The organism is Bacillus sp. EU52 (genome assembly GCF_037964975.1).
In the GTDB taxonomy this organism is placed as follows: Bacteria; Bacillota; Bacilli; order Bacillales; family Bacillaceae; genus Bacillus; species Bacillus subtilis.
This window is the reverse complement of sequence record NZ_CP150177.1, coordinates 177501-408186: the sequence shown is the minus strand read 5'-3', so window position 1 is coordinate 408186 and position 230686 is coordinate 177501. Positions and strand designations below refer to the sequence as shown.

Sequence of the window (230686 nt, the reverse complement as noted above, 5' to 3'; positions counted from 1 at the left end):
GACTGGCTGTTTCCATGAAAAATGATTCGCTTTTTCGCTGTCTTTCTTCACTGTTATCAGGCGCAGTATTGAAGAGCGCCACCTTCCGAACTTGTTTGGGATATGTCCTGGCATACTCTAAAGCCATAAAAGCGTGCCCGGAATGTCCCAGGATAGTAACATCCTCAAGCTGAAGAAATGTTCTCATCCTTTCGATATCGGCCAAGACGGCATCAAGCCCCGAATCCTCCGCACAAAGCTCCCGCTTAGGCTTAGCAAATCCCCTATGGTCGACAAAGACCCATTGATATTTCTGTTTGATATCTGAGGAAAAAAGGCGCGGATAGTAAACCGCACTCCCGATCACAAGGATGGGTGCGCCCTCGCCCTCAATTCGATAAGCTAAATCAAAGCCGTCCGAGTGACAGATCCCCGCACGTTCCATTTCTCACGCCCCCTTTTGTTTTCATTATATAAAAAAAGCCTGACGCATGGCGTCAGGCTATCGCTATTACCGTTTTAAATCTTCCAGGGTCTTTTCCCATCTGCCCAGCACCTCTTCAGGGCTGTGAAGCTGTATACGGACACCTGAAGTCAAATCAGCGTATTTCGCAACGTCCTCCTTCACTGAAACGATGCGGCAGGAAAAACGGTCTCTATCATATTCGGCATCTTTCAAAGGCGGTAAAGGCGCGCATTCAAGCTTTACATAATAGGCCGCTCCCTTCCACCACGCCGTGAACTGTGCTTTTCCTGTGCGAAGGATGTTGGCCGAAGTCATTGTGTTTTTCCACAGAGCGATTCGGATATCAGTTCGGCTCAGCGCGATAATTTCACCCGCACTGATCATAGCGGCATGCGGCCAGCCATCCTCTGATACTGTTTGCAGAACGAAGGCCTCATGCTGCTTCTCATTCAGGCATCTCCCGTCAAGCAGCTCAAAGAGACGGTCTGACATACTGTTCACGCCGATCAAGCCTTTCGTTCCGGCACCGCCGGAACTTCAATTGCTGTTTCTGTTTCCTTTGGATCAATTTTAAACGCTGGATTGTATTTTTTGGGATTTGTAATGCTTTCCGGCTCACAGGATCTCCATGTAAAAAAGCATGTTTGGCACTGATAAACTTCCCATGCGCCTTCTACAGGCGATTTGCTCATGACTTCTCCCTTTTTTGAGTCGCATCGAGGACATGTATGCATTTCGAACATCCTTTCCTTATTTATTCATTAAGTCCATTAGTTTTTGTTCCCATTCTTTCGTTGTTAGCGGAGAATCAAGCGGCTGTGAATAATGGCCTCTTGTTTCCGGCGCAACCGGTGTAGTGGCGTCAAGAATCATTTTGTGAGTGATTCCTGATGGATTGGATCCCGGATCAAGCGGCAGGACAGATAAGTCCGGAATGATGACCGCATCGTGTTTCGGATGCATTTTGGTCGAAAGCGCCCACATGACCTGCGGAAGGTTGAATGGATCGACATCCTCATCAACGACAATGACCATTTTGCAGTAGCCGAGTCCGTGCGGCGTTGTGAGTGCGCGCATGCCGACCGCTTTCGCAAATCCGCCATAGCGGGTTTTTGTGGAAACAATCGCGATTAAACCATGTGTGTACATGGCGTTCACTGCCACAATTTCGTTCGGGTACGCTTCTTTTAACTGCTGATAAAGCGGCACGCATGTGTTAATGCCGATCATGTAATCGCATTCTGTCCAAGGCATGCCTAAGTATAAATGTTCAAAGATCGGATTGTTTCTGTGATAGACGCGTTTAATTTTGATAATCGGCATGCTGCGTCCGCCGGAATAATGGCCTGTGAATTCACCGAACGGCCCTTCATATTCGCGCTCTCCGGCAATAATCTCACCTTCAAGCACCACTTCAGCACCCCACGGAACATCAAGATCAGACAGCTTTGATTTGACGATGCGATATGGTTCGCCTTGAATCGCGCCTGCCATTTCGTATTCTGATTGATCATAGAGAAGCGGAGTCGATGCCGCCGTTGTAATGACCGGCTCACAGCCGAGCGCAATGGTGACCGGAAGATTGATGCCGCGTTCTTCAGCTTGGCGCAGATGGATTGCAATATCGTGCTGCGGGACAGGCTGAATGCCGAGACGGTCTTTTCCTTTGACCTGCATTCTGTAAATGCCGACATTTTGTTTGCCGAAGTTGTCAGGGTCTTCAAGATCACGGGAAATGACACATGCTTTGTCTAGATAGTAGCCTCCGTCTCCTTGGTTTATTCTGAAAAGAGGCAGTATATCGAACAAATTGATATCTTCTGTGATTTCATTTTCATGAAATGGCGCTGTTTCCTCACGTTTGACCGGCATCGGAAATTGGTCATAACGCTTTGCGAATTCAAAAAACTGTTCTTTTACCGGTGTGTCTTTCGGCATGCCCAGCATCATGGCATGGTTTGGCCAAGAGCCGATGACATTCATCGCAATTCGTGCGTTATGATAGCCGTAAATGTTGTTAAATAAGAGCGCGGGGCTTTTATCGCCAAGATTGCTGGCTGCCCGTGCGGCGGCCCCTAAATCCGGTTCCGGCTTTACCTCTTCATTCACTGTAAGCAGCTGTCCTTCTTTTTCAAGGGCAGCGAGAAATTCTCTGAAATCTTGATAAGCCATGATCAAGCTCCTCCTTTTTGTTTTTCAATCCCATTCCAGCGCTTCGCTTCAGGAAGCCGAATGCCGAATTGGTCCAACGTTCTGAATACAATATGGTCAACCATTTCCTCTAAGCTGCTCGGCTGATTATAAAATGCCGGCATCGGAGGAAGAATGATGGTGCCCATTTTCGTAAGCGCTAGCATATTTTCGAGATGTATTTGGTTCAAAGGCGTCTCTCTCGTTAAGAGGACGAGTTTTTTTCTCTCCTTGAGCATGACATCCGCCGCACGTGTCAGCAGATTATCCGCCATGCCGGTGCGAATGCTTGCGAGAGATTTCATGCTGCACGGCGCAACAATCATTCCATCGGTATCAAACGACCCGCTTGAAATGGCTGCCGCCTGATCCTTATGTGAGTAAGTGTATGTGGCCAGTTGTTCTACTTCTTGTAAGGTATAGCCTGTTTCGTGTTTGATCGTGACGTTTGCCCAAGGAGACACAACGAGATGGGTTTCCACTCCGGCGGCCTTCAGCCACTGCAGCAGCCTGACACCGAAAATGGCCCCTGTTGCCCCTGTCATTCCGACAACGAGTTTCACTTTGCCCCCTCCTTTACGCTTGAATTCTGTTTTCATTTCAATCATACTCCTGATATATCCATATGAAAAATATCTATTAAATCTATATTTAATACCTAAAAAGTATGATAAGGAGGCGCTTTCTTTTGGATATTCGCCAGCTTCGATACTTCATTACCATTGCCCAAGAACAGAAAATTACGTCCGCAGCCAAAAAGCTTCACATGGCGCAGCCGCCTTTAAGCAGGCAGCTCAAACAGCTGGAGGACGAACTTGGTGTTGTCCTGTTTGACCGGAACAAGAAAAAACAAATGACTCTTACATATGAAGGAGCTGTTTTTCTAAAAAGAGCAAAAGAGATTCTGCATAGGTTTGAAGATGCAGTCATTGAGGTACAGGAGCTGAAGGAGGAAGTAGCCGGCACACTTGCCGTGGGATCAACGATTTATTGCGCGGCTCTGATGCTTGAAAAAGTAACACAGATCAAAGAGAGATACCCCCATCTCACCTTTAATATTTGGGAAAATGAACCCGCAACACTGTTGGAACTGCTGGAAAGCCGGCAAATCGATGCGGCGGTCACGACAACACTGATCAAAAGTGACACAGTACAATTCAAACAGCTTGATGACATTCCATGTGTGCTCGTGCTTTCAGATGAAGCCGGATATCCGTGCGGAGACACCATTAAGATGGAGGACATTCCTTCATTTCCGCTGATACTGCTGCGGCCTGTCAACGGAAAAGGCGTCTATAATCAGGTCATGAATGAATTTCATCGTTTGAACCTGGAGCCGCGCATTGTTTGTGAATGCCACGACTCTGCAACTTTGCTCAGCCTCGTGTCATCCGGATTCGGCGCGTCTATTTTGCCCGTCACAATGATTCCCGTTCATATGAGAAATCACGTTCACACCGTCCATATCGAAAATAATCCCTTCATTATGACACCGGCTGTCATGTGGAGAACGGACAGTTATTTGCCTAAACCGGCACAGCAATTTTTGGATTTATTTTAAAAGATTTTGCCTTATGAAAACCAATTACTTGACTCATACTAAAAAAAAGTTATCCTTTAGATTTGTAAGCTATTTTTTTATTTCAATAAAATCAACCAGAAAAGTGGGGAATAAGATGAAAAAAGCATTATTGGCTTTATTCATGGTCGTAAGTATTGCAGCCCTTGCAGCTTGCGGAGCAGGAAATGACAATCAGTCAAAAGATAATGCCAAAGATGGCGATCTTTGGGCTTCAATTAAGAAAAAAGGTGTGCTCACAGTCGGAACGGAAGGTACATATGAGCCGTTCACTTACCACGACAAAGACACTGATAAATTGACTGGCTATGATGTCGAAGTTATCACAGAAGTCGCAAAACGCCTCGGGCTTAAAGTCGACTTTAAGGAAACACAGTGGGACAGTATGTTTGCCGGCCTGAATTCCAAACGGTTTGACGTTGTTGCCAACCAAGTCGGAAAAACAGATCGTGAAGACAAATATGATTTCTCAGATAAATACACAACATCGAGAGCCGTTGTCGTAACGAAAAAAGACAACAACGATATTAAGTCTGAAGCAGATGTAAAAGGAAAAATGTCAGCTCAATCACTGACAAGCAACTACAACAAATTAGCTACAAATGCCGGCGCTAAAGTAGAAGGCGTTGAAGGCATGGCGCAGGCCCTTCAAATGATCCAGCAAGGCCGCGTCGATATGACATACAACGATAAGCTTGCCGTATTGAACTACTTAAAAACATCTGGCAATAAAAACGTGAAAATCGCGTTTGAAACAGGTGAGCCTCAGTCAACATATTTCACGTTCCGTAAAGGAAGCGGCGAGGTTGTTGATCAAGTCAACAAAGCATTAAAAGAAATGAAAGAGGACGGGACTCTTTCTAAAATTTCTAAAAAATGGTTCGGCGAAGATGTTTCTAAATAATCTGCCGGCATTGACGCTTGGCACGGCGATCCCGTGGGATCTGGTGCAGCAGTCATTCTGGCCGATACTTTCAGGGGGAATCTACTATACGATTCCCCTTACGATTCTTTCCTTTATATTCGGAATGATCCTGGCGCTGATTACGGCGCTTGCCAGAATGTCGAAAGTGAGACCTTTGAGATGGGTGTTCAGCGTATACGTATCCGCAATACGCGGCACTCCTCTTCTCGTTCAATTGTTCATCATTTTCTATCTGTTCCCGGCCTTTAACGTCACATTAGATCCATTTCCAAGCGCAGTTATCGCCTTTTCATTAAACGTCGGCGCCTATGCATCTGAAATCATCCGGGCATCTATTTTATCCGTGCCGAAAGGGCAATGGGAAGCCGGCTACACAATTGGCATGACACATCAAAAAACGCTGTTCCGCGTCATTTTGCCGCAGGCGTTTCGTGTGTCAATCCCGCCATTATCCAATACCTTTATCAGCCTGATTAAAGATACATCCCTCGCCTCTCAAATTCTGGTCGCTGAGCTGTTCAGAAAAGCCCAGGAAATCGGCGCGCGGAATCTTGATCAAATTTTAGTGATCTATATTGAAGCAGCCTTTATTTATTGGATTATCTGCTTCCTGCTCTCACTCGTCCAGCATGTCATCGAACGGCGTCTTGACCGCTACGTGGCCAAATAAGGAGGTTCCGAGTATGCTTACCGTTAAAGGATTAAACAAATCATTCGGTGAAAATGAAATTTTAAAAAAGATAGATATGAAGATTGAAAAAGGAAAAGTCATCGCCATACTTGGGCCTTCAGGTTCAGGGAAAACGACGCTGCTCCGCTGCCTGAACGCTCTGGAGATCCCGAATCGCGGAGAGCTTGCATTTGATGATTTCTCCATCGATTTCTCCAAAAAGGTGAAACAGGCGGATATCCTAAAGCTTCGCCGAAAATCCGGAATGGTGTTTCAGGCGTATCACCTGTTCCCGCACCGCACAGCCCTCGAAAATGTGATGGAGGGCCCTGTTCAGGTGCAAAAACGGAACAAAGAGGAAGTCAGAAAAGAAGCGATTCAGCTTCTTGATAAAGTCGGATTGAAGGACAAAATGGATTTATATCCGTTCCAGCTTTCCGGCGGACAGCAGCAGCGCGTCGGCATTGCCCGCGCACTGGCGATTCAGCCTGAGCTCATGCTGTTTGACGAACCGACCTCAGCGCTTGATCCCGAGCTTGTCGGAGAGGTGCTGAAGGTTATCAAGGACTTGGCCAATGAAGGCTGGACCATGGTCGTCGTGACCCACGAAATCAAGTTCGCGCAGGAAGTTGCGGATGAAGTCATCTTCATCGACGGCGGCGTTATCGTGGAGCAAGGACCGCCGGAGCAAATTTTCTCCGCACCAAAAGAAGAACGGACACAGCGGTTCTTGAACCGGATTTTGAACCCGCTGTAATAAGAAAAACAGGGCGCCCGCGCCCTGTTTCAGATTATTGACAAAATCCTAAAACGATATTCGTTTTAGGATTTTGTGATTTTCAGCGTGATTGAAAACCTTTGAAGTCTAGGAAGGGCGAGCATTGGAGCACAGCGAATGTTAAATTCGTGAGTACCGAAGCACAGGCCTGACAACGAATGCAAGGGTTTACCAACACGCTGAAACAGGGCGCCTGCGGCGGCCCTGTTTTTTTGTTGAGCCCCTTTCGCCTATTCCGCCCTTCTGTCAGATGTGCTACAATGACAATCGACTGATTTTTACGAAAGAAGGGACCTCACGTGAAGCAAGAACTTGTTCTGCGCTGGACATTTTATTTTGCCGGTTTGATCATTTTGGCTTTTGGTGTATCCCTGACGATAGAAGGAAAAGCACTCGGCATTAGTCCGTGGGATGCATTTCATTACAGCCTGTTTCAGCACTTCGGGCTTACCGTCGGCCAGTGGTCCATCATTATTGGAGCGCTCATCGTCGGATTCACGTCATTGTTTACGAGAGCTTGGCCGAAAATTGGGGCCCTCCTGAATATGGTGCTCATTGGTGTATTTATAGATTTTTTCAATTTCATTCTGCCTGCCCCCTCGACCTACACAGGCTCGATCATCGTCTTCTCTCTAGGCGTGGTGCTGATCGGTTACGGCGTCGGTGTTTATGTATCAGCAGGCCTTGGCGCGGGGCCGCGTGATTCACTGATGATGCTGATTACAGAAAAAACCGGCTGGAATGTGCAATGGGTGCGGAACGGCATGGAAATAACCATTTTGTTTGCGGCATGGGGCATGGGCGGGCCGATCGGTTTTGGCACCATTTTGACCGCCATCCTCACAGGACTTATTTTGCGCTTTTCATTGCCCCAGTCAATCCAGTTGCTGAATTATGCTGTGGCAAGGCGGACCGCCGCTGTGAAAGCATCTCCGCCTGTACACTAAAACAAAGCCGCCTTGGCTTTGTTTTTTTATTTTCTCCTCTATATGAGTCTTGTGGAAGTATGATAGGATGGTTTTGACAATCTTTTGCAGACGGAGGATCTAGAATGAAGATTTACGGAATTTATATGGACCGCCCGCTTTCACAAGAAGAAAATGAACGGTTCATGTCTTTCATATCACCTGAAAAACGGGAGAAATGCCGGAGATTTTATCATAAAGAAGATGCTCATCGCACCCTGCTGGGAGATGTGCTCGTTCGCTCAGTCATAAGCAGGCAGTATCAGTTGGACAAATCCGATATCCGCTTTAGCACACAGGAATACGGGAAGCCGTGCATCCCTGATCTTCCCGACGCTCATTTCAACATTTCTCACTCCGGCCGCTGGGTCATTGGTGCGTTTGATTCACAGCCGATCGGCATAGATATCGAAAAAACGAAACCGATCAGCCTTGAGATCGCCAAGCGCTTCTTTTCAAAAACAGAGTACAGCGACCTTTTAGCAAAAGACAAGGACGAGCAGACAGACTATTTTTATCATCTATGGTCAATGAAAGAAAGCTTTATCAAACAGGAAGGCAAAGGCTTATCGCTTCCGCTTGATTCTTTTTCAGTGCGCCTGCACCAGGACGGACAAGTATCCATTGAGCTTCCGGACAGCCATTCCCCATGCTATATCAAAACGTATGAGGTCGATCCCGGCTACAAAATGGCTGTATGCGCCGCACACCCTGATTTCCCCGAGGATATCACAATGGTCTCGTACGAAGAGCTTTTATAAATGGCTCATCAACAGCTTGACACCGTGCTCAATATCTTCCGTTTTCACATTGGAAATATTGATTTTTAATAGATTTTCTTTCGGATAATCTGATAAATAATGACGGTCTATCGCCTCAAGGAGAACCCCTTGTTTTTTCAGTCTATGAATCACTCTTGAGGCGGGCAGATCCTGAGGAAGCACTAGATGGGTGTGCATACAGGGTGCCTGCCCGCTGGAGAACGTAAAGCGTCCGCTTCCCAGCTGCCTGTGAGTTCGAATGGCTTGATGTAGCCTCAGCGACCGCTCTTTATAAGAATCTCTGATTTTCTCCTTATGCCTGCCGTACATACCGCTTTTCAGGTAAATCTCCAATGCCGCTTGAGAAATCATCGAACAGTCGATGTCGTTCAGCTTTTTGTACGCATAGAACGTGTCAGTCAGCGCTTCGGGCAAAACAGCCGCCCCCACGCGGAGGCCGGGGAACATCATTTTCGAGAAGCTTTTCAAATAGATGACATGTGAGGACAGATCATATGCGTACAGCGGATCTGCCTTTTTATTTTCCTCCAGATCACCGAGGTAATCATCCTCAACGAGGTAGACATCATACGCTTCTGCCAGTCTCACAAGCTCCTGTTTATCACGCTCTGACAAAGAGCAGCCAAGCGGGTTATGGAAGCGGGGCATCGTATAAAAAAATTTAATCGATTCTGTTTGAAATAACCGCTCAACCTCGGCTATATCAAGCCCTTCTTCCGTTCGTTTCACCCCGATGGCGGGAATCCCAAGCGTCTCAAGCTGTTCGACCATCAAATGGTAGCCCGGCTGTTCAATGGCGATCTTCTCTTTCCCATTTGGGAACGGCATGGCACAAAGCAAGGATAACGCCTGCTGGACACCTGATGTAATGAAAATATGCCGTTCATCCGCAAATACCTGTTGAGTGGCCAAGAGCTTTCGGAGTACGCGGATGAGTGATGGAAGCCCCTTTGGCGTCCCATAAATAAACAAATCGTTTTTGTATGTATCAATCGCTTTGTTGATGCAGTGCTGAAAATCAAGATACGGAAACACATCTGGGTCCGGCGCAGATGTGGCAAAGTCGATGGGGCCAGGCTGCCCGCTTTTTGATTTCCCTGCCTTTTTCACAATATAATAGCCGCTTTTTGGAACAGAATAGATAAGGTGGCGCTTTTCCAGCTCCTGCAGCGCGCGGATCACTGTGCTTTTGCTGACTTGGTAGCGGGCGGACAGCTGACGGATAGATGGAAGCCTGTCTCCTTCTTGATAGGCGGTGCTTTGCATCATCTCCTCTATCTTCGTTAATAGACTCATATATTTCTCCATGCCTTCTCCCCCTGTTTTGTACCGGTACAGTTCATTGTTTTTCTCATTGTACCGTTCTGACCGCGGCCATACAATAAAGGGAGCGACCGGCGCTGCAATTCAGGTAAAGGAGCCATTCCCATTATGGTTAAACATCAGCAAGCCCCCGCTTATATAGCGGCTATTTTATATTCGTTCATTATCGGTTTATCCTTTCTATTCGTAAAAATCGCACTGCAAACAGCAGAGCCGTTTGATATTTTGGCGCATCGGTTCACCATTGCGTTTGCTGCGGCCACTGTACCGATCTTATTCGGCTGGGTAAAGCTATCAATCCGCGTAAAGGACGTCATTGCCATTTTGCCGCTCGCCCTGCTGTATCCCGCGTTATTTTTCAGCTTTCAGGCATTTGGCCTTGTGTACTCGTCCTCCTCTGAAGCGGGAATTATTCAGGCAGCCATTCCGATTTTCACGATGGTCTTTGCCGCTTATGTTTTAAAGGAACGCCCAACGTGGACCCAAAAGGGGTTCACGGTTTTATCCGTTGCCGGCGTCATGTTTATTTTTGTGATGAAAGGCGTTGACGTGGAATCAGCCAGCTTAAAAGGGTCTTTGCTGATCCTATTGTCCGCTTTGTCTTCAGCGATGTACAATACTGCTGCCAGAAAAATGACGCAGCGGTTCAAGCTGACCGAGCTCACCTACATCATGTCAGCCATCGGCTTTGTCGTCTTCAACGCCATCGCCCTTGTGCGTCACGGAGCGGCGGGAACAGTCGGCACTTATTTTCTGCCGTTCCGGGAGCCCGGCTTCGTTCTCGCCATTGTGTATTTGGGCGTGCTGTCTTCACTTGTTACTTCGTTTCTGTCTAACTATACGCTGTCGCGAATTGAGGCGTTTAAAATGAGCGCTTTTAATCATGTATCTACCATTGTGACGATGATTGCAGGAGTTTTGATTCTCAACGAAAGCCTGGCCTGGTATCATCTTGCCGGGGCTGTTTGTATTATGATTGGCGTGGTGGGGAGCAATATCAATCTGGAGAAAAAAACAAAGCGCCTTGGTATGCCTGCAAAAAAATGAGAAATTATGCTAGACTGAAAGGAAAAACATGGTTAGAGGTGTAGGTTTACCGTATGATTCAATATGCTAGTGAAAGTATCAATCTTCCAGGAGAAATCGCTTTTAAGGATGTAAGAGAAATCTTTTTTTATCAAATCGCAAAAATATCATGCTTTTACTTTCTGTTGTTTTGCGCCATATTTGCTGCAGTTAACTTCATTAACGGATGGCCCCGTATCGTTTATGGCAGTGACGCGCTTAACTTGTTTATGAACAGTATGTTGATTATCGTGATGTCCGTTCTGTTTACACTGCTGCTTCTCCTTCTTCTATATGTGAAGTTTTCCAGAGCATACAAGAAGAACGAACGGATGAAATCTAAAAGAACATATACTCTGAACCAAGAAGGAATTCGTATATGTTCTAAAAAATATGACCTCATTTTCAATTGGGATGAAATCACAGCTGTTTTCGAATATAAGAATATCTTCCGCATCAATACATCCAGCAGCCAATATATTGCGATCCCAAAACATTTTTTCATTCCCAAGTGGAGATGAATAGATTCAAGAAGATTATCCTTAAAAATACCGGAACAAAAAAACTCAAATTTAAAAAGGATCAGCATTGACAGTGCTGATCCTTTTATATTGAATGGTGAGTTTCTTTTGCCTTCTGTTTATTGAAAAACGGCACCAGCTCTATTACAGCCGATAAACCCACAAACACAATGCACACAGCGACAATCAGCAAATAACCATGAGTCATGTCAAAAAACAAACCGCCCGCATACACGCTGAGAGCTCCGGCAACCTGATGGATAAAGAAATTGATGCCTAACAGCGATCCGATCAATCCTGTTTGATAGCTTTCCGAAATTGACGCCGCGGTCAGCGGGATCACGCCTGTGTAACTGAGCCCGAATAACAGGATAAACCCGAAGTACCAAAGGTCGCTGTGATGAATTCCGAGAATGGGAATGAGCAGGCAAATGAGGCTGAGCAGCCGAATGAAAAATAAGATGGATAGCATGACGCTTCTGCTGCCGAGGAGATCTGACAGCCAGCCCGCCAATAATCCGCCAATGATGATAAATGCCCCGAACGCGGCCATCATTCCGTTGACATGAGAGACATGCGCATCCTTCAGTATCGGGACGAGGTGAGCATCAATAATTCCCATTGTAAATCCGCAAGTAAACACGCCGAAGTACAGGATATGAATGAGGCGGGATTGCTTCATCACGTTCCAAAACCCTCGCCAATCATAAGATTTTTTCACAGTTTCCGCTTGCGCATGTGGCGGGTGCTTCATCCCAAAGACGAGGAGCGGCAGCAGAACAGCCGCCATGACGATTCCCAAAATGGTATAGGTGCTCTGCCAGCCGGCATGATACGGAGCCGCAGCCCAAATGGGCGAGAGAAGCAGCAGGCCCGCAGAGTTGGCATTGGTCAAAATAGCAAGCGCCAGACCTTTGTGTGTGTCAAACCAACAGCTGATGAAATACTGGGTCGTCACGCCGACCGCGCAGGAATACCCGATTCCGCCAAGCACACCGTAAATGGCGGAAAACACATGAACATTCGGTGAATAAGGAAGCACCAAAAAGCTTGCGCTGATGCAAACAGCTCCCAGCGCCATAATTTTTCTGACACTGAAACGGTCGATAAAAAAACCGACAAAAAACTGGACGATGCCGGTTGTGATCATAAAAATGCTGACAGAAACCGAAATCAGCGACCTGTCGGCATGGAAGGCGTCTGCCATTGGCAGCATAAAAAATTGAAAGGAATTTCTGAATGAGTTCATTCCGATGGCGAAAACAAACGTAAACAGCAATACAAACCATTTCATCCTGGGAGACGTGCGCATGTTTCGACCTGCCTTTATTTGAGTATTTCGACTATTATACCATGCAGAAATTGGCATTCAACACAAAAAAAGCGGAACAGCCGAAGCTGTCCGCTTTTGATCACGGTTGAATGATCGGATGCTGATTCAAGATCGCAAAAATCCGTTCTGCGACTTCTTCCGTTTGTGACAGCAGGAACATGTGCCCGCCGTCAAATTGATGGAATGTGATGTCTTTTGCCCACTTCTTCCACCCTTCCGCATCTCGTATGCACTTTTTATCATCAAGCCCGTTAAAGACATGAACAGGCGACTGGATCTGGGCCAGATCGTAAAGCTCAAATTGTTCAAGAGCCCGGTAATCTGATCGGAAAGAAGGCAGGAAAAAGGACATGACCTCCTTATTTTCAACAAGCTCTGCGGGCATTCCGCCTAATTGGATAATATGATCGAGAAACTGATCATCAGGCAGGTGGGACACTTTCTTCCGCTGAATATGAGGCGGCTGGATTGCAGAAATGATAACCGCCTGCGGAAAGATGCCTTCACGCTCAAGCTTTTGTGCCAGCCTGAAGGTGATCATTCCGCCCATACTGTGTCCGAACAGCACAAACGGCCGATCAGGGCGAAGGTTCAGTTCTTGCTTGTACAAATCCGTCAGCTCTTCGAGATCCTCAATGGCTGACGTTTGATTCGTGCCGTGTCCCGGCGGCTCGGCAGCGAGCATCTCGCACTCCCCCTGCAAAAAAGCATGGAGAGGGCGAAACGACGCCGAATAGCCGCCGGCAAACGGAAAACAGATGAGCTGTGTTTTTTCCGACGCATCAAATGATTTGAAGAGTTGGCTCATTGGCTGTCTCCTCCTTTCATCACTTCATTTATGAAACCGTTACGGTTTGTGTATTAAGAAATTCGAGCAAAATCCCGGCATTCCTATCTAGCGTTTCGCCCTGCAGCATTTCTGCGTGTGTTCCGAAGCCTCTTTTCATACGGTAAGCACCTGTTGTAGCTTCTTCCCATGATGCAAGCCATTCCGGCATGTCAAAATCAGCGCCGGAAGTCAGCAGATCAATATCTGCTTTCACCTGGCCTGTGCTGATCAGATTGACGTAGTATGAGTAAAAGGCATGTGTTTTTTGCTTGAGGCCTTGTTTGACGGCTTCGCTGTTGAGCGCTTCATTGTCCCGATTGACATTCATCAACGCTTCGACATCACTTTCAACCGTGCGTCCGTCCAGATCACTGACACCTTGTTTTTTATAGGAATCGACCATGATGATCCGCTGAACAATACGGCCTTGTTCCTCAAGCTTTTTCGCAGCTTCAAACGCCAGGCTGCATCCCGCTGAATACCCAAACAATGTTAAAGGCCCTTCCGGCTGCAGCTTCTGGATCAAATCCGCATAGCGGTCAAGCCGGTCTTCCTCCTCAATAAAATCAAAGGCGCACAGCTTGTATGACGGCAAGCGGCTGGACAGATTTTGGTACATAAGGCCATAGCCCAAGACCGGCGGGAATGCGAAAATGATCTGCTCCTGATCCTGATTCATTATCGTTACATCCTGCAAGCCATCAGGGCCCCCGTTTTTCACATACGCTGAAATACCGGCGATCGTCGGCGCTTCAAACAAAAGCTTTACTGGAAGATCAATCCCGAGCTCTTTCTTGATGCGGGAAGCGGCGGTCATTGCCTTCAAGGAATGCCCTCCGAGCGCAAAGAAATCGTCATGAATGCCAATTTGCTTTCTGCCGAGAACCTCAGACCAGATTTGTGCGATTGTTTCTTCCATCTCGTTCCGCGGTCCGATCCATTCTTCCGCCAGCTGATCCTGATCAGGTTTTGGGAGCAGCCGTTTATTGACTTTCCCGTTCGTCGTTAAAGGAAGCTCATCCAAGAAGGTAAAGGTTTGCGGCACCATGTAAGCAGGAAGCTGTTTTTTCAGGTGCGCCTTCACGTCCTCAGCTGAAAGCTGCGTCCGGTTCACGAGGTAGGCATTGATTGATGCATCGCCAGACTCATGGCGGTCCGCCACAACGACCGCATCTTTCACACCTGGGTATTCCTGCAGCTGCTTTTCGATTTCTTCAAGCTCAATCCGGTGTCCGCGTATTTTGACCTGGTCGTCAATACGGCCGGCGTATTCAATCGTTCCATCCGGCAGCCAGCGCGCTAAATCCCCTGTGCGGTAAAGCGTTTCTCCCGGCTTGAACGGGTTCTTGATAAACTTTTCCTTCGTGAGGTCAGCACGATTTACATATCCTTTTGACACGCCCATTCCGCTGATGCACAGTTCACCGACCGCCCCGAATGGCTGGAGCTGGCTTTGCTCGTTCAGAATATAAACACTGGCATTGCTGATCGGCTTTCCGATCGGCAATGAGGAGATGGAATCCGGTATATCATGCACGACGTGAGCAGTCGCAAACACTGTTCCCTCAGTCGGCCCGTAGCAGTTAATCAGCTTGCCCGGCCCCATGACCCGCAGCGCTTTTCTGACATGAGGCACTGAGGCGCGCTCTCCGCCGAATAATATACAGCGTAGTCCCTTCATCCAATCCTCTCCCGCATCCGTGAGAAGATTAAATAGTGCGGTTGTCGCAAACATGACATTGACATTCTCTTGCAGGATCAGATCTGTGAGCCGTTCTGTATCAAGCAGCGTATGTTCATCTGCGATAATGAGCCGTGCCGCATTCAGCATAGAAGCATAGAAATCAAAGGTAAATGCGTCAAAGGCGTAATTGGAAACAGATAAGAATGTATCTTTCTCAGAGAATGCCATGTAGTCTACATGCTTGACCAATCCTTGAATATTGGCATGAGTGGTGATATTGCCCTTTGGCTTTCCGGTTGTGCCGGACGTGTACATGATATATGCCGGATCATTAGGATCAATCGCATTTGCAGGATCGCTTGCCTGTTCTTCAAACCGTGTTTGATCATCGATGAAGAGCGTTGTGCCTGTATACGGCAGCTCAGCCGCTTGTTCTTTCATCTCCTGATGCGTCAGAAGACAGGCTGCCGCACTGTCAGCCAGCATATACGAGATTCGGTCCTCTGGCAGCTTCGGATCAACCGGCAGATAGGCTGCTCCCGCCTTTAATACACCGAGAATGCCAATCACCAGTTCAAGTGAGCGCTTCGTGTACAGCGCTACAACAGAGCCTTTGCCCGCACCTTGTTTTTGCAGCCGGCGTGCAAGGCGGTTCGCTTCCTCATCTAATTCGCGATAAGACAGGGTCTGGCCGGAATACGTAAGCGCCGGCGCATCCGGATTGACGTTCACTGCTTCCTTGAACCAATCCGTCAGAGGCTTTGTTTCATGAGCTTGAGCCGGCGGGTTTAAGCCGGTTAGCAAAAATTCTCTCTCCCTGTCGTCAACGAGGTTGATCGTGCTGACAGGCTGATCCGGATTCTGGATGAGCTGCTGAATTGCTGTGAGAAGCTGAGATTTCAAGCGCAGGATAAACGCCTCATCAAACACATTCTCATTATAGGCAAGCTTAATCAGCATCTCATCTCCCGGGGAAGCCATCAGGTTGAGATCATAATTCGACTTCTCAAAAACATGAACATCCACCATATCAAAGCCGTTTTCACTGCTTTCTTCATTTTTCGCATCCTGAAGCGGATAGTTCTCAAAAACAATGATGTGGTCAATCAGTTTCGGCTGATCGGCCTGGCTTTGGATGTCATAAAGCGGCACATATTGGTGCGGCTCAGACTGCAGCGATTGCTCCTGCAGCTGCTTGAGCAAGCCGTTAAATGTGATACCCTCAGACAGCTTCACACGTCTCGGGACAACGTTGATAAACAGCCCGACCATATGTTCAACGCCTTTGATTTCCGCGGGACGCCCTGAAACAACTGTACCGAAGGCCAAATCGCCAGACTGCTGATAGCGGCTGATCAATACGCTCCAGACTGCCTGCAGCGCCGTACTTAAAGTGGTATGCTGCGATTTTGCAAGCTCAGTAAAAGCCTTTGTTTCCGCCTCCGGCAGTGAAAAGAGCAGCTCTTTCGGCTCATAGCCGTCCTTCTGTTTCTTCCTTTGCTCCGCAAACGTCGTTTGTCCTTCAAAGTCCTCCAAGTACTCGCGCCAGTAGCGGAGCGATGCTTGTTTATCCTGCTTTTCAAGCCACTTGATGTAGTCTTTATACGGTTTGACGGGCGGCAGGCTGTACGGCTTTTGTTCGCGCAGAGCATTGTATACCTTAAATAGATCCTGTACGACGATGCCGAAGCACCATCCGTCCAAAATAATGTGGTGGTAGCTCCACACCCATTCAAAGCTTTCTTCAGCTTTCTTGAAAATGGCTGCCCGCATCGGAATATCCCGCGTCAAATCAAAACCCCTGATCTTATCCTGTTCTTTGTACTCATTGATTTTGGCTGTTTGCTCGCTGCCCGTTAAGTGTGTCAGATCGATTTCTTCTATTTGGAACTGCCGTTTTTTCAATACGACTTGGACAGGTCTTTTTACTTTTTCGTGAATGAACACGGTACGAAATACATCGTACCGGTCCATGATCACATTCATGCTTTCTTCAAGACATTTGATATTCAAGCTGCCTTTTACTTTCATCGTGATTTGTTCAAGGTAAAAGCTTTGGCCGGGATTCAGGATGGCATGAAAAAGCATCCCTTCCTGCATCGGCGATAGGTAATACATATCTTGAACCTGATCCTTGCTAAATTGACTCATATGTTTCGCTCCCGCCTTCTGTAATTCCCTTGCGTTTTATTTTAAATTCTCCTCAAGCATGTCAAAGATATCTCCCATCTCGTCCATTTCAAGGTCTTCGGCGCTAAAGTCGCTTGGTGTGAATTCCTTGTCTTCTTTTTCCGTGCAATGGCGGATTAGCATCAGGAGGTTTTCTTTAAACCGTTCCATTTGCTCCTCGACTGTAGCTCTTTCAAACTCCTTCTCATTGTAGGAGCAGGAAAGCACAAACCGGCCGTTTCTGATCATGCCGCTGAAGCTTAAAGCGTACAGCGCCTCTGATTCTCCGCTTACTTGGCGCCCCATATCGAAAGCGGACGGTTCAAAGAAATCGGTTTTGACTTCACTGTCGAATTGGCCCAAATAGTTGAAGCTGATCTCCGGTGTGAAGCCCTTTGTTTCCGCTGTTTCTGTGAAATAACGAAGAATGCCGTAGCCAACACCTTTGTCCGGAATGCGGCGCAGGTTTTCTTTGACTGTTTTGATCACAGCCGAGGCATCTGCGTCAGATATGTCGAGCACAACAGGGTATTGTGCCGTAAACCAGCCGACCGTTCTGGAGATATTCACATTCGGGATAATGTCCTCCCGGCCGTGTCCCTCAAGGTTAATGCCAATTTTGGCCCCCTTTGTCCATTCTTTCATTGTCAAACCGAGCGCGCTGAGAAGAATATCGTTGATTTCAGTTCCATATGGCTGATGAACATCTGTTAAAAGATGCTTAGTGTCTTCTTCCGTTAATTCACATAGGACAGATGATGTATCCTTGACGATCCGCTGCTCTGTTTTACAATCCTTCGGTAAAGGAGAAACCTGTTCAGCGGCAATTTGCGACCAGTATTCAGCCTGCTGTAAAAGATGCGCTGATTGGCTGAATGCCGCCAGTTCTTCCGCCCAGTCCTTGAAGGAGTTTGTTTTTTGCGGGAAGACAAGGCTCTCTTCTTTCTCAGCCTGCATGTAGCCTGAAGCAAAATCTTCAAGCAAAATCCGCCATGACACACCGTCGACCACCAGATGGTGTACAGCAATGAGCAGGTGATCCCCGGCTTCTGTGCGATATTGCTCCGCCTTTAGAAGCGGCCCGTTTTGCAGATCGAGACTGCTCTGCAGCTTGTTCGCGAGAATTTTAATCTGGCTTCTCAGCATCTCTTCATCGGAGCCGTACAGATCCACGATTTCGAAGCTGACCTTGCTCTCACTGATCGGTTGATACGCCTGAACGATGTCCCCGTTTTCCTCACGATAGACCATGCGGAGCGCGTCATGATGCTCGATCAGCGCCTGCAATGTTTTCTCCACCCGTTCAGGGTCAAAGCCCTTCGCGGCGTGAAGCATCACCGATTGGTTCCAGTGGTGCTTGTTCGTGAAGTTCTTTTCAAAGAACCAGCGCTGGATCGGCGTCAGGATGACTTCGCCCTCTACCGGGCCTTGGTCTGCCTGTTTGCCTTCGGCACGCTCTACGTACTGGGTGAGCTCTTCGATCGTCGGGTGCTGGAAGAGATCTTTCATTTCCAGCTTCCAGCCGTGCTGGTTCAAGCGGCTCGCCATTTGAATTCCTTTGATGGAATCTCCGCCAAGCGAGAAGAAATTGTCGGTGACACCGACTTCAGACATTCCAAGCACGTCCTGCCAGATGCCGGCAAGCAGCTCTTCCATGTCGGTCGTAGGCGCTTTGTATTCTCCGCTTCCCGCTTCGATGTCCGGCTCAGGCAAGGCTTTACGGTCCACTTTGCCGTTTGCCGTAACCGGAAGCTCGTCCAGCGTCACCCAGAACGCCGGGATCATGTAATCCGGCAGGGTTTCCTTTAGTGCTGATTTCAGTGCTTCTATGTCAGCTGTTTCCGGTGTGACATACGCCGCGATCGCTGTGTTGCCTCCTTTATCTTTGACAGCTGTCACCGCCGCATCCTGCACCTCAGAAAGCTGTGCGAGCTGGACTTCAATTTCTGAGAGCTCGATCCGGTAGCCGCGGACCTTGACCTGCTGGTCGATCCGGCCGATGTATTCGATGCCGCCGCCCGTCCATTTCACCAAATCGCCGGTGCGGTACATGCGCTCACCCGGCACAAACGGATCAGCGACAAACCGCTTCGCGGTTTCGTCTTCTCGATTCAGATAGCCGCGTGCCAGTCCGCGCCCCGCCACGCAAAGCTCTCCGGCTACGCCTTCCGGCTGCACCTGATTGCCCTCGCCGAGAATGTATACTCTCGTATTGGCAATGGCCCTTCCGATGGAAAGCGAGCCTTCCTCCGGATGGATTTCTGCGCTTGTGGCAACGACCGTATTCTCTGTCGGCCCGTAGTTGTTGACGAGTGTGTACGGCTTTTTCACTGCGCGCTTCAGCTTGTCTCCTCCAGTAAGCAATACGCGAAGTGATGTGTTCTCAAGCTCCATGAACTGTTCCGCAAGCTGTGTCGGCAGGAACGTGATCGTTATGCCGTTCGTTTCAAAATAATCGTTCAGGCGGACGATATCGAGGCGGATCGCTTCATCAATGACGTGAAGCTCGGCACCGATCGTCCAGGTCGGGAACATCTCCCAAATGGAAGCGTCGAACCCAAAGCCCGCGTACTTCGCACTGCGGTCCTCCGCTGTCATGCTGAACGCGTCATGGTGCCAGAAGCACAGGTTCACAAGCGCATGGTGCTCGACCATGACACCCTTCGGCTGTCCGGTCGTTCCAGACGTGTAAATCATGTACGCCAAGTTCTCCGCGGTTACAGCGGTTTCTGGATTTCCCTCGTCGTTTTCATCAAGCGGCAGGCTTAGAATCGTGCGGCTTCCGTCGAGAAGAATGACATCTCCCGTAAAGCTGTCCGGCACTGAAATGCCTTCCTGTTTCAAGAGAAGCTTCGCGCCGCTGTCCTGTAAAATATACTCAATCCGCTGATCCGGGTAGTCAGGATCAATCGGCACAAACGCCGCTCCGGCTTTCAAGACGCCGAGCACCGCGGCGGACATTTCAAGCGACGGCTTCGTGAGAATGCCGACGCGGTCATCCGGACTGATGCCGCAGTCCATCAGAATCCGCGCGAGACGATTCGCCTTCGCATTCAGCTCGCCGTACGTCCAAGACTGGCCGTTGTATGTGACAGCCGGGCGGTCTTTGTGGCGCTGGACAGTCTCTTCGAATAGCTGATGAACCGTTTTGTCTGTCGGCACAGGCAGCGCTTTACCCTTCCATGCCTCAAGAAGCGCTTGCTTTTCTGTCTCGGTGACCAGTGACAGGCTGGAAAGCGGCTGGTTCGGGTTATCCGCAACAGCCTTTAGTAGCCGCAGAACGTATTCGCTCCATTTTTCAGCTGTTTCTTTTGCGAACAGATCTGTCGCATATTCGAGCTGCAAGCCAATGCCATTTTCATCAGTAAATCCGCCCAGTGTCAGATCAAACTTAGAGGTTCCCTGATGAGCCTCATAAGGTGAAATGCTCAGATTTTGCAATGTAAGCTGTTCTTTATCAGGGTTTTCTGTCGTCACCATCACATTAAACAATGGGTTTCGGCTCATATCCCGAGGGAGATCAAGCTGATTAACCAGATCTTCAAACGGATACTCCTGATGCTCAAGCGCTGACAAGTTCGTCTGCTTTGCTTGCTCCAAAAGCTCCGCAAATGTTTGCTGTTCTTTCGCTTCCATTCTCAGAGCAAGTGTATTGACGAACATTCCCGGCATGTCCTGAACATCAGCATTCGTCCGGCCGGCAGTAACGGAGCCGATGACGATATCCCGCTGTCCGGAAATTTTGCTTAAAAAGACGTGGAAAACAGCATGGAGCACCATGTGCAAGGTCGTTCCGGTTTCGGCAAGCAGTTTTTCTACCGCCTTTGCCGTCTCACTTCCCGTACGGAAACGGATCGTATCTCCTTTAAAGCTTTGCACAGGCGGACGGGCATAATCAAGCGGGAGATCAAGCTCAGGCAGCTCGCCTGAAAGAACTGACATCCAGTACGCCTCATGCTCCTTCATCCGTTCTTTTTGCTCAGCTTCATGTTGCCAAACGGCGAAATCTTTATAATGAAGCGCCGGCTCCGGAAGCTGCTCTCCTTTGTAAAGCAGCGCCAATTCTTTTACAAAAATGCCTCTTGAGACGCCGTCTGCGATGATATGATGCATATCTAAAAGCAGCAAATGTTTTTTCGCTTCTATTCGAAGCAAAGCTGCGCGAATGAGCGGTGCGTCGTTTAAGTCGAATGGCCGGATAAATTCCTTAATCTTTTGGTCCGCTTCGTCTTCTTTGGCTTCAAACACATGAAGATCAACCTCCGCCTTCTCAATGATGCGCTGAACAGGCTCACCATTAGCTTCCATAAATGACGTCCGCAATGATTCGTGACGGTTCACAAGCTGATTGAGTGAATCGCGCAGGCACGAAATATCAAGCTCTCCTTCCATTAGAAGAACAGATGGCATGTTGTAGCTTATCGTCTGGCGGTCAAGCTGATTGAGCACGTACATCCGTTTCTGTGCGGATGACAATGGATACATATCCTGCTTGTCAGCCGGTTTGAGGACTTGATGGCCGCCTGAAACGGCAGACGCCTCCATATAAGCCGCCAGCTGGCGAACTGTCGGCTGCTCGAACAGTGCTTTAAGCGGTACGCTTTTCTCCAATTCCGCCTGAATGTTGGCAATCAGCATCATCCCTTTTAATGAATGGCCGCCTAAATCGAAAAAATTGTCGTCAATGCCGATGGCTTCTATGCCAAGCGTTTTCTGCCAAATGCGGCATAAGCTTTCTTCAAGCGCTGTCTCCGGTGCGGCCAAGGCCTTGCCTCCGGATTGTGCCGCGTTCGGCTTCGGCAAAGCGTTTCTGTCGGTTTTTCCGTTTGCCGTCAGCGGAATCGCGTCAACCTGCACAAAGAAAGCAGGAATCATATGAGACGGCAGTGTTAGGGAAAGCTGGTACCGGAGCTCTGCTTTTTCAATAGCTTGATCCGACGTATAATACGCGCAAAGCTCTTGAAGACCGCCCTCGGAAACCGCTAATACAACCGCTTCTTGAATTCCGCTGAGGCTGAGCATGACCGTTTCAATTTCTTTCGGCTCAATGCGGTAGCCGCGGATTTTCACCTGATCATCAGCCCGGCCGATAAATGCAAGCGTACCGTCAGAAAGTCTTCGTACGACATCTCCGGTTTTGTACATGAGGCTTCCCGGCGAATATGGATTTTCTACAAATCTCTCGGCTGTCAGCTGAGGCCTGTTGAGATACCCTCTCGCAAGCCCCTGTCCCGTGATATAGAGCTGTCCGCTCGCTCCCGGCGGCACAAGCTTCAATGCTTCATTTAAGACAAGCGCGCCGGCATTCGCAATCGGCCGTCCGATTGTCGGGCGTTTCGCAAATGCATCCGGTTCAGACAGATCAACCCGCCCGGCGATGGCGCCGATCGTTGCTTCTGTCGGGCCGTAGTGATTGATAAATTCGGTATGTCCATACATCTTACGGAAGGCGAGAACATCAGTCGGGATGATTTTTTCTCCTCCCAAGACGATCAAGCGCAAGGATTCAAAGTTCGCATCTTTTGCAAAACTGGCGGTGTTCACTATTGTATGGAAGAGAGACGGTGTCAGTTTGATATAAGTGATCCCATGCTCCTTGATATAGTGCGCTATTTCATCCGGCGCCGTATAGGTTTCCTTCTGGACGATATGGAGCTCGCCCCCGCCCAGAAGTACAGGGAACATGCTCGTATAGCCAAGGTCAAATGCGTAAGATGAAAGCAATACAGTCTTATCATTTTCCGTCAGGCTCGCCTCTTCACTAAACCAAGAGACATAGTTTGTCAGATTGCGATGCTCAATCTGCACGCCCTTTGGCTTTCCGGTCGTACCGGACGTATAAATGACGTATGCAAGATTGCGAGACCCGGAAATGGATGATGGGCGCTCCTTGCTTTCATTTCTCCATTTACCGTCATCAAGGCTGACGATTGTCCCTTCATATTGCCCAATAGCCGTCATGTTTCTTTCATTCACGACCGCAAATTTTGCTCCGCTGTCCTCTAATGAATAACGGATTCGTTCTTCGGGTGTATCAGGATCAATCGGAAGGAAAGCTGCCCCCGCCTTCATGACACCGAGAATGGATACCATGACTTCAGCTGACCGGTCCATAACAATCGCGACAATGTCTTCATTTCCGGCCCCTTGGGCACAAAGATGATGCGCTAGCTGGTTCGCCTGTTCATCAAGCTCGCGATAGGTCAGCAGATTTCCGCCAGCCTTCACCGCAGGATGGTCAGGTGTTTGCTGGGCCTGTTTTTCAAAAAGAGCGGCAAAGGTTGCTTCGGTAATTTGAGTCATATGTCTTTCTTCTAGCAAAGCAGCCGTTTCTGCAGATGAAAGCAGATCTACATCAGACAGCCGAACGTTTGGATTAGCCGCGGCCGCTTTGATGATATTGACAAAGTGGCGGCTCCAGCGGCGGATCGTCTCGTCCTTAAACAAGGCAGTCGCATAGTCAAAGCTTAGGCCGATATCCTCTTCACGCTCGACCGCTTCCAAGGAAAGATCAAATTTCGCAACATGATGAAGCATGGAATACGAGGAAATCTTCAAATCTCCTAATCTTAATGAAGGAATCTCCATATTCTGCATGTTGAACATCACGCTGAACAGCGGACTTCTGCTTGTATCCCTTGTAAGCGGAAGCTTTTCAATCAACTCCTCAAGCGGGTAGCTCTGGTGCTCGAATGCTTGAAGGCTAGCTGTTTTGACCTCTTCAAGAAATTGCGCGAAGGTTTTATCTCCCGCTGGTGCCGTTCTGAGTGCCACCGTGTTGACAAACATACCCGGCACACCTTGCAGATCAGGATGTGTTCTGCCAGCTGTCGGCGAGCCAACAATGATATCATCCTGTGACGCGTACTTGGAAAGGAGTACATTGAACGCCGCCAGCAAAAACATGTACATCGTCGTATCTGTTTCTGCCATGAGCGATTTGATTTGAGCCGTGATTTGCTTATCAAGCCCAAACATCACGCGCTCTCCCGCAAAGCTCCGTTCAGCTGGCCGCTCGAAATCCGCGGGAAGATCCAGTATTGGCAGTTCGCCTTTAAAGACATCGAGCCAGTATTCCTCATCTTTTTGATAATTAGTTTGTTCTTTGTGCCAAACTGCGTAATCTTTATAGTGAATTTGTAGCAGTTCCAGATCAGCGCCTTGATATATTTTGGCAAGATCACCGATTAGAATGCCTGTTGAACTGCCGTCAGTAATAATATGATGCATATCAATGAGCAGCAGGTGGCGTTTTTCTTCCAGCTGGACAAGCTTCGAACGGACGAGCGGCGCGCAGTTTAATTCAAACGGCTGAACAAATGCTTTGATTATCTCTTCCGCGTCTTCTTCCCGTCCCTTGGCAGCCTCCAGCTGGAACGATATGTTTTTATGAACGGTTTGCACAACCTCTCCGTCGATCATGTCAAACGATGTACGGAGGATTTCGTGCCGGTTGATTAATTGCTGAATCGCGTTTTCAAGCCGGTCTTTATCTACTTCTCCCTCCAGCAGAAGTACAGCGGGGACGTTGTAGCTTGTGTTTGCTTGTCCAAGCTGATTGAGGATATACATTCTCCGCTGGGCCGGGGATACAGGATAATGCTGCTGATAAGATGCTTGCCTGATCGGTTCAAACGTCTGCTCCTCCTTGCTTTCGTTCTCTTCCAAATACAGTGCCAGTTCTTGAATAGTCGGCTTTTCAAAAAGCACTTTTATCGGAACTTCCTTATGAAAATGCTCTTGAATTTTCGCCGTCATCATCATCGCTTTCAAAGAATGGCCGCCGATCATAAAGAAGTTATCGGTAACGCCTGCTTTGACGCCGAGTATTCCTTCCCAGATCTCCGCTAATTTCTTTTCACTCTCTGTTTTTGGTGCTGCGTATTCCGGCTGCACGGCTTCTGATTGCGGTGCAGGCAGTTCCTTTTTGTTGATTTTCCCGTTTGGCGTGAGCGGCAGGCTGTCCATTTGAATCAGGTGGGCAGGGACCATATAGTCAGGCAAAGACTGAGACAGTGTTTTTCTCAGCTCACTCACAGCCACTTCACGATCCGCCGTGAAGTACGCGCAAATTTCATTTTCGTCTGCTTTGTTCTTGCGGATGATCACCGCGGCTTCTGTCACATGCTCAGCCATGTTCAGTTTTGTTTCAATTTCGCCAAGCTCAATTCGGAAGCCGCGCACCTTCACTTGGTTGTCGATTCTGCCTAAAAATTCGATATTGCCGTCCGGCAGCCATCTTGCCAAGTCACCAGTGCGGTAAATTCTCTCACCCGGTCTGAACGGGTCTTCCAGAAATTGCTTCTCCGTCAGCTCAGGGAGATTGACATACCCACGCGCTACACCGATTCCGCCTACGCAAAGCTCACCAGGCGCGCCGATTGGCTGCAGGCATTGCTGCTCATCCATAATATAGGCAGTGGAATTTCCGATCGGCTTCCCGATTGGGATAGAGCCCCCATACTCACGGTCGATCAGAAAACTGGTTGAAAACGTCGTGTTTTCTGTCGGGCCGTATCCGTTCCACAATGAAAGCGACGGCGATGCCTGTTTTACTTTGCTGACAATATGCGGGACAAGGGCATCTCCGCCGATGATTAAATGGCGCAGTGTGCCGAACATACCCGCATCCTTTGCAGCAAGCTGGTTGAATAAAGGTGATGTCAGCCACATCGTCGAGATTCTTTGCTCACGCAGAAATGCAGCAAATTGTTTCGCATCAAGCAGCGTCTCTTTTTTGACCGGATAAAGCGCTGCGCCATTCAGCAGTGCGCCGAATACCTCAAACGTTCCGGCATCAAAGCTGACAGCTCCCGTTTGCGCCATGCGGTCCTCTTCAGTAACAGGAACGTACCCGGCATTTTTGACGAGGCGCAGAATGCTTTTATGTTCGATCATGACGCCTTTCGGTTTGCCCGTTGAACCGGATGTGTACATGATGTACGCCAAATCAGACGGGGCGGATGGCAGGTTGAGATTGTCAGCCGCTTCGCTCTCTTCAAAGCCTATGTCCAGTGTAAGAACCGGCACCTGCAGCTGATGTGCCTGCCCTGTATAAGAATTTCCGGTCAAAACCATTCGAACGGAGCTGTCCTCTGCCATGAAACGAAGACGATCCCCAGGAAGCGCTGGATCAAGCGGCACATATGCGGCGCCTGCTTTTAAAACAGCCAGCATGCCGACAACGGTTTCTACTGAGCGGTCGTTCATAATCGCTGCTGTTTCCCCTTTTTGAAGACCTTGTTCGACAAGCTTTCTCGCCAGACGGTTGGCCGCTGCATTCAGCTCGCGGTACGTCAGCTCGGTTCCTTCATATACGACGGCAGTGCTCGCCGGCGTCCGTTTTGCTTGCTCTTCAAACACCTGATGAATAGCCATTCCTTCAGGGAGTTCGGCTTTCGTGCTGTTAAACACCTCGACAATTTGACGCTGCTCTTCGTCTCCCACAAGCCCGTACTCACGCACAAAAGCGGCCGGCTGATCGACAGCTGCTTCCATCATGCGGGTAAGGTGCTCCGCTGTCCGTTCGATAAAAGCGGAATCAAAGGCGGCTCCGTTATATTTAATTTTGACGGTCCATGTTTTGCCTGGATACACAATCAGGTTGAAATCGAAGCTCGTTTGTTCAAATGCGCTTTCTACCTTAATTGAAAACCCGAGGCGGTCTTCCATGCTGCCGTTTTCAAGCTCTTGATCAAGCGGATAATTTTCAAACGCGACCAGATGGTTTAAGAGATTGCCATCAAGAGCTGAGCGTTTTTGAATCTCATAGAGCGGCACGTAATCGTAACGCTCTGCCTCTACTGCATGCTGCTGAACAGCTGTGAAAATATCAGCGAATGCAGCATCTCGTTCAACTTTCACCCGCACTGGAATGGTGTTGATAAACAGCCCCGCCATCGTTTCGATTCCGTTGATTTCAGACGGTCGGCCCGAGACGACCGTTCCGAAGACCACATCATCCGTAAAGTTGTATTTGCTGAGAACAATGCCCCAAACGGCCTGAAATAGGTTAGGCCCTGTCACTTGATGGAGATTTGCGGTTTGCTGAATACGGGCAACCAGTGTTTCGTCCCATGTAAAGGAATATTCTTTATTGACGTATTCGTCTTTTTTCACAGGCAGGCGGCCCGGGAGCACGCTTGGCTGTTCAAAACCCGCCAAGCGCTCGCTCCAGTAGCTCTCCGCTTCTTCATTGTCCTGTTTTCCAAGCCATTTGATGTAGTCGGAGTAAGGCTTGCCTTGACCGTTTGCCGGTGTCCTTCCTGCTCTGAGCGCTTCATAGTTTTGGAACAGGCTTTTCATGAGGACGCCCATGCTCCAGCCGTCCATCATAATATGATGATTGCTCCAGACAAGATACAGCTGATCTGCAGCAAGGCGGAAAACCGCCACCTTGAACAATATGTCTTTTGCCAGGTTAAAGCCTTGGCGCTGAACGTCTTGTTTGTAACGCTCAATGTGCTCCTTCTGGCGGTTCTCGTCTGCATGACTGATATCCTCATAATGCACCTTTGTTTTGCGTTCCGCTAACACGACCTGACGCGGTTTTTGCAGCTGCTGATGCACAAATACCGTACGGAGAATATCGTATGACCGAATCAGTTCATTGACGCTTTTCTCAAAGATTTCAAGATCAAAAGCGCCGTGAATCCCAAGCTCTAATTGTGTGAAGTACGAGGAAGAATGCGGATCAAGCATCGCATGATACAGCATTCCCTCCTGCATTGGTGTCAGTGCGTACACCTTTTGAATCGATTTTTTGCTCATATGCCACCTCTATTAGAAAATTTCCATTAATTTATCCAGCTCATCCAGCGTCAAATCGTCGTCACCAAGATCACTCGGGGTCAGTTCCGTACCGTCTTGAGATAGGCAATGTTCAATGATTCTGAGAAGATGCGCTTTAAAGCTGTCACTGAATGTTTGTACTGTTTTTTCATGAAATTCAAGAGAATGATAGGCCAGTGACATCGTCAGTTTTCCGTTTTCGATATATCCGACAACATCCAGCGCATTCGGTTTTTCTGTTTCAGGGCTTAATGACTGTCCTGATGGCAGCTCTGATCTCGTAAACAAACCTGCATCCGACATTTCGTCAAACTGACCTAAATAGTTGAAGCTGACATCCGGCTGAATCGAGAACGCCACATCTTCTTTATGTTCGGGTGCCGTCAGATAGCGCAGAATGCCGTATCCGACTCCCTTATTCGGCACATGTCTGATATCTTCTTTCATTTGCTTCAGCTGGTAGCCCAGATCATCCGCATGCTTCATATCGAGCACCATTGGGTACATACTTGTAAACCAGCCGACTGTGCGAGAAATGGTCAGGTCTTCTATGATTTCTTCACGTCCATGCCCCTCTAAATGAACACTTACTCGATCTTGACCCGTCCACTCCTTCATTGCCAATCCGAATGCCGTCAGCAAAATATCATTCATTTCTGTGTGATATGCCTCATGCACCTTTGTGGTGAGCTGTTCTGTCTCTTCAGCAGTCAGCGAGAATTCAATTGTCTTTGTATGTTTCATTCGCTGATCACCAGATTCGCGGTCTTTCGGAAGCTTTGCCGCGACAGCTTGTTCTTCAAGCTGTCTCCAATACTCTTTTTCTTTCAAAAAGGCTTTGGAGTTCGCGAAGTCTTGCAATCTCTCTGCATACTCTGCAAATGAATGTGTTTTCTGCGGGAGAACCGGTTCATTGCCTTGCTCAAGCTGTGTATATACCGCGGCGAAATCCTCCAGTAGAATCCGCCACGACACGCCGTCAACCACTAAGTGGTGAATGGCAAGAAGCAAGTGGTCTCCGTCTTCCGCTTGGAACAAGCCTGCTTTTAACAAGCCGCCTTCCTGCAAGTCGATGCTGCTTTGCAAACGCTCCGCTTCTCTCTCTATTCGGTCTTCGTAATCTGCAGCTTGGCCCTCAATCTGGATGACCTCCAATTGAGCTGAAGCAGCTTCAAGACCTCTGTTGTATTGAATGACGTCTTCCTGTCCCTCACGATAGACCATGCGGAGCGCGTCATGATGCTCGATCAGCGCCTGCAATGTTTTCTCCACCCGTTCAGGATCAAAGCCCTTCGCGGCGTGAAGCATCACCGATTGGTTCCAGTGGTGCTTGTTCGTGAAGTTCTTTTCAAAGAACCAGCGCTGGATCGGCGTCAGGATGACTTCGCCCTCTACCGGGCCTTGGTCTGCCTGTTTGCCTTCGGCACGCTCTACATATTGGGTAAGCTCTTCGATCGTCGGATGCTGGAAGAGATCTTTCATTTCCAGCTTCCAGCCGTGCTGATTCAAGCGGCTCGCCATTTGAATTCCTTTGATGGAATCTCCGCCAAGCGAGAAGAAATTGTCGGTGACACCGACTTCAGACATTCCAAGCACGTCCTGCCAGATGCCGGCAAGCAGTTCTTCCATGTCGGTCGTTGGCGCTTTGTATTCTCCGCTTCCCGCTTCGATGTCCAGCTCAGGCAAGGCTTTGCGGTCCACTTTGCCGTTTGCCGTAACCGGAAGCTCGTCCAGCGTCACCCAGAACACCGGGATCATGTAATCCGGCAGGGTTTCCTTCAGTGCTGATTTCAGTACTTCTATGTCAGCTGTTTCCGGTGTGACATACGCCGCGATCGCTGTGTTGCCTCCTTTATCTTTGACAGCTGTCACCGCCGCATCCTGCACCTCAGAAAGCTGTGCGAGCTGGACTTCAATTTCTGAGAGCTCGATCCGGTAGCCGCGGACCTTGACCTGCTGGTCGATCCGGCCGATGTATTCGATGCCGCCGCCCGTCCATTTCACCAAATCGCCGGTGCGGTACATGCGCTCACCCGGCACAAACGGATCAGCGACAAACCGCTTCGCGGTTTCGTCTTCTCGATTCAGATAGCCGCGTGCCAGTCCGCGCCCCGCCACGCAAAGCTCTCCGGCTACGCCTTCCGGCTGCACCTGATTGCCCTCGCCGAGAATGTATACTCTCGTATTGGCAATGGCCCTTCCGATGGAAAGCGAGCCTTCCTCCGGATGGATTTCTGCGCTTGTGGCAACGACCGTATTTTCTGTCGGCCCGTAGTTGTTGATGAGCGTGTACGGCTTTTTCACTGCGCGCTTCAGCTTGTCTCCTCCAGTAAGCAATACGCGAAGTGATGTGTTCTCAAGCTCCATGAACTGTTCCGCAAGCTGTGTCGGCAGGAACGTGATCGTTACGCCGTTCGTTTCAAAATAATCGTTCAGGCGGACGATATCGAGGCGGATCGCTTCATCAATGACGTGAAGCTCGGCACCGATCGTCCAGGTCGGGAACATCTCCCAAATGGAAGCGTCGAACCCAAAGCCCGCGTACTTCGCACTGCGGTCCTCCGCTGTCATGCTGAACGCGTCGTGGTGCCAGAAGCACAGGTTCACAAGCGCATGGTGTTCGACCATGACACCCTTCGGCTGTCCGGTTGTTCCAGACGTGTAAATCATGTACGCCAAGTTCTCCGCGGTTACAGCGGTTTCTGGATTTCCCTCGTCGTTTTCATCAAGCGGCAGGCTTAGAATTGTGCGGCTTCCGTCGAGAAGAATGACATCTCCCGTATAGCTGTCCGGCACTGAAATGCCTTCCTGTTTCAAGAGAAGCTTCGCGCCGCTGTCCTGTAAAATATACTCAATCCGCTGATCCGGGTAGTCAGGATCAATCGGCACAAACGCCGCTCCGGCTTTCAAGACGCCGAGCACCGCGGCGGACATTTCAAGCGACGGCTTCGTGAGAATGCCGACGCGGTCATCCGGGCTAATGCCGCAGTCCATCAGAATCCGCGCGAGACGGTTTGCCTTCGCATTCAGCTCGCCGTACGTCCAAGACTGGCCGTTATATGTGACAGCCGGGCGGTCTTTGTGGCGCTGGGCAGTCTCTTCGAATAGCTGATGAACCGTTTTGTCTGTCGGCACAGGCAGCGCTTTGCCCTTCCATGCCTCAAGAAGCGCTTGCTTTTCTGTCTCGGTGACCAGTGACAGGCTGGAAAGCAGCTGGTTCGGGTTCCCAGTAACATCATCTAAAAGCTCCATCCAATATTGCTTCCATCGTTCAATCGTTTCCTGCTTAAACAGAGCTGTATTGTATTCGAGTACGAATGTAAGCTCTCCGTCGGTTTCGTCAGCCGTCAGCGTGAGGTCAAACTTGGCTGTTTTCCGTTCAAACGGATGCGGCTCAAGCTGAATCCCTTTCATTGTTAAATCCTTTATATTCGCATTTTGCATTGAAAAAACTGCATCGAATAACGGATTTCTGCTTGTGTCACGCTGAACCTGAACATTTCCGATCAAATCCTCAAGTGGGTAATCCTGCGCATCAAAAGCGCTGAGTGCCGTTTCTTTCACTTCGTTAAGATAGTCAGCAAACGTCTTTTCACCCTTCGGATACGTGCGCAGCGCCAATGTATTGACGAACATTCCGATGACGCGGCTGACGTCCGCTTGAGATCGTCCGGCCACAGGTGAACCGACGATGATATCGTCTTGCCCGCTAAGTTTTGATAAAAATGCACTGTATGAAGCCAGAAGCACCATGTAAAGCGTGGAATCCGTTTCTTTTGCAAGCCTGCGCAGAGCATCAGCTTTGCCTGCTTCTAATGAAAATGCAATGCGGTCTCCCTCAAATGTTTGAACGGCAGGCCGACTGTAATCGGTCGGAAGCGTCAGCACCGGCAGCTCTCCGTCCAGCTCCTTCAGCCAATGCTCTTCTTGCTTCTTGTAAAGCTCAGACTGAATGAACTGCTGCTGCCACACGGCATAATCCTTATATTGAATACGGAGCGGCTCAAGGGTTTCTCCGTCGTACAGCTTTGAAAGCTCCTCAATCAGCACACCGACAGATGCACCATCAGAAATAATATGATGCATATCGAACAGCAGCACATGCTCAGTGTCTGAATGCTTGATAAGCCCTATTCTGAACAGTGGAAGTTGGTCGATTTTGAAAGGCTTAATAAACTCAGAAACGATCCGCTCTATCTCTTCTTCCGGGGCTTCGAAATAGGCTATCTCACACTCAGCCTTTTCCCAGATCCGCTGCACCGTTTCTCCATCTTTTATTTCAAACGTGGTTCTCAAGGCTTCATGACGCTGCATTAACTGCTGCATGACGCTGTTAAGCCTTTCTACATCAAGCTCACCTGTCAGGCGCAGAACCGCCGGCATGTTATAGCTCGTTTGCGCAACCTCAAGCTGCTGAAGCACGTACATCCGTTTTTGCGGTGAAGAAACAGGATACGTATCTTGTTTCTCTGCCGGGCTGATACTTGCGGCTGTCCCTTTTTCAGCGGAGGCAATCACCTGTGCCAAGCCCTCAACCGTCGGTGACTGGAAGAGATCCTTGAGTGACAGCTCAACGCCCAGTTCCTGATGAACCAAGGCAAGCATCTTCATGCCTGCTAATGAATGTCCGCCAATGTCAAAGAAGTGGTCATAAGCGCCGACTTGTTCTGCCTGAAGTACCTGTGCCCAAATGTCCGCGACTTTTTGTTCCGTTCCATTGCGTGGCGCAACATATGAAACACCTCTTGAAACGTTGGCATCAGGAATCGGCAGCGCTCTCCGGTCAATTTTTCCGTTCCCTGTCAGCGGCAGCTCGTCCATTTGGATAAACACCGCAGGAACCATATATGCCGGCAAGTCCTTCGCAGCATGCTCTCTCATCTCTTGTGATGAGATGTCTCCCTCTCCGACATAGTAAGCACACAACAGTTTATCTCCCGCTCCTTGATCAACGGCAAGCACAACACTTTCCTGAACACGATCATGGGTTTGCAGCTGATGTTCGATTTCTCCAAGCTCGATGCGCTGTCCGCGAATCTTCACCTGATGGTCGATTCGCCCGATAAATTCGATGTCGCCATTCGGCAGCCATCTCGCAAGGTCTCCCGTTTTATACATGCGTTCGCCGGATGTAAACGGATGGGGAACAAATTTCTCCTCAGTCAGTTCTGGACGGTTGTAATAGCCTTTCACGAGACCTTCGCCGCTGACGCAAAGCTCTCCGGCAATCCCGGCAGGCTGCACGTGTCCCGTACGGTCAAGAATGTATACTTCCGTATTGCTGACCGGTTTTCCAATCGGAACAGACAGCGTGTGCTCCTCCAATTCATCAACCGGATGATACGTCGCGAAAACCGTGCTTTCAGACGGCCCATACATGTGAAGAAGCTTGCCCTTTCCAACCGTTTGCAAAGCTTTTCTGACATGCTCAACCGAAGCCCGTTCCCCGCCAAACATAATCTTGCGAAGCGTTGACAAGCATGCCGGATTCAAGTCCACAAGCAAGTGGAACAAAGCGGTTGTAATCATGAGAATGCTGATGTTCTCCCGTTCAATGACGTGGGACAGGCGAGCCATGTCCAAAACGGTTTCCTTCGGTATCAGCACCAGCTTGGCTCCGTTTAACAAAGAGCCGAACATATCGAACATAAACGCGTCAAACACGTAATTGGAAAGACCGAGAATCGTATCCTGTTCTGTAATGCTGAGATAATTCGTTTCCTTCACCGTGCGGAGAATATTGGCATGTGTCACGATATTCCCCTTAGGTGTTCCAGTCGTTCCGGAAGTATACGTCAGGTTGGCCATTGCTTCAGAATCAAGAGGCAGTGCGAGATTGCGCGCATCGGCATGATAGCTTTCTTCCTCATCGGCTAGCACGATAACGCCCTTAAATTCCGCTTCTTCCGCCAAAGCCTTTAATTTCCTCTGAGTGAGAAGCACCTTTGCTCCGCTGTCACGGAAGAAATGCTGCATCCGCTGAATCGGATGTTCCGGATCGATCGGAACATAAGCCGAACCTGATTTTAATACTGCCAAGATCGACACAATCATATCCATTGACCGCTCGCATAAGACAGCCGCTGTCCTGCTTTCGCCAGCTCCAAGAGAAAGAATGCCGCGGGCTAAACGATTGGCCCGTTCATTCAGTTCACGATAAGTGAGTGATTCGCCTTCATATTGAAGCGCAGTGTGGTCTGGCGTATTCGCCGCTTGCTCCTCAAACAGCTGAACAATTGTTTTGTCTTTCGGATAAGGTGTTCTGCCCGGGTTAAACTGCTGAATTTGCGAAGCAGCCTCCTCTTCAGAAAGAAGCTTATACTCAGAAATCGGCTTCTCTGGATCAGCCGCAGCATCTTCAAGCAAACGCGCAAAATGCGTAAGCAGCCTGTCTGCCGTGCTTTGTTTAAACAGCTTTGTGCTGTAATCCAAATCAAGCTCAATGCCTTCATCGGTTTCTCTCGCCTGCACCGTCAAATCAAATTTGGCAATCTTGAAATTGGTCTCATGAACAGACAAGGAAAGATCGCCGACAGCCGGAATGCCCTCTGTCGCGTTTTGAAGGCTGAACATCGTGTCAAACAGCGGATGCCTGCTAACATCACGCGGGATGTTCAAATCTTCAACAAGCCACTCAAACGGATAGTCCTGATGAGAAAAGGCATCCAGCACCCGTTTGCGGACACGCGAGATCAATTGGGTAAACGTCTCATCCTGCTTCACCTCACTGCGAATCGCAAGCGTATTGACGAACATCCCGATAATGCCCTCTGTATCGGAGTGATTTCTGCCCGCTGACGGTGTCCCGACAATGATGTCATCCTGCCCCGTATACTTTGACAAAAGCGTATAGTAAGCGGACAGCATCACCATATATAAAGTGGCGCCGTTTTGTTCAGCCAAACGATTGAGGCGATCCTTTACCCCCGCATCCAGCTTGATTGACACCCGATCCCCTTCAAAGCTTTGGACAGGCGGTCTTGGATAATCGGACAGAAGCTGAAGCACCGGGATCTCTCCTGCAAAGACTTCCTTCCAATAAGCCTGGTCCTTCTTGTACCCTTCAGCAGCCTGTCTGCTTTGCCATACAGCGTAGTCCTTATACTGGAGACGAAGATCAGGAAGCTGTTCGCCTTTATAAATGCGTGCTAACTCCTCCAGCATAATGCCAATGGATACACCGTCAGAAATCAAATGGTGCATGTCAAACAGCAGCATATGACGGTTCTCTTCAAGCCCCAGCAAACCGATTCTGAACAGCGGAGCTTTCGCCAAATCAAATGTCCGAACGAATGAAGCCATAATTGCCTCATCTGAGCGGCCGCCTCTTTCAATCATTTCGATGTTGAAATCAACGCTATCGTGAATTTTCTGTCTCGGCGTGCTGTTTTCAAGAACAAATGATGTTCTCAATGACTCGTGGCGTCGGATTAATCCCTGAAATGCGCGCTCCAACTTTTGAATATCTAAAGGCCCTTCCAGAATTGCTGCCGCAGGCATGTTGTAGCCGACTCCCGCATCCTCGAACTGGCTGACGATATATGTTCGCTGCTGTGCCAATGAAAGCGGGTAATGCTCCTGTTTTTCAGCAGGTTCAATCACCGCAAAAGCTTTGCTTTCTCTGTGATCAGCTTCCTCTGCAAGAGCCGCAATCGTCTGATGCTCAAACAAAAATTGAAGCGGAATCTCAATGCCTGTTTCCTTATGAATCTTTGTTAAAAGGGTCATGGCTTTCAATGAATGTCCGCCAGTTTCAAAGAAATTGTCAAAGATCCCCGCCTTCTCAACGTTCAGCACGTCCTGCCAAATGGCTGCGATTGCTTTTTCAGTCTCATTTCGAGGCGCTGTATAGGCAGTGCCGCTGACAGCCTTCACTTCTAGTGCAAACAGCTTGCGGCGGTCGACTTTGCCGCTTGGCGTAAGCGGAATTTCTGTCACTTCTGTAAAGTAAGCCGGCACCATATAGTCAGGAAGCTGTCTGGCCGCATGCTCCCTCAAGCCGGCTGGCGCAAATTCGCTTCCAGGCTTCTGCACAACATATGCGCAAACCTCAAGGTTTCCCTGCTCGTCAGGGCGTGCCAAAACAACGGCTTTTGCAACGTCTGGCGCCTGCTGAATCACGGCTTCAATTTCCCCAAGCTCAATCCGGTATCCGCGGACTTTGACCTGGTCGTCCTCTCTGCCTAAATATTCAATTGTTCCATCTGGAAGCCAGCGCACCACGTCCCCGGTCCGGTACATGCGATCGCCCGGCACGAATGGATCTTGTAAAAACTTCTCTTCCGTTAATTCAGGCAAATGTAAATAGCCTCGGCCCACACCGTCTCCCGCGATATAAAGCTCACCCGCCACGCCTTCAGGCTGCAGCCGGCCTTTTTGATCCAAAATATATAAGCGGTTATTCCCCAGCGCTTTCCCGATCGGCACATACGCTGATTGAACTGCATTCTCAGGGATAACCGGATGAACAGACGCGTCAACGCACGTTTCAGTCGGCCCGTACACATTAGTCAAACGCGGCGCTGTGCCGGCTTCTTTAAACAGCTTCAGCAGCTTGTCCGCAACAACAGATGACAGGCCTTCTCCTCCGATCAGCATGTGCTTCAGTTTTAGGCCTTCAAAATCGCCCGCTGCTGCCAGCATTTGCAAATGAGCCGGTGTTCCATCCGTCGCCTCAATGCTGTTTCTCCGATAATATGTAGCAAGGGCGGTCCCGTTCGTCACTGTTTTCTTCGGTACGATATAAAGGGTTTGTCCCAAAAGAAGCGACGCGAAGATCTGCTTCACTGACGCATCAAAGTGGAACGGCGCAAGCAATGCCATCCGCAGGGTTTGGCTGCCGCTTTGGTAAATCGTCTGCTGCAGAGATTCAACCAAATGATGAACCTGGCGATGCTCGATCATAACGCCTTTCGGACGTCCGGTTGTTCCCGATGTGTAAATAATGTAGGCAAGATTCCGCGCGTTTACATCAGCCTCCGTCATATCGTCTGCACCTTCCGCAATTGCCTGATCTAAGTCAATCAGCTCAGCATCGGCTTCAGGCGCTGCAACCTTCGATTCAGTCAGGATGAAGTCCGCCCCGCAGTCCTCCAAAATATATTGAATCCGCTCTGCAGGAAAACCCGGATCAATCGGCACATAGGCTCCGCCGGCTTTTAAAATTCCCATGATAGCTGTAATCATCCGTTCAGAACGTTCAATCAAAACCGCGACAGGACTGTCCGGGCCAACCCCTTTCTGTTTCAGCACATTGGCGATGCGTGCAGATTGCTCATGTAACGTTCGATAGGACAATGTACGATCTTCGAATACAACCGCTGGATGATCTGAAAGCTGCTCAGCCTTTTCTTGGAACAGTTCCGGGATCGTCATGTCCTTACGGTAGCTCACAGATTTACCGCCCGCCCTCGCAAGCAGCTTCTCTTTCTCCGCATCAGAAATCATCGTTAATTCATCAATTGTATGTTCTGGATGCGTTAACGCGTTCTCCAGCATTGTAATCATGCGCTCACAAATCATGTTGATTTCTTCACGTGAAAATAAATCAGTGCGGTAATCAAAATCTATGGTGAGTTTCCCAGTATCCCATCGATCCTTCACATGGATCGAGACATCATTTAATCCGCTGCCGCTGAAAATCGGCTCAGTCAAAAAGGCAAGGTCCTCTTCTTTTTGCCACTGCATCACCTGATATTCAAGAGAAACAGTAAACAGCTTGGTCAGAGAGCTCTTTGTTTCACGCAAATCGTTGATCAGGAGATTATACGGGTACTTTTGGTGGCGGAGTGTCTTCATGAGATCCTTCATCCGGTCTTTGACAAATTCTAAAAACGCCTGCCCGCCGTCAATGTTTGTCCGAAGCGGAACCGTAGAAACAAACATGCCAAGCATCTGCTTCTCTTTCGCATTTGTCCGGTTGCCCATAAAGGTTCCCGTCACAACATCATTTTGGCCGCTGACCCTGTACAAATAGGCGGCGAGCAACGATTGAAATACCGAAAGAACACTGACTTTATTCGCCTCACAAAACGACAGAATCTGCTGATGTAGCGCTTCAGGCACATCTTTAGAGAACCTCTCAGCATCTAAACTTCCCCCTGCGGATGCATTCCGTTTCAAGGAAACAAGTTCAGGCACCGATTCAAATTGTTTGTTCCAAAACGCCTTGTCCTTTTCAAACCGCTTCGATTGAGCATAGTCCTGTTCAGATAAAACATGATCGATAAATGAATGCGAGATTCCTTCTTTTGCCTCTGAGCCGCTGGCTAATTCTAAATAAATGTGCATGATCGCATTCCCGAGAATATTCATGGAGATACCATCAGAAATCACGTGATGAACATTTGCGTAAAACCATACTTCATTTTCCTTTATGGTGAACAAGGAAAAACGGAATAAATCACAATCGTACAACGGCAAAGGTTTTTTCGTTTCCTCCCGGCTCCATTGTGAAATAAACTCTATCGCATTCGGATCTTCAGTAGTGTCAGTATGTTTTATATCAACAGGCCGATACTCGCTAATATATTGTACAGGCTCCCCGTTTTCATCTAGCCGCAACCGAAGGCGCATGGCGTCATTTCTGCGAATAAACTCTTGAATCGCCTGCTCAACAAGCACATAATCAATCGCATCAGCTGAAACCAGCTTACCAATCCCCGCAAGATTTGAAATGCTCGTGTGAGGATAAAATTTTTCTGTGTACCAAATTCGTTTTTGTGCATCCGTTAAAGGATAAAAAGTTATTTCCATATTGTCATACCTCCCCTAATCTTTATAAGCAGTGAACATGTGCAACGCATTTTCTCTTTCTTATCCATATCAGCTTTTAATTCTTATGAACTAACAGCCGAAATAGCCCAAAGTACTACACTTAAAAAGCAGTGCTTCCAATCAAAAAACAGATGGCCGCTATTAAAGCAGGCTGCCGTCAGTCAGCATTGCGGCGTTTAACATAAGCGGATAAAGACCGCAAGATCCCCTATCCTAACAGGAAACAATTTTGGCTATTTATTCATTGTTTTCAATATTTTTTATCTTACTACCGTTCACTTTAAATGAAAAAAATGTTTTTATCACCGAAAAATGGGTGAAAAGTTTCATGCGGGATGCCGAAAGATTCCAGTTTATTTACAGGGATATTTTTGCGGGATGCCGCAATCATTTCCACTAAACATTATTTACAGAAAAATAAAAATTTTTAAACCAAACTGCTGCGTTCAATCTTTTTTTATTGCTGAATGCAATTTACAATCTTTACATGACTATGTGTACCGCGCAAAAACCGAAAAAAAGGCAAAAAAAAGACACCCTTGCGAAGAGCGTCTTACAACGATTCTTTCATGACATTTTTGTCGATATCAATCAATTCCATATAGCCTTTCCCCCACTCATACATGGCTTCAAGAATAGGCATGAGGCTTTCTCCGTGCGGGGTCAGAGAATATTCAACCTTCGGCGGGACAACTGGATACACTTCCCTGTGAACAATCATATCCTGCTCAAGCTCTCTCAGCTGATTCACGAGGATCTTCTGCGTAATATCAGGAATCAATGTTTTTAATTCATTGAACCGTTTTGTGCCTTCTTTTCCTAAATGCCATAAAATGAGCATTTTCCATTTACCGCCAATCACTGCAAGCGTTAATTCCTTCTCACAATTAAACCTTTTGTCGTCCATCCGGCTCAATAGAATCCCCCCCCTTAGTAACCTTTTTGTATGTTAGATACGTATCATCACTTACTTACTTTTTTGCAGACTCTTTTTTCATTATACTCACTCATAAAATCAAGCGAAAGAAATCTGATTGTCTCTCCTCACAGTATCCTCCAAGTAACTTGTTGACTTCAAAGTGCCTACTTCTCAACAAAAGAAGGAACCTATAGAATGAACAATAATTCGAAAAAGGGAGTGGATCAACAATGGAATTACAGCTTGCATTAGACCTCGTCAACATCCCGGAAGCCATTGAGCTTGTCAAAGAGGTAGAACAATACATCGACGTAGTTGAAATCGGAACACCGGTCGTCATCAATGAAGGCCTAAGAGCCGTTAAAGAAATAAAAGAAGCATTTCCTCAATTGAAGGTTCTTGCAGACCTGAAAATCATGGATGCCGGAGGCTACGAAATTATGAAAGCGTCGGAAGCAGGCGCTGACATCATCACCGTTTTAGGGGCTACAGACGATGCAACGATTAAAGGCGCAGTAGAAGAAGCCAAAAAACAAAAGAAGAAAATCTTAGTGGACATGATTAACGTGAAAGATATCGAATCCCGTGCGAAAGAAATTGACGCACTCGGTGTTGACTACATCTGCGTCCACACTGGCTATGATCTTCAAGCAGAGGGCAAAAACTCTTTCGAAGAATTAACGACAATCAAAAATACCGTAAAAAACGCAAAAACCGCAATCGCGGGCGGCATCAAACTTGATACACTGCCAGAAGTGATCCAGCAAAAGCCTGACCTTGTCATTGTCGGGGGCGGAATTACAAGCGCAGCTGATAAGGCGGAAACAGCTTCAAAAATGAAGCAGCTGATTGTCCAAGGATAACTCCGATGAAAACGACTGAATACGTAGCGGAAATTCTCAATGAGTTACACCGTTCAGCAGCTTATATTTCTAATGAAGAGGCTGACCAGCTTGCCGATCACATTCTTTCATCCCACAAAATTTTCACCGCGGGTGCGGGGCGGTCTGGCCTGATGGCAAAATCCTTCGCGATGAGATTGATGCACATGGGCTTTAACGCCCATATAGTAGGTGAGATTCTCACTCCGCCGCTCGCCGAAGGAGATCTAGTTATTATCGGCTCAGGATCAGGCGAGACAAAGAGCTTGATTCATACCGCAGCAAAAGCAAAAAGCTTACACGGAATTGTTGCCGCTTTAACCATCAATCCGGAATCAAGCATCGGAAAACAAGCGGACCTCATCATCAGAATGCCTGGTTCCCCTAAAGACCAGTCTAACGGAAGCTATAAAACCATTCAGCCAATGGGATCATTATTTGAACAAACTTTGCTGCTCTTCTATGATGCAGTGATTTTAAAACTCATGGAGAAAAAAGGACTCGATTCTGAAACTATGTTCACTCACCACGCAAACCTTGAATAGCATCACACAACCGGCCTGAAGATCAGGCCGGTTTTATTTTTTCTAAAATAAAACTTTAAACCCGAAAACCCGATAAGTAATATGACCTACAAATCGTAAAGGGAGGAATTATGTTGATAAAACGATTTAAGATGAAGCTAGGAACTAAAATTCTTTGCCTCGTTTTCGTGGTGATTCTTTTGTTTTCGGCATCAGTTGGCACTGTGATGCTTAAGGAAATTACAGAAAACATGAAACAAATGGCAACTGAAAAAGCGAAAGGTGATCTTGCTTTAAGCAGCACTTATATTGATGATGTCATGTCAGGCGACTGGCAGGTGAAAAACAATAAGCTCTATAAAGGGCAAACACAAATCAATGGAAATGAAGATATTGTTGATCTGCTTGGTGAAAAGACAGGTGATACCATTACCATTTTCCAAGGCGATACTCGTGTTGCAACCAATGTCATGAAGAATGGCGAAAGAGCTGTCGGCACCCAGGCTTCTTCTGAAGTTATTGCCGCTGTTTTAAAGAAAGGAAAGCGTTTTTACGGACAAGCAGATGTAGCAGGTTCTTCTTATCAAACTGCATACATGCCGTTAAAAGATCAAAATGGGAACATCATCGGCATGCTGTATACCGGAGCTAATCAAAGTATTTTAGCATCACTTACACAATCACTTTTCACTCAATTCGCTATCGTTCTTGTTATCGTCATTATGGTATCAGTCATCCTTGTCTTGGTTTTCACCAGAAAAATCAACAAGCGGCTGAACGCTTTAAAAAGCGCCTTTGAAAGTGCCGGAAACGGAGATATGACAATAGAGGTGTCAGACAAAACCGGTGACGAGCTTTCAGAACTAAGCGTCTATTATAATAAGATGAGAATGAAGCTGAACGATACCATACAAACCGTACAACAATCAGCCCTTCAGCTTGCGTCAGCCTCTCAGCAGCTCTCAGCCGGAGCAGAGGAAACAAATCAAGCTTCAGAAAAAATCACAGAAGCTGTACAGCAGATTGCAAATGGAGCCCAAGATCAGATCACCCGAATTGAAAACAGTGAAAGCTCATTAAAACAAGCTTCAGCAGACATCCGGGATATTTCTGCAAATACTGCCGCTATCGCTGACAAAGGGCAGCTCGCGCAATCAAAAGCAGACATTGGACAAAAGGAAATTGCAAATGTACAGGCGCAAATGGATGCGATTCACCAGTCAATTCAGAAAAGCGGAGAAATCATACACCAGTTAGACGGCCGCTCTAAACAAATTGAGCAAATTTTATCGGTCATCACCCAAATTGCCGATCAGACAAACCTGCTTGCGCTGAATGCAGCGATTGAAGCTGCCAGAGCCGGTGAACAAGGAAAAGGCTTTGCTGTTGTTGCTGATGAAGTACGGAAATTAGCAGAAGAGTCTCAACAGTCTGCGGGGCAGATTTCAAAACTGATCATAGAAATACAAAAGGATATGAACCGGTCTGCAAGATCTGTTGAGCATGTGAAAACAGAAGCTGCAGAAGGAGTCACCATGATCCAGCGCACCAGAGATGCATTTAAGGAAATTGCAGCTGCAACAGGTGAAATCAGCGCCGAGATTAGTGATTTATCAGCATCTGTAACAAACATTTCAGCCAGTGCACATCAAATAAATGATTCCTTTGCAGCCAATACGGCCGACATTAAAGAATCTACTAAAAATACCCGGCAAGCGGCTGCATTAACAGAGGAGCAATTTGCTGCAATGGAGGAGATTACCGCAGCTTCTGAAACACTTTCTCAATTAGCTGAGGAGCTTACCGGTATCATAAGCCAATTTAAAATGATTAATCAAGCCGAAAACGGCTGATGACTTACTATCATTATTGTAAATTGGCAATCGTATTTTGCTGAAAACAAATATTTCGACCTGCTAAAATTACGATTTTTGCAATAAACTGAGCGTAAAACATAAAATTTAAATCTTTACACCAAATGCTTTCTGGATTACTCTTGTGTCAGTTTTAAAAGCGGGAGGTGAACATCACGACGGACATCATAAAAACGATACTTCTCGTCATCGTCATCATAGCAGCTGCAGCTGCCGGCCTGATAAAAGGAGACTTTTTCTCAGCTGATCAAAAAACGTCTCAAACGAAAGAATATGATGAAACAATCGCCTTCCCATCTGACCGATATCCCGAAACGGCCAAGCATATTAAGGATGCGATAAATGAGGGGCACTCAGAGGTGTGCACTATCGACAGAGACGGAGCTGAGGAACGCCGCGAGCAATCATTAAAGGACGTACCTTCCAAAAAGGGGTATGACAGAGATGAATGGCCAATGGCCATGTGCAAAGAAGGCGGTGAGGGAGCTTCTGTAGAATACATTTCTCCCGCTGACAACCGCGGAGCAGGCTCTTGGGTCGGGCATCAGCTTACCGATTACCCAGACGGCACAAAGGTTTTATTCACAATTCAGTAAACAGTACATAGAGGAGGAACAGCACATTGATCAAATCATGGAAGCCGCAAGAACTTTCGATTTCATATCACCAATTTACTGTATTTCAAAAGGATTCTACACCTCCTGTAATGGATTGGACTGACGAAGCGATTGAAAAAGGATATGCTGCGGCAGACGGAGCCATTTCCTTTGAGGCACAGCGAAATACAAAGGCCTTTATTCTTTTGCGCCTGAACAGTTCAGAAACAGTAAGCTCGTATGAAAAAAAAGTGACTGTTCCTTTTCATATCACAGAAAACGGAATTCATATTGAAAGCATCATGTCTAAAAGACTATCCTTTGATCTGCCTAAAGGAGACTATCAATTGACATGCTGGACTGTGCCGGCTGAAATGTCAGATTTGCACGCCGACACTTATATTATTGATGCTGTTTCTGTGTAATGAAAAACCCCTGAGAGAATAACTCTCAGGGACTCTTTATAAACTTTCTCCGTTCGTCTTGATGACATCTTGATACCAATAAAAGCTTTTTTTCTTCAAGCGTTTTAAATCGTATGTGCTTTCTTCATCACGATTGACATATACAAATCCGTATCTTTTTTGGTAGCCGTTCAGCCAGCTTAACAAATCAGTAAACGACCAGCTGCAATAGCCGATTAAATCGACACCGTCACTGATGGCTTGTCTGCATTGCTCAAGATGCGAACGTAAATAATCAATTCGATAATCATCCTGTACAGAGCCGTCCTCAACTTTATCAAATTCACCCAAACCGTTCTCTGTTATAAACACTGGAAGCTGATAGCGGCTTGTAATTCGGCGAAGACCGATACGCAGCCCAATTGGGTCAATTGTCCAATCCCAGTTGCTCGTTGTCAGATACGGATTTTTTTTCGTTTTGAACACTCCGGGTATCCCCGTCTCCTGATTGGTTCCCTTTTGGCCTGTCGTATTCATTTTCCCTTCAGACACACCATCAAGCGGATTTCGTTCATAGGTGATCGTCTGATAATAATTGACACCTACAAAATCAGGCTTCCCTTTGGCAAGCAGCTCCATATCTCCTGCTTCGATTGTCGGCGCCCATCCCTGTTTTTCCAAGTAGCGGAATGGAATTTGTGGGTAGGTTCCCCAGCAATACATGTCAAGCCACCAATTGTTCATAAATTCTTCGGCGTTTTCAAATGCCAGTATATCCTCTGGATGGCTTGATAAAGGGTAAGCCGGAGAATAAGCAAAGCTAGGACCTATTTTGCCTTCAGGCACATATTCTCTAAATGATTCGATGGCTTTTGCATTAGCCAGAAACGCAATATGATTTGCTTCGTAAAATCGTTTTCTGTCTTTCACTCCAGGCGGATGCATGGCTGTAATAAATCCGTGATTAAAATTGTAGTTCTGTTCGTTTAACGTAACCCAATATTTCACCCTGTCTCCAAAACGTTTATAAAGAGTAATACAGTAGTGATTAAAATCCTCTATGATGTTTCTGGATTCAAACCCGCCGTATTCGTCCATAAGCGCTTGAGGCAAATCCCAGTGATATAAAGTCAGAACCGGCTCGATGTGATGAGAAAGCAATTCATCAATCAGACTATCGTAAAACGCTAGACCTGCTTCATTGATCTCTCCTTTTCCTTTTGGAAAAACCCGTGGCCAGCTGACGGAAAATCGATATGCTTTTAACCCCATCTCAGCCATCAGAGCGACATCTTCTTTAAATCGGTGATAATGGTCAACCGCAATCTCGCCATTGGTTCCTTTAAACGTTTTGCCCGGTATTTTCGTAAACACATCCCAAACAGAAGGGCCTTTGCCATCTTCATTCCAAGCGCCTTCAATCTGGTACGCTGCAGAAGCAGAGCCCCACAAAAAATGTTTCGGAAAAGATTCTGGATGCTGGTGGATCAGTGTTTATCACTCCTGAATCATTTGATAAACCTATCATAGGCTATGAAACGCGTTTCATATCAACTCGATGTTAGTCGCGGAACAGCTCAGCTAATATTGCCTACCTGTAAATAACGCAAAAGCACCCAATTCCCATTGGATGCTTAAAATCTTAATGTCTTTTTTCAAATTTATGCGGATGAGGATGGTGCTTTGGAACAAAGCCGTTTTGTTTCATCATTTCAAAGTGTTTGTCCAAGTGATTTTTGATGTGTTCTCCTCTTTCTTTAGGCAGGATACCGTATTGTACATACTTTGAGATCACGTCTTTGCGCTTTTTAAGAATCTCTGCTTCCAGTTGTTCAATCTCTTTCTTTTGCTGATCTGTCAGTGTAACATTTGCGGGAGGCTGCTGCTGTTTTTCAGCGGCCTCAGCTGTACCGGTCAGAGAAATGACAGCCGCTGCAATGAACATTGTGATAATGTTGATGGTTATTCGTTTCATCCAGTTTATTCCTCCAATCCTATTTTTCATATGTTTTGCTGCCTTGTATTTTTTATGCATAAAAATAAAAAGAGCGATCCATTATTCGCTCTTTCTAATCTCTTCGTCAGCATTAAGTTCCTCTTCACCTGGTGTCGCATAAGTGACAGACGTTCCTGCGATTAAAGTATGCAGGGTCCGTTTGTCTTCTCGTACGGCAATCAGAATCAGGCTGGCGATCAAGCCGAGTCCGAAGGTTATACCGTAAACCAGGCCGGCTACAATAACTCGTAAAAACATTGTTAACAGGCTGACTTGTGATCCGTCTTTTTTTACGATTCTGATTCCGCAGATCCTTTTTCCGATAAGATAACCGCGCCAAAACACCGGCAGCAAAATAGAATACAGCAGAACAACCAAACTGATGAACATGCTGTCGTTTGGGTCTTTTCCTGTAATCAGCCAATAGATCAGCAAAAGCGGCACGGAGACTATAATGTAGTCTAACAATGCAGCTCCAAGTCTGATCCAAAATCCGGCTGGTTTGTAAATATTCATTTGACTCCCCATTATGGTTTAAATGTTTCCATTTTCTTTCTCATCGAATATATCATATGCCTTAGGGGCATCAGCAAGACTTAAATTTATTCTGAAGATCGGTTTCATGCCTCTTGACCATTTCTTCCGGTATTGGCATAGATGAGTGACGGGTCTGCTGCATCCTTCACTTTCACATGCGTTTCCTTGGTACGTCTGGCATTCATCCTTGGACAATTCCTTTTTTCATCACCTCTTCCCTTCATAGACGCTTTTAAACACCCACCCATGCTTTTTGTATACACAATTCGAACTTTTTGAAAACGCGATCAACATATTGCAACCCCTTATGTTCAATGCTATCTTTTTAGTTGATTAACAGATTGGGGGAAATATAGGTGAAATCATTCAAGCAATCCAAAGCCGTTATATTCAGTTTCACAATGGCTTTCTTTCTTATATTGGCAGCCTGTTCCGGCAAAAATGAAGCCGATTCCAAGGATACAGGCTGGGAGCAAATCAAGGACAAAGGGAAAATCGTAGTCGCTACATCAGGTACGCTTTATCCCACTTCTTATCATGATACCGACTCTGGCTCCGATAAGCTGACGGGCTACGAGGTTGAAGTCGTTCGTGAAGCGGCAAAACGATTGGGGCTGAAGGTTGAGTTCAAGGAGATGGGCATTGACGGGATGCTGACAGCGGTGAACAGCGGACAGGTTGACGCAGCCGCAAATGACATCGATGTGACGAAGGACCGCGAGAAGAAGTTCGCATTTTCCACTCCATATAAATATTCATACGGCACGGCAATTGTCCGAAAAGACGATTTATCAGGGATTAAAACGCTCAAGGATTTAAAAGGGAAGAAAGCGGCTGGCGCGGCTACAACCGTCTACATGGAGGTCGCGAGAAAATACGGCGCCAAAGAAGTGATTTATGATAATGCGACGAATGAGCAATATTTAAAAGATGTTGCCAACGGACGCACTGACGTCATTTTAAACGACTATTACCTGCAGACACTTGCGCTCGCGGCATTCCCGGATCTCAACATAACAATTCATCCTGACATCAAGTACATGCCGAACAAACAGGCCCTTGTCATGAAAAAAAGCAATGCGGCACTTCAGAAAAAGATGAACGAAGCATTGAAAGAGATGAGCAAGGATGGCTCTTTGACTAAACTGTCGAAACAATTCTTCAATAAAGCAGATGTATCAAAAAAAATTGATGCCGACGTTCAGGACGTTGATTTGTAATTGGACGCCATGATCAATAGCATTCAGTGGGAATATATTTTCAACACGAAGCTGGCCATTGAATCGTTCCCTTATGTCATAAAAGGCATTGGGTATACACTGCTCATCTCTTTTGTAAGCATGTTTGCGGGAACTGTGATCGGCCTGTTCATATCACTCGCCAGAATGTCTAAGCTTGCTTTGTTAAGATGGCCGGCGAAGCTCTATATCTCATTTATGCGGGGCGTTCCGATTTTGGTGATTTTGTTTATCCTTTATTTCGGGTTTCCTTATATCGGCATTGAATTTTCCGCTGTCACGGCTGCTTTAATCGGCTTTAGCCTAAACAGCGCCGCCTACATTGCGGAAATTAACCGTTCAGCCATTTCATCCGTCGAAAAAGGACAGTGGGAAGCCGCATCCTCGCTGGGTCTTTCCTATTGGCAGACGATGAGGGGCATCATTTTGCCGCAATCGATACGTATTGCGCTGCCTCCGCTTGCCAATGTATTGCTCGACTTAATCAAGGCGTCATCTCTCGCTGCGATGATTACAGTGCCGGAATTGCTCCAGCATGCGAAAATCATCGGGGGCAGAGAGTTTGATTATATGACCATGTATATTCTGACCGCTCTCATTTATTGGGCCATCTGCTCCATTGCCGCGGTCTTTCAGAATATCCTTGAGAAAAAATACGCTCATTATGTTTAAACAAACGTTTCATTAAAAAAAGCCGCTCCCCAGGGGACGGCTTTTTTTCTATTGATTCAGCTTCCATTTAAACGGGTCCTCAAACAGCGACCAGTCGGAATCAAATTCATATTCAGTCAGCAGGCATTGATCAAGCTCTTTCGTAATCGTTTCTTCATCCAGGTCAGTTCCGATAAAAACTAGCTGTGTTAGGCGGTCGCCGAACTCCGGGTCCCACTCCTCCAGGATTTCCGGCTCCTGCTGCTTGACTTGCTCCTGCTCAAGCTTCGGCAGCGCCGCCACCCAATAAGATACAGGCTCAATCGTAACCGACGGACCTGCTTGCGACATCAGCAAAGCAAGGTTGTTATGAGATGCGCACCAGACGATTCCTTTGGCACGTACCACGTTCTTTGGCATTTGATCCAACCAACGGTAAAATCGTGTAGAATGAAACGGCAAACGTCTCTTATATACAAATGAAGAGATACCGTATTCTTCTGTTTCCGGGGTGTGTTCCGCATGGCCTGCCGTCAGCTCTTGAATCCAGCCGGCCGATCCGCTCGCTTCCTCGAAGTTAAATAACCCTGTATGCAAAATCTCCTGCGGTTTTACATTTCCTTTGACGGAACGAATGAACCTGGCTCTTGGCTGCAGTTTACGAAGAACGTTTTCAAGCTGTTCGAGCTCTTGCTCGCTGACCAAATCACATTTATTTAAGATCAGTACATCGCAAAACTCAATTTGATCGATCAAGAGGTCGGCGATTTCTCTTTCATCCTTTTCCCCCAATGCTTCTTTGCGGTCCAGAAGGCTTTCGCCTGACTGATAATCATGCCAAAAACGGTTGGCATCAACAACCGTCACCATCGTATCCAGCTGACAGAATTTTGTAAGATCGATTCCCATCTCTTCATCGATATAAGAGAAAGTCTGGGCCACCGGGATCGGTTCGCTGATTCCTGTCGATTCAATGACGATATAATCAAACCGTCCGTCTTTTGCCAGCTTCTCAACTTCAATTAATAAGTCTTCGCGAAGCGTGCAGCAAATGCAGCCGTTTGACATTTCCACAAGCTTTTCATCTGTTCTGGAAAGGCCCCCTTCCTGCTTAACCAAGCCCGCGTCAATGTTCACCTCGCTCATATCGTTTACGATAACCGCTATTTTCAAGCCTTCGCGATTTTGCAGAATGCTGTTCAGCAATGTTGTTTTTCCCGCACCTAGATAACCGCTCAGTACGGTAACCGGAATTTTTTTCATAATAATGCCTCCATTAAAATAGAATGATTACGATTTAAATTGTATACTTTGCCGTATGTACAATGGTGTAGAGCAGCTTTTCGCGCTCATTTCTCGCTGCCGCCCGATTTATAAATCAGTAAAGGCTCCAACCGCGTTTAATCCTTTTCCCCATCGCAAATCCCTGCCCTTGCCGACAGCAAGATCCTTAATCGATGCCTTTCCGCTTTTCACAGATGCACAGACAATGATAAGCCATTTATCATAAAACGTAATTGTTACGATTTAAATTGTATGGTCTTTTTTCCTTTTTGTCAACGGTTTTCAATTCAGCTGATCACCACTTTTGTATGTTCAGGGATATTTTCATATACCCATTTCGCATCTGGAATGGTCAGCCTGATACATCCGTGAGATGCTTTCGTTCCTAGTTTTTCTGCTTCCGTTTTGATGACTTTTTGATCCTTAGTCATTGGCACACTATGAAATAAAAATTCACCGTGATTTTTCCATGATACCCAGTATTCTGCGCCTTCCTGGTATCCTTCGGAGAAAAACCATTCTCCCCGTTCAGGCTCTACATAAAAGGTGCCCTTTGGCGTAGCATCATCTTTTGTTTGATCAAGACCAGAAGAGATCATCATTGTATAGATGGTGTTGCTTCCTTCCTTGATGTAAGCCTTCTGCTCCTTCACATTCACATCAATCCAGACATGCTTCTGTTTAATATCCGGGTATTCTCCGCCCGAAGGCTTCGTCCAATCAATGCTTGTTTTTGCTGTTTTTCGAACGTCCGTTATGTTTTCGACCGTTTTCTTTGTATTGATACTTGCGTGTTCTTCTGCATGATCGGAGCAGGCTGACAGCAGGCTGACTGGCATAAGAACTGCAATAATGAATAATGAGCGTTTCATATTTTATCCACTTCCTTCGAAAAACACAGCTTCGCATAGGCATCGTGGAGATGGATCGATTCTTCATTGCGGCATTCAATCTCAAAGGCTGACACCCATTCAAGCTCAAACAAATCTGCAGCAATCAGCCGGGCGAGATCCTCAACAAACCTCGGATTTTCATAGGCCGTTTCTGTCACGGCTTTTTCATCAGGCCGCTTCAATACCGGATGCAGTCTCGCAGAAGCATTTGATTCTGCGGCGTGAAGCAAATCAGCTTTAACATCACTTGGCAGCGATGCGGCCGGATGAATATCCGCCCAAATGCTGACCGTTCCCCTCTGATTATGGGCACTGTATTCGCTGATTTCCTTGGAGCAAGGGCACAGAGTCGTTACTTTTGCTGAGATGCCGGCACGCTGTTTAAACGGCTGATCTTTGCGATAGGTGACAGACATGAATATATCAGCATGCATCAAACCCGCTTTCTCAAGCTTCGGGCTTTTCCGTTCGAAAAACCACGGAAACCTCACTTCAACTGTGGCAGATGATATGTCCATGTTTTCTGCAAGCTCTTTCGTAAATTGCTGAAGAGAGGAAAATGAGAGAACCCAGCCATTTTGATGATAGACTTGCAGCAGCTCTGTTAACCGGCTCATGTTAATCCCCTTCTGATTTCTCGGCAAATTACAAGTCATTGTAAAGTTCGCAGCCGTTGTTTGCTCGGCAGGCATCATGGCAGAAGTGATTGTGACTGGATGGGACACATTAGCGACACCTACATGCTGAATATCAAAAAAATAATCCTTCCTGATATTTTGCAGGTCCTTCATTTTCTCTTTTTCCACTGGTTTCTCGCCTTTGATCGGACTGACCGATCCAAAGTATTGAAGACGCTCCTTTTTTTTCGGGAGCAGCGTATGTTGATTCATTCAGAAAACTCCTCTCACTAACAAATCGTAATAATTACTATTTATTTTGATCGGTTCACTGTTGAAAATCAAGAGAAAATAAAAAAGACACGCACAAACGCGTGTCCGTCAAAATCCTAAACATCCGCCGGGCTGCTTTCCGCGCTCCAGCTTTTCCGCCAGTAATAGCCTGCGGCAAGCACAAGTGCAAACGCCAGCAGCGCGATACAGGAAAACGTGATAAAACCGATAGCATATGTGCCTGTCATCTGTTTGAGAGATCCTAAGATGTTCGGCAGGAAAAACCCTCCGATTCCTCCGGCCGCACCGACGATTCCCGTCACCATGCCAATTTCTTTACGAAAACGCTGCGACACGAGCTGGAATACTGCACCGTTACCCATTCCGAGCCCCATCATTCCGACAAACAATAGAACAATAACCATTGAAAGAGATGGCAGGCTGCTGACTCCGGCCATACACAGTGCCACGATGACAAACAGTACAGAAAGAACTTTCGTGCCGCCGACACGATCCGAAATCAAGCCCCCGACAGGCCGGAAAAAGCTCCCCGCCGCCACACATAATGTAACGAAGTCCCCTGCGTGAATTTTTGACAGCTGGTATTGATCAACAAAGAAAATAGATAAAAAGCTTGAGAGCCCGACAAATCCGCCAAATGTGACGCTGTACAGCAGGCAGAAAAACCATGTTTCCTTTTGCCCGAACACATGCAGATAGCTTTTGAGCGGCTGCGGAGCCGGCTGTGCAGGAGAATCCTTTGCCATGGATACAAAAAGAATAAAGACGATCAATAATGGAATAAGCGCAATTCCCATGACAATGTGCCAGCCGAACTGCTCTGCCAGACGAGGGCCAAACAGGGTTGCAAACAACGTGCCGCTGTTCCCCGCTCCGGCAATCCCCATCGCAAGTCCCTGCAAATGAGGCGGATACCAGCGGCTGGCCATAGGCAGCGCTACAGCAAAGCTTGCCCCCGCCACGCCAAGCAGAATCCCGATGGCATACAGCTCAGTCAGGGAACGGCCGCCGAATGTCCCCCAAAGCAGCGGAATCATCGTCACCAGCATCCCGATCACTGCCGTTTTTTTCGGTCCGATTCTATCCGTTAAAATACCAAGAATGATACGAAACACTGATCCAGATAAAATCGGCACAGCTACGACAAGCCCTTTCTCAAAAGGAGACAGGCCAAAATCCTGAGAAATATAAACACCCAGCGCCCCAAGCATAACCCATATCATAAAACTGACATCAAAGTATAAAAAGGAACAGAGCAAAGTGAGTGGATGACCGCTAGTTTTCAGTTCCGACAGCTTCATAAGATTCCCCTTTCTAGACCCTCATTATTTTACATTTTCTGAATCAAGGATATAGGACCATTATTTTATGGAAAAGACATGTGTAAGTTTTTGTGACACGTTTAATGCGTTAACAGTGCATTGTGACATAATTTTTAATAGGAGAAAACTTACGAGCTTCGCCAAAGGAGGTCTGATACATGAAGAAACAAAGATTGGTGTTAGCGGGAAACGGCATGGCCGGAATCCGCTGTATTGAAGAAGTATTAAAGCTGAATCGCCACATGTTTGAGATTGTCATTTTCGGAAGCGAGCCGCATCCCAATTACAATCGCATTCTCTTATCCTCTGTATTGCAGGGTGAAGCGTCACTCGATGATATTACACTGAACAGCAAGGATTGGTACGACAAGCACGGGATCACGCTTTACACAGGCGAAACGGTTATTCAGATTGATACAGATCAGCAGCAGGTCATCACAGATCGGAAACGCACTCTGTCGTATGACAAATTAATAGTGGCAACAGGCTCCTCCCCTCATATTCTCCCTATCCCCGGGGCAGACAAAAAAGGTGTCTATGGATTTCGGACAATAGAAGACTGCCAAGCGCTGATGAACATGGCCCAGCACTTTCAAAAGGCTGCGGTAATCGGAGCCGGCTTATTAGGACTGGAAGCTGCAGTCGGTTTACAGCATCTCGGTATGAATGTCAGCGTCATTCACCACTCCGCCGGCATTATGCAAAAACAGCTCGATCAAACAGCGGCGCGGCTGCTGCAAACAGAGCTGGAACAAAAAGGCCTAACCTTTCTTTTGGAGAAAGACACCGTCTCCATTTCCGGCACCACGAAAGCAGACCGAATCCATTTTAAAGATGGCTCTTCATTAAAAGCAGACTTGATTGTGATGGCGGCCGGCGTCAAACCGAATATTGAATTGGCTGTATCTGCTGGAATCAAAGTGAACCGCGGGATCATCGTGAATGACTTCATGCAGACAAGCGAACCGAATATCTACGCCGTTGGTGAATGCGCTGAGCATAACGGAACGGTGTACGGATTGGTGGCTCCGCTTTATGAGCAGGGAAAAGTTCTCGCCAGTCATATTTGCGGCGTTCCATGTGAGGAATATCAAGGCTCAGCACCATCTTCGGCGTTAAAAATAGCTGGAATCGATGTGTGGTCAGCAGGAAAGATCCAAGAGGATGAACGCACGACGAGCATCAAAATCTACGACGAACAAGCAGGCGTTTATAAAAAAGCACTTTTTGTAGATGACAAACTGGCCGGCGTTATTTTATTCGGAGACACCCATGACAAGCAGCGGCTTCTCGACAGCCTGCTTAAACAACGAGACATCTCCATTGTCAAAAAGCAGATCATCGAACCGGAGACAAGCGGCCCTTTATTTGAATCCATGCCTTCCAGTGAAACGATTTGCCAATGCAACACAGTGACGAAAGGCGCGATTGAAGACGCGGTGTACACGAAAAGCTTAACAACTGTTGAGGAAGTCAAGCACTGCACCAAAGCCACTGGGTCCTGCGGAGGATGCAAACCGCTCGTTGAAGACCTTTTGAGATACATGACCAACAGCGAATATACGAAGCCCGCCGGCACACCTTCGTTTTGCAGCTGTACTGATTTTACAGAAGACGACATCATCGCTGAGCTTCAGCGCAGGCCATTCACTAATCCGGCAGAAGTGATGAACCAGCTTGGCTGGAAAACAAAAAACGGATGCAGTACTTGTGTTCCTGCGATTCAATACTATCTGGAAATGCTGTACCCTGGGTTTGTCCAGCCTGAGCCAGCCACTGAAGAGACATGCATCCTGATCCCGCAAATGTACGGCGGGCGGACAAACGCGGAGCAGCTAAGAACCATCGCCAACATCATTGAGGCATACAGCATTCCCGACGTATCCATCACTCACGGCCAAAGGCTGAAGCTTTCCGGGATCAAGCCTGCGGATCTCCCGAACATGAAAAAAGATCTGAAAATGCCCGTTTACACCAATGAACACCGACACACGCTGCAAAGCATCAAAGCATGTACATGCGGGCAAAATCGATCGATTCAGCAGCTGGCAGCCCAAATCGAAAGACAACTTGAGACGCTTCCCTTACCCGCTCCCATTTCTATCAGCTTATCATGTGAAACAGACTGCACCGATGCCGCCCTGCAAGATGTCGGCGCAATTCGGACACAAGCTGGCTGGGACATTCACATCGGCGGCGTCCGGGGAACTCATGCCCGTTCAGGAGCTTTGTTTTGCGTGACTGAGAACGAAGACAGCACTGCCGGCATGATCAAAGGACTGATCCAGTATTATCGGGAAACGGCTCATTACTTAGAAGCTGTTCATCAGTGGATAGACCGTCTCGGGATCGTTCATATCAGAGAAGTGCTATTCGAAGAAGACCTAAGGGCACAGCTGCTGGAAAGCCTCCAAACAGATCTGTCACTGATCCAAAACCCGACTGTAGAGACGGGCGCATATAAGAAAGGATGAGACATTTTGACTGAACGACTGCTTAGATATTTCCGAGATAAACAGCAAGACGTCCAATCAGAAAAAACATATGACACCCAATGCCCGTTTTGCAGCATGCAGTGCAAAATGCAGCTCGTGGAACAAACCATCGTCACGCGCAAAAAGTACACTGCGATCGGGATTAATAATCCTACAACACAGGGGCGGCTATGCATGAAGGGCATGAATGCTCACCAGCATGCCTTGAACTCCTCTCGCATCACCCGCCCTCTGCTGAAGAAAAACGGCGAGTTTATCCCTGTTTCCTGGGAAGAAGCATTGAATTACATTAAAGACCAAGTGACAATGATCCAAGCAGAACACGGCCATGACGCCATGGCGGTATACGGAAGCGCCTCGATTACAAATGAAGAGGCGTATTTGTTAGGGAAATTCGCACGGGTGGGCTTACAGACAAAATACATCGACTATAACGGGAGGCTTTGTATGTCCGCCGCAGCAACCGCAGCCAACCAAACATTCGGAGCCGATAGAGGCTTAACGAATCCCTTATCAGACATTCCCCACACCCGTGTGATCATTCTGGCCGGCACCAATATCGCGGAATGCCAGCCTACGATTATGCCGTATTTTGAAAAAGCGAAAGAAAACGGAGCTTACATCATTGCCATTGATCCGCGTGAAACAGCAACAACAAAAATCGCCGATCTTCATCTGAAAATCAAACCTGGCACAGACGCCGCCCTCGCCAACGCTCTCGTCAAAATCATCATTGACGAACAGCTTATAAACGAGGATTTCATTCAATCACGAACAAATGGATTCGAAGAGCTGAAGCAGCATACTGACTCGTTGGACCTGAATGACATCGCCGAACAGACGAGTGTCCCCCTGGCGGATATAAGAAAAGCGGCTGTAAAGTTTGCCAAGGAAACGTCCGGCATGCTGTTTACAGCCCGCGGGATTGAACAGCAAACCGATGGAACAGCGGCTGTGAAAGGCTTCTTAAACATGGTGCTGATCACAGGAAAAATCGGTACACCTTACTCAGGTTACGGGGCGATCACCGGACAAGGCAACGGGCAAGGTGCAAGAGAGCATGGCCAAAAAGCCGATCAGCTTCCGGGCTATCGATCTATTGAAAACGAACAACACCGGGCACATGTTGCGAAAGTGTGGGGAATCCATCAGGATGATCTGCCGCGAAAAGGTGTCTCAGCCTATGAAATGATGGAAAAAATCAATGACGGCGACATTAAAGGATTGTTCCTCATGTGCTCCAATCCTGCTGTCTCCAGTCCAAATGCGAATCTCGTGAAAAAGGCTTTACGTAAACTGACATTCTTTGTTGCAATCGATTTGTTTATTTCTGAGACTGCGAAATACGCAGATGTGATTTTACCCGCCTCCTCTTACTTAGAAGATGAAGGCACCATGACAAATGTAGAAGGACGCGTGACATTAAGAGAAGCAAGCCGGCCATGTCCCGGCGAAGCAAAGCATGATTGGCAGATCATTTGTGATCTCGCATCCGCTCTCGGCAAGGGCCGCTACTTTTCTTATACGTCAGCGGAGGATATTTTTAATGAATTGAGAGAAGCGAGCCGAGGCGGGATTGCCGATTATTCAGGCATCTCATACGGCAGGCTCAGACGTGAAGGCGGCATTCATTGGCCGTGTCCGGAATCTGATCATCCCGGAACTGGGCGCTTGTTTACAGAATCATTTGCTCATCCGGATCAAAAAGCGGCATTAAGTGTGATTCCAAACGAACCACCTGTTCCAAAAGAGAAGCCGACAGCCGATTATCCGCTTTATTTAACGACAGGCAGAGTCATGTCTCACTACTTAACAGGCGTCCAAACAAGAAAAAGCGCCGCCCTTGCCGCGAGACATTTTGAATCGTTTATGGAAATCCATCCGCAAACAGCAGCGACCTACAATATCGAGGACCGTGTACTGGTAAAAATAGAATCGCCGCGGGGAAGCATCACCGTCCGCAGCAAATTATCAGAACAAATCAGAAAAGATACTGTTTTTGTTCCCATCCATTGGGCAGACGCTCAAAATGTGAATGATTTAATCGGAGAAGCCTTAGATCCAGCCTGTAAAATGCCCGGTTTTAAGGTATGCGCCGTCCGAATCAGACCTATTTAAATTTTTCATAAAATTTTTAGAACTTTTCGTATATTTTGTTACATTTTATAACATGTATCTTAAATATTCCTTTTTGCTGTGCTACGCTGGAAAAAACATTGATAAGGAGCGGATCATCTGATGGGAAAAAAACAGCTAGTTCTTGTTGGTAATGGAATGGCCGGGGTAAGGGCCATTGAAGAGATACTGAGTGTTGCTAAAGACGAGTTTCAGATCACAATTTTCGGTGCCGAACCGCATCCCAATTACAACCGAATCCTTTTGTCAAAAGTGCTTCAAGGCGATACAGATATTAAAGATATTACGTTAAACGATTGGGACTGGTACGAAGAAAACAACATTCAATTGTATACAAATGAAACAGCCATCAAAGTGGACACGGAAAACAAAACAGTCATCACAGATGCAGACAGAATCCAGCCTTACGATGAATTGATCCTGGCGACAGGCTCGGTCCCTTTTATCCTTCCGATTCCGGGCGCAGACAAAAAAGGCGTCACAGCTTTCCGGGACATAAAAGATACAGACACAATGCTCGCCGCGTCAAAACAATATAAAAAAGCTGCCGTCATCGGCGGAGGACTTCTTGGTTTGGAAGCAGCTCGCGGACTGCTGAATCTTGGCATGGATGTGTCCGTCATCCACCTTGCCCCATTCCTGATGGAGCGCCAGCTTGATGCAACGGCAGGACGCCTGCTGCAAAACGAGTTAGAAAAACAAGGTATGACCTTTTTACTTGAAAAGCAAACAGAAGAAATTGTCGGTGACGACCGTGTCGAAGGCCTCCGATTCAAGGATGGCACAAGCATTGAAGCTGATTTAGTCGTCATGGCTGTCGGCATCCGCCCAAATACAACGCTCGGGGCCGAGAGCGGCATTCCGGTTAACCGCGGCATCATCGTCAACGATTATATGCAGACTGAAATCCCGCACATTTACGCGGTCGGCGAATGTGCCGAGCACCGAGGAATCGCCTACGGGCTTGTGGCGCCGCTGTATGAACAGGCAAAAGTGCTGGCAAAGCATATGTGCGGCATCGAAACAAAACCGTATGAGGGCTCCGTTCTCTCCACACAGTTAAAGGTATCAGGCGTCGAGGTCTTCTCTGCCGGTGACTTTAACGAATCAGAGGAGAAAAAAGCGATTAAAGTCTTCGATGAGCAGGACGGCATCTATAAAAAAATAGTCCTGAGAGGCAATCAAATTGTCGGTGCTGTTTTATTCGGCGACAGCAGCGAAGGCAATCGCCTGTTTTCTATGATTCAAAAAGAAGCCGATATCTCTGAAACCTCTAAAATATCAATCTTACAGCCCCTCAGCCAGGAAGCAGGCACAAGCATAACCGCAGCGATGAGCGACGATGAAATCATCTGCGGCTGTAACGGCGTGTCAAAAGGTGCGATTATTCAAGCCATACAGGAAAAGGGCTGCTCGTCAACGGACGAAATCAAAGCATGCACCGGCGCATCCCGCTCATGCGGAGGCTGTAAGCCGCTCGTAGAAGAAATCCTCCAGCATACGCTCGGATCAGACTTTGATGCGTCAGCGCAAAAAGAAGCCATTTGCGGCTGCACCACATTGTCGAGAGATGAAGTCGTAGAAGAAATCAAAGCCAAAGGGCTGTCACATACAAGAGAAGTCATGAATGTGCTCGGCTGGAAAACGCCAGAAGGCTGTTCTAAATGCCGACCCGCTCTGAACTACTACTTAGGCATGATCAATCCAACCAAATACGAGGATGACCGGACATCCCGCTTTGTTAATGAACGAATGCACGCCAATATTCAAAAAGACGGAACATACTCAGTCGTTCCTCGGATGTACGGCGGCGTGACCAACTCCACAGATTTGCGCAAGATCGCCGATGTCGTTGACAAATATGAGATCCCGCTCGTGAAAATGACAGGCGGCCAGCGAATTGATCTTATCGGCGTGAAAAAAGAAGACCTTCCGAAGGTATGGGAAGATCTTGATATGCCATCGGGCTACGCGTACGGAAAAACGCTCCGCACAGTGAAAACATGTGTAGGCGAGCAATTCTGCCGCTTCGGCACACAAGACTCCATGGCACTGGGCATTGCGCTTGAGAAAAAATTCGAAGGGCTGAACACGCCTCACAAAGTCAAAATGGCCGTGTCTGCCTGCCCGCGAAACTGTGCGGAATCCGGCATTAAGGACCTTGGCGTTGTTGGCATCGACGGAGGCTGGGAGCTTTATGTCGGCGGAAACGGCGGAACCCATTTGCGTGCCGGCGATTTGCTGATGAAGGTGAAAACAAATGAAGAAGTCTTAGAATACGCGGGCGCTTACCTGCAATATTACAGGGAAACCGCAAACTATCTGGAGCGTACGTCCGCATGGCTTGAGCGCGTCGGTTTATCCCATGTCCAATCCGTGTTAAACGATCCGGAAAAGCGGCAGGAGCTGAACGGCCGAATGAATGAAACACTCTCTGTCCACAAGGATCCGTGGAAAGACTTTTTAGAGGATAAACAAACCTCTAAAGAATTATTTGAAAATGTCGTGACCACATCATAATGACAAAAACTATCATTGAGGAGGAATGGACATGGTAAACAAAGACGTAACAAAAGTATGTATCGGAAAAATTGAAGAATTGCCTGAACAATTAGGCAAAACAGTGTATATTGAAGATAAGGAGCTCGCGGTTTTCAAGCTTTCAGACGGAAGCATCCGCGCCATTGAAAACCGCTGTCCGCATAAGGGCGGCGTCCTGGCAGAAGGCATCGTCAGCGGTCAATATGTTTTCTGCCCGATGCACGACTGGAAAATTTCCTTAGAAGACGGAATCGTCCAAGAACCTGACCACGGATGCGTCAAAACATATGAAACGCTGATCGAAGGAGAACATGTTTATCTCGTATATTGATCAAAAGACCGGATCACTTTTCTAGTGGTCCTTCATTTTTTACAGTGACGGAAGGATGACATGATCATGAAGAACGGAATCGTATATTTCGTGGGAGCCGGACCCGGCGACCCAGGCCTGCTCACCATCAAAGGAAAACAGGCGCTCGAGGAAGCAGATGTGATTTTATATGACCGGCTCGCCAACCCGAAGCTGCTCGAATTTGCATCACCGGACTGCCAGTTTATTTATTGCGGAAAACTGCCAAACCGCCATTTTATGAAACAAAAAGAAATTAACGCCCTGCTGGTTGAAAAAGCATTAAATGGGTTAACCGTCGTTCGCTTGAAGGGCGGAGATCCGAGCGTATTCGGCAGAGTCGGCGAGGAAGCAGATGCTCTTCATGAGCACGGCATTCGCTATGAAATGGTGCCGGGAATCACCTCTGGAATTGCAGCGCCGCTATATGCGGGCATCCCCGTCACGCATCGGGATTTTGCATCGTCTTTTGCCATGATTACAGCGCATGATAAATCATTAAAAGGCACGCCGAACCTTGACTGGGAAGGGCTGGCCCGAAGCGTTCAAACCCTTGTTTTTTACATGGGTGTCAAGAACTTGTCTTATATTTGCCAGCAGCTTATTTCATACGGGAAATCGCCTTCTGTCCCTGTCATTGTCATCCAATGGGGAACGTGGGGCCGCCAGCGGAGTGTGAAAGGAACACTTGAGAACATTCAGCAAAAAGTGCAGGAACACCAGATTACAAACCCTGCGATTATCGTCATCGGAGACATCGTCAACTTTCAAACACACAGCTGGTTTGAAAGCAAACCGCTCATCGGACGGCATTTGATGGTTGTGACTCATGGCGAAGATGAAGACCCGCTTGCAGACAAGCTGCGCGATTCCGGCGCCGATCTCATCGAGTGGCCGAAATGGCGGACCGAAAACATGCCTGTCAATGAAGACATTCTTCGAAAGATTGGCACCTTTGAAGACGTTTTTTTCACATCGCGCCGGGCGGTTTGTGAATTTTTCAGAGCACTGGCTTCTCAGAAAATCGACATCCGCCAGCTGACAGCCAAACTGAGTGCAGCATCTGAGCAAGCAAAGACAGAGCTTGAGAAACGGGGCTTTCTTGTCACCGCCATTCAGCCTGATTCAGAGAAACGTCTTGTTGTCGGGAGCCGCCATGCAGTGGAAAACATGCAAAAGCATGAATCCTGTTCGTTTTATATCACTCATGAAAACGTCATAGATGACCGGTTCACCCACATGATTCAGCGTACCATCAGTGAATCCCCGCTGCACATGGTCATTTGCCCGAACAAGCTGTCCGTTCAGCAATTGATCAATGGTGGCGAACAAATTGGCATTTCGCCGGATCCATCAGCAAGCCGGCCTCCTATCGTCTGTATAGGCGATGACTCAGCTGCCGGGGCTTATGGATTCACAGCCATCCAAGAACAGGATGAATTATTTGCTTTCATCCAAAATCAACAAGCGGAAAAAAAACTCCTTCACAGCTGATGGCAAACAGCCCTTTCCCCCAAGGGCTGTTTTATTTATGTACCAATTTTTTATGATGGGTGGAATACATCGCCATATTCTCAGCCTTAGGATCCAAATAAGCCTTAGCGCTGTTGACTGCTGTCGGGCCTTCCGTAAAGCCGCCGGCAATTAATCTCAGCTTGCTTTCATAAAAAGCCGCGTCGCCCGCCACAAACACGCCCGGAAGATTCGTTCGCATATGTCTGTCAGCTTTCACCCTGCCTTCTTCAATCTCCAGTCCCCACTCCTTCATCGGCCCGAGATCAATTTTGAACCCATGATTGATGATCAGCTCATCAATTTCTATGTCTTCCCTCTGGCTAGACTCAGTATGACAAACGGTCACGCTTTTGATGCGCTCTTCATCTCCGTTCAACTGCTCCAGCCGATAAGGCGTAAGCACCCGCACCGATGATTGCTTCATTTTCGTCACGCTGCTTTCCATTCCGCCGAATTCCTCACGCCGATGAACGACAGTCACAGACGCCGCAATCGGTTCAAGCTCATTAGCCCAATCGACCGCAGTATCTCCGCCGCCTGATATCACCACGCGCTTATCTTTAAACGCATCGAGCTTCTCCACTCCGTAATGAAGATTTTTGCCCGCATATCGGGCCGCATCCTCGCTGTCAAACTCATTGACCTCAAGTGTACCCATGCCGCAAGCCAAAATCACAGTTCTTGTATAGTGCTTTTCGCCTTCAGAACCCGTCAGAACAATGGTGCCGTCATCTAGGCGTTCAAACCCGGTCACACGCTGATTCAATACGATATCAGGATCAAACGTTGCCGCCTGCTCCTTCAGCTGCTCGATCAGCTGCTTTCCCGCAATCCCCGGTATGCCGCCGATATCGCGAATGATTTTCTCAGGAAAGAATAAAGACACCTTCCCTCCGAGCTTCGGCAAAAATTCGATTACCTTTGTTTTCAGCTCCCGCATCCCGCAGTAAAAAGCAGTAAACAGCCCAATCGGCCCGCCCCCTATTATCGTAACGTCATATACCTCTTGATTCTCAGCCATCCGTCCTGCCTCCCGTTCACATCTATATCAAACCATTTTAATTGAGAATGAATATCAATACAAAGTATATCATATTTCACGAGCCTGTGTTTATTCATTTCTTCACCTTGTGATCAATTGCTGAAAACTCTATAATAGGCAAAAACCAATTGGGTGAAACAGATGAAAAGACGAGTCGAAACGATCACCTTCGAAGGACATACACTAGAATATTCAGTGGCTGAAAAGGGTGCCCCCATCCTTGTCATGCATGGCGGGCATTCAAATTGTTACGAGGAATTCGGATACACAGCGTTGATTGAGCAAGGGTATTCCATCATTACGCCTTCAAGGCCTGGCTATGGACGGACGTCAAAAGAAATTGGAAAAAGTCTTGCCAATGCCTGCCGTTTCTATGTGAAATTATTAGATCATCTACAAATCGAGAGTGTCCATGTGATCGCCATCTCAGCAGGAGGGCCAAGCGGCATATGCTTTGCCTCACATTATCCGGAAAGAGTAAATACATTGACCCTGCAATCCGCGGTCACCAAAGAGTGGCTCACCCCAAAAGACACTGAATATAAATTGGGGAGAATTCTCTTCCGCCCGCCGGTGGAAAAGTGGATATGGAAGCTAATTTCTTCTTTGAATAACGCTTTCCCGCGTTTGATGTTTCGAGCTATGAGCCCCCAATTCAGCACGCTTCCGTTTCAGCGAATCAAGTCCTTGATGAATGAAAAAGACATAGAAGCATTTCGGAAAATGAACAGCCGGCAGCGCTCGGGTGAAGGATTTCTGATTGACTTGTCACAAACCGCCGCTGTCTCTTTAAAAGACCTGCAAGCCATCATATGTCCCGTGCTGATTATGCAAAGTGTTTATGATGGATTGGTTGACTTGTCACATGCACATCATGCAAAAGAGCACATTCGTGGCGCTGCTCTCTGTTTGCTTCACTCATGGGGACACCTGATTTGGCTCGGAAAAGAAGCTGCAGAAACAGACAGTATCCTACTCGGCTTTTTGGAATCCTAACCAAAGTGAAACGATCCTTTCCCCTCCTCCGTCAAACAAGCAGTGCCTTTTTTTCTGGTATCATAAGAAAGGCAGCTTAACATGAGCGGAGGTTTTATTGTGACAGCACAATCATCTTTTCTTCAGCTGAATTCTATTTTTATCAGCATTTTAATAGAAGCCATTCCGTTTATTCTGATTGGCGTCATACTTTCCGGAATCATTCAAATGTTTGTTTCTGAAGAAATGATTGCAAGAATCATGCCGAAAAACCGTTTTCTCGCCGTTTTATTCGGTGCGCTGGCCGGCGTTTTATTTCCCGCCTGCGAATGCGGCATCATCCCGATTACGAGGCGGCTTCTGTTAAAGGGAGTTCCTCTGCATGCGGGCGTTGCTTTCATGCTGACCGCGCCTATCATTAATCCTATCGTTTTATTTTCTACTTATATTGCGTTCGGGAATAGATGGAGCGTTGTCTTTTACAGAGGCGGACTGGCTCTCGCCGTTTCGCTGATCATCGGGGTCATCTTATCCTATCAATTTAAGGATAACCAGCTTTTAAAGCCTGATGAACCCGGGCACCACCATCATCATCACGGCACCTTGCTCCAAAAACTGGGCGGGACCTTGCGGCATGCCATTGATGAATTTTTCTCCGTGGGGAAATATTTAATCATCGGCGCCTTTATCGCAGCCGCAATGCAGACGTATGTCAAAACATCCACTCTGCTTGCGATCGGGCAGAATGATGTATCCTCTTCCCTCGTGATGATGGGTCTGGCGTTTGTCCTGTCGCTTTGTTCAGAAGTTGATGCGTTCATCGCGTCTTCCTTCAGCAGCACATTTTCATTAGGATCGTTAATTGCCTTTCTCGTCTTTGGCGCAATGGTGGATATTAAGAATCTATTGATGATGCTTGCGGCCTTCAAAAAACGATTTGTTTTCCTGCTGATTACATACATTGTCGTGATTGTTTTAGCGGGATCACTACTGGTAAAGGGGTGATTGGATGTTTCGTTTATTGGTGCTGATGGGATTTACGTTTTTCTTTTATCATCTGCATGCCTCCGGAAATCTAACAAAATATATCAATATGAAATATGCCTATCTATCCTTTATTGCGATCTTCCTGCTGGCCATTTTGACAGCCGTTCAAGCGTACCTATTTATCAAGTCGCCTGAAAAAAGCGGGCATCACCATGACCATGATTGCGGGTGCGGCCATGATCACGAGCATGACCATGAACAAAACAAGCCATTTTATCAGCGTTATTTGATTTATGTTGTTTTTCTTTTTCCTTTGGTGTCAGGCATCTTCTTCCCGATTGCAACGCTTGACTCATCCATAGTCAAAACAAAAGGGTTCTCGTTTAAGGCGATGGAGAGCGGAGATCACTACTCCCAAACACAGTATTTGCGGCCTGATGCCAGCCTTTATTACGCGCAAGACAGCTATGACAAACAAATGAAACAGCTGTTTAATAAGTATTCCAGCAAAAAAGAGATTTCTCTGACCGATGACGATTTCCTAAAAGGAATGGAAACCATCTATAATTATCCGGGTGAATTTCTCGGACGGACGATAGATTTCCATGGATTTGCTTACAAAGGAAACGCAATTAACAAAAATCAGCTGTTCGTATTAAGGTTTGGCATCATTCACTGTATCGCTGATTCCGGCGTGTACGGGATGCTTGTGGAATTTCCGAAGGACATGGACATCAAGGATGATGAATGGATTCACATTAAGGGCACTCTGGCCTCAGAGTATTACCAGCCATTCAAGTCAACTCTCCCTGTCGTCAAAGTAACTGACTGGAATACCATTAAAAAACCTGATGATCCGTATGTTTACAGAGGATTTTAAGTGAAGACGAAACCAGTACAAGTACTGGTTTCTTTTTTATTTCTTTTTCATCAGCATCAAATCGAGATAGAGCTGGCACCGAGTTCTGAAATCGCTTAAATCGATCGACGTCATCTCAGTAATCTGTTTGATGCGGTAATTCAATGTATTTTGGTGAATAAACAGCTGTTCTGCCGCTGGTTTTGTTTTGCAGTTGTTGAGGAGATAGATTTCCAAGGTTTTGAGCAGCTCAGTGCTGCTTTCTTCGTCTTTCGCTTTTAATAAAGCTAAATCTTTATTCTCGTATTCTAAAAATTCATTTTTCTGTTCGATGCTTTCTAAATAGCGGTAAATACCGAGTTTGGCATATTCATATGGAATGTTTTCCTGATTGCCGGTGATTTCTGCGGCTTTGATGACTTCAAGTGCTTCTGTGTAGCTCTTGCCAAGTTTTAATAGGTGATTATATTCGTTTCCGATACCGATATAAATAGGGGTAGGTATTTTTTGAAAGTGAAAATGTGTTAACAGCTTGTTAATAAACTCAGAAGCTGCTGAGGAGACGGAGCTTTTTTGGGAAAAACTCGCTACGACGATGACAATGTTTGATTCGATCGTTAAGACATGACTGACCTTATCCCGTAAATTCAGGTACGACCTGATATTTTCCTTTAAATCCTCAACCGCTTCCCCATCCCCATTTGCGGCGTGCAGGATAACAACTGAAAACATGGAAGGCAGCACGGTGTTGATCCTTTCAGCTTCCCGTCTGAGTTCCTTCTCAGAGGTAAATTGCTGATAGATCGCCCGTTTGATGAGATCCTCTGCTTTTTCTTCCTTTTCCTGTTTCAATTTATTCGTTTTATAAATGATTTTCCCGACATGGAAGGAGGTCTCGTACAAAAAGTCGAGCTCTTCATCCGTCAGATTTTGGTCCAGCTCCTGAATCCAGATGTAGCCCATGACTTCCCCTTTGTGCTTTGCACTCACGACCACCCTCTGGTTTAACCCAATGCTTTCAATTTTATTGACGCGAAAAGGCTCAGGCTCTGTTTTCAATTTTTCAATAATTCCGTCCTTCAGAAACCTCTCAAAAATCTGGACCGGACACTTTTTCGAAAAAATAGTCTGCTGGTTGGCAGAATCAAAATGGTTAATATAGTAAGAATTATAGGCTAACAAAAAGAAATCCGCGCTTTCCAGTATCACTGGCTTTTGCAGTTCATAGCTAATAAAATCAATCAGCTTATCAACATCTGAAAATGAAAAAACTCTCTCTAAAAGCTCTTCCATACCTTTTTCTCCTATACTTTTTTTACTTTAATCATATCCATACGGGGTCTTTTTGTATAGAAAAAAATACGTTGGTTTCCAAAAGAAAAAAATGGCCGCTTAAAAGGAGAAAAGAGGAAAAAGGGACAGCCCCTTCCTCCTCCTTTCGATCTTTATTGTGACATTGTATCTTGGTAGTCGTTGAACTGGTCTGTGACAGCTTGTGACGGAGCCTGCGTCAATATGCTGACAAAAAAGACGGATAATAGACTCGCAGCAAAACCAGGTATCATTTCATACAGAAAGTCCGAAAGACCGGCATTCGCCCAAATGATTACAGTCGCTGCTCCCACAATCATGCCGGCGAGTGCCCCCCATTTGGTCATTCGTTTCCAAAACAGACTGAGCAGTACAACCGGCCCGAATGATGCACCGAAGCCCGCCCACGCGTAGCTGACCAATCCAAGGATGGTGTTATTTTTCTCCCAAGCCAGAACCAACGCGACAATTGAAACAGCCAGAACAGCCAGTCGGCCTAAAAACACCAGTTCTTTATCTGAAGCTGAGCGTCTGAACATCGACTTATACAAATCTTCTACCAGAGAGCTTGATGTCACAAGCAGCTGGGAAGAAATTGTACTCATAATCGCGGCCAAAATCGCTGAAATCAGAAAACCCGTGATAATCGGATGGAACAAGATATTCCCTAATTGAATAAAAATCGTCTCTGGGTCCTTCAGTGTCATGCCGCGCTGATGGTAATAAGCGATTCCGCCCAAACCGGTCAGCACTGCGCCTACTGCAGACAAAATCATCCAGCCCATCCCGATTCTGCGCGCTCTTTTGATCTCTTTGACAGACGTGATCGCCATAAAACGCACAATAATATGCGGCTGACCAAAGTATCCCAGCCCCCAGGCAAACAAAGAAATAATGCCAAGGACGCTCGTTCCTTTGAAAATATTAAACATATCAGGATCTACAGAGCGGATTTCAGCAACTGTATCACCTGCTCCTCCCGTGTGGAAAAACGTAACGATCGGCACAAGAATGAGTGCGGCAAACATAATGATCCCCTGAACAAAATCTGTCCAGCTGACTGCCAAAAAGCCGCCAAACAGGGTATATGCCACAACAACACCCGTCACAATCCACAGGCCGGTGTGATAATCCATCCCCAAGATGCTGTTGAATAAGACGCCGCCGGACACCATTCCGGACGATACATAAAACGTGAAAAAGACTAAAATGACAATTCCTGAAAACAGTCTGAGAAGCTTTGTTTGATCTCCGAAGCGATTTTCCAGGAATCCGGGAATTGTAATCGAATTCCCCGCTTTTTCAGTATAGGTTCTCAGCCGCGGTGCGACGTAAAGCCAGTTCGCCCACGCTCCAAGGCAAAGTCCGATGACGATCCAAGCGCCGCTCAGACCAGTAGAAAACATGGCGCCCGGAAGCCCCATTAGCAGCCAGCCGCTCATATCGGCAGCGCCGGCACTGAGAGCAGTTACTGCCGGACCCAAAGAGCGTCCTCCCAGCATGTAATCCGTCAGATTCGACGTACGCTTGTAAGCAAAGTAGCCGATTAGCAGCATTCCCGCCATATAAATACAAATCGAAATAATCAGCTGTGTGTTTTCTATGGCACTTCCTCCTCTTTTTTATAGTATATGGATGAAATGGACACCCCCGCAGGGAGGATGCCCATTTAGTCCCGCTTAGAACATTTCACTGATTGTTTTTGCTTGCATATGCAGAGCCAAGTAATCCGGTCCGCCTGCTTTTGAATCCGTTCCCGACATTTTGAAGCCGCCAAACGGATGGTAGCCGACGATAGCACCTGTACAGTTGCGGTTGAAGTATAGGTTTCCGACATGGAATTCCTGTTTCGCACGCTCGATGTGCTTGCGGTTGTTTGTGATAACCGCGCCTGTCAAACCATATTCAGTATTGTTTGCCACTTCTAAAGCTTCATCAAAGTCTGACACTTTACAAAATGCAACGACAGGTCCGAAAATTTCTTCCTGCATGAGTCTTGCTTTCGGATCAAGGTCAGCGAAGATCGTCGGTTTGATGAAGTATCCTTTCGAATCATCACCAGTACCGCCGCTTACTAGACGCCCTTCCTGTTTTCCGATCTCAATATAGCTCATAATTTTATCATAAGAACCTTGGTCAATGACAGGTCCCATATAAACATCTGCACTGTCAGGTTTAGCTGTTACTTTTGATTCCGTAATTTCAATGACACGCTCTAATACTTGATCATACACTTTTTCATGAACAACTGCACGTGAACCTGCAGAGCATTTTTGTCCCGCAAAGCCGAATGCTGAAGTAAAGATCGATTGAGCCGCTAATTCAATGTCCGCATCCTCATCAACAACAACCGTATCTTTACCGCCCATTTCAGCGATGACACGCTTTAAATGCTGCTGGCCCGGCTGAACCTTCGCCGCGCGTTCGAAAATTCTCGTACCAACTTCTCTTGATCCCGTAAATGTGATAAGGCTTGTTTTCGGATGGTCAACAAGATAGTCGCCTACTTCCGCTCCGCTTCCCGGAACAAAGTTGACTACGCCTTTTGGCAATCCGGACTCTTCAAGCACCTCAACAAATTTTGCTGCAATAACAGGTGTAGCACTCGCAGGTTTCAGAACCACTGTGTTTCCAGTAACGATCGGCGCCACTGTTGTGCCTGCCATGATCGCAAACAAGAAGTTCCAAGGCGGGATAACGACTGTCACTCCAGTCGGCGTGTATACATATTGGTTTTTCTCGCCTTCACGGCTGTTGACCGGTTTGCCTTTTGCCAGTTCGATCATTTGTCGTGCATAATACTCCATGAAGTCAATCGCTTCAGCCGTATCGGCATCCGCCTCGTTCCAAGGCTTTCCTGCTTCTTTCACAAGCAAAGCTGAGAATTCATGTTTTCTTCTGCGGACTTTGGCAGCAGCGCGGAACAGGACAGCCGCTCTCTCTTCAGGAGACGTGTATCTCCACTCTTCAAATGCTTTTGCAGCCGCTTGAATCGCTTGCTCAGCGTGCTCTTGAGAAGCTTTTGACACTCGGCCGACGACTTCTTCTTTATCAGCCGGGTTGATTGAAACGATTTTCGCTTCCGTTTCCACTCTCTCGCCGTTAATGACAAGCGGATAGTCTTTTCCTAAATATTCGCTTACTGTCGCAAGCGCTTTTTTAAACGCTTCCACGTTGTTTTGATCTTGGAAATTTGTGAATGGCTCGTGTTTGTAAGGTGTTGTCATGATAATCTCTCCTTTTTTACTTCTTTGTCATTCCTTTGAAAGCAAATGCAATGTTTGACGGACGTTCTGCAAGGCGTCTCATAAAGTAGCCGTACCAATCCTCGCCGTATGGCAGGTAGACTCTCATGTTATAACCTTCTTTTACGAGGCTGAGCTGGGTTTGCGACCGCATGCCGTACAGCATCTGAAATTCAAACTTGTCATTGGCAATGCCATGTTCCTTGGCAAGCTGCTTTGTAAAGTCGATCATTTTGTCGTCATGTGTGGCAATCGCTGTATAGTGACCGTTTAAGAGCTGCTTTCGGATGATTTTTTTGTAATTTTCATCGACATCGCTTTTCTCTGGGAAAGCTACTTTTTCTGATTCTTTATAAGCTCCTTTTACAAGGCGAAGGAACGGGTTTAAAGAATTCAAATCGTCAATGTCTTTTTCCGTCCGGTACAGATAGGCTTGCAGCACTGTGCTCACATGCTCGTATTTCTTTCTGAAATCTTTGAAAATATCAAGCGTTTTCTGGCATCTGACTTCGTCCTCCATGTCAATGGTGACCATGATTTTATGTTTCTCGGCCGTCTGAAGGATTTTTGTCATATTTTCATACACCAAATCCATATCTATATCCAAACCTAAAGACGTCATTTTTAAAGAAACGTGTGAGTTCAGCTCCTGATCCGCGATGGTCGCAATGGTTTGAATGCACTCTTCCGTACGCTCCCGTGCGACCTCGGCGCTGTTCACAAACTCGCCTAAATGATCGACAGTAACTGACAAGCCTTGGCTGTTAAGCTGTCGAATGGTCGGGATTGAACTGTTAAAGTCATTCCCGCCGATAATTTTACCCGCTGCTACCCGGCTTCCCCAGTTCCTCGCCATTTTATTGAGAAAGCCGCTTTTGGATAAAAATAAGAAAAAATCTCTTGTGATCACTTCCAACCTCAACACCCCGCAATCTAAGAAGTATTTGTATGAGTTTATTGTAAATGGACAAAACCAGCGTTCACAATATTCTCAAAATACAAAGATTCTGATTATTTTTGTGGGTTTGCCACAATCAGATAGTTAGAAAGTCGGGGGGGATTCTGTCGAATAAAGGAGAAAAGGAAGCGACAAAAAACATCAGCTTCCTCCATCCTTCCACACTTCTTCAACCGTATTCAAAAGCAAACGGTTCAATTCAGATGTCATATCTTTTTTCTCTGCCTTCAGTTCTTTTGCCGCTTCCATGATTCTTTCGATTTCCGTTTCAATGAATTGGTGAATAACATCGATTCTTGCTTCGAGGTCAAGCTCTTCCCCTCTTCTTTTCCGTTCAAGCAAGGTTTCCATTTCAGCCTTCAGCTCGGGTTCAGCAACAAGTTCATTCATCAAAACAGTAAAGTCCATTGGCGGTATGGTTCCGTGCTTTTCAATCCATTGGCAGGCCAAAATAGGCCGAAGAACGTAGAAGTACTTTTTAATTTTGACCTCTTGTCCTTGTAGATAATCCTTGACGTTCCTTCTCGCCATATTGATATAGTGATACACGCTTGCTTCAGGCTTAAATGCCTCCGTGCGCAGTTTTCTTAACTGCTCTGCGGTCGTAAATGCTTCATAATACACAATGTCTGAGGACAGCCATTCGAGGAGCGGAGGGTTTGACTTTTTGAAAAGCCGAAGCGTTTTTCTCAGCTCCCAGCCGCTGATATCCAGCAAATCGTGAATCGGTTCCTCAATGACATCACGCTCCTGCTCAATTGAAAAATACCACTCCTTTTTCGGCACATAAATAAAGCGGACGTCGTAATCACTATCCTGCGAGGGAAATCCCCATGCGCGGCTTCCTGACTCGACGGCATACACGATTTTGACTCCGTATGACTGCTCGATCCGTTTTAATTCATCAATGATTCTTTGTTTCATATCTATTCGTCTCCAGTCTGTTCTCATTCCGGCAGTTTGCAGAAAAAAACCGCCTGATGATATGCGGCGGCTTTTCACATTTATCAGCCTTTAAGATGCTGCTTAAAAAAAGCAAGTTTTTCCGTTTGAAAAGCAGGGATATACTCATGTCCGAAGTAGCGGTACACCTTCAGCTCTTTCTCTGTTTCCAAATGATTGTAGGCGGCAAACACGGTGGACGGCGGCGTGACCTTGTCAATCAGGCCGATTGACATCAGGACAGGCACCTTCACTCGGTCAGCGAGATTCATAATATCGAAATATGAAAGTGTCTTCATCGCCTGCACTTCTGTTTCCGGACTGCCATTTCTTCTGAAGAAGGAATTGATTTCAAGATACGGCTGTTCAAGCGCCACATCAATGGCCCGTTCGAAGTTGCTTAAATAAGGATAATCGGCAACCGCGGCTTTTGGAATGTCTGACAGCGCCGCTGCGGCAATGGTTAAACCTCCGCCTTGGCTTCCTCCTGTCACACCGATCCTTGTTTCGTCAACCTCGTCGAAGCTGCTGATGACCTCAAGCGCGCGGACGGCGTCCAAATAAACACCGCGGTAATAGTATGTATCTTTATCAAGAATTCCTTTCGTCATCCAGCCCAAAGCATGACCGTGCAGTGAAATACTCGTATCCTCGCTGCTCTGCTGGCCGCGGACAAGCATGCCGAATGCGGCGTAGCCATGGAGTGCCCAGTTTACCATTTCATGAATTTCACCATCATAGCTTGCATTGTAGCCATGATATTTCACGATCGCCGGATGCGGGCCTTCCTTGTCAGGCACCGCGTACCATCCGGTAATGCGGGCGTTTCCGAAACTTTTATATGTGAGACGGTATACTTTTACTCCGTCAGCAGGATAGTCAACCGGCTGTAAATCAGGTTCTGCTTGGACTTTTGCAAGTTCCTCCAAAGACAATTTCCAAAACTCAGAAAAATCTTTCGGTGCTGTTTTTTCAGGCTTATATGTTTGCAATTGGTCGAGCGGCAGATCGAATAGTTGCATTTCCGATTATTCCCCTTTGTTTTATAAGATTTAGTTTGTATTCCTATACTACCACGTTTCGTCTTTGTTTTCTAAATATTTTCATCTTTGTTTCCCAGACAGCCTTCATCAAACGTTTGTTTAAGACTTTCCCGGCTTAGTTCCATAAAGGCCTGGGCCGTCAGACTGACATAGCGGTTCTTTAAAAAGACAAAGACGAGGGTTCGTGATGGCGCGGATTGAATCGATAAATAGATCACACCCGGATCTTTATCCCTTCTGACCATATTCGGTGCCATAGTCACACCTAATCCATTAGCCACAAGAGATTGGGCGGTTTCAATATGGCTCGTCTTAAAGGCAGCATTCGGCTTAAAGCCGCTTTCCGCGCAGAGATCGAGAACTGTCCTGCGAAAGCCGAAGCCTTCTTTTAACAGAATAAAGGGCACGTTCCTTACCATGTCAATCGGCACACACGGCTGGCGTCCCTCATCTTCTTCCAGCACTTTCTCAATCAGCGCGACCAATTCCGGCGGCATCCACCTTTGTTTTTCCTTCGGCACCGCGAGAACAACCGGTTCCGTGAGCAAGGGTGTAATGGAGAGCCGTTCATCCTCGATGGGCAAGGATAAAACAGAAAGGTCAACTTCTCCCTTTGCCGTCATCTCCTCTAATGAAACCGGATCTTTTTCAACAAGCTGAACCTCCACATGAGGATAGCGCGCCAAAAACTGCTTCAGCAGCGGAGGAAAGAGATATCTCCCTGTTACAGCAGGAATCCCGATGGATAATTTATGACCGATTCCCTGAGATCGCTCCTGCATTTCCCGAAGCAAATCATTTCTGGAACGAATGATGTCCTCGGCTTTTTCAATGAAACGCCTGCCGTGAGGTGTCAGTGTAACAGAGCCATGGGATCTGTGAAAAAGGATAAGCCCCAGCTCAGCCTCAAGCTTTTTGATTTGCTGGCTGAGAGACGGCTGTGCGATATGAAGATGTTCCGCCGCCTTTGTAAAGCTTTGGCGCCGGGCAATTTCCGCTGCATATTCCATCACTTTAATATCCATTTCAGCCTCCATAGGTTGAACCTATCATTTTCATCATTTTTATATCTTGGACGAATCATAACAGAAATTGCTAACATAATCCATATCATCATTTACAAAAGAAGGAGCTGGTTCACATGACAAATGAAACACCGTTTTCTAAAAACGCCGAGATGTATCGGGATGAAAAGGTATTTGCCGAGGGGGAAGATTTGGGGTTGATGATCAAAACAGCGGAATGCCGGGCAGAGCATCGGGTGCTGGATATCGGAGCGGGCGCCGGCCATACGGCCCTGGCATTTTCTCCTTATGTACAGGAGTGCATCGGTGTTGATGCGACGAAAGAGATGGTTGAGGTTGCGTCCTCCTTCGCGCAAGAAAAAGGAGTTGAAAACGTACGCTTTCAGCAAGGAACGGCAGAGTCACTCCCCTTCCCCGACGATTCATTTGACATCATCACCTGCCGATACGCAGCCCACCATTTTTCAGATGTCCGCAAAGCTGTCAGCGAGGTTGCACGCGTACTAAAACAGGACGGACGTTTTCTCTTAGTTGATCATTACGCGCCTGAAGATCCCATTCTTGATGAGTTTGTCAATCATTTGAACCGGCTTCGAGACCCTTCCCATGTTCGAGAAAGCTCATTATCAGAATGGCAGTCGATGTTCAGCGCCAATCAACTGGCCTATCAAGACATCCAAAAGTGGAACTTGCCGATTCAATACGATAGCTGGATCAAACGAGGCGGAACCCCCGCTGACCGAGAAAAACAAATCATTGCCCACTTGAACCACGCATCAGACGAAGCACGCGACACGTTCTGTATTACATTGAACCAAAACGGACAGCCCATCTCCTTTTGTTTAAAAGCGATTTTGATACAAGGGATAAAACGATAAAAAAAGCCGTGCGCTGCGCACGGCTTTTTACATCGGCTGATAAAGATCCCAGCCAATTTTTAATGTCTCAACAATGTAATCGGCAACCTCTTCCGGGGAAAGGTTGTCTGTTGCCACTTTTGAATTGTGCTTGTCATAAATGACTTTTCTTTCGTTAAACAGCTGTTCCATTTCATCCATTGAACGGTTATGCAGTACAGGGCGGCTTTCGATCAATAAATCCGCGCGCTGCTTCCAGTTCTCCCATGACAGGTCCAGATGAAGCACGAGACAGTTTTCCAGACAGCAATTCCTGATTTCTTCTTGTTTAAAAGATCCCCCGCCCAGAGATACGATTTTGAATCGTTTATGATGGCAGATGTCTAAAATATATTCCTTCTCCGTTTTCCGGAAAAAGTCTTCTCCCTTTTTCTCAAATATCTCAGGAATTGTCATATTGAAATCCTTTTCGATCTCTTGGTCAATATCAATAAAATCTCTATATAATTTTTTAGCGACCAATTGGCCGATTGTTGTTTTTCCTACACCCATGAATCCGATCAGGACGATATTTCTTTCTCTTACTGGGATGGCTCGTTTAGCGTTCATCTTCGGCGAAATCCTCCTAAGGAATGAAATTTTATATTCATTATATGCTTATTTAGCGAATATTTATATAGATACCGGCTTTACCGGTCAAGCTTATAGTGCGCTTTGTTGTTTAGCCATTTTTGCCTGAATGACATTCATTGTACAACATTTCTGCAGGTATTTTAATACTTCGACGCAAAAAAGCATTAAAACCTTCTGCCTTTATTGTTTTTCCAGCTGACTCTTCGATGGAAGGGTCTTTTTCTGTATGATAAATAGGAAGGGAGAAATGGCGATGATCATTTGGATAAACGGGGCATTCGGTTCCGGAAAAACACAAACAGCCTTCGAACTGCACAGAAGGCTGAACCCATCTTACGTGTATGATCCCGAGAAAATGGGTTTTGCGCTGCGCTCCATGGTGCCGCAGGAGATCGCAAAGGACGATTTTCAAAGCTATCCTTTATGGCGGGCGTTCAATTACAGTTTTCTAGCTTCTCTGACAGATACATACCGCGGCATCATTATTGTGCCTATGACGATTGTACATCCTGAATACTTCAATGAGATCATCGGCAGGCTCAGGCATGAAGGCAGGATCGTTCACCACTTTACACTAATGGCTTCAAAGGAAACCTTGTTAAAAAGGCTGCGCACCAGAGCAGAAGGAAAAAACTCCTGGGCCGCCAAACAAATTGACCGCTGCATTGAAGGTTTATCATCACCCATTTTTGAGGACCACATTCAAACAGACAACCTGTCGATTCAGGATGTGGCAGAGAACATTGCCGCGAGAGCCGAACTCCCATTAGATCCTGATACGAGAGGCAGCCTCCGAAGGTTCGCCGACAGATTAATGGTCAAGCTGAATCATATCCGCATCAAATAAAGCTTCTGTACACGACAAAAGCCCGCTCCGAGAGCGGGCTTTCTTCAACTTATTTCCACCAGTCATCAAACATAGACGCCGGAACCTGGCGTTTATGTTCAGTCATGCTGTAGCGTTTTTCCAGCGCTTCTGATACTTTCGCTGATACTTCTTTTCCTTCGAGATAATCGTCAATCTCGTCGTAGGAAATGCCAAGCTCTGTTTCATCCGACTGCTGCGGTTTTTCGTCGAGCAGATCGGCAGTCGGTTCTTTTAAGTATAAGCGTTCCGGTGCACCCAGCTCTTTCAGCAAGGTTCTTCCCTGGCGCTTCGTCAAGCCTGTCAGCGGCAGGAGGTCTGCTCCGCCGTCACCGTACTTCGTAAAGAAACCAGTCACTGCTTCAGCAGCATGGTCTGTTCCTAACACAAGAAGGCCTTCCTGGCCGCCGATCGCGTATTGCGCGATCATTCTTGTTCTTGCTTTTACGTTTCCTTTATTAAAGTCAGTCAGCTGATCGCCTGTTTCCTGCTGATACTGATCAGAAAAAGCGCTGACTGTCGATTTAATATCAAACTTCCATGATTTATCCGGCTTAATAAACTTCAAAGCAAGCTGGGCATCGTCTTCATCCTGCTGTGTGCCATGCGGAAGACGGACCGCGATAAATTGAGCGTCTCCGCCCTCCTCGCGAATGCTCTCCACCGCAAGCTGAGCGAGTCTTCCCGCAAGTGTTGAATCCTGGCCGCCGCTGATTCCCAATACAAAGCCTTTAGCACCGGTTTTCTTTACATATTGTTTTAAAAAATTGACTCGGTCCTCAATTTCTTGCTTTGGATCAATTGAGGGCTTCACATGTAACTCACGCATAATCTTTTCCTGCATGCTCATCCCAATCATTCCTCCTGTACATTTTCCCTTGTTACTGATCATTTCCCCAAATCAATGAAAATGAATCATGACTGTTATGTATCCCTATTAAATATAGCACAGGTCTTCATTCACAGTGAACAAGAGAGATCAGCTGACTTCAACCCGTATGGATGTCACACTGTCGCCATTGCATTTCCCTTTTTCAATCGGGCAGGAAGAAAACGCGACAATTAAATCCATCTCCGCCCTGAGCCTTACATAATCTCCGGCATTCGAAAGCGGCGTTTCCACAGACAGATTCCCTTTCTCATCAAGGACAGTATTCATAAAAATCGCAAATGGGTAATGCATGTGAGGCTTCGGTACGCCAAACTGCTCAAGCGCACGGTTCATATTGTCATAGCACGTATCCTGAAACTCATCCTTTTGCTTCCCATATAAGAGCCTGTTCATATCAGGACGGCAGGCGGGCAGCAGCAGATCATGCTTGCCGACCGTATCTTCAATCAGGGTTAACATCGGCTTATACAGGTTGGAGTAGAGATGGTCGTTGACCTTCACATGAATGGAGTGATTGGCGTCTATCGTCGCTCCCTGATCAAGGTGTTCATAAAAATCCTTGGCATGGTATGCGACAAAATCAGCCACCTGCTGCCCTTCTACATCAACCACCTTTAAAATCTGACCCTTTTTCAGCTTCAGCCCAAGCCCTTTTTTCGGCTCCACAATATATTGCTGTGTCATTGGTTTGCTCCTTTTTTCATTAGTATGAGCGTCCGCTTCCTTCTCCATGTAAAAAGAGGCAAAAATCCGATGTATATAAGCTTCGGACAGATCACAATCTAACCTTAGATAAAAGGGGTTGAATAAATAATGAGCCAAACAAAAAAAGACCAGCCAAAAGGGAATCTGGCTTGGTGGCAGCTGTCACTGATCGGAGTCGGCTGCACGATTGGAACAGGCTTCTTTCTCGGTTCCAGCATCGCAATTGTAAAAAGCGGTTTTTCCGTTCTCCTTTCATTTCTGATCGCAGGGATCGGTACGTATTTTGTCTTTGAACAGCTCGCCAAGCTATCGGCGAAGCAGCCGGAAAAGGGCTCATTTTGTGCGTATGCCCGAAAAGCATTCGGCAAATGGGCAGGCTTCAGCAACGGCTGGGTGTACTGGACATCAGAAATGCTGATTACCGGAAGCCAGCTGACAGCCATTTCGCTCTTTACGAAGCATTGGTTTCCTCAAGTGCCGCTATGGGTGTTTGCCTCAATCTACGCAGTACTTGGGCTCCTTATTATTTTCACCGGCCTGTCCGTCTTTGAAAAAACAGAAAACGTGCTGGCAGTCATTAAAACAGCTGCTATTTTTATGTTTATTGTCATTGCCATCCTGGCTTTATGCGGTATCCTGTCCGGCGGAAATCATGGCATACATGTTCCAAATAAGACAAGTGAGTTTTTCCCATACGGCGCCATGGGGCTATGGACAGGTTTAATCTACGCGTTTTACGCTTTTGGCGGAATTGAGGTCATGGGGCTGATGGCGGTTCACTTAAAAAAACCTGAGGAAGCGTCTAAATCAGGGAAACTGATGCTGGCGACGCTGGCGATTATTTATATCATTTCAATCGGGCTTGCTCTGCTTTTGGTTCCGTTACACGCGTTTACTGAACAGGACAGTCCGTTCATTACATCATTAAAAGGATATAACCTTGAGATCATCCTTGATATATTTAACGGGATTTTCATCATCGCCGGGTTCTCGACCCTTGTCGCTTCGCTTTTTGCCGTTACGACATTGCTTTGTACAATGGCTGATGACGGCGACGCGCCGAAATGCTTTACTCTAAAGGAAGGCAAAAAAATATGCTGGCCGGCACTTGGGCTGACGTTTGCGGGGCTTGTCCTCTCCATTATTCTGTCGTTAGTGCTGCCTAAAAACATTTATGAGCATATGACAACAGCTGCGGGGCTTATGCTTTTATACACTTGGCTGTTTATCCTGTTCTCCAGCAAAAAGCTGACTGATCCCGAGGGCATGGGAAAAACGCAAATTTATTTAGCGATGGTTCTGATTGCTGCGGCTGTGTCCGGTACATTGTTTGAAAAATCAAGCCGGCCCGGTTTTTTCGTCAGCATAGGTTTTCTCGTGATCATCGCCATCGTTACCATGATCTATCAAAAAAAGCAGGGTCATAAAGATCGCCCTGCCAGTCCTTGATTTATTTCATTTTGTTGAACATGTTCTTTAAATAAGAAAACGGGCACTTCGATACCTGTTTTTCGTCATCACGGAGGAAATACTGCTTCCATTCACGATTATCTTTTCCTCCGTACCAGCCTAATTGCGGGTGAATCGGAGCCTGATCATAGGCCTCTAAACGAGATCGGATCAGCCTGCTCATGTTACGGCCAAATGCAGTTGATCCATTTAGGTCCTCAAACACCCACCTTGGCTGAAACGTGATCATAAAAAAAGGAAAGCTTCGGCTTTTTCTCGCCTCGTGCGCCGGTGTAGCGCAGAGAAGAAAGTACGGCTCGCCGTCAAAACAAAACTCCCATTTATAATGCTCGGGATCGGCCGGAATGTCTTCCGGCCATTCTTTTTCGTCTTGATGACTCAGTCTATTTAAAAAGCGCCAAAACAGCTCTTCATACGCTTCAATCGAATAATGCTCCGCCAAATCTTCCGGTGTATCAAACAACACAACGAGGGATGCGTATTTTCCCGTGTCCCGCGATATCTTGCCGTACTCCGCAAGCAACGGAGCCAGTTCCTCCGCTGTGCGGTTTTCCCGCGGATCTCCGGCAAAAGCAATCCGAAGCTGATCAGTCAGAAACGCCTGGCGTCCGGGAATGCACGGAAACGTATCCGCGTCGTCCCCCAGAGTTTCTGCCAGCAGCTCAAAAGCGATTCTTTGCCATTCAGGAAGCTCTTCCTGAATACGTTCCAGAAAACTTTTGGTGTAAATCCCATTCACCATTGATCCACCTCCAGTATCATCTGGATACTATATTAAAACTGGAAGCGGCAGGTGACTGTCCTTCATGAATCAGCCCAATAACTGTTTGATGCCCTGATAACCAAAGTAAAAGCCAAACACAAGGAGGGATACACCGGCGATTCCGGTCAATCCTCTCAATAGCTTTTCATGAAGCAGGTTTCTGAACGTACTGGCTGTGATAGCCATGCAGAAATCCCAGATTAAAATGCCGATCATGATGCCGGAGCTATAGATTAGAAGCTGATTCATATTGTAGGCCTCTGCTGTTTTCGCAAGAATGCTTCCGTAAATTCCAAGCCAAAAAAGGATGCTCAATGGGTTTGACAATGAAATGAGAAAACCCGATGCGAATGTTTTCCTGTATGACGGTTTCCCCCGCGAGCTTCGCACATCCATCGGTTCTCTGACGTTTTTAAGCGTTTCAATTCCGGTATAGGTCAGGACAAAAAAGCCGAAGAGCCACAAAAACGTTTTCACAAATGGAGCGGTCAAAAACTGTGACAGCCCGAAATAGATAAAAAGCATGTACAGCCCATCCGCTGTCATGGCGCCTAAACCGAAAATCCATGCATGCCAAAAACCGTTTTTAATTCCTTTGTCTATTTGCGCCGCATTCACTGGCCCCACAGGCGCAGACAAGGACAGTCCCAGCACAATATAGCTCAAAAAAATGTTCACCGGCCCGTACTCCCTTCTCTTATGTAACTTGTACAATTTATTCGGGAACGGGCCAAGCTATGCACAAATTCACTTACTGTTTCAGACGTTCAAGCTCTTCCTCCATAATATCGGCGGCTTTGCCTACAAAACTGAAAATGAGTTCCAGCTCCTCTTCCGTATATTCGCGGCACAAATCCATCGTTGACTCAGACAGAGGACGGAACAAATCCTTTATATGTTTTTTCGAAGCAGTCAAAGGGACGATTACGACTCTCCTGCGATCATTCGGGTCCTTTTCACGAGCCACATACCCCGCTTTTTCCAGCCGGTCAACAAGCGCCGTGACTGACCCCGTGCTGAGGCCGGTTTTTTTTCCCAGTTCTCCGGCCGTCATCGGCCCTGCTTCATTTAAAATGTCAGCTGATTTCAAATCGGTGGGAAACAGACCGAGAGCTTGAGCGGCTGCCTGATGAAACAGAACCGTTCTTGTGCCCAGTTTTCGAAAAAGCTGAACAGCAGTCTTTTCCAACTCACTTCTGGAATTTCTTGTTGACAACTGACAGTCCTCCCTATAAAATCGAGTTTATCTTGATAATCGAGATATTCAACAATCAAACTATTATCATGATATCAGAACTTACATAGAAAAGTAAGAGGAGGTAGAACAAATGGACACAACAACAGCAAAACAGGCTTCCACCAAATTTGTGGTCCTCGGTCTCCTGCTGGGCATCTTGATGTCTGCAATGGACAATACGATTGTTGCCACCGCGATGGGCAATATCGTAGCCGATCTTGGAAGTTTCGATAAATTTGCATGGGTGACGGCATCCTATATGGTGGCGGTTATGGCTGGCATGCCGATTTACGGCAAGCTTTCCGATATGTACGGCCGAAAACGTTTTTTCCTGTTTGGACTTATTTTTTTCTTAATCGGTTCTGCTTTATGCGGGATTGCCCAGACGATGAATCAGCTGATCATCTTCCGGGCCATTCAAGGGATCGGAGGCGGCGCGCTCCTGCCGATTGCCTTTACCATTATCTTTGATTTGTTTCCGCCGGAAAAACGCGGAAAAATGTCCGGCATGTTCGGTGCTGTATTTGGATTATCCAGTGTTCTTGGTCCGCTCTTAGGCGCGATCATTACAGATTCGATCAGCTGGCACTGGGTGTTTTACATCAATGTGCCGATCGGCGCATTGTCATTGTTTTTCATTATTCGCTACTACAAAGAATCTCTGGAGCACAGAAAGCAGAAAATAGACTGGGGCGGCGCGATTACCTTAGTCGTATCCATTGTATGCCTGATGTTCGCCCTTGAGCTTGGCGGCAAAACATACGATTGGAATTCCATTCAGATCATCGGGCTGTTTATTGTATTCGCCGTTTTCTTCATTGCCTTTTTTATTGTGGAGAGAAAAGCAGAAGAGCCGATTATTTCTTTCTGGATGTTTAAGAACCGCTTGTTTGCCACAGCACAGATTCTCGCTTTCCTGTATGGCGGAACATTTATTATTTTAGCGGTATTTATTCCGATTTTCGTTCAGGCGGTCTACGGCAGCTCGGCGACAAGCGCGGGCTTCATTCTGACGCCGATGATGATTGGATCAGTCATCGGAAGCATGATCGGCGGGATCTTCCAAACGAAGGCAAGCTTCCGCAATTTGATGCTGATATCTGTTATAGCTTTCTTTATCGGCATGCTGCTTCTTTCCAATATGACGCCTGACACAGCACGGGTATGGCTGACAGTCTTTATGATGATTTCAGGCTTTGGTGTAGGCTTTAACTTCTCCCTGCTGCCGGCGGCATCGATGAATGATCTTGAACCTCGCTTTCGGGGAACGGCAAACTCTACAAATTCATTTTTGCGATCATTTGGCATGACCTTAGGCGTCACCATTTTCGGAACGGTGCAAACAAACGTATTCACGAACAAGCTGACCGACGCCTTCAGCGGGATGAAAGGCTCAGCGGGATCAGGTGCTGCGCAAAATATTGGCGACCCGCAGGAGATATTCCAAGCTGGAACACGTTCCCAGATTCCTGATGCGATCCTGAATCGCATTATTGACGCGATGTCATCAAGTATTACGTATGTGTTTTTGCTCGCTTTGATTCCAATTGTCCTCGCGGCGGTTACCATTTTATTTATGGGGAAAGCCAGAGTGAAAACAACAGCCGAAATGACAAAGAAAGCAAATTAACATAAAAAAGCAGTACATGCTGGGCATGTACTGCTCTTTTCTATTACACTCCAAATCTTGCAAGAATAAACGTCCATATACAAATAATCACTAACAGAATCAGGCTGTACGCCACTGTCTTTTTAAACAGTTTAGATTCCTTGCCTGTTTGGCCGACCGCTGCGGCAGCGATGGCGATAGATTGAGGAGAAACAAGTTTCGCCATGACACCGCCCGCCGTATTTGCGGCTAACAGCAAGTCTGAACCCGCACCGATCTGCGCTCCGGTGACAACCTGCAAATGACCGAACAAAGCATTATTGCTGACAACAGAACCAGTAATGAACACGCCAATCCAGCCAAGAACAGGACTGACAAACGGGAACAGGTCTCCTGTTTTCGCCAATGCTAATCCAATTGAAGAGCTGAGCCCTGCGAAGTTGGCCAGATTGGCAAACCCCATCACGAAGCAGATCGTCATAATCGGCACCCACAGCTCTTTTCCTGTCTCCTTCAGGGAAGCAAAGGCATCCCGGGAGGAGAACTTTTTGCTGAACAGCCCTGTCACGATGACCGCCGCTAAAATCGCTGTACCAGTCGCTGACAGCAGATCAACTTTAAAGACTGCATCTAACGGCATGGCAGATGGCGCAATCGGCGGCATTTTCATAATTTGCTGATGCAGAAAAGGCATTTTGAACAGGAGCGTTGATTGATATAACAGCCCGCCTTCTTGGAAAAGCGCTTTGAAGGCAGGAAGGCTCCAGATGGTGATCGCCGCAGTTAAAATGTAGAAAGGAGACCACGCTTTCGCAATGTCAGCGGCACGGTATGCCTTTTTCTCACCAGCATCGCCGGCCCCTTCCTCGCGGTAAATCTCTTTCGGCTGCCATTTGCGGAGGAAGAGGGCAAGCCCGCCCATGCTGAATAAGGCAGCCAAAATGTTTGCTAATTCCGGCCCGAGCACCGCCATTGTCAGTGTCTGAACCGCTGTATACCCACCGCTCACAACCAGAAGAGCGGGCCATGTCTGTTTGATTCCTTTCATTCGGTCTAATAAGAATACAAGCAGGAATGGTATTAAAAATGAGATCATCGGCAGTGTCCACATTAATGTCCGTGACAGCTCAAGAGCAGACAAATCACCAATCTGCGCCCCTGTGATGACAGGAATTCCGATCGCCCCAAAGGCTCCGGAGGCTGCGTTTGCAATCAAGCAGAGCGCTGCCGCTTTTAACGGTTTAAAACCAAGTTCGACGAGCAGCGCCGCACTAATCGCAATCGGAACACCAAAACCGGCCGCGCCTTCTAAAAACGCGTTAAAACAAAAACCAATTAATAATAGCTGTAATCGTTGGTCAGGCGAAATGCCGGCAATGCTGGACCGAATAATGGTAAATTTCCCGGTTTTCACTGCGATTTTATACAGCCACACCGCCATCAGGACGATGTAGCCAATAGGCCACAGCCCACTCCCGATTCCTAACAAAACAGAAGAAATCGCTTTTTCAACCGGCATATGAAATGCCAAAACGGAGACGAAGAAACTGACGGCTAGGGTAAGAAATGCCGCAAGAATGCCTTTCATTTTCAAAACAGTTAAAGCCAAAAGAAAAAAGAGAATCGGAGTGAGCGCCACAAGTGCGCTCACATACTCGTTTCCAAACGGATCATACAACTGCTCCCACATTGACAATCAGCCCTTTACTCTAAAGTTGCGGTTAGTTGACTTTTTGTTCTGCAAAATGAGGTTTTAAAATGTTTTTAAGGACGCCGGCGCTGTGAAGGAACTGTTCTTTTTCTTTCTCATTTAAGTTCAGCTCAGTGATACCTGCGATCCCTCCGCGGTTCACGACAGCCGGCACACCGATGTACACGTCATCTGCACCGTATTGCCCGTCCAAATATGTGCTGACAGTTAATATGCTGTTTTCATTATGAAGAATGGCTTTTGTAATGCGAGCAAGACTCATCGCAACCCCATAATAAGTCGCGCCTTTTTTCTCAATGATATGGTAAGCTGCGTTTTTCACATCATCTACAATTTGGTCCAGCTCCTCTTGTTTGTACGCATCGTTTTTCTCAACGAGTTCACTGACCGGCACACCGCCGACATTCGCGTGGCTCCAAACAGGAAGCTCTGTGTCGCCGTGCTCTCCGATAATATGCGCGTGCACGTTTTGAGGCGCTGCGCCAAAGTATTCGCTCAGCATGAAACGGAATCTCGCAGAATCTAGTGTTGTGCCGCTTCCGATCACCCGCTCTTTTGGCAGGCCGCTGAATTTCCATGTTGCGTAAGTCAGGATATCAACCGGATTTGTCGCGATTAAGAAAATGCCGTCAAATCCGCTCGCCATGACTTCACTAACGATGCCTTTGAAAATCTTCAAGTTCTTTTCTACTAATTCAAGGCGTGTCTCACCAGGTTTTTGGTTTGCTCCGGCGCAAATGCAGACAATATCAGCATCCTTGCAGTCTTCATATGTTCCGTAAGATGTTTTGACCGGTTGTGGCGCAAACGCCTTTCCGTGGTTTAAATCCATCACATCGCCCATTGCTTTTTCTTTATTTACATCAATGACCACAAGCTCATCTGTGATCCCTTGGTTAATTAACGCAAATGCATAACTGCTTCCAACAAAACCCGCTCCGATTAAAGCTACTTTATTTACATGTTTGTTCATCATTAATCATCCTTCCAGGGTATGTTTCTCTTTGATGTCTTTTTGTTTGTGAAGTATTTCACATTTATATTGTGCAACACTTCACAAACTTTTGCAAGGGAAAAGTTTTGTCTGATTTATGAACAAAAAAGAAACCATCTATGATGGTTTCTTTCGGTAAGTCCAGTCTAGCCTTGTCTTCAATAAGGAAGAGAACCGCTTAAGCCCGAGTCATTATATAAACCATTTTGCACGTAATCAAAGCCAGGCTGATTCTGGCCGGGCACTTGGGCGCTGCCATTATTAAAAATCACTTTGGCGTTGGTTGTATCCGTGTCCGCAGGCAGCGTCAGCGTGTAAATTCCATCTGCATTTTTAGTCATTGGTTTTCCAGGCCAAGATCCGGTCAATTCAATTGCCTGGCCCCCATCATGTTTATAGATATAAGCATTTACCTGGCTCCAATGATTCGGATTTTGATAGCCGATGGTTTTGGCCGAAGCTGGATCTCTTTTAACAAAACTGTATTTCTCGGTCCTCGTTACACCATCACTGTTCGTTCCTTTTAACATGATGGTGTATGTTTTGCCAAATGGATCTCCTTTTCCGATTGTGAATTGATCTCCATCCTTAAACGCCGTCTCTGGTCCATTATTGATTTGATAAACGGCTTTTGTTGTATTCGCATTTGCACGCAAGGTAATCGTCAGTTGATCATTGAAAGAATGTGTTACACCTGTTTTGTAATTCTCAAGGAAAACATGAGGCGCTTTTGCAATATCATCAGGATAAAGCACAGCCACAGACCTGGCATTGATCGTGCCTGTCAGTTTACCATCATTCACTTGAAATGAACCTGCCCCAGCTTTATTGTCATACCTGCCATCAGGCAATTTTGTTGGCGTATTGATAGAAACAGAGGATGAACCTGCATTTGCCAGCACAACGCCATGTGAGCCGCGCTGATTCATAAATATCTGGTTGTTTCCATTTGGGTTCGAGAGTTCCTCAGGCTGTCCTGCCATCACATTGTGAAATCTATTGACCGCAGTGATAGCCTGATCTTCAAATAAAGCACTCCCGCGATCGCCTATTTGGCTTTTCCCCGGGAATCTCACACCATTTCCGCCTCCCTCAGGTCTGGAAAAGAAAAGAGGCGTACTGCCTGAACGAGAAGCTATCACCGCCCAGCCTAAACGGATATCATCATCGCTCATCCATGTCGACTCTTCATCATCATTGGCATACGTATCATGCGACTCCACCCATGTCACTAGCTTGTCCGCAGACACATCAGATGCATAGTGGGAGATATTCGACACGCCCAGATTGCGATTCTTTAAAGCGGACCTTATGGAATGCCCATAGTTAGACGCTGTCACATTCATATAATTCGCATATGAAGCATCTCTGGAAGCACTATCCTGCAGGATTTCTCCGTATTGAAACTCTGCAGATGTGTTTGTGATATTCGGCCAAAACTGGCTGCCGTAACTCCCATCATCCGGAAGCTCTATATGTTTGGCGGCATCAAAGCGAAAACCGTCTGCCCCGTCATTCAACGCTCTTTCTAAGAACCGTTTCAAATAGGACTGTACTTGTGTATTTTGTGTATTCCAGTCATACAGCCCGAGCAATGAATTCTGCGTGACATCCCATCGATCAGACCAGTTTTTAATTTGTGTGTTTCCATGTGTCCAGTTTGGAATACTCTTAATTTCATTGGAAATCGCGGCATAGTCACTGGTGGTATGATTGATGACCGCGTCAACAATGACCTTTATGCCATATTCTTCAGCGGCTGCACACATTTCTTTAAATTCTTGTTCAGTACCTAAGTAACGGTTGCCAATTTGGTACGATGTCGGCTGATAGAGCCAGTACCAGTTCGACATGCTTTTATTTCCTTGGTTCCCTTCCTTTACTTGGTTAATCGGAGATGTCTGAATGGCTGTATATCCTGCATCATGAATATCCTTCATATTATGTTTTAACGTATTGAACGACCAATTCCATGCATGAAGAATGGTTCCGCTTTTGATCGACGGTGCTGTAAGCTCATTCGATTTGTTCGCCGTTTCAGCACTCGCAGCCGCCGGTCCTGCCAGAACCAAATGAAACAGCAATAAAAATCCAGCGAATAACGGCAGTAAAGAGGTTTTGAATCGTTTTGCAAACATTCTTGACACTCCTTATTTGATTTTTTGAAGACTTACTTCGGAGTCAAAAATCGCTCTTACTTCAATCTTCCGCTTCCTCCTTTCAACCTGATGTGAAGACTGGATAATTTTGTTAACGCTTACATTTTAAATTATCACAATCACTCTATCAAAACAACTTGGCAGAGTGAATACAAATCAATGTTCCTATAAAAAAAGCTGCCCGAAACTGTGAACGCTTCCCTCGCTTTCCAAACAAAAAAAGAAACCATCTATTTTTCAAGATGATTTCTTTTTTATTTCTTCTTTTACCGCTCTTCTGTAAGCCAGCTTCACAATCACATACCGAAGCTGAAACAGAACACCGCCGCAGACGATAAAAAGAAGAATCATTTTCAGCCAAGCGAAGAATGTATGGGGAATCCCCCTGTCGTACATCGTAAGCACCACTACCGCAAAGGCGACCGCAATTGATTCTATTCGCTGCTGCTTCACCCGTTTTTGCAGTTCTTCTTTGGTGTCTATTCTCGGCATGAGCATTCCGGATGCCGCAGCCCTGATGCAGTAATATAAGATAATGATGAACAAAAACACAAGGCTTGCAGCCCATTCTTTAAACGGAAATTCAAACATAATGCCGCGGATGATCACATCAAGCAGCGCAAATGCTCCCGCTATCATCCCAATCTCCGACCAGATTTTTTGTTCTTTTTCTTTTACTCTCTTATTTTTCCCATTCACGCCTGAAAGTCTATTACGCAGATTATTCATGACCTTCCTCCCGCACTTTTACGAATGGCTTATGGCTTACATGTTACAATAACAGCCTGCGCTTCTGCAATGAATAACTCAAAAGCCCGCCGTACAAGCCGGCGGGCAGCAATCGTTAAAACGGCCCCCAATTGATCATGACGCCGATCACGATAAAGACAAGCCCGATCAAGAACCAAATCAGAGCAAGCGGCACCATAAACCGCAGCCACTTGACATACGGAATACCGCTGGCGGCAAGCACCGCCATGAGAACGCCGGATGTCGGGTTCACACAGTTGACGACCCCTTCTCCAAGCATAACTGCCTCCACCGCAACCTGTCTCGTGATTCCCATCAAATCAGCGAGCGGCGCCAGTATTGGAATAAATACAACGGCTTCGCCAGAACCTGAAGAGATGAGAAAATGAAGCAGCGCACTGGCGATATACATGCCGATTGCCCCGGCAATCGGGCTGAATCCATCCAAAAGTGAAGCCAAAGCATTGACGACAGTATCGAGAAGCTTTCCATTTTCAAGGATAACGGAAATGCTTCGTGCCATCCCGACAATCAGCGCCCCGTATACAAGACTTTGGCAGCCCGTAATGAAGGTTTTGGCAATATCGTTCGCCGCAAGCCCGCCTATTAAACCGGCAAGGACAGAAATAAAAATAAATGTCGCAGCCATTTGGGAATCTGACCAGCCAAGCTTCAAAGCGCCGTATAAAAATCCGACAAGTGAGAGTCCCGCCACAGCCAAAATCAGCTTATGGCGAACGGTAAACGGCACTGACTGATCTTCTTCTTTACCGGCTTCGGCCATTCCTGCCGCAGGGAACCAATCTGTTCCTAACACACTGGCATCTTTTGATTTTTTTAATTTTCTCGTATACAAATAGATATAAATAATAGAAGACAGCAAAAAGCATATGTATATCACAACTCGCAGGCCGATTCCTGAGAAAAGAGGGAGCTCCGCGATTGATTGTGATAAACCGAGCGGTGACGGTGATAATATGGTGGAGTTAAATCCAGCGTAGCAGCCGATGTATATAACAGCGGCTCCCGCGACTGCGTCCCATTTTAAGGATCGTGCCACAATGAGGCCGATGGGGATAAAACCAATAACTGAATTCACGACAATCCCGGTTGTTCCGAGAATGGAGAACAATGCGCCGACAATACAAATAAATAATAATTGCTTTGTGCGGAATTTGCTGATGACATTGTAAATCAGGCCATTGATGGCACCCGTTTTTTCTAGAATAGCAATGGTGCCGCCTGTGAATAGAATCAGAAAGATGATGGGTGCTGATCCAACCATTCCATCCTGTAGAGAAGTAAAAAAGCTGATCAAGCTGACCGGAGACTGTTCAATTGAATGATAGCTTCCCGGAACAGCGGTCGTGACATCCCCCTTTGTCACGCGGTCAAATTCACCTGCCGGCACAATATATGAAGCGATTGCGCAAATGAAAGCAATCATAAATAAGAGGACATAGGCGTCAGGCATTTTAAATGTCATTCGTTTTTTCTTAGGCTGTGTTTCGGCTGCTGGCATACTCATATTTCGATCCATCCCCTCTGTTTGAAAATATTAATTATTCTGAATAGTAGCAATATGTGCTATATTATATACAGCCTATCTTCCTGTTTCAATATAAATAAAGTAAAGAAGGTAAAAATTCATTCTGATAGAAGGAGGTATTTCTTACCATGCAAAAGCTTTCAGAAGACATGAAACAAACCATTATGGACATCTTCGAGCATCTGCACGCGAACCCTGAAGTCAGCTGGAAGGAATATGAGACAACTTCATTTTTGAAACAAAAGCTTGAGGATTTAGGGTGCCGGACGCGCACGTTTTCAGACTGCACCGGGGTTGTCGGCGAAATCGGCTCAGGCTCACCTGTTGTAGCGGTACGCGCTGATATTGACGCGCTGTGGCAGGAGGTTAACGGCACATTTCGCGCCAACCATTCCTGCGGACACGATTCACATATGACAATGGCATTGGGCACATTAATGCTGCTAAAAAAACAACCTGAGCTTCCGAAGGGCACAATCCGTTTTATCTTTCAGCCGGCAGAAGAAAAAGGCGGCGGCGCCTTGAAAATGATAGAAGAAGGCGTGCTTGATGATATCGACTATTTGTATGGCGTTCACGTCCGTCCGATCCAGGAAACACAGAACGGCCGCTGCGCTCCGTCTATTCTGCACGGATCAAGCCAGCACATTGAGGGAACGATCATCGGGGAAGAAGCTCATGGCGCCCGTCCGCACCTCGGGAAAAACAGCATTGAAATTGCGGCATTTCTTGTACATAAGCTCGGACTCATTCATATTGACCCGCAAATCCCGCATACCGTCAAAATGACAAAACTTCAAGCCGGCGGTGAAAGCTCTAACATCATTCCAGGAAAAGCATCGTTCAGCCTTGATTTGCGCGCACAGACCAATGAAGCCATGGAGGCGTTAATCGCCGAAACAGAAAGAGCCTGTGAAGCGGCCGCCGCTGCATTCGGCGCAAAAATCGAGCTGCAAAAAGAACACAGCCTTCCTGCGGCAACACAAAATAAAGAAGCTGAAGCGATCATGGCAGAAGCCATTACAGATATCATCGGGGCTGAGCGGCTTGATGACCCGCTTGTCACTACCGGCGGAGAGGATTTCCATTTTTACGCCGTGAAGGTGCCGAATCTGAAAACAACGATGCTCGGACTAGGCTGCGGGCTCCAGCCGGGGCTCCATCATCCGCACATGACCTTTGATAGAAATGCGATGTTCAACGGCATTCACATTTTAGCGAACGCCGTATTAAAAACTTTTCAAAAGGCTGATTCACCCGCTGCCGCTTACGTAAAATAACGCAAAAAAAGCAGCCTGACACAGGCTGCTTTTTTGATTACTTCTTCAAATCTTCAATTGAGTTGACATTTTTCATATATTGAGGAACAACAAGCCCCATCTTCACACCAGTCATACTGGTGCCAATATCATCATATTTGCCTTTATATTTAGCGGCGTATGCTTTATGGGTATTCGGCAGCCATGCGGAAAGGGATGCATCCGCACTTCCCGTCGCAATTGCAGTCCACATCGGCCCAGCCTCTACCTGAGTAAGTGTTACCTCATAGCCCAAGTCTTCTAAGACTTTGCCTATGACGTTTGTACTTGCAATCTCACTGTCCCACGCCACATAGGCAAGGTTGATTTTGTCTCCCTTCACCTTTTGAACGCCTTTTGTCCATTCGGCTATCTGATCCTTGTGTTTATTGACGTACTCAGCAGCAACTTTGGCAGGTTTCTCGCCTTCTTCCACCTTGATCATGATTTCGCCCATTTCGTCTTGCGTCCATTTAAACTGGCTCAGAAGCTTTGCGGCATTCGGCTGCTCTTTGCTGAAGCCTTTGCGTGTGATCGTATGGATTTCCTCTGCGCTGCCATAAGATTGTTTCGGATCATCGAGATATTTCAGCTTATATCTGGAGAACATCCAGTGCGGAGTCCATCCTGTAATGATAATCGGCTTCTTACGGTCGTATGACTTTTTAAGCGTAGCAGTCATCGCAGCACTTGACGCTGAAATCAATGTCCAGTCATTCAGGTCATAATCCTTCATCGCTTTGTCAGTCAGGGACATAATCCCTGAACCGGGGTCAATCCCGATGATGGTCTTATTCACCTGTTCTGCTGCGGATGCATTTTCATCGTTTTCTGAACCGCAAGCCGCAAGTGAGAGCGCCAGCATGGCGGAAACGCCGATGCCGATGATTTTTTTAAGCATCAGGCATTCCCCCTGCTTTTCTTCTTCACTTTAATATTTTGAGTAATACGGTCCAGGGTAATGGCAACGATAACGATGGCGATACCGGCCTCTACTCCGACCCCGGTTTTCAGCTGTGTAACGGCACTGTATACTTCAGAACCAAGTCCCGGTGCACCGACCATTGCGGCGATAACAACCATTGATAACGCAAGCATGATGCTCTGGTTAATTCCGGCCAAAATCGTTTTTGTCGCAAGCGGAAGCTGAACTTTAAACAAACGCTGAGCTGTTGTAGAACCGAATGCCTCAGTCGCTTCAATCAGATCGGCCGGCACTTGTTTAATACCGAGAACAGTCATGCGGATTGTCGGCGGCATCGCGAAGATAACAGATGCAACAACACCCGGCACAACACCGATGTTAAAGAAGAAAATCGCCGGCAATAGATATACGAAAGCGGGCATTGTCTGCATTAAATCAAGAATTGGCGTTACAATACGGCGAACCGTTTCTTTCTGAGACGCCCAAATTCCGATCGGAACCCCGACCACAATCGAAATAATCACAGATGTCAAAACAAGCGCCAATGTTTGCAGCATTGGGTCCCAATATCCTAAATAATCGATCAGGAGGAATCCAATCAACGTAAATAACGCAATTCCCCTTGTACTGATCCACCACGCAAGTGCGGCGAAAATAATCGTTAACAAAATAGATGGAATAAATCCAAGACCGGTGACAATTCCATTTACAAAAGCGGCCAATCCGTTAGCGATTCCGTCGAAGAATCCGCCAAACGTCATCGTAATCCAGTCAACAAAACGGTCAATAATATCTGCTAAAGGTATTCTAGGCAGTCTATCCATCTTATTTCACCTCCTGTGCAGAAGGATCTTGTGTTTGTTCGCCAGTGCCTTCAGCGTTGATATACTCGTTATTGCCGGCAAGTGCGCCAATCAGCGCGCCTCTTACGACAATTCCTTTCATTCTTTGCTTCTCATCCACAACCGCAATTGGAATATTCGCATCGGACACAACGTCAAAAATCTCAGTCAGATACGTATTCTCTGGTACAGTCGTAAATTCTGTATTCAAGATGTCTTGAAGTGACAAATCAGACTCAGCCGCTTTTTTCGCATCAGACGCATAGATAACACCTAATAATTTCTTTTGTTTATCCACTGCATAAATTGAAGAAATTCCAAGGTTTTTCATCAGTGTCAATGCTACGCGAGGCCCTTTATCAATCCGCACTGTTTCAGCGCGTTTCATAATGTGGCCTGCTGTGAGGACTTTAGACAAATCAACATCTTCGACGAATTTCTCAACATATTCGTTAGATGGATTCATCAGGATTTCTTCAGGCGTGCCGATTTGAACGATATTGCCGTCCTTCATTAGGACAATTCTGTCGCCGATCCGCAACGCTTCGTCCAAGTCATGCGTAATAAAGATAATTGTTTTTCCGACATTATCGTGAAGATCAAGAAGCTCATCCTGCATATCTTTACGAATCAGTGGATCAAGCGCACTGAACGCTTCGTCCATCAGAAGGATGTCCGGATCATTTGTCAACGCGCGGGCAAGGCCGACACGCTGCTGCATCCCGCCGGAAAGCTGGTCTGGATATTGGTGTTCAAATCCTTCGAGCCCGACGAGCTTAAGAGACTCAAGCGCTTTTTGCTGCCGTTCTTGTTTGTCTACGCCTTGAAGCTCCAGTCCGTATTCTGTGTTTTCAAGTATCGTTCTGTGCGGGAACAGAGCGAACTTTTGGAAGACCATGCTGATTTTTTTCCGGCGGACTTCCCGGAGCTGGTCTTTTGACATATTTGTTATCATGTCACCATCAATGTAAATACTTCCGGCAGTCGGTTCAATAAGCCGGTTTAACATCCGTACTAAAGTTGATTTACCGCTCCCTGATAGACCCATGATGACAAATATCTCACCATCATATACTTCAAAATCTGCCTGATTAACCCCAACGGTTGATCCGGTTGCTTTCAGGATCTCTTTTTTTGTCTTTCCGTTGGCAAGCATTTGAACTGCCTTCTTTGTTTGTTTCCCAAAAATCTTAGAGACTTTCTCGACTTTTATCTTAATTGGTTTCTCATCTACACTCATATTTTCCCTCCATATTAAGCAATCTTTATTACCGTAACATTTATGTAACTTCCCACACAAACAGCATATTCTCTTTTATTCTGTACCATTTCTTTATAAACATCCATGTGACCACATGATCTTATTTATGCTTCTAAATGCTCTGTAATCCTCCTATATGATTGTATTTTACGGGTGATTTTTCTCCTATCTTTAGTTGAAAACGCTTTTATTGGAATTGAATTCCTCCTTCCTCTTATGACTTCCTGCTCCTTTACTGGAAAAATAAGTTGCTTTTTCAACACCCATTATGTATTATAGTTTCATGACTATGAAACAATCAGATGATCAAATCAGAGCGCAAATTTTTAAAGCACTGTCTGATGAATCAAGGCTTGCCATTATTCGTACGCTTTATGTCAGCGGAAAAGAACTCAGCTGCGGTGAAGTAGGTGAAAAGTGCAATATTGTCAAAACCACGGCATCTTATCATTTTAAAACGCTGCGTGAAGCGGGATTGACGGCAACCCGGAAAGATTCGCGGACAAAATACGTCAGTCTGCGTGAAGACACATTTCAAACATACCTGCCTGGCTTTTTGGAAACCCTCTAACAAAGGGTTTTCTCTATACATATCTGTTTCATAGTTTCAAAGTTATAAAACAATAGGAGTGATAAAATTTGAATCGCATTTGGCTTTTCTTCAGTGTCATGTTTGTCATTGGCACGGATACCTTTTTGCTTTCACCGCTTCTCCCCCTTTTACAGGATCAGTTTCATGTCTCTACTGATTTGTCAGGCTGGATGGTCAGTGCTTATGCACTCGGTTATGCGCTCTTCGCTTTCATTGCAGGCCCAATCTCAGACCGGCTGAACAGGAAAACAGTCATGCTGTGGGGACTTGCAGGCTTTATCGTATCCACATTTTTATGCGGCATCGCTCCCTCTTTTGCCGCCATGTGCCTGTTCCGTTTTGCCGCAGGCGTTAGCGCTGCGTTTGTGACGCCTCAAATTTGGGCGTCCATCCCAGTCATTGTCCAGCCTTCTCAGATCATAAAAGGCATGGGGATTGCGACAGCAGGTTTGGCCGCTTCACAAATGCTCGGACTTCCTATTGGAGGGTTTCTCGCTTCCTTTACATGGCATACGCCATTTTTCGTTTTGTCAGCGTGCTCGCTTATTCTTCTATTGATCCTGGCGACGGTCATGCCTGGCATCCGGCCTTCTGAACCATTGGCGCGCCCATCAATTTTCAACCCCTATCGGGAGCTTTTTTCATTGCCGAAAACATCGGTTATTCTGCTTGCCTATTTTCTGTTTCAAACCGGAAACTTCGCATCGTTCAGCTTTCTGGGTACTTGGCTTTCCACGGATTATCATTTAACCGTGTCACAAATTGGCGCAGCTATGCTTGTACTCGGACTGGGAAATATGCTCGGGAGCCTTATCGGCAGCCGGGTTTCAGAAAAGCTGGGCATGTTTAAAACACTGATCAGCGGGATGCTGCTAATGGGCGCTCTCTATTTCGCTCTTCCGTTCTTTCCAAACTTGTTTTTAGTAGAAGCCGGCTTTTTTCTCACGTTCTTTACAGCTGGCATCATCTTTCCGTTAATGATGGGTGTCTTTCAATCCATTGCACCAAATGCGCGAGGAACCATCGCTTCCCTTTCCAATGCCGCTATGTATGCCGGAACCACTGTCGGTACAAGTATTGCAGGTTTTTTATATCAAAGCACACAGCATTTCGGAGCTGTCACAGGATTTACTGCCATTCTGTTCATACTTTCTATGACGCTCTACCAGACAATTAGTAAAACCGGGAAACGCCAATCCGCAGCCCGGGCGCAATTGTAAAAAAGCACCTCATTCAGAGGTACCTCAGATTGTTGACAAAATTCTAAAATGGTTTTCATTTTAGAATTTTGTCATTTTTTCAGCGTGATTGAAAACCCTTGAAGTCTAGGAAGGACGAGCATAGGAGCGGACATTCACAGGATGTGATGACGACGGCGTTTAGGCAGGACGCCTGAGAATTTAGCCGTTGATCCACTTCGCATTGAGCACCGAAGCGCAGTCCTGACAACGAATGCGAGGGTTTGTCGACACGCGAAAGCACCTCATTCAAGAGGTGCTTTTCCTATTCTAGCTCAGTTTGTTTCGTTTCTTTCCCCATAATCAAAATACAAGCAACCGCGAGTAAGATTGCAATGCAAAAGATTGAAAAGATGACCGAAAACGAAATATGACGGGCTGCGAGCGTTCCGACAAGCAAAGGCCCGAAGATGCCGCCGATTCTTCCAAACGCTGCTGTCGTTCCTGAACCTGTTGCTCGAATCGCAGTCGGGTATTGCTCCGGGGTATAAGCATACAGCACGCCCCATGCACCGAGATTGAAAAACGATAACAGCATTCCAGCCGTAAGCAGAAGACTTAAGGAATCCGCCGTTCCGAAGAAATAGGCGCTTCCTGCTGTGCCAATCAAGTAAACGACGAGTATCCACTTCCGGCCCGCTTTTTCAATCAGCCATGCGGCAGAGAAATAGCCAGGTAGCTGAGCAAGCGTCATCAGCAGGACATATTCAAAGCTTTGAATCATGCTGAAGCCTTTCAGCAGCATGACACTCGGGAGCCATAGGAACATGCCGTAATAAGAAAACACCACACAGAACCAAACGATCGACAGCATCACGGTCGGCCGTATATACTGTCTTGCCCAGACGCTTTTTACATTCTCCCACACCGACCTCTTTTTGGCAGAAAGCGATTCATATTTCGGCGAATCAGGCAGACTCGTTCGCAGGTACAGCGCATAAAAAGCAGTCAGCGCAGTTAACAGCAGGGCAGCCTGCCAGCCAAAGCTTGGTATCACAAAGTAAGAAATCAAGGCCGCTGCGAGCCAGCCCACGGCCCAAAAGCTTTCCAAAAGCACAATCACTCTGCCTCGCTTTTCAGGCACAACCGCTTCCGAAACGAGTGTTGAAGCGACTGGAAGCTCGCCGCCAAGTCCCATACCAATCACGAAACGAAGGATTAGAAATGCCGATAAGCTCGTCACAAAAGCGGAAATGCCGCTTCCGATGGAAAAGCATAAAAGGGTGATGATAAACACTTTTTTGCGGCCGATTCGATCAGCAAGCAAACCAAACAAAAACGCACCCGCGGCCATGCCGATGGAATTGACGCTTCCGATCCATTTCATTTCCTCGGGCGACAGATTCCACTCTACATGGAGCGCGGCGATAATAAACGATAATATTCCGACATCCATTGCATCAAACAGCCACCCCAAACCGGCGACGCCCAGCAGTTTACGCTGGGATATAGGCTGTTGTTTTCCCATTGCCAACACCTCTGATATGCAAAATGATTACCGTTTAAGTTTACACCTGTCTTTACACATTGTCATTAACTAAATGATGTAATTGAAAAACCCCGCTTATGTTCCACAAGCGGGGTTTTTATTATTGCTGCAATGCTGCTTTTTTAATATTATCCTGAAGCTGTGCAATTCGTCTCGCGCCGTCTTCGCGGAGGCGCTTGTTTTCTTCTTCGATTTGTTTTGTTTCCTGCATGCCGCTGACAATCGTGTTCCAAGACGATTCGATCGTTTCAATATCTATGCTCGGTCTGCCGGCCATTCTGGCAATTTCAACACTTTGGCTCGAGATGTTTTCAGCATTTCGTTTCAGCATCTCGTTTGTCCGGCGGTCAAGCTCGCTCATGGAATCAGCCACAAGCTTTTGCCGCTTTACCGTAACAGCCTGAATAATGCCGTTTTTGAAAATCGGAATGGTAATGATAAACGCGGAGTTGATTTTCCCGATCAGCTTTGCATTTCCTCGCTGCAGGAGACGGATTTGAGGAGCAGTTTGAAGCGCCACCATCCGTGCCATATCCAGATCATACACCCGTTCCTCAAGCGCCTGAATGCCGTTGCGCAACGTATCGAGCTGCATTTGCGCCAGCTGGTTCCCGCTTGCCGCTTTTTCCTCATATGAAGGAAGGATCGACTGCATCTCTTCCAGTTTCATCTGCCCGGCAACGACGTATTTTTCAAGCTCCATATAGTATTTGATATTGTTTTCATACATTTCATCGAGCGTGTAGTTCGTCTTCGTCATCTCATCTTTGTATTTTGAAATCTCAACGTGGATTTTTTCAATCTCTCCGCCAAGCGTCTGATACTTTTTAAAGATTTTTTCAATCATGCTGCCGCCGCGTTTGAAAATTTTCGCCATTAATCCCTTTGGCTCATCAAAATCATTTTTGTCGAAGCGGTCCATGATTTTCCCAAGCTGAGTCAGCATTGTGCCGGAGTCTGTCACGCTTGTTGTTTTCATCATCCCTAAGATGCGGTCAGAGAACTTGGATATTTCAACGGCCGGCTCCTTGCCGTACTCAAGCAGCTCCATTTGGTTTTTGACGTCAATTTGTTGAGCAAGCCGCTTCACTTCTGGTTCCTGACGAAGCTGAAGACGGATATCGTCAGCTTTTTGCTGGGAAATCTCTTCATTTTTATCGAGAACAAGCGGATTTTGATTTTCTGTTGTCATGCTTTTCTTCTCTCCTTATTTTTGGGTAATGGTTCTGAAGAGCCTTTTCACAAGCGAAGGCTCTTTGTAGTCCTGCTGAAACACCATGTCATCCAGCCAGTGGATATCATACTGGTCATCTTCAATAAACTGCTCAATATCTTGGTGTCCGGGCGGATTATAAATGATGATATCGATTCCAATTTCATTCAGGAACAGCAGGGCAGCAGCATCCGAACGCGTGAGTCCGCCGCTCATTTCCGTATGATATAAAACGAGTTTCGGAACGGTTTGCGCATAGTCGAACATTTGAATCAATTTCAGCAGATTAGCAGGCAGATTTGTTGTTTGTTTAAACAAATAGATTTGAACATCCTTGACTTGTTCCTGATGCAAAGCTTTAAGCCGCGGGTGCCTGCACATTCTCGAAATCGTTTTGGCAATGGCAGTCTGAACGCCCGCCGGCAGCTGTTTGTACTGCCACACATTGCTTGCCATCAGCTTGTCCGGATCAATGTTCCCTTCTTGATCAAGTGCGTGGCTGTAGTGAAATTGATAGTTCGACTTTATTTCTTCTGTAAATGGAAAGCTTCTGACCATTTCTGTTTCCTGATAATCCGCTAGAGTATGAAGCCTGTTCCAATATTCCTTATTGTCTTTCGACACGCCCATAATTTTGGCGAATACATTCGGAATCTCAATGGAATGTTTATCAGCTTTGAAATTCGGCCGAATAAAGGCGCGTTCTTTCGTGATTAAAAACAATTCATCATAGGTCGTTTTCAGCGTAACGGACACCGGTGTGTGATCTCTGAACTGCCACGGCTTATACAGCATGGATTCCTCGTGATTCAGCACATGTTCAATTTCCTTTGTTGAGCGGTAAGCCACTGTTGATTTCCGGTCTGGTTTTTCTTTCGGAAACGGCTGAAGCTCCGAAACATCCGGGAGCTTTTCCGTAAAACCGAGCTCCTGCTTCGGGTCGACAAGCGCCAGCTGATCCGTTCCCGCCGGATGGAACAGCAGTACATCACAGCCGACCAGCATCAGATAATATAAGAAATAGAGCTGGCTTTTCGTCGCATCTCCATACCAAACAACCTTCGGCATCTCCCGCTCTATATCGGTTTTTTCCAGCCAAGGGTTCAGATGGTTTAAGGAAAACTTCGAGACATCAAGCAGCACTCTGCGAAAATCAGGATGATTCAGCCCCTTTTCATGACTGTCCGCAAAGGTATGTAAAAGCGTCATCAGCGCTTTTCTTAAATGGCGGTGCATCAGGGGATTTGAGTGCTTCGCAATCAGCTTTTCCCCGTCCAGAAAGGCAACAAAGCGGCTGACTGACAGCCCTTTTTCTTTCTGATTGATGGAATGAATATGCTGAAGCTTTTGAAATGTTTCCGGTTCGATTGTTTTATCAAGCGTTTCACTCAAAATCGTTATGCGGTCGTTTACAGACAGCTCATACAGCTCGTTATAGTAGTCCGTCTCATCAATAGGCGTGCCCAATATCTGCCCGGCAAGACGAGAAAAAGAAAGGCCTTGTGCAGTTTCATAGTGATCCCGCTCCGGCAATGGCTGAAACAGCAGGCTTTTCCAATCGCCATCAGCCGGAAGTGCTTTATGAATGGTTAGTTCTTCTTGTCTCATCATATCCTCCTTTCCGGTTTGTCATTGAACGATATTTCGGTAACAAAAAAGGAAGGACATTGAACCTCCCTCCTTGTTTTGTTTTATTCTTCTTTTGAAGCGGCTGTTTGTTCGCGCACCTGCTTTTGTTTATTGATGTAGTGAATGATCAATGTTACCGCAAATGCAGCGATAATGATAATGAAGAATACAGAGTGCGGCATTTCGTAATGGAAAGCGCTCCCCGCCATTTTCAGCGCGATAATGCCGATTAAGACGAATGCTGTGTTTTCCAGCTCAGGAATTTTATCAATCAGCACAAGGAATACTTTTGCCACTGTACGCATCATTAAAATACCAAGCATACCGCCAATCAGAAGCACCCATACTTTTTCAGATACTGCAAACGCGGCCAGGATGCTGTCCACAGAGAAGGCAAGATCCATTAATTCTACTGAAATGACAGTCGCCCAGAAGATCCCAAACGTGCGGACCATCCAAGAGTTTTTCTTGATGCCGTCCGCTTCCTCTTCTTTTTCGCCAATCCAGAAGTGCTTAATGACGAGCCAAGCCAGGTAAAGCGCGCCAAGCACCTTGATCCACCAGAATTTAATGAGAAGCATACCGAGCCCGATGAAAATAAACCTGAAAATATAAGCTCCAAACAAACCATACGTTAACGCTTTTTTCCGCTGTTTTTCCGGCAGGTGTTTAACCATGACCGCAAGAACAAGCGCGTTATCGGCCGATAAAAGGCCTTCCAGAACAACAAGGGAACCGATCAAACCCCAGGAAACAGGATCAGTCAGAACTTCCCCCCACATTTTCCAATCGAAAAATGAAGCATACGTAGACAAAATATGATGTAAAAAGTCCAAGTTTTTTCCTCCTATTAATTTGAAACGGTGACTTCTCTATTTGTCACTCGCTTACACTTGCAAACCGTAATTCCGGCACAATGCAGCCAGCCCGCCGGAAAATCCGCTGCCGATTGCATTGAATTTCCACTCGCCGCCGTGTCTGTAAAGCTCACAAACGACAACAGCTGTTTCAATGGAGAAGTCTTCTCCCAAATCGAAGCGAAGAAGCTCATTCTGCGTTTCTTCATCCACAACGCGGACAAATGCATTGGAAACTTGTCCAAAGTTTTGGCTGCGTGCTTCAGCGTCGTGAATGGTCACTGTGATGCCGATTTTCTCAATGTGAGCAGGGATTTTTGAGAAATCAACGATAATCTGCTCATCATCTCCGTCGCCCTCACCCGTGCGGTTGTCACCCGTATGGATGACACCGCCGCTCGGATGTTCAAGGTTATTATAGAAGACGAAATCGAGATCATTTACGCAGTTATCATGCGCATCAACTAAAAAGGCCGAAGCATCCAGGTCAAAATCGTGTCCGCCGGAGTACTTGTTTGTATCCCAGCCTAAGCCGATCACCGCTTTAGTCAGTCCCGGATTTGTTTTTGTTAAATCAATGCGCTGTCCTTTTGATAATTGAATGGCCATACTGCCTCTCTCCTTTCTGCTCTTCGTATTTGTCTTAACCGACTTGCAAACCGTAGTCTGTTGCAATGCGGGCAAGGCCGCCTTGGTAGCCTGAGCCGATTGCTGAGAATTTCCACTCGCCGTTATGTCTGTAAAGCTCCCCTGCAATGATTGCCGTTTCAATAGAGAAATCTTCTGCAAGATCGTAACGGATGAGCTCTTCATTTGTTTCTTCATTTACGATGCGGACAAACGCGTTTGATACTTGTCCAAAGTTTTGGCTGCGCGCTTCTGCATCGTGAATGGTAATAACAAATGAGATTTTATCAATGTTTGCCGGTACAGCGCTGAGATTTACTTTTACATTCTCATCGTCGCCTTCGCCAGCACCAGTCAGGTTGTCGCCTGAATGAACGACTGAACCGTTGCCGCCTTCAAGCTGGTTGTAGAAAATAAAGTCGTTTGGTGACGCGCATTTGCCTGCGGCGTCTAACAGAAACACACTTGAGTCAAGATCAAAGTCGTGTCCGCCGTCATACTTGTTCGTATCCCAGCCTAAACCGACAACAACCTTTGAAAGACCAGGATTTGTTTTTGTTAAATCTACTTTTTGTCCTTTTGCCAATGAGATTGTCATGTTTCATCCACTCCTTTTCTTTTATACGTATCGGCTGATAATATCTTCTAATCTCGTATCGTTTGTGCCTTCACCGATCGCCGCAAACTTCCACTCACTGCCGCTGCGGTAGATTTCTGCTGTAATCAGGCTTGTTCTGCCGGCGTAATTGTCTCTCAAATTGTACTTGAGCATTTCCTCGTGATTAGATTGATCAACTACGCGGATAAACGCATTTTGAATCATGCCAAAATCTTGTTTTCTTCTGACACAATCGTAAATGTTTACTACAAATACAAGCTTATCGATGTTTCCAGGCACTTTATCTAAATCTATCATAATTTGCTCGTCATCGCCTGCACCGTCACCCGTCAGGTTGTCGCCTGTATGCTGTACACCGCCGCAGCGGCTTTTCAGGTTGCCGAAATAAATCAGGTTTTTCTTATCGGTGAATTTTCCGTTTTCCAGCATCAGCACTGAAGCGTCACAGTCGATATTCGGACCGCCTCCGCCAAGCAGTTTGCTGAAGAATCCTCCGCCTGAGGACACTGGGTCCCAGCCGAGACCGACCATCAATTTTGACAGACCGGCTTTTCCTTTTGTTAAATCAATTCGTTGACCTTTTTCTAAAGAAATTGCCACACGATTCACTCCTACTCATCGAAATGTGAAGATAGTCACATTTATTTTTACGCTCACAAGGAAAATAAGCCGTAAATTACTAATATATACGTTTGTTATTATATCAAAGTTTCGTAAAAGTTAAGAATAATTGACGAAAAACCTCGAAAAAAAACTTCCATATTTGATATATGATTTGCAAATGCTATAAAGTGCGCTTCTTAAACAAACCATTTGACGCGGGCAAGTCATTTTGCCTATTCTGGTGTCACCATCTAAAAACAGACAGAAAGGAAGCGGCCTTTTGATTCATTTAAGCATACTTGATCAGGCACCTGTTTCTAAAGGAGAAAGCCCTGTGACAACTCTCCAGCATTCGGTTGAGCTTGCCCAATTAAGCGAAGAGTGGGGCTATAAGCGTTATTGGTTTGCCGAGCATCACAGCACGAAAGGACTGGCAAGCACAGCGCCTGAAATCTTGATCGCCCGCATCGCAGCACAGACAAACACCATTCGTGTCGGATCAGGCGGCGTGCTTCTGCCCCAATACAGCCCATTTAAAGTGGCTGAAACCTTTCGCCAGCTTGAGGCCCTGTATCCAAACCGGATTGACCTCGGCGTCGGCCGTTCCCCCGGCGGCACGACAAAAACCAGGCTTGCATTAACGGACGGGGTGAAAAAAAGCTTAACCGAATTTAACAGACAGCTGCAGGATGTCTCTTATTTTCTAACAGATTCCCTTCCTCCCGACCATCCGTATGCCGGAATCAAAGCGGCGCCCCTTATTGACACGGCACCCGAGCTATGGGTGCTCGGTCTTGGTGAAAACAGCGCAAGACGCGCGGCGCAACAGGGGATTGGATATGTATTTGGGCATTTCATTAATCCCGAGCGAGGAGAAAATGCATTCCGCATCTACCGGGAAAGCTTTCGGCCCTCAGCCCATTTTTCGAATCCATCCGCACTGTTTACGATTTTTGTCATTTGCGCAAAAACAGATGAAGAGGCAGAAGAACTCGCATTAAGCCAGGATTTGTGGCTTCTTCGCGTCGGAAAAGGCTTGGACAGCCGCGTGCCAAGCATCGAGGAAGCGAAAGCTCATCCCTATACAGCGTCCGATAAAAAACTCATAGAAGAAAACAGAAAGCGGATGGTGATCGGTTCTCCCACCACTGTCAAACAACAGCTGTTAGACCTCACAGGCTGCTACGAAACAAATGAAATCATGGTTCTGTGCAATGTGTTTGATTTTGAGGCGAAAAAAGAATCTTATGAGCGCCTTGCCGGATTGTTTCTATAAAAAAAGCAGTTTTCCCTAGGGAAAACTGCTTTTCATGTTATCGGCTTCTTTTTTTGCGCTGAGCTTCTTTTTTGATAAACGTCCAAACTCCCTGAACTGCAAATCCGATTAATAGCAAAACGATCAATAGCAGGGTAATAGACGGACCTGGCGGCGTCCCGAGCTGATAGGATGATGTCAGTCCCGTAAATACGCTGAATAATGAAATGAGTATGGCTGTAATGAAAACCATGTTAAAGCCTTTTGCAATTCTGATGGCGAAGGCTGCCGGCAATACGAGCAGGGCCGATACAAGAAGAACCCCGATGATCGGAATAATGACTGAAATCGCAAGGCCTGTGACAATACTGAATGACAACGAGAGAACGTTTGTATTGATTCCCGATGTTTTGGCTGTTGCTTCATCAAACGTCAGCAGGTAGAGCGGCCTTCTCAGTACGATAAAATAAAGCAGGATCAGCAGTGTGATAATACTGATAATATAGACCTGCTGCTGGTTAACTGTCACAAGCGATCCAAATAGGTATTGATCGATGCTCATATTGGCTGTGCCTTTGGAAAGGCTGATTAAAAACATCGCGAAGGACAAACCAGCTGCCATTAAGATGGCAATGGACACTTCTGAATAAGTCCGATACGCCCGCCGCATGTATTCAATTCCGATCGCGCCGATGGTCACGACGACTATGCTTGCTGCGGTTATATTGGTGCTGAGAAAAAAGCCGATGGCAACACCTGACAATGAGATATGTGAAAGTGTGTCAGCCATTAAGGCCTGTCTTCTGAGAACGAGATACACTCCTAGTATCGGAGCCATGACGGCGATCATGCCGCCTGCTAGAAAAGCTCGTCGCATGAATTCCAAGTCAAACATTTCCATCCGCCTTTTTCTCCTCTCTCTAATCGAATCACTTTATCTAAAAATTGCTGTACTTCGTTTTGTTCGTGAGTAACCATCACAACTGTGCGGTTGTGATTTTTCACAAGGTGATGCATAAATTCGTAAAATCCTTTTCTGCTGTCGTAATCAACAGCTGTCGTCGGTTCGTCCAGCATCAGCAGATCCGGGTTGCTGGCGAGCATTCTGGCGATACAGATTTTCTGTTTCTGTCCGCCTGATAAATCACCGATTTTACGATGACGGAGCTCCCACATTTCCACCATTTTCAGTGCTTTTTCTACTTCAAGATGATCTTCTTCATTTAAACGTTTAAACCATTTCCCTTTTGTATAGCGGCCTGACTGAACAAGCTCCAGCACCGTGCTCGGAAAGCCGGCATTAAATGAAGAAATTTGCTGCGGGACGTACCCTATGGTCAGGCGTTTCCCTTCTGTATTCCTTTTACTGATCGTCACTGTGCCTTCCCACGGTTTCAGCATGCCGAGCATTACCTTTATGAGCGTCGATTTAGAGGCGCCGTTTGGTCCAGTGATGCCGACGAACTCACCGCTTTCAATATCAAGTGATACTTTATCTAAAACAGGCGTATGGGAATAGCCGAAAACGATATCTTTCAATGAGACGAGATTCATGTTAATCTTCCTTTCTCACAAAGAAATAGTGTGCACCCTCCGGCGCACACTATCTTATGATTTAACCAATAGTGAATCTTTCAGGGCATCGAGGTTTTGTTTCATAATGTCGATATACCCTAAACCTTTATCCTGTTCTTCTTTGCTCAAGCCTTCCAGTGTATTCAGCACTTCTGTCTTCGCGCCGATTTCACTGGCGAGCGTATCTGCGACCTTTGAGGATGCAATTTCTTCAAAGTAAATGACTTTTACATTATGTTCTTTGGCATATGTTTTCAGCTTTGCCAAGCTGGCTGCGCTCGGTTCTTGGTCAGGTGAAAGCCCTGCAATCGGAACCTGCTTCAAGCCGTATTCTTTTGCCAGATAGCCAAAAGCTGTATGCTGCGTGATAAATTCTTTTTTCTCCGCTTTTTTTGCGGTTGTACGATATAGTTTATCAAGATCCTGCAGTTTTGCAATATATTCTTTACTATTTTTCTCATAGTATTCTTTGTTATCCGGGTCCTGCTTCACGATTTGCGCTGTAATATTTTTAACTTCCTTCTGTGCCAGAACAGGGCTGAGCCATACGTGAGGGTCCATTGCATGACTGTGCTCATGCTCCCCATGATCATGCTCTTCGTGTTCTTCTTCAGAGCCTTCCATTAAATCAATGCCTTTGCTTGCATTAACGAAAACGGCATGGCCTTGGCCCATGCTTTTTTCAGCTGACGGAACCCATGTCTCCATGTATTCACTATTATAAACGAACAAATCAGCATCCTGAATGTTGGCAATGTCTTTCGGCGTCGGTTCCCAATCATGCGGTTCAACGGAAGATGGGATTAACAGATCCACATCGCCTTTGTCTTTTACAATTTGTTTTGTGAATTCATACATCGGATAGAACGTTGTGACAACGTGCAGTTTATCATCCTTTGAATCCGCCGACCCTTTTGTTGATGAGTTGCCGCATGCTGCAACTAATAAAAAGCACGCTGCAATCACAAACAAACCGCTCCATTTTTTAAACATATCGTATATCCCCTCTTTTTCAGTAACTTTAAATCAAAATGATAACGATTTTGTAATCCTATATCATAATAAACCGAAGTCATTACGTTTTGCAAGAATAAATTTCATTTTCATTTATTCTTCCCGCCTGCAGAGCGAATATATGTACTAAAAAAACCCGGCTAAAAATGCCGGGCTACTTCAATCATTAGTTTGTTTTGTCCAGAAGATAGACCCTGCTCTCATAAGGCCGGAACACCATTTCGTCATCAAGATCATCGTTGTTATAATTGCTGAGAAGCAGTGAGGCCTGAGCTTTGCCGCAGTTCTTAGGCCACTGAAAAACAGCCTGCTCTTTTGAAAAATTATTGACCGACAAAAGCTGTTGTTTACTGTTTTCTCTCATGTATACAAACAACTGCGGATCGTCCGGAAGCAAAAGATCAAAGCTCCCTTTCATGAGGTCAGCGTACTGCTTTCTCAGGCTGATCAGCTTTTTGTAATAGTTTAAGACAGAATCAGGATCTCCCTGCGCTTCCTCCACATTGATTGCGGTGAAGTTCGGATTGACCTTCAGCCAAGGCGTGCCGTCAGTAAATCCGGCATTTTTGCCGCTGTTCCACTGCATCGGGGTCCGGGCGTGATCCCGGCTTTTGGCTAAGATCGATCTCATCACATCATTTGGATCATAGCCTTTTTCAAACACCCGTTTATGATACATATTGATCGTTTGGATATCTTTGTAGTCTTCAATCCGGGTGAACGGCGCGTTTGTCATCCCGATTTCTTCTCCCTGATAAATATACGGCGTGCCCTTCATAAAATAAATTACGGCTGCCAGCATTTTCGCTGATGCTTTGCGGTATTCCCCATCGTCTCCGAATCTGGACACAATCCGGGGCTGGTCGTGGTTGCACCAAAACAATGTATTCCAGCCTTGATGTTCAAGTTCTTTTGCCATTTTGTCAAAACCGATTTTAAATCAGAAAGCTCAAGGGGCTTCAAATCCCAATGTTCTTTTCCGGGCTGCTGATCAAGCTCCATATGCTGAAAGTGAAAAATCATATTCAGCTCATGCTTATCTGTTCCCGTATATTTCAGGCCTTCTTCCGGTGTGACACTGCCGACCTCTCCGACAGACATGACATCATATTGGGAAAACACTTCATCTGTCATTTCTTTTAAATAGTCATGGATTTGTTCGCCATTTGGCTGAAAGGGCTTCGGCTCTGCCTGCTGATTGATATAGTCCTCATACGAAGGAAGATATTCTTTCTTAGAAATGAGATGGAGCTGATCAATTCGCAAACCGTCGACCCCTTTATCGAGCCAAAATTTCATCATGTCATACACCGCCTGGCGAACTTCGGGATTTTCCCAGTTTAAATCAGCTTGTTTGACGGCATTCATATGGAGATAGTATTCTCCGGTGTGCTCTTCGTATTGCCAGACCGGGCATCCATAGTTTGAGAGCCAGTCCGTCGGCGGGCCGTTCTTTGTGCCGGGACGCCAATAATAATAGCTGCGGTATTTGCTGTTTTTGCCCAGCTCCGCTTCTTTAAACCACGGATGCTCGACCGAGGTGTGATTTAACACAAAGTCCATCACCAGCTTTAATCCCCGCTGATGCACCTGGTCCAGCAGCTCGTGAAAATCGTCCATTGTTCCGTAAGAATCCATAATCGCCTTATGGTTTGTCACATCATAGCCGTAATCAACATTCGGAGAAGGATAGATCGGGCAAATCCAAATCACATCTGCCCCGAGCTCCTTTATGTAGTCAAGACGGGAAATAATCCCCCGCAAATCCCCAATTCCGTCTCCATTGCTGTCCTGAAAGCTTCTCGGGTAAATTTGGTACACCACTGCATCCTTCCACCAGTCCGTTTTCATCCCGCAATCCCCCTGTTTTGTGTTCTATTCAAGCTGAGATGGATAAAGTGTCATTCCGCCGTCGACGAAAAGTGTTGCGCCGGTCACATAGCTTGCTTCCTCAGATACGAGCCAAGCTGCTGCTGCCGCCACTTCTTCAGGCTTTCCGAAGGCTTTCATCGGGATTTTTTTCAATTGTTTTTGCCTGCTCTCTTCCTTTTTCGTATCAACATTTGATTCTGTGGCAATGGTGCCGGGCGCTATCGCATTGACGCGGATTCCCTTATCCGCATAATTGAGCGCCAGCGTTTCCGTCATCATCTTGATGCCGCCTTTGGATGTGGAATACTGAACGTTTACAGGGCGCGGAATCTGCTGGTGAACACTTGAGATATTCAGCACATTGCCCTTGATATTGTTTTTCATCATGTGGTTAAGTGCTGCTTTCGCTCCCAGAAAGGTTCCGGTAACATTGACATCAATCACTCTCTGCCAATCTTCAAGACTCATCTCATGCGGCATCGCCTCAACGCCGTTAAAACCAGAGTTGTTTACCATCACATCGAGCGTGCCGAAATGCTCTAAAGCTGTGTCCAAGAGCGCCTGAATCCCCTCTTCTTTTGACACGTCCGCCTCAACTGCGACGGCTTTCCCTCCGTTCTGTTTAATGATTTCCAGGGTTTCATCGGCTCCAGACGGGTCGCTGTGGTAGTTTACAACAACATTCATTTTCTCCTGTCCGAACCGTTCCGCAATGGCTTTCCCGATTCCTTTTGAAGACCCTGTCACAATCGCTGTTTTTCCGGTTAAATCTTTGTACATACTTGATATCCTCCTCTGTTTCTCACTATGCAGTGGAAAATACCCTGTTTTTCCGAGTTGAAAACAGCACAAAAAAAGCAGAGAACCTGTAGTTCTCTGCCATTTCCTATTGAAAACGCTGCTCGGCAAGCTTCTTTTTAATATTCATCAGCCTGCGGTAAAAGAAAGCGGCGGACTCGTAATGTTCCAACTGATTGAAACGTTCCGCTGTATCATGCAGCAGATCTTCGGCGTCAGCAAGAAGCTGCCTGGATTCCAGCAGGTCAAAGCATTCTGTAAGCACGTTCAGGTCGCCGCTTCCAAGATACAGCTCATGAATGAGGCGGAATTTCGTCAAGTACATGTCATCCTCCCATTCAGCCGCGCTCTTTATCCCGCGGTCATAAGCCTCTACTGCCTTGTCGTATTTTCCCTCTTTACAGTAGATATGGGTCAGTGAAAATACAGCTTGAACAGCTTGCTGAAAGTTGTGCTCCTCAAAAATGGCGGCGGCTGTTTTGAAATAGCCCTCCGCTTCTTTGTAATCACCCAGACTGTACTTACAGTGTCCGACATTATAATAGGCAGCGGCGATCATGTATGCTTCTTCAAGCTGCCTGGCATGATCTAAAGCGCTGCACAAGTGGGTCAGTGCTTTTTCATGATGATACACATCGGTCAAATTTCCGGCGATGATAAATTCACACTGAACCCGGCGGCGACCGTACAGTTCATATTTCGTATAGATATCAAGCGCCTGGCTCGCATAATTCATGGAAAAATACGTTTGTTTGATGTGATAATACACTTCTGCGACTTTAAAAAGAAACTCAGCTTTTTCGATCTCATCCTCGACATACTCGAGCTTTTCCTCGGCATGTTTATAATGGTCGATCGCTAATATGAAATTTTTCTGCTTGAATTCGTACATTCCTCTGAAATAATAAAAGTAGTATTCCAGTAAGCCCGTGAGTTTTTGCTGATTGCTTTCAATTTCGTTCAGCATATCAGAGAACGGAGGCTTGGTGTCGCTGTCTTTCACCGGCATCAGCTTATCAAGCATGATTCGATGCCGGAATTCCATCAAAGAAAAATATAAAAGCAAGTCCTGGTTCTCTTCCATATCTTCTAAATCATATTCAATCTCCTGCTTTAACGCTTCTGCTTGATCTGCTTCAAATGCGCGAATGAGCTTGTACCATTCATTCAGCTTTACTGCTACTTCTTCTGATGGAATCTTTGCTCTCATCGGTCTGCCTCCTTCCTCCTGCTACTATTTATGTTATATTTTATCATAGCTGTTCGCTTTTAGAGAGAGTCAATCACTTAAAAGCGTTCACATTCAGCACAACTTGAGAAAGTGAGACCGATATGAAGTTACCCGCAAAAACATTTGTTATCTTATGTATTCTATTTCTTCTAGATCTTTGTTTTAGTTATATTCGGCATGAATGGCATTCTCAAAACGCCTTGCAGGACATGCCTGTCCCCTCGGATCTTCATCCGATTGTGAAGCAGAATGCCGATGCACTCAAAGCCGCTGCAGCGAATAAAGGCATTACCGTCGTCATTACTGAAGGATTCAGGTCCTTTAAGGAACAAGATGAATTATATAAACAGGGACGTACAAAAAAAGGGAATATTGTCACCTATGCAAGAGGAGGGGAATCGTATCATAACTATGGTTTAGCGATTGATTTCGCCCTTCAAAAAAAGGATGGAAGCATCATATGGGATATGGAATATGACGGCAATCAAAACGGAAAATCAGATTGGCTGGAGGTTGTCGAGATCGCTAAGACACTCGGTTTTGAATGGGGCGGGGATTGGAAACGATTCAAGGACTACCCCCACTTGGAGATGATTCCTAACTAGACACCCCTCACAGCCTTTTCTTTTTCCTTATGTGCGCATCAATATAGGAAGGGTAAACCGGCTTATAGACAAGTTTGTAGTGCTGGTCACTGCCTGCAGTAAAGTCAGGCTGCCATTTCAGCTTCACATCAAAAGCGGCTAAAAACGCTTCTCTCGCTTCTTCAGCGGAAACATCCGGCCTGTGATTTATCGCTTCCAATTGTTCAGGTTCAATATCAGGCGCCATAAAAGCGTCAATCAACCCAGTTTCCGGATTGACAATGATGCGGGCAGCGCCGAACCGCAGCGGCACTCCTTTATACCAGACAGAAAAATGGTTGCGGACTCTCCCTCTTTCATCAATTCGGACGGGATTCACCCTGAAAAACTCAGCCGCTCTCGGATAGAGGGCATACAAAAATTGAAGCGCTATCTCTTGGCATTCTTCCGTGGAGCATTGGTGGTTGTTCGGCCGCTCCATAAAAGAAAGCGCTGCTTTTAATTTTCCGGTTCTTTTATCCGTCTTCATTTTGATTGTGTTTTTATTTCTCGTTTCAAAATAGCTTCCTATGCTTAAATCCTTACGCTCCGGCGCATCGCCCCTGCGCCACGTGCTTCCAATTTGTTCCCCAAAGTCTCTTTCACTGACTTTCTGCATATCAGAGGTAAAACCCAGCAAGGCAAATATATCAACTTCTTCCTTGTTCTGAAGCGGCGGCAGTGACGCCGTGTTTTCTATTCTTTCATCTGCGATATGCTGGTCGGGCACAATTTCGTCTACATCTGCGGGATAGCTGTATCCCGGGAGAATCGGTTCATATACAAGCCTTGGTTCCTGTTCGCCATCAATGACATCGTACATCAGCTCAAAAGACATTGTGTTTAAGTAATGGGACACAACCTTCTCTTTTGCTACAAATTCCGTCGGAACTTCGGCTTTATGCCCTTCCCCGTAATATAGAAAGTGGACAATCTGACCGCTGCGTGTCATATCAATTAAAAAGCCGGAATTGGGAATCGGAAGCCCCAGCTCCATTTTGGTATAGACAAACCGGATGTGCTGCCCCCGTTCTTCCTTGCCTTGAAAATGAAAATTCATAAATGTGCCGGGATGATTGGCAGCGGCAAACTGAAGAGCCGTCAGCTTCAGCTCGGCATCTGGAAGTTGTTTGTCTGGTTCGGAGCGGACAGTTGTTGAAAAGGTGAGCAAAGCGCCGTCATTTCTAAGTTCAACTGTAATGTGCTTTTCCGGATCTTTAGGGTCCTTCCAGATAAAATATGCCTGCCCGTTCTTCTTTTGCTTTTGGTCGTAATCTTCTATCTCAAGCTCATAATGCGTCGGTACATTTCCGATCTCCTGCGCCTTCTTTTTCAGCTGTTTATTAACCAATGAAGTCATCCCTTTCAAAGAGTCTACGACAAAGAGAATCCTGTTTATTATATAAAAAGACCTTTCTTCATTTAAAGTGAAGAAAGGTCCTTTTCTATTATTGTCATTGTTTTTCGAGATTCTTTCTGTTACTTTCATCACACACTCTCTTCTATACCTGAGGCAATTGCGTGACTTTTGGCTGTTTTACCATGAGCTGAAGACAGGCTCTCCTGTATGTGCATCGATAAAACGCGGATACACCGGCTTATAGACGAGCCGGTAGCTGTGTTCTTCATCATCTCCGTACTCTCTTTCCCAGCCAAGCTCAACTTTAAAATGCTGCCAAAAGATAGCCTTGGCTTGTTCAACTGAAATGGCCGGCACAGGATCAATGGTTGCCAGCTCATTTGGGTCAATATCCGGTCCCATATAAACGGTGATATACCCTGTCTGGCGGCTGACACAAATTTTGATCTGCCCAAATCGGAGCGGAACTCCGTGACAATGCGTTTCAAATGTAAAAACAGCGACTGCGTTTTCTTCTTCATCCTTTTCATCGTATCTGATCCTAAAATATTGATCGGCATTCGGAAATAAAGCAAACAGAAAGCGAAGCGCGATTTTTTCGCACTCTGCCAAGGTTACTGTCAGCGGCCCTTTTTCCTCCATAAATGACATGACGCCTTCGAGTTTTCCGGTTTCTTTGTGATAGATGGTTTTCAGCACTTGATGAGTCCGTCCCTTAAACCAGCTGTCCATGCTTTTATCCGCCGGCTGATACACAGGGTCATCCGGATTCCGCCAAACGATTCCAATTCTCCCATCTCCCAAATCCGCTTCCCGCTCTTTGACAAACCCATTTTCAATACCAATCATGCTGTCAGGATCGGCCTTTTCGCGGATGCCCTCGAATAAAGGGAGAGGAAAGCTCTCCGGCTCCCTGTAATCATCGTCATCATCAACTCCTCCTTGTTCTTCTTGAACCAAATCCGCAGGTACGGTAATCGCCCTACATTCAGGCTCATACACCAAATGCGGCTGATCATCTCCGTTTTTGTAAACAGAACGATGGAGAACCTCAAACAAAAGGTCGAACTCCACGTCCTTCTTGATAAAGGCAAGTGCCTCTTCAACATCCGCGACCCTCTTTGGCTTGATGATGCTGCCCGCTTCGCCGTAATAGCGGAAGTAAACGATCTCACCTGATAAGGAAACATCAGCCATAAATCCGCTCATGGGGAGAGGAAGCCCAGCCTCCATTTGAACATATGAAAATCTCACTTTATCGCCGTATGCAGGGTCATTTTCTTCACGAACAAAGGCAGAGAGTGCCCCCGGATGATGAGTCTCGACAAATTGGCGCATGATATCCTCTAGTTTCTCCTCAGACAGCCTTTTTCCGCTTTCAGGCTCAATATCACGGGAAAGGGATTCCAGCTCCCCGTCCGGTCCAAGTTCCACGATAATGCCGATATTCTCATCCTGAGGATCTGTCCAACAAAAATAGGCTCTTTTGTCATCACCGCCATAATCTTCAATTTCCAGTTTTAAGTGTGTCGGCACCCGGCCGATTTCCAGTGCTTTTTGTTTCAGTCCCTCTTTCTTCACAAAGGCGGCCCCTTTCATCCTTCTTAAGTTCCCTCCAACTAATCAAAAAGTAATAGTCTAAAATACACAGTTTTCTGAGTTTACCAGTTTTACCAGAACATTTTTCACCAAAAATAGGATGATGAACCTATTCAATATAAAAGCTAATAATCTTAAAATTAATTCCGTTGTAACTTTTTATAGGTCCATTCATGACAAAGGAGGGCGGAGTTTCCAGAAAATCCGGTGAAAACCGTGAGAAAAGAACTGATTTTTTTGGTTATATGATGCTAATCCATTCAAAAAGATCCATTTCTCAAAGACAAAAGACTCCCCTTTCCTAAACCATTTGAGGAGGAAAAATGAATGTTTCAGAAAAAAACGTACGCTGTTTTCCTAATTCTTCTGCTGATGATGTTTACAGCTGCTTGTTCCGGCAGCAAAACAAGCGCGGAGAAGAAAGAATCAGAAACAGAAAAAAGCTCAGATATAGCTCAAGTCAAAATCAAGGATGTCTCTTACACACTTCCGTCTAAATATGATAAGTCCACTTCAGATGACCAGCTTGTGTTAAAAGTCAATGTCGCGGTGAAAAACACAGGAAAAGACCCGCTGAATGTAGACAGTATGGATTTCACATTGTATCAAGGTGATACCAAAATGTCTGACACAGACCCTGAAGACTATAGCGAAAAGCTTCAGGGCAGCACGATTAACGCTGACAAATCCGTTGAAGGAAATCTTTTCTTCGTTGTAGATAAAGGCAAGCAATACGAGCTTAACTATACGCCGGAATCTTACGGTGATAAAAAGCCAAAATCAGTTACTTTTAAAATTGACGGAAAAGACAAAAAAATCCTGGCGACGGCAGATAAGCTCCAAGATTCTGCAAAAGCGTTATCAGCTTATGTTGATGTCCTTCTTTTCGGCAAAGATAACGCCGATTTCGAAAAAATCACCGGCGCTAACAAAAATGAAATTGTAAATGATTTCAATGAATCAGCCAAAGACGGTTATCTCTCAGCTTCCGGCCTTTCCAGCACATATGCGGACAGCAAAGCGCTTGATAATATCGTGAACGGCATTAAAGAGGGATTAAGCAAAAACTCTTCCATTCAGGCAAAAACGACTTCAATCTCTAAAGACGAAGCAATTGTTGAAGCCACAGTTAAACCTGTAGATGCATCTTCTCTTTCAGACCGTATCGAAGACAAAGTGAAAGACTACTACAGTAAAAACTCTAGTGCCAGCTATGAAGAGGCAGTGAAATACGCGCTTCAAGTCTATCCTGAGGAATTCAAAAAGCTTGGACCTGCTTCATCTGAAAAAACAGTTGAAGTGAAAATGAAGAAAAATGACATCGACCAATGGCAGCTTGATATGGATGATTACAGAGCAGCAGAATTAGTCGAAGCATTCATCAAAGAATAAAACACCAAAAGGAAATAGCCTTGACGGCTATTTCCTTTTTATTTAAAAATGTCGCTGATGAAATTCACTTCGTCTTCGGTGAGTTCAATGTTCAAGGTTTTCAGGTTATCCTGTAATTGCTCAGGTCGTTTAGCTCCTGGAATAATGGCATCAATCGCCGGTCTCGTTAACAGCCACGCCAAGGCGACATGTGCCGTATCCGCTTGTTTTTCCTCCGCTACTGCTTTCAGCTTATCTACTTTTTTGAGATTGTGGATAAACGTTTCACCCTGAAATTGAGGTTTATCCTTTCTGAAGTCATCAAAGACTGTGTCTCGCGTGAATTTTCCTGTCAGCAGTCCGGACGCAAGCGGAAAGTAAGGAATAAAGGAGATGCCTTGTTTTTCACAGTATGGAAGAAGCTCTTTCTCGGCATCACGCTGTATGAGAGAATATTCGGCCTGGAAGACCTCCAAATAGCCATCAGCATTAAAATCCTGCAATTGCTGATAATCGAGGTTCGAAGCGCCGATTGCTTTGATTTTCCCCTCATCCTTCAACTCTTTCAAAGTGCCCGCCACTTCAGCGAGAGGTGTTTTTCCATCCGGAAAGTGAACATAATACAAATCAATGTAATCTGTTTTCAGCCGCTTCAGGCTCTTCTCGACCTCGCTGCGAAGAAACTCCCGGCTATTGTCTAATTCAATGCTGCCGTCCACTTCTTTATGAGCTCCTTTGGTGGAGATGATGAGCTCATTCCGCACGCCGCGTTCCTGTACGACTTCGCCGATTAATTCTTCAGATCTCCCCAATCCATATATAAAGGCGGTATCGATAAAATTGACGCCGCCATCCAATGCCGTGCGCACTAAATCCTTCCCTGTTTCATCATTTAGATTTGGAAATAGATTATGCCCGCCGACCGCATTCGCGCCGAATCCGATCCGCTTCACCTTCAGCTTCGTTTTGCCGAGTGTACGTGTTTGATCCATTGTTCCTTCTCCTTTGAAACCAATTTTGATGAAAAATAGTGCAGGGTCACTTTTTGTATTAGATATCCTTTTTCTATTTTCCTTCTTTTTTCAGGATATACAAAAAGGAGAAAGTGTATTTCTCCTTTCGCAAGTTTATTTTGGGAGAACCCATTTGTCTTTCAGGAAGCAGGCTCTGGCTAGTAAAAAGAAGATGGCGATGAGCACGGCGATGGTTCCTGACGTAGACAAAATGGCAGCCGGGTCAACCATCCCGAATAAAAGCTGTTTAAATAACGCATGCAGGTTCAGAAACGGGATGAGAAAGTATGATAAGTCAAATTGGTTCGGTGCCTTGCTGAAGATGAAAAACATCGGGAACACAGGCAGAAAGACGACGAGAGACATATAACTTTGCGCTTCTTTTACCGAGCTGGACATGATGCTGATGAAAAGCTCCATCGCAGATATCAGCAATGCAGAGAGCACAATGATTAAGGCTGAAGCGCCGATTACACTCCACATATGATCTCCCAGCTGGAAGGCCGTTTTTAAATTTTCGGTAAATAACACGGTGGACAAAATCAAAAACACCAAAGCAAATACACCTGAAGCCACGCCAAAAGTGGAAACCGCAAGCCACTTGCCGACCAGCACTTTGTTTCTGCTGACTGGCGTTAATAGCAGCGCCTCGATTGACTTTCGGTCCTTTTCACCGGCCATGATATCAAGAGCGATCGGCATTGCGCCGGAAACAATGGAAGTCAGAATCAGCATGGGCAGAATGGCGGAAAGCATAATAGCGGAAGTCCCTTTCTCCTCATCCGCTTCCTTTTGCTGAATTGTAAACGGCTGGATCACCGATTGATCAATATGCTTATTTGTTAAACGTTGCTGCACAATTTCATTTTTGTACTGATCTAAGGCAGACTGCACAAGCTGCATGGCATTTGACGACCCTTGATCGATTGAATTGCCGTAAACATCAACCTTAAAAGGTGTCATGCTGTTGACATATGAGTCGAACTCTTTCGGGACGTTCAGATAGGCATCTGCTTTTCCTTCATCAACTGCCTCTTCAGGCTTTGCAAATGTTTTTACGCTGATTTCGTCAATCTCATTAAGCTTGCTTTCCAGTGCGGGCGGAAGCGAATGGCCGACAGCCAGCGTGTACTGCTCCCCTTTGTCGGACAGCATGCTTTCATAAAAGAAGACAAGTCCAAGCATCATAATCATCGGCACTAAGATTGTGAGTAATATCGTTTTTCTGTCGCGCAAAGCGTCGATCATTTCTTTTTTATAAATATGGCTCAGCATTTAAGAAATCCCCCTGACAAGCTTAGACATAAAGATGTAATTCAAATCCTCACTGCGCTCGCTCTCGTATAGTGATTCAAGTGCCCCTCGGTAAATCACCTCTCCGCTGTGAATCATGATGACACTGTCACAGAGCGCCTGCACTTCCTCCATAATGTGGCTGGAGAAAAGAATCGTTTTTTGTTCTCTTTTCAGCTGCTGTATAAATTCGCGGAAGATGTTACTTGACGTAATATCAAGCCCAGTTGTCGGCTCATCAAATAAAATGATGTCCGGATCGTGAATCAGCGCTCTGGCAATGGCGACTTTCTGCCTCATGCCTTTCGAAAACCCGCCCACTCTCCGGTTCATATAATCGCGCATGCCGAACCGTTTCGATAAATCTTCTATTCTTGCTTTGATCTCGTGGCGGTTCAGCCCATACAGCCTGCCGAAGTATTGGAGATTTTCTTTAGCGGTCATCCTGTCGTAAAGCCCGGTTTCTCCTCCGAATAAGACACCGATTCTTTTTTTGACTTCAGCCGGCTGCTTGACCGTGTCAAAGCCGTCTACTGTGATTACACCCTGTGATGGTTCAAGCAAGGAAGCAATCATTCTCAGCATCGTCGTTTTGCCGGCACCGTTTTCTCCGAGAATGCCGACGACTTCTCCTTTTTCAATTGTTAAGCTTACATCTCGCACCGCTTTGACTACTTTTTTCTTATCCTGAAACCTGCGGCTGCAATCGGTCAGTGTAATCATGTCACAATCTCCCTTATCTTTATTTCTAGTAATGACTATATACGAAAAGCTGGATTAGTTGGATAAAGTTGTCGCGAAGAGTTCTTTTTATGTCGCGAAATGGGATAGAATAAAGATGATTCTATGTAACTAGGGGAATGATAATGGTAAAAGTCGGACTTGTAGATGATTATCGAGTAGATTTAGAGAAGCTGGAAGCGATCGTGTCCAGAATGCAGGACGTCGAAATTGTCTTTTCCACCGATTCAGCGAAGGAAGCCTACAGGCGGGTAAAGAACGGAGACATTGATCTTCTGCTTGCCGATATCGAGATGCCCCATATGTCTGGCTACGAGCTTGCTGATTTGATCAAATCCCATTCACTTGATGTGGATGTGATTTTTGTTACCGGTCACGGCGGTTATGCGGTTCACGCCTTTGACCTAAATGTCCATGATTATATTATGAAGCCGTACTATGCCGACCGTCTGGCCGCTTCCTTCGACCGCTACTTGAAAAAGAAAACGGAAACGAGTTTGAATGGGCGTATATTGATAAAGCAAAAGTCTGAAATGCACGTCCTGCAAAAGAAGGATATTATTTTCGCAGAACGGACGGGACGTTCGACGACGATTGTGACAACCGCCGAAGAGGTGCAAACGTATCAAACATTAAATGATATTAAAGGCGACCTGCCCGAAAAGGATTTTCTTCGTTCGCATCGTTCCTTTATTATCAACATTCATTACATAAAGCATTTTTCCGCTTATACCAAGCATTCATTTACAGTTTCTTTTGAGGGAACGTCTAAAAAAGCGATGATCACCAAGCAGCAGCTTGATTATTTTCAAAACTACTACTTTTGAGGAGTTCAGAACGTGATTACCCTTTTTCAATGTCTTTATCTGGTTTTATTTAGTTTCATATGTTATCAGGGAGCTGCTGCTTTTTCACACAGCACAGCCGTCTCTTGGCTCACCGCTGTTTTAGGCGCAGCTGCTGCAGGATTGTACATTTGGAATACGAAGCGGGTGTGGAAACACTGTTCCTCAGGGCTTTGTGCATGGATTGCCGTGATTCAAGTGATGTCGGCGGGAGTGGTGCTGATCGGCACAGACATCATGCCGGCATTATGTGTAATCGCGATATTTGCAGGGTGTGAAGGGCTCCGTATCGGACAGTCTGCTTTACAGGCAAGGCTTTCTGATCAAATTGATAAGCTGACTCAAGCTGAACAGCACGCCAATCAAATGCTGATTGATGTCAGAAGCCGGAATCATGACACAATGAAACATATCACTGCAATCAAATCAGCTCAGCCCAAGGCAGATACACAAGCATATATTCAAAACTGGGCGGATCAATTCAGGCAATATGACCGTTTTTTGAAAGGAGAGAACGCGTACGTTGCAGGGGTGCTTTATGATTTTTTAGAAAAAGCCCGCGCCTCGAATGTGAGTGTTTCGCTGCATATACATACACCGCTTTCTTCCCTTCCGTTTTCGCCTGCTGATCAGGTCAGCTTGGTCGGCAACATATTAGAAAATGCGCTCGACAGCGCAGCGGAGGCCCGAGAAAAAGCAGAGATTAAACTGGAAACTTCACTGCGCAGCGGACTTTATGTACTGACTTGTGAAAACAGCACTCCCGGGATGGACCCAAAAGTGCTCGATACAATTTATCAATCGTTTGGCCGCTCAACGAAAAACGACGCTCATGAAGGCATGGGCACATATATCATTCAAAAACTGGTGAAGAGCGCTTTTGGCAGGCTGGATTTTACCTACCGCCACCCCGTCTTCCGGTTAGAAATCAAAATTCCGTTTCAGAAATAAAAAAACCTTGAAAAGCCTGGCTTTTCAAGGTTTTTTCCATTATGAGGATAACGCTTGTGCAAAACGATCCGCTTCATCCTGCAGCGTGCTTTCAATTTCTTTGTAACGGCTGGAAATCGTTGATGCGCTGACGCCGTATTTTTTCGCCAGTTTAGCTTGAGAAACGGACGCGCCGTTAAGAGAAATCGCGTTTACATAATATTCAACTGCCGCAGCAAAAGCTTCCGGCTTTCTGATGACAGGTGATTTTTTCTCGCAGAATGTTTTCCAGATGTCAATAACAGCTGGGATCAATTCAGTCGGATACTCTTCCCCGCTCATGCCTTCTTCAATAGCCGCAGCGGTTTCTTTCTCCAAGTCGTTTGCCCACTCAACAGTGCTTACTTCCGCTTTTTCTGCTTGTGGCTCTTCATCTTTCTCAGCTAACAACGCGAACAGAACGTTGTTGAATTCCTGCTTCATGAAGTCCTCCGGCGTTTTGCCGTCCTTCACAGCGGCATCCGCATATTTCTTCACCTTGCTGATCAGCGCTTCTGTTCTCTTCACCGGGAAGATCGTGAACTGCATGAAGAATTCTGCTTTTTCCGCTTCGTGGATTGGGTATCCAAGAATCAGGCTTCCCACTGGAGGAAGGTCTTGATTGCTGGCGTCCATTTCCACTTCGAATTGTTTTGCCGTAATGACATCTTCAAAGTGAATGATGCCTTCCTTCAGGTCCTTCAGCAGCAATAAAGCAGGCGTCATGCTCTGCCATGATTCTACGATCTCACGCGTTTTCGGACGAGTGATCGAATCGCCTTTTTTCTGAAGGTACTCTTCGAAGATTGTCTTCTCACCAGCAAGCGGGTGGAAGAAGATTCCCCAGATACCCAAATTAAATACGCTGATGTCTTTCGTCTGTCTGTCCATAGCAGAAAGAAAATCATGCTGGTTGATAAAGCCTGAAATGCTTTCTCTATGTACTGTGAAGGCATACTCCACTAAGTCTTCCTGAATTTGTTTCGCTTCTTTTGCCGCTAGTTCCGCCGGGAAGTCGACAACTTTACTTCCGCAGCATTTTTTATATTTCTTGCCGCTGCCACATGGGCAAGGGGCATTTCGTTTCACTTTTCCCACAATAAACCCTCCGAATTCTGTTGTAACTTTTCTATTTTAACAAAAATAACTTCTGAGGGCTTGGTTTCGGGCTAAAAAAGAATTTGGTAATGTGATAAGCTGGCTGATTATGCCAATTTACCTATGACATTTTCACCAACTTTTGTGATTTAAGGCTTATCACCTATTCCCACTTTAGGCCCTTCTTTTTTACAATCATTAGGTGTTTATTTAACATTTTAAGGAGTGTTTCTATTGGAACTAGCTGGTTTCATGCTGCGCGCCTGCGCTCTTTTACTTGATGTAATCATTGCCGCAGCAGTGATTTTGGCAGCCGGATTTACGTTTGGCGATGGGTCCGCCGGTGTCATTATTGCCGCCATATTGATGCTGATTGTGTACCCTTTGCTGATGCCGCTGACAAATTGGAAGGGCACACTGGGCAAAAAAATCATCGGGCTGCAAATCGTGAGGGACGAAACACACGAGAAAATTTCTTTCCTACAGGCGATTGTCCGTTACATCATAGCGTGGGTGCATGTATTCTCCCGCCTGATCTATTTGACAGCCGCATTTACGAAGAAAAAACAAACCGTTCATGATATGGCGGCGAAAACCATTGTGCTGAAAGCAGAATAACCTTGAAGAATAGGACTCTTCAAGGTTATTTATCTCATTAGTTTGTATTCTGGCCCCCGCCGTTCAGCCCTTCTTTAATCAGGCTGTTGACTTGGCTGCTGTACAGAAGGCCGATGTGTCCAACGCCATGGATTTGAACGTTTCTAGCACCGTCTAATCTTGATAAATAATTCATGACAATCATATCGGCACTGCTGTAAATGGATGTGTATAAAATCTTTTGATTTGGATCTGTTCCCGGAAGCGCCTTGCCTGTCGTCAAACGGTTCGCGCCGCCAAGCGTCACGACGTTTGCAACTTTATTTCCGCCGTCCAGATTTTTTATGTAGTAAAGTGTGTTCGCGCCCCCCATACTGTGAGCGACAATATCCACTTTTTTCGCACCCGTTTCATCTAAAACCTTTTGCACAAATCGTGATAATACCGGGCCATTGTTATAATTTGTGCCTGTCTTGTCCCAAAAATCAACTGCATACAGCTTGTCCCGCGACCAGCCCTGAGATACGAGATAGCTCTTAATTCCCGCAAAATTGAATGATGCCCCTCCAATGCCGTGAACCATAACGACTGGATTGTGTTCAGCGGCTTTTACTGACGGCTGCAACGCAAACAGCGATGTAACAGACAGCATCAAAATTGTTACAAGTGCAATGATCCTTCTTTTTACAAATTTCATAATATCCTCCTTTTTTTGTAACAAATTCTTCAATTATATTACGTTACCAAATTAATTAAGTAAAGGGTAATTTTGGCTTATTTTTAAAGAAATTTTAAGATTCAGAGGTCATTATTGGTCCTAAAAAGCCAAAAAAAGAAGGCTTATTCGCCTTCTTTTCTTCAATACTCATTGAAATAAGCTTGGATTTTTTGAGGATCATTTGTTTTGGTAAGCGCAAGCATCAGCAACATCCGTGCTTTTTGGGGGTTTAAAGAGTTCGATGCCAGCAGGTCCTTTTCCGCATAGTCTTGGTTTGGTGTGACGACACCATTTCCCGTGCGGGTAGAGCGCACCACTGTGACGCCTTTTTTGACTGCGCTGTCCGCCCCTTTTTCGGCTGCGTCAGATAAAGACCCGTTCCCAGAACCGGCAAATACAATCCCCTTTGCTCCGGCTTTTTCAGCAGCGTCAAACAGGTAGCTTCCGTCATTTTGGTATCCATAGATAATGTCAACCTGCGGCAGCTCATCAAGATTAGAAACCGAGAAATCCGTGTCCTTCGTATGCTTACGAGTAATCTCATTATTAAAATAGATATCATCTGCAATTGTTCCGACGAAGCCCATTTCTTCTGATTTAAATGTATCTGTTGTGGTTGTGTTTGTTTTGGTGACATATCGGGCTGAGGCAATCCGGTCGTTAAGAACAACAAGCGTCCCTTTCCCTTTTGCCTCAGGGGCACCTGCCACTTTCACTGCATTGTACAGGTTAGAAGGCCCATCAGCGCTGATGGCTGTGGAAGGTCTCATCGAACCGACAATAACAACCGGTTTATCACTTTTCACGGTAAGATTCAAAAAATAAGCGGTTTCCTCCAATGTATCTGTTCCATGAGTCACGACGATTCCGTCTACATCATCTGAAGCGAGCAAGTCGTTGATGCGTTTCGCCAGCTTCAGCAATATTTTATTATCAATATTTGTGCTGCCGACGTTAACAATCTGCTCGCCGCTGACGTTTGCAATGTCCTTCATTTCTGGAACTGCCTCGATCAGTGATTCAACGCCGACAACACCTGCTTTATATTCAGTTGTTGAGGTTTTCGATTGATCGGCACCAGCTATCGTGCCTCCTGTCGCTAAAATTTTAATGTTTGGCAGATCCTTTTTTTCAGAGGCAGAAGCCGAAGAGACTTTTTGTGTCTGCGTTTTTTCTTTCGGGGATTCTTTTGTTTCAGGAGAATGTGAACATCCGGTAAAAACAAACAATAGTGCGGTAAAAAGTACGAGCATTCGTTGTTTTTTCATCTATTTCTCTCCTTACATCCATATGATGATTAATCATTGTACATTTTATCTATTCAGTCAAAAGATCAGTCAGCTTTTCTCTCAGTATTTTTTGTTGTCATATCCTTCTTTTTTTGTCTTTTCATACAATGAATTTTTCTTGACAATTGATGATTGAATCAAGATAATAGACCAGTCACTATATTTTTGATTGCAATTCAGTAAGGTGGGAATGTTATGAGTTATGGAGATTCCCGTGAGAAAATCCTTTCGGCAGCTACCCGGCTTTTTCAGCTGCAAGGGTATTACGGCACGGGTCTGAACCAGATTATAAAGGAAAGCGGCGCGCCTAAAGGCTCTCTTTACTACCACTTTCCCGGGGGTAAAGAACAGCTTGCGATCGAAGCCGTGAATGAGATGAAGGAGTATATCCGTCAGAAAATCGCGGACTGCATGGAATCCTACACCGATCCAGCAGAAGGCATTCAAGCCTTTTTGAAGGAGCTCTCCTGCCAGTTTTCATGTACGGAAGACATTGAAGGCTTGCCTGTGGGCTTGCTAGCGGCTGAGACGTCATTGAAAAGCGAACCGTTGCGCGAAGCCTGTCATGAAGCCTACAAAGAATGGGCCTCTGTGTATGAGGAAAAACTGCGGCAGACTGGCTGCAGCGAGAGGCATGCAAAAGAAGCCAGCACTGTGGTTAACGCGATGATTGAAGGCGGCATCCTTTTATCTTTGACGGCAAAAAACAGTACGCCGCTCCTTCATATCTCCAGCTGCATTCCTGACCTGCTGAAGAGATAAAAAAAACGACATACTACATGCAGTTGATAGAGAGGGGAAATGATTTTGGAAACAACAGCTAAAGCATCTCAGCAATACAAAGTGATGCCGATTATGATTTCCTTGCTGTTGGCCGGTTTTATCGGCATGTTCAGTGAAACAGCGCTGAATATTGCGTTAACCGACCTTATGAAGGAATTGAACATTACAGCGGCAACCGTCCAATGGTTAACGACGGGCTACCTGCTTGTACTCGGTATCCTTGTTCCTGTTTCAGGACTGCTGTTGCAATGGTTCACAACAAGACAGCTTTTTACCGTGTCACTTATCTTTTCAATTTTAGGTACATTCATTGCGGCGCTTGCGCCGAGCTTCTCGTTTTTATTAGCGGCAAGGATCGTTCAGGCACTTGGAACCGGTCTTTTACTGCCCCTAATGTTTAACACAATCTTGGTGATTTTCCCGCCTCATAAACGGGGCGCCGCAATGGGAACGATCGGTCTTGTCATTATGTTCGCGCCCGCCATCGGCCCAACTTTCTCAGGATTGGTTCTGGAGCATCTCAACTGGCACTGGATTTTCTGGATCTCTCTTCCATTCCTTGTGCTGGCGCTTGTTTTCGGTATCGCATATATGCAGAATGTATCTGAAACGACAAAGCCGAAAATCGATGTATTGTCTATCATCCTGTCGACGATTGGCTTCGGCGGCATTGTGTTCGGATTCAGCAACGCGGGTGAAGGCTCCGGGGGATGGTCCAGCCCGACTGTTATCGTGTCGCTGATTGTCGGCGTTGTCGGCCTTATCCTATTTTCAATCCGCCAGCTGACAATGAAGCAGCCGATGATGAACCTCCGTGCGTTCAAATACCCGATGTTTATTTTGGGTGTGATCATGGTGTTCATTTGTATGATGGTCATTCTGTCATCTATGCTGCTTCTGCCGATGTATCTGCAAGGCGGCTTAGTCCTCACTGCATTTGCATCTGGTCTTGTTCTCTTGCCGGGCGGTATTTTAAATGGATTTATGTCCCCTGTTACAGGCCGCTTGTTCGATAAATACGGGCCGAAATGGCTTGTCATTCCGGGATTTGTGATTGTCACCGTTGTACTATGGTTCTTCTCAAATGTCACGACCACTTCAACAGCTGTTCTGATTATCATCCTGCACACCTGCTTGATGATCGGGATTTCTATGATCATGATGCCTGCACAGACAAACGGTTTAAACCAACTGCCGCGCGAATTTTATCCAGACGGCACCGCCATTATGAACACGCTGCAGCAAATGGCCGGCGCTATCGGAACAGCGGTTGCGGTCAGCATTATGGCTGCAGGCCAGCATGATTATATGAGTACAGTCAAAAATCCTGCCGATCCGGCAGTCATCCCGCAAGCTTTGACAGCAGGCGTACAGCACGCATTTGTGTTTGCAATGATTGTTGCCATTATCGGTTTAATTGGCGCTTTCTTTATGAAGCGCGTGAAGGTAGATCATTAATATGAAAAGCCCCTGACTAATGTTCAGGGGCTTTTTTTATGTTTACTTATGGATCGTTTTCGCCGCGATTTCATCAATCGCGTGCCGCATTTCCTCCTTCGTATTATAAAAATGGGGAGCGAGACGGATGACATTGTCCCGCGGCGCGCAAATCACTTTTTTCTTCTTCAGCAACGCCGCCGTTTCCGATGCCCGCTCATCCCGGATCGCAACCATGCCCGGCTGACCCCCACCTTGTGCCGCCGCCAGCTGTAGGCCTTTTTCAGCGGCATATTGAACTGCATCGGCACAGATCGTTTTCACATGATCCCGGATATGAGAAACCCCAATATAATTCAGCAGCGATAAAGCCGCTACAGCTGCGGATACGCTGATAAAAGCTGGGGTGCCCGTTTGAAAACGACGCGCGCCTTTTGCATAAGCCCCATCAAATCCGTTCTCTCTGCCGAACCAAGCTGATGCTTTCGGCTTCAGTGCGTCAGCCAGCTCCTTCCTCACATAAAGAAACGCCACACCCGGTATGCCGAGCAAATACTTCCGGGTGCCTGCCGCCAGCATATCTACGCCCCATTCCTTCACATCAATGGGAATATGCCCGGCTGATTGATAAGCATCTACAAACAATAAAGAGACCTTTCTCTGAGAAATCTCGGCAATCGCTTTTATATCCTGAACATAGCCGTCACGATAATGAACGTGAGGAACACACGTCAGTACTGTTTCATCCGAAATATGCTTTTCATACTGTTCAAGCGGCAGCACGCCGTCTATTGATGGAATGACGGATACGGTATAATCGGAGTGTGCCTGCCAAACATGAGGCACCGCCGGAAAATCCATATCTGTATATACAACGTGCTTCTTTCCAAATGCAGTTAAGGACGATGCTACAGAAACCAGCGCATCAGAAACTGACGGCACAATCGCCACTTCATCCGGTTCAGCCCCGATCAGCTTTGCAAACTCGTTTCTCGCAAACTCTGTTTTTTCGATCGCTTCTTTCCAGTTCGTCCCCATATACAGCAGGCTATCATGATAATCCTGGATCGCCCTTGATACAGGCTCTGCCAATGCGCTCTGAGAACAGCTGGCAAGCATCGTATGCGTCTGCAAGGTTGGGAATAAATGACGATACTGCTGCGGTAAATGCTCCATTATGATTCACTCCTTTACATTATTTTGATGAAAAACCCATAAATAAACAATAGAATAAAAGAAAAAGGAGATGAGAAGATGAGAAAAAAAGTGCTGATCACTGGCTTTGACCCTTTTGACAAAGAAACCGTCAATCCATCATGGGAAGCGGCGAAACGGCTTAATGGCTTCGAGACGGAAGAAGCCATTATTACAGCGGAACAAATTCCAACCGTCTTTAGATCCGCTCTGGGCACTCTGCGCCAAGCCATTCAAACACATCAGCCAGATATCGTGATTTGTGTCGGCCAAGCAGGAGGACGGATGCAGATTACACCGGAACGGGTGGCGATCAACCTTGCAGATGCGCGAATCCCCGATAACGAAGGACATCAGCCGATTGATGAAGAGATTTCTCCAGATGGGCCCGCCGCTTACTGGACAAGGCTTCCCGTGAAACGAATGACTGCTAAGATGAAGGAGCACGGCATTCCAGCTGCGGTTTCCTACACAGCGGGGACCTTTGTATGCAACTATTTGTTCTACGGGTTAATGGATCACATTAGCCGGACATCCCCGCACATTCGCGGCGGTTTTATTCATATTCCTTACATTCCGCAGCAAACAATCGACAAAACAGCGCCGAGCCTCAGCCTGGACACGATTGTCCGGGCATTGAGAATCGCCGCTGTTACGGCCGCACAATATGATGAGGATGTGAAGTCACCGGGCGGTACGCTGCACTAAGCGGCCGCCGCTGTTTCTTCCCTCAGCCTCTTTTTGTAGACAAACGCCGATAGGGTGACACTCACTTCAAACAGGACAAGAAGCGGGATCATCACGAGAAAATCAGAAATAAAATCAGGCGGTGTAATCAATATAGATACGACAATCAGCAGAAAATAGGACAGCTTTCTCGCTTTGGCCAGTCTGTAAGGATTTAAGATGCCCAGCCTTGTTAAAAACATCACCACCAAGGGCATCTCAAACAAGAAGCCGAACGGCAGGCTCAAATTCACCATAAACCGAAAGTAGCGGTCAGCCGTAAACATCGTTTCAAAGTGGCCGGAGGATAAATGAGTCAAAAAGCTGAGCACGATCGGAAACAAGACAAAGTATCCGAAGGAGATGCCCGCCAAAAACAACGCAAATAAACCTGGTATGTACATGAGCGTCACCTTGCGCTCCGTTTTCGTCAGCGCCGGTGCAACGAAACGCCACAGCTGGTACGCGGCAACAGGGATAGAAGCCGCAATGGCACAAATGCCGGAAAGCATCATATACACCCAGAGGATTTCACTCGGCCCAAGCACAGCCAGCTTTCCATCCAAATCCCTGATTAGCCAGTCATAAATGTCCTGTACGAACAAAAAAGCCGTGATGAGAAATAGAAAAAATGCCGCGAGGGTTACGATAATCCGGCGGCGAAGCTCTTCTAAATGCCCGATCAAATGGGTTTCTTTTTTATCCATTCAAAAAAGCCCTCCCTTTCATAAAAAAAGAGGCAGACCCGGTGTCTGCCTCATCAGCATTCAGCCCGCGTTTTTGTCCTGCTTTACCGCTGTCAGCTCAGCTGATTTCTCTTCTTTTTCATCACCAGACACAAGTGATTTTGTGGCGCTTTTAAATTCCAGCAGTGTCCGTCCGGCGGCACGCCCGATTTCCGGCAGCTTGGAAGGGCCAAAAATAATGAGGGCGATGACGAAGATCAGAATCAAGCCCGGTATTCCAATGTTTGAAAACATAATTTCCACTCCTTAATTCGTGATTTTTGCCCGCTTCTTAATCATTTGTTTTTCGTGGGCTTTGTTGTGCGCAAAGAAACGATCCTCTTCGACCTCATCGGATTGCTTCACCCCGCCTTGGATTGTTGTGGATGATACCTTTCTCAACCCAGTTTGGTCTTTCTGGTAAACGAATGAAGCCCGCGTAGAAATGGCTGCGCCCGGCTCGGTCACAAACGGCATCACCCGATAATCGGCTTTCCACTGGTGAGGCGTCACTGTACAGCGGACATATCCGCGATAGTCGTTAAAGAACTTGATGTGCGGATTTTCTTTTAAAATTTGGTCCGTATCCGCCCGCTTATCGGCGCCGTTTCCTCCGGATGTGATCGAGGTTCCGACAAATTCGGCTCCGAATATTTTTGAACTTGTCTTCTCGAAATCGACATGCAAATTCGATGCCCAGCTTGCGTGTACATCACCTGTCAGTACGACAACATTATTCAGATTTTTGCTTTTAATGAAATTGATCACCCGTTCGCGCTGAGCCGGGTAGCCGTCCCACGAATCCATGCTGTAGATCGGGCTTGCGCTTGTCCCGAAATTCCACTTGGCAAAGAAAATCTGCTGCGCCAGCACATTCCAGTGGGCAGTCGAGCTGCCCAAATTGTTGAAGAGCCACTGCTCCTGTTCTTTTCCAAGCAGGGTCCGATTCGGATTGCGCGATTCATCAGAAGGCGGCTTATTGCCGTCGTTATTGGCTTGGTCGTCCCTGTACTGGCGGGTATCAAGCACATTGAAGGACGCCAGGTTTCCGTACGTAAAGTGCCGGTACAGCTGCATATCTGGGCCATTCGGCAAAGAGGAAATGCGGAGCGGCATATGTTCATAGTATGCCTGGTATGCTGCCGCGCGGCGGAGCACGAATGCTTCAACCGACTGTCCTTTTTCCGGTATTTTATTGGCATAGTTGTTTTCAACTTCATGGTCATCCCAAGTTACAACCCAAGGGAATGCCGCATGTGCAGCTTTAAGATTGGCATCAGAACGGTATTGAGCGTGACGGTTCCGATAGTCTTGCAGCGTAATGATTTCCGCGCTGTTGTGCGTGCGGACATTGCCTGTTTTTGATACATATTCATTTGGACCGTATTCATATATGTAATCACCGAGATGGAAGACAAGATCAAGCTTTTCCTTTGCCATATGCTTGTAGGCCGTATAATATCCGTGCTCATATTGCTGGCAGGAAGCAAATGCAAAGGTCATTTGCGGCACATTGGCGCCAGGGGCAGGCAGTGTTTTTGTTTTTCCGACAGGGCTTAGTTCATGGCCGGTTTTGAAACGGTAATAGTACACTTTGTTTGGCTCAAGCCCGTCCGCTTCCACATGAACGGAATGGGCAAGACTCGGTTTAGCCATTTCAGTGCCTTTTCTTACGATTTTGCGGAAATGCTCATCCTTTGCGACCTCCCATTTGACAGGCACTGCTTGCTTCGGCATTCCCCCGCCATTCAGCGGATCAGGTGCCAGGCGCGTCCAGAGCACGACACTGTCAGAAAGCGGATCACCTGACGCTACCCCTAATGTAAACGGATAGCTTGAGAATTTAGGCGCAGCATTTACTTCAAAGGCCCCAACCGACTGGGCAATCGTTAATCCAAGAGAAAGTCCTGCAATCTTCCCCGCTCCTTGAATAAATTTACGGCGGTCAAACGTATTGTTTTGAAAGCTTTCCTCTTTCAGTTTCTGTACCCATTCATCAAAACGACTGTCGTATGCCATTCAAGATCCCCTCTCTCCTCATTGATCGTCTCCATTATAGGAAATCATTGTTAAACGACTGTGAAGAAGTGTGAACTGATTGTAAGCGCTGAACATCAAAAACAGGTCTTCCCTCACAAGCCTGCCGCTAAAACATGCCGAAAGCTGGCTGAATGACGCGTTTTCTGCATATCCTGTCGTTTGCAAGCCGCCCATTCGGCCTATTTTTCTTCACATGATCTTAAAAAAACAAAAACACCGAGCCATTTCGCAGAATGACTCAGTGCTCTTTATCAGTTATTTCGAAAACAATCTGCTGAAAAAGCCCTTCTTTTTCGGCTTTTCAGCAGGAGGCTCTTGTTCTCTTACAATCCCTTTTTCCTTCGCTTCTTTCAGCCAAAATGGAAATTCAGCAAGCAGAGCATCATAAAGCTCATCATCAGAAATGCGGTCAATCTCTTCGATATGCAGGAAGTTCGTGTTATCAATGACACGAACTTCTAACGTATCCAGTTTATTGAGAAAATCAAAGTTTCCGTTTCCGATGCCGACAAACTGCCAGAACACCGGTTTATCAGAAGAAGCTTCAATTATCGGTTTGATTGACTTTTTACAGCCCCCGTCATTGATAAAAACAATGAAAGCAGGATACGAGCTCGGTTCCTCCGTAACATATTTGCGCAGCACGTCCTTCATGACTGGCGGCTCATCATTTCTGCCGAATTTATGCAAGCGGTCATTATTTAAAATTTCACGATCGACATAGCCCGAAAAATCCTTTTCTGAAACTGGCTTTAATCGGGAAAATTCATTATCATACACCCATACATCCAGCAAACCGTTATCATCAAACTGATCAGCCACTGCCAAAATCCGCTCCACCACATTTTGAACCGTCCCGTTTTTGTAGAGCGGTCTCATCGATCCCGTAATATCAAGAACCAGTCCAACACGAGCCGTCACCTTCGTTAACTGCTTTTTCTCCAGTACGATCTTTACACTTTTCTTTTGCAGGTCAATTGTTGCCATTCTGTCATCTCCGTCAGCTCTTTTTTCTTTGATTATCTCACAGGAATATTTTGCATTGCATCTTTTCAAAGAAAAACACCGTTCAATTTGAACGGTGTCCTGTCTCTAAAATGTGTTATATACATTTTCACACGTCTCCGCCGTCGGCTGATAAAAGCAGTGTGACTTAAATCTGGCCACAAACGGCTGGTTATACCACTGGGCTGGACAGTCCCCCTGCGGCCTGAAGTACCATAAACTAAATTTTGCAGGCCAGCGCCTTTCACCATTAATCGACCGGCGTGCAAGGGCACGCTCGCTATCTCGCGCCCTTTGATAAAAATATCCATGAGTCACAGCCTCAAACGCGTGTGGCTGATAAATCATCTGCCTGATGGTGCGGAGGCCTTTAAAATCTGAGCAATTCGCCCGCAGCCGATTAATTCCAACGTTGCCGACAAGCAGCATCCCCTGCTTGCCTTCGCCTTCCGCTTCCGCTCTGAGCAGCCTTGCCATCAAATCGACATCCGCACTCGTTGCTCTCACGACCGCCATCACGTCACCTCCCCTTGATCTCTTTTCATCATATTTCATTACTTCAGAAGTGATGACGGAGGGACAGGAGAAGTTTTTAAATTTATTCATCTAAAAACAGCAAACATAATGGGCTGTTGGGCATCAAAGCAGCGTCCGGTGCAGTACAAGCTTCACGTTTCCGCTGTCGAAGCGCCGCAGCCTCAATTCCTGGATTCACATCATTGACCCCTCCCCAGCAGATTTGCACCCGCCTCCGAAAAGAAATAAGGTTTAACTTTTTACATTTGAGGAATTATACATAACAAATCAAATGACAAAAGGAGGAATTGTAATGACACATGTGAAAGCGCTCGCTATTAAAGGTATTATGACGATTATTGTGTTGTATCTGGTGCTTGGTCTGGGCTTTGGTTTCACGTTTGGTGATACGCTGCTAATGACGATTGTGTTAGGGGTTATTTCTTATTTGCTGGGCGATCTTTATGTATTGCCGAGATGGAATAATATGATTGCAACTTTGGCTGATTTTGGCTTGGCCTTTCTTGTGATCTGGCTGATGGGCATGCCGCTTTCCCTGGGGATGACTGGCGGTGAAGTTGCATTGGCGGCTTTATTCGGCGCGATCGTCATGGCAATCGGTGAATATTGCTTCCATTTCTATATGATGAGCAAAGAGATTGGCAAGAAGCATTATCTTGAAACAAGAACAGACTCATAATGGAAAGGCCGGTGCTGACAGCATCGGCCTTTTATACATATTGGGCGCCTTTGTTTACGCATCCTGCTTGTCCGCATTCCTGATCGCCATGTAGGAAAAGAACAAACCGAATGCCGCTAACGATAACGGGATATACACAACAGATGAAATCGAGAAGCCCGGACTTGTTGAGCTGATGAGCATCACAATTACTACAGATGAAATGATGGTCGCCGGAACCGAGTGTCTACGCATCCCAAAAAAGATGGGAACTAAACTGGTTCCAGCGGCGCCAAAAGCGAAAACCGCCATTTTGACCGCCTGTTGAGAAATGATCTCGGAAGTAAGCTCTCCCGGTATGAAATGGTAGATCGAGTTCAGCCAAAAGAAACCGGCGGCTATGAGTATATTTGAAAGTAAAATCGTGATAAACGTCAGTCCGCCCGCGATCATGAGCTTAGCGGTGAGCAGCTTTTTACGGCTGATCGGGTACGTGAACATCACAAGAATGGTTTTGTTTTTATATTCCGAAATCACCAATTTTACGATCAGCACAGCGCCAAATACGATAAATACCGCTCTGACGAAGGTGCCGATGATGAGGAATGCTTCATCCGTACTTTGGAACGAAACCCCGCCATCGGCTTTTTCGGAATAACTGATCAGCCACATAAAACCCATAATGATCACGTTGGCAATGAGGGCACCTCTGATATACCAGCCCATTTTCATTTTTCTTAATTCGATTCTGATCAAATTCATCAACGTGTCTCTCCTCCTTTACGCACTGATGCTATTGCCGTTGATCAATTTGATAAAATAATCCTCCAGCGACGTATACTTTTTGTTCATTGATTCAATGTCTACATCATTTAAAATCAATGCTTTGGATATGGCAGCCTGAGAGGCTTCAGCCTCGTAAATTCGAATCGTTTTCTCATTTAATATTTTAAAGTTGGTTAATTGCAGCTCTTTCTCCAGCACAAAGCAGGCCCTTGTCTGATTCGGCGTGACAAGCTCAATGTATTCAGTGTTCTGGCCCCTGACATCCTCCATTGATACCTCTTCAAGCAGCCTGCCGTCCCGAATGACGCCGATTGTGTCCGCGATTTGTTCGATTTCACCCAGCAGGTGGCTTGAGATCAGCAGCGTCATACCGTACTCTTTGCTCAGCACTTGAAACAATTGCCTGATCTTTTTAATGCCGAGAGGGTCAAGACCATTCACCGGCTCATCCAGAATAAGCAGGTCCGGCTTCGTGAGGATGGCACGCGCAATTCCAAGGCGCTGCTTCATCCCGAGGGAAAAGGTTTTGACGGGTTTTTTATCGATTTGTTTTAAATTCACCATATCCAGCACTTCTTGTATGGCTTTTTTATTGTGGTATCCCATATATTCACAATGCAGATCTAAATTTTCTTCAGCTGTCAGGTTTTCATAAAAAATCGGATATTCAATCATGCTGCCGATGTTCCCCAGCACCTCATATGACGTGTGGGTGAACTTGTTCCCAAGGATGATGATTTCACCGCTTGTCGGTTTGACAAGGCTCGTTAGCATTTTCATAATGGTTGTTTTCCCCGCGCCGTTCGGGCCGAGAAAGCCGTAGATTTCACCTTTTTTAATATGCATGCTGACATTGGATACGACCTCTTTGCCCTGATACGTTTTGGTCAGCCCGTTTGTTTGTACGATATAAGTCAACTTTGTTTCTCCTTCCCTCTCTTTTCCTGTTTTCTATTGTAGCGGCGAGCCCTGTCATTTTTATTTCTCAAACCTTAAGAAATTCTTACGATTAATATGTCATGCGTTTCAATGTGATCGTAAATGCAGTCCGTTCGTACGGCTTGCTTTGGACGGATATGGTGCCTCCCATTTTTTCTGTAAGCCGTTTTGTGATGGTTAAACCCAGGCCGCTTCCTTGAAATGCTTTATTTCTGGATTCTTCAAGTGTGTACAGCCTCTCAAACACCCGCTGCTGATCGGTTTCACTAATCCCTTTTCCGCGATCCCATACGGTGATGGCGATGTTCCTCTCATCATAAGACAGCGTCATGCCGATTAACTTGCCAACCGCGCCATATTGAATCGCATTGGATAATAGGTTTTGTAGGATTCTGTCCAGTGCCTCTTCATTCGCCTGCGCATACACCGGCGTATCCGGTATATCGATGGCTGCTTGAAAGCCTTTTGACTGAACAGCGTCATAATAGTGCAGGATATTTCGTTTGCATATGTCGTTCATATGTACTTTGGTAATCGGGATCTCTTTATCTTCAGATTCTAATTTCGCTAAATCAAAAAAGGAGTTGATCATCTGAATGAGTTCATTTGTTTTCTGGCGGAGCTTCCCCAGCAATCTTTCCCGCTCTTCGTCCGGCATGTTCGGGTCACTTTGAATGGCTTCGATATAACCGAGAATGACCGTTAACGGCGTTTTCAGGTCGTGCGACATATTGGTCAGCATCCGCTTCATGGATTGCTCTGTTTTGGCAAATCGAGCGCTGATCTGCTGACGATTCTCAACGATAAGATTGATGTTAACAAGCAAGCCTTTGAGCGCATGATCGTCTGTAGGAAGCAAAATTTGTCCTGCCGAATCCCGGCTGAGCATGTAGCTAAGCTGGTCAGCCGTGTAAGCCAGATTCCCGTCCCGCTTCTTTTTCATTATGAATTGAATCACATTCAGACACGCCAGAGCGATGACAGCGGCCACCCATAGCACTGTCATTCTAAAACTCTCCTAATTTATAACCGATGCCCCATAGCGTTTTAATATATTGAGGGGAGGAGGGGTCATCCTCAATCTTTTCTCTGAGCCGCCGCATATGTACGTTAATGATGTTCTGATCATCAAAGTACTCTTCATTCCAAACGGAACGGTAGATTTGTTCTTTCGTAAACACTTTTTTAGGATTTGATGCAAATAAGCACAGCAGCTGCCATTCTGTTGACGTCAGCTGGAGCGGCTCTCCGTTTTTCAAAACGGAAACATTGTCTATATCTATCGCAAGCTGGTGAATCCGGATCACCTTATTCACAGCCGGCTCCTCTGCCGAATATTGCGTCGCCCGCCGTATCGCGGCTTTTACTCTGGCTGTCAGCTCAATCATCGAAAACGGTTTGGCGATATAATCATCCGCCCCAAAACCCAGTCCCAATGCCTTGTCCACATCTCCGTCTTTTGCCGAAATCATTAAGACCGGTATATTGCTTTTTTCCCGGATGATTTTCAGAAAATCCATGCCGTTCAGCTTCGGGAGCATGATATCAAGGAGGACCAAATCGTATGAACCCTGCTGAAACAGCCGGATGCCCTCTTCTCCGTCGAAAGCATGCACAATTCCAAAGCCTTCTTTTGTTAAATAATGATCCACCATTTCACTGATTGAGTGGTCGTCTTCTACAAGCAATATGCGCTGCATCTTCTCACCTAACCTTTACAAAATCAAAAAACACACACGTAATTACACTTATTGTAATTGAAAAACGTGTGTGTTTTATATAAATTATTCTTATTTTCCTGTTTTCAGCTTCCTGTATTCCATCACCGTAATGACAAAAAATACGGCACCGCATCCAATGACTTGAATGAGCCCGAGCCGTTCACCGAGAAATAAAGCTCCATAGAAAATCGTCAGGATAGGCCCTGCCATTGAAATGGCGGCGGCTCGCTGTGCCCCGATTCGTTTTATGCCCTCAAGCATTAGCACAAATGGAATCACTGTGGTAACGACTGCAATTACCGCGAACAAACCATACATAGAAAGCGGATATGCTGCCATTGGCGTATTCATGCCAGCCGCCGATTTGATCCCTGTGTAAAGCATCATGGCAGCTCCAGCAGCTGTCATCCCGTATGCATTGAGACGGATCCCCCCGATTTGATGGACGAGATGCCCGGAAAGGACAAGATAACCAGCATAGACGGCCGAAGATAACAAAATGAATACAGCTCCAATCATATTCGCCTGGAAAAGCTCAGCATTCCAGCCGCCCAGCGCCAAGAAAAGCCCAAACATGACCGCCAGAACTGCGAAAAGGTCCTGAATTGAGGACATTTTCCGGTCACGACACGCGGTGAATCCAAACACAAACAACGGATAGCTCATCAGCAATATACGTTCAACCATTGCGGATACATGGTTCAGCCCGATAAAATCAAGCAAGGGAGACAGAAAAAAACAAAACACTCCCGCGCCACAAGCCTTCCATAGGTCTCCTTTTTTCTTACCGTCTGGCATTGGAGGACGATATATTAAAAAAATCAGCCAAAACAGCGGAACAGCCAGCAGCTGCCTATATAGCAGCACGGCATCTGGCTCAGCACCCATTTGGTATGCCCATTTTATCCAAATCGATTTAGACGCAAAACAAACTGTTCCGATCAGCAAAAAAATCGTACCTGCTGCGGCCTCACGAATCTTACTCTGCTCTTCTGCTCTCATCTCAGCTCAGCTTTTCTCCTTTACTTATTCAAATGCTTTTGGATAAAATCCAGAAGCGTATATCCTTGAGCAGTCAGAATAACACCTTTTCCGCTGCAGGCCGGGCAAGGTGTTCCTTCGATTTCTCCCGCTCTTTCACATTTAGGACATGCGACCTCAAGATCATCAGTTGCAATGACCATTTGATATCCTCCTTTCTAACTCATCTGCTATGCCACCACCAGCCATCGTCCATTGGCCGTCACCTCCTTTAAGAAACACAAAAAACCCCCGTCCTATGCAAAGGACGAGGGTCTCGCGGTACCACCTTTATTAACAGCTATACAGCCGTTCACTCTAAGTACAGAAAACCTATGTTTCGATACTCCTCTCTTGGTAACGGGGAGAGAAACCCGGCATCGCCTACTATCCGTTCAGCAAAGCAATTCAGAAGCCCATTCGGCATCAGGGGAGGATCGGTTCACACCTGCCACCGACTCTCTGAACCTCCATTCTGATGCGTACTTGCTCTTCCTCACGATTGTTAATCCGTTCTATTATTTGTAGAGTTTATAATACTCGGTTCATGAAACGAAGTCAATTCTTAATCCGATGTTACACCAAGTGCTTCCAGCGCCATATTGATGTGTTCCTCCTGCTGTGTTTGCAGAGCTAGCTTGGCGATTTCCACCGGATACGCCGCCTGCATCTCTGAAATGTGTTCCTGCATTTTTGCCCATATCCGGCCGCCTGCTTGATTATAGTATTCAAGTAAACGGGCAGTTTCTTTTTCCCCGAAAATGGTTTGATAAAGAACAAAATCCTTGGCTGGATCGGCAACCTTCGCTTCTGTCCAATCCAGAAGTCCTGTGACACGTTCATTTTGGTCGATAAGAATATGCGGCGGGTGGAGATCGCCGTGTATCAGTGCAGAAAAACAAGGCCAGTATGCATCATCATCTATCCACTTTTGCCATCTTTCCCAAAGCGTCGTAGATACACCAAGCTTATTCTTCACATCAACCATAGAGTCTGCTGTCATTTGCCTGAAATCTTCTGGCCTTATCACTTCTATTCCGTATTGCCCAGCAGATATTTGATCCGTGCCATGTAATTCAGCCAGTATGTCGGCAAGTGTGCGGACAAAGTCGTCTGACGGCGGCTGATGATCCATATTCCATACATATTGCTTTTGTTCCAAGTCAATTCCAGCAGCCGGAGTTCCTTTTAACATGGGGTAAGCGATCAATTCCGGTGTATGAATTCTCCAATCCGGCACATCAGCAGTCAGATTCGCGCGGAGAAAGGCAAGCGTTATGCCTTCTGCAGATGCTCTTTCCACAACATCACTTCGCCGCGGTTTTCGCAGCACCCATGGCATACCTGTGTCGTCCTTGGCAAATACAACTTGAAAGTCCATTCCGGTTTCATTCAATTGCGCGTTCTCAGAATGAACCGTCAAACCTTGGCTGCGTGCAAGCCCGACAATCTCAGTGATACGCTGTTTTTCGTTAAGGTTTGTCATCCCATTTCCCCTTTCTCATGCTCCGGCCTGCAGTAGAGAGAAGGGATGCTTGAAGGCACAAAAAAGGGCAGGCACGCCACCCTCTTTTTTGATAACCATATAAGGGCTCATACATAGGCGGATTCATCCCGATTCTCTCGCATTCAGGCGAGAGTTGTTCACTATTGAATTCGTGTCACTCGGAATCTAATGAATGCCATGCTGTAACCCCTCCGTTTCCTATACGCTGATTTTCATTTTACAGCATATTCCATCTTTCCGCTATAAAAACATGAATCAAGTCACTGGAGCAGGATTAAACAAGCACAAATCATTATGAAGGCCCCAACGGTCAGCCCACGTTTGTTTGCGGCCGCTTGCCACATCCAAAATCGTCCTGAAGATTTCCCAGCCTACGTCTTCGATACTGGCATCTCCTGTCGCGATTCGGCCGGCATTGATATCGATTAAATCAGCCCAATGCTCTGATAAGGAATGCCGAGTCGATACTTTCAGCACCGGTGCAGCAGCCAGGCCATATGGTGTTCCCCTCCCTGTCGTAAACACCTGCAGATTCATGCCCGCAGCCAGCTGCAGGGTGCCGCACACAAAATCGCTTGCCGGTGTCGCCGCGAACAGCAGGCCTTTTTGCTCTGCTCTTTCACCAGGGCCGAGCACGCCGGAGATGGGGCTTGTGCCTGATTTCGCCACCGAACCTAACGCTTTTTCCACCACATTGGATAATCCGCCTTTTTTATTGCCTGGTGACGGGTTTGCGCTTCGGTCTGCGTCTCCCCGCCGGAGATAGCTGTCATACCACTTCATCTCTTTGATCAGTGATTGTCCGACCTCTTCACTGACAGCCCGCGGCGTTAATAAATGAATGGCATCCCGCACCTCTGTCACTTCAGAAAACAAAACCGTTGCACCTGCGCGTACCAATAAATCAGCCGCATACCCCACGGCAGGGTTCGCCGTCACGCCTGAAAACGCATCACTGCCGCCGCATTGCAGGCCGATAACCAGATCCGAAACAGGGCATGACACCCGGGTTCTGCTGTTCAGCCTGATTAACCGTTCCTCCGCCATTTCCAAAATGGATTGGATCATCGCCGCAAAACCTCGGTGATCCTGAAGCGATAGAATGTCATCATCATTTTCGGAGGAAATTCTTTCCGGGAGGAGCTTTTCACATCCCAATCCGATGACCATTACTTCTCCGCCGAAGTTCGGATGCTTCGCGAGATTTTGAATCGTGCGGATCGGAATGACAGCGTCGGGCGCATTGATCGCCACGCCGCATCCGTATTGATGATGCAGCGGCACAACGTCATCGACATTTGGGTATTTCGGCAGCAGCTCTTCTTTTATTCGTTTGACTGCATAATCCAAAACGCCAACAACACATTGAACACTTGTCGTGATGCCGAGGATATTTTTTGTCCCTGCACTGCCATCCGCATTTCGGTACCCTTCAAACGTGTAGCCTTCAAGAGGGGGCCGCGGCTGCGGCACTCTGTTTGCGAGAGGAAGATCGTCTAACGCCGGAGGAGCGGGCATTCTCACGAGGGCTTCCTGTATCCAGCTCCCGCGTTTGATCGTCTCATCAGCAAATCCGATCACCTCTCCGTAACGCACGATCTCGTCCCCTTGATTGAGATCGGTGAGGGCCACCTTATGGCCTTGAGGAACATCCTCTTCAAGTACGAGCCCGCATGAGAAAACAGTGCCCTTTGGCAGTCCTCCATCATTTACAATAATCGCAGTGTTATCTATTTCATGCACTTTGATGTAAAGGGGGGCTTGGTTCTTCCTGAGGTTCATCGCCATATGAAAATCACTCCTCATATCTTAGTAAGCGTTTTCTAAATTGGTTTTAAAAAAACCGCAGCTCTTACGTTTCAACTGCGGTTGCTCACCATTATTTTTCATCCATTCCTTTTAAAATTTTGTCACGGACAAATTTCAGATGTTCATACATGTGGTAATGTGCTTTGTACGGATCTCTTTTGGCAAGGGCGTCGTAGATTTTTTTGTGATATTCGACCGTTACATCTCTCTCCCTGTACGGAATTTGGCTGTCAATTTTCGCATGGGTAATCAGCAGGGACTGAATCATCCCTTCAACGACGGGGTTATTAGCGCTTAACGCAATAATTCGATGGAACTCTTTATCCGCTTCACCATAAAGATTGTCAGTGCTGTTGGCAATATCGTCGATCGTCTTCTGCAAACGCTGAAGCTCTTCCTCATTGATTTTTTCCGCGGCAATTGTCACGAGTCCGAGTTCTAGCGCCATCCGCGCTTCAATGATAGCCGGAAGATTATCAGTGGCCAAGGCAAGCATGACGGAAAACGGCTGCATGCCGATTTTATCGTTGAAATATGTGCCCCCTCGTGTTTTTCTCGTAATGACGCCCAGCGTTTCAAGTGAACTGAGCGCCTCCCTAAGCACCGGCCTGCTGACATGCAAAATGTCCATCAGTTCCATTTCTGTCGGCAATTTGTCTCCGGCCCTCAACTGTCCGCTCGATAATAAATGGACAATCCGTTCGATGACCTGCTTGGCTAATGTTTTCCGATTGACTGTATCGACTTTCAAATCCTCTAAACCTTCGTACACGAACAACTCTCCCTTCAGTTGTTCAATTGTAAGACAAAATAGCGGATATGACAATATTTACAATCAAACTTATCGCACAAGACACGGGCGCTTCCGGTCAAATTCCCAGTTGCTGATCAGAAACTGCATTGGGATCGCGTCATTCCGTGCGCCTAAATTCATTTTCCGATAGATCTCATGCGCTTTTTCCACTTGTTCCATATCAATATCGACGCCTAGTCCAGGCTTATCCGGCACCTTGACACAGCCAGAAGAAATCTCAAAAGGCTGTTTCGTTAATCGCTGCCCGTCCTGCCAGATCCAATGGGTATCAATCGCCGTGATGCGCCCCGGAGCCGCTGCTGCTACATGGGTAAACATCGCTAGGGAAATATCAAAGTGGTTGTTGGAGTGCGAGCCCCATGTCAAACCCCAATCATGGCACATTTGCGCAACCCGCACCGACCCTTGCATCGTCCAAAAATGCGGATCAGCCAGCGGTATATCGACCGCGTGGAGCTGAATCGCGTGACCCATTTCCCGCCAATCAGTCGCAATCATATTTGTCGCAGTCGGAAGCCCTGTCGCGCGGCGGAATTCAGCCATTACTTCACGAGCGGAGTAGCCATTCTCATCCCCGCATGGATCTTCCGCATACGCGAGCACATCTTGCTTTCCTTTGCATAATGCAATAGCTTCCTCTAATGACCATGCCCCGTTCGGATCAAGAGTGATCCTTGCCTCTGGAAAACGTTTCGATAATGCGGTAACAGCTTCGATTTCCTCTTCTCCCCGCAGCACCCCGCCTTTCAACTTGAAATCCTGAAAGCCATAGCGCTCCTGTGCGGATTCGGCAAGACGCACAATGGCCTCCGGCGTCAGCGCTTCCTCATGGCGCAGACGGAACCACGCGCAATCTGACTGCTCATCGCTTTGATACGGCAAGGTCGTCCGCTTTCGGTCGCCGATGTAAAAGAGGTAACCGAGCATTTTTACTTCATCACGCTGCTTCCCTTCGCCCAGCAAAGCCGCGACCGGTTCCTGAAGAAACTTTCCAAGCAAATCTAACAAAGCCGCTTCCAGTGCGGTGACGGCGTGCACAGTGGTGCGCAAATCAAACGTCTGGTTTCCTCGCCCTCCCCTGTCCTGATCGCCAAACTGCTTTCTGACCGTTTGCAATATCGCTTGGTACGCACCGATAGATTTTCCGACAACAAGCGGCTCTGACAGCTCCAGTGTGCGCCGAATATGCTCTCCGCCAGGCACCTCGCCGACTCCCTGATTTCCGCTGCTGTCCGTTAAGATTACGATATTCCGGGTAAAAAACGGGCTGTGTGCTCCGCTTAGATTCAGCAGCATGCTGTCATGTCCCGCAACAGGAATCACCTTCATTTCAGTAATTGAGGGAATATTCGATCTTTTCTCTTTTTGAACCTGCTCTTGTATCGGTGAACTCATGCATTTTCCTCCCTTTATAAAGCGCTTTCATAAATATTAGACAGGCAACGATTGATCGGGGTCTTGTTCTTGTTTCTTTAACACTACCCGTTTGATCGGCCCGACCAGCAGCAAATAGCTGAGGATCGCCGCAATCGCGTTAGCGCCGACAAACACAAGCGCGCCATTGAAAGATCCAGTGGCATTGACAATGTATCCGATAATAATCGGTGTTGTAATTGAGGCAATATTCCCGAAAGTGTTGAACAAACCGCCGCTTAATCCTGCACATTCTTTCGGAGACGTGTCCGACACGACAGCCCAACCCAATGCGCCGAAGCCTTTTCCGAAAAACGCGAGCGACATAATGACAACGACGAGCCATGCTGAATCTGTGTAGTTGCAGACAATCATACTGCAAGACAGCAGCATGCCGGCAATGATTGGCACTTTTCTTGCAAAGGTCAGTGAACGGCCTTTTTTGAGTAAGATGTCTGACACAATACCTCCAAGCACGCCGCCGGCAAATCCGCACAGCGCCGGCAGGGAAGCGACAAACCCAGCTTCAAGAATAGACATGCCGCGGGCCTGAACCAAATATACCGGAAACCATGTGAGAAAGAAATAGGTGAGAGTCGTAATACAGTATTGCGCGATGTACACGCCAATCAGCATGCGGTTCGTTAACAGCTGTTTGATATACGGCCATTTCGATTCTGTTTCTTGTTTGCTTTTACTGTCATCCATGGAAATCAGCCCGCCGCCCTGTTCGATGTACGCAAGCTCAGCTTCATTAACCTTTGGGTGTTTTTTCGGTTCATACACCGTTTTTAGCCAGATGACAGCCAGAAGAATGCCTGCAATACCCATGACAACGAAGACGGAATGCCAGCCGAAAGAGTGGGTAAGCCAGCCCATTAAAGGAGAAAAAATGACGATTGCGAAGTATTGTGCTGAATTAAAAAAGGCTGAAGCTGTCCCGCGCTCGGAGCTTGGAAACCATGAGGCAACAACTCTGCCGTTTCCGGGAAATGAAGGCGCTTCTGATAAACCAACCAGAAAACGCAGTGCAAACAGCAGGATAATCGCTGTGCCGGCGGAGAAAAAGCCAATCGCCCCTTGCAGCAGCGTAAAAAACGACCAGAAAAAGATGCTTAACGCAATGATAGTCTTTGAACCAAAACGGTCCAGCAGCCAGCCGCCCGGAAGCTGTCCGATGACATAGGCCCAGCCAAAGGCAGAAAAGACATATCCCATGGCGACCGAGTCCAATCCCAAATCGTGCTGGACGGAATCTCCGGTGATGGAAAGCGTCGCTCGATCCGCGTAGTTAATAGAGGTCACAAGAAACAGCATAAACACGATGAACCAGCGCACGGACGTTTTTTTGCCCGCCGGTGTAACATTCGCAAAGTCTTTTTTCATAGTATCTTCTCCTTTTCAAAGTAGAGAATCATATGCTGGCTGTGATAAAGCCGGGAAAGAGACGCATGCCTCTTTCCAGCACCATTACGGCTTCACAAAAACGGTTTTGATCGCTGTGAAAAAGTCCTTCGCTGCCTCACCCTGTTCTCGGGAGTGGGAGCTCGACTGCTTCATGCCGCCAAAGGGAGCCTGCAGCTCAACACCTGCGCTTTCTGCATTGATCCGAACCAGTCCGGCATCGATTTCATCAATGAAAGAAAGCATTCGGCCGATGTTTTCCGTAAAGATGGATGCACTTAAACCAAACTTCACATCATTGGCGATGTTCAGTGCCTCCTCCATCGAGTCCACCTTGATCAAGGCGATCACCGGACCGAAAATTTCCTCCTGGGCAATTGTCATCTCAGATGTCACATTGTCAAAGATGGCAGGCTGAACATAATAGCCGTTTTGATACTTTCCGTTCTCCAGCTTTTCTCCTCCTATTAAAAGGGAAGCCCCCTCCTGTTTGCCTTTCTCAATGTATGACAGGCAGTTATCAAGCTGATTCTTGCTGGCAATCGGTCCCATCCAGACATCCTCTTTTAAGCTGTCTCCGATTGTAATATCTTTTGTGCGCTGGAGCAGTTTTTCTTTAAAGCGCTCATAAATTCCGCTTTGTACAATGACACGGCTTGTCGCGGTACATTTCTGGCCGGTTGAACGAAAGGCCCCCGTTATGACAGCTTCGGCCGCAGCTTCAAGGTCAGCGTCATCAGCTACGATGACAGGGTTTTTGCCGCCCATCTCAAGCTGGTACTTGGCTCCCCTCGCTAAAGCGGCTTGCCCGATGATTTTTCCGACTTGATTTGAACCGGTAAACGTAACGGCGTTTACACCCTCATGCTCAGCAAGCCCCTGCCCGACAACAGAACCCGGGCCTGTCACCAAATTGATGACCCCTGCCGGGAGCCCCGCTTCCTCAAAGCAGGCAATGATCTTCGCGCATGTCACAGCTGTTTCTGTCGCCGGTTTGATGACAACGGTATTGCCGTATACCAATGCCGGCGCCATTTTCCAAATCGGGATCGCCACCGGGAAATTCCACGGAGAAATCACGCCGACCACACCGAGCGGAACACGGGTGGTAAACATGAGCGCGTCTTTGTCAGTAGACGGAATGACGTCACCCGTTTTTCGCATGCCCTCTCCGGCATAATAGCGCAGAATGGCAATCCCCCGGGCTGTTTCTCCCTTCGCTTCCGGCAATGTTTTACCCATTTCACGCGTTGCACAGGCGGCGATTTCCTCCAAGCGCTGCTCCATGATATCCGCTGTTTTGTATAAGTATTGGCCGCGCTCGGCACCCGTCAGCTTTCTCCAAGCCGTTTTGGCTTCATTGGCGGCGGCGACGGCACGTTCCACATCTTCAGCCGTTGAATTCTGTACATATCCGACAATATCATTCACATCGGCAGGGTTTTCGACCTTGACCATATCGCCTGATTGAGACTTAACCCACTCTCCGTTAATAAAGTTGAGGTACGTGTTTTGTTCCGTGATCACAGACATGCCCATTGCCCCTTTCGTGTTTTTTCTGGTCAAACCGTCGCGGCTTTTTTCGGAAAACGGTCAGCCGCCTGCTTCAAAATTGTTTCCAATTGCTGATAATGATCTTTTTCAACCGGGCCGACAGGCGGTCTGGCTGTATTCCTTACATTCAAACCCATGATTTCCATACCGGCTTTAATCAAGGATACGGCGTAGCCTTTTCGTTGTTTGCGAATGTCGTTGATCGGCAGAATCACATGCCGATAGAGTTCCTTCACAAGCTCGTCATTTCCGTTTTTCAATGCATCATAGAACATTCGCGAAATATGCGGGATATAATTTGAAATCGCTGAAGAGTAAGAGTGGAACCCGATCGGCAGATATGCCGGCATCGTCACTTCAGCCATCGGCATTCCGTTGAGCCATCCCAAGCGGTCGCCGATCGTATAGACGAGGTTGATATTCAAATCCATATTTCCTACCCCGTCTTTGACACCGACAAGCTGTTCACATTCGGTCAGACGTTTGATCTGTTCAACAGAGAGAACTGCGTTATCGCGCTGATAAAGAATCGCGTTCAAGTCAGTGCTTTCAATAATCGTTTTCGCATACTGGTACAGCCCCTCCTGTTCGCCATGCACCAAATACGGAGGCAGGATCAAGTAGCCGTCGGCGCCTTTTTTCTCCGACAGCTGCGCCCAATCAAGCGCTGTGCTGAGGTTGCCGCCCACCCCCGTGTAGACCGGCACCTTTCCTCCGGCTGCCGAGACTGCGACTTCCACCATTTGCTCATATTCCTTCTGGCTGAGAGATTGGAATTCACCAGACCCGCAAGCGATAAATATCGCTTCCAAGCCCTCATTCAGCAAAAACTCAATGTTTTGAAAAAGAGCTTCTTCCTCCAGTTTTCCTTGTGTGTTAAAAGGAGCAACCGGAAAACCTAAAATTCCAGCGGGTGCTTTTCTGATACGGCTCATCAACATAACCTCCTGTTATTTGTGTATACAGCCTCTATCTGTAAGCGCTTTTATTAATTTTTCTTTCACATCCGCTCCTTCCCCATATATCCTTTTGTTTAATTGTAAGACAAATAAACAATAAGTCAATATCTTTATTTTCTGATATTTTATAAAAAAGCGGTAAATCACTGTCCGGCCGGGATTCTGCGCAGCAAAAAAACAGCCAGGTCAGCCGGCTGTTTGGTTTATATCCTTCTTTGTTTCATCGTCTCATGCAAAAGCTTTGCTTCCAAAAAAAACACGTGGATGAATTTTTTCATATTTATTCTAGCAGGTGCAAGGGGTTTTGCATCCTTGGATTGGAGTTCTTTCATTTTCTGGCTGACAACCGGAAAATCAAAGAATTTCGATGCATAGGTTTCAAATTTTGGATTCGAAAAATCAGTTGTGCCCAGTGAAGCAAAATGGTGCAGCGAATGAATAATCGCTCTGCGGATACGCTGCTCCGAGGCTTTCATTTCGCGATTGACTTCCGTCTGTGAGGCCCCTGTCCCCAGCTTCCGTACCGCTACTTGGGTGAATATTTGTTTTAGCGAAGGGCTTTGTTTTTCGTGCGGCTCGGATTGCTCGTGTTCTGCTAAATACTGCAGGACCGCCATGAGATCATGTGCGCCGCCTTCTCCCATCATGCCCAGCTCGGACAACAGGAATGTTCCTGCCTCTTTTAAACCGCTGTCACTCTTCTGCTGGGGACGCGCTTTCCGTTCAGTCCGATTGACAAGCCGGCTTAGAGAATGCTGAATGGCTCCAATCGAGTGTTCAAGCTCGATCCGCTCCTTCACCTTTTGAAGAACCGTGACAATTTCAATGCGGTTAATCGGCTTATGGATAAAATATTCGATGCCGAGCGAGTACGCTTCCCCGACCATTTCCTTCGCCTCCACTTGAGAGATCATTACGATTTTGCCGGAGTACGTATTCTGTATCTGACGAATCGTCTCAATGCCGTCTCTTCCGGGCATTAACAGATCGATTAATAAAATATCAATCTGCTTAAATTGCAGCATATGCCCTTCCACTTGGCTTCCGTCGTCTGCTTCACCAGCAGCTTCCCCGAGATCTTCGTCCTCAATGATCTGCCTTAAAATTGACCGCACCGCACGGTCATCATCTGCAATAAAAAAACGCATAGCTTTTGGTTCACCCTTTCTGAATCAAATGCCGGACAGGCAGCCTGATGGCAAACACCACTCCCCGCTGCTGATTATCAAACGTGATATCCCCTTCTAGCTCTGTCACGATTTCCTTTACGTAGGAAAGTCCGATACCCGTAGAAGGCGTGCCAAATTCGTCATATTTTGAAGTAAAGCCCGGGTCAAACACAATGTCTCCGATTTTCTCGGAAATCCCGGGGCCATTGTCTTCCACCTGGAATTCTACCATACTCTCATTTGGCTTACGGAGCCTCAGGCTGACCATTCCCTCTTCATCCATAGCCTCTACCGCATTTGCTGTTAGATTATTAATGATCGAAAGCACGATAAATACGTGATATTCGTCATGCTCTCCCTCGATCGAGCAGTAAAAATCAATCTGCTTCCCTAGTGCTTCAGCGTACTTTTCATTCATTCGAATCACGAGCTGCAGCAAATCAGAAGCCCTCATATAATCTCTCAAACTCTCATTCGAAATCAGTTTTGAAAGCCCTGCGAATATCCGCTGGTTGTCCTTTTTCACTTCATGAATCTCTCCGGCCAGTCTCAGGATTCTGCCGCTCAGCTGAACATCCTTGCTCTTCATTTCCCGATAGAGCTGATACGAATCGTTTGTCACTTTCTCTGTCGTTTTCAATGTCTTTTTTAGGTGCACCGTTTCTTCATATAAATTGGAAACGATCATCAGCATGTGCTCGTGCTGCTGCCTTGTCTGTTTTTCTCTCGATTGTGTTTCATACAGCTTCAGCACACTATAAAAGCTCATCACAATAAATGTGTGAGAAATCGCAATCACCGCAATGTCAGTGATTTTCTCAGGCGTGACAACCGTATGAAAAATGAGAAATTGCACAGTTAGCTCGACACAATCTGACACAACTTCAATCATAAACCCAATGAAACCGAGCATAATCGGCCGTTCACGGAAACGATTGGCCTTTAATATGGAAAACAGACAGGCGTAAGTCATATAAAAGAAAAAGCCAGACGCTTGATCATACAGAATCGGAGTCAGCCCATTGTGTCCTCCGCCCCATAATTCCAGAAAGACGCGAAAGATGAAAACAGCCGCTCCAGTCAGAAAACCCGGCAGCACAGCGGGCACTTGCCGCAACAACGATAAAAAGAAGAAAAAAACCGGTGCCCCAAAGCTGACCCGGAATTCTTCATTGAGGGGATAAAATTTCAGTTCACCGGCCAGCGGCACCGTAATCAGCATGAGGGCCAGTATATATCCGTCTTTTTCAATAAACCGTTCCAGTTTTATGTTGATCACATCCTCGCTTTTTATTTTGGGGAATCGAGAGAAAACCTGCAAATTGCTTTTGACCCAGAACATGAGGTTTTTATAAATCTTACTGCTTATTTTCAAAATGTTTTTGTCGTATTTTGTATGATTCTGTAGTCTCCATTATACAGTAATTATACCTTCCGCTATTATGAAAGCGTTTAACGCCCCTTTAGCCTTCGTTTTGATACACCTCAGTCCTTTAAGAAAAAAATCAGTGAGGAGGAATTCGATGAAAGAATTGATAAAAGAGCACCAGAAAGACATAAACCCGGCGTTACAGCTTCATGATTGGGTTGAATACTATCGCCCTTTTGCCGCCAATGGACAAAGCGCAAACTATATCCCCGCTTTAGGAAAAGTCAATGATTCACAGCTCGGCATCTGTGTATTGGAGCCTGATGGAACGATGATACACGCCGGCGACTGGAACGTCTCTTTTACCCTGCAAAGCATTTCAAAAGTGATTAGCTTTATTGCCGCCTGCATGAGCCGCGGCATTCCCTATGTGCTGGACCGCGTAGATGTCGAGCCGACAGGTGACGCCTTTAATTCAATTATTCGGCTCGAAATCAACAAGCCGGGAAAGCCGTTCAATCCCATGATCAACGCGGGTGCCCTCACCATCGCTTCGATCCTTCCCGGAGAATCGGCATACGAAAAGCTCGAGTTTCTTTACTCGGTGATGGAAACTTTGATAGGAAAACGGCCGAGAATTCATGAGGAAGTATTCCGTTCTGAATGGGAAACCGCCCACCGCAACAGAGCGCTGGCCTACTATTTAAAAGAAACAAACTTTTTAGAAGCTGAAGTAGAAGAAACACTTGAGGTGTACTTGAAGCAATGCGCTATGGAGAGCACTACAGAAGATATTGCGTTGATCGGCCTGATCCTTGCTCATGACGGGTATCATCCGATTCGACGCGAGCAGGTGATTCCAAAAGATGTGGCAAAATTAGCCAAGGCATTAATGCTGACGTGCGGCATGTACAACGCTTCAGGCAAATATGCGGCGTTTGTCGGCGTGCCGGCCAAAAGCGGCGTCTCCGGCGGCATCATGGCGCTGGTGCCTCCAAGCGCCAGAAGAGAACAGCCTTTTCAATCCGGATGCGGCATCGGCATTTACGGGCCTGCCATTGATGAATACGGCAACAGCCTCACTGGCGGTATGCTGCTGAAGCATATGGCGCAGGAATGGGAGCTCAGCATTTTTTAAATATGAAAAAAGAGGTGATTGTATGCAGCAAATCCTAGAACATATCGTCGGTATTGCAAATGATCTTTTGTGGTCAAAGCTATTAATTGTTTTGCTCCTTTCTCTGGGAATCTATTTTACGTTCAGGCTTAAGTTTTTACAGGTTCGCATGCTGAAAGAAATGGTCAGGGTATTAAGAGAAGGTGCTGCTTCCCGGTCAAAAAACAGCATTTCTCCGTTTCAAGCCTTTTGCATCAGCATGGCGGCCCGTGTCGGAACGGGAAATATTACGGGCATTGCCATCGCCATTGCACTCGGCGGGCCCGGTGCAATCTTCTGGATGTGGATTATCGCCATTATCGGATCAGCATCCAGCTTTGTGGAAAGCACACTGGCTCAGATTTATAAAGTGAAAGATGTAAACGGCTTCCGCGGCGGGCCGGCGTATTACATGGAAAAAGGGCTGAACAAAAGGTGGATGGGCGCGCTGTTCGCTGTGTTAATCACCTTATCGTTCGGTATCGTCTTCAACTCGGTTCAATCCAATACAGTCAGCCTTGCCTTTGAAAACGCGTTCGGCACAAACCGCCTGACATTGGGACTCATTTTAATTGCTGTATTCGGCACGATTATTTTTGGCGGAGTCAAGCGCATTGCAAAGCTGGCTGAATCCATTGTCGTCGTATTGGCTGTCCTGTATATCGGAGTTGCGTTTTTCGTCATTTTCACCAACATTACGCAGCTGCCAAGTGTGCTTGCGCTAATCGTGAAAAATGCGTTTGGTTTTGATCAGGCCGCCGGCGGGGCTTTGGGCGCGGCACTCATGCAAGGCGTCAGACGGGGAATCTTTTCAAACGAAGCGGGAATGGGAAGCGCACCGAATGCCGCTGCCACCGCCACAACAAGCCATCCCGTCAAACAGGGGCTGATCCAAGCTTTTGGTGTACTGACAGATACACTGGTCATTTGTACAAGCACCGCCTTTATCATCCTGTTTTCGGATGCCTATCATACTCCGGGTCTGAGCGGAATCGCCTTGACACAAGCCTCCCTCAGCTCCCATGTCGGATCATGGGCATCAGGCTTTCTCGCCATTCTGATTTTGTTATTCGGATTCTGTGCTCTAATTGGAAACTATTATTATGGCGAAACCAATATCGGCTTTTTGAACAAAAGCAAAAAACTGATTTTTGTCTACCGTATCGGCGTGCTGGCAATGATCGTGTTTGGCTGTGTTGCCAAAGTCCAGCTCGTCTGGGATCTTGCTGATTTGTTCATGGGTTTGATGGTCGTCGTGAATTTAATCGCGATTTTCTTACTATCAAAGGTCGTTTTTACTGCGCTGAAAGACTATACACGCCAGAAAAAAGCAGGCAAGGATCCGGTCTTTTATAAAGATGTGCTCAAAAACCATAATGGCATTGAGTGCTGGCCGGTTTCAGACACAAAGACTGACACGCACAACAAACAAATATCATAAGAAAAGGGTGTTCAGACATATGGGCTGAACACCTTTCCCTTTTTGCGTTTATTGACAAACACGTAAGCCTCCATTACGATTTTCATATCTTTTTCAAAAAAATCTGAAAGAAGGCATCGGTACATTCTATGAATCCTATCCAACACATATTAGATACATACCCGCTTATTGTGCTAGACGGCGCCATGGCGACCGAGCTTGAACGCAAGGGCTGTGATTTGAACGACAGTCTGTGGTCGGCAAAAATCCTGATGGAAGAGCCGGAGCTGATTAAACAAGTTCATACTGATTATTTTGCGGCAGGCGCCGATTGTGCAATCACCGCCAGCTATCAGTCTACATTTGAAGGCTTTGCCGCACGCGGGCTGAGCGAAGCGGAAGCACGCCGGCTCATCGAGTTGTCCGTCAGCATCGCAGCTGAAGCACGCGATGAATTTTGGTCGCTTGAAGAGAACCGTTTGAATCGGCCAAAGCCGATCATTGCGGCTTCTGTAGGCCCTTATGGCGCTTATCTTGCAGACGGGTCTGAATATCGCGGCAACTACGCAATACCAGAAGATGAACTGATTGAATTTCATCGTCCCCGGATGAAGGCGCTGATTGAAGCCGGAGCTGATGTTTTGGCATGCGAAACGATTCCGTGTCTGACTGAAGCCAAAGCGATTGTTCAGCTGTTGAAGGAATTTCCTGAAACGTATGCGTGGATCAGCTTCAGTGCTAAAGACGGCTTGCATATCAGTGACGGAGCACCTGCAGCTGACTGCGCATCGTGGCTTGATGAACACCGCCAAATTGCAGCACTCGGCATCAACTGCACGCCGCTTCAGCATATCCCTTCCTTGATAGAGGAGTTAAAAAAGAACACGTCAAAACCGATCATTGTCTACCCGAATTCAGGTGAGCAATATGATCCGGAAACAAAAACGTGGAACGGCGCAGCATACGCAGAATCTTACGGGGCGAGCGCCCGCACCTGGCATGAAAAAGGGGCGAGACTGATTGGCGGCTGCTGCCGGACAAAACCCGAAGATATTCAAGAAATTGCGGCTTGGGCCCGCTCTTTAAAAACAACTTGACTTATCGGAATAGTTTGTATATTCTAACTTAAAGCCGGTTCGCCGGAGTCTCGTGTCACTTCCTGACATGAGATTTTTTATTAGGAGGAAATAAATCGCTGATAGAAAGTTGGAAAAAGATGAACTCTGCCCACAACAAGAATGAGACAAACTTTCAGAGAAGTATGAAAAGCCGGCACCTCTTTATGCTTTCCTTGGGAGGTGTCATCGGAACCGGGCTGTTTTTAAGCTCAGGTTATACCATTCAGCAAGCAGGCCCGGCCGGAACGATACTCGCCTACTTAGTCGGGGCCGGCATCGTCTATCTGGTCATGCTATGCCTCGGTGAGCTGTCAGTCGCCATGCCTGTGACCGGCGCCTTTCACACCTATGCAGCCAAATACATAGGGCCGGGCACCGGATTTACGGTTGCTTGGCTGTACTGGCTAACATGGACCGTGGCATTGGGATCAGAATTCACAGCAGCCGGCCTGTTAATGCAGCGCTGGTTCCCCCATACATCGGTTTGGATGTGGAGTGCCGTCTTTGCGCTGTTCATTTTCTTGCTTAACGCATTTTCGGTCAAGTTTTTCGCTGAATCAGAATTTTGGTTTTCCAGCATCAAAGTATTAGCCATTGTATTATTTATTCTTTTAGGCGGCTCTGCCATGTTCGGCATCATCCCGATCAAAGGCGGAGAAGCCGCTCCGATGCTGTCCAACTTCACCGCGGAAGGCGGGCTTTTTCCAAATGGATTTGTCCCGATTTTGATGACGATGCTTTCCGTCAATTTTGCCTTTTCGGGAACGGAACTAATCGGAATCGCAGCCGGTGAAAGCATTGATCCTGACAAGACGATACCAAAAGCGATTAAAACAACGGTCTGGCGTCTCTCACTCTTCTTTGTCGGAACAATTTTTGTGCTGTCAGGACTGATTCCGATTCAAGATGCAGGTGTCATCAAAAGCCCGTTTGTCGCTGTCTTTGACAGAGTCGGTGTACCATACGCAGCCGATATCATGAACTTTGTTATCCTGACAGCGATCCTGTCAGCGGCTAATTCCGGACTCTACGCTTCTTCCCGGATGCTGTGGTCTTTATCAAAAGAAAAAACGCTTCATCCGACATTTGCAAAGCTGACGTCAAAAGGAACCCCGTTTAACGCGCTGGTGTTCAGCATGATCGGCGGCATTCTGTCGTTGCTGTCCAGCGTATTTGCGCCAGACACTGTATACGTTGTGCTCGTGTCGATTTCCGGTTTTGCCGTCGTTGTCGTGTGGATGGGTATCGCTGCTTCTCAATTCATGTTTAGAAAACGTTATATCGAAGCGGGAAACAAGGTTACTGATTTGAAATACAGAACCCCTTTGTATCCGTTCGTGCCGATTGCTGCGTTCCTGTTATGCCTGGCTTCCGTTGTTGGCATTGCCTTTGATCCGAATCAAAGAATCGCACTCTATTGCGGCGTTCCATTTATGGCCATTTGCTATGCAATATATTATGTAAAAAACCGCAAAAGCCAGCCGGCTGCTGATATGACTCATTCAAAATAAAAAGAACCTGCCTCCGGGCAGGTTCTTTTTCGATTTTCACACTTCCACTGTCCAGTTAAACGGGCCTTTTACCTTGCCAAGCTGAATATCTGTTATCGTTTCATACAGCTTTTTCGAGAGGTCCCCGATTTGCCCGTCGCCTACAATCACCGTTTTTCCATGGATGTTGAGTTCACCGACAGGCGTAACGACTGCTGCCGTGCCTGTGCCGAAGACCTCTGTCAATTCTCCGCGTGCAGAGGCCGCATACACCTCATCAATCGATATTCTCTCTTCACGAACCGGAATGCCCCAGCTTCGAATCAATTCAATCGCAGACGCGCGTGTCACCCCGCTTAAAATGCTTCCGCTTAAAGCAGGTGTGACAGCTTCCCCGTTTATGACGAAAAAGATGTTCATGCTTCCCACTTCTTCCACATATTTCTTTTCGATGGCGTCCAGCCACAGTACCTGGTCATAGCCCAGTTCATTCGCTTTCCGCTGTGCCTGAAGACTGGCGGCATAGTTTCCAGCCGTTTTTGCAAACCCGACTCCTCCGTTGACCGCCCGCACATACTCATCTTCGACATAGATTCTAACCGGCTTCAGCTGATCGTCGCCATAATAGGAGCCGACAGGCGAAAGCACGATCATAAATGTATAGCTCCTGGATGCCTTCACACCGAGACTCGGTTCTGTGGCAATGACAAAAGGACGAATATACAGTGACGTTCCTTTTTTCTTTGGAACCCAATCTTTCTCCAGCTCAACTAATTGTGTCAATGCCTCAAGCACCAGCTCTTCGTCTAAAGGGGGCATGCTCATGCGCTCACACGATCTGTTCAGCCGTTTGATATTTTGATCCGGACGGAACAGGAGCACCCTGCCATCCTCTGTTCTGTATGCTTTTAATCCTTCAAAAACAGCCTGGCCGTAATGAAAAACAGATGAAGACGGATCGAGCGTAAGCGGTGCGTACGGTGCAATTCTTGGATGATGCCATCCAATTCCCTCTTCGTAGTCCATCACAAACATATAATCTGTAAAATATTGTCCAAACCCCAAGGAAGACGGGTCGGGCTTTTCCTTATAATATACAGTTTTTTCTCGTTCAATAAGCTTATTCAATCTAATCAGCACACCTTTCATATAATTGTTTAAATATTCAGTCTTTTTAAGGCTGCAAAAAACATACAGCCCTTCCTTTCATGATACGCCGCTCCACACCGATAAATTTCAGAATATTCTTTAGGATCATCAGCTATTATACACCACATTCATTGTCAGATGAAGCTGAAATTAAAGAAAAACAGCCAGTTTTATTCTGGCTGTTTGATTTAGACCGCTAAACAAAGGACGACAATGTGGCAAATCAGCAAAATATACACTGCGAATACAAATTGCCAATTGATCTTCCACGCCCATGCAAACACCACCATCAAAATAGGCAGCATCACAGTCCCCGCCAGCTTGTTAACCGTCAGATCCGGACTGTTCGCAACATCATAATGAATCGGCATCTGCGTCGGCAGAAAAGGGTAAAATACAATTGAAAGGATGAATGCAGCAATCACTGCTCCCCACAGCACTTTTCCATTCGTAAATAAAAACATAGAACCACCATTCCCTTCTTAAAACACATTGCTTTATGAATGATATGACTGTTCTACGGTGAATTTCGTTCGGTCTCCCCGGGTAATAATTTGCGCATATTCCACCACTTCTTCATTTTTATCATAGGTAAGGGATTCTGATAAAAACGCAGGCGCTCCGACATTGGTTAATAAGTGGCCGCTGATCGTTTCATCGGTTAAAATCGGTTCGATCGATTCCGTGCCCCTGCTGATTTCAATATTGTATTTTGTCCTTAACAACTCAAACAGCGAGCCGGTGCATTCCTCCTGCGCCAGCCCCGGTGCCGCCTTCCAGGGAATATATGAGGTATGATACTGCAAAGGTTCCCCCTCGGCGTATCTGACTCTGACAAGCTTGTTGACAGGTTCATTCTCTTTCATTTTCAAAAGCTCGGCAATGGAGTGATCGGCAGGAATCACCACAAGCTCAAGCACTTTTGATTCAGAACGAAGGCCTCTCATTTGTTCTGCAAAGCTCGTAATCTTATGCGGAATCGGCGTTTGTATTTTTGCCGCCGATACAAATGTCCCTTTTCCTTGAATTCTTTTAATATATCCCTCAAGCTCCAGCTGCTGAAGGGCCAGTCTCACAGTTGTTCTGCTGACATCATATTGTTCGCAAAACTCACTCTCCGTCGGCAGCTGATCATTCGCCTGATATTTGCCCGATTTAATCAACTCAATGATTTTAAACTTGATCACAGAATATAAAGCTGTCATTTCATTCTCCCCATTCTGTATGCAATCCGTTCTTTTTCATTGAGACCATAATACCATTTGCCATCCCAATATGAAAGATTTGTATCCTTCTTTTATAACAAATTTTCAGAAATTAATATTGACAGTTTGATAAGGGCGGTGCTAAATTCGTAATGACAAGTATCATAAATTGGTCATAACAAATATGGTGCTTGTCTATCTCTTTGAGGGGGTGTCACATGAAGATTCTAATCGCCGAGCACTACGAAGAACTCTGTAAGTTAAGCGCTGCCATTATTAAAGAACAAATACAAGCTAAGAAAGATACCGTTCTCGGCCTGGCAACAGGAAGCACACCGGTCGGCTTGTATAAGCAGTTGATTTCAGACTATCAGGCAGGCGAAATTGATTTTTCAAAGGTTACTACATTTAATTTGGATGAATACGCTGGTCTCTCTCCATCTCATCCGCAAAGTTATAACCACTTTATGCATGAGCATCTATTTCAGCATATCAATATGCAGCCTGATCATATTCATATCCCGCAAGGAGACAACCCGCAGCTTGAGGCGGAATGCAAAGTATACGAGGATCTCATCCGCCAGGCGGGAGGCATTGATGTCCAAATTCTCGGCATCGGCGCCAATGGCCATATCGGTTTTAATGAACCGGGATCTGATTTTGAAGACCGGACACGTGTTGTGAAGCTCTCGGAAAGCACGATACAGGCAAATGCCAGATTCTTCGGCGGCGATCCGGTGCTGGTTCCGAGACTCGCGATTTCAATGGGCATTAAAACCATCATGGAATTCAGCAAACATATTGTGCTTTTAGCAAGCGGCGAGGAAAAAGCAGACGCTATTCAAAAGATGGCTGAATGTCCTGTCACGACAGATGTACCAGCCTCTATTCTTCAAAAACACAATCATGTAACCGTTATCGCCGATTATAAAGCAGCTCAAAAATTAAAGAGTGCATCATTCTCATAACACAATAAAAGGAGACTGTCATGTTTAAAAAGGCATTTCAAATTCTGCAGCAGCTTGGCCGCGCGTTGATGACTCCGGTTGCCGTCCTGCCGGCAGCAGGTCTTTTGCTCCGTTTCGGAGACAAGGATTTACTGAACATCCCTATTATAAAGGATGCGGGCGGCGTTGTATTCGATAATCTCCCGCTGATTTTCGCCGTGGGGGTCGCGATCGGATTAGCCGGCGGAGAAGGTGTAGCCGGACTTGCAGCTGTCATCGGATACTTAATTTTAACCGTCACCCTCGACAATATGGGAAAATTACTCGGCCTTCAGCCTCCGTATGAAGGAGCCGAGCACCTGATTGATATGGGGGTTTTCGGAGGAATCATTATCGGGCTTCTCGCCGCCTATTTATATAAGCGATTTTCATCAATCGAGCTGCATCCGGTCCTTGGATTTTTCTCTGGAAAACGCTTTGTCCCGATTATTACTTCCGTCAGTTCATTGGTGATCGGCGTCATTTTCTCATTCGTTTGGCCGCTAATCCAAAACGGAATTAACGCAGCCAGCAGTTTAATTGCCGATTCAACAGTCGGCCTGTTCTTTTATGCAACGATCTATCGTTTGCTGATTCCTTTTGGCCTGCATCATATTTTTTATACGCCTTTCTATTTTATGATGGGAGAATACACAGACCCATCAACAGGCAACACCGTAACCGGAGACCTGACAAGGTTTTTCGCGGGAGACCCGACAGCCGGGCGCTTTATGATGGGGGATTTCCCTTACATGATTTTCTGTCTGCCGGCAGTTGCTCTTGCCATTATCCATACCGCGCGTCCGGAAAAGAAAAAAATGATCTCCGGCGTGATGATTTCTGCGGCGCTCACATCTATGCTGACCGGAATTACAGAGCCGGTTGAGTTTTCTTTCTTGTTCGTTGCGCCCGTGCTCTATTTGATTAACTCTATTCTTGCCGGCGTCATCTTTGTCGTTTGTGATTTATTCCATGTCCGCCACGGCTATACGTTCTCAGGCGGCGGAATTGACTACGTCTTGAACTACGGACTGTCTACAAACGGCTGGGTTGTCATTCCTGTCGGGATCGTGTTTGCTTTCATTTATTATTATTTGTTCCGATTTGCGATTCTGAAATGGAATTTGAAAACGCCCGGCCGTGAGACAGATGAAGACGGTCAGAATGAGGAGAAAGCTCCAGTTGCAAAAGACCAACTTGCCTTTCACGTGTTGCAGGCCTTGGGCGGACAGCAAAATATCGCTAACCTGGATGCGTGTATCACAAGGCTTCGTGTGACCGTTCATCAGCCAAGTCAAGTCAGAAAGGATGAATTAAAACGGCTTGGTGCAGTAGGCGTGCTGGAGGTCAACAACAACTTCCAGGCAATATTCGGAACCAAGTCCGATGCCTTAAAAGACGACATCAAAACAATCATGGCCGGAGGCGTCCCTGCCACCGCCGCCACGCTGGACACGGTAACTGACAAACCGCAGAAGCCCGATTCCGGTGAGACCTTTTTTTATCCGATTAAAGGAGAAACAGTCTCTTTAGGGGATGTGCCTGATCAAGTCTTTTCAGAAAAAATGATGGGCGAGGGATTTGCGATTATACCATCAGAAGGAAAAGTCGTTGCACCTGCGGACGGCGAGATCGTCTCGATTTTTCCGACAAAACACGCCATCGGCTTTATGAGCGCCGGCGGCACTGAAATCCTGATTCATGTCGGCATCGATACCGTCAAACTGAATGGGGAAGGCTTTGAAGCACATGTCACAAGCGGACAAGCCGTCAAACAAGGCGAACTGCTTCTCACCTTTGATCTCAATTACATCAAGCAGCATGCCGCTTCAGCCATAACACCGGTTATTTTCACAAATACCTCTGAAGAAGATCTAAAGCACATTCAAATGAAGTAAAAAAGTCCCCCCTGCTGCGGGGGACTTTTTCGCCAACATAATGAAAGCGCTGTCAAAATAAAATAACTTGAAAAAAGGTGTTTGCATTTGAATCACGAATGATATGAATATGCCTACATTCTATCGTTCTAAAGGGGGATTCATTTGAAAAAATTAATCGCGTTTCAAATTTTAATCGCTTTGGCTGTCGGTGCGGTGATCGGCCACTTTTTTCCTGATTTCGGGATGGCACTGAGGCCTGTCGGAGATGGATTTATCCGCCTGATTAAAATGATTGTTGTGCCGATTGTATTTTCTACCATTGTCATTGGAGCAGCAGGAAGCGGAAGCATGAAAAAAATGGGCAGTCTCGGCATCAAGACGATCATTTGGTTCGAAGTGATTACAACGTTGGTATTAGGGCTTGGACTTTTATTAGCGAATGTCTTAAAACCAGGTGTCGGGCTTGACCTCTCCCATTTGGCAAAAAAAGATATCCATGAACTTTCCGGCTACACAGACAAAGTTGTTGATTTCAAGCAAATGATCCTGGATATTATCCCTACAAACATTATTGATGTCATGGCCAGAAATGATTTGCTTGCCGTTATTTTCTTCGCCATTTTATTTGGTGTCGCCGCCGCTGGTATCGGCAAAGCTTCTGAACCAGTGATGAAGTTCTTTGAATCTACCGCTCAGATTATGTTCAAGCTCACACAAATCGTCATGGTCACTGCTCCTATCGGCGTGTTAGCCCTGATGGCAGCTTCTGTAGGCCAATACGGCATTGAACTCCTCCTCCCTATGTTTAAGCTGGTTGGCACCGTATTCCTTGGCCTGTTCCTGATCCTCTTTGTCCTCTTTCCGCTTGTCGGTCTCATCTTTCAGATTAAGTATTTCGAAGTATTGAAAATGATATGGGATCTGTTTTTAATTGCATTTTCCACCACCAGCACTGAAACCATTCTCCCTCAGCTGATGGATAGAATGGAGAAATACGGCTGTCCCAAACGAGTGGTATCATTTGTCGTTCCCTCCGGCTTGTCATTGAACTGTGACGGCTCCAGCTTATATTTATCAGTTTCTTGTATCTTTCTCGCACAGGCCTTTCAAGTAGACATGACATTGTCCCAGCAGCTGCTCATGATGCTTGTGCTTGTGATGACCAGTAAAGGCATTGCAGCTGTACCCTCAGGATCGCTTGTAGTTCTTCTGGCGACTGCCAATGCTGTAGGACTGCCGGCTGAAGGCGTTGCCATTATCGCGGGTGTTGACCGCGTCATGGACATGGCGAGAACGGGCGTGAACGTACCGGGACATGCGATCGCCTGTATCGTGGTATCAAAATGGGAAAAGGCCTTCCGCCAAAAAGAATGGGTTTCCGCAAACAGCCAAACTGAAAGCATATAGAAAAAAAGAACACCTCAATACGAGGTGTTCTTTTTTTATTCAGCAGCAGCGTGATCTTCTGTTTCAATCGCTGCCAGTCTTGCGTTTACTTCTTCTTCTGTCATATTATGCTCTTTCACATACAGGTTTCTTGGGTTCGTGCGGCATTCGTGGCTGCAGCTGCGCATATATTTATACTCATTTTCCGGTGTGCATATCATTTTTTTATTGCAAGATGGATTTGCGCAGTTCACATAACGCTCACACGGTTCTCCTGTAAAGTAGTCCTTGCCGACAATCACATGCTCGACACGGTTGACAGGCACGCTGATTCTTTCATCAAATACGTAGCACTGGCCGTCCCAAAGCTTGCCTTGCACCTCTGGATCTTTTCCGTATGTCACGATTCCGCCGTCAAGCTGTGCTACATCTTCAAAGCCTTGCTTCACCAGCCATCCTGAGAACTTTTCACAGCGTACGCCGCCTGTACAGTACGTTAAAATCTTTTTGCCTTCAAGCATATCTTTGTGTTCTTCGATCCATTCAGGTAATTCGCGGAAGGCTTCGATGTCAGGACGGACCGCACCTCTGAAATGGCCAAGGTCATACTCGTAATCGTTACGCGCGTCGATGACAATTGTGTTTGGATCCTGCATCTTCTCATAAAATTCTGCAGGCTTCAAATGCTGGCCTGTTGTTTCGTTCGGATCGACATCATCTTCAAGACGAAGCGTTACAAGCTCTTTTTTATGGCGGACGAAGATTTTTTTGAAGGCATGGCCTTCTGCTTCATCAATTTTAAATACCATGTCCGCAAAACGAGGATCAGCTTTCATTGTTTCCATATATTTTTCAGTCTGTTCAACCGTACCTGATACCGTACCGTTAATTCCTTCAGAAGAAACAAGGATACGGCCTAACAAACCAAGCTCCTTACAAAAAGCCAGATGCTGCTCTCTAAACGCCTCTGGATCTTCAATCGGAACATATTTATAGTAAAGTAATACTCTGTATTGTTTTTCCATGTTTTAAACACCCTGTTCAATTATAGTTAGTTGCTATGCACACTCTTACTATATCATACAGGAAAATGCCGCAAAGATGAACAGATCCGCCCAGACTGATAAAAATATCCAAGCTCTTACAAACCTAAGCGGCACAAGGGTTTATTAAAAACAAATAGTATTTTCCATTAACTTACTAGTAAAAGTAGTTGTCTGAAAACTATTTTTGTAGTTCCTCTTCAAAAGATAAATTTACCGGTTCATCTAAAAGTTCTCCCGGCATTTCAAGGTTTGTTGAAGGAACGCTCTCATCTACCTCTTCAAAAACAACATGATCCATCCACACCTGACCCGGCCCAGATAATTGAACGCCAAAAGATATCACAGCGCTATTTTCTGGGACATCTAAAACGATAGCATAATGATTCCAATTGGTTGTTCCGGTAATAGGTCTGTTGCTCATATTATCAAATTGGAGAACATCATCAGCAGCACTGTCAACCCGCATCCAAAGTGAGGCAAAATGCTGCACCCCCTTTGTTTTGATAAAACTTGATAGACGAAGCCTTTTTCCTAGATAGCGATCTGCTTTGAATTGCTGCATCATCGTCGCAAATTCACCGATATCCTGCACCATCGTTGACTTTAAATACCCTGAAGCTTTTCCCTGATGTACATTTTCCCGGTCAATCCCCATTTCGAATTGGAACGGATGGCTCCCGCTCAATACCCAGCCTTTCATTTTTTTCTCCATGTAAGATTCCTCCTTTTTTGAAGTAAAGCGTTTCATAAATGTTCGGTATGCTCCTGGCGGCATGTGATACATCTTTTTGAACGTCCTCGTAAATGCTTCTTGAGATTCAAACTGATAATACAAAGCAATATCGATAATACGATGATCTGTATAAAGCAAAGCTGCCGCCGCATTCGCAAGACGTCTTAACCGAATATAAGAAGCAACCGACATGCCGACTTCTTTTTGAAAAATCCGATGAAAATGGAATTTTGAAAAGCTTGAAACGTTAACAATATCCTCGTTTGATATTTGCTCATGTAAATGTGATTCAATCCAATTGATTGTTTTCTGGACAGCTTTTTCATAATACATTGCACGCTCCAATCTCCTTTCTGTTTTAGAATAATGGATCACGGATTATATGTTTTGATTATTTTTGCGATATGTAAAAATCCCCTGTTTACCACAGGGGACACCGCTCACTTGATAATGACAGATGGTGTGATATGCTCCAGCCAAATGACACCGTCATATTGTTCCTTAAGGATCAGCTGCTCTTCTGTGAATCCCCAATAGAGTGCTGTGCGGGGGGTATACATCCACGAAGTGCCTTTCTTGTTTTTTGTATGGAGAAAATCAACAAAAACAGCCGGTCGGTCCGCCGCTTTCAGCAAAGCTTCAAGGCTCCCAGACGGCGGCGGGCTTGTAACCGGCTTAACAGTCTTATTATCGGAGCTATCAAGACTCGCACCTGAGTAAGCATAAATGCCAATCGTATATGTTTGTTTTTTCAGCCGCTCCGGCAAATAATCACCCATGTTAGGGCCATTTAGCTGTACCCAGTCCTTTATCATCTTCGTATTCTGTTTGCGTAGATGGTAATTGTGGCCCCAGACAATGATTTTCTTTTTCGGATAAAGGGTGTCAGCTACCCACTGAAATTGTTCAGCCATCATGCGGTCTCTCATAAAGAATGAAAAATCCTCAATATTCTCCGGATACTCCTCTAGTTTTTCTTTCATTTCTTCCAGCATATACGTTTCCATTACGTCAATTCTCAGCTGAAGGAATGCATAAACATCTCATAAGCTTTCGGCTCTTTTGGAAGGTTTTCTTTTAGCTCTGAAGCATGTGTTTTAGTGAACTTGATCAGCTTCTGATAGTTTTTCACAAGCTTTTCCTTCTTTTGCGAAAATTCATCAAACGTATTGCTGTCTGTCACTAATGTTGAAAAATTATTTTCTGATTGGGAGAGCAACTCTGCTTTCTCAGGGTCCACCGCTTTTACCCAATGAGTCGCAGCATCATTGAATGAATTCTTCATGCTTTGAATATCAAAACCGGTAAGGATCAGCGGATCGCCTTTCTCTTTTTGCTCTTTCATGTAATCAAACAATTCAACGACATCTTCTGTGTGCCATACAGCGTAAATGGAGTTTTTCATCGTGCTTTTAGGGGTTAATTGGTCCATATTAAGGTAGAATGCATTTGTATCAGGGAAGCCAGACTCAAAGGCCAATACATCGTATCCCAGCTCTTCGTGGAGGTATTTGATCATTCTGACCTTTGTGGCATTGATTTCGCCAGCGCCATGTGTCGTTTCTCCTAACTGAACGATTCGTTTTCCTTTCAGCACCTTCTTCAGAAAGTGAAGGTCTTTGTTTGAAGCATTGGAAGCATCCAGTGGCTGTGCATGTCGTTCAATCCAGTGATCCCAATATTTTTCTTCAGAAGCAGCACGGGCGGAGTCTAAAAAAAAAAGAAAACGCCAGACAGACAATCAGCAGCGGCAGAGTCATTCTCACTATCATTCGTTTCAATTCTATCTCTCCTTTTCTGCTAGGTTCTCTAGTCATTACGAGATAGATATAGAAAAAGTTTCCTTTTCCTGCCAACAAAAAAAAGCTTCTCTGTTGAAAGAAGCTTTAGCTGGATTCTCTCATCACCTGATGAAAGTAAAACCGATACGTATTTTGTAAAAATGTCTCAACCGGAAGCTGCACATCCGCTTGGTATTTGCTGATGATGAATGGAAACCGCTCGATTCCTTTTTCGCGTAAATTGTTCGCTTGTTCATCATCTATTGCCTTCTCTTGCAAAACCGCTTCAACGATCGGCCAGCACACTTCTCGCACTTGCCGCAGGACGGCTTCATCTCCGGTGTTCTGATAATCTGTAATCCAGCTGATGATTTGTTTCTCCATGAATCTCACCTTTCTTCAAAAAAAAGAGGCGCTGCGTTTATGCAAGCTCCTCTTTTTACTCTTCATAACCTATCAGTTCTCCGACTTGAACTTCTTGGCCTTCTGCTAAATGGGCGGACGGCTGGAACGCGTCTTTTTCAAAAATCAAAATGACGGTTGAGCCAAATGAAAAGTATCCCAGCTCTTCGCCGATCTCCAATTCAGCACGGGTGCTCGTCTGCACGATAGAATTAATATTCATCGCGCCGACAGGAATCATCAGGACATTTCGGCTTCCGCTATTCAGCTCGTACACAAACCGGTAATTTTTCGACAGCACATCTTTCCCGTATTTTAAGCCTAGTTGATTTACCGGGTATGAGCGATTTCCGAGCTCGGCCAGCTTTTGATACCTGCAGCTGATCGGAGAATGGAAACGGTGATAATGCCTCGGGCTTAGATACAGCACGACGAAGTAACCGCCATTGTATTGATGGTCTGCGCTTTTACAGCCGGTCAGCTCAGCGAATGAGTAATCTTTTCCCTTCACCGTAAAGGTTTGATTCGGGTTGATGATTCCTACCGTCTGAACTACACCATCAACAGGGCTGACCACCGCATGCGCCTCTTTTGACACAGGGCGCCGCTCCAGATTTATTTGTCGAATGAACAATTCGGACAGCGATCCGTAATCAGCAGCCGTACCGTCCACATCATCCCAATTCAGCCGAAAATGTTTTGAGAAAAGCGGAATGACCGGTTTGCTGATTTTTGACTCGCAAAATCCTTTAATCAGATAGGATGACAGACGATGATTCGTCAGCTCTATCAATGATCGATACAGAATCTTTACAGCCGTATTAAACATGAATAATCCCTATAACCCTTCCGATTGTAATAAAAACAAAGCACCATAAAAAGGCGCCGATTGCCGCAAACGCAACATACGTTTTCAGATCCATTTTGCCGATCCCCGAAAAGTAGCACGTCACATGTCTGACGCCGGGAATAAAATAACCTAAAATAAGAGAATATGGACCGTATTTCTTCATCCATTTTTCCACTTTCATCATTCTCTTTTCTTTTAAGCCGACCCACTTGCCGTACTTGTCGATAAACGGGCGTCCGGCTTTTCTGCCAATCATGTAGCTGATCAGCATACCTAACAAAGCCCCGACAAAACTGATCAATATCGAAAGCTCATAATTCAACACATCGGTATGCGTGAAATAGCCAACAACGGTCATCATTACTTCATCTGGAATCGGCAATCCTACAATCCCTAATACCAACATCAAAAAAATAGCGAGATAACCGTAATCCGCTATGAGCTGCTGAACTAATTCCATCTCCCGGACTCCAGGTTTTCTGCCGCATGTTTTTTAAAATGAGGGAATTTTATTTTACTCACCATCAAATATGAGAGTCCGCAAGTGCCGATTGCCAGAAGGATCGGGTTATAGGTGAAGCTTAAAATAACGAGACACATGCCCGCAAACGGAATCGGCATACCGATAAATGTCGGGAGCTTGCTTTGTTCAATGTTAAATTTAGAGAGGCGAAGCATTCCGCAAATGCTGTACGTCAATGCGCATAAGATCCCGATAAATGGCAGGGTATACAACGCGACACTGTAAGCAAGCATAGAAGGAGCCACCCCAAACGTAACCAGATCGGCAAACGAATCCAGTTCTCTCCCCATATCAGAAACGGCATTCAGCTTACGAGCAGCCATCCCGTCAAAGAAATCAAGGAACATGCCTGTAAAAATAAAAAGCACTGCTGAATGAATGTTGTGATATAGCAAGGAATGAATCGCCAGCAATCCGCAAATGAAGTTTCCTATCGTAATCATACAGGGGATGTAATTCACAGTGTAACCAAACCTCCAATTGTAAAACCATCTATATTATTTGACGATAGTGATCGAATAGCGTTACAGGAAAAATTTTTCTCCAATAAGCATGATAACATAGAATGCTCCCAAAAAAAGCAGCATTCAAATTCTATTATTATACAACATTTGTTACCTTTTGAAAAATGAATGCCAATCTTTTCATGTTCCTTACTATTTTATCCCCCCGCATAAAAAGGACAAGACGCGTTGATTGACGTACTCTGGCTGCTCCAGAGATAACAGATGTCCGGCGTTCTTTACGATTTCAGCCTGAATTCCCGGCACCAATACCGAAGCCCGCTCAAAGGCCATTTGCTGATGGTACATGACCTCGTGCTCACCGAACATCAGCAGTACCGGGACTTGTATCGATTTCAATTCCTGGTCTGTGAACACGTACGGAAAGCCGTTTTCTGTCGGCTTCAGGCTCCTTTGCTCATCCTGCCATTCCACGCCCGCCACAATTTGTCTTTGCAGTAAAGGATGCAGATCATAACTGTTGCCTGTGATCCACTTGATATATGATTCAGCTCCTTTTTCCCCTGTAAGCTCTGCAGCGTATTTATAGACATCCGGATGAAATGAAATAAACGCTTCAGCGGGACTCATAACAACCGCCCGCTCTACTCTTTCAGGCGCGCGGAGTAAGAAATTCACGATATGGGACCCGCCAAGCGAAAGGCCGGCCAGGTGTGCCGTCTCAAGTCCAAGAGAATCAAAGACATCTTTCATCCATTCTGCAAAATCAGCTCTCGTTTCCATGGCTGCTGATGGTATACTTTTATTTTTGTCTCCTATTATATCGACCGCATATGTACGAAATTGACGGCTCAACGCCGCGATATTCGGATACCACATCGCAGAGCTGAAAAGGCCCCCGTGAAGCAAAATGAGCGAAGGTGCGTCCTTTGGCCCACTTGCAATGATATGTGTTTTTCCAAAACGAGTAGAAACATAGAATGCTTCCGACTCAATCGGCCACAAAGAAAGGCTTTGATCATATGCCTGGTAAAAGCGCAGACCACTTTCAACCGCGGCAAACTGCATTGAATCTTGTATCATTTTCTTCTTTTTCCTCCGGGTTTGATTGATATAAAATAAAGGATAACGCCCCTTTTGTCTCGTAAGAAAAAATACCTATTTCTTATTATCTCACATAATAAATTTCCAGTATATAGTTTGGTTTCCTGCAATAAATAAAAAAGGCAGTTCCCTTAAAATCAAGGAAACTGCTATTCTTTGAAGACTAATGGAATGGCATGATCTTTCATATCCTCTGTTAACGAGATGTGATGGGTTACTGATGTTTCACCCTTCGTCAACGCGACTGAGTAATCGCCTTTTCTGCCGGTATCCCATTTGATATCTCCGTTTTTGTCTGTTTTACCGAGTATCTCGCCAATCTCTGTACTCGGCTCCTCATCTGAAGAGGGCGCTTTGACAATCGTCACTTGAACCCCTTCGACCGGCAGCCCCTTAGCATCCTCCACATGAAGAGTGACAGGAATAGTCGTTTCTTTTTGAGAAGAATGCGTCTGCGAACTGCACCCGCATAAAAACAAAATAGACATGAATATGGCTAATTTGCTGTATTTATTGATTTGCCCAATATTGAATATTGTTGAATACATCGTTCGTCACCCTTGTTCCCAAGTTATATGACGATCCTCCGTTCGTGTGAATGGCAATAGCTGTCTGCCCTGTATCACTGTAGTTTCGATAAACAGGCGAGCCGCTTTGGCAGCCGTACGTATCGGTTGTATAGGTCAGCTTATACGTTTCAGCGGAGCGAATCGGCTTTGTATCAGACCACATCGTGCCAAAGGTTTTGTCACACGGGAATCCTGTCACTGACGAGGAAAGGCCCACGGGACTGCTGCTGTTTGTAGTCCGGTAGCCGTACCAGCCAACCGTGTTTCCAGGAGAACCGTTTAATTTAATAGCTCCGTAATCATAATTAGTGTCTTTGCTTTCCGTCCATCCTTTGACGGAGTAAAACATCGTGCCTGAATAAGTACCGTACGGATATGACGAACCATTGCGGCCCGGCGCGGCGGTTATCGTCGAAGCCCATCCATGATCCTGGCTGTACACACAATGTCCAGCCGTGACGACTGTATTTGGATTGACTAAAAATCCGGTACATCCATAAGTGCTTGAAGTGTTGGGATACTTGATTGACAGTTGAACAGTTGCTCTATATGGAAAAGATGTCGTGCTGGAGATTCTGGTGCGTTCATCAGTTCCGATAATGCTCGAAGGCTGTAAGGTTTGAATATTTTTCTCCAGTTCCGTTTGGCCGCCGTATAACGATTTACTTGTTTTTCCGGTTCCCTCATAAGGGGCGGAAACCTGATCTGCTTTTGACGTTTGGTTTTTCGTAGCATCAGCTTCTTTACCGGTATTCGATACAGAAGTTTGCGGGTTCTCTGCCGCTTTTGCCGGTACGCCAAAAGATACCGCTGCTGCCAAAGCCAAACACAAAACCGTTAAGTAAGCGAACCATTGTTTTCTGAATCTTGGAACTAATTTCATTTTGTCATCTCCCTCCTTTAGTGTCAACCACCCGTATTGATGGAAGACTTTTACATTATAATCAGGTTTCTGATTCTTATGATAAAACTTTTATGGAGGAAGAAAAAAACAGGCCTTGTCCCATGACAAGGCCTGCTCAAACTCTATTTTATCGTTAGCTGGTCCAACGCTTTCTTAGCATTCTCTCTTGCCGTTTCAACTGTATCAGCAGCAGAAAGCGCAACTGCCATACGACGTCCGGCTTTCGTTATCGGCTTTCCAAAGACGCGCACTTGAGTCTTTGGGACTGCCAGTGCGTTTTCCAATCCTTCAACAGTGTAATCCGCTAATTCTTCCGGCGCTTTGAGGGGCCTGCTGGCGCCAGGAGAAAGCTGTGTGATTTCTGTAATCGGAAAGCCGAGAATCGCCCGGACATGCAGCGCAAATTCTGACAAATTTTGCGTCACCAGCGTGACAAGACCCGTATCATGCGGACGAGGAGATACCTCACTGAAATATACCCTATCTTTCGCAAGGAACAGCTCAACACCAAACAGGCCGTATCCGCCAAGCTCATCCGTGATCGTTTTTGCAATATGCTTCGCTTCTTCTATTTGCTGCTCTGTCATATCATGCGGCTGCCATGATTCGATATAATCCCCGTCCTTTTGCACATGACCGATCGGCTCGCAAAATGCCGTACCGTTAACCGCACGTACGGTTAAGAGTGTGATTTCTGATTCGAATGGGATAAACTCCTCAACGATCACGCGGCCGTTTTTCACCCGTCCGCCTTCCATCGCCGTCTCCCAGCAGCTCTCTAAATCCGCTTCAGAGCGGCAGATACTTTGGCCTTTTCCAGAAGAACTCATCAATGGTTTAACGACACAAGGAAAACCAATCTGTGCTGCCGCTTGTATAAATTCATCATATGTATTCGCAAATTCATAGCCAGCCGTCGCAAGTCCAAGCGTTTCCGCCGCAAGCCGTCTGATGCCTTCCCGATCCATCGTCAGCTTGGCCGCACGGGCATTCGGGATGACGTGAAATCCTTCCTCTTCAAGCTTCAGCAATTCATCCGTCGCGATCGCCTCCACCTCAGGCACAATCAAATCCGGCTTTTCTTTCTCAATAATGGTTCTGATCTGCTCTGGGTCCAGCATATCAACGACATAACTGTTATGCGCGACCTGCATCGCCGGAGCATGCTCGTAACTGTCAACTGCCACCGTCTGTACCCCAAGACGCTGGGCTTCAATCACTACCTCTTTACCTAATTCACCTGAACCTAACAATAAAACCTTCTTTGATTGATACATCTTTGCCCCTCCTATCTGTTCCAAACCATTATAACTGAAATATTTGAAAAATAAATTTTTATTAAAAAAGATAAACTTATTATTGGGGGTAAAATCTTTTAAATTCTTAAACGAAAGCAGACCAATAACGGTCTGCTTTCTCTATTCCTAAACAGCAACATCATACAAGAAATCCCCCAAAATCATGCTACACTTAATCCAAGACCACCACACCGACAGGAGGCATCCCATGCAAAACGAAACCCGCACACTGCAGCTTGACCCACACCTTCATATAGAAGCCTACCGCTTCAAGGGAATTATGCAAAAGTTCCCGAACCACTTTCACGATTATTATGTGATTGGATTTATTGAAAAAGGGCAACGGTATCTGGCCTGCCAGGATCAAGAATATATCATCAATCCAGGTGATCTTCTCCTCTTTAACCCCCGTGACACGCATAGCTGTGAACAGATTGACGGCCGGACGCTTGATTATCGGTGTATCAATGTCATGCCGGATATCATGGAGAAGGCGGTGAAAGAGATTACTGGCGCCGGGCATCTCCCTTATTTCTCCCAGCATGTGTTATTCCGCCATGAGCTGACAGCCAGCCTGCAGGAATTGCATATTTTGATATCCGAGGAAAAACAAGCTTTGCGTAAGGAGGAGCTGTTTCTTCATCTATTAGAAGAGCTGATCCGCCATTATTCAGATGTCACGTTCCTTAGCAGCGTTCCAGAACCATCAGACGAAGTCAAAATGGTTTGTGAATTTTTAGAAGAGCATTATGCCGAAAATGTCACACTCAATGATTTGAGTGAATTAACAGGCTGGAGCAAGTATCATTTATTGCGTTCATTTACAAAACAAAAAGGCATTACCCCTAATAGCTACATGGAAACAATCCGGATTAATCAAGCCAAAAAACTCCTTGAACAAGGGGTAAGGCCGATTGATGCGGCATTTCAGACAGGATTCAGCGATCAGAGTCATATGACGAAGTTTTTTAAACGGCAGGTGGGGCTGACGCCGAAGCAATACATGAAGATTTTTGAAAAGGAGCTTCACAGATGAACATACAAAGAGAAACTTCGGGGCATATCGCAGCCATTGTGACCATTCTGATTTGGGGGACGACCTTTATTTCGACAAAAGTTCTGCTGGCTGACTTCTCTCCAATGGAAATATTATTTTATCGGTTTTTGATGGGCTTTATCGCTCTTATCCTCGTCCGTCCCAACATGATTCCGTTCAGAAATTGGCGGCAGGAGCTGTTGTTTGCCGGAGCTGGTTTATTTGGCGTAACCTTATACTTTCTATTAGAAAATATAGCTCTCACCTATACATACGCCTCCAATGTCGGCATGATCGTGTCCATTATACCGATGATCACTGCGGTTTTGGCCCATTTTCTGCTCGAAGGCGAAAAATTGCGTCTGACTTTTTTGATTGGATTTATCTCGGCACTGATCGGGCTTTTATTGATTACGTTTAACGGCAATGTGGTACTGCGTCTAAATCCGCTCGGAGACATCATGGCAGCCGGGGCTGCTCTCGTGTTTGGCGGATACTCGATATTCATGAAAAAATTAAGCGCCTACGAATACCACATCATCGAGCTGACACAGAGAGTATTTTTGTATGGTTTATTGTTTATGGTTCCCGCTTTATTTTTGTTCGACTTCCATTTTGACCTAAGCCGATTTTCATCTGCTTCAAATATACTCAACATGCTTTTCTTAGGGATTGGCGCTTCTGCCCTGTGCTTCGCCACTTGGAATTATTCAGTTGGCGTGCTCGGAGCCGTCAAATCCAGTGCGTATATTTACATGGTCCCGGTTATCACGATCGCCGCTTCTGTCCTGATTCTGCACGAAAACATGACATGGATCGCTCTTCTAGGAGGCGCGCTTACACTTTTAGGCCTCTACATTTCAGAGCTGAAACCGAAAGCGAAGCTGTTGGAGAACGGATGTAAAATGGATGCTTAACGGCATCCATTTTTTTATTTTGTCCTACGTTTGCCACCTATAAATGAACGCAATCTAACAAAGGAGGAATCGAAATGGTTGATGAAATGGTCTTAATCACACAGCAATGGCTGAACGATACGTACAGCGGCAAACATGGGTATAACCCAGTTGAAGAAAGCGGGAAAACTGGGTGGGATACGATCTACGGTCTGACTCGGGCGCTTCAAATTGAATTGGGTATCTCAGAGCCAGCCGATAACTTCGGGCCGACAACACAGCGCTTATTTAAGCCTCTTAAACGCCAAGCTCCAGATTCAAAACCAAGCAACATGAATTTTATTTTACAAGGGGCTTTATGGTGTAAAGGCTTTAATCCCGGCGGTTTTACAGGCGTCTTTTACGAAAAAACAGAAAATGCGGTAAAAGAATTTCAAAAAGCTGCCGGACTGACAACACAGGATGGGATTGTCACCACGTTAATTATGAAAGCCTTATTAGACATGAGCGCTTTTAAGCTGGTGTCTGGGGGTGATTCAAGAATTCGCCAGATTCAACAAAACTTAAATCGAGACTACAATGACTATATCGGGTTAATGCCTTGTGACGGACTGTATGGCCGCGATACAAATAAAGCTCTTATTTATGCCCTGCAAAAAGAAGAAGGCATGAGCACAAGTGTTGCCAATGGATTTTTCGGAAACGGCACCACAAGTTTGTGCCCTACTTTAACTCCCGGCGATTCAAGAACAGGATTTGTCTTAATTGTTCAGTACGCCCTCTATTGTAACGGAAAATCGTTCGATCCTGGTGAGTTTGACGGCAAATATGGTGTGGGTGTTGTTTCAGCTGTTAAAGCATTTCAAGAGTTCATGTGCCTGCCGCAAACAGGTTATGCAGATATGCCAACCATTAAAGCTTTATTATCAAGCTCAGGAGACACAACTCGCGCCGCTTCTGCTTGTGACACTGCTACAATTATAACCGCAGAAAAAGCTCAAACACTGCGGAATAACGGTTATAAAACGGTTGGCAGATATTTGACCGGAAATGTGCGGACAAGCAGCGGCCTCACATCTAAAGCCCTGACATCTAAAGAGCTTGCAGTTATTCTTGATGCCGGATTGAAGGTTTTCCCAATTTATCAAGACGGCGGCTATGAATCTTCTTATTTTGTCAAAGACCAAGGCACAAGAGATGCATATAGTGCCGCTTCTGCTGCTAGAAGATTAGGTTTTCCGTCAGGCACGACCATTTATTTCGCTGTCGATTTTGATGCATACGATTATGAAGTGACCGATAAAATCATTCCTTATTTCCAAGAGATTAAGTCAGCATTTACAAAAATGCAGACATTTTCAACCGCACCTAAGTATGAAATAGGGGTTTACGGACCAAGAAACATTTGTATCCGTACATCTGAAGCAGGACTGACAAAGTATAGTTTTGTGGCAAATATGTCAACAGGATTTAGCGGCAATCTCGGCTATCCGATGCCAAACAACTGGGCCTTTGATCAATTTTATGAAGGAACCATCGGAAGCGGTTCTGGAAGCATCGGGATTGATAAAGACGGATTTTCAGGAAGAGACTCAGGTGCAAGCAATGTAAATCCGCCGTCTGATCCGGTATATGATGCAAGGCTGCGTACACTGACAGACATTTTATCTACCATTCCGGCTTTAGAAAATCTAACAAGTTTGGCAAACGCGATGTTTGAATTTGATACGACAGAAACCATTTTCACATCACCTGAGTTGGATATTATTCTATCAACTTCACTTCTGGCAACCATACCAAGTGAAGGTTCACCAAACACAATTACCATTACAAATGGTAAACCAGGTGCCTATATCACGGGTTTATTGGGCGACACTCAAACGTCTCTCACTGCGTCACAAATCGACTCTTATCAAAACCTTTTAAATAGTCTGAGCTTATCAGTACGCAACGGTTATTTGGAGGTTTATGTAAATCCAACAGCTGAATCTTTAAATATTCAAATTAAAATCTATACACCTGATATTCCAGTCGGTGACAATATCACAACTGGACTAACGACTACGATTACGTTTAAAATAAAACAGAAGCACTTTACTTTACCAGATACTGAGGAAGTATACTCACCAGATTGGGATACTATTGTCAACAACATGCTTGTGGTAGGTACAGGTATCTTAATTGTTGCTGGTATTGGTGCATTAGTATTAACGGTAGGTCCTGAAATGGGAGCTGCTGCAGTACTCTTCCGTACATTTTTAGCACTTTTTAAATAATATTGTTTCTCCATGAGTCCTGTAGGGATTCATGGAGTTCTTCTTAAAAAAGGGGGGATACTGTATGAAAAGTAATATACATAAATATCAGGAGATCACAAAAAAAATAGAAACTGACTTGTACCCTATCAGTCAAAACGATAATGATTTACTTTCGTACCTAATGAAACAAGACTCTTTCACACTTAACCAAATGAAATTGTGTTTAATTGAACCACAGCTCACATTCAAACACACTGTCAAAATCGTATTTACAGTAACATTAATAACGTTATATATTTATTTTTTCAGTTCTCATTATAATGATTTAATAGAAATGGGTGTACAAATGTTTTTTGTGTTAATTGGCCTAATATGGGTATTTGGTGTTTACCCATTTTCAAGAAAAGTTCAAATTTCTGAACGCTTCAAACAAAAATCCGAAAACGCCCGCATAGTCGGTATGATCGACTTCGTATTAGAACAAAAATACAAAAAAAGCATCTCTGAATAATCTCGAAATCAGAGATGCTTTCCCTTTGTCCTCATCACTTGTCTACCACAGCCGCACTGTCACGCGTAACCGCAGCTGGCTCCCTCAGCATCACATTCATTACGCTCGCAAGCACGAGCATTCCAATCGACAAATAAAAAGCCAGTGTATACTCACCCGTTACCGTGTAGATGACGCCGGGCACATACGCACCTAGTGCCGATCCGATCTGATGGGCGAGTGACAGCCAGCCAATCATGAGGCCGATCGAGTAGTTTTGAAAGTACTGGGTGGCGAGCATTTGAGTCGGTGCTACCGTTGCAAAGTCCACTAATCCAAACAGAATCGCAAAGGCTAAAAGCAAGTAGGGCTCGTGGCTGTAAATAAGAATCACGATCGACAGCGCCCGCACCGCATATAAAATGCACAGGATTTTCCGGCTGCTCCACCGGTCCGCTACAATTCCGGACAGCAAGATCCCAGCAATATTAAAGCCTGCTAGCAGACTGACAGCAGCACTCGTGACTGTCGTTGAAAAGCCATGATCATGAGAAAACGGAATCAAATGGGTATCCATCAGCCCCACGGTCGTAAATCCACAGATCAAAAACGGAAAAATCAAGAACCAGAATTGCCTCATACGAAACATCCCGGCCACTGAAAGAGCTGTTGTTTTGGGTGCTGTTTCTTTTTCTGATGCAGCCAGTCCGCCTATCGGCTCTGTATTCTTTTCTGAAGGATTGTTCCGCAGCATCAGCAGCGCAGCCGGAAAGACAATCACGATTAACAGCAGTCCCAACACCACAACCGTCAGCTTCCAGCTAAACCAATGGATCAACATGAGTGAGCCGGGAACGAGAAGCATTTGCCCCGCGCCAAAGCCTGCTTCCATGATCCCAAAGGCTAGTCCCCGCTTTTTGCTGAACCAATTGACGACCAATACACTTGCCGCCACATTCGATGCTCCGCCCACTCCAAGCGAGACACCCAGCCCGTAAAGCAAAAACAGCTGCCAAGGCGAAGTCACAAGGTATGTTAAGAAAATGCTGACTCCTGTCAGTAACGCACTCCATGCCAAAACAGCCCGGGCACCCCATTTGTCCACAAGCCGACCGATCACAGGCTGTGATATGCCATAAACAATAAAACTCACCGTCGAAATCAGCGAGATGGTGCTTCTATCGATTGAAAACTGCCGTTCCCACGGCTCCACAAACGCACCAAACGACAGCCGCACCCCCTGAACCGCCAATAAGATCAAAAAGGTGACGGAGACGATGATCCACGCATAATGCAGTCTTTTCATGACAGCTCCAAATCCCACCGTTCTTCTGTCAGCTGCTGTCCCCATAATGGCGCTTCTTGTTTTACTTCACTTATCCTGAATCCAAATTTTTTATAGAGCGGACGAGCCTCAGCCATCGTGCTCACCGTCCAAAGGAAAATGCGGTCAAACTTCATGTCTTGGCAGTATGCAACCAGATGCTCCAGCAATTGCGTGCCAAGCCCCCTGCCCCGAAAATCCGCATCAACCAGAAACCATCTGAGCTGGACTGTCTTTTCATCGTGCTTGACCAACCCGACAGAGCCGGCAAATTTCCCGCCGCTTTCCGCAATCCATATTTTTTCGATGTCAGCGTCAAATGTCTCCTGAAGATAAGCTAAAAACGTGTCATCCCAACCGTGAGCCTCCGCGTAAAATTGTCTTTGTTTCTCAATAAGGAGTTGAAGATCCTCCGAAAGAAAATAATCTCTAATCGATATCTCTGATGCTCTGGCAGAAAGCGACTGTGAAAGGATCGCTTCAATCTCTGCCATCGCCTCGGCAAGCTTGTGCTGCTCCTTTTGGTTGATTACCTTCAGCATCAGTTCTACTTGTTCGTTGGCTTTCTCCTCCAGCTTTTTATAAATCGTTTTTCCTGTTTCTGTGACAAAAATGTAATGGTGGCGGGCGTCATCTTTGCTCCTCTGTTTATAAATCAAATCTTCTTTTTCAAACTGCTTCACAATCCTGCTGACATATCCCCGGTCAAGCCCCAGCTTATCCTGAAGAGCTTTTGCCGTACAATTAGGCGTATTATAAATCTCAAATAAAATCCGTGTTTCTGTTAAGGAAAACGGGCTGTCGTAAATGTGCTCATTAAGGAAACCAAGGACGTTTGTATAAAATCGATTGAACTTTCTGAATTTTAACCCGACAGATGATTCTCTTGTTTTCAAATCAATTCCCACTTTCTAATATCGTTGACTAAAGCAATTATAATCACATATAGTTGCTTTAGTCAACGATATGTTAGAAAGTGAGGTCTTTTTAATTTCCTGATTCCTTCCTTTTCCTTACCACAATCAATGTGATATAGGATAAAGCCAGAGAAACCAAGCTATAGACAACAGCCCATCCCAAAAATGATTGATTAAAAATGGTAAAGGTGAGCACAAGAGAAATCACCAAACTAAGCATTGGCATCAGATACGGGTTTTTACAAATACAGGTCCCGACAATCGATAGCAGCATAATTCCTAACGGTAAAATAAAGAATGCGATATCTAATTCATCCATCTTTAAACAGCCTCCCTCCAGATTTTTATGTTACTAGTAAAAAAATATAATTGCATTTAGTAAAAGGATAATATTCACTTCCCTAAGGCCCAATTTGAAAATTACCCGTTTACATTCGCTCCGGACTATGATAATTTAAGAAAGCGCTATCATGATAAGTTAATAGCTTGGATGGAGATGAGGAGAGCCAGGAATCCAACCCCTTTTGACAAGGGGTGTTTTCTGGCTCTTTTTGTTTTTCGGGAAAGGAGGCACGCCACACATCCAGCACAAACAGCAAAGGGGGATAATTATTAATGCTTAATATATTTAAACCGGCTCCTCATATTGAGAGACTGGATGATTCAAAGATGGATGCGGCATACAAACGGCTCAGACTGCAAGTATTCATTGGTATTTTCATTGGCTACGCAGGCTACTACCTGCTGCGGAAAAACTTTGCCTTTGCCATTCCTTATCTGCAGGAACAGGGATTTTCGAAAACAGAACTGGGTTTGGTGCTGGCCGCTGTGTCCATTGCGTACGGCTTCAGCAAATTCATCATGGGAATGGTGTCTGACCGCTGTAATCCGAGATATTTTCTGGCGACAGGCCTATTTTTATCAGCAATCGTTAATATTCTATTCGTTTCAATGCCTTGGGTGACTTCGAGCGTCACCATCATGTTTATTTTTATGTTTATCAACGGATGGTTTCAAGGAATGGGCTGGCCGCCATGCGGCAGGACGATGGCCCATTGGTTCTCCATAAGTGAACGCGGCACAAAAATGTCGATCTGGAATGTCGCCCATAACATAGGCGGCGGTATTCTTGCTCCGCTTGTCACTCTTGGGATCGCGATGTTCGTCACTTGGAAAAGCGTGTTTTTCTTCCCTGCCATCATCGCCATTATCATTTCATTTTTAATTGTTTTATTGGTTCGTGATACGCCTCAATCCTGCGGACTCCCGCCAATTGAAGAGTATCGGAATGACTATCCAAAACACGCTTTTAAAAATCAGGAAAAAGAATTAACAACAAAAGAAATTCTTTTTCAATATGTGCTGAACAACAAATTTCTTTGGTACATCGCTTTTGCCAATGTATTTGTTTATTTCGTGCGATACGGCGTGGTTGACTGGGCGCCTACTTACTTAACAGAAGCCAAAGGCTTTTCTCCTGAAGACTCACGCTGGTCGTATTTTCTTTACGAATACGCAGGCATACCGGGAACGATCTTGTGCGGCTGGATCAGTGACCGATTCTTCAAAAGCCGCCGGGCACCGGCAGGCGTTTTGTTTATGGCGGGTGTTTTCATTGCCGTATTGGTGTACTGGCTGAATCCGGCCGGCAATCCGCTCGTGGACAATATCGCCCTGATCAGCATTGGCTTCTTAATCTACGGACCTGTTATGCTGATCGGCCTTCAAGCAATTGACCTAGCACCGAAAAAAGCAGCCGGAACTGCAGCCGGTTTGACCGGATTTTTCGGATACATCGGCGGATCCGCCTTCGCAAACGCCATTATGGGCTTTGTCGTGGACCGTTTTAACTGGAACGGCGGCTTTATCATGCTGATCTCATCCTGCATTCTTGCCATCGTCTTCTTGGCTTTGACGTGGAATACAGGAAAACGGGCAGAGCATGTTTAAGAAAGACACATAAAAGATTAATAGTTTTCCAACACGCCGTTTACATCCGTTTTTTATTATGAAAGACAGGTAGTGCTTATCTATAAGGAGGAGAAATCATGAGAAAAAATAGAATACTGGCCTTGTTTGTTCTGTCGCTGGGCTTACTCTCATTTATGGTAACGCCAGTGTCGGCAGCGTCAAAAGGAAACCTGCTGTCACCTGACCGTATCCTGACCGTCGCGCACAGAGGGGCTTCTGGATATGTGCCTGAGCACACGATTCTGTCTTACGAAACCGCTCAGAAAATGAAAGCTGATTTTATTGAATTGGATCTGCAAATGACAAAAGACGGAAAATTGATTGTCATGCATGACGAAAAACTGGACCGCACCACAAACGGAATGGGTTGGGTGAAAGACCATACGCTCGCAGACATTAAGAAGCTTGACGCCGGTTCTTGGTTTAATGAAGCCTATCCGGAAAAAGCAAAGCCGCAGTACGTCGGCCTTAAAGTTCCTACATTAGAAGAGGTATTAGACCGTTTCGGAAAGCACGCGAACTACTACATTGAAACAAAATCGCCTGACACCTACCCAGGTATGGAAGAAAAACTGATCGCTTCTTTGCAGAAACATAAATTACTGGGAAAGCATTCTAAGCCAGGCCAGGTGATCATTCAATCGTTCAGCAAAGAAAGCCTGGTAAAAGTCCATCAATTACAGCCAAACCTGCCGACCGTTCAATTGCTGGAAGCCAAACAAATGGCGTCAATGACAGATGCTGCCCTGGAAGAAATCAAAACATACGCTGTCGGTGCGGGCCCGGATTATAAAGCTTTAAATCAAGAAAACGTCCGTATGATCCGCAGCCACGGCCTCCTGCTTCATCCTTACACAGTCAATAATGAAGCTGATATGCATCGCCTGCTTGATTGGGGCGTAACAGGAGTGTTCACCAACTATCCTGATCTTTTCCACAAAGTAAAAAAGGGTTATTAAAAGCAAAAAACCTTGCGACAACTATCGCAAGGTTTTCTTCTATATTTTATTCTTTTCCGGCAGCAGCTTCTGACTGTCCATTAAGCAGCTGAGAATTTATCTCTTTCGCATCCTTTAAGTATTCTGTCTGGTAGCCGCTCTTCAGCGCCCACACATAGAATACAAGGGATACCATCGCAATCAGAACCATATCCCAGCCATAATGAATGACATTCAGGCCGCCGAATTTATCACTGCCCAAATAAGAAATAACCATCATGGCCAGCAGATAAAACACCATCCAGACGCCGGCTTTAAAGTTCCGGCCAAACCCTTTCCATTTCGCCTTCGCCTGATAATAGAAATAAATCGGAAGACCGATCAGGATAATAAACAGAACCTGTCCTGTTAACGGCCAGCGCGCCCAATACAGCACCAGTGACGCAAAGATAAATCCAAGCGGAGCAATCACATTTAAGCCTTTTAAACGAAGAGGCCTGTACAGGTCTTTCCCCGTCCGTCTCAATGTCATCACTGTGATCGGGCCGGTGATATAAGAAATTAACGTAGCAACAGAAATAATTTCCGCTAATACGCCCCATCCTCTGAACAGGAACAAAAAGATGAACGAAACAATCAAGTTAAAGAACATTGCTTGTCGCGGAACGCCGTAAATCGGATGAAGCTTCCCGAATATACTCGGCATGTATTTGTTTTTTTCCATTCCGTAAATCATTCGGGACGTTGTCGCCGTATACGTAATCCCAGTTCCAGACGGTGATACAAATGCATCTGCATATAACACAATAACAAGCCAGTTAATATTCAGCGCAATCGCCAGATCAGCAAAAGGAGAATTAAAATTCAGATGGCTCCAGCCGTGAGCAATATCAGAAGGATTCACCGCTCCGATGAAGGCGATCTGCAGCAGGACATAAATCACTGTCGCAACGAAAAGAGAGCCGACAACCGCAATCGGAATTGATTTCCCCGGATTTTTTGCTTCACCCGCCATATTAATCGGGCTTTGGAAACCGTTAAACGCAAAAACGATACCGGAAGTGGCAACCGCCGTCAGCACACTTGCCCAGCCATTCGGCGCAATGCTTTGACCGCTAGTAAAGTTTTCTCCATGGAATCCGACAAACAGCAAAGCTCCAATCGTAAGACCCGGAATAATAATTTTAAAAATCGTAATTAATGAATTCGCTTTGGAAAATAGATTAACTGTCCAGTAGTTCAGCAGGAAATAAATGAGAAGCAATACAGAGGCAAATGCTAGTCCTTCCCCAGTCAGCGTTCCATTCTTCACCAAACCGCTTGTCCATTTCGCCCATTCCCAAGGCCAAGAACTCATATATTGAACGGAGGCCACCGCTTCAACCGGAATGACGGACACAATCGCAATCCAGTTGGCCCAGCCTGCAATAAAACCGATAAACGAACCGTGTGAATATTGCGTATATTTTACCATTCCCCCAGCTTCAGGGAACATAGATCCTAATTCACTATAAGAAAGAGCAATAAATAAAATGACGACCATTCCAATAACCCACGAAATAATAGCAGCTGGTCCTGCTATTTGGGCCGCACGCCACGCCCCGAACAGCCAGCCTGAGCCAATCATCGACCCGAGCCCGACCATCATGAGGGAAAACGTTCCCATTCTTCGATGCAATTGATTCATATCGTTAACACCTTTCATGTAGGATGACATTTTCTTGCTAATTATATTATTATTCTGATTACTTTACTTTGTCAATATTTATCGAATTTTGACTGAAAATAATAATAAGTCAATGTATATTACCTTCCAATACAGGAATGAAGTCACTAGTTTCTTTCTAAATAGTATTTACTGTAAATTTCAATGATAAAAACACAAGAGGTTTAGCTATAACCAAAACGGGAATGATACAGGAAACACTATTCTTAAAATAGAAAGGAGTATCACCATGAAACAAAAGCTGTTACTTTCAGGTCTCGCTGTTTCAACTGTCGGCATCACTTCTTATCTATTAAAAGACCCGTCAAATCGCCAAAAGGCAAGAGAATTCATTCACAGCATGAAGATGAAAATAACAAAACAGCCAGACATGGAAACGTTCCCAGTCGATAAAGCCGGCCACCCGGACCCGCAAGATATCGAGGACAACAAAATGGTATCTGAAGGCTCCATGTATCCCGTCCAATACTACGATGAAAAAAAGAAGTAATTAAAAAGCTCTCTTCGATAAGGAAGAGAGCTTTTTTGATTTACCTTTTCCGTCTGATTCCGCTCATTACAAAGCCGCTTTCAGGCAATGACGGCATTCTGGCGAGACTGTAATGCAGTGATTGTTCCGGAACGTCGTATTCAATCTGATTGACGAGAAAATCCAGGCTTGCTTTCATGACTTCAATTGTAATGCCTTCCCCTGGACAGCGATGACCTTTCTCGGCGTGTCCCCCGCCTTGAGGAATTAAATCAAACGGATTTTCTTCCCGCTCCGCAAATCGTTCCGGCCGGAATTCATCGGGATGATCCCATAGACGAGGATCGTGATTTGTTCCATACACATCAAGCAATACCGATGTTCCCTTCTTAAACTCACAGTTATTCCATACGAAGTCTTTTTTGACTAGCGCCCCTAAAAACGGGCCGAACGGATAATATCTGCGGACCTCCTGTACAAACATTTCTCTTTCCCGGCTGCTTCCCGACCGCAGCCATTCCTTATACTTCGGATGCTCATGAAGCGCCAAAGCTGAAAACACAAGAAAGTAAGAAATAGCAACAATCGGCCGCAGTACATTAATCAGCTCAATGGCTGCCATGCGGGAATCCAGCTCGCTTCCATCTTCTTGTTTGTGAAACGCCATTTCATGCAGCGCTGTTCCGGGAGTCGTTTTCAGCAAGCCGGCACGAGCATCTTCAATCATGACTTCAATCCACTCTTCCGCACGCGGCCTTGCTCTTCTTCCCTTCCAATGCCGCGGTCCCACAGCACCAAACGCATCGACCATGTCAATGAAGTCATCCGCTCTCTCTTTGACTTCCGTTTCCTTCAGCGGAACACCTGCCCAATAGCACGCTACCCGGCACAGGATTTCTTTTGCTTCTTCAAATAACACAACCTCATCTGCCTTCTCCCATCTTGTGACTGCTGCTTTCCACTCCTCTGTCATCAACTCAGCCAAACGTTTTTGATGCGGCGGTGTCATCAATGACAGAAAAAGCATCTTCCGATGGATATGCGCGCTGCCATCCATCGCCTGAATTGCATTGACGCCAAACAACGTTTTCTGCACCCGCTTAGGCAAAGCGTTCTGCCGCTGGAATCGATCCGTATCATAAAACACCTTCGCCGCCTCAGCGCCAGTCATGCAAATAAAGTTTTTTCCCAACAAACGGGCCTGAAACAGATCTGAATTGTAGCTCTCTGTTCTGTTTTTAATAAATAAATACCCTTCCTTTAGCAGTGTCAGACTGTTATCGAGACTTTTGTCATGTGGAATCTGCTCATTCATCCGCTTACCCTGCCTTCCTTTTTACCCTCTATTTTCACGTTATCTTCCGACTATAAACCCAGTAACAGTATTTGTTTACAAAACCAAATTTAAGCGCTTTTTGATTATTTTTTAAAGGAAGAACAAACGAAAGAGAGAAAAGGTTTAATCAAAACGAAGGGGAGAACAAAATGAAAAAATGGATATATGTTGTGCTTGTGCTGAGTATTGCAGGGATCGGCGGCTTTTCCGTCCACGCAGCATCATCTGCTCATGAAAAACACTTGAATGTCAGCAGAATGAATGTCGATGATGAATTCAAGGATACGGATGGAACCTTCATTCTTCACGATTTACAAAAGGATCAGACATTTGTCTATAACAGAAAACGGGCAAATCAAAGACAAACTCCGCAATCCACCTTTAAAGTCGTGAACGCTTTAATCGGTTTGCAGGTCAAAGCTGTAAGAGATGAATACGATGTTAAACGATGGGACGGGGTCAAGCGTGAATTCGAATCATGGAACCGCGACCATACGCTTGGCTCGGCCATGCGCGAATCCGCAATCTGGTATTATCAGGCATTAGCGAGAGATATCGGCGAGGAAAGAATGAAAACATGGCTTCATACTCTATCTTACGGCAACGAGGATATCAGCGGGGGAATCGACCAGTTTTGGCTGCAAAGCTCGCTCACAATATCTCCGCTGGAACAAGAAACTTTTTTGGAGAAACTGGCTAACGAGGAGCTTCCATTTGACAAGCCGGTAATGAAAACCGTCAAGCGCATGATGATTCAAGAGGAAGGCGATCATTACACGCTCTACGGGAAAACCGGAACTCGCCTGACAGATATGGGATTAGGATGGTTTGTCGGATTCATCAAAACAGAGCATGGCTCTTATGTCTTTGTCACCAATGTCGATGATTCCGGCACAAAAGCCAAAAACATCACCGTGGATATCCTGAAAAAGTATGGCCTGATCACATCCTAAATAAAAGAGCCCTGCACGGCAGGGCTCTAAATCTCATGCTCAAAACAATAATGATTCACAAGCTCTTCAATCAAATCATGATCGGGATATTCCCCGTTAAATTCAAATTCGATTTCTTCCACAAATTCTCCTTGATGGTACACATGGATGGCTCCGTTTTGACGGACAACGCTAAACTCCGGCTGAAATGTATATCCGCTTCGTTCAATTGCTCCCATTTCTTACCCGCCTTTCTCAAAGCAGTAATTCATACACCTCGTTTAATTCCTTGGCCCGTTTTTGATCCTGTTCATTCTGGGCATACTTAATTTCTTTTTCTAATACATGGTTCAAAAAAGACATTTCATTATCATCTAAGTCTTTTACAAATTCCCCTTCATTTGCATAACGCTTCGCCAGCATCTTCTTGCAAATACGCTGGCAGACTTCATTTTCTAGATGATTCGAAAGTGATTCGCGCAAATAACCGAGTGTAACATCCATTTCATGAACACCTTTCCTTCTGCTATCTTTACCCTATAGCTTGCTAAAATAGGGAAAATCCATACGCGAAAAATAAAAAAAGAGACATCCGTGAATGTCTCTTTTTTTATCGTTATTCAGCTGCTTGTTCGCTTTTTGTCAAATTGGCCTGCGTGCGTTTGCCAATCCCAAACACATAATAACTAATGACCACAAGCGCTAAGAAAATTACGCCTACAATCAGGGAGATACGAGTATCATCGTTAAACCACATGCCAACCAGAACCATCAGCAAGAAAGCAATCGTCAAATAGTTTGTAAAAGGAGCAAACGGCATTTTGAATGGATGTTTATCTAATGCAGCGCCCTTCGCTTTTCTGAATCCGATATGGCTGATCAAAATGATAAACCAAGGAATCATCCCTGGGAGCACGCTTGCGCTGTATACATAGACAAAGATCTTCGGCGGAGCGATATAGTTCAGCACAACGCCGACAGCCAAACCGATCAGCACCGCAATTGTGCCATACAGCGGCACACCATTGCGTGAAATCTTCTTAAAGAATTTCGGTGCTTGTCCATTGACACCCAGTGTATACAGCATGCGGCCCGCGCTGAAAATACCGCTGTTACAGCCGGACATTGCAGCAGTAATCACGACAAAGTTAATAATGCCGGCCGCTGCCGTAATTCCGATTTTCGAGAACGTAGACACAAACGGACTTCCGAGTGAGTTGAGCTCATCCCAAGGATACACCGTCACGATCACAAAAATAGCACCAATGTAGAAAATCAAAATACGCCAGATAATACTTTGAATCGCATTTCTTAGCGTGTTTTGCGGGTCCTTCGCTTCACCCGCTGTAATCCCGATCAGCTCAACTCCTTGATAGGCCGCAATGACAAGAGACAGTGCAAAGAAGAAACCTGAGAAACCTCCTGCAAAGAAGCCCCCGTGAGACCACAGGTTCGACAAACCGATCGCATCTCCGCCGTTGCCAAAACCGAAGAAAATAATTCCGATTCCCGCAATAATCATCAAGATAATCGTCACGATTTTAATCATCGCAAACCAAAACTCAAATTCCCCAAACGACTTAACAGAAATTAAATTCGCCGCACCAAGAATCACCATTGCCACGATACCAGGTATCCAAGCAGGCAAATCCGGGAACCAATACTTCATATAAGAACCGACAGCGATAATTTCTGACATGCCGACGATAATCCACTGGAACCAGTTGCTCCATGCTGTTATATAACCTGCCATCGGATGAATATATTGATGGCCGAACGTCGCAAAAGAACCTGTGCTCGGCTCGACATACAGCATTTCACCCATCGCACGCATAATAAAAAAGATAAAAATTCCGCATATTGCATAAGCCAGAAGGACAGATGGGCCAGTCCATGAAATCGTGCTGGCAGAACCCATAAACAAGCCAACACCGATTGTACCGCCCAAGGCGATCATCTGAATATGGCGCGCGCCCAGGCCCCTCTTTAATTCTTTATTTGCCACTCCTCTTCCTCCTCCTAACAAAATACTCATAAATGAGAAAACAGCAGACCTGCTTGCCTTCACATGAATCAGTGATAACAATCAGAAAATTCAAACTTAAAATTGTTATATAATCTCCTAAATTACTTATTTCATCATAATAAATTTCTCTGGAAAATACAATTGTTTTTTTCAGGTAAACACCTTTGTTCAGAGTTTTGAATCGTTCACTTCTTTTAAAATCTTTTATATAAAAATAATAAAATTGTTTGAATATTTAAATTAATATACCCCTTAGATTCTCATAAAAAATAAGCTGTTCTACATGAACAGCTTACTTAATAATTCACACCCGTTTGACGCTTTAATGCTTCAAGCCACCCGGTATCTCCGGTCCCATAGCTCTTGCTTTGTCCCACATCTCTCAGAGATCCATTGCTGTAATCAATTGATAGGATGAAATCTGGAATGGCATTATACCCGGCTTCCGCGATTTTACTGAGCTCTGAACGATAGTAAGATATAGCATAAGAAGCCGTTTGTTTCTGCACTGGATCTTTTTCAAGCTCTTCCTTATATACATCTAATAAGTCACGTCCATCAGGCGTGATATACCGCCCATCAATCACTTCTAAATCCTTCAATTGATAGCCTGTGACTTCGTACATCTCACGAGCTGCCTGATACTTTTGATAGGCCTCTTCGGAAAATTGTGTTGAATCACTGCTTTGGCTTTTCATGATGTGCAAAAATAGTTCTTTGCTGTTGTCTCCAGATTGCAGCACTTGCTCAATTTGCTTGATCAGATCCTGATCGTCTGTCCCGCTCACCCGCACCTGATAGTCAATCGGTGTGATTGTAAACGTCAGCTCTGTCCCCTCTGGAATATAAATATGGTTTCGATTCAACAGCACTTGCAGCTGCTGGTTAACCTGTCCCCGCTGATACACCTTTTCATTCTCAGCTTCCACTTCCCCATGAAATGTGACATTCCGAAACACAGCATCCTGAAGGTTATAGTTTTGCGCCTTCCCTTTGAATAACCATTCTGTTTCATTATCGTAAGCGGCCTGTCTTTCTGCAGCTGACAGATCACTTCTGAAATAAGGAGACTTTGAATTTTGGTACTTATCCTTAATATAGCCTAATGGATCAGACTTTGTTTTATTAATCGCATTCATCCTGCTGTATTTTTCATCTAGTATTTTGATTCTGATATCACTCTCAGATTCATAGGGGTTTTGGGATTGAATCACTGTTTCTTCCCCTGTGTCTGTCACTGTTCGATCATTCGCTGATTGATACACTTTGCTGAATGTCCCGCTGTTTCCCGACACGCTGATTTTAGAATAATTGAACTGATTGATTCCCCTAGTTGAAGATTGTGACTTAAGCCTGCTGTATGCCTTTTCCAGAACTGCCGCTGGATTTTCAGTCGCATTCTCCCGTTTGGCAGGCGCATTCTTGCTCAATATGTTCTGTGCCATCAGCTGAGTGCGGATAAATTGCCGATTCAGACGCATTGAATTCCCTCCCGAGTATTCTCTCTTATTCTTTTTTATCGGCAAATACAATGTATATATTAACCTCAAAAAACATTTATTTACACCTAAATCGTTATTATGTATGATGGAAATAAAAGGAGGTTGTTTGCATGGTGAAAAAATGGCTTATTCCATTCGCTGTTATGCTGTCTGTCTTATTCACCTTTACGTATTCGGCATCAGCTGCCGGAGTCACTGCTATCACAGGAAACAATTCATTTGATACCGCAATGCCGATCGGTTATTGGAAATATAAAAATATCGATACAACAATACTGGAAGCTGGTCAAGATGAAGCCTATTTCACTTTTACGGCTAATAAGGGAGAAAAAGTATACGTGAGGAGTACATACCAGAGCGCGTATACAGGGATGAAAATTGAAATTTATGATAAGAATAGAATACCTGTTTCTCAAGGGACAGAAGTCATTAACCCTAATACGTTTTCTTCTTTTATTTATGCAAATGCAGACGCCCAAAACACGACAGATACCTTTTATGTGAAAGTGTCACGAGGCACCTATACCGGAAACATGTATTTTACACTTTCAATTGAAGACCGAATCAAATCAGGCAGCGGAACGTTCCAATTCAGCGGCGTTGCTGAAAATAAAGGAAATACAACCCTTAGCCCCTCAGGTTCTGACTCCAGCGTGATCAAGGTTGATTTAACAAACCAATCTGGGATACCGCGTGATGCCATTGTAACCAGAGTTCAGACAACCGCCACTCAAACACCAAGCCAGGGAAATACACGGCACCTGATCATGACGAGCGAAAACAACGAATGGCGCCGTGCTCTTGTAAACAGCTCGACTTCAGGGTCTTATGATATCTCTTTGTCAGATCAACTCAGTGTGGCAAAGGTATGGAGTTTTAAATATAATACATTAGCGACAGCCAGATCGACGATGAGCAATGTAAAAGCAAAAATAGATTATGAATACGACGTGACAAAGCAGTTTTAACTTATACCGAGCCGGTTATCCGGCTCTTTTTTATTCTCCGTCTAGAAGGTAAACTATAGTCAGTACAACCAAGGGAAGTGCAGACATGGCATTAAAACTTCTAAAAAAACTGCTATTTGACCGCCCTCTAAAGAACGGCGTTATCTTAAATCATCAATACAAAATCGAAGAGTGCCTCGGTATGGGAGGCTACGGTTTGGTTTATTTGTGCACCGATATCCTAACTCAAACACCTTATGTCTTAAAACAGCTTCGGCCGACAAAAGCGAAAAAGGAAAAAGAAAAAGTCCGGTTCCAGCAGGAAATAAAACTGCTCAATAGCATTCACCACCCGCAAATTCCGGGCTTCATAGATGAGTTCATCATAGACGGACAGGCTTATTATGTCATGCAGTTCATTGAGGGAGAGAATATAGAAGAATTATTATTTTTTCGAAAACAGCCGTTCACAGAGCTTATGGCGTTACAACTGATTTCGCAGCTGCTTGAGATTATAGAATACCTGCATGATCGCCTTATCTTCCACAGCGACATCAGAACGCCTAATATCATCATCAATGACGGCAGGCTCTGCCTCATCGATTTCGGCCTTGCCAAACAATTGACTCCTGAAGAAATGGAGGAAATAAAGGTACGAAAACAGGATGACTTCTTCGATCTCGGAGAAACGCTGTTATTCCTGCTGTACTCTCAATATAAAGGAAAAAAGAAGAAAAACGGCACTTGGCTGGAGGAATTAACACTGACAAAGGAAGTAACCCTGCTGCTGAAAAGATTATTGGGCATTGATGAGGAGTATCAGCACACCGCTTCCATTCGCGAGGATCTAAACCGGGCCATTCAATCGGTCACATAAAAAAACCCTTGTCCCAAAAGCGGAACAAGAACTTTTTTGGATTAACTGCTGCTGTAGCTCCGGCGTTTGTAACGATGACTGCCGCCATAACGGTCGTAGTGTCTTCTTTTGCCCGAGCTGCTGTAGCTGCGATAATGTCTGCGCCGGCTGCTGCTGTAATGCCGGTGTCTGCGATATCGGTCACTAGAACTGCTTGAGAGGTACTTAATCGTTTTGATGATTTTTTTAAACATATGCTGTTCACCCCATTTCTTTCTCCCTATTATATAAATTTTATAGGAGAAAGAAAAACATCAGCGGGGTCACTCTTTTGAAAACAAGAACCCCGTTCCGCTATCATTTGTATGCAGCTCATAAGTAATCGCAAGCAGCCTGCATGTATCCTCAATAATCTTTAACCCAAGTCCCTCACTGCTCTCATTCCGATCAAATCCAATACCGTCATCACGAATAAAAACATTGTCATGTTCAATCGTGACTTCCATCTTTTCAGCTTTTGAATGCTTTAACGTATTTTGAAAAATATTATCAAACAGCCTTTGCATCCATAACGCGTTGCTCATCCATATCACATCTTGATCTGCCGCCTTATAGTGCAGCTCAATCCCACTCATACTGTATAAATAATCCCACTTTTTCACCGCTGTTTCTAATAGCTCGTTTAGACGCACTTCTTCATTTACAATATAAGAGCTTTCCAGCGTCTCAGCGGAATATAGATTGAATTCATTGGTTAATTCCGAGATATATTCGATTTGCTGATACAATGATTCGAATACAGCCTGACCATGACATTGGTCTTCCAAATAAAATAACTGCAGCCTGAGAGCCGTTAAAGGTGTATTAATGTCATGCCGCAGTTTTTGCAAAAGCTCCTTTTTGATTTCCTCTTGCTGTCTCAGCTCCAGTTCACGATATGTCGTCCGTTCAATTAACAAATTGACCGACTTGATCAGTTCCCCGATTTCATCAGCACGCTTCACTTCAATTTTATCGGGCACCCTTTGATCACTCGCCAAATGCCGAATGGTTTGATTTAATAGATTGATTTTATGCAACAGAGAATGAATCGACTTTGAAAATAAAAAAGCTAACAATAAGAGCGATATCAAAAATACAACAATCATTGCCGGGTACGCAAACGACCTGTGAAAGGGCGTACCATGATTCATCGGTTTAAACATGCTGTCATAAATCACCGACATCAAAACACTTACCGCCAGCAATAGCATCGGAACACTAATGACTGCCGTAAACAATAACAACTGATATTTTGTCTTGAGCTTCATTTCTTGACAACGGTATTCAGCCGATACCCTTCTCCATATATATTTTCAATCATCTCACCCGCTTGATCATTGATTTTAGCTCTAATTTTTTTAATATGCACATTGACAATATTCGGGTTTCTATCTTCGAGCTGCCATAGATATTCAAAGAAATGTTCCTTTGTCAGGATACTGTCTCTATTTTCATATAAATAAAAGAAAATTTTCCGCTCAATCGCAGTAAATAATACCTCATCATGCAGGCTTTCATTGAACACTTTTTTCGTTACCGCATCAATATACAAATGTTTGATTTGCGTAAAGGTCCCATAATGATGCTCAAGCATATTCCGCATTCTTAATAGCAGCTCTCTCGGATCAAAGGGCTTTACCATATAATCCTCGCCGATCTGCAAACCTTGAAGCTTGCTGTCCATATCATTACGGGCCGAAAGAAAAATTACCGGAATGCCCAGCCCCAGCTCTTTGATTTTTGCAGACATTTGATACCCGTCTTCACCCGGCAGCATCACATCCATAATGACCAAATCCACCTTCTGAATCACCGAAAGCACATCCGCTCCATCTGTTTTCCATATCACACGATATCCTTCACGCTGCAAAATCTTTTGCAGCAATTCACCAATCATCACATCGTCTTCCACGATTAAAATATGATATCCCTTCATCCTAGCGAACCTTTCTCATAAACTCCATGGACAGTTTATATATTTGATCAGGCTGATATAAATAAATACTGTGTGTTCCCCTCAGTTCCTTTATATCGGCAGTATTGAATTGAGCCGCAAACGCTTCATAGTCTTTTCGGTTTTGTATAGCATACTTTGAATGTCTATTTTGGTCAGAGACCGCATCTAAAATCAAGACGGGAGTTTCCTTTGGCGCCGGCAGATTCACAGATTTGCTGCCGTTTTGGTAAGACTGTAAAAGCTCATGCTCCATATCTGCATTAAAAAATTGCTTAAAGTTAATGGCTTTATAGATTTCTTTTTCTTCATCAGTTAAAAACGACTGCCGTATCACCTCAGGATTATATACAGCGGAAGGCATAAACCGATGAAAACCAATCGAGGTTAACAGGTGGAACCCTCTCACTTTCAACCTGTCAACTCCGCTCAATTTATACGTGACGTACTGCTGGGGCAATCCAATATCCATCGCAATAATGGCCTTGATTTCCTTAGGATATTTCTGTGCCCAATACATCGCTTCAATCCCGGATATCGAATGAGGCATTAAAATATAAGGAGGCTTATTTCCGCTTTTCATAAGCGCTTTCCTCGTCTGTTCCAATACCGTATCAATATCTCTGTCATCGTGAGACACTTCACTGTATCCATAACCTGCCCGATCTACAACAGCAATCTTATTTTCTTTTGAAAACTTGCTGTACAGCCCCTTCATTTCATAAGCAGGCGCAGCAATCCCCGAACCAGACATAAACACAAACGTATCCTTCCCGCTTCCCTCTTGATACACATTCATCTTTTTACCATCAACATCGACTACTGTGCCTTTTTCTTTAAGGAGTGCCGCCTCCTTATTTAGCTGGAAATGGTGATAAATAAATACCGAGACGGATACAAGCAAAACCAAAGCAGCCAAGCTGACAAAAACAATTTTGAGGACTTTCCATAATGTTTTCATATGATGCTCCTTTCACTTGATACTGAAAGGATACAATATGAAAATAAATTTCTGATTAACTTTGGAACAGTTTTTTTCACATTTGACTTTGCCCTTACGGAAAGGTGTACATTTGGAGCATGGAGGTGATCACTCGGCTATCGATCAGCGAATTTTCAAAGATATGCAAAGTATCAACAAAAACACTGCGATACTATGATGAAATCGGACTCATCCACCCAGAAGACATTAATCCTGAAATCGGAAGGTCTATCCGCAAAGTCCGAGAATTTCTTATACGCAGCCTTCTCCAACCGAGAACGACATTGAGAAGGCTACCGCTAATATCAATCTTTCACAAAACATAATTCAGGGGTATTTAATCTATTTATTCCTATTTATTCACACAACAAAGTCACCACAAAGCTTTTTCTCTTCTTCCTGCTCGATAAACAGATAATTTTCAGGACGGCCCAAAACAGAAAAAAGTGCCAAAAGCAACTTCCAACCTCGAAGCGGACTTCCGCATCTAAACTTCAACACTTCTCCTTCCGCTAAAGTAAACCTCAAAGTTGGGCTTGTACACCAAGCAATCTTCACTTGAATAACATGCTCACCAGGCGGTAAATCAATTCGCAGCCTTCCTCCATCTTTGATAGTTCCCATCTCAGCCCCATCAATTAGCACTGAATACTCTCTCATTTTGTTGATGTACTGCGATGTCCTGCTCATTTCAATGTACGTCTTTTGATTCACGATGACACATCCTCAAAGTAATGATCTTACAGGCGAGAAGCGCTAGAACCCTTCTGCCATACCGTTATTTCCCTTCCTAGTATATTATAACTTGCTGTGCTTCTGCTCTCCGTCGGCAAAAATCCCTTTCAGCTTCAGTGTGCCTTCTACTTGAGCCTATAAAAAAACACCCGCTTGTATAACGAGCGGATGTTAGATCTTTCGAAATTATTGATTGATATCTTTTAGCGCTTGTTTCGGTTGCGAATTGAAAATCAGCAATGATGCAATAATGGCAATCATAACCCCTAACGCACCAACCCAGGTAATCGAGGCCAATGATACGTTTTCCACAAAAACCCCTCCTATACCTGCGCCGACCGCCATGGCGAATTGCATCATTGACTGATTCATGCTAAGCAAAACACCTGACATTTCCGGTTCTATTGTAGCCAGGTGAAATTGCTGTGTCGGACCGGTGGACCATGCGGCAAACGACCATAATATGAGAATCACCAACACTCCGATATAGGAATGAGTGACAAGTGACAGAAGAATCAGTGTGACGATATGCAACGTCATCCCGCCAACGAGTGTAAAGGGCACTCCCCATTTATCGGTGCTATATCCCCCAAACTTTGATCCAACCAAACTGGCAATTCCAAATATAAGCAAAACACCGCTAAGCAAGTTGCCGTTTATACCTGAGATGTTCAAGAGATACGGTGACAAATAAGTGTAAGCAACAGAATATCCCCCGAGCCAGAAGAAAGTGATTGATAATCCCATAGCCACTTTCCGTTTTTTGAAAAGAGCAAGCTGTTGAAGCAAAGGCACAGGCTTATCCCCTTCAGTATGCGGAAGAGTAAAGAAAATAACGACCATTGCGATCAATCCCAACAAAGCAATGGCTCCAAATACAGACTTCCAGCCTAATGCTACTGCTATCATTCTTCCAAGCGGAACACCAATGATTAAAGAAGCGGTAAATCCCATCACGACCGTAGCGATGGCACTTCCCTGCTTCCCTTCCGATGCAATCTTAGCGGCAATCGTTAATGCGGTGACAACCACCACACCTGCTCCCATCGCCATAATGATCCGCGCTGCAATAAACCATCCATAACCAGGCAATACAAAAGCCAGGACATTACCGAACACAAACAAACCTAGGGCATACATCATCAATTTGCGTCTATCCATACTTGCTGTCAACGCCATAAGTACGGGTGTAGAAAGAGCATATACAAGTGAAAAAATGGTAATAAACTGGCCCGCGGCAGCTAAAGTGATCCCGAGAGTATGAGCAATTTGATCCAAAATTCCGGAAATGATGTACTCTGAGGTTCCAACTAAAAAGCTGACAATGGCTAAAATATAAATTTTCCAAGTGTTAGACATAAAACATTCACTCCTTAATTATTAATAAACATATCACGAATTATCGATATGTTATTATAAAAAATAAACACATCGTAATATGTCGATATGTATGGTGTAAAAATAAACATCTTTTGATGTTTATTTTTATATCTCTGTTTTAAGAAAGTCAGCAAGTTTCCCAATGGCTTCTTCATCTCTTTTGTAATATGTGTACTTTCCAATACGCTCCGCCTTAATCAAGCCGGCTCTTAAAAGGATGGTAAGATATTGAGAAGCTGTCGATTGCGTCATTTTCAATTTGTCTGTTATTTGACTGACACATACCCCGATTGTGTTCATATCAATCCCTTCATGGGGTGCAAAATGACGATCGGGCTCCTTCAGCCATTGTAAAATTTGCAGCCTTGATTCATTTGATAAGGCTTTGAATACTTCAATTGGTTCCATATCGATTATTATATCGTTATATTTCGATATGTCAATCCGTTTTTTGGATATATTTAATTAAAGGTTTATCTCTGACTAATTCCGTGAAATGAAACTGAAGACAGCATATCAATTTTGTTCACCGCTTAAATTTATCATCAAGCTTTACGAAATTGGTCTCATAATCATTTCACAAAACACTTGGGTGAACCTGGAAGGTGACAAGGATGTTTTCAATTAAAGTGAATTTAATATTGTTCAAGTGACTAATCACCAGCATCAAATTCATGTATTTAAAATAGATGTAAAAAAACATCCGCTCATAACAACAGCGGATGTTAGATCTTTCGACAGGAATAACACAACAGTGTACTATGAATTGATATCTCTTTATGTCCGCTTAGGATATGAATAAAAGTTATCAATGATACCATAATTGTAAAACAAAAGAATCGGCAGTTCTTTATGTTCAATTCACAACAAATTCCATACCGTCTTAACATTTATTTTCTTTAGATTATAAGATCTTTTCCAAATTTTTCTCTAGATCATTACATAATTTAAATACCATCACTCGTTCACCTGTCCGGGAGCTTAAATCAGTATGAAAACTTTTCACTTTTTCTCCGGTTATTTTTAAGATAATATCCTTAAGGCCTTCTATACCTGATTCAACTAACTCCGAACGAGTTTGTTTGATAGATAACATACCCTCTTTTGATCCACAAACTACATATTCGGCTGGTGTTAAAATCCCTTTTAAATTGACGATGATCATGTCCCGCAGTATATCAGTCTTAACAGATACAGACCCCCGCCCAAGATAATCCTTCTCCCATTGAGTAATGGACTTACTGATCTCTGATTCAATAGAACCCTTAGACTTTTTCATATCTAATACATCTCCTGAGCAAAAAAATTGGCATATTCTATTTGTGATTTCGTCTCATTAATATTCTCTTACAACATATCCTTCATATACACCTTCAATATCCAAATCAGTTTTACCGTTTCTTGTGACCACTATCATTTTGGATAACATATTTTCTTCCATCATAGAGTGGACATGCAAAAATCGAACATTTCCTGAATGGGTTTCCTCAACTTCTTCATAAGACTTTAGATGATAAAAATCAATTGCTTTTCTAATTAGTTTTTTCATAAATTCCATATTTTCACGATCAAACGAGTTCATGTCCTCTATTGTTTTCGTGACAAAATCAGTTAAATTAGCGCTCATACAATCTCCTTAGAACTGCTTTCTCCATATATGGGTGCGTTTAGAAGTTGAACCTGTATTTCATCGTGACAAGCAATGATCAGGTATGGCTTGACCTGTTTTAGCATCAGGACCCTCCGCGATTGAGGGTTTTCCATCCTTATGATGAACGAATAAACCTCTAACTTTAACATATGACGGCACTAGGGGATGATGTCGAATCATATCAACACTTTTTTCAATGGTGTCACTGCTATTTTCATTTAGCCATTCATCGACCGTACCACCTAAAAATTCAGGCTTGCAATTTTGAAAAAGATAATCCAATGTTTGTATTTTATCTTTCATTGTTTCAAGTTGAGTTAGTCCATTACCTGCGGAAGTCTTCTTATCTTTTGTTCCTACTACAAAAATCTCCTCAACATCTTCCTGGTAAATCGCAAAAATAACAGACCTCATGATTTCTCCATAAGGATGTGAAATACCGGCACCATAGCTTTGTATAGTCAACATATTCTCTGCAGAAGTGTTAGTCGCTTCTTGTAAAATAGGCTCCAAACCGTTTTCAATATCCGTCAAAAATAATACTTTTTTATTTTGGTTTACATTCATACAGCACACCTCTTCCTTATGTTTATCATTTTTATTTTGAATAACAAATCCATTTGATAAATGCTTAGATTCATCATTACCAGCTTTCCCAACATCCTTCTGGATCAAGACTAGCCAGTCGGACCCATCCATTTTGAACTTTTTGCAGAAATGCTGAATCATTATTTAATAACCGTTCTACATATTCTCTAGGTGCTTGGATGAGTATCAATAAACGAAGAGGAGAATGATAGGCCTCGTGATCTGATTCCATGACGGATTGCCAAGGCAGTCCGGCTAACAAATCGCTTGCATTCCCCTGCATAACGCCGAGACCTGCAGTAACGGTTTGAGTTGCTTTATTTCCGCTGCCATAATAATGAGGTGCTACCGTTGATGCGTAATATTGTAAATTAATCCATTGGGCTACAGTTCCAGGTCCTGCAATAATATTTGCTAGGAGTTCACCGCTTTCATCCTGCTTCCAATCATAATTATGGAGAAAGGCTCTGCCTTCCAAATCACAATCCTGAGTTAGTTCACGTTTACCGATAATAAAAGCGGCATTACGAGCCAGTCCCCATTCCGGACGTATCTCACTCCAATCTTCCGCAAATCGGTTTGCCTCAGCCTTCGGATTTTTTAGCTTCGATTGGAAATTCGGTAATTGGGCTAGACGTTCTGCGTTTACATGATGTCTCACTTTCGGCATCACGGCTTCAATTTGTTCAAATGCTTCTTGTGCAGCTTCGGAAAGCTCTGGTACATAAAGCCAATGTAATTCATCTACTGTTGTATTATGTTCAGCTGCTGCAAAAACCGTATCCTCAGGAATTTTAATTCCTTCAGCTAAAAGAGCTTCTCGTACCTCTGATAGATTACATAAAGCAGCTAAAACTCTTGCATTGAATCCACCGGCCGCTCCACCGCAGGCACCACAATCAAGGGCTGCAGAATAAGGATTATTAGTGCTTTGACTGCCATGCCCGCAAATTACGACCAATGGTGCGATGTTCTCTGTTAACCCCATCATTTTTAATGCTTGGCGAGCATAGTTCACTTTTTCTTCATCAGTAAAACCCACAGGTATTTCTGCCTCTGTAGCATCATGATGAAGCGAGAGTTTTGTATCAGGTTTGCGTAACCAAGCCTCACGGAGATTACGAATGAAACGACCCGCCTTTCTTGGCACAAAGCTACGGGCTGCCATTTGCAGAGTAAGCCAAGGTCCGCTTAGCTCAGGCAGTAGTAAGCTCGAAAGCGCATTCTGCTTCATCGTTTTAAAGGTATGGCTTAAAGAATGAATTGCTTGCTTCCGTTGATTGTATTTTTTGAATACATCCTCATCTGCGAACTCTTTTATTTTATTTTGCGGTTTTTGTATGATCGGCAAGGAAGCATGACTGTGTTTACTGCCAAGTTCACAAGTTGCAATCGGCACCCCGAAGAAACCAGCAATACCAATCGTTTCAAACGGGCCTTCTTTTTCTAGATGACGACGAAAAGGTTCTGATCGTACATCGATGCAGAATGCTAATTGAGCTAATGCAGATTTTTTACCGCCGGTTTCACGTTGTTTCGAGATGATCTTCTGGCTTAATCGATCAGTGTACGTTTGTTCCCAAGCTTCTAACCAAAGTTTCTTGCGAAGTTTCTCATCAAAGCTGTAGGCAAATGATAAATATTCGTTTTGTTCAATGGCCGTCATCTGTGACCATTCTTCTAATGTATGCCCACCCCAATGAATCCAAGCTGCTATAAGGGGAGCAATTGAAATTGTTTTCTTAGATCGTTCATTCAAAGGTAAGTATGGCTTTATAAGAGCCCACTCCATGGATATTCGAACCGCTAAGTATTCTGTTAGGAGTGCATGTTCGTGGCTCGATTGCTGGGAGCGCCAAAGCATCATCCCTGCCCATCCAGGTAATGAAAGTAAATGACCTTCAAGATAAGTCTGGATTTCTGACTCTGGGATTTCTAGTGCGAATAAGGCTTCCTGTAAAGCCAAATGTGCCTCTTTCGGCCAACCTTTTAACCTTTCTCGCTGCTTTTTGCTAAGTGCTGGATCATATTGAATGAGATGCTGCCAAGCACGATAGAAACCTTCCTCACGATTAGGCATTGTCCAGCCTGCTTGAGAGTCATCAAGATATAATTTACTCCATTTAATGACATGATGATCTAGTATATTGACTAGCCTTTCACCATCTTGATTCTCTATATACGAACTTAGTGGCTGCATAAACACATTCTCGATATGATCCAATCCACTACATTCACCTACTAATTTCTCCAGCTCATGTGATGATAAAAGGTCGGAAGGCAGGGGATCTAACTTTAATGCAGCATGACAAAATCGCTCTGCCACGTCCCGTGGGATGTGATAGGAATGTGAATCAAGCCAACGCTGCAGCCCCATTTCCACAAAATCTTCATCAATCTCACCTTTATTCTTTGCTGAACGGATCATAGACGCACTAGGGTATATATCAACATCGCGAGTGTTTTTCAACCAACTTGCAACCTGATCAAAAGGTTGGTTTTCAAGTCCCATCCACGGATTACGTGCAGCAAATGTAGAAATAGGCCAAAGTGGTGCAATCACTCGGCTGGCAGATGTAATGAAAACGTTAAGATCCCTTTCTTGAACATCAATATCTGTATCTATCTTTTTTACATTATCTTTCGTTAATACGGATGTAATGCCCATCTCAGATTAGCTCCTTATGAAATATATTGTTTAAGGTAGTCTGGGTGACTCTCTACTGACTTTGGTTTTGCTTCACCTAATCGAACTAACCAAAGATAGAGCACCGCGAAAAAAACGGAAGAACGATAACGAGCAACCCATGTACCTAAAGCACTGCCAAATAATAAGAGACATACGACAATCATGACAGCTGACATTGGAGGTTGAACACTTTGAAAAATGGTTGTATGCAGCCACTTATAGAAAAGGTTATGAATGATAAAATATACGAGGGCTGCTCCTCCTAAAACAGTTAAGCCGGCAATTCGGCCAATTCGGCCCTCTCCAAAAGCGACAAGCTGATTCCAAGAAACGGACAATGACCACCCTAAGATCAGCGCACTAATGAATTGATATCCCTCTCCAGGAGCAGCGAGCCAAAAAGCAACACCTATAACTAAGGATAAAATCCGACCAGCCATGATCCATAAATAGGATGTTCTTTCATTAGTGCGAGCCGATACTTCATGACGCCCTACTGCTGAACCAGCTTGTAGAAACAACGTAGCTTTGAATAAACCATGTAAAATAAGATGAATAATGGCTGCTATATAGGCGCCTAATGCACACTGAATGAGCATAAACCCCATTTGTCCAATCGTGGAGCCTACTAACTGGCGTTTATAATCAACCTGAACTAAACTAATTCCAGTTCCAATCAATACAGAAATGCTAGCAAGCAGAAGTAAGATAATCGAAGCGATACCACCATGAAATAGAGGTGAAAATCGAGTTAGGATTATTCCTCCAGCATTTACTAAACCTGCATGCATAATTGCAGAAACTGGGGTGGGAGCAACAATAGACTCAACCAACCATCTTTGGAACGGCCATTGAGCTGCAGGAATGATCACCGCCAGTACAATCAATAGCTGAATCCCTGTTCTCTCCCATTCTCCCAGCCCAGCTAAACTTTCATTTGTTACAACCAATGATAGCTGCCATTGACCTGTGGCATGAAAAAGCCACATCATCGCAAAAAACAAAGAAAACCAACTTAACAAAAATAACCGGCCAGAAATTTTGGCTGCTTCACTAGCCACTTGCCAAGCACTGTTTAACCTAATAAGTAAGGTTAATCCAACAAGAGTCGCTCCCCAAAATAGAACCATCAAGCGGAGATCACCACTTAACCATGTCATTGAAGCAGCTCCTGTTGTGAAAGTAAAAAGCGTAAAATATTTTCGATAAGATCGATCCCCCATTAAGTAACGTACAGAAAAACGCTGAATGATGAATCCAATTGCAAGAACAAAGAAAGTCATTAAACAAGCTAAGGAATCTAAGTGCCAAGGGCCAACATTTCCACTCACACCACTATTGGCAAGAATCAGTAAGGAAACCAAAAGTGGTAAAGCCAAGATCCCAATATGAATGCGAACAAAACTCAAGGGTACTCGCGGATGTAAAAACAATAGTCCACTAATCCCAGAAGCCATAAGCATAATAAAAAATAATGTTAATAATGATGACAAACTCAGCGAAACTAACATTCTAAATTCTCCCTTTTTTAAAACTCATTATTGGTCAAAAGACCTTTCAATCAGATCATATTTGTCTATTATTTATTTCAATTTTTATTTATCTCTATTTTTTTCCAACAAAAAAGCCGACAACTTCAAAATTTCAATGATTATGTTAGATCATTGAATCCTGAAAATTGTCGGCTTCACTTCAACTAACTTCAGCGAAGTTTTTTGAAGTGCTACCTTATTATTGGTCTTTACTTTATGCTATGTTTTCATTTCCTTTAATATAGTCCTGATTATCAAATAAATCGACTCATGTTCTCTTCCTTTTTTATTAGGATACTTTTTCATCCTATCAATATTTAAAATTAAATATGAAAAGAATGCTAAAGGCCTACATATTTTAAAAGGAAAAATAAACATCTGCATCGATTATTAAGTTACGTATAAGATATGCTAAATTTTAAAAGTTGTCAAGTTTATCAGTAAACTGGTCTTTACTTTCCTCTAAAAGAATCCAACCCATTATAGATGATTCACTTTCAATGAGGAACATCCATTTCAGATGAAGCTCGCTTTTCCAGATCGAGGAGCAGTGTCTTCATTTCAAATCCGCCCCGATAGCCAGTTAATGAGCCATTCTTTCCTATTACACGATGGCACGGTACAGTAATTAATACCGGATTAGCCCCAATAGCCGCACCTACAGCACGAACAGCTGCTGGTTTATTTATATCATTTGCAATGTCGGAATAGGATTTCGTCTGTCCATAAGGAATTTCACAAAGTGCATTCCAGACGGCTAGCTGAAATTGCGTACCGGCGTACTCAACTGGAACAGTAAAGTTTTTCCGCTTTCCTTCTAGATATTGAGTGATTTCAACAGCATAGGGTTCAAGCTTATCATCATCTTCAACAAGAAGACTTCCTGGAAAGCGTTTCTTAGCCCATTCGAACAATTCCTCGATTGGTTTGTTCTGTGAACCTACAAACACAAGCCCCTTTAAAGTTGAAGCAATATAAAAATTCCAATTCTTGAACATTAGTAAAGACCAATAAAGGGTTGGTTTATTTGTTTCCATTGTACGTTTCCTCCATTTTACTCATTTGACGAAATTGTGCTGGTGTCTGTCCAGTTTTCTTTTTAAATAAAGTAATAAAATAAGGCGCGTTAGCTATACCCACACATATAGCGATATCTCCAATCGATTTATTTGTCTGAATCAAATACTTTTTAGCCGCGTGTACTCTAACTTGTTGTATATACTCAACCAGCGTAATGCCTTTAATCTTTTTAAATGTTCGATGCATATGATACGGACTCCCATGACAAATATCTGCTAACGATTCTAGCGTTAATTTTTCTGTGAAATTTTTATCAATGTATTCAGTAATTAAATCAACCCACTCGCTATCAGGCATTTTTTCATTAGTGGGCTTGCAACGTTTACAAGGGCGAAAATTTGCGCGGAGAGCTTGTTCTGCGTTTGGAAAAATGCATACATTTTCTTTTTTCGGAACACGAGATTTACAGGATGGTTTACAGAATACCCCTGTCGACTTTACAGCGTAGAAAAATTGATTATTGTACGCAGCATCATTATTTATAATTGCTTGCCACTTTTCATCTGTTATCATTTCTACATCATTCGAAATTCTATGATCATGGCTCTCTTTATGTCCGTTATTGATACTATCCGGCATTTATCTCACCTCTCCTTACATGGCTCATCTAATTCATTTTGAATTGAATCCCAATTTAAATTTTCGACACGCGTTTTTTATATCTTGGGCCATTTTTATCTACTCCCGTTTAGCATTCTTGATAACTACACTATAACCTCATAAATAGAAAAAAATAAGATGGTTAGAATGTAATAGCAAGATAACAAAATGAGTAAAGATGATTATGTGATAAACTAATTTCAACCAGCGTGAGTTTTCTTATAATTATTTAAGATAAGGAGAAAGAAAAAGTGGCATGGCATGAAGTCAATGATGTTATCGTCATTACATTACCTGAAATATTCGACATGAATGCGAACCTAGGCTACCTAACCAGGGAAAAAAATGAATGCATGTATGAAATAGAAAACAATATCATTACAAAAGTTATAGCCATTGGGGAAATTCGGTCCTTAGTGCAGGTAAGCGTAATCAATAATAAACAAATGATTGTTCAATTCCTAAACGATTCTAGACCTGTTGAGCAGTGGAAACGGGAAGAGATTGTAAAATATATTCATGAATGGTTTGATCTTGATAACGATTTAACTCCATTTTATGAAATGGCAAAAGCAGATCCATTACTTAAAATGCCTGCCCGAAAATTTTATGGGTTGCGAGTGATCGGCATTCCCGATTTATTTGAAGCTTTATGTTGGGGAGTTTTAGGGCAACAAATTAACTTAGCCTTCGCGTACTCCTTAAAGAAGCAATTTGTAGAAGCATTTGGCGATTCTATTGAATGGAATGGTAAAAAGTATTGGGTGTTCCCACCGTACGAACGAATTGCACGGTTAACCCCTACCGACCTGGCAGATATTAAAATGACGGTAAAAAAAAGTGAATATATCATTGGAATAGCCAGATTAATGGCAAGTGGAGAATTATCGAGGGAAAAATTAATGAAAATGAACTTTAAAGATGCTGAAAAAAACTTAATTAAAATACGAGGAATCGGTCCTTGGACAGCCAATTATGTTCTAATGCGCTGCCTTAGGTTCCCGACAGCTTTTCCAATCGATGATGTGTGTCTAATTCGTTCGATAAAAATATTACGTAATATGAATCGAAAGCCTACGAAAGATGAAATCTTAGAAATATCGTTTTCATGGAAAAAATGGGAGTCATACGCTACCTTTTATTTATGGCGTGTCCTTTACTGAATCATTTCAACTTAAACCGGAATGTACTCAATAAAAAAAGGATGAACTTTAAAACCTAATCCCACAAGTACATTGTAAGTGCGACTTCTAGAATTCTTTGCCCTTTATTAATTGTCAATAAAAAAACACGTTATCATTCCAATAGGCTCTCCGGTTTTCGGATTTCTAGCATGCTAAATTCCAACTGCTATCAAAAGCGTATCTTAATGAGGAACTGCTCTCTTATATCTGTATTAACATCAGAAAACTCAGTTAGGCAAAAGCAGTTTCTCTCCAAGTTTTAATGCCTTTTAACCTGATTGACCGATCTAATGAGGAAACATCTTAAATCTATAGCCATGGCCGATCGATAGTCGGGTCCTGTACCATCAACTTCTTTAATCCATTTTTCCACTGTAGACGTTCTTTCGCTTTTGGACATAAAAACACCCCTTTAGATAATCTTATCCAAAGGGGTTAAACATTTATTACTCCACAGTAACACTCTTCGCAAGGTTACGCGGTTTATCAACATCACAGCCGCGATGCAGTGCAGCATAGTAAGCGATCAGCTGCAATGGAACAACAGATACCAACGGAGCAAGTGCTGGGTTTACTTCCGGCAGTACGAATCTGTCATCCGCATCGTCTAGGCCTTTCAGTGAGATGATGCATGTGTTTGCTCCGCGAGCGGCAACTTCTTTGACGTTTCCGCGGATGCTTAGGTTTACGTGCTCTTGAGTTGCCAGTGCGAATACTGGTGTTCCTTGTTCGATCAAGGCAATCGTTCCGTGCTTTAGCTCACCGCCGGCAAAACCTTCTGCCTGGATGTAAGAAATCTCTTTCAGCTTCAGTGCGCCTTCGACACATACGAAGTAGTCAAGGCCGCGTCCGATGAAGAAAGCGTTTCTGGATACAGTCAGGTATTCACGGGCGATCATTTCCATTTCGTCTTTCTGGTCGCATAGAGCTTCCATTGCGTTTGCAGCGATACCGAGTTCTTTGACGAGGTCAAATCCGATATCGATGCCGTTTTTGTCAGCAGCCACAGAAGCAAGAACCGCAAGAACTGCAATTTGTGCAGTGTATGCTTTCGTTGACGCAACAGCGATCTCAGGGCCTGCATGAAGCAGCAATGTATAGTCAGCTTCACGAGAAAGCGTTGATCCAGGTACGTTTGTGATTGTCAGGGCTTTGTGTCCGAGTGCTTTGACTTGAACGAGAACCGCGCGGCTGTCTGCTGTTTCTCCGCTTTGAGAAAGGAAAATGAAGAGCGGTTTCTTAGACAGAAGCGGCATGTTGTAGGAGAATTCACTCGCTACATGCACTTCAACCGGCACGTTTGCCCACATTTCAATATATTGTTTACCGACAAGTCCTGCATGGTAGCTTGTTCCGCAGCCAATGATATAGATGCGGTCCGCTTCCGCTACAGCGGCAGCGATATCACCAGGCACAGACAGCTTGCCGTTTTCATCTTGATACGTTTGGATGATTTTGCGCATAACAACAGGCTGCTCATCCGTTTCTTTCAACATGTAGTGAGGGTACGTGCCTTTTTCGATATCACTGGCATCAAGCTCAGCAATATAAGACGCACGTGTAATCACGTCACCATCAAGGTTTTTGATGACAACTTGGTCATCAGTGACGATAACCATTTCTTTATCCATCAGCTCAACATATTCGTTGGTTACTTGAAGCATCGCCATTGCATCAGATGCTACGACGTTGAATGTATCTCCAAGACCTACTAATAGAGGGCTTTTGTTTTTCGCTACAAAAATCGTTTCTCTGTTGTCGTTATCGAATAAAGCAATTGCATAAGAGCCTTTTAACAGTGTAAGTGTTTTGCGGAACGCTTCTTCTGTCTCAAGTCCTCCATTGACGAATTGCTCGATTACTTGAACGACTACTTCTGTATCGGTGTCACTTTTGAGCTCTACATCTTGCAAATACTCTTGCTTCAGCTGAACATAGTTCTCGATCACGCCGTTATGAACAAGTGTAAAGCGTCCCAGTGCGCTTTGATGCGGGTGAGCGTTCAGATAGCTTGGTTCGCCGTGTGTAGCCCAGCGAGTATGCCCAATTCCGGCTTTCGCTTCTACATTGGCATCCACAACTTCACGAAGATCTGCAATGCGTCCTTTTTCTTTGAACACATGGATTCCCTGTTCGTTGGCAACAGCAATACCAGCAGAGTCATAACCGCGATACTCAAGCTTCTCTAACCCTTTTAATAAAATTTCCTTCGCATCAAGCTGACCGATATAACCTACGATTCCACACATATTTTTCTTCCTCCTAAGATTGTAAAAGGAGACGAAGAAAGTCAAATTTCAAGGGGACTTTCAATCGTCCCCTCCTACATGTTTTTTGGAAGATCATGTGATTTCTCTTTGTTCAAGGAGTCACCCCCTTGGTTTGAAGAAATCCTTACGGCTGTGATCTGCACACTCAGCCGGGAGGCATCCGCCGAAAATTCGATAACCTCCATCCTCGTCAACTAAGCCTTTTTCCGGGCGCTTAGTTCGGGCGCTATAATTATAGGTAAAGCAATAATCCCGTCTTCTTTTCCTATTGAGAAAATAAGAACAAGACAAGCTTGATTTTACAACATGTGGCATAAACGGTCAATTGTTTTTTAAACAACTTTGCCGTATGTCTCACAATTATCTTATGTAAACCTCGCTTGTCTTGTTCACTCTCTGATAATAGACTTCGTTACTCTAATCCCATTTCTGACCGGACGACTTCAACAATGCGATTGACATACTCATCGCACAGCTCTTTCGTCTTCGCTTCAGCCATGACACGGACGAGCGGTTCAGTTCCTGAAGGGCGCACCAAAATCCGGCCGTCGCCGTTCATTTCTTTTTCAACTTCAGAAATAACTGCTTTTACTTTTTCATTTTCTTCAACTTTATATTTATCAGTCACTCTCACATTGACTAACAGCTGCGGGAACTTCTGCATTTCAGCTGCAAGCTCTGACAGCGGCTTGCCTGTTGCTTTTAAAGTGTTCATCAGCATAATAGCAGACAATAATCCGTCCCCTGTCGTGTTGTAATCAAGGAAAATAAGATGTCCTGACTGCTCTCCGCCGACGTTGTAGCCGTCTTTTTTCATTGCTTCTACTACGTAGCGGTCGCCGACAGCTGTCTGCACGCTTTTGATGCCTTCTTTTTCGAGCGCCTTATAGAAGCCGAGGTTGCTCATCACGGTTGAAACCACTGTATCATCCTTTAAACGGCCCTCTGATTTCAGATGTTTTGAGCATATGTACATGATTTGGTCGCCGTCTACAATATTTCCTTTTTCATCGACAGCAATCAGGCGGTCGCCGTCACCGTCGAACGCAAGACCGAGATCCGCGTTTTTCTCTTTGACAAACGCGCTGAGCGCTTCGGGATGAGTCGAACCGACGCCGTCATTAATGTTTAATCCGTTCGGGGAAGTCCCCATTGTAGAAACATCTGCATCTAAATCAGCAAACAGGTGTGTCGCCAAGGATGACGTTGCGCCATTGGCACAGTCCAATGCCACATGAATGCCTGTGAAATCTTCATCAGCTGTCTGTTTTAAGAATTGCAGATATTTTTGTCCGCCTTCAAAATAATCGTTTACAAGTCCAAGGTCTGCTCCGACAGGTCTTGGCAGCTTATCCTCAGGTTCGTCCATCAGGCGCTCAATTTCAGCCTCCTGTTCATCAGAAAGCTTAAATCCATCTCCCCCAAAGAATTTGATGCCGTTATCCTGCACTGGGTTATGAGAAGCGGAAATCATGACGCCCGCCTCTGCATCCATCGCTTTTGTCAAATAAGATACACCTGGTGTAGAAATGACACCTAGGCGCATGACTTCTGCGCCAATGGATAAAAGTCCGGCGACAAGGGCTCCCTCCAGCATATGGCCGGAGATGCGTGTATCGCGGCCTATCAGCACTTTTGGACGTTGTTTGTCTTTTGTCAGCACATAACCGCCGAAACGTCCGACTTTAAAGGCCAGCTCAGGTGTAAGCTCACTATTGGCGACACCTCTTACACCGTCTGTTCCAAAATACTTGCCCATTTTATAATCGCTCCTTTTTTATTCCGATGAGGATGAATTCGCAGTGGATTCATCCTCATCCTGATCTTGGTTTTGATCTTTATTTTCGTCTTGGTTTTGATCGTTGCTGTTTTTATCAGTGTTCTTTGTATCTTCTTGCTGATTGTTCTTTTGATCATTTGTTTGTTTATCTGTGTCATCCTGGTTCCCTGATGTATTGCTGCTGTTATCATTCGTTGATGTATTGCTTTTCTTAGACGTCAGCTTGATTTTGGCGTTTTTCCGCCCCAAGGACCAAGTTACATTCTGTGGCCCGTTCACTTCAAGCTTCACGCTATGCTCCCCGTCCTCTAAATCTGAAACATTCACATACAATTCAATATCTGATTTTTTCAGCTTTTTTATATTCGTGGGAGAGCCTTTAGCCGTTACATCTATCGCTTGTGATTCAGGATCAAGAAATTCAATGTTTTGTGAGCTGCTCAGCCCTACAGTCTTGATAGGGACATTCTCGAACTTCTGATCCGCTTCACTATCGACTTCTATATGCAAAGTCACCTTTGACGGTGAGATTTTTTTGACACCGTCAGGAAGCGGAATATCTGCCTCGATATCGGAATCCTTGTTAATTTTACTTAAATCTAAGCTGACGCCGTCAATAAATTCAAGAGAATCCAACACATCCTGTGAGCCGTAAACCGTTACCTCACTGGGGCTTGATTCAATATTCGCTATGCTGACACCGTCAGGAAGGCTTCCTGTCCGTTCAATTTTAAAGGGCACTTTTTTACTCGGGCTTGTCACCGGAACGGTAATCTTGATGACCGAGGGCTCCACGTCGACAGGAAGCGCGTTTCCGTCTTTATCATAGACAGTCACTTTCGCTTCCTTTTCAATCGTTTCATCTGCGTTTTCCAAATTCACTGAAGCTTTTACAAGAGAAATATTATCGATCACATTTTTCGATCCGGTAATCTGCACATTTTTCGGACTGACAATCGGCTGCTCCGGAGAATAGCCTTTTTTCATCTTGCTTTTGTTGTAGTACTCCACTTCTACGGGAAAACTTTTGGTCGTCCGTTCCTGAATGGTCACTGTCGTAACAGACGGATTAATTGAGATTGTCAGCCCATCCGACACGTTTTTGGCCTTAAGCTCAACCTTATGTGTGCCGGTTTTCAAATGTTCCATATCGGCATATATTTCAAAGTTTTTGGTCTGCCGAGCCTTTTTCACGGCGCTTGTCGAGCCTTTTATCGTGACATTAACCGTTTGCGGAACACCCGTCACGACGTAATTTTCATCATCATAATACGCTTTAACCGGAATATCAGTCAGAGTTGCTTCATCAGTTGTTGATGTCGGAAAGAAAGATTCACCCGGTTTTTTTGGAGTCGGTGCTTGGTTGCTGTTAACCGCCACATAAAGCAAGAGCGCGAAAAGCAGAGCAATGATTTTCACAGCCCAGCGGTTGTTTAAGAATTTATCCATTTTTCTTGCCCCTCCAATACCAGCGGTTAGAAGAAGTGTCTCTGGTGTTTTTCTTAAACTCGGCTTCAAGCATTTCTTTCAGCGCTTCTTCTGTAAGCTCTCTGTGAAGGTCGCCGTTCTTTGCCACACTGACGCCGCCGGTCTCTTCAGACACAATAATCGTCAAACTGTCTGTTACTTCACTGATACCGACAGCTGCTCTGTGCCGCGTGCCCAGTTCTTTTGAAATAAACGGGCTCTCAGAAAGCGGCAGATAACAGGCGGCCGCGGCAATTTCATTATTTTTCATAATTACCGCACCGTCATGAAGCGGGGTGTTTGGGATAAAAATATTGATCAGCAGCTCAGAGCTGACTTTGGCATTCAGTGGTATGCCGGTCTCAATATAATCCCCCATTCCAGTATCCCGCTCAATGGTAAGCAAGGCGCCTATACGGCGTTTCGCCATATAATTGATCGCTTTTGTAATGGCCTCAATCGTTTTCTGCTGCGCTTCTTCAACAGGCGTGCCGCTCCTCGAAAAAAAGCGGCCGCGGCCTAGCTGTTCAAGCGCTCTTCTCAGCTCAGGCTGAAAAATAATAATAATTGCTAAAAATCCCCATGTTATCGCTTGGTCCATCAGCCATTGAAGTGTGCTGAGGCCCAAATATTGGCTGGCCATACGAACAAGCACGATGACTACAATTCCTTTTAACAGCTGAACCGCTTTCGTGCCACGTATCACCATAATCAATTTATATATCACATACCAAACAAGGAGAATATCAACGGCATTGCCGAGGTACTGCAAAAAAGGGATATCCTCAAAAGCCATTTCCTCGTCCTCCAAGATTTCAGTCATTTCGTATTTTGTGTTTTACGTGTTACGCATATGTACTTTACATAGCGAGCCCATTATACCACATTTCGATTTAGCAAGTGAAATGTGCCAGCCCTCTCAGCCCGCAAAAAAAGAGCAAAGCGGCTAACGCGCTTTACTCTTCTCCCTTCGGACTGAATGCATCGAGTACACTTTTCCCCGCAGACTTCATCTTGTACCATGTCCAATCGAATAATTGATTGATTTCTTCAATCTGACCGGTGACTTGTCCAGCAGAGGCCATATACTTTTCGCCGTTTACGACGGTTACATCCCCGTCTATTTTGCCTTTAATAATCAGCTTGCCGTTTTTAACAGTGACATCACCTTTGACCGTCTCACCTTCTGGCACGGTCACAGTATGGTTATGAACCACAAGATTCGGCTGCTTGGACACGCTGAAATTGTGGTCATTATGCCAGCTGTTAAAAAAACCCCCGCCCATCAAAATGATGAATACCGCAGCAGCTGCGATAACGGGATGGGATCTGAACCATCTTTTTACAGAAGCTCTTTTCTTCTCCTTAGGCAATTTTGCCATGACATTAGCGGTAAAATCCGCGGGGGCTTCGACATGCGATGTGCTCCGTACGAGCGCTATGGATTTCTCCATCTCGTAAAAATGCTTTCTGCATTTCTCGCATGTCTCCAGATGTTTATTTAATACGTGTTCATCTTTTGGAAGGATATCTCCATCAAGATGCATATGCATAAGCTGCACAATTTGTTCAGGACAGCTCATTTCATCACCCCACTTAAAGATCCCTTAATTGTTTTCTAAGAGCCTCTCTGCCTCTGTGAATCCGCGTTTTCACAGTCCCCACAGGAATATTTAGAATCTCCCCGATTTCAATTAATGAGAGTTCGTCAATATACTTTAATACGATGACTGTTCTGTATTTGTCAGGAAGCTTTAAAATTTTCTGCTGTATCGTGTTTGAGAGCTCCAGCGACACAACTGCATCTTCAGGCAAAACACCATCTGCGGCGATTTGAGAATACATGGTCAAGCCTTCCGTACCAGCCACCTCTGCATCGAGGTAATAATCCGGCTTCTTTTTGCGAATGCGGTCAATGGTCAAATTGGTCGCGATTCGATAAAGCCAAGTTGAAAATTTCCGGTTAATATCAAAACTGTCGATATTAACGTACGCTCTGATGAAAGCTTCCTGTGCAATATCCTCCGCCTCATGCACATTGCCAAGCATACGGTAGCAAAGCTGATAAATTTTATCTTTGTAAATATCTACGATGTCCGCAAATGCATTCTGGTCGCCTTTTTTGACTTGTTTAATTCTTTTTTTAATCATCATTTCCATATTTATCTAACCTCTGCCTTCACCGGTCTGTATGTATACGAGCTTCGTTTCAAAAGGTTTCAATTTTTTTATAAAATAAGTTTATCAAATTTTTGGCAGGGTGTAGATGGTAATTCGTGAATAAACTACCTTAACATATTTTTAAAATTATTATACAGACTGAACAGTTAGAAGTTGGAATGATTTTTCCGAAAAGAAAAAAGACACCTTTTGATCAAAGGTGTCTGTGACTGGGCTAGCTGGATTCGAACCAACGCATGACGGAGTCAAAGTCCGTTGCCTTACCGCTTGGCTATAGCCCAATAATGGTGGAGGGGGGCAGATTCGAACTGCCGAACCCTGAGGGAGCGGATTTACAGTCCGCCGCGTTTAGCCACTTCGCTACCCCTCCACATAAAATTTTGAAAAAACAGTGCCGGCAAGAGGACTTGAACCCCCAACCTACTGATTACAAGTCAGTTGCTCTACCAATTGAGCTACACCGGCAAGATGGTGGAGGATGACGGGCTCGAACCGCCGACCCTCTGCTTGTAAGGCAGATGCTCTCCCAGCTGAGCTAATCCTCCAAATGGTGACCCGTACGGGATTCGAACCCGTGTTACCGCCGTGAAAGGGCGGTGTCTTAACCGCTTGACCAACGGGCCGTTGTGTTCTCGTCGAGCTGACAAAAGTTATTATATACAGGTCACCCCCTGTTTGTAAAGAGAAAAATTAAATTTTTTATTTTCAAACTTTTTAACTCCTTTTTTAACTGAAAAAGCCTCCCAACTAAAGCCATTTATTTTATGATAGAGACAAGCAAAGCAAGAGAGGAGAAACCAATATGATACTAGTCAGTTCTTGCCTTGGAGGCATTGAATGCAGATATAACGGCTCTCACGCAGCGTCGGAGAAAATCAGAAAACTAGTCGATGAAAAGAAAGCAGTCATGGCTTGCCCTGAACTTCTCGGCGGCTTCTCTACCCCACGCGAACCCGCAGAAATCATAGGAGGCACTGGCGAGGATGTCCTCAATGGAACAGCGAAAATCGTGACAGCTTCAGGAGAAGACGTCACAGAACTATATATGGAAGGCGCCGCGAAAACATTGGCTTACGCAAAAGAAATCAACGCTTCTGCCGTCATATTAAAAGAAAACAGTCCATCTTGCGGAAGCGGTTTTATCTATAACGGCACATTCTCTGGCAAAAAAATCACCGGCAGCGGAGTAACCGCCGCACTGTTAAAACAAGCGGGCTACCGCGTCATTTCGGAAAACGAGCTTAACGACATATTGTAAGGAGGCCACCCCATGACTCAAGACATTTCTTTATCCTTCTATAAGCCTGAACACTTGCCCGAGCTCCAATCATTCACGCTCACCAACGATGACAAACGCTTTACCTCCCTCCCGAAAGAGGTGCTGTCTCAGGCTCTGGGCATACAGGACCGATACCCGGTTGTCATCTTAAAAGACGACCTTCCAGTCGGTTTTTTCATTTTACATGCATCAAAAGAAACGCTTGCTTCCTATTCTAACAATCCATTTGCTTTACTGCTCAGCTCCCTGTCTTTAAACGCTGTGCATCACGGAAAAGGCTATGCGAAAAAAGCCATGCTTTTGCTTCCCGCTTTTGTGAGCGGATATTTTCCATGGTGCGACGAAATCATCTTGGCCGTCAATCATCTGAACATACGCGCAAAACACCTTTATATGAAAAGCGGGTTCCTTGATAAAGGACGGCGAAGAATCGGGCCGCTTGGAGAACAGTTGATCCTTCATCATTTCTTATAGTCTTAAGTGAAATAAAATTTCAAAAATTTAAAAACATAGTTGAAATATCATAACAGAAATGAATATACTGAATATTGAGATATATCATTTTAAAACAGGGGGCATCCTCATGTCAGAACCATTAAACCTTCACCGTCTCACAACGGAATCACGCAATAGCCAAACAGTTGAAATCCACAAAGCAAACACTCTCGGCATCCTTAAAATGATCAACAACGAAGATATGAAAGTCGCTGCAGCCGTTCAGGAGGTTCTCCCCGACATCAAAACAGCTGTAGACTGCGCATATGAATCGTTTCAAAATGGAGGCCGGCTCATATATACAGGCGCCGGCACAAGCGGCAGACTCGGCGTCATGGATGCTGTTGAATGTCCTCCCACCTACAGCGTAAGCCCAGATCAGGTCATCGGAATCATGGCTGGAGGCCCCGAAGCCTTTTTACAGGCAGCAGAGGGCATTGAAGACAGTGAAGAAGCAGGAGCTGAAGATTTAAGAAACATACAGCTCACTTCAAATGACACCGTCATTGCCATCGCAGCAAGCGGCCGCACACCCTACGCCGCAGGCGCCCTAAGATACGCCCGCAAAGTCGGAGCACACACCATCGCCCTTACTTGCAATGAAAATTCCGCCATCAGCAAGGATGCGGATCACAGCATTGAGGTTGTCGTCGGACCTGAGGCCATTACAGGATCAACACGTATGAAAGCCGCAACCGCTCATAAAATGATTCTAAACATGATATCTACCGCTGTAATGGTCAAAATCGGCAAGGTTTACGAAAACTTGATGGTAGACGTCAACGTCAGCAACAAAAAACTAAAAGAACGCGCCATCAGCATCATCCAAAGCCTTACAAACGCTTCATACGACACAGCCAGATACACTCTGGAACAAGCCGATCATCACGTTAAAACAGCAATCGTCATGCTCAAAACAAGCACAGATCAGAAACAAGCAAAGACATTACTCGATGAAGCAAACGGTTTCATTGACAAAGCAATCGAACATTACCATCCATGATAAGGAGAGAACTAGAATGGCCACAGGCGGTTTAGCGATCATCCAATCAATGAAGCATAAGCTCCCTCCATCCGAGCGCAAACTTGCAGATTATATCCTAGCCCATCCCCACAAAGCAATCGAAAGCACGGTCAACGAAATCAGCGCCTTAGCCAATTCAAGTGACGCTGCCGTCATCAGGCTCTGCAAATCACTCGGTTTAAAAGGATTTCAAGATTTAAAAATGAGAGTAGCGGGCGATCTGGCAAAGCCTACTTTTCAGGGCTACCGGGATATTGTTCCCCACGAGCCGCTGCCCTCCATTTCCGAAAAAACGGCCGGCAATGCCATTCAAGCCATTCAGGATACTTCAGACCTGATGGACTACAAAGAGCTTGAGCGAGCGGTTTCTCTGCTTCTCAAAGCTCATACCGTGCATTTTATCGGCCTCGGGGCTTCCGGCATTGTCGCCAAGGACGCCCAGCAAAAGTGGCTTCGCATTCATAAACAAGCAACCGCGTTTACAGACACTCATCTTGTGGCATCTTTAATCGCAAATGCAGATAAAGACGACATCGTATTCGCCATTTCGTTTTCAGGAGAGACACAGGAAATCATTGAACTGTTTGCCATGGCTAAGGAAAAAGGCATCACAACGATCAGCCTCACACAATTCAGTCAGACATCCGTCTCCGCACTGGCTGATGTCCCTTTGTATACAGCCCATTCCAATGAAGCCTTGATTCGAAGTGCAGCCACTTCCTCCCGCCTCGCCCAGCTTTTTATAATTGATGTTTTGTTTTTAGGCATGGCGGCTGAGCAGTATGAAACGACAACCGGTTATATCGATAAAACGAGAGCAGCCATACAATCTATGAGAATAAAATAAGGCATCTTGAAGGGGAGGGGTTTTAATGAGCAAAGAAAATAACTACCATCATCTCGCACAGAAAATCCTTGAGCTATGCGGAGGAAAATCCAATATTTCTTCATATACGCATTGCATGACACGCCTGCGCATTACGCCTTACGATGAAAGCAAAGCGGATGCTCAGGCTTTAAGAAAGCTTGACGGCGTATTGGGGGTCGTTGAAGCTGAAACCTTACAAATTATCCTCGGCACAGGAGTCGTCAATCATGTTACAGCTGCTTTCTCAAAGCTCGTGTCAGCAGAAGAAGGTGCCGATGTCAAAGAAGCAGCCGCCAAAAAGAAAGCCGATATCAATCGGAAAAATGCCACTCCTTTTAAACTTTTCTTACGTAAAATTGCCAGCATTTTTATCCCTCTTATTCCCGCTCTAGTCGCTTCCGGTTTAATTACTGGGATTACCAAAGCAATTATTCAAGCAGGCTGGCTCTCTGCAGACTCACAAATTGCGATTATCCTGACAGTCATCGGATCAGGGCTGTTCACTTATCTCGGCATTCTCGTCGGTATTAACGCTTCGAAAGAATTTGGCGGGACACCCGCACTTGGGGCTTTGGCCGGGATCTTGATTATCAATCCGGAGATCGCAAAAATCAGTTTATTTGGAGAAGAGCTTCTCCCGGGCAGGGGAGGTCTGATCGGCGTCCTTTTCGCAGCCATATTCATTGCTTACACCGAACAATTTATTCGCCGTTTTATCCCTCAATCACTCGATATCATTGTCACACCCACCGTTTCACTGTTAATCACCGGAATCGTAACGTATGTCGTATTTATGCCTTTAGGCGGATTCATTTCTGATGCCATTACATCCGGCCTTCTGTCCATCCTGGACATCGGCGGCATCGCTGCAGGCTTTATTCTGGGCGCAACCTTCCTTCCTCTCGTCGTAACCGGACTGCATCAAGGCTTGACGCCTGTGCACATGGAACTGATCAATTCAATTGGCAATGATCCTCTGCTCCCTATTTTGGCTATGGGAGGTGCAGGACAGGTAGGCGCGGCCTTTGCCGTTTTCGTGAAGACGAAAAAAACAACACTGAGGAAAGCAATCGCCGGCGGGCTTCCATCGGGACTGCTCGGCATTGGTGAACCGCTTATTTTCGGAGTCACGCTGCCGCTTGGCCGTCCGTTTTTAACAGCATGTTTAGGAGCTGGAATCGGCGGCGCCTTTCAAGCTTATTTTCAAGTAGCCACCATTGCGATTGGTGTCTCCGGACTGCCGCTTTCTTTTCTAGTCCTGCCTTCGCAAATCATCCTGTATATCGTTGGGCTCTTTATTTCCTACGCGGCCGGTTTTTTATTGACCTATGCATTCGGATATAAAGATGAAATGGCTTCTCAGTTCGATTAAATTGTTTCTGTTTTAGGGATAGTAAACGGGATAGAAGCACAGAAAGGGGCTAGCCTGTGAAAACAAAGACACTGTTCATATTCAGTGCCATTTTAACCCTATCGATATTTGCGCCAAATGAAACCTTCGCACAAACAGCAGACAACTTGATTGAGCCGAAAATCATAAATGCAGAAACTGCACAATTCTCGACGAAGAAGCTAAGGAAGGTAGATCAGATGATAGAACGGGATATTGCAGCAGGATTTCCAGGCGCCGTTCTTGTGGTGGTGAAGGATGGACGCATCATAAAAAAAGCAGCATACGGCTACAGTAAAAAGTACGAAGGATCAGAACTGCTGCGCCGTCCGGCCAAAATGAAAACCCGCACGATGTTTGACTTAGCCTCAAATACAAAAATGTACGCAACAAATTTTGCATTGCAGCGCTTAGTCAGCCAAGGAAAACTTGACGTCTATGAAAAAGTTTCTGCATATTTGCCGGGTTTCAAGGATCAGCCGGGTGACCACATAAAAGGAAAAGACAAGATACGTGTCATCGATGTCCTCCAGCACCAATCAGGGCTCCCATCAAGTTTTTACTTTTACACGCCGGAAAAAGCCGGCAAGTACTATTCCCAGGAACGGGACAAAACGATTGAATATTTGACGAAAATTCCGCTCGATTATCAAACCGGGACAAAGCACGTATACAGTGACATTGGATATATGCTACTTGGGTGTATTGTCGAAAAACTCACTGGCAAACCGCTTGATGTCTACACGGAGCAAGAGCTCTACAAACCGCTCAGGCTGAAGCATACCTTGTACAATCCGCTGCAAAAGGGCTTTAAACCGAAACAGTTCGCAGCTACTGAACGAATGGGCAATACACGTGACGGCGTTATTCAATTCCCTAACATCCGCACAAACACGCTGCAAGGAGAGGTGCATGACGAAAAAGCGTTTTACTCAATGGGTGGCGTGTCTGGGCATGCCGGATTGTTCTCAAATGCAGATGATATGGCCATACTGCTGCAAGTCATGTTAAACAAAGGTTCATATCGAAACATTTCTTTATTTGATCAGAAAACAGCCGACCTGTTTACAGCACCTTCAGCAACAGATCTGACATTCGCTCTTGGCTGGAGGCGGAACGGAAGTAAAAGCATGGAATGGATGTTTGGCCCTCATGCCAGTGAAAATGCTTACGGGCATACCGGCTGGACGGGGACAGTTACAATTATTGATCCAGCATACAATTTAGGCATCGCATTGTTAACAAATAAAAAGCATACACCAGTTATTGATCCGGAAGAAAATCCAAACGTCTTTGAGGGTGATCAATTTGCAACAGGCAGTTATGGAAGTGTCATAACCGCGATTTATGAAGCGATGGAGTGAATGATTAGACGATAGGAGGAAGTTTCTATGAGACCTGTCTTTCCGCTTATCCTTTCAGCCGTTCTCTTTCTTTCATGCTTTTTCGGGGCCAGACAGACAGAAGCCTCTGCATCCAAACGTGCAATCGATGCCAATCAGATTGTCAATCGTATGTCGTTAGATGAAAAACTCGGCCAGATGCTGATGCCTGATTTTAGAAATTGGCAAAAGGAAGGCGAGTCCTCTCCGCAAGCCCTTACAGAAATGAATGATGAAGTCGCCAGCCTCGTCAAGAAATATCAATTCGGAGGCATCATCCTTTTTGCAGAAAATGTAAAAACAACAAAACAAACTGTCCAACTGACAGACGATTACCAAAAGGCAAGTCCAAAAATCCCGCTCATGCTGAGTATTGATCAGGAAGGCGGCATTGTAACGAGGTTAGGGGAGGGCACTAATTTCCCAGGGAATATGGCGCTGGGCGCAGCCAGAAGCAGAATCAATGCGTATCAGACCGGCAGCATCATCGGGAAAGAGCTCTCTGCCTTAGGCATCAATACAGATTTCAGCCCTGTCGTGGACATTAACAATAATCCTGATAATCCTGTAATCGGCGTACGGTCATTCAGCTCCAATCGAGAACTGACATCACGCCTCGGTCTATATACGATGAAAGGGTTGCAGCGGCAGGATATCGCGTCTGCCCTCAAACATTTCCCGGGACATGGAGACACGGACGTTGACAGCCATTATGGACTGCCGCTCGTTTCCCATGGCCAAGAACGGCTTCGTGAGGTCGAGCTTTATCCTTTTCAAAAAGCAATTGATGCTGGTGCTGATATGGTGATGACAGCCCATGTTCAATTCCCTGCCTTCGACGACACCACATACAAAAGCAAACTCGATGGATCGGACATTCTGGTTCCAGCTACACTTTCGCAAAAAGTGATGACAGGTCTTCTTCGTCAGGAAATGGGCTTTAATGGGGTCATCGTTACCGATGCGCTCAATATGAAGGCAATTGCAGATCATTTCGGACAGGAGGAGGCTGTGGTCATGGCCGTAAAAGCTGGTGTCGATATTGCATTAATGCCAGCCTCAGTCACTTCAATGAAAGAAGAACAGAAATTCGCACGTGTCATTCAAGCTTTGAAAGAAGCCGTGAAAAACGGGGATATTCCTGAACAACAAATCAACAAATCAGTTGAAAGAATCATTTCCCTGAAAATAAAACGCGGCATGTATCCAGCACGAAACAGCGACAGTACAAAAGAAAAAATAGCCAAAGCCAAAAAAATCGTAGGAAGCCAGCAGCACCTGAAAACAGAGAAAAAAATAGCTGAAAAAGCAGTAACTGTATTAAAAAATGAACAGCACACTTTGCCGTTCAAGCCTAAAAAAGGCAGCCGAATCTTAATTGTGGCACCTTACGAAGAACAAACTGCTTCAATCGAACAAACCATTCACGATCTCATCAAGCGAAAGAAAATCAAACCCGTATCTGTCGACAAAATGAATTTTGCCAACCAAGTATTTAATGCCGAGCATGCAAAACAAGTAAAAAAGGCTGATTATATCATAACCGGCTCCTATGTCGTCAAAAATGACCCTGTCGTCAACGACGGTGTCATCGACGACACAATATCAGATTCAAGCAAATGGGCCACCGTGTTTCCGAGAGCTGTCATGAAAGCCGCACTGCAGCACAACAAACCATTTGTCTTAATGAGCCTGCGCAACCCATATGATGCCGCCAATTTCGAAGAAGCAAAGGCACTGATTGCAGTCTATGGCTTTAAAGGATACGCAAATGGCCGTTATCTTCAACCTAATATTCCGGCCGGAGTGATGGCGATTTTCGGCCAGGCAAAACCTAAAGGCACACTTCCAGTTAACATCCCATCAGTCACGAACCCGGGGGACACCCTTTATCCATATGGCTACGGATTAAATATCAAAACGGGAAGACCGCTTTAATAAGGAGGGACACATGAGAAAAACAATATTCGCTTTTCTGACAGGGCTCATGATGTTCGGAACGATAACCGCTGCCTCTGCTTCACCCGATTCAAAGAATCAAACGGCTAAAAAACCTAAAGTCCAGACTGGGATAGACACGCTCTTGCCAGACTATAAAAAACAGCTCAAGGGAAAACGCATCGGACTGATCACCAATCCAACCGGAGTAAACGCATCTCTGAAAAGCAGTGTCGATATTCTTTACGAGAACCCAGATATCAAACTGACAGCTTTATTCGGCCCTGAACACGGCGTCCGCGGTGACGCCCAGGCTGGAGACGAAGTAGGCTCTTACATTGACGAAAAAACCGGGGTTCCCGTATACAGCCTCTACGGAAAAACGAAAAAACCGACTCCAGAAATGCTGAAAAATGTCGATATTCTAATGTTTGACATTCAGGATGTCGGGACCCGTTTCTACACGTACATTTATACAATGGCATACGCAATGGAAGCCGCTAAAGAAAACGGCATTCCATTTATGGTGCTAGACCGTCCGAATCCCCAAGGCGGGAATCATATTGAAGGGCCAATCTTAGAACCTGAATACGCCTCATTTGTCGGATTGTATCCCATTCCATTGAAGCATGGGATGACGATAGGCGAATTGGCTTTACTGTTCAACAAAGAATTTGATATTGATGCCGATCTTACAGTGGTAAAAATGAAACACTGGAAACGAAAAATGGATTTTGACGATACCCGATTGCCTTTCGTCCTCCCTTCGCCTAACATGCCGACGGTGGAAAGCACATTTGTTTATCCTGCAACCGGGCTGATTGAAGGAACAAATATATCCGAAGGGCGAGGGACAACAAAGCCATTCGAATTGATCGGAGCTCCCTTTATCAAAAGCACAGAACTTGAAGAAACATTAAACAGCCTCCATTTGCCGGGCGTAACATTTAGGGCAGCATCCTTCACACCGACGTTTTCTAAACATCAAGGAACGCTTTGCCACGGTGTGCAGCTCTATGTGACAGACAGAGATAAGTTTGAAGCCGTTAAAACGGGTCTTTCAGTCATTAAAACCATACACGATCTCTATCCTGAGGATTTTGAGTTCCTGTCAACAGGTTCATTCGATAAACTGGCAGGCAACGGCTGGATCAGGACAAAAATTGAAAATGGAACTTCGGTTGAGGGCATCATAAACAGCTATGAAAAAACACTCCAACAATTCAGCAAAACAAGAAAAAAATATCTCATTTATTAGAACGTAAGCATCGTATGTTACACGTGTAACATATTCTTACTGAACGAAAGACCCTTACTTTTACACATAAGTAAGGGTTTTTTTCATGCTAAAAACCCACCCGCTTTATATAGGAAAACTTTCATTTATTTGGTACAATTTTTATTGAAAATGATTATCAATTGAAAGCTTCTGAAAAGGTGGTCTACTCGTGCAAAATGCAGTGATTTATCAACCGATACAAATTGAATATCTAAAAAAGACAAGTGATCTCTTCTCAGAACAGCAATTAGCCGATTCATTCGTGCTGATTTTTCATTTAAAAGGAAACGGCTATATTTCGATCGGAACAAACACCAATCCTCTGCAAAAAAAGATACTTTATGTTTGTCCGCCTAACGAGACCTTTGGCTTTATGCCAGCAGCCGATGGACATATAGATGCCTGTCTGATCAGGCTTCAAAGCTATATCAAGGAAGCCGGCCAAGATATTTACACACCGTGCACAGAATCGGAATTAGCCAAACTGAAGCTTATGAATGTTTCACATATCGAAAATCTTGCAGTCCGGCTTCAAGAGCTTGCCGCACTATGGAATGAATCGTCTCAGCTTTCTCAGCTAAAATGTGTGATTGAAGTACAAAGCCTGATTTATGATCTTTTTACTGCCAGTTTATCTGATCAAACGGATACACATTCAGCAATCGAAAAAACAAAACACTATATCGAAACACATGCCGATACAAAAATCACGCTTGCCCAGCTGTCGCAAATGGCAGGAATCAGTGCCAAACACTACAGTGAAAGCTTTAAAAAATGGACAGGACAGAGCGTAACAGAATTTATTACGAAAACACGAATCACAAAGGCAAAACGGCTCATGGCAAAATCAAACTGCAAATTGAAAGAAATCGCACACCAAACCGGTTATCAAGATGAATTTTATTTCAGCAGAATCTTTAAAAAATATACAGGCTGTTCACCTACAAGCTATATGAAAAAACGCCGAAAGAAAATCGCCGCATACGGAAGGGGCACAATGGGCCATCTCATCCCTCTTCACCACATACCTTTTGCGGCCGCTCTGCATCCGAAATGGACGTCTTACTACTATCAGCATTATTCGACAGATATACCCGTCCAGCTCAGTGCATACCGGTTTAATGAAAAGTGGGAAGAAAACCTGTACACGTTATCGCAGGCAGAACCAGATGTGATTGTCAGCATGGATTCTATTTCTCCAGAAGAACAAAATCGCCTGAATCGCATCGCAGAAGTCATGTACCTTCCTTCAGAAGAAAGCTGGAGAACCCACTTTCTGCAAACTGCCTCATTTTTAAAGGAGGAGTCCGAAGCAGAAAAGTGGCTAGCGGATTATGACCAGCAGACAACAGCCGCCAAAAAAACACTTCAGCACGTTCAAGGGCTGCGTTTTCTCTTTTTGAGGCTGCATAAGCAAAACTTCTATCTGGCACATAACCGAAGTGTCCGCGAAGTTTTCTTTGGGGATTTAGGATTCAGCTCGGCAACAACGGCTGACACACCTTCAGAACAAGCGATTTCGTTAGAAAATATCGCAAATTACCAAGCTGACTGTATGATGCTTTTTCTTTTTAAAGAGCCGGAGACCATAGCTTACTACCAGCAATTACAGCAGACAGAAGCATGGCAAAACCTAAGCGCGGTACGAGATAACCGTGTTTATCTTCTATCCCTTGACCCGTGGAATGAATACTCAGCTTGCGGGCACGAACGCATCGTTCAGCAAACTGTTTCTTTACTATCCGGAGATTGTCCATGATAAATCAGGAATTTGTCCATGGTGTTATATCTGTTCATTCTCTATAATTCCAATTGATAATAGTTATCAATTGAACAGGAGGCTCTATAGATGAAAAAGATATCTCTTACCTTATTAATCTTGCTTCTCGCGCTGACGGCGGCAGCTTGCGGCAGCAAAAATGAATCAACTGCCAGCAAGGCAAGCGGCACAGCATCTGAGAAGAAGAAAATTGAATATCTTGATAAAACATATGAAGTAACTGTACCGACAGACAAAATCGCCATTACGGGAAGCGTTGAATCAATGGAAGACGCGAAATTGCTTGACGTTCATCCGCAAGGCGCAATTTCATTCTCCGGCAAATTCCCTGATATGTTCAAAGACATCACTGATAAAGCCGAACCAACCGGAGAAAAAATGGAGCCAAATATTGAAAAGATTCTTGAAATGAAGCCTGATGTTATCCTTGCTTCAACAAAGTTTCCGGAAAAAACGCTGCAAAAAATCAGCACAGCAGGCACGACGATCCCAGTTTCTCATATCTCTTCAAACTGGAAGGAAAACATGATGCTGCTTGCCCAGCTGACCGGAAAAGAGAAAAAAGCAAAGAAAATTATTGCAGACTATGAACAAGATCTAAAAGAAACAAAAACAAAAATCAACGATAAAGCGAAAGATTCAAAAGCGCTTGTCATTAGAATTAGACAAGGCAACATTTACATTTACCCTGAACAGGTGTATTTCAACTCCACACTATACGGTGATTTAGGCCTTAAGGCGCCTAACGAAGTAAAAGCTGCAAAAGCGCAAGAGCTGATTTCATTAGAAAAATTAAGTGAAATGAACCCGGACCATATTTTCGTCCAATTTTCTGATGATGAAAATGCAGATAAACCTGATGCCTTAAAAGATTTAGAGAAAAATCCAATCTGGAAAAGCCTTAAAGCAGTCAAAGAAGACCATGTGTATGTCAACTCAGTGGACCCTCTCGCACAAGGCGGCACAGCTTGGAGCAAAGTCCGTTTCCTGAAAGCGGCTGCTGAAAAATTGACACAAAACTAATTCAGAGTAGGTTTTTGTATGTATTCAAAACAGTGGACACGTATCATATTGATTACTTCTCCATTTGCTATAGCGCTGTCACTTTTACTTTCAATCCTTTATGGGGCAAAGCATCTTAGCACAGATATTGTTTTTACATCTCTTATTCATTTCGATCCGGGAAACACAGACCATCAAATTATATGGCATTCCCGGATTCCAAGGGCTGCCGGCGCTCTGCTCATAGGGGCAGCCCTTGCTGTTTCTGGAGCGCTTATGCAGGGCATTACGCGCAATTATTTAGCTTCGCCATCCATTATGGGTGTTTCAGATGGTTCAGCGTTTATCATTACGCTTTGCATGGTTCTGCTCCCGCAATCATCTTCGATTGAAATGATGATATACTCTTTTATCGGCTCAGCGTTAGGAGCTGTGTTAGTATTCGGCCTTGCCGCCATGATGCCAAACGGATTTACCCCCGTGCAGCTCGCCATCATCGGCACAGTCACAAGCATGCTGCTCAGCAGCTTATCAGCGGCCATGTCGATTTATTTTCAAATTTCTCAGGATCTCAGTTTCTGGTACAGTGCCAGACTTCATCAAATGAGTCCGGATTTCCTGAAGCTCGCCGCTCCGTTTTTCCTGATTGGCATTATAATGGCCATTTCTCTCAGCAAAAAGGTAACCGCTGTATCATTAGGGGACGACATTTCTAAAAGCCTGGGGCAAAAGAAAAAAACCATTAAAATCATGGCGATGCTTTCCGTCATCATTTTAACCGGCAGTGCCGTAGCGCTGGCCGGAAAAATTGCGTTTGTCGGATTGGTTGTTCCGCATATCACGAGATTTCTCGTCGGCTCTGATTACAGCAGGCTGATTCCGTGCTCCTGTATTTTGGGCGGAATCTTTTTAACCCTGTGTGATCTCGCAAGCAGATTTATCAACTATCCGTTTGAAACACCGATTGAGGTCGTAACATCCATTATCGGCGTACCTTTCTTCCTTTATTTAATTAAACGAAAAGGAGGGGAGCAAAATGGCTAAAAAATATGCATTGTTCATCGCTTTGATTCTTGTTGTCAGTTATTTCAGCTTAACGAGCGGATCATTTTCTGTTCGTCCTGCTGAGCTGCTCTCCACTCTTTTTCAAATCTACCCGAATCCGCAGTATGAAATTTTGCTGTTCGATTTAAGGCTGCCGCGGGTTGTCATGGCTGCTATTATTGGACTCGGTCTTGGCATTGCAGGCGCTGTTATCCAGGCCATCACGAGAAACGGGCTTGCTGATCCTGGAATTCTCGGAATCAACGCAGGGGCAGGAGCCGGCATTGTAGCGTTTATGCTCTTATTCCAAGGCCAGAAGGAAGTGACATCCATAGCTGCAGCGATGGGAATGCCGCTCTTTGGATTGATAGGCGGGCTCATCGCGGCGATCCTGATTTACATATTTGCATGGCACAGAGGCAATTTAGATTCAGGAAGAATTATTCTGGTAGGGATTGCGATCAATTCAGGATTCAGCGCCCTGTCTTTGTTTTTATCTTTAAAAATGGACCCGCAAGACTATCAAATGGCCATGGTGTGGAAAAACGGAAGCATCTGGTCTGCCAACTGGACGTATATCACAGCCGTTCTCCCATGGATGCTGCTGTTTATACCGATTCTTATCGGCAAATCCCGCCTGCTCGACACCATTCGTTTTGATGAAGACACAGTCAGAAGCCTCGGCATTTCATCAAATAAAGAAAAAACCATCCTGCTCGTAGCCTGTGTAGCAATCATCAGCGCCTGTGTCTCCGTAGCGGGAAGCATGGCGTTTGTCGGCTTAATTGCTCCCCATATCTCACGGAGACTGGCTGGCGTCGAACATCGCTATATCCTGCCACTGAGCGGTTTAATCGGGATGCTTCTTGTGATAAGCGCAGACTTTTCCGGAAAACTGTTTTTTCAGCCCGCAGAAGTGCCCGCAGGCATCATTTTGGCGATCCTCGGAGTTCCTTATTTCTTATATCTGCTTTTCAAGCAAAAAAAGGGGGAGAATGCTTGAAAGGATCTCTTTCAGAACACAAAGCCGGCAACAGGAGGTTCACGCTGTACCTCCCTCCTTCCTACAGCACAGACAGCGGGGGATTTCCTGCTGTTTACGTGCAGGATGGCAGTTCTTTGTTCCAAAACCAAATCGAATTATTAGAAAGCGCATATCAACAGCAAAGGCTCCCTGAACTCGTGCTGATCGGTATCGAACCCGAAAACCGGCTAAATGAATACACACCTTGGCCGGCTGCATCACTCAGTGATCGGTTCACGGACTTCGGCGGAATGGGATATCACTATCTGTCTGATATAACGAACCAGTTCATTCCGCTAATCGAAGAAAACTGGAACGTCATCAGGGAACCGCAGTCAAGAGGAATGATCGGTGCCTCATTAGGCGGCCTCATCTCAATGTTCGCCTTATTAAAATATCCGTCAATGTTCGGGAAAATAGGCTCTATATCAGGTTCATACTGGTACGAGAACGCAGCGGAAACCATTCATATATCTTCTTTAAAGCCCGGCACTACACGTGTTTTCATGTCTGTCGGGAGTGAAGAAGGCCGTGAAAAACAATCCATTCAGCGACATATGCTGAAAAAAACAAAGCAAGTTCATCAAAGTCTAAAAGAAAAAGGCTTCACTGAAGACCGGTTGTATCTTTCAATTGAAAAAGGAGCGGTGCACCACCGCAAGTATTTCTGCAAACAGTTCATCAACGCGCTCGAATGGCTATACGGAAAAAACCGCTCAACCCTATGAGCGGTTTTTTTATGCTTTCTGCAACATGGGTTTTAATTCAAAACGATTCAGCATATAGCCAAACAAAGCAGCCAATATCTGCTGAAACAGCATGCCAATCACAACAGGAACGGCAACCTGAGACGGGAAGAACGTAACGGCAAGAACTGCGCCGGCACTAATATTCCTCATGCCTCCCGTAAATATAAGAGAGACTATTTCCTCTTGCCGCCTTTTCATCATTTTTCCGATCAGCCAAGCAGCGGCATAGCCTGTTAACGCGATAAAGAATACCGTTACAGCTATTCCTGCAAATCTCAAATCAATGGATTTGAAATAAGGAGCAATCGCTGAACTGTTAATCGCAATCACTGCCATCAAGCAAAGCTTTGAAAAAGGCGACAGCGCACTGCTCACAGACGCAGTTCTTTCTGGAGATGACATCTGATTAAACAGCATGCCCAAAAAAGAAGGAATCACGACCATTACAATCAGACCTTTCATCATTCCCCACACATCCATGTGAACCTGAGCGCCGGCCAGCAATGAAAGACTCAGCGGTACGATTAGCGGTGACAGCACAGTATCAACTAAAATAATTGAAAGTGTCAAACCGACATTCCCTTTGTACATCGCTGCCCAAATCAAGCTTGTAATCCCCGTAGGAATCACAACAGCCAATGTTAAACCGGTAATCGTCAAAGGATCACCTTTAAATATAAGATGGCCGCTGCCCCAAGCAAAAAGCGGCATGAAAATATGAAGAACGAATAGTGCAAGAATCATAGGGAGAGGGTGAGACAATGCATGTCTCAAAGATTGAAAGTTAGCGCTTAAACTGCCTGCAAACGTAATAAAAGCAAAGATCCAAGGTACAGCCCATTCATACCCATTTAAAAACTGAGACAGCAGCACGCCCAACACCACACTAGTCGGCGTTAACAGCGGCATCACTCTCCCCAATACACGGTTCAGCTTCTGAAGCATCATATGCAAGTCCCCTATTTAAAATTTCTCTTCTCTCTATTATATCAATGCTGCTTAAGTGTATGTTATATAAAAAAGCCCAGATCTCATTCATCTGGGCTTCTCTATTTTATGCCATCTGTTTCATTAGAGATTTACTCGCTTTATTCAAACCTTTTAACTCAGCTTCAATGCCTTGTTCCTTAAACTTCGCAACAATCTTATCAAGTGCGGCCGCTCCAGAATCGTCCCATACGTGAGCTTCAGTTAAGTCAATCACAACCCGCTCAATATCCTCTTGATATATAAACGCATTCGTAAGATCAGTCACTGACGCAAAAAAGATTTGCCCCTTTACTTGATACGTTCTAAGCTTTTGTTCCTCTGCATGAGAAACGATTTTCAGCTTCGAGATTTTTGCCACAAAGAACACGGCACTTAAAAGAACACCGACAAATACACCCTTAGATAAGTCATCCGTCACAACAACCGTAACCACAGTCACAACCATGACAATCGAGTCCGTGAGCGGCGCTTTTTTGAGACCTTTTAAAGAAGACCAATCAAAAGTGCCGACAGACACCATAACCATTACAGCTACTAACGCCGCCATTGGGATTTTCACCACGACATGACTTAACACCGCAATTAAAAACATCAGAAAAGCACCGGCAACAAATGCTGACAAACGTCCGCGACCGCCCGCTTTTGTATTAATGACAGATTGTCCGATCATAGCGCAGCCTGCCATTCCGCCAAAGAGTCCAGTCACGATATTCGCAATTCCCTGTCCGCGGCTCTCTTTATTTT

200 protein-coding genes, 5 tRNA genes, 9 pseudogenes and 1 other annotated feature (2 of these 215 only partly in view) are annotated in these 230686 nt (G+C 45.4%); of the genes and pseudogenes, 74 read left to right on the top strand and 140 right to left on the bottom strand.

Annotated features, from left to right (window positions below; all coding sequences use genetic code 11):
- From NSU05_RS02085 to NSU05_RS02065, 5 genes are all read right to left on the bottom strand, one after another.
- Positions 1-424: the 5' portion of an alpha/beta hydrolase gene (locus NSU05_RS02085; RefSeq protein WP_038428351.1), read on the bottom strand. Its footprint begins 422 nt before the window's first position; only the first 424 of its 846 coding nucleotides appear in the window; its start codon is at positions 422-424; its stop codon lies off the left edge, out of view.
- A gap of 66 nt (positions 425-490) precedes the next feature.
- On the bottom strand, positions 491-955 hold the full coding sequence (locus NSU05_RS02080; RefSeq protein ID WP_015715237.1) for a pyridoxamine 5'-phosphate oxidase family protein: 465 nt from the start codon (positions 953-955) through the stop codon (positions 491-493).
- On the bottom strand, positions 952-1179 hold the full coding sequence (gene bsdD, locus NSU05_RS02075) for a phenolic acid decarboxylase subunit BsdD (RefSeq protein ID WP_024571634.1): 228 nt from the start codon (positions 1177-1179) through the stop codon (positions 952-954). The genes NSU05_RS02080 and bsdD overlap by 4 nt, the downstream gene beginning before the upstream one ends.
- A 16-nt stretch (positions 1180-1195) precedes the next feature.
- Positions 1196-2617 (bottom strand): phenolic acid decarboxylase BsdC, encoded by a 1422-nt coding sequence (gene bsdC / locus NSU05_RS02070; RefSeq protein WP_003234529.1) that lies wholly within the window; start codon positions 2615-2617, stop codon positions 1196-1198.
- Between the two features lie 2 nt (positions 2618-2619).
- Positions 2620-3234: a non-oxidative hydroxyarylic acid decarboxylases subunit B gene (locus NSU05_RS02065; protein ID WP_052124591.1), complete on the bottom strand. Its 615-nt coding sequence runs from the start codon at positions 3232-3234 to the stop codon at positions 2620-2622.
- Between the two features lie 89 nt (positions 3235-3323).
- Here NSU05_RS02065 and bsdA point away from each other — a divergent pair, with 89 nt between their 5' ends.
- The 6 genes from bsdA to NSU05_RS02035 all read left to right on the top strand — a co-directional run bounded on the left by bsdA (position 3324) and on the right by NSU05_RS02035 (position 8313).
- On the top strand, positions 3324-4196 hold the full coding sequence (gene bsdA, locus NSU05_RS02060; RefSeq protein WP_003234533.1) for a transcriptional regulator BsdA: 873 nt from the start codon (positions 3324-3326) through the stop codon (positions 4194-4196).
- Positions 4197-4311: 115 nt separating this feature from the next.
- Positions 4312-5118, top strand: a complete 807-nt coding sequence (gene tcyA / locus NSU05_RS02055) for a cystine ABC transporter substrate-binding lipoprotein TcyA (protein ID WP_038428350.1) — start codon at positions 4312-4314, stop codon at positions 5116-5118.
- Complete coding sequence (tcyB, locus tag NSU05_RS02050) at positions 5105-5809, top strand: cystine ABC transporter permease TcyB (protein WP_003234541.1); 705 nt, start codon at positions 5105-5107, stop codon at positions 5807-5809. Before tcyA ends, tcyB begins: the two co-directional genes overlap by 14 nt.
- A gap of 13 nt (positions 5810-5822) precedes the next feature.
- A complete protein-coding gene (gene tcyC, locus NSU05_RS02045; RefSeq protein ID WP_003246629.1) occupies positions 5823-6566 on the top strand; it encodes a cystine ABC transporter ATP-binding protein TcyC in 744 nt (247 codons plus the stop codon).
- A 320-nt stretch (positions 6567-6886) separates the two neighbouring features.
- On the top strand, positions 6887-7534 hold the full coding sequence (locus NSU05_RS02040) for a YitT family protein (protein WP_014475783.1): 648 nt from the start codon (positions 6887-6889) through the stop codon (positions 7532-7534).
- Positions 7535-7638: 104 nt separating this feature from the next.
- On the top strand, positions 7639-8313 hold the full coding sequence (locus NSU05_RS02035; protein WP_032726545.1) for a 4'-phosphopantetheinyl transferase: 675 nt from the start codon (positions 7639-7641) through the stop codon (positions 8311-8313).
- On the opposite strand, the gene NSU05_RS02030 is transcribed toward NSU05_RS02035, so the two are convergent.
- Positions 8308-9642, bottom strand: coding sequence for a PLP-dependent aminotransferase family protein (locus NSU05_RS02030; RefSeq protein WP_038428349.1), 1335 nt, complete (start codon positions 9640-9642; stop codon positions 8308-8310). The two genes, NSU05_RS02035 and NSU05_RS02030, sit on opposite strands and share 6 nt — an antisense overlap.
- 123 nt (positions 9643-9765) lie before the next feature.
- On the opposite strand from NSU05_RS02030, the gene NSU05_RS02025 reads away from it, so the two are divergent.
- Both NSU05_RS02025 and NSU05_RS02020 read left to right on the top strand, forming a co-directional pair.
- Complete coding sequence (locus NSU05_RS02025; RefSeq protein WP_038428348.1) at positions 9766-10704, top strand: DMT family transporter; 939 nt, start codon at positions 9766-9768, stop codon at positions 10702-10704.
- A gap of 53 nt (positions 10705-10757) precedes the next feature.
- A pseudogene (locus NSU05_RS02020) lies at positions 10758-11314 on the top strand (YcxB family protein).
- A gap of 14 nt (positions 11315-11328) precedes the next feature.
- Here the strand turns inward: NSU05_RS02020 and NSU05_RS02015 are convergent.
- From NSU05_RS02015 to hxlR, 8 genes and pseudogenes are all read right to left on the bottom strand, one after another.
- On the bottom strand, positions 11329-12555 hold the full coding sequence (locus NSU05_RS02015) for an MFS transporter (protein ID WP_038428347.1): 1227 nt from the start codon (positions 12553-12555) through the stop codon (positions 11329-11331).
- A gap of 100 nt (positions 12556-12655) precedes the next feature.
- The gene (srfAD, locus tag NSU05_RS02010; protein WP_003234568.1) at positions 12656-13384 is read right to left on the bottom strand and encodes a surfactin biosynthesis thioesterase SrfAD; all 729 of its coding nucleotides are present in this window, start codon (positions 13382-13384) and stop codon (positions 12656-12658) included.
- Between the two features lie 28 nt (positions 13385-13412).
- Positions 13413-17240, bottom strand: coding sequence for a surfactin non-ribosomal peptide synthetase SrfAC (gene srfAC, locus NSU05_RS02005; RefSeq protein WP_038428346.1), 3828 nt, complete (start codon positions 17238-17240; stop codon positions 13413-13415).
- Positions 17241-17276: 36 nt separating this feature from the next.
- Positions 17277-24806 (bottom strand): annotated as a pseudogene (srfAB, locus tag NSU05_RS02000) (surfactin non-ribosomal peptide synthetase SrfAB); the annotation flags it as partial.
- A complete protein-coding gene (comS, locus tag NSU05_RS01995; protein WP_010886404.1) occupies positions 24752-24892 on the bottom strand; it encodes a competence protein ComS in 141 nt (46 codons plus the stop codon). The gene comS and the pseudogene srfAB (NSU05_RS02000), both read right to left, overlap by 55 nt.
- 43 nt (positions 24893-24935) lie before the next feature.
- A pseudogene (gene srfAB / locus NSU05_RS01990) lies at positions 24936-28028 on the bottom strand (surfactin non-ribosomal peptide synthetase SrfAB); the annotation flags it as partial.
- A 12-nt stretch (positions 28029-28040) separates the two neighbouring features.
- A complete protein-coding gene (gene srfAA, locus NSU05_RS01985; RefSeq protein ID WP_339204397.1) occupies positions 28041-38804 on the bottom strand; it encodes a surfactin non-ribosomal peptide synthetase SrfAA in 10764 nt (3587 codons plus the stop codon).
- Between the two features lie 574 nt (positions 38805-39378).
- Positions 39379-39741, bottom strand: a complete 363-nt coding sequence (hxlR, locus tag NSU05_RS01980; RefSeq protein ID WP_003246265.1) for a transcriptional activator HxlR — start codon at positions 39739-39741, stop codon at positions 39379-39381.
- Between the two features lie 233 nt (positions 39742-39974).
- Here hxlR and hxlA point away from each other — a divergent pair, with 233 nt between their 5' ends.
- From hxlA to nin, 5 genes are all read left to right on the top strand, one after another.
- Positions 39975-40607 (top strand): 3-hexulose-6-phosphate synthase, encoded by a 633-nt coding sequence (hxlA, locus tag NSU05_RS01975; protein WP_003246452.1) that lies wholly within the window; start codon positions 39975-39977, stop codon positions 40605-40607.
- Positions 40608-40612: 5 nt separating this feature from the next.
- Entirely contained in the window at positions 40613-41170 is a 558-nt protein-coding gene (gene hxlB, locus NSU05_RS01970; RefSeq protein WP_038428343.1) for a 6-phospho-3-hexuloisomerase, read from the top strand.
- Between the two features lie 110 nt (positions 41171-41280).
- Positions 41281-43002 carry a methyl-accepting chemotaxis protein TlpC gene (gene tlpC / locus NSU05_RS01965; RefSeq protein WP_038428342.1) on the top strand — a complete coding sequence of 574 codons (1722 nt, stop codon included), beginning with the start codon at positions 41281-41283 and terminating at the stop codon, positions 43000-43002.
- Between the two features lie 167 nt (positions 43003-43169).
- Positions 43170-43619, top strand: coding sequence for a DNA-entry nuclease (gene nucA, locus NSU05_RS01960; protein WP_017696127.1), 450 nt, complete (start codon positions 43170-43172; stop codon positions 43617-43619).
- Between the two features lie 26 nt (positions 43620-43645).
- Complete coding sequence (gene nin / locus NSU05_RS01955) at positions 43646-44044, top strand: DNA-entry nuclease inhibitor (RefSeq protein WP_017696126.1); 399 nt, start codon at positions 43646-43648, stop codon at positions 44042-44044.
- A gap of 36 nt (positions 44045-44080) precedes the next feature.
- On the opposite strand, the gene bglC is transcribed toward nin, so the two are convergent.
- The 4 genes from bglC to NSU05_RS01935 all read right to left on the bottom strand — a co-directional run bounded on the left by bglC (position 44081) and on the right by NSU05_RS01935 (position 46751).
- Positions 44081-45514, bottom strand: a complete 1434-nt coding sequence (gene bglC / locus NSU05_RS01950) for a 6-phospho-beta-glucosidase (RefSeq protein WP_038428341.1) — start codon at positions 45512-45514, stop codon at positions 44081-44083.
- A 151-nt stretch (positions 45515-45665) separates the two neighbouring features.
- A complete protein-coding gene (locus NSU05_RS01945) occupies positions 45666-45998 on the bottom strand; it encodes a YckD family protein (RefSeq protein ID WP_015252849.1) in 333 nt (110 codons plus the stop codon).
- An 81-nt stretch (positions 45999-46079) separates the two neighbouring features.
- The gene (locus tag NSU05_RS01940) at positions 46080-46535 is read right to left on the bottom strand and encodes an RDD family protein (RefSeq protein WP_038428340.1); all 456 of its coding nucleotides are present in this window, start codon (positions 46533-46535) and stop codon (positions 46080-46082) included.
- 18 nt (positions 46536-46553) lie between these two features.
- Positions 46554-46751, bottom strand: coding sequence for a hypothetical protein (locus NSU05_RS01935; protein WP_119122841.1), 198 nt, complete (start codon positions 46749-46751; stop codon positions 46554-46556).
- A 161-nt stretch (positions 46752-46912) separates the two neighbouring features.
- On the opposite strand from NSU05_RS01935, the gene NSU05_RS01930 reads away from it, so the two are divergent.
- On the top strand, positions 46913-47776 hold the full coding sequence (locus tag NSU05_RS01930; protein ID WP_029727074.1) for a transporter substrate-binding domain-containing protein: 864 nt from the start codon (positions 46913-46915) through the stop codon (positions 47774-47776).
- 9 nt (positions 47777-47785) lie between these two features.
- Complete coding sequence (locus tag NSU05_RS01925; protein WP_003234624.1) at positions 47786-48466, top strand: amino acid ABC transporter permease; 681 nt, start codon at positions 47786-47788, stop codon at positions 48464-48466.
- 48 nt (positions 48467-48514) lie between these two features.
- Here NSU05_RS01925 and zinU read toward each other — a convergent pair whose 3' ends face one another.
- From zinU to NSU05_RS01900, 5 genes and pseudogenes are all read right to left on the bottom strand, one after another.
- Positions 48515-49708, bottom strand: a complete 1194-nt coding sequence (zinU, locus tag NSU05_RS01920; protein WP_003234625.1) for a zinc metallochaperone ZinU — start codon at positions 49706-49708, stop codon at positions 48515-48517.
- A 27-nt stretch (positions 49709-49735) separates the two neighbouring features.
- Positions 49736-49921 (bottom strand): annotated as a pseudogene (locus tag NSU05_RS01915) (hypothetical protein).
- 95 nt (positions 49922-50016) lie between these two features.
- The gene (locus NSU05_RS01910; RefSeq protein WP_038428339.1) at positions 50017-50601 is read right to left on the bottom strand and encodes a L,D-transpeptidase; all 585 of its coding nucleotides are present in this window, start codon (positions 50599-50601) and stop codon (positions 50017-50019) included.
- Positions 50598-51512: a GTP cyclohydrolase FolE2 gene (folE2, locus tag NSU05_RS01905; RefSeq protein WP_038428338.1), complete on the bottom strand. Its 915-nt coding sequence runs from the start codon at positions 51510-51512 to the stop codon at positions 50598-50600. Before folE2 ends, NSU05_RS01910 begins: the two co-directional genes overlap by 4 nt.
- Positions 51513-51628: 116 nt before the next feature.
- Positions 51629-52834 (bottom strand): nitrate/nitrite transporter, encoded by a 1206-nt coding sequence (locus tag NSU05_RS01900; protein ID WP_038428337.1) that lies wholly within the window; start codon positions 52832-52834, stop codon positions 51629-51631.
- Between the two features lie 179 nt (positions 52835-53013).
- Here NSU05_RS01900 and nasB point away from each other — a divergent pair, with 179 nt between their 5' ends.
- The 5 genes from nasB (at position 53014) to cobA (ending at position 61870) form a co-directional block, all read left to right on the top strand.
- Entirely contained in the window at positions 53014-55329 is a 2316-nt protein-coding gene (gene nasB, locus NSU05_RS01895; protein WP_038428336.1) for an assimilatory nitrate reductase electron transfer subunit NasB, read from the top strand.
- 6 nt (positions 55330-55335) lie between these two features.
- Entirely contained in the window at positions 55336-57468 is a 2133-nt protein-coding gene (nasC, locus tag NSU05_RS01890) for an assimilatory nitrate reductase catalytic subunit (RefSeq protein ID WP_339204390.1), read from the top strand.
- A 120-nt stretch (positions 57469-57588) separates the two neighbouring features.
- Positions 57589-60006 (top strand): NADPH-nitrite reductase, encoded by a 2418-nt coding sequence (gene nasD, locus NSU05_RS01885; protein ID WP_038428334.1) that lies wholly within the window; start codon positions 57589-57591, stop codon positions 60004-60006.
- 31 nt (positions 60007-60037) lie between these two features.
- Positions 60038-60358: a nitrite reductase small subunit NirD gene (gene nirD, locus NSU05_RS01880; RefSeq protein ID WP_003246252.1), complete on the top strand. Its 321-nt coding sequence runs from the start codon at positions 60038-60040 to the stop codon at positions 60356-60358.
- Positions 60359-60418: 60 nt separating this feature from the next.
- Complete coding sequence (gene cobA / locus NSU05_RS01875; protein WP_072692960.1) at positions 60419-61870, top strand: uroporphyrinogen-III C-methyltransferase; 1452 nt, start codon at positions 60419-60421, stop codon at positions 61868-61870.
- 31 nt (positions 61871-61901) lie between these two features.
- Here cobA and ffoR read toward each other — a convergent pair whose 3' ends face one another.
- The gene (ffoR, locus tag NSU05_RS01870; protein ID WP_038428333.1) at positions 61902-62912 is read right to left on the bottom strand and encodes a ferredoxin--NADP(+) reductase; all 1011 of its coding nucleotides are present in this window, start codon (positions 62910-62912) and stop codon (positions 61902-61904) included.
- Between the two features lie 162 nt (positions 62913-63074).
- Here ffoR and NSU05_RS01865 point away from each other — a divergent pair, with 162 nt between their 5' ends.
- The 3 genes from NSU05_RS01865 (at position 63075) to NSU05_RS01855 (ending at position 65775) form a co-directional block, all read left to right on the top strand.
- Positions 63075-63929 (top strand): alpha/beta hydrolase, encoded by an 855-nt coding sequence (locus NSU05_RS01865; protein WP_038428332.1) that lies wholly within the window; start codon positions 63075-63077, stop codon positions 63927-63929.
- A gap of 99 nt (positions 63930-64028) precedes the next feature.
- A complete protein-coding gene (locus NSU05_RS01860) occupies positions 64029-64913 on the top strand; it encodes a permease (protein ID WP_010886400.1) in 885 nt (294 codons plus the stop codon).
- Positions 64914-64917: 4 nt separating this feature from the next.
- The gene (locus tag NSU05_RS01855; protein ID WP_038428331.1) at positions 64918-65775 is read left to right on the top strand and encodes a TIGR03943 family protein; all 858 of its coding nucleotides are present in this window, start codon (positions 64918-64920) and stop codon (positions 65773-65775) included.
- A gap of 36 nt (positions 65776-65811) precedes the next feature.
- Here the strand turns inward: NSU05_RS01855 and putR are convergent, their stop codons facing one another.
- The 7 genes from putR to NSU05_RS01820 form a co-directional block, all read right to left on the bottom strand.
- Positions 65812-67047, bottom strand: coding sequence for a proline utilization transcriptional regulator PutR (putR, locus tag NSU05_RS01850; RefSeq protein ID WP_003234651.1), 1236 nt, complete (start codon positions 67045-67047; stop codon positions 65812-65814).
- Between the two features lie 152 nt (positions 67048-67199).
- Complete coding sequence (putP, locus tag NSU05_RS01845) at positions 67200-68621, bottom strand: sodium/proline symporter PutP (protein ID WP_010886399.1); 1422 nt, start codon at positions 68619-68621, stop codon at positions 67200-67202.
- 123 nt (positions 68622-68744) lie between these two features.
- Entirely contained in the window at positions 68745-70292 is a 1548-nt protein-coding gene (gene pruA, locus NSU05_RS01840) for an L-glutamate gamma-semialdehyde dehydrogenase (RefSeq protein WP_003234655.1), read from the bottom strand.
- Positions 70293-70308: 16 nt separating this feature from the next.
- Positions 70309-71220: a proline dehydrogenase PutB gene (gene putB / locus NSU05_RS01835; RefSeq protein WP_072173922.1), complete on the bottom strand. Its 912-nt coding sequence runs from the start codon at positions 71218-71220 to the stop codon at positions 70309-70311.
- A gap of 189 nt (positions 71221-71409) precedes the next feature.
- Entirely contained in the window at positions 71410-72192 is a 783-nt protein-coding gene (locus NSU05_RS01830; RefSeq protein WP_003246492.1) for a nucleotidyltransferase domain-containing protein, read from the bottom strand.
- Positions 72193-72275: 83 nt separating this feature from the next.
- A complete protein-coding gene (gene cah / locus NSU05_RS01825) occupies positions 72276-73232 on the bottom strand; it encodes a cephalosporin C deacetylase (RefSeq protein ID WP_033883122.1) in 957 nt (318 codons plus the stop codon).
- 71 nt (positions 73233-73303) lie between these two features.
- Entirely contained in the window at positions 73304-74278 is a 975-nt protein-coding gene (locus NSU05_RS01820; protein WP_038428330.1) for a LysR family transcriptional regulator, read from the bottom strand.
- A gap of 116 nt (positions 74279-74394) precedes the next feature.
- Here NSU05_RS01820 and NSU05_RS01815 point away from each other — a divergent pair, with 116 nt between their 5' ends.
- A complete protein-coding gene (locus NSU05_RS01815; RefSeq protein WP_019712414.1) occupies positions 74395-75156 on the top strand; it encodes a class I SAM-dependent methyltransferase in 762 nt (253 codons plus the stop codon).
- Between the two features lie 27 nt (positions 75157-75183).
- Here the strand turns inward: NSU05_RS01815 and NSU05_RS01810 are convergent, their stop codons facing one another.
- Positions 75184-75744 carry a shikimate kinase gene (locus NSU05_RS01810; RefSeq protein WP_019712415.1) on the bottom strand — a complete coding sequence of 187 codons (561 nt, stop codon included), beginning with the start codon at positions 75742-75744 and terminating at the stop codon, positions 75184-75186.
- Between the two features lie 277 nt (positions 75745-76021).
- On the opposite strand from NSU05_RS01810, the gene tmrB reads away from it, so the two are divergent.
- Positions 76022-76615 (top strand): tunicamycin resistance ATP-binding TmrB, encoded by a 594-nt coding sequence (tmrB, locus tag NSU05_RS01805; protein WP_038429978.1) that lies wholly within the window; start codon positions 76022-76024, stop codon positions 76613-76615.
- A 49-nt stretch (positions 76616-76664) separates the two neighbouring features.
- Here tmrB and nadE read toward each other — a convergent pair whose 3' ends face one another.
- Positions 76665-77483: an ammonia-dependent NAD(+) synthetase gene (gene nadE, locus NSU05_RS01800; protein ID WP_003246440.1), complete on the bottom strand. Its 819-nt coding sequence runs from the start codon at positions 77481-77483 to the stop codon at positions 76665-76667.
- Between the two features lie 129 nt (positions 77484-77612).
- Complete coding sequence (locus NSU05_RS01795) at positions 77613-78209, bottom strand: DUF1989 domain-containing protein (RefSeq protein WP_003246345.1); 597 nt, start codon at positions 78207-78209, stop codon at positions 77613-77615.
- A gap of 129 nt (positions 78210-78338) precedes the next feature.
- On the opposite strand from NSU05_RS01795, the gene NSU05_RS01790 reads away from it, so the two are divergent.
- Positions 78339-79679 carry an amino acid permease gene (locus NSU05_RS01790; protein WP_024572720.1) on the top strand — a complete coding sequence of 447 codons (1341 nt, stop codon included), beginning with the start codon at positions 78339-78341 and terminating at the stop codon, positions 79677-79679.
- Between the two features lies 1 nt (position 79680).
- On the opposite strand, the gene NSU05_RS01785 is transcribed toward NSU05_RS01790, so the two are convergent.
- The 3 genes from NSU05_RS01785 to NSU05_RS01775 form a co-directional block, all read right to left on the bottom strand.
- A complete protein-coding gene (locus tag NSU05_RS01785; RefSeq protein ID WP_031600132.1) occupies positions 79681-80442 on the bottom strand; it encodes a YqcI/YcgG family protein in 762 nt (253 codons plus the stop codon).
- 69 nt (positions 80443-80511) lie between these two features.
- Positions 80512-81141 (bottom strand): LysE family translocator, encoded by a 630-nt coding sequence (locus NSU05_RS01780; RefSeq protein ID WP_003246469.1) that lies wholly within the window; start codon positions 81139-81141, stop codon positions 80512-80514.
- Between the two features lie 73 nt (positions 81142-81214).
- Complete coding sequence (locus tag NSU05_RS01775) at positions 81215-81679, bottom strand: MarR family transcriptional regulator (protein ID WP_003246360.1); 465 nt, start codon at positions 81677-81679, stop codon at positions 81215-81217.
- Between the two features lie 112 nt (positions 81680-81791).
- On the opposite strand from NSU05_RS01775, the gene bmr3 reads away from it, so the two are divergent.
- Complete coding sequence (gene bmr3 / locus NSU05_RS01770) at positions 81792-83330, top strand: multidrug efflux MFS transporter Bmr3 (RefSeq protein WP_032724880.1); 1539 nt, start codon at positions 81792-81794, stop codon at positions 83328-83330.
- Positions 83331-83373: 43 nt separating this feature from the next.
- Here the strand turns inward: bmr3 and NSU05_RS01765 are convergent, their stop codons facing one another.
- The 5 genes and pseudogenes from NSU05_RS01765 to NSU05_RS01745 all read right to left on the bottom strand — a co-directional run bounded on the left by NSU05_RS01765 (position 83374) and on the right by NSU05_RS01745 (position 90451).
- Positions 83374-84999, bottom strand: a complete 1626-nt coding sequence (locus tag NSU05_RS01765; protein WP_038428329.1) for an L-lactate permease — start codon at positions 84997-84999, stop codon at positions 83374-83376.
- A 31-nt stretch (positions 85000-85030) separates the two neighbouring features.
- Complete coding sequence (locus NSU05_RS01760; protein WP_014478761.1) at positions 85031-85996, bottom strand: L-lactate dehydrogenase; 966 nt, start codon at positions 85994-85996, stop codon at positions 85031-85033.
- Positions 85997-86172: 176 nt separating this feature from the next.
- Positions 86173-88152, bottom strand: a complete 1980-nt coding sequence (gene amyE / locus NSU05_RS01755; RefSeq protein ID WP_339204383.1) for an alpha-amylase — start codon at positions 88150-88152, stop codon at positions 86173-86175.
- Between the two features lie 148 nt (positions 88153-88300).
- Positions 88301-88902 (bottom strand): annotated as a pseudogene (locus NSU05_RS01750) (DUF6773 family protein).
- Between the two features lie 115 nt (positions 88903-89017).
- Positions 89018-90451 (bottom strand): YfcC family protein, encoded by a 1434-nt coding sequence (locus tag NSU05_RS01745; RefSeq protein ID WP_029727054.1) that lies wholly within the window; start codon positions 90449-90451, stop codon positions 89018-89020.
- Between the two features lie 149 nt (positions 90452-90600).
- Between NSU05_RS01745 and NSU05_RS01740 the strand changes: the two genes are divergently transcribed.
- Entirely contained in the window at positions 90601-91752 is a 1152-nt protein-coding gene (locus NSU05_RS01740) for a M20 peptidase aminoacylase family protein (RefSeq protein ID WP_032724871.1), read from the top strand.
- Positions 91753-91789: 37 nt separating this feature from the next.
- On the opposite strand, the gene opuAC is transcribed toward NSU05_RS01740, so the two are convergent.
- The 3 genes from opuAC to opuAA are packed head-to-tail and all read right to left on the bottom strand — an operon-like array spanning position 91790 to position 94777.
- On the bottom strand, positions 91790-92671 hold the full coding sequence (gene opuAC / locus NSU05_RS01735) for a glycine/proline betaine ABC transporter substrate-binding protein OpuAC (RefSeq protein ID WP_003246462.1): 882 nt from the start codon (positions 92669-92671) through the stop codon (positions 91790-91792).
- Positions 92671-93519 (bottom strand): glycine/proline betaine ABC transporter permease subunit OpuAB, encoded by an 849-nt coding sequence (gene opuAB / locus NSU05_RS01730; RefSeq protein ID WP_003234703.1) that lies wholly within the window; start codon positions 93517-93519, stop codon positions 92671-92673. The genes opuAC and opuAB overlap by 1 nt, the downstream gene beginning before the upstream one ends.
- Before the next feature lies 1 nt (position 93520).
- Entirely contained in the window at positions 93521-94777 is a 1257-nt protein-coding gene (opuAA, locus tag NSU05_RS01725) for a glycine/proline betaine ABC transporter ATP-binding protein OpuAA (protein WP_038428328.1), read from the bottom strand.
- Positions 94778-95066: 289 nt separating this feature from the next.
- Between opuAA and NSU05_RS01720 the strand changes: the two genes are divergently transcribed.
- A complete protein-coding gene (locus NSU05_RS01720; RefSeq protein WP_010886398.1) occupies positions 95067-95369 on the top strand; it encodes a metalloregulator ArsR/SmtB family transcription factor in 303 nt (100 codons plus the stop codon).
- 68 nt (positions 95370-95437) lie between these two features.
- Entirely contained in the window at positions 95438-96610 is a 1173-nt protein-coding gene (locus tag NSU05_RS01715) for an MFS transporter (RefSeq protein ID WP_038428327.1), read from the top strand.
- Positions 96611-96893: 283 nt separating this feature from the next.
- Here NSU05_RS01715 and niaP read toward each other — a convergent pair whose 3' ends face one another.
- The 7 genes from niaP to NSU05_RS01680 all read right to left on the bottom strand — a co-directional run bounded on the left by niaP (position 96894) and on the right by NSU05_RS01680 (position 103662).
- A complete protein-coding gene (gene niaP, locus NSU05_RS01710; RefSeq protein ID WP_015715206.1) occupies positions 96894-98096 on the bottom strand; it encodes a niacin permease NiaP in 1203 nt (400 codons plus the stop codon).
- Between the two features lie 121 nt (positions 98097-98217).
- Entirely contained in the window at positions 98218-99309 is a 1092-nt protein-coding gene (locus NSU05_RS01705; protein ID WP_003234715.1) for a toxic anion resistance protein, read from the bottom strand.
- A 15-nt stretch (positions 99310-99324) separates the two neighbouring features.
- Positions 99325-100938, bottom strand: a complete 1614-nt coding sequence (locus NSU05_RS01700) for a YceG family protein (RefSeq protein ID WP_032677553.1) — start codon at positions 100936-100938, stop codon at positions 99325-99327.
- Positions 100939-101021: 83 nt separating this feature from the next.
- Positions 101022-101795, bottom strand: a complete 774-nt coding sequence (locus NSU05_RS01695) for a TerC family protein (RefSeq protein ID WP_003234719.1) — start codon at positions 101793-101795, stop codon at positions 101022-101024.
- A 51-nt stretch (positions 101796-101846) separates the two neighbouring features.
- Entirely contained in the window at positions 101847-102425 is a 579-nt protein-coding gene (locus NSU05_RS01690) for a TerD family protein (RefSeq protein ID WP_003241242.1), read from the bottom strand.
- A gap of 34 nt (positions 102426-102459) precedes the next feature.
- Positions 102460-103041 (bottom strand): TerD family protein, encoded by a 582-nt coding sequence (locus tag NSU05_RS01685; protein WP_003234723.1) that lies wholly within the window; start codon positions 103039-103041, stop codon positions 102460-102462.
- Positions 103042-103062: 21 nt separating this feature from the next.
- Positions 103063-103662, bottom strand: a complete 600-nt coding sequence (locus NSU05_RS01680; protein WP_003234725.1) for a TerD family protein — start codon at positions 103660-103662, stop codon at positions 103063-103065.
- A 283-nt stretch (positions 103663-103945) separates the two neighbouring features.
- Between NSU05_RS01680 and NSU05_RS01675 the strand changes: the two genes are divergently transcribed.
- Positions 103946-104941, top strand: coding sequence for an LLM class flavin-dependent oxidoreductase (locus NSU05_RS01675; protein WP_032722885.1), 996 nt, complete (start codon positions 103946-103948; stop codon positions 104939-104941).
- Between the two features lie 37 nt (positions 104942-104978).
- Here NSU05_RS01675 and znuB read toward each other — a convergent pair whose 3' ends face one another.
- The 7 genes and pseudogenes from znuB to rapJ all read right to left on the bottom strand — a co-directional run bounded on the left by znuB (position 104979) and on the right by rapJ (position 111389).
- The gene (znuB, locus tag NSU05_RS01670; protein WP_003246340.1) at positions 104979-105821 is read right to left on the bottom strand and encodes a zinc ABC transporter permease ZnuB; all 843 of its coding nucleotides are present in this window, start codon (positions 105819-105821) and stop codon (positions 104979-104981) included.
- Positions 105779-106474, bottom strand: a complete 696-nt coding sequence (gene znuC, locus NSU05_RS01665) for a zinc ABC transporter ATP-binding protein ZnuC (RefSeq protein WP_014475714.1) — start codon at positions 106472-106474, stop codon at positions 105779-105781. Before znuC ends, znuB begins: the two co-directional genes overlap by 43 nt.
- A 54-nt stretch (positions 106475-106528) precedes the next feature.
- Complete coding sequence (locus NSU05_RS01660; RefSeq protein ID WP_029317219.1) at positions 106529-107488, bottom strand: metal ABC transporter substrate-binding protein; 960 nt, start codon at positions 107486-107488, stop codon at positions 106529-106531.
- Between the two features lie 187 nt (positions 107489-107675).
- Positions 107676-107873: a hypothetical protein gene (locus tag NSU05_RS01655; RefSeq protein WP_339204710.1), complete on the bottom strand. Its 198-nt coding sequence runs from the start codon at positions 107871-107873 to the stop codon at positions 107676-107678.
- A gap of 420 nt (positions 107874-108293) precedes the next feature.
- Positions 108294-109360, bottom strand: a pseudogene (locus NSU05_RS01650) (alpha-glucosidase); the annotation flags it as partial.
- A 24-nt stretch (positions 109361-109384) separates the two neighbouring features.
- Complete coding sequence (locus tag NSU05_RS01645) at positions 109385-110161, bottom strand: SDR family oxidoreductase (protein ID WP_003234739.1); 777 nt, start codon at positions 110159-110161, stop codon at positions 109385-109387.
- Positions 110162-110267: 106 nt separating this feature from the next.
- Positions 110268-111389 carry a response regulator aspartate phosphatase RapJ gene (rapJ, locus tag NSU05_RS01640; protein ID WP_015715201.1) on the bottom strand — a complete coding sequence of 374 codons (1122 nt, stop codon included), beginning with the start codon at positions 111387-111389 and terminating at the stop codon, positions 110268-110270.
- 122 nt (positions 111390-111511) lie between these two features.
- Between rapJ and cwlK the strand changes: the two genes are divergently transcribed.
- Positions 111512-112015, top strand: a complete 504-nt coding sequence (gene cwlK, locus NSU05_RS01635) for a peptidoglycan L-alanyl-D-glutamate endopeptidase CwlK (protein WP_017695036.1) — start codon at positions 111512-111514, stop codon at positions 112013-112015.
- Between the two features lie 7 nt (positions 112016-112022).
- Here the strand turns inward: cwlK and NSU05_RS01630 are convergent, their stop codons facing one another.
- Positions 112023-113384, bottom strand: coding sequence for a YcdB/YcdC domain-containing protein (locus tag NSU05_RS01630; protein ID WP_029726976.1), 1362 nt, complete (start codon positions 113382-113384; stop codon positions 112023-112025).
- 186 nt (positions 113385-113570) lie between these two features.
- Entirely contained in the window at positions 113571-114992 is a 1422-nt protein-coding gene (locus tag NSU05_RS01625) for a YcdB/YcdC domain-containing protein (protein ID WP_029726975.1), read from the bottom strand.
- A gap of 173 nt (positions 114993-115165) precedes the next feature.
- Here NSU05_RS01625 and NSU05_RS01620 point away from each other — a divergent pair, with 173 nt between their 5' ends.
- Together NSU05_RS01620 and NSU05_RS01615 are read left to right on the top strand one after the other, a co-directional pair.
- On the top strand, positions 115166-115297 hold the full coding sequence (locus NSU05_RS01620) for a hypothetical protein (protein WP_003246334.1): 132 nt from the start codon (positions 115166-115168) through the stop codon (positions 115295-115297).
- Positions 115298-115319: 22 nt separating this feature from the next.
- On the top strand, positions 115320-116384 hold the full coding sequence (locus NSU05_RS01615) for a DUF4352 domain-containing protein (protein WP_003234750.1): 1065 nt from the start codon (positions 115320-115322) through the stop codon (positions 116382-116384).
- Between the two features lie 38 nt (positions 116385-116422).
- Here the strand turns inward: NSU05_RS01615 and NSU05_RS01610 are convergent, their stop codons facing one another.
- The 3 genes from NSU05_RS01610 to natA form a co-directional block, all read right to left on the bottom strand.
- Positions 116423-117355 carry an aldo/keto reductase gene (locus tag NSU05_RS01610; protein WP_015715197.1) on the bottom strand — a complete coding sequence of 311 codons (933 nt, stop codon included), beginning with the start codon at positions 117353-117355 and terminating at the stop codon, positions 116423-116425.
- 135 nt (positions 117356-117490) lie between these two features.
- Positions 117491-118651, bottom strand: coding sequence for a sodium ABC transporter permease NatB (gene natB / locus NSU05_RS01605; protein ID WP_003234755.1), 1161 nt, complete (start codon positions 118649-118651; stop codon positions 117491-117493).
- The gene (natA, locus tag NSU05_RS01600; RefSeq protein WP_015252894.1) at positions 118652-119392 is read right to left on the bottom strand and encodes a sodium ABC transporter ATP-binding protein NatA; all 741 of its coding nucleotides are present in this window, start codon (positions 119390-119392) and stop codon (positions 118652-118654) included.
- Positions 119393-119535: 143 nt separating this feature from the next.
- Between natA and natR the strand changes: the two genes are divergently transcribed.
- Complete coding sequence (gene natR / locus NSU05_RS01595) at positions 119536-120237, top strand: two-component system response regulator NatR (RefSeq protein ID WP_003234759.1); 702 nt, start codon at positions 119536-119538, stop codon at positions 120235-120237.
- A gap of 12 nt (positions 120238-120249) precedes the next feature.
- Positions 120250-121206: a two-component system sensor histidine kinase NatK gene (natK, locus tag NSU05_RS01590; RefSeq protein ID WP_038428324.1), complete on the top strand. Its 957-nt coding sequence runs from the start codon at positions 120250-120252 to the stop codon at positions 121204-121206.
- 39 nt (positions 121207-121245) lie between these two features.
- On the opposite strand, the gene NSU05_RS01585 is transcribed toward natK, so the two are convergent.
- Complete coding sequence (locus tag NSU05_RS01585; protein ID WP_003246276.1) at positions 121246-122322, bottom strand: helix-turn-helix domain-containing protein; 1077 nt, start codon at positions 122320-122322, stop codon at positions 121246-121248.
- A 234-nt stretch (positions 122323-122556) separates the two neighbouring features.
- Between NSU05_RS01585 and NSU05_RS01580 the strand changes: the two genes are divergently transcribed.
- The gene (locus NSU05_RS01580; protein ID WP_339204378.1) at positions 122557-122940 is read left to right on the top strand and encodes an RDD family protein; all 384 of its coding nucleotides are present in this window, start codon (positions 122557-122559) and stop codon (positions 122938-122940) included.
- Between the two features lie 37 nt (positions 122941-122977).
- Here the strand turns inward: NSU05_RS01580 and lipA are convergent, their stop codons facing one another.
- Positions 122978-123616 carry a lipase LipA gene (gene lipA / locus NSU05_RS01575; protein WP_038428323.1) on the bottom strand — a complete coding sequence of 213 codons (639 nt, stop codon included), beginning with the start codon at positions 123614-123616 and terminating at the stop codon, positions 122978-122980.
- 161 nt (positions 123617-123777) lie between these two features.
- Positions 123778-124905: an asparaginase AnsZ gene (ansZ, locus tag NSU05_RS01570; RefSeq protein WP_038428321.1), complete on the bottom strand. Its 1128-nt coding sequence runs from the start codon at positions 124903-124905 to the stop codon at positions 123778-123780.
- Positions 124906-125121: 216 nt separating this feature from the next.
- Between ansZ and lmrA the strand changes: the two genes are divergently transcribed.
- Entirely contained in the window at positions 125122-125688 is a 567-nt protein-coding gene (gene lmrA, locus NSU05_RS01565; RefSeq protein WP_038428320.1) for a transcriptional regulator LmrA, read from the top strand.
- A 39-nt stretch (positions 125689-125727) separates the two neighbouring features.
- Positions 125728-127167 (top strand): lincomycin efflux MFS transporter Lmr(B), encoded by a 1440-nt coding sequence (gene lmr(B) / locus NSU05_RS01560; RefSeq protein ID WP_010886396.1) that lies wholly within the window; start codon positions 125728-125730, stop codon positions 127165-127167.
- Between the two features lie 42 nt (positions 127168-127209).
- On the opposite strand, the gene NSU05_RS01555 is transcribed toward lmr(B), so the two are convergent.
- Positions 127210-128322, bottom strand: coding sequence for an aminotransferase class V-fold PLP-dependent enzyme (locus NSU05_RS01555; protein ID WP_038428319.1), 1113 nt, complete (start codon positions 128320-128322; stop codon positions 127210-127212).
- A 78-nt stretch (positions 128323-128400) separates the two neighbouring features.
- On the opposite strand from NSU05_RS01555, the gene pcp reads away from it, so the two are divergent.
- Positions 128401-129048, top strand: a complete 648-nt coding sequence (pcp, locus tag NSU05_RS01550; RefSeq protein WP_015252900.1) for a pyroglutamyl-peptidase I — start codon at positions 128401-128403, stop codon at positions 129046-129048.
- On the opposite strand, the gene tatC is transcribed toward pcp, so the two are convergent.
- From tatC to cwlJ, 6 genes are all read right to left on the bottom strand, one after another.
- Positions 129045-129773 (bottom strand): twin-arginine translocase subunit TatC, encoded by a 729-nt coding sequence (gene tatC, locus NSU05_RS01545; protein ID WP_014475692.1) that lies wholly within the window; start codon positions 129771-129773, stop codon positions 129045-129047. The two genes, pcp and tatC, sit on opposite strands and share 4 nt — an antisense overlap.
- Before the next feature lie 60 nt (positions 129774-129833).
- Entirely contained in the window at positions 129834-130046 is a 213-nt protein-coding gene (gene tatAD, locus NSU05_RS01540) for a sec-independent protein translocase protein TatAD (protein ID WP_003223835.1), read from the bottom strand.
- Between the two features lie 12 nt (positions 130047-130058).
- Positions 130059-131810 carry an alkaline phosphatase PhoD gene (gene phoD, locus NSU05_RS01535; protein WP_014475691.1) on the bottom strand — a complete coding sequence of 584 codons (1752 nt, stop codon included), beginning with the start codon at positions 131808-131810 and terminating at the stop codon, positions 130059-130061.
- 18 nt (positions 131811-131828) lie between these two features.
- Positions 131829-132005, bottom strand: coding sequence for a hypothetical protein (locus tag NSU05_RS01530; RefSeq protein WP_019712346.1), 177 nt, complete (start codon positions 132003-132005; stop codon positions 131829-131831).
- A gap of 81 nt (positions 132006-132086) precedes the next feature.
- Positions 132087-132818 carry a VWA domain-containing protein gene (locus tag NSU05_RS01525; protein WP_029726969.1) on the bottom strand — a complete coding sequence of 244 codons (732 nt, stop codon included), beginning with the start codon at positions 132816-132818 and terminating at the stop codon, positions 132087-132089.
- A gap of 105 nt (positions 132819-132923) precedes the next feature.
- The gene (gene cwlJ / locus NSU05_RS01520; RefSeq protein WP_003246500.1) at positions 132924-133352 is read right to left on the bottom strand and encodes a cell wall hydrolase CwlJ; all 429 of its coding nucleotides are present in this window, start codon (positions 133350-133352) and stop codon (positions 132924-132926) included.
- A 313-nt stretch (positions 133353-133665) separates the two neighbouring features.
- Here cwlJ and NSU05_RS01515 point away from each other — a divergent pair, with 313 nt between their 5' ends.
- Positions 133666-134052: a YndM family protein gene (locus NSU05_RS01515; RefSeq protein ID WP_014478718.1), complete on the top strand. Its 387-nt coding sequence runs from the start codon at positions 133666-133668 to the stop codon at positions 134050-134052.
- On the top strand, positions 134012-134146 hold the full coding sequence (locus tag NSU05_RS01510) for a hypothetical protein (protein ID WP_119122840.1): 135 nt from the start codon (positions 134012-134014) through the stop codon (positions 134144-134146). The genes NSU05_RS01515 and NSU05_RS01510 overlap by 41 nt, the downstream gene beginning before the upstream one ends.
- Here NSU05_RS01510 and NSU05_RS01505 read toward each other — a convergent pair.
- The 15 genes from NSU05_RS01505 to glnK all read right to left on the bottom strand — a co-directional run bounded on the left by NSU05_RS01505 (position 134107) and on the right by glnK (position 150348).
- Positions 134107-134793: an ABC transporter permease gene (locus NSU05_RS01505; RefSeq protein WP_080121049.1), complete on the bottom strand. Its 687-nt coding sequence runs from the start codon at positions 134791-134793 to the stop codon at positions 134107-134109. The genes NSU05_RS01510 and NSU05_RS01505 overlap by 40 nt on opposite strands.
- 18 nt (positions 134794-134811) lie before the next feature.
- Complete coding sequence (locus NSU05_RS01500) at positions 134812-135735, bottom strand: ABC transporter ATP-binding protein (protein WP_003246292.1); 924 nt, start codon at positions 135733-135735, stop codon at positions 134812-134814.
- A 91-nt stretch (positions 135736-135826) separates the two neighbouring features.
- On the bottom strand, positions 135827-136762 hold the full coding sequence (ycbM, locus tag NSU05_RS01495) for a two-component system sensor histidine kinase YcbM (protein ID WP_038427309.1): 936 nt from the start codon (positions 136760-136762) through the stop codon (positions 135827-135829).
- Position 136763: 1 nt separating this feature from the next.
- Entirely contained in the window at positions 136764-137444 is a 681-nt protein-coding gene (ycbL, locus tag NSU05_RS01490) for a two-component system response regulator YcbL (protein WP_009966453.1), read from the bottom strand.
- Positions 137445-137546: 102 nt separating this feature from the next.
- On the bottom strand, positions 137547-138479 hold the full coding sequence (locus NSU05_RS01485) for a DMT family transporter (RefSeq protein WP_038427307.1): 933 nt from the start codon (positions 138477-138479) through the stop codon (positions 137547-137549).
- 20 nt (positions 138480-138499) lie between these two features.
- The gene (rtpA, locus tag NSU05_RS01480; RefSeq protein ID WP_003234807.1) at positions 138500-138661 is read right to left on the bottom strand and encodes an anti-TRAP regulator; all 162 of its coding nucleotides are present in this window, start codon (positions 138659-138661) and stop codon (positions 138500-138502) included.
- A 97-nt stretch (positions 138662-138758) separates the two neighbouring features.
- Positions 138759-139006: a binding site (T-box leader), on the bottom strand.
- A gap of 56 nt (positions 139007-139062) precedes the next feature.
- Positions 139063-139983, bottom strand: coding sequence for a macrolide 2'-phosphotransferase MphK (mphK, locus tag NSU05_RS01475; RefSeq protein WP_038428318.1), 921 nt, complete (start codon positions 139981-139983; stop codon positions 139063-139065).
- 276 nt (positions 139984-140259) lie between these two features.
- Entirely contained in the window at positions 140260-141792 is a 1533-nt protein-coding gene (garD, locus tag NSU05_RS01470) for a galactarate dehydratase (RefSeq protein WP_038428316.1), read from the bottom strand.
- Between the two features lie 91 nt (positions 141793-141883).
- Positions 141884-142585 carry a FadR/GntR family transcriptional regulator gene (locus NSU05_RS01465; protein WP_003234813.1) on the bottom strand — a complete coding sequence of 234 codons (702 nt, stop codon included), beginning with the start codon at positions 142583-142585 and terminating at the stop codon, positions 141884-141886.
- A gap of 69 nt (positions 142586-142654) precedes the next feature.
- Complete coding sequence (gene gudD, locus NSU05_RS01460) at positions 142655-144022, bottom strand: glucarate dehydratase (RefSeq protein WP_038427302.1); 1368 nt, start codon at positions 144020-144022, stop codon at positions 142655-142657.
- Between the two features lie 36 nt (positions 144023-144058).
- Positions 144059-145426 carry a glucarate transporter GudP gene (gene gudP, locus NSU05_RS01455; RefSeq protein ID WP_014475680.1) on the bottom strand — a complete coding sequence of 456 codons (1368 nt, stop codon included), beginning with the start codon at positions 145424-145426 and terminating at the stop codon, positions 144059-144061.
- Positions 145427-145510: 84 nt separating this feature from the next.
- A complete protein-coding gene (gene gucD / locus NSU05_RS01450; RefSeq protein WP_038428314.1) occupies positions 145511-146977 on the bottom strand; it encodes an alpha-ketoglutaric semialdehyde dehydrogenase GucD in 1467 nt (488 codons plus the stop codon).
- Between the two features lie 29 nt (positions 146978-147006).
- Positions 147007-147933 (bottom strand): 5-dehydro-4-deoxyglucarate dehydratase, encoded by a 927-nt coding sequence (gene kdgD / locus NSU05_RS01445; protein ID WP_038428312.1) that lies wholly within the window; start codon positions 147931-147933, stop codon positions 147007-147009.
- Positions 147934-148160: 227 nt separating this feature from the next.
- Positions 148161-149105, bottom strand: a complete 945-nt coding sequence (gene glnL, locus NSU05_RS01440; protein ID WP_003234824.1) for a glutamine utilization two-component system response regulator GlnL — start codon at positions 149103-149105, stop codon at positions 148161-148163.
- Positions 149106-149115: 10 nt separating this feature from the next.
- Positions 149116-150348, bottom strand: a complete 1233-nt coding sequence (glnK, locus tag NSU05_RS01435; RefSeq protein WP_082200993.1) for a two-component system sensor histidine kinase GlnK — start codon at positions 150346-150348, stop codon at positions 149116-149118.
- 301 nt (positions 150349-150649) lie between these two features.
- On the opposite strand from glnK, the gene NSU05_RS01430 reads away from it, so the two are divergent.
- The 4 genes from NSU05_RS01430 (at position 150650) to mmuP (ending at position 155700) form a co-directional block, all read left to right on the top strand.
- The gene (locus tag NSU05_RS01430; RefSeq protein ID WP_014475676.1) at positions 150650-151633 is read left to right on the top strand and encodes a glutaminase; all 984 of its coding nucleotides are present in this window, start codon (positions 150650-150652) and stop codon (positions 151631-151633) included.
- Positions 151634-151655: 22 nt separating this feature from the next.
- Entirely contained in the window at positions 151656-153092 is a 1437-nt protein-coding gene (locus tag NSU05_RS01425; RefSeq protein WP_003234831.1) for an alanine/glycine:cation symporter family protein, read from the top strand.
- Positions 153093-153220: 128 nt separating this feature from the next.
- Positions 153221-154168: a homocysteine S-methyltransferase gene (gene mmuM, locus NSU05_RS01420; protein ID WP_038428310.1), complete on the top strand. Its 948-nt coding sequence runs from the start codon at positions 153221-153223 to the stop codon at positions 154166-154168.
- Positions 154169-154287: 119 nt separating this feature from the next.
- Positions 154288-155700 (top strand): S-methylmethionine permease, encoded by a 1413-nt coding sequence (gene mmuP / locus NSU05_RS01415; RefSeq protein WP_038428308.1) that lies wholly within the window; start codon positions 154288-154290, stop codon positions 155698-155700.
- 36 nt (positions 155701-155736) lie between these two features.
- Here mmuP and NSU05_RS01410 read toward each other — a convergent pair whose 3' ends face one another.
- The 3 genes from NSU05_RS01410 to gamR form a co-directional block, all read right to left on the bottom strand.
- Positions 155737-156807, bottom strand: coding sequence for a branched-chain amino acid aminotransferase (locus tag NSU05_RS01410; RefSeq protein WP_019712566.1), 1071 nt, complete (start codon positions 156805-156807; stop codon positions 155737-155739).
- A 209-nt stretch (positions 156808-157016) separates the two neighbouring features.
- Positions 157017-157292: a DUF1648 domain-containing protein gene (locus tag NSU05_RS01405; protein ID WP_038428307.1), complete on the bottom strand. Its 276-nt coding sequence runs from the start codon at positions 157290-157292 to the stop codon at positions 157017-157019.
- Between the two features lie 33 nt (positions 157293-157325).
- Complete coding sequence (gamR, locus tag NSU05_RS01400; RefSeq protein WP_003234841.1) at positions 157326-158033, bottom strand: transcriptional regulator GamR; 708 nt, start codon at positions 158031-158033, stop codon at positions 157326-157328.
- 218 nt (positions 158034-158251) lie between these two features.
- Between gamR and nagB the strand changes: the two genes are divergently transcribed.
- The 3 genes from nagB to gltP all read left to right on the top strand — a co-directional run bounded on the left by nagB (position 158252) and on the right by gltP (position 162306).
- A complete protein-coding gene (gene nagB, locus NSU05_RS01395; RefSeq protein WP_038428306.1) occupies positions 158252-159001 on the top strand; it encodes a glucosamine-6-phosphate deaminase in 750 nt (249 codons plus the stop codon).
- Positions 159002-159021: 20 nt separating this feature from the next.
- Positions 159022-160917: a glucose-specific PTS transporter subunit IIBC gene (ptsG, locus tag NSU05_RS01390; RefSeq protein WP_015252925.1), complete on the top strand. Its 1896-nt coding sequence runs from the start codon at positions 159022-159024 to the stop codon at positions 160915-160917.
- Positions 160918-161061: 144 nt separating this feature from the next.
- Positions 161062-162306 carry a glutamate-aspartate/proton symporter GltP gene (gltP, locus tag NSU05_RS01385; protein WP_003234847.1) on the top strand — a complete coding sequence of 415 codons (1245 nt, stop codon included), beginning with the start codon at positions 161062-161064 and terminating at the stop codon, positions 162304-162306.
- Positions 162307-162341: 35 nt separating this feature from the next.
- Here gltP and NSU05_RS01380 read toward each other — a convergent pair whose 3' ends face one another.
- The 11 genes and pseudogenes from NSU05_RS01380 to purT all read right to left on the bottom strand — a co-directional run bounded on the left by NSU05_RS01380 (position 162342) and on the right by purT (position 171953).
- Positions 162342-163310 carry a rhodanese-related sulfurtransferase gene (locus NSU05_RS01380; RefSeq protein WP_003246287.1) on the bottom strand — a complete coding sequence of 323 codons (969 nt, stop codon included), beginning with the start codon at positions 163308-163310 and terminating at the stop codon, positions 162342-162344.
- A 199-nt stretch (positions 163311-163509) separates the two neighbouring features.
- Complete coding sequence (locus NSU05_RS01375) at positions 163510-164397, bottom strand: AraC family transcriptional regulator (protein WP_003246240.1); 888 nt, start codon at positions 164395-164397, stop codon at positions 163510-163512.
- 107 nt (positions 164398-164504) lie between these two features.
- Positions 164505-165845 (bottom strand): annotated as a pseudogene (locus NSU05_RS01370) (erythromycin esterase family protein).
- Between the two features lie 105 nt (positions 165846-165950).
- On the bottom strand, positions 165951-166229 hold the full coding sequence (locus NSU05_RS01365) for a hypothetical protein (protein WP_017694984.1): 279 nt from the start codon (positions 166227-166229) through the stop codon (positions 165951-165953).
- A gap of 55 nt (positions 166230-166284) precedes the next feature.
- Complete coding sequence (locus tag NSU05_RS01360) at positions 166285-167076, bottom strand: phosphatidylserine decarboxylase (RefSeq protein WP_003234858.1); 792 nt, start codon at positions 167074-167076, stop codon at positions 166285-166287.
- Positions 167069-167557 (bottom strand): DedA family protein, encoded by a 489-nt coding sequence (locus tag NSU05_RS01355; protein ID WP_003234861.1) that lies wholly within the window; start codon positions 167555-167557, stop codon positions 167069-167071. The genes NSU05_RS01360 and NSU05_RS01355 overlap by 8 nt, the downstream gene beginning before the upstream one ends.
- Complete coding sequence (pssA, locus tag NSU05_RS01350) at positions 167548-168081, bottom strand: CDP-diacylglycerol--serine O-phosphatidyltransferase (RefSeq protein WP_009966430.1); 534 nt, start codon at positions 168079-168081, stop codon at positions 167548-167550. The genes NSU05_RS01355 and pssA overlap by 10 nt, the downstream gene beginning before the upstream one ends.
- Before the next feature lie 195 nt (positions 168082-168276).
- A complete protein-coding gene (gene cesB, locus NSU05_RS01345) occupies positions 168277-169167 on the bottom strand; it encodes an enantioselective carboxylesterase CesB (RefSeq protein WP_038428304.1) in 891 nt (296 codons plus the stop codon).
- 170 nt (positions 169168-169337) lie between these two features.
- Positions 169338-169736 carry a YbfJ family protein gene (locus tag NSU05_RS01340; RefSeq protein WP_038428303.1) on the bottom strand — a complete coding sequence of 133 codons (399 nt, stop codon included), beginning with the start codon at positions 169734-169736 and terminating at the stop codon, positions 169338-169340.
- The gene (mpr, locus tag NSU05_RS01335) at positions 169699-170640 is read right to left on the bottom strand and encodes an extracellular metalloprotease Mpr (RefSeq protein ID WP_003246370.1); all 942 of its coding nucleotides are present in this window, start codon (positions 170638-170640) and stop codon (positions 169699-169701) included. The genes NSU05_RS01340 and mpr overlap by 38 nt, the downstream gene beginning before the upstream one ends.
- A 143-nt stretch (positions 170641-170783) precedes the next feature.
- Positions 170784-171953, bottom strand: coding sequence for a phosphoribosylglycinamide formyltransferase 2 (gene purT, locus NSU05_RS01330; RefSeq protein WP_284690819.1), 1170 nt, complete (start codon positions 171951-171953; stop codon positions 170784-170786).
- Between the two features lie 214 nt (positions 171954-172167).
- On the opposite strand from purT, the gene NSU05_RS01325 reads away from it, so the two are divergent.
- The 4 genes from NSU05_RS01325 (at position 172168) to NSU05_RS01310 (ending at position 176660) form a co-directional block, all read left to right on the top strand.
- Positions 172168-172995, top strand: a complete 828-nt coding sequence (locus NSU05_RS01325; RefSeq protein WP_015382640.1) for an AraC family transcriptional regulator — start codon at positions 172168-172170, stop codon at positions 172993-172995.
- Positions 172992-173912 carry a DMT family transporter gene (locus NSU05_RS01320; RefSeq protein ID WP_003234873.1) on the top strand — a complete coding sequence of 307 codons (921 nt, stop codon included), beginning with the start codon at positions 172992-172994 and terminating at the stop codon, positions 173910-173912. The genes NSU05_RS01325 and NSU05_RS01320 overlap by 4 nt, the downstream gene beginning before the upstream one ends.
- A 74-nt stretch (positions 173913-173986) precedes the next feature.
- Positions 173987-176167 carry a glycoside hydrolase domain-containing protein gene (locus NSU05_RS01315; RefSeq protein WP_015252935.1) on the top strand — a complete coding sequence of 727 codons (2181 nt, stop codon included), beginning with the start codon at positions 173987-173989 and terminating at the stop codon, positions 176165-176167.
- Positions 176168-176231: 64 nt separating this feature from the next.
- Positions 176232-176660 (top strand): hypothetical protein, encoded by a 429-nt coding sequence (locus NSU05_RS01310; protein ID WP_029317250.1) that lies wholly within the window; start codon positions 176232-176234, stop codon positions 176658-176660.
- Positions 176661-176694: 34 nt separating this feature from the next.
- Here the strand turns inward: NSU05_RS01310 and NSU05_RS01305 are convergent, their stop codons facing one another.
- The 3 genes from NSU05_RS01305 to NSU05_RS01295 form a co-directional block, all read right to left on the bottom strand.
- Positions 176695-177945 carry an MFS transporter gene (locus tag NSU05_RS01305; RefSeq protein WP_003246425.1) on the bottom strand — a complete coding sequence of 417 codons (1251 nt, stop codon included), beginning with the start codon at positions 177943-177945 and terminating at the stop codon, positions 176695-176697.
- Positions 177942-178859 (bottom strand): helix-turn-helix domain-containing GNAT family N-acetyltransferase, encoded by a 918-nt coding sequence (locus tag NSU05_RS01300; protein ID WP_003246419.1) that lies wholly within the window; start codon positions 178857-178859, stop codon positions 177942-177944. Before NSU05_RS01300 ends, NSU05_RS01305 begins: the two co-directional genes overlap by 4 nt.
- Before the next feature lie 91 nt (positions 178860-178950).
- Positions 178951-179199, bottom strand: a complete 249-nt coding sequence (locus NSU05_RS01295; RefSeq protein ID WP_003234879.1) for a YbeF family protein — start codon at positions 179197-179199, stop codon at positions 178951-178953.
- Between the two features lie 296 nt (positions 179200-179495).
- Here NSU05_RS01295 and glpT point away from each other — a divergent pair, with 296 nt between their 5' ends.
- Both glpT and NSU05_RS01285 read left to right on the top strand, forming a co-directional pair.
- The gene (gene glpT / locus NSU05_RS01290) at positions 179496-180830 is read left to right on the top strand and encodes a glycerol-3-phosphate transporter (protein ID WP_003246460.1); all 1335 of its coding nucleotides are present in this window, start codon (positions 179496-179498) and stop codon (positions 180828-180830) included.
- 98 nt (positions 180831-180928) lie between these two features.
- Positions 180929-181810, top strand: a complete 882-nt coding sequence (locus NSU05_RS01285; protein ID WP_003246382.1) for a glycerophosphodiester phosphodiesterase — start codon at positions 180929-180931, stop codon at positions 181808-181810.
- 46 nt (positions 181811-181856) lie between these two features.
- Here the strand turns inward: NSU05_RS01285 and NSU05_RS01280 are convergent, their stop codons facing one another.
- Complete coding sequence (locus NSU05_RS01280; RefSeq protein WP_015715164.1) at positions 181857-183476, bottom strand: APC family permease; 1620 nt, start codon at positions 183474-183476, stop codon at positions 181857-181859.
- Between the two features lie 268 nt (positions 183477-183744).
- Here NSU05_RS01280 and NSU05_RS01275 point away from each other — a divergent pair, with 268 nt between their 5' ends.
- Positions 183745-184005 (top strand): hypothetical protein, encoded by a 261-nt coding sequence (locus NSU05_RS01275; RefSeq protein ID WP_003234883.1) that lies wholly within the window; start codon positions 183745-183747, stop codon positions 184003-184005.
- A 40-nt stretch (positions 184006-184045) separates the two neighbouring features.
- Here NSU05_RS01275 and cypC read toward each other — a convergent pair whose 3' ends face one another.
- Positions 184046-185299, bottom strand: coding sequence for a fatty-acid peroxygenase (cypC, locus tag NSU05_RS01270; RefSeq protein ID WP_003234884.1), 1254 nt, complete (start codon positions 185297-185299; stop codon positions 184046-184048).
- 170 nt (positions 185300-185469) lie between these two features.
- On the opposite strand from cypC, the gene blaOXA reads away from it, so the two are divergent.
- Positions 185470-186273, top strand: coding sequence for a class D beta-lactamase (gene blaOXA / locus NSU05_RS01265; protein WP_003234885.1), 804 nt, complete (start codon positions 185470-185472; stop codon positions 186271-186273).
- Between the two features lie 26 nt (positions 186274-186299).
- Here blaOXA and NSU05_RS01260 read toward each other — a convergent pair whose 3' ends face one another.
- The 4 genes from NSU05_RS01260 to NSU05_RS01245 form a co-directional block, all read right to left on the bottom strand.
- Complete coding sequence (locus NSU05_RS01260; RefSeq protein WP_003234886.1) at positions 186300-186491, bottom strand: DUF5370 family protein; 192 nt, start codon at positions 186489-186491, stop codon at positions 186300-186302.
- 16 nt (positions 186492-186507) lie between these two features.
- Positions 186508-186756, bottom strand: coding sequence for a sigma-G-dependent sporulation-specific acid-soluble spore protein CsgA (gene csgA, locus NSU05_RS01255; RefSeq protein WP_024571599.1), 249 nt, complete (start codon positions 186754-186756; stop codon positions 186508-186510).
- 112 nt (positions 186757-186868) lie between these two features.
- A complete protein-coding gene (locus NSU05_RS01250; RefSeq protein ID WP_015252942.1) occupies positions 186869-188257 on the bottom strand; it encodes an amino acid permease in 1389 nt (462 codons plus the stop codon).
- Positions 188258-188574: 317 nt separating this feature from the next.
- Positions 188575-189759: a DUF4885 domain-containing protein gene (locus NSU05_RS01245; RefSeq protein ID WP_038428296.1), complete on the bottom strand. Its 1185-nt coding sequence runs from the start codon at positions 189757-189759 to the stop codon at positions 188575-188577.
- A gap of 131 nt (positions 189760-189890) precedes the next feature.
- On the opposite strand from NSU05_RS01245, the gene NSU05_RS01240 reads away from it, so the two are divergent.
- Both NSU05_RS01240 and NSU05_RS01235 read left to right on the top strand, forming a co-directional pair.
- Positions 189891-190748: a hypothetical protein gene (locus tag NSU05_RS01240; protein WP_038428295.1), complete on the top strand. Its 858-nt coding sequence runs from the start codon at positions 189891-189893 to the stop codon at positions 190746-190748.
- A gap of 85 nt (positions 190749-190833) precedes the next feature.
- Positions 190834-191604 carry a protein kinase gene (locus NSU05_RS01235; RefSeq protein ID WP_042977360.1) on the top strand — a complete coding sequence of 257 codons (771 nt, stop codon included), beginning with the start codon at positions 190834-190836 and terminating at the stop codon, positions 191602-191604.
- Here the strand turns inward: NSU05_RS01235 and NSU05_RS01230 are convergent.
- The 4 genes and pseudogenes from NSU05_RS01230 to NSU05_RS01215 form a co-directional block, all read right to left on the bottom strand.
- Positions 191589-191848, bottom strand: a pseudogene (locus tag NSU05_RS01230) (hypothetical protein). The gene NSU05_RS01235 and the pseudogene NSU05_RS01230 overlap by 16 nt on opposite strands.
- Positions 191849-191906: 58 nt before the next feature.
- Complete coding sequence (gene ybdK / locus NSU05_RS01225; RefSeq protein WP_326248761.1) at positions 191907-192893, bottom strand: two-component system sensor histidine kinase YbdK; 987 nt, start codon at positions 192891-192893, stop codon at positions 191907-191909.
- Positions 192890-193561, bottom strand: coding sequence for a two-component system response regulator YbdJ (gene ybdJ / locus NSU05_RS01220; RefSeq protein WP_015252948.1), 672 nt, complete (start codon positions 193559-193561; stop codon positions 192890-192892). The genes ybdK and ybdJ overlap by 4 nt, the downstream gene beginning before the upstream one ends.
- Position 193562: 1 nt before the next feature.
- A complete protein-coding gene (locus NSU05_RS01215) occupies positions 193563-194540 on the bottom strand; it encodes an alpha/beta hydrolase (RefSeq protein ID WP_038428293.1) in 978 nt (325 codons plus the stop codon).
- Positions 194541-194659: 119 nt separating this feature from the next.
- Here NSU05_RS01215 and NSU05_RS01210 point away from each other — a divergent pair.
- Positions 194660-194815: pseudogene (locus NSU05_RS01210) on the top strand (MerR family DNA-binding transcriptional regulator); the annotation flags it as partial.
- A gap of 106 nt (positions 194816-194921) precedes the next feature.
- Here the strand turns inward: NSU05_RS01210 and NSU05_RS01205 are convergent.
- The 10 genes from NSU05_RS01205 to adaA all read right to left on the bottom strand — a co-directional run bounded on the left by NSU05_RS01205 (position 194922) and on the right by adaA (position 204795).
- Positions 194922-195275, bottom strand: a complete 354-nt coding sequence (locus tag NSU05_RS01205; RefSeq protein ID WP_029317260.1) for a hypothetical protein — start codon at positions 195273-195275, stop codon at positions 194922-194924.
- 207 nt (positions 195276-195482) lie between these two features.
- Positions 195483-196655 carry an MFS transporter gene (locus tag NSU05_RS01200; protein ID WP_038428292.1) on the bottom strand — a complete coding sequence of 391 codons (1173 nt, stop codon included), beginning with the start codon at positions 196653-196655 and terminating at the stop codon, positions 195483-195485.
- 126 nt (positions 196656-196781) lie between these two features.
- Entirely contained in the window at positions 196782-197084 is a 303-nt protein-coding gene (locus NSU05_RS01195) for a metalloregulator ArsR/SmtB family transcription factor (RefSeq protein ID WP_003234907.1), read from the bottom strand.
- Between the two features lie 496 nt (positions 197085-197580).
- Positions 197581-197955: a DUF2294 domain-containing protein gene (locus NSU05_RS01190; protein WP_003246482.1), complete on the bottom strand. Its 375-nt coding sequence runs from the start codon at positions 197953-197955 to the stop codon at positions 197581-197583.
- 57 nt (positions 197956-198012) lie between these two features.
- Complete coding sequence (locus tag NSU05_RS01185) at positions 198013-198303, bottom strand: DUF6407 family protein (RefSeq protein WP_017694954.1); 291 nt, start codon at positions 198301-198303, stop codon at positions 198013-198015.
- A gap of 60 nt (positions 198304-198363) precedes the next feature.
- Positions 198364-198894, bottom strand: a complete 531-nt coding sequence (locus tag NSU05_RS01180) for a carbonic anhydrase (protein WP_017694953.1) — start codon at positions 198892-198894, stop codon at positions 198364-198366.
- Between the two features lie 76 nt (positions 198895-198970).
- Positions 198971-201583 carry a YbcC family protein gene (locus NSU05_RS01175; RefSeq protein ID WP_046380741.1) on the bottom strand — a complete coding sequence of 871 codons (2613 nt, stop codon included), beginning with the start codon at positions 201581-201583 and terminating at the stop codon, positions 198971-198973.
- Between the two features lie 14 nt (positions 201584-201597).
- A complete protein-coding gene (locus NSU05_RS01170) occupies positions 201598-203115 on the bottom strand; it encodes an NADH dehydrogenase subunit 5 (RefSeq protein WP_038428289.1) in 1518 nt (505 codons plus the stop codon).
- A gap of 518 nt (positions 203116-203633) precedes the next feature.
- Positions 203634-204173: a methylated-DNA--[protein]-cysteine S-methyltransferase gene (gene adaB / locus NSU05_RS01165; protein ID WP_029726931.1), complete on the bottom strand. Its 540-nt coding sequence runs from the start codon at positions 204171-204173 to the stop codon at positions 203634-203636.
- Complete coding sequence (adaA, locus tag NSU05_RS01160) at positions 204160-204795, bottom strand: bifunctional transcriptional activator/DNA repair enzyme AdaA (RefSeq protein WP_038428288.1); 636 nt, start codon at positions 204793-204795, stop codon at positions 204160-204162. The genes adaB and adaA overlap by 14 nt, the downstream gene beginning before the upstream one ends.
- Before the next feature lie 272 nt (positions 204796-205067).
- Here adaA and alkA point away from each other — a divergent pair, with 272 nt between their 5' ends.
- Positions 205068-205979, top strand: coding sequence for a DNA-3-methyladenine glycosidase II (gene alkA / locus NSU05_RS01155; RefSeq protein WP_038428287.1), 912 nt, complete (start codon positions 205068-205070; stop codon positions 205977-205979).
- A gap of 280 nt (positions 205980-206259) precedes the next feature.
- Here alkA and NSU05_RS01150 read toward each other — a convergent pair whose 3' ends face one another.
- The 12 genes from NSU05_RS01150 to NSU05_RS01095 form a co-directional block, all read right to left on the bottom strand.
- A complete protein-coding gene (locus tag NSU05_RS01150; RefSeq protein WP_154231159.1) occupies positions 206260-206400 on the bottom strand; it encodes a hypothetical protein in 141 nt (46 codons plus the stop codon).
- A gap of 46 nt (positions 206401-206446) precedes the next feature.
- A complete protein-coding gene (glmS, locus tag NSU05_RS01145) occupies positions 206447-208249 on the bottom strand; it encodes a glutamine--fructose-6-phosphate transaminase (isomerizing) (RefSeq protein WP_015252962.1) in 1803 nt (600 codons plus the stop codon).
- A 433-nt stretch (positions 208250-208682) separates the two neighbouring features.
- The gene (glmM, locus tag NSU05_RS01140) at positions 208683-210029 is read right to left on the bottom strand and encodes a phosphoglucosamine mutase (RefSeq protein WP_003234946.1); all 1347 of its coding nucleotides are present in this window, start codon (positions 210027-210029) and stop codon (positions 208683-208685) included.
- An 18-nt stretch (positions 210030-210047) separates the two neighbouring features.
- Positions 210048-211499 carry a CdaA regulatory protein CdaR gene (gene cdaR / locus NSU05_RS01135; RefSeq protein WP_029726928.1) on the bottom strand — a complete coding sequence of 484 codons (1452 nt, stop codon included), beginning with the start codon at positions 211497-211499 and terminating at the stop codon, positions 210048-210050.
- On the bottom strand, positions 211492-212313 hold the full coding sequence (gene cdaA / locus NSU05_RS01130; RefSeq protein ID WP_003223651.1) for a diadenylate cyclase CdaA: 822 nt from the start codon (positions 212311-212313) through the stop codon (positions 211492-211494). The genes cdaR and cdaA overlap by 8 nt, the downstream gene beginning before the upstream one ends.
- A 160-nt stretch (positions 212314-212473) precedes the next feature.
- On the bottom strand, positions 212474-213100 hold the full coding sequence (gene rsiW, locus NSU05_RS01125; protein ID WP_038428286.1) for an anti-sigma-W factor RsiW: 627 nt from the start codon (positions 213098-213100) through the stop codon (positions 212474-212476).
- Positions 213101-213113: 13 nt separating this feature from the next.
- A complete protein-coding gene (gene sigW / locus NSU05_RS01120; RefSeq protein WP_014478649.1) occupies positions 213114-213677 on the bottom strand; it encodes an RNA polymerase sigma factor SigW in 564 nt (187 codons plus the stop codon).
- Between the two features lie 230 nt (positions 213678-213907).
- Positions 213908-213979, bottom strand: a tRNA-Gln gene (locus tag NSU05_RS01115).
- Positions 213980-213983: 4 nt separating this feature from the next.
- Positions 213984-214068 (bottom strand) — tRNA-Tyr (locus tag NSU05_RS01110).
- A 22-nt stretch (positions 214069-214090) separates the two neighbouring features.
- Positions 214091-214163: transfer RNA gene (locus NSU05_RS01105), tRNA-Thr, on the bottom strand.
- Between the two features lie 4 nt (positions 214164-214167).
- Positions 214168-214243: transfer RNA gene (locus NSU05_RS01100), tRNA-Val, on the bottom strand.
- 3 nt (positions 214244-214246) lie between these two features.
- Positions 214247-214321, bottom strand: a tRNA-Glu gene (locus NSU05_RS01095).
- 179 nt (positions 214322-214500) lie between these two features.
- Here NSU05_RS01095 and NSU05_RS01090 point away from each other — a divergent pair.
- From NSU05_RS01090 to NSU05_RS01030, 13 genes are all read left to right on the top strand, one after another.
- Positions 214501-214956 carry a DUF523 domain-containing protein gene (locus tag NSU05_RS01090; protein ID WP_003234960.1) on the top strand — a complete coding sequence of 152 codons (456 nt, stop codon included), beginning with the start codon at positions 214501-214503 and terminating at the stop codon, positions 214954-214956.
- Positions 214957-214968: 12 nt separating this feature from the next.
- The gene (locus NSU05_RS01085; protein WP_014475628.1) at positions 214969-215451 is read left to right on the top strand and encodes a GNAT family protein; all 483 of its coding nucleotides are present in this window, start codon (positions 214969-214971) and stop codon (positions 215449-215451) included.
- A 109-nt stretch (positions 215452-215560) separates the two neighbouring features.
- Positions 215561-216475 (top strand): N-acetylmuramic acid 6-phosphate etherase, encoded by a 915-nt coding sequence (murQ, locus tag NSU05_RS01080; protein ID WP_017694928.1) that lies wholly within the window; start codon positions 215561-215563, stop codon positions 216473-216475.
- A 16-nt stretch (positions 216476-216491) separates the two neighbouring features.
- On the top strand, positions 216492-217343 hold the full coding sequence (locus NSU05_RS01075; RefSeq protein ID WP_015252968.1) for a MurR/RpiR family transcriptional regulator: 852 nt from the start codon (positions 216492-216494) through the stop codon (positions 217341-217343).
- A gap of 25 nt (positions 217344-217368) precedes the next feature.
- The gene (locus NSU05_RS01070) at positions 217369-218736 is read left to right on the top strand and encodes a PTS transporter subunit EIIC (protein WP_003234968.1); all 1368 of its coding nucleotides are present in this window, start codon (positions 217369-217371) and stop codon (positions 218734-218736) included.
- A gap of 56 nt (positions 218737-218792) precedes the next feature.
- A complete protein-coding gene (amiE, locus tag NSU05_RS01065) occupies positions 218793-220118 on the top strand; it encodes an N-acetylmuramoyl-L-alanine amidase (protein WP_038428285.1) in 1326 nt (441 codons plus the stop codon).
- A gap of 27 nt (positions 220119-220145) precedes the next feature.
- A complete protein-coding gene (nagZ, locus tag NSU05_RS01060; protein ID WP_038428284.1) occupies positions 220146-222074 on the top strand; it encodes a beta-N-acetylhexosaminidase in 1929 nt (642 codons plus the stop codon).
- Between the two features lie 13 nt (positions 222075-222087).
- On the top strand, positions 222088-223332 hold the full coding sequence (locus NSU05_RS01055) for an exo-beta-N-acetylmuramidase NamZ domain-containing protein (RefSeq protein ID WP_015252972.1): 1245 nt from the start codon (positions 222088-222090) through the stop codon (positions 223330-223332).
- 190 nt (positions 223333-223522) lie between these two features.
- A complete protein-coding gene (gene btr, locus NSU05_RS01050; protein ID WP_339204357.1) occupies positions 223523-225112 on the top strand; it encodes a bacillibactin transport transcriptional regulator Btr in 1590 nt (529 codons plus the stop codon).
- Between the two features lie 90 nt (positions 225113-225202).
- The gene (feuA, locus tag NSU05_RS01045) at positions 225203-226156 is read left to right on the top strand and encodes an iron ABC transporter substrate-binding protein FeuA (protein ID WP_014475620.1); all 954 of its coding nucleotides are present in this window, start codon (positions 225203-225205) and stop codon (positions 226154-226156) included.
- Between the two features lie 18 nt (positions 226157-226174).
- On the top strand, positions 226175-227179 hold the full coding sequence (locus NSU05_RS01040; RefSeq protein WP_003234979.1) for an iron ABC transporter permease: 1005 nt from the start codon (positions 226175-226177) through the stop codon (positions 227177-227179).
- Complete coding sequence (gene feuC / locus NSU05_RS01035) at positions 227172-228182, top strand: iron ABC transporter permease FeuC (protein WP_038428282.1); 1011 nt, start codon at positions 227172-227174, stop codon at positions 228180-228182. The genes NSU05_RS01040 and feuC overlap by 8 nt, the downstream gene beginning before the upstream one ends.
- Positions 228179-228931, top strand: a complete 753-nt coding sequence (locus tag NSU05_RS01030) for an alpha/beta hydrolase (RefSeq protein ID WP_038427276.1) — start codon at positions 228179-228181, stop codon at positions 228929-228931. Before feuC ends, NSU05_RS01030 begins: the two co-directional genes overlap by 4 nt.
- Positions 228932-228940: 9 nt before the next feature.
- On the opposite strand, the gene NSU05_RS01025 is transcribed toward NSU05_RS01030, so the two are convergent.
- Both NSU05_RS01025 and NSU05_RS01020 read right to left on the bottom strand, forming a co-directional pair.
- Complete coding sequence (locus NSU05_RS01025) at positions 228941-229861, bottom strand: bile acid:sodium symporter family protein (RefSeq protein WP_072557088.1); 921 nt, start codon at positions 229859-229861, stop codon at positions 228941-228943.
- Between the two features lie 145 nt (positions 229862-230006).
- Positions 230007-230686: the end of a SulP family inorganic anion transporter gene (locus NSU05_RS01020; protein ID WP_038428280.1), read on the bottom strand. The gene runs 757 nt beyond the window's last position; 680 of the gene's 1437 nt are visible here — the last part of the coding sequence; its start codon lies off the right edge, out of view; the stop codon is at positions 230007-230009.

Coding starts and splice junctions, on each gene's coding strand:
- cypC (WP_003234884.1), bottom strand. CDS start 185,299: ATGAATGAGCAGATTCCACATGACAAAAGTCTCGATAACAGTCTGACA.
- NSU05_RS01505 (WP_080121049.1), bottom strand. CDS start 134,793: ATGAATTTGATCAGAATCGAATTAAGAAAAATGAAAATGGGCTGGTAT.
- NSU05_RS01175 (WP_046380741.1), bottom strand. CDS start 201,583: ATGGGCATTACATCCGTATTAACGAAAGATAATGTAAAAAAGATAGAT.
- nagB (WP_038428306.1), top strand. CDS start 158,252: ATGAAGATTCTAATCGCCGAGCACTACGAAGAACTCTGTAAGTTAAGC.
- natB (WP_003234755.1), bottom strand. CDS start 118,651: ATGCTGAGCCATATTTATAAAAAAGAAATGATCGACGCTTTGCGCGAC.
- NSU05_RS01180 (WP_017694953.1), bottom strand. CDS start 198,894: ATGAATGTAAACCAAAATAAAAAAGTATTATTTTTGACGGATATTGAA.
- NSU05_RS01515 (WP_014478718.1), top strand. CDS start 133,666: ATGACACATGTGAAAGCGCTCGCTATTAAAGGTATTATGACGATTATT.
- NSU05_RS01295 (WP_003234879.1), bottom strand. CDS start 179,199: ATGGATGAATTAGATATCGCATTCTTTATTTTACCGTTAGGAATTATG.
- nasD (WP_038428334.1), top strand. CDS start 57,589: ATGGGAAAAAAACAGCTAGTTCTTGTTGGTAATGGAATGGCCGGGGTA.
- putP (WP_010886399.1), bottom strand. CDS start 68,621: ATGCTGCTAATCGGCTACTTTGCTTACAAGCGTACGTCGAATCTGACG.
- nadE (WP_003246440.1), bottom strand. CDS start 77,483: ATGAGCATGCAGGAAAAGATTATGCGTGAGTTACATGTGAAGCCCTCA.
- bmr3 (WP_032724880.1), top strand. CDS start 81,792: ATGGACACAACAACAGCAAAACAGGCTTCCACCAAATTTGTGGTCCTC.
- NSU05_RS01525 (WP_029726969.1), bottom strand. CDS start 132,818: ATGGCAACAATTGACCTGCAAAAGAAAAGTGTAAAGATCGTACTGGAG.
- NSU05_RS01760 (WP_014478761.1), bottom strand. CDS start 85,996: ATGATGAACAAACATGTAAATAAAGTAGCTTTAATCGGAGCGGGTTTT.
- mmuP (WP_038428308.1), top strand. CDS start 154,288: ATGAACTCTGCCCACAACAAGAATGAGACAAACTTTCAGAGAAGTATG.
- zinU (WP_003234625.1), bottom strand. CDS start 49,708: ATGAAAAAAATTCCGGTTACCGTACTGAGCGGTTATCTAGGTGCGGGA.
- NSU05_RS01785 (WP_031600132.1), bottom strand. CDS start 80,442: ATGGTGAATGGGATTTACACCAAAAGTTTTCTGGAACGTATTCAGGAA.
- NSU05_RS01530 (WP_019712346.1), bottom strand. CDS start 132,005: ATGGGCGGCTTGCAAACGACAGGATATGCAGAAAACGCGTCATTCAGC.
- NSU05_RS02030 (WP_038428349.1), bottom strand. CDS start 9,642: ATGGAGAAATATATGAGTCTATTAACGAAGATAGAGGAGATGATGCAA.
- tlpC (WP_038428342.1), top strand. CDS start 41,281: ATGTTGATAAAACGATTTAAGATGAAGCTAGGAACTAAAATTCTTTGC.
- NSU05_RS01685 (WP_003234723.1), bottom strand. CDS start 103,041: ATGACAATCTCATTGGCAAAAGGACAAAAAGTAGATTTAACAAAAACA.
- NSU05_RS01720 (WP_010886398.1), top strand. CDS start 95,067: ATGTATTATAGTTTCATGACTATGAAACAATCAGATGATCAAATCAGA.
- adaA (WP_038428288.1), bottom strand. CDS start 204,795: ATGCCGGATAGTATCAATAACGGACATAAAGAGAGCCATGATCATAGA.
- NSU05_RS01790 (WP_024572720.1), top strand. CDS start 78,339: ATGAGCCAAACAAAAAAAGACCAGCCAAAAGGGAATCTGGCTTGGTGG.
- hxlB (WP_038428343.1), top strand. CDS start 40,613: ATGAAAACGACTGAATACGTAGCGGAAATTCTCAATGAGTTACACCGT.
- putR (WP_003234651.1), bottom strand. CDS start 67,047: ATGGAAGAGCTTTTAGAGAGAGTTTTTTCATTTTCAGATGTTGATAAG.
- NSU05_RS01245 (WP_038428296.1), bottom strand. CDS start 189,759: ATGCGTCTGAATCGGCAATTTATCCGCACTCAGCTGATGGCACAGAAC.
- tcyB (WP_003234541.1), top strand. CDS start 5,105: ATGTTTCTAAATAATCTGCCGGCATTGACGCTTGGCACGGCGATCCCG.
- glnK (WP_082200993.1), bottom strand. CDS start 150,348: ATGCTGATTACGGTGCCGCTGGCCGGTGAACTGAAATTTTATCCCCTC.
- ycbM (WP_038427309.1), bottom strand. CDS start 136,762: ATGACAGTGCTATGGGTGGCCGCTGTCATCGCTCTGGCGTGTCTGAAT.
- lmrA (WP_038428320.1), top strand. CDS start 125,122: ATGAGTTATGGAGATTCCCGTGAGAAAATCCTTTCGGCAGCTACCCGG.
- NSU05_RS01200 (WP_038428292.1), bottom strand. CDS start 196,655: ATGTCTAACACTTGGAAAATTTATATTTTAGCCATTGTCAGCTTTTTA.
- pcp (WP_015252900.1), top strand. CDS start 128,401: ATGAGAAAAAAAGTGCTGATCACTGGCTTTGACCCTTTTGACAAAGAA.
- NSU05_RS01090 (WP_003234960.1), top strand. CDS start 214,501: ATGATACTAGTCAGTTCTTGCCTTGGAGGCATTGAATGCAGATATAAC.
- mpr (WP_003246370.1), bottom strand. CDS start 170,640: ATGAAATTAGTTCCAAGATTCAGAAAACAATGGTTCGCTTACTTAACG.
- NSU05_RS01260 (WP_003234886.1), bottom strand. CDS start 186,491: ATGGGAGCAATTGAACGAAGCGGATATACATTTCAGCCGGAGTTTAGC.
- NSU05_RS01810 (WP_019712415.1), bottom strand. CDS start 75,744: ATGAACGCTAAACGAGCCATCCCAGTAAGAGAAAGAAATATCGTCCTG.
- NSU05_RS01310 (WP_029317250.1), top strand. CDS start 176,232: ATGAAAAGTAATATACATAAATATCAGGAGATCACAAAAAAAATAGAA.
- cah (WP_033883122.1), bottom strand. CDS start 73,232: ATGCAACTATTCGATCTGCCGCTCGACCAATTGCAAACATATAAGCCT.
- NSU05_RS01700 (WP_032677553.1), bottom strand. CDS start 100,938: ATGAGACAAGAAGAACTAACCATTCATAAAGCACTTCCGGCTGATGGC.
- garD (WP_038428316.1), bottom strand. CDS start 141,792: ATGGCGATGAACCTCAGGAAGAACCAAGCCCCCCTTTACATCAAAGTG.
- rsiW (WP_038428286.1), bottom strand. CDS start 213,100: ATGAGCTGTCCTGAACAAATTGTGCAGCTTATGCATATGCATCTTGAT.
- NSU05_RS01405 (WP_038428307.1), bottom strand. CDS start 157,292: ATGTTTTTATTTACGAATGGAAAAGTGCTGTGGGGAGCAGTGATTGCT.
- natR (WP_003234759.1), top strand. CDS start 119,536: ATGGTAAAAGTCGGACTTGTAGATGATTATCGAGTAGATTTAGAGAAG.
- NSU05_RS01190 (WP_003246482.1), bottom strand. CDS start 197,955: ATGAAAAAGTCTAAGGGTTCTATTGAATCAGAGATCAGTAAGTCCATT.
- feuC (WP_038428282.1), top strand. CDS start 227,172: ATGGCTAAAAAATATGCATTGTTCATCGCTTTGATTCTTGTTGTCAGT.
- NSU05_RS01865 (WP_038428332.1), top strand. CDS start 63,075: ATGAAAAGACGAGTCGAAACGATCACCTTCGAAGGACATACACTAGAA.
- NSU05_RS01070 (WP_003234968.1), top strand. CDS start 217,369: ATGAGCAAAGAAAATAACTACCATCATCTCGCACAGAAAATCCTTGAG.
- glmM (WP_003234946.1), bottom strand. CDS start 210,029: ATGGGCAAGTATTTTGGAACAGACGGTGTAAGAGGTGTCGCCAATAGT.
- NSU05_RS01815 (WP_019712414.1), top strand. CDS start 74,395: ATGACAAATGAAACACCGTTTTCTAAAAACGCCGAGATGTATCGGGAT.
- NSU05_RS01075 (WP_015252968.1), top strand. CDS start 216,492: ATGGCCACAGGCGGTTTAGCGATCATCCAATCAATGAAGCATAAGCTC.
- NSU05_RS01375 (WP_003246240.1), bottom strand. CDS start 164,397: ATGTATTATGAAAAAGCTGTCCAGAAAACAATCAATTGGATTGAATCA.
- NSU05_RS01940 (WP_038428340.1), bottom strand. CDS start 46,535: ATGAATATTTACAAACCAGCCGGATTTTGGATCAGACTTGGAGCTGCA.
- NSU05_RS01315 (WP_015252935.1), top strand. CDS start 173,987: ATGGTTGATGAAATGGTCTTAATCACACAGCAATGGCTGAACGATACG.
- NSU05_RS01085 (WP_014475628.1), top strand. CDS start 214,969: ATGACTCAAGACATTTCTTTATCCTTCTATAAGCCTGAACACTTGCCC.
- tcyA (WP_038428350.1), top strand. CDS start 4,312: ATGAAAAAAGCATTATTGGCTTTATTCATGGTCGTAAGTATTGCAGCC.
- NSU05_RS01820 (WP_038428330.1), bottom strand. CDS start 74,278: ATGGATATTAAAGTGATGGAATATGCAGCGGAAATTGCCCGGCGCCAA.
- NSU05_RS01910 (WP_038428339.1), bottom strand. CDS start 50,601: ATGAAACGCTCATTATTCATTATTGCAGTTCTTATGCCAGTCAGCCTG.
- NSU05_RS01830 (WP_003246492.1), bottom strand. CDS start 72,192: ATGAAACAAAGAATCATTGATGAATTAAAACGGATCGAGCAGTCATAC.
- ptsG (WP_015252925.1), top strand. CDS start 159,022: ATGTTTAAAAAGGCATTTCAAATTCTGCAGCAGCTTGGCCGCGCGTTG.
- niaP (WP_015715206.1), bottom strand. CDS start 98,096: ATGGGAAAACAACAGCCTATATCCCAGCGTAAACTGCTGGGCGTCGCC.
- lipA (WP_038428323.1), bottom strand. CDS start 123,616: ATGAAATTTGTAAAAAGAAGGATCATTGCACTTGTAACAATTTTGATG.
- tmrB (WP_038429978.1), top strand. CDS start 76,022: ATGATCATTTGGATAAACGGGGCATTCGGTTCCGGAAAAACACAAACA.
- cdaR (WP_029726928.1), bottom strand. CDS start 211,499: ATGGATAAATTCTTAAACAACCGCTGGGCTGTGAAAATCATTGCTCTG.
- NSU05_RS01705 (WP_003234715.1), bottom strand. CDS start 99,309: ATGACAACAGAAAATCAAAATCCGCTTGTTCTCGATAAAAATGAAGAG.
- cwlJ (WP_003246500.1), bottom strand. CDS start 133,352: ATGGCGGTCGTGAGAGCAACGAGTGCGGATGTCGATTTGATGGCAAGG.
- tcyC (WP_003246629.1), top strand. CDS start 5,823: ATGCTTACCGTTAAAGGATTAAACAAATCATTCGGTGAAAATGAAATT.
- natA (WP_015252894.1), bottom strand. CDS start 119,392: ATGATTACACTGACCGATTGCAGCCGCAGGTTTCAGGATAAGAAAAAA.
- NSU05_RS01625 (WP_029726975.1), bottom strand. CDS start 114,992: ATGAAAGGGGCCGCCTTTGTGAAGAAAGAGGGACTGAAACAAAAAGCA.
- NSU05_RS01285 (WP_003246382.1), top strand. CDS start 180,929: ATGAGAAAAAATAGAATACTGGCCTTGTTTGTTCTGTCGCTGGGCTTA.
- nasB (WP_038428336.1), top strand. CDS start 53,014: ATGAAGAAACAAAGATTGGTGTTAGCGGGAAACGGCATGGCCGGAATC.
- srfAD (WP_003234568.1), bottom strand. CDS start 13,384: ATGAGCCAACTCTTCAAATCATTTGATGCGTCGGAAAAAACACAGCTC.
- pruA (WP_003234655.1), bottom strand. CDS start 70,292: ATGACAACACCTTACAAACACGAGCCATTCACAAATTTCCAAGATCAA.
- rapJ (WP_015715201.1), bottom strand. CDS start 111,389: ATGAGAGCAAAGATTCCATCAGAAGAAGTAGCAGTAAAGCTGAATGAA.
- NSU05_RS01900 (WP_038428337.1), bottom strand. CDS start 52,834: ATGAAGCTGTCGGAACTGAAAACTAGCGGTCATCCACTCACTTTGCTC.
- rtpA (WP_003234807.1), bottom strand. CDS start 138,661: ATGGTCATTGCAACTGATGATCTTGAGGTCGCATGTCCTAAATGTGAA.
- amyE (WP_339204383.1), bottom strand. CDS start 88,152: ATGTTTGCAAAACGATTCAAAACCTCTTTACTGCCGTTATTCGCTGGA.
- tatAD (WP_003223835.1), bottom strand. CDS start 130,046: ATGTTTTCAAACATTGGAATACCGGGCTTGATTCTGATCTTCGTCATC.
- NSU05_RS01615 (WP_003234750.1), top strand. CDS start 115,320: ATGTTTCAGAAAAAAACGTACGCTGTTTTCCTAATTCTTCTGCTGATG.
- NSU05_RS01215 (WP_038428293.1), bottom strand. CDS start 194,540: ATGAAAACATTATGGAAAGTCCTCAAAATTGTTTTTGTCAGCTTGGCT.
- cwlK (WP_017695036.1), top strand. CDS start 111,512: ATGAAGTTACCCGCAAAAACATTTGTTATCTTATGTATTCTATTTCTT.
- opuAA (WP_038428328.1), bottom strand. CDS start 94,777: ATGAGTGTAGATGAGAAACCAATTAAGATAAAAGTCGAGAAAGTCTCT.
- NSU05_RS01320 (WP_003234873.1), top strand. CDS start 172,992: ATGAACATACAAAGAGAAACTTCGGGGCATATCGCAGCCATTGTGACC.
- ybdK (WP_326248761.1), bottom strand. CDS start 192,893: ATGAAGCTCAAGACAAAATATCAGTTGTTATTGTTTACGGCAGTCATT.
- NSU05_RS01235 (WP_042977360.1), top strand. CDS start 190,834: ATGGCATTAAAACTTCTAAAAAAACTGCTATTTGACCGCCCTCTAAAG.
- NSU05_RS01280 (WP_015715164.1), bottom strand. CDS start 183,476: ATGAATCAATTGCATCGAAGAATGGGAACGTTTTCCCTCATGATGGTC.
- NSU05_RS01170 (WP_038428289.1), bottom strand. CDS start 203,115: ATGTTAGTTTCGCTGAGTTTGTCATCATTATTAACATTATTTTTTATT.
- NSU05_RS01945 (WP_015252849.1), bottom strand. CDS start 45,998: ATGAAACGAATAACCATCAACATTATCACAATGTTCATTGCAGCGGCT.
- cobA (WP_072692960.1), top strand. CDS start 60,419: ATGATCATGAAGAACGGAATCGTATATTTCGTGGGAGCCGGACCCGGC.
- znuB (WP_003246340.1), bottom strand. CDS start 105,821: ATGGAAATGTTTGACTTGGAATTCATGCGACGAGCTTTTCTAGCAGGC.
- NSU05_RS01425 (WP_003234831.1), top strand. CDS start 151,656: ATGCAGCAAATCCTAGAACATATCGTCGGTATTGCAAATGATCTTTTG.
- opuAC (WP_003246462.1), bottom strand. CDS start 92,671: ATGCTTAAAAAAATCATCGGCATCGGCGTTTCCGCCATGCTGGCGCTC.
- NSU05_RS01360 (WP_003234858.1), bottom strand. CDS start 167,076: ATGTTTAATACGGCTGTAAAGATTCTGTATCGATCATTGATAGAGCTG.
- hxlA (WP_003246452.1), top strand. CDS start 39,975: ATGGAATTACAGCTTGCATTAGACCTCGTCAACATCCCGGAAGCCATT.
- glnL (WP_003234824.1), bottom strand. CDS start 149,105: ATGCGTTTTTTTATTGCAGATGATGACCGTGCGGTGCGGTCAATTTTA.
- NSU05_RS01660 (WP_029317219.1), bottom strand. CDS start 107,488: ATGTTTAAAAAATGGAGCGGTTTGTTTGTGATTGCAGCGTGCTTTTTA.
- NSU05_RS01040 (WP_003234979.1), top strand. CDS start 226,175: ATGTATTCAAAACAGTGGACACGTATCATATTGATTACTTCTCCATTT.
- NSU05_RS01055 (WP_015252972.1), top strand. CDS start 222,088: ATGAGAAAAACAATATTCGCTTTTCTGACAGGGCTCATGATGTTCGGA.
- srfAC (WP_038428346.1), bottom strand. CDS start 17,240: ATGAGTCAATTTAGCAAGGATCAGGTTCAAGATATGTATTACCTATCG.
- adaB (WP_029726931.1), bottom strand. CDS start 204,173: ATGGAAACAAATAAACCAACCCTTTATTGGTCTTTACTAATGTTCAAG.
- NSU05_RS01275 (WP_003234883.1), top strand. CDS start 183,745: ATGAAACAAAAGCTGTTACTTTCAGGTCTCGCTGTTTCAACTGTCGGC.
- NSU05_RS01740 (WP_032724871.1), top strand. CDS start 90,601: ATGCAAAAGCTTTCAGAAGACATGAAACAAACCATTATGGACATCTTC.
- bsdC (WP_003234529.1), bottom strand. CDS start 2,617: ATGGCTTATCAAGATTTCAGAGAATTTCTCGCTGCCCTTGAAAAAGAA.
- znuC (WP_014475714.1), bottom strand. CDS start 106,474: ATGAATCTCGTCTCATTGAAAGATATCGTTTTCGGCTATTCCCATACG.
- NSU05_RS01305 (WP_003246425.1), bottom strand. CDS start 177,945: ATGAAAAGACTGCATTATGCGTGGATCATCGTCTCCGTCACCTTTTTG.
- gudD (WP_038427302.1), bottom strand. CDS start 144,022: ATGAGTTCACCGATACAAGAGCAGGTTCAAAAAGAGAAAAGATCGAAT.
- mphK (WP_038428318.1), bottom strand. CDS start 139,983: ATGACAAACCTTAACGAAAAACAGCGTATCACTGAGATTGTCGGGCTT.
- NSU05_RS01690 (WP_003241242.1), bottom strand. CDS start 102,425: ATGGCCATTCAATTATCAAAAGGACAGCGCATTGATTTAACAAAAACA.
- NSU05_RS01185 (WP_017694954.1), bottom strand. CDS start 198,303: ATGAGCGCTAATTTAACTGATTTTGTCACGAAAACAATAGAGGACATG.
- NSU05_RS01485 (WP_038427307.1), bottom strand. CDS start 138,479: ATGAGAGCAGAAGAGCAGAGTAAGATTCGTGAGGCCGCAGCAGGTACG.
- NSU05_RS01240 (WP_038428295.1), top strand. CDS start 189,891: ATGGTGAAAAAATGGCTTATTCCATTCGCTGTTATGCTGTCTGTCTTA.
- NSU05_RS01340 (WP_038428303.1), bottom strand. CDS start 169,736: ATGTATTCAACAATATTCAATATTGGGCAAATCAATAAATACAGCAAA.
- glpT (WP_003246460.1), top strand. CDS start 179,496: ATGCTTAATATATTTAAACCGGCTCCTCATATTGAGAGACTGGATGAT.
- NSU05_RS01745 (WP_029727054.1), bottom strand. CDS start 90,451: ATGAGTATGCCAGCAGCCGAAACACAGCCTAAGAAAAAACGAATGACA.
- ansZ (WP_038428321.1), bottom strand. CDS start 124,905: ATGAAAAAACAACGAATGCTCGTACTTTTTACCGCACTATTGTTTGTT.
- NSU05_RS02035 (WP_032726545.1), top strand. CDS start 7,639: ATGAAGATTTACGGAATTTATATGGACCGCCCGCTTTCACAAGAAGAA.
- gucD (WP_038428314.1), bottom strand. CDS start 146,977: ATGTCTGTGATCACGGAACAAAACACGTACCTCAACTTTATTAACGGA.
- NSU05_RS01430 (WP_014475676.1), top strand. CDS start 150,650: ATGAAAGAATTGATAAAAGAGCACCAGAAAGACATAAACCCGGCGTTA.
- NSU05_RS01380 (WP_003246287.1), bottom strand. CDS start 163,310: ATGGAAAAACAATACAGAGTATTACTTTACTATAAATATGTTCCGATT.
- NSU05_RS01555 (WP_038428319.1), bottom strand. CDS start 128,322: ATGGAGCATTTACCGCAGCAGTATCGTCATTTATTCCCAACCTTGCAG.
- tatC (WP_014475692.1), bottom strand. CDS start 129,773: ATGGATAAAAAAGAAACCCATTTGATCGGGCATTTAGAAGAGCTTCGC.
- kdgD (WP_038428312.1), bottom strand. CDS start 147,933: ATGAGCCGTATCAGAAAAGCACCCGCTGGAATTTTAGGTTTTCCGGTT.
- NSU05_RS01765 (WP_038428329.1), bottom strand. CDS start 84,999: ATGTGGGAGCAGTTGTATGATCCGTTTGGAAACGAGTATGTGAGCGCA.
- NSU05_RS01610 (WP_015715197.1), bottom strand. CDS start 117,355: ATGGATCAAACACGTACACTCGGCAAAACGAAGCTGAAGGTGAAGCGG.
- ybdJ (WP_015252948.1), bottom strand. CDS start 193,561: ATGAAGGGATATCATATTTTAATCGTGGAAGACGATGTGATGATTGGT.
- murQ (WP_017694928.1), top strand. CDS start 215,561: ATGTCAGAACCATTAAACCTTCACCGTCTCACAACGGAATCACGCAAT.
- glmS (WP_015252962.1), bottom strand. CDS start 208,249: ATGTGTGGAATCGTAGGTTATATCGGTCAGCTTGATGCGAAGGAAATT.
- NSU05_RS02065 (WP_052124591.1), bottom strand. CDS start 3,234: ATGAAAACAGAATTCAAGCGTAAAGGAGGGGGCAAAGTGAAACTCGTT.
- blaOXA (WP_003234885.1), top strand. CDS start 185,470: ATGAAAAAATGGATATATGTTGTGCTTGTGCTGAGTATTGCAGGGATC.
- srfAA (WP_339204397.1), bottom strand. CDS start 38,804: ATGGAAATAACTTTTTATCCTTTAACGGATGCACAAAAACGAATTTGG.
- NSU05_RS01795 (WP_003246345.1), bottom strand. CDS start 78,209: ATGACACAGCAATATATTGTGGAGCCGAAAAAAGGGCTTGGGCTGAAG.
- ffoR (WP_038428333.1), bottom strand. CDS start 62,912: ATGGCTGAGAATCAAGAGGTATATGACGTTACGATAATAGGGGGCGGG.
- NSU05_RS01355 (WP_003234861.1), bottom strand. CDS start 167,557: ATGGAATTAGTTCAGCAGCTCATAGCGGATTACGGTTATCTCGCTATT.
- NSU05_RS01325 (WP_015382640.1), top strand. CDS start 172,168: ATGCAAAACGAAACCCGCACACTGCAGCTTGACCCACACCTTCATATA.
- cdaA (WP_003223651.1), bottom strand. CDS start 212,313: ATGGCTTTTGAGGATATCCCTTTTTTGCAGTACCTCGGCAATGCCGTT.
- csgA (WP_024571599.1), bottom strand. CDS start 186,756: ATGGATGTTACACTCGGTTATTTGCGCGAATCACTTTCGAATCATCTA.
- NSU05_RS01925 (WP_003234624.1), top strand. CDS start 47,786: ATGATCAATAGCATTCAGTGGGAATATATTTTCAACACGAAGCTGGCC.
- NSU05_RS02025 (WP_038428348.1), top strand. CDS start 9,766: ATGGTTAAACATCAGCAAGCCCCCGCTTATATAGCGGCTATTTTATAT.
- nirD (WP_003246252.1), top strand. CDS start 60,038: ATGGTAAACAAAGACGTAACAAAAGTATGTATCGGAAAAATTGAAGAA.
- opuAB (WP_003234703.1), bottom strand. CDS start 93,519: ATGGATAGACTGCCTAGAATACCTTTAGCAGATATTATTGACCGTTTT.
- gamR (WP_003234841.1), bottom strand. CDS start 158,033: ATGACAGCTTTATATTCTGTGATCAAGTTTAAAATCATTGAGTTGATT.
- NSU05_RS01195 (WP_003234907.1), bottom strand. CDS start 197,084: ATGGAACCAATTGAAGTATTCAAAGCCTTATCAAATGAATCAAGGCTG.
- gudP (WP_014475680.1), bottom strand. CDS start 145,426: ATGAAAAAAGACTTTGCGAATGTTACACCGGCGGGCAAAAAAACGTCC.
- NSU05_RS01365 (WP_017694984.1), bottom strand. CDS start 166,229: ATGGAGAAACAAATCATCAGCTGGATTACAGATTATCAGAACACCGGA.
- bsdD (WP_024571634.1), bottom strand. CDS start 1,179: ATGCATACATGTCCTCGATGCGACTCAAAAAAGGGAGAAGTCATGAGC.
- nagZ (WP_038428284.1), top strand. CDS start 220,146: ATGAGACCTGTCTTTCCGCTTATCCTTTCAGCCGTTCTCTTTCTTTCA.
- NSU05_RS02015 (WP_038428347.1), bottom strand. CDS start 12,555: ATGCGCACGTCTCCCAGGATGAAATGGTTTGTATTGCTGTTTACGTTT.
- NSU05_RS01655 (WP_339204710.1), bottom strand. CDS start 107,873: ATGAGAGAAAACAGTAAACAACAGCTTTTGTCGGTCAATAATTTTTCA.
- NSU05_RS01645 (WP_003234739.1), bottom strand. CDS start 110,161: ATGTACAAAGATTTAACCGGAAAAACAGCGATTGTGACAGGGTCTTCA.
- feuA (WP_014475620.1), top strand. CDS start 225,203: ATGAAAAAGATATCTCTTACCTTATTAATCTTGCTTCTCGCGCTGACG.
- NSU05_RS01025 (WP_072557088.1), bottom strand. CDS start 229,861: ATGCCGCTGTTAACGCCGACTAGTGTGGTGTTGGGCGTGCTGCTGTCT.
- NSU05_RS01855 (WP_038428331.1), top strand. CDS start 64,918: ATGTTTCGTTTATTGGTGCTGATGGGATTTACGTTTTTCTTTTATCAT.
- cesB (WP_038428304.1), bottom strand. CDS start 169,167: ATGATACAAGATTCAATGCAGTTTGCCGCGGTTGAAAGTGGTCTGCGC.
- NSU05_RS01150 (WP_154231159.1), bottom strand. CDS start 206,400: ATGTCCAAAAGCGAAAGAACGTCTACAGTGGAAAAATGGATTAAAGAA.
- NSU05_RS01620 (WP_003246334.1), top strand. CDS start 115,166: ATGACAAAGGAGGGCGGAGTTTCCAGAAAATCCGGTGAAAACCGTGAG.
- sigW (WP_014478649.1), bottom strand. CDS start 213,677: ATGGAAATGATGATTAAAAAAAGAATTAAACAAGTCAAAAAAGGCGAC.
- phoD (WP_014475691.1), bottom strand. CDS start 131,810: ATGGCATACGACAGTCGTTTTGATGAATGGGTACAGAAACTGAAAGAG.
- mmuM (WP_038428310.1), top strand. CDS start 153,221: ATGAATCCTATCCAACACATATTAGATACATACCCGCTTATTGTGCTA.
- folE2 (WP_038428338.1), bottom strand. CDS start 51,512: ATGAATCAACATACGCTGCTCCCGAAAAAAAAGGAGCGTCTTCAATAC.